This window comes from Oceaniferula marina (genome assembly GCF_013391475.1).
Lineage (GTDB): Bacteria > Verrucomicrobiota > Verrucomicrobiia > Verrucomicrobiales > Akkermansiaceae > Oceaniferula > Oceaniferula marina.
Map to the genome: position 1 here is coordinate 634387 of NZ_JACBAZ010000002.1, position 230686 is coordinate 865072.

Here is a 230686-nt window from a genome sequence, read left to right on the forward strand (position 1 = left end):
AACCTGATTCTGAATTCGGCGGCGATGGTTTACGAAACGAGCGGACGAAAGAAGACATTTCAGCTTGATGCTTCCAAGTTGAATGCCAGTTCATCCTTGGTGAAGGAGCGCCTGAGCTATTTGCGTCAGGCTGAGTGATACTTCAAGTGAGGTCTTGGCTTACCCGGTTGATCCGGTTGATCCGGTTGATTCGGCTTGGTGAAAAGGCAAAAAAAATCGCGGAACCATGGATACGGTTCCGCGATGGTTTGGTTGGAAAAATGGCGTTTGTCCCTAGTTGATGCTCAAGGTGACGGTGGCGGTGCTGGCTCCCTTTGGTAGGTTTGGATAGACGTAGTAGGTTCCTGCGGGGAGCACGGTTCCGACAGCGCTTGGGTCATTTTTTTTGTAGAAGCGGGCAACGACCTGGCCGTCTTTCATGATCCAAAAGCCGGCATTGTTGCCGCTGATGGCACTGATGCGCTTGTTGCCGCTGATTTTCAGTGGTGAGCATTCGAGTTTGGCCTGGCTTTGGGCACTGGTGCCTTTTGTTTGTTTACCACTTAGTGACGCCGCGTGGGCGGTGTGGAGTGAGAACAGGCAGACCAGAGTGAGGATGGCGAATTGGGCGAGTTTGGTTTTCATACTTGGGTGGGTTGGTTTGGTTTTTATTTTTTGTATTTGTTTGCCTTGGGATAGGATCCGAAAGGATTACTTCAGGCAATGCCTGTTTATGATACCCTTTGTCAAGATTCATCACTGCGGGAGTCAGCGCGCGCCATGAAATGAGCAAAATATGCACAGTTGTGGTTGTGCAATCAGAGGAGATAAAGAGGAGTGAAAATCACCTCCTGTACATGCAAAAATAGATCTTTTCCTGTCTGGTAAATCTCTGTATGAATGGACCACTGAAAACTACACATCTATGGAACTAGGAAAACAATATCAATCAGAAGTCCAATCGGCTACCGAGACCCTGCTGAACACACTCAAAAATAATCCTGAAATATGGAGCATTCGCAAGGAGGCGACCCGCTTGCTGTTTGATAACGGGAGTTACCGAAAGGCGGCGGATTTGATCTGGACCGCACCTGAAATTCCGGCGATTGACCTGGATATTGCTTTTGCCGCGAGAGTGCTGTCCCGGGCCCAACCAAGGCGCGCCATTCGTCTGCTCCAGCATGTGATGGAAAAAGCCGTCGGGAATCCTGCCAAGCTACTGGCGATCGCGAATGCCTTGATGCACTATGGGATGGTGATGCAAGCGGCTCGATTCTATGGAGCGGCAACCGCTTGTGACAAAGAACTAGCCAATGGTGACCTCGAGCATTTTTTGCTTTGGCTGGACGATTCTCACCGACTCTGGGGGGATTGGGAAAAAGATGATCAGCAAATGAACGAGTTGCCCTGGGTTCGTCGTGATCAGGCGAAGGACGAGAACTACGAGAAATCGATGAAGGGTCTAACCACTCCGATCAAGGTGCCAGGGCTGGAGCGCTCCAGCGGAGAGCATTTACAGAATGAATATTACCGGCAGGTGCCAATCCGGGATGCTGACCCGAGCGCCCCTCCGGCGGTGACGGTTCCGTTGGATCAGATCGACCCCGATGATGCCATCATTGATGAAGAGCGCGGAGCTGCCGGAACATCCTGGGGTGAAGTGCCACAAAAAGATAACAAACAACCCCGGCCTATGGTGCGGCCCGAAAAGTCAGAGGTTGATATGACCTTGCCTCCTGCTCCAGGCGATTCGCCGGCATCTTCTCAGTCTGAGGCGCCAAAGAGGCCAGTGGCTCCGGGAAAGCCGGTGCCTTTGGCCCAGTCTGCAGATGAAGACCAACCAGCCAAGCTGGCCACACCGGTCCAGGCAGTCACGCCGGTCGCGGATGATGGTGAGGCTCCCAAAGTGCCAAAGATCGTGGCGGAACAGGCCGATGAAGAACCGAAAAAGCCGAAGTTTTTATTCTAACGAATGATATTCTCCTGTTTTGCGGAGTGGTATTAGGCAGTGAATCGGGGGCCTAAAATCTGAAGATGTTGCCGCTGCGTTTTCCGAGAATGACAAAGGCTCCCATGATGGAGATGCCGAGGAAGACCATGGCCCAGACACCCAGGGCCGAGGCCAGTTCGTGACCGTTGCCCAAGGTGTTGAGCAGTGAGTAGATGGCTTTGGTGATCGGAAAATGTTCTGATTGCTGTGCCAGGATCAGACTGTCGGAAACTTCGAGCATGGCGAAGGCAAAGGCGAGGATGCCGCCGGCGATGAGGTTGGCCCCGATCAGTGGCAGGGCAATACGTCTGACAGTGCGAGAGGGACTGGCACCCATACTGCGTGCGGCTTCCTCCAGTGTCGGGTTGCTTTGTTGGAGCCCGGCGACAGCGGCGCGGACGACGTAGGGTAGTCGGCGCACGGCATAAGCGGCGATCAGCAGGAACATCGGGTTGTTTGCCTCGCCAACCAGCCAGTGCAGAGCTTCTCCTTTTTGGCTGACCGCGATGTAGCCGAAGGCGAGAACCAGACCGGGAACGGCCAGCGGCAGCATCATCAGGGCGTCGAGCAAGACCCGTCCGCGAATGGTGCTACGGACAATCACCCAGGCGATTGCGGTGCCCAGCAGGATGTCGAGCAGGGTGGATCCCGTGGCGTAGAGCAGGCTGTTTTTAATGGAAGGAACGACCAGCGGGTGCCCGAGAGCTTCGCTGTAGTGGGCGAGGGTCATGGACTCAGGTAGGATGCTACCATACCAGTCGCCGGAGAGGGAGAGCAGCACGACGCCAATGTGCGGGACGCAGGCGATGCCGATGACACTGAGGAAAGCCAGGGAGACGGCGATGCCTTGCCCGATTGGTAAACGGCGTTCCCCGGTGTGGGTTTTGGGTCGGGGAGCTGAGCCCAGTCCAGAGCGTCCCAGGATCATTTTGGAAAAAGTAAACACCGCTGCGGAAACCAGTAGCATGATTCCGACCAAGGCGTAGGGCATCGGGTTGGTGTGCAGGTCCTTGATGCCGTCATAGATTTGAACCGAGGCCACACGGGTGTAGTCGAAAACCAGAGGAACCCCGAGTTCGGTGAACGACCAAATGAAAACGATGGCCGAGCCGGCAAAGACGCCGGGCATGCAAAGTGGCAGGGTGATTTTTCGGAGTCGCCGCCAGGGTGAGCAGCCGAGGTTCTGCGCGGCTTGTTCCATCGCCGGATCGAGATGTGACAGAGCCGCGGCAATGTTCATGTAGAGAATCGGGTAGAGGTGCAGGGCGTTCATGATGATCACCCCCCAGAGCCGCCCTTCACCGAGCCAATCCATCGGGGCGTAGGGGTTCATCAATCCGAGTTCGATCAGGCAGGCGTTGAGTGAACCACTCACACCGAGGATCTGTTTGATTCCGACGGCTCCGACAAAGGGAGGGAGGACCAGAGGGGCGAGGATCAGAATCGAGAGTAATTTTTTTCCTGGAAACACCCAGCGGTGGGTGGCCAGAGCGAGGGGAAAGGCAATCAGTAGGGCCGCCAAGGTGCTGCCGATGCCCATCAAAAATGAGTTCCACAATCCTTCCAGATAAACCGGATTGCGAAATACGCCGATCAGGTAGTCGAGGGTGAAACCTCCATCTTGGTTTCGGAACGCCACCGCGAGGGTCATCCCTACCGGATAGAGGAAAAACACTCCGAACAGGGCGACGATGATCACGGTGATCAGACTGGCCACGGAGCGGTTCACGGTTTTTTCTCTCCCTTCCGTGCAAATTTGCCCGCTCGTTCATAGTTCTGGCGGAAGAAACGGCCGAGGCGAACGGCCATCGCCGCGGTTTCGAGTTTGTTTTCGCTGGCGACCTGACTACGGATCCCTCCCATGGCATTCTGATAGGATACCACGGTGAGATCGGAGAACATCTTGTGCGCCCGGTCCGGGATGCCGGCATCCGCGAGTTCCTTCCAGGCATGCTTGAGTTCATCATGGCAGTCGAGGCACATCACGCGGATGATAAAGCGCAGGGCTCCAAAGCCTCGTTGGGTGAGTTCCGGTCGATAGACAAAGCCACCGGTTGCAAGGTAGGGGTTTTCCGGGTCGGCAAAATGCTGCATGTTTTCCGGGGTGTACACATCCTTGCGGACGGGCATCCTGCGTAGTGAGCGGAACTTCGGGCCTCCAGGTGTGCCGGGCTTGGCATTCCAGAGGAGTTGCCCTTGTTTGCTGAGTAGGAAGGTAACAAAGGCCTGGGCCAGTTCGGGGTCGGGGGCTCCGCGCATCACCCCAACGGGGTCGACGCAGAGTGAAGTGCCGCCCTCGGGCGAAATCCACCGCAAGCGTGAGCTACCATCGTCTTGTTTCAGCATTTCCTCATAACTGAGGCCGTAAAAATCAATGCACAAGCCGGCGGCGGCATCCCCCTGGGCGACATCGCGTGGAATCTTGGTTGCGCTGTCGGTGAAATAGCGAGCGTTGCCGGCAATTTTCTGGATCAGGTTGAGGCCTTTTTCCCAGCCTTCACTACGGACGCGCATTTGGAATTGCTTCTGGGTTTTTCCCGGTCGCCGGCGTCCCTTGGCAATGGTGTCGTGCATCTGTTGCTGAACGAGCATTTCGAAGGCCCGGGCGACGGAGCCACTTTTGGTTGGATCGGCCATGGCGATGGTTCCAAAGTACTTGGGGTCGGCCAAATCACTCCAGCGGGTTGGGGGCTCGATTCCCAGGCGCTTCAGAGTATCCGTGTTGTAGCAAATGCCGAACCGGGTCAGGCAGACACCGACCCATTGATGTTCGGCGTCGTAGTATTGTTCACCGGTGAAGGATTGGGGGATGACTTTTTGATCGAACCACTCCGGGTGCTGTTCGAAGACCTCGAGCTTGGCCAAGCGTCCTTTTTCCGCCTGCTTACTGAAGACATAGTCGCCACCGCCAAAAAAGACATCGATACCCACCCCCTCGTCTCCATTTTTTTCAGCTGCGGCAAACTGGCTGTCGAGCACCATTCGGATTTCAGACGTCCCGCCCGGGGTGAGCCAGTTGACATAGACGCTTTCGCCGGTTTTCTCCTGCCACCAGGACTGGAAGGCCTCCCCGAACTCGCGCCGAATGGTTTCGTTGTGCGGGGTGATGATGTTGATTCTGCGCTGGGCATCCTCGGGTGCAACCTGCGGGTTCTCCTTCATCCGGCTCAGAACCAGTGGCGTGAGCACGCAGGCGAGCATGGCGACCGCTACTGCGGTCTTGCGGTTCAGCCATGAGCTCAAGCTTTTCCATCTCGGCCAATTGAGCCATGTCGGTTTACGCATCATCGGGCGGAGAGCTGGTAAGATTAGGACTGGAGGATGACCACGTCGCTGGGATCCACGCTGAGGATGACCGGTTCACCGATCTCCCGCATCTGGTGGGGGTTCATGTCGGTGACATGCCAGAGGTGGCCGCCGTCTCCGCGGATGCTGTATTGAACAAAGCCACCTAGGTAGGTGCGGTCTTCGACATGGCCGGTCAATCGGTTGACAGGAACTCCTCCGTGGTACGGGTGAAACGCTTCGGGGCGGATCGAGAGGAAGACCTTTTCGCCGTCGGCAGGACGCCAGTTGCGGCGGGTGATGCGGCCTTCAAAGCGGCCGGCTGGACAGGCGACCCGGACACTCAGATGGTCGTCGTCATCATCCCAGACCAATCGGGTGACCTCCGCTTCCAGTAAATTGGTTTTTCCGACAAAGCTCGCGACATGGGCGCTGAGCGGATTGCGGTAAATATCCTCCGGCGTACCGACTTGTTCGATGTGACCTTGGTCGATGATGGCAATGCGGTCGGCCATGGAGAGTGCTTCTTCCTGATCGTGGGTGACGTAGGCGGCGGTCAGGCCGTTGTCTTTGACGATGCGTCGGATTTCTTCGCGCATTTCGGTGCGGAGTTTGGCATCGAGGTTAGACAGGGGTTCGTCCAGCAGCAGGCAGGCGGGGCGCACGACCAGTGCCCGGGCCAGGGCGACCCGTTGCTGTTGTCCTCCGGAGAGTTGGTCGATTTGGCGGTCGGCATAGCCGTCGAGGTGCACGGTGGAGAGTGCTTCATTGACTCGCTCGTCAATTTCGTCTGGGTCGATTTTTCGTTCTTCCAGGCCGAAAGCGATGTTTTCGCCCACGGACATGTGGGGCCAGAGTGCGTAGCTTTGGAAGACCATGGCGGCTTCCCGTTTGTGGGTTGGAACCGAGGTGACATCCCGATCGCCAAACAAAATCCGCCCGCTGTCCGGGGTTTCCAGTCCGGCGATGCAGCGCAGCAGCGTGGTTTTGCCACATCCACTTGAGCCGAGCAGGAAAAACAATTCCCCCTGCTCAATCGAGATGCTCGCTTGGTTGAGTGCCTGCACCTTGCCAAAGCTCTTAGCAATTGATTCTACCCGTATCGCCTCCATGGTTTCGGGCTCATCCTTGCGAAGCGATGCGGGCATTGCAAGCCCTTAGCTGGTCGGATGTGTCAGGATTTGGAGGAAATGCAGAGACCGTCACCAGCATCGGTGGAAGGACTGCAAAAATGTCTGCAGTGGCTGACGCAATGTGTTGTTTTTTTGAAATGAATAGCCGCCTGAGGACGAGGGAAATAAAAAGCCCCCGGAAGGGTTCTTCCGGGGGCTTGGGTGATGAGAATGTTCAAACGTGCTCGTCTTAGAACGCGTAGTCCAGATAGAAACTGAACTGGCCACCGTTGTCGGCTTCGTCATCCGGTGACTCGAGCGGGAAGGCGTAGTCAACGGCGAGAGGGCCGAAGGGCAGGTTCAGTCGCAGGCCGAGACCGGCATCGTGATAGAGGTCACTGGAGAAGTCCCAGGAGTCGGCGTTACAGAGACCGACATCGTAGAAGACTGCTCCACGAACGCGCTCGATCAGCGGGAAGGTGTATTCCAGAACAAAGAAGGCAGCAGTGTTACCGCCGACAACTTCACCGGAGACGGGGTCGCGGGGGCCGACGTCGCGGTTCTCGAAGCCACGCAGTGAGTGAGCACCACCGAGGGCCTTTTTATCGAAGATTTCGACGTCCTCATCACCATCGGCGATGTAGAAGTTTCCTTCGATGGAAAGGATGCTGTCACCCCAGAGGTTCCAATACTGGGAGCCAGTCAGGGTGTAGATCGGGGTGTCGACGTCGCCGCCGAGGCCTGCGTATTCAATGCCGACACTGACTTTGTGTCCCTTGCGGGGCAGTTGGTTGCTGTCACGGGTGTCGTGCACGTAGTTCACGCTGAGGGCGCTGCGGATATAGTCGCCGTCGTATTGCTCAAACAGGGAAGGTCCACCTTGAGCAGGAGGCACGCCGATGTTGTCGCTGTCGACATCAATTTCGATGTCTTCGATGCGGTATTCAGCGCGGATATAACCCCGTTTGCCAAGTGGCTTACGCAGGGAGATGGCGCCACCGTATTGGCCTTGGTCGTATTCCGAGCTGTAGTAAAGGGCACTGCGGTAGAAGAGCTCGGTTCCGAGGGCAAGGCGGCGTCCGAGGAACCATGGCTCGGTCCAGTTGAGGCTGATGTCCTGACGCTCGTTACCGTATTGCACCTTGGCGTTGAAGCGTTGGCCGGCACCGGTGAAGCTTGGCCAGTCGGTGATGTCGAAGTTGGTTTGCTCGAGGGTGACGTAACCGACGATGCTGTCCACGGAGCTAAACCCGAGACCGAAACTAACGGATCCGGTTTGTTTCTCGTTGACCAGGATATTGATATCGCGGTAGCCCTTTTGGTTTCCGGGTGAGCCGCTGACCTGAACGTCGTTGAAGTAGTTCATGTTGCGCAGGCGGCGCTTGGTGGTTTCCATTTCCACTGAGTTGAGGTAGTCGCCTGGCTTGAGTGGAAGTTCGCGGCGGATGACGCGATCCTGGGTTTTGTCGTTTCCTTCGATGGTGACGCGACCGACGCGGTAGCGGCCACCTTCGACAATGCGGTATGTGATGCTTACGCTGGTGGCGGAGGCGTTGCGGATGTCGGGGCTGACGGCAGCATCGGCATATCCACGGGACCCGTAGTAGCTACGGATGGTGCGGATGTCGTTGTGCATTTTCTTCGCTGAGTAGGCTTGACCAGCGGTCAGGGTGAGGGCGGAGGCCAGATCGGAGGCCTTGAAGACGGTCATTTTACCGAAACCGACGGCGGCTACGGTGTATTTGTTGCCTTCGGTGATGGCAATCACGAGGTCGACCCGCTCGTCGTCGACTGGAGCGCGGCGGATGTCGGCTTTGACCCGGAGGTAGCCGCGGTCGCGGTAGTAGTCGAGCACGCGGTCGATGTCTTCATCCAGCTTGGCGGAATCGATACGGCCGGATTTGGTGAAAAATGAGAACCATCCTTTTTGTTTGGTTTTCATTTCGTTGCGCAGCTTGTGGGAGGCGATCGAGTGATTGCCTTCGAAGCGGATCTTGCGGACTTCGGCGCGGGCGCCTTCGTCGATCAGGAAGACGAGGTCGGATGTCCCCTGGGCGCCGGCGGACGGTTGGATCATGTGGTCGACACCGACGTCGGCGTATCCGTAGCCACGGTAGTGGTCGAGGATGTTGCGGCGGGCATCGAGGATGGCTTGGTCGCTCATGACACCACCGGCTTTGAGCTTGGTGACGGAGGCGAGTTTTTTGTCGGAGAACTTGATGTTGCCGTCAAAGGCAACGGCGACGATTTTCCCACGGGTGGAAACTTCGGCAATGACTTTGACCCCACCGCCTACTTCTTCGGCAAAAAAGCGGATGTCGTCGACCAGTCCGCTTTCGTAGAGGGTGCGGACGTCGTCGTCGAGGCGTGACGCGCTGTATTTTTGTCCGGCTTTGACGGACATGTGTCCGCGGAGTCGGGCTTCATCGACGGTGCGTGCACCCTTGTAGCGGATGCTGACCGAGCTGATGTTTTTTCCTTCAAAATCCTGGGCGAGGCTGGTGACCGTGCCGCTCAGGAACAAAATAAATCCCGCAAGCGCAGTAGCGTATTGCGGGATGCTTTTCATAATACCTTTGAACATTCGTTGGGTTAGTGTGGGTTGACAGGAACCGAACCCAGCACCTAACGTGTGAGACGTCAAGTTTAAACCCAAGAATGACAAGGGCTGTTGGACATTACATGCCCACGGATACGCAAAGGTTGATCGCCGAGAGTAGACCAACGACCCACATCACTGGAGAGATCTGTTTGGCGTCTCCGCTGAACAGGGCAATCACGATGTAGGAAAGGAAGCCAACTGTGAGCCCGGTGGCGATGCTGAAGGTCAGGGGCATCAGTAGCATCGTGAGGAAGGCCGGAACTGCCGATTTGAGATCGGTGAAGTCGATTTCCCGGATATTGCGGAACATGAAGACGCCGACGATGATCAGCGCCGGTGCCGTGGCAAAGGAAGGTACGGCTTTGATGAGCGGAGAGAAAAACAGGGCGAGTAGGAAGAGCCCGGCGGTGACCATCGAGGCCAGTCCGGTTCGCGCTCCGTCCGCGATGCCAGATGCGGATTCGATATAGGTGGTGGTGGTGCTGGTTCCCAGCAGGGAGCCGGCGACGGTGGCGATGGCATCGGCTTCGAGGATTTTGTCGATTTTACGGATGGAGCCATCTTCTTCGACGTGTCCGGCTTCGTAGGAACAGGCGACAATGGTTCCGATGGAGTCGAAGAGGTCGACAAACATGAAGGAGAACACGGCTCCGATCAGCCCCCATTGCAAGGCTCCGAGAATATCCAGCTGGAGGGCCACCGGGGCAATCGACGGGGGCATGGATGTCAGGCTTTCGGGCAGGGCTGTCTCTCCGAGTGCCATGCCGGCGGCTGTGGCTGCCGCGATTCCGATCAGGATCGAGCCTTTGATGCGGCGGATTTCCAGGATGGCGATCAGGGCGAGGGCGGCAAGGCCGATCAAGACGGGGGTGGTCAGTGGTCCGATGGTGACCAGAGTGGCAGGATTGGAGACAATCAGGCCGAGTTTTTGCATGCCGATGAAGGAGATGAAGAGGCCGATGCCGGCGGCTGTGGCAATACGCAGGCTAAGCGGGATGGCATTCACAATTTTCTCCCGGATGCCGAGGATGGTGAGAATCAGGAAAGCGACACCGGAAACAAAGACGACGCCGAGGGCGGTTTGCCAGGAGATTTGTTGCCCGAGGACCAGTGTGTAGGCAAAAAAGGCATTGAGTCCCATGCCCGGGGCCATGGCAAAGGGGGCATTCGCCCAGAGGCCAACCAAAATAGTTCCGAGAAAGGCTGCCAGACAGGTGGCCGTGATCACGGCTCCGGTGTCCATACCCGTTTTGCTGAGGATGTCCGGGTTGACAAAAATGATGTAAGCCATGGTGAGGAAGGTGGTTATTCCTCCGATCACCTCTGATTTTGGATTGCTGCCGTTTGCGTTGAGTTTAAAAAATGATTGGATCATGGTGGCTGCCTGCGGTTCGATGCCTGAACAGACTGAAGATCCGAATGAATACTGTCAATGGCAGATGGGCCCGTGGGGGGGGCAAGGCGGGGCCCGGACGGTTAGCGATCAATGAACGCGGGAACGGGCGAGACTTTTGCCTTGGGCGTTCGAGCGGCCAGATTGGCTAGATCGGCTCGAGCGCGCACCGCTGGTGGGCTTCGAGTTTCCGCGGGAGCGGGTGAAGCTTTGCCTCGAGCCTTGGCTGGAGCGGGTTGCTTGGCTTGGTGGTCGGCTGGACGGGCGTTTTCTGCTGACCGTTGACGGCAGTGATTTCGGGCGAGAGGACGGACGACGGTATTGGTTGTTCTCTTTCTTTCCTCCGGTTGAAACGTAGCGGGGGTCGGGGCGAGAGGATCTGGGAGGTGTCGCCTTGGATCCTGGCTTGGATGGACGGTGTTGGTAATTGCCGTGGTTTTTGTGGCGGGTTTTCCCGTGGTGTTTCGAGTAATGCTTCGAATGGTGCTTATGGTGGGCGTAGTGTGCCGGCTTGTGGTGGCGGTAGTGGCTACCGGTGTAATAGGTGGGACTGTAGTAGGAAACGCTGGCGTACCCACCACCGTAGTATGGGTAGCCGCTATCGTAACAGGCCGGGGCATAGCTCGTGGAGTAGGAAGAGCCGTAGTAGGACGAGCTGTCGTAGAGGTAAGGGTCGCAGGAGTTGAGCAAGCAGAGCATGCCAATGGCGGCGAGGGAATAGAGCAATGGTTTTTTAATGGCAATCATAGCGTGGGAGACGGCAGTTCGTCCATGGGACGGCAAGTCGTGCGCATCTATTCAATCGGGCCACGCTTTTTTTTGTGAAAAAATCAGCGGAGTAGTGGATGTCCCGGTTTGGCTTTGGAAGTGAATGGAGGTCTGAGATATGCCGGAGCCAGAGGTGTGGTGTGCAATGCTTGTTGGCGGTCTGCGGGTAAGTGCAGCCAGAGGTCGAGCAGCCAGCGGGCTTCCGGCCGACTGCGAATGACCCGGGCGCGGAGGTTTTCATCGAGGCCGAGCTTGTCCGGGTCGTCCAAGGTGAACAAGCGGTGGTCGGCGGCTTCAGTGAGTCGTTGTTGGAAAGCTGCCGCGTCCATCAGCTCGGGTTCGCTGGCTTCTCCGCTGTTCTGGATGGTGGAAAGGTAATACAAACCGCGACGGGCGTCACCTATGGCTATACTGGGGCCTTCGGCTCTCGCTTCCGGGGTGGCTCCGAGTGATCCGATGCCAACGGCCGGGCACTTGTGGGCGATGGCGAGCCCTTGGCCGGCGGCGATGCCGACCCGGGTGCCGCTGTAACTGCCCGGGCCGGTTCCGGCGACAACGAGGTCGAGTCGCTTTTTGCCCAGGATGCCGAGAGCTTCTTCCAAGGGGTCGAAAATCATCGAATTGTGGCTGCGATCGGTGGTGAATGTTTGTTCAAAATGAATCCCTCCGTCGAGCCAGAGGACCACACTGGCTTGGGCGACCGATGTTTCGAGGGCGAGGATGGCGTGCATGCCTGAATCCTAGTGGGATCAATACCTGTGCCAATGCTGGAATGGAAAAAAATTGATTTTTAGAACAAGCTCCAGTAAGCATGACACAGAATTTAAAATGGATGGACTGATTCCTCCTTGCATGGCTGGAATTCTTGGTTTTACCTTGCGGCCCGCTATTTGGAAGAAATTTAACTTGATTGATTGATTAAAAAACCTACCAAAATTTTATTATGAGTGACTACGCAAAAGGACTCGAAGGAGTCATCGCCAATGAATCCGCCCTCAGTGATGTGAAGGGCCTCGAGGGGAAGCTTTCCTACCTCGGATATGACATCGACGACCTGGTTGACCAGTGTTGTTTCGGTGAAGTTTGTTATCTTCTACTGAACGGACGTCTTCCGAATGCCCGTGAACTGAAGAATTTCCAACAGAAGCTCCGCCACAGCCGCGACCTGCCACCACAGGTAATCGAGTTCCTTAAAAATGCACCGCACGATGCCAGCCCGATGGATGTGTTGCGCACCGGTGTTTCCATGCTGGGTCTTTACGACAAGCGTTCCAAGATCGGCGAGCCTGATCATGACGCGCTCTACGAAGCTGCGATTTCCATCATGGCCCGTGTGCCCGTGATTGTGGCATACTACCACCGTGCCCGTATGGGGCTCGACCTGCCACCGATCCGCACTGACCTGTCCGGCGCAGCTCACTTCCTTTATCTGATCAACGGCGAAGAGCCAACGGAAGCTGCAGTGAAGACCCTCGACATTGCTTACATTATCCACGCTGACCACGGCATGAACGCCTCCACGTTCTCTGCCCGTGTGACTTGCGGAACCCTTTCCGACATCTACTCCGCCATGACGGCAGCTATCGGAACCTTGAAAGGACCTCTTCACGGTGGTGCCAACGAAGGTGTGATCCACATGCTGGAAAAAATCGGCAGAGAGGACAAGGTGGATGCTTTTGTCGAGGATTGCCTTGAGAGGAAGAAAAAGATCATGGGAATTGGACACCGCGTTTACAAGGTGCTCGACCCCCGTGCTCCGCACCTTCAGAAAATGGCAATCGAGCTTACTGAAGAGCTTGGTGAGCCAAAGTGGATCAACATGTCGAACCGGATTGCTGAGATTATGCTCGAGCGTAAGGGCCTGAACGCCAACGTCGATTTCTACTCTGCCACGGTGTATTACTCGCTTGGTATCCCGACCGATTTGTTTACGCCGATCTTTGCCATCGCACGGACCGCCGGATGGGCTGCTCAGATTTTGGAACAGCTGCGTGACAACCGTCTCTACCGTCCGCTGACCAAATACGTCGGACCTCAGGAAACCATGCCGGTTCCTCCGATGAGCGAGCGATAGGCGATTGATCGTTTTTTGATTTTATTACCCAACGGGGCAGGTCGTTTGACTTGCCCCGTTTTGTTTGGCTGCGCCCGGCTTGGTTTGAGACGGAGCCCCTTGTTTTTTTTGGGGGGGGCTCATGGGATGCCGACAGGATGCAATCCTGTCATCCTTTGCGGCTGCCCACATTCGGTTTCTACCAAGTGGTGAAATGCGCGTTACCTGCTTTGTTACGACGGTGGGGGAGGATAGCTTTTTAAGCTGACGGCAGGCTTCCCTGTCTCGATCGCGTGCTGGGATGTCGACCGAATACCTAACTTGGTGAATTCCCGACTTGCTTCGTTAGCGAAATTAGCTGAAATACCCCCACTCTGGTTTTCGTATTGAGCCAAGTATTCCACCCTTCTATCCATTGTTATGAGTCAATCTGCCACGTTAAACCAATCGTCGAGTCCTGTAACCAGGCTGTCTATCATGATGTTTCTCCAGTTTTTCATCTGGGGTGCTTGGTATGTTGCGATGTGGGGATTCATGGATAAAAATGGGATGACCGCCAACAGTGGTTCGGGTGCTTTTGTGGATGCCGCCTATACGGTAGCTCCGATCGCTGCGATTCTTGCGCCACTCACTTTGGGGCTGATTGCCGACCGCTTTTTGAATACCGAGAAGGTGCTCTCGATTCTTTTTCTCGTTGGGGCTGTGCTTCTTTATGTGGCGCCCGGATTGGCCAAAGGGGGGGCTCCTGAGTCCGTTATGGACCAGTTTAGTCACCCGATGATTCTTTGCCTTTTGGCTTACATGATCTGTTTCATGCCAACTCTTGGACTCACGGCTAGTTTGTCCTTCAGTCACCTTGCCAACGGTGAAAAGCAGTTTCCCGTTGTTCGCGTGATGGGAACCATTGGCTGGATTGTCGGTAACTGGGCGATGTGGTTTTGTCGTTCGATCGGGCTCGACGCCGAACAGTTTGCTGATAATTCACCGCATATTTTCACCGCTGCGGCGATTGCGTCTGCGTTACTTGGCATTTACTGCCTGAGTTTGCCCAAAACTGCACCACCGTCGAAGGGTAAGAAAATTTCCATCGGTGAAATCGTGGGCATTGATGCATGGGGGCTGTTGAAAAATAGAAGTTTCCTTGTGTTCGCTCTTGCCAGTTTCCTTATCTGTATTCCCTTGGCTGGTTATTATTCCAAAGGGGCCGGCTATGTCGGTGAAATGGGTGTGAGTCTGTTTGGTTCCACCACGGGTGCGATGAGCACCGGTCAGATGTCGGAGATCTTCTTCATGCTGATTATGCCATTCTGTTTTGCCCGTCTTGGTGTGAAGTGGATGCTTACCATTGGCATGAGTGCCTGGGTGGTTCGTTATGGCTTGTGGGGATTTGCCTTTGGTCAGGAGGGGCCACTGCTGACGCTGCCTATCTTTATCGGTATTTTATTACACGGTATTTGTTATGATTTCTTCTTTGTTACAGGGATGATCTACACAGACAAAAAGGCTCCTGCTGCGATCCGCAGTCAGGCCCAGTCCTTGGTCGTGATGCTCACCCAAGGTTTGGGCTTGGGTATTGGCGCCCAGTTGTTTGGGCGGTGGACGGCGGCGTGCACGGTTGATGGTAAAGTTGATTTCACCAAGTTTTGGTATGCTCCGGCAGTCTTTGCGTTTGGAGTGATGGTGCTGTTTTTCCTCTTGTTCTGGGATAAATTGAAGCCGGATACCAGTGCGGAAGAAGTAGCGAAGGCCGCCACTCCCGATGAAGAAAGTGCGATGTAGGTATTTTTTCGAAATATTGGGAGTTTGGATCACGTAGTTTGCTGCATGATTCAGCCAAGTCCGACCAATCAGCAGAATTTACATAGTCGTCGATCCGTGCTCAAGGGCCTTGCCGCCCTTGCCACGGTTCAAATTGTTCCCAGCCACATTGCCCTGGGTGGGCCGAAAGCTCCGAGTAATCAACTGACCAAGGGGATTATCGGTTGTGGTGGCATCTCCCGCTCCCATTTGCGGATGCCGGGCACCTTGCTCGCGCTTTGTGACGTGGATAGCCACCGTCTCCGGGACCGGATGGCGGAGGCCAAAAAGATGGGAACCAAGGACGTCAAAGGCTATGCGGATTTTCGTGACCTGATCGCACGTAAGGATATCGATATTGTGCATGTGGCGACTCCGCCTCATTGGCACGCCTTGCAAGCGATTGCCGCAGCCAAGGCCGGTAAGGATGTATGGTGTGAAAAACCGATGTCTCGCACGATTGGTGAAGGTCAGGCGATGATCGCCGCCGTAGAGGAGCAGGAGCGGATTTTCCGTCTGAATACTTGGTTCCGCTTCAAGTCACGCTACTACGGACTCAGCCGCCCGGCATCGGAAGCCTGGAAGGTGGTTCATCACAAGCTGCTTGGTGACGGTCCATATACCTTTAACCTCGGAACCTCCTTTGTGGGGAACTGGAAACTTGGTCAATGGTCAGGCCGTACGGATCTTACAGAGCAGCCGATCCCGGAAAACCTTGACTACAATTTCTGGCTTGGGCCTGCACCGATGAAGCCATACCACCCTCACCGGGTTCATGGTTCTTTCCGTGGATACTGGGACTACGATGGTGGCGGCCTCGGCGACATGGGTCAGCACTACCTCGACCCTTGTCAGTTTGTTCTGGGTAAGGATAATGAAAGTCCGGTTCATATCGAAGTGGACACCCAGAAGCAGGATATCGACGCCGTGCTTCCGTGGCGCCGGATTGAGATGACTTATGCGGATGGCACCAAGATCATTCTCGATGCAGAGAATAAACCGAAGGATCCGATTATTTCCGGACCCAAAGGAAACATCTACCGTCACTTCCGTTCCGATGTGGATGGTCTGAATGAGAAACTCAAGGAACTGCCTGGACCTCCGCCAATGATTACGGATTTCCATCAGTCGGTTCGCGAACGCAAGCCGTTTGCCCTCAACGAGCACAATGGATTCCGCTCTTGCACCTTGATCAATCTGGGCAAAATTGCCTTGCGTCTTGGTCGTCCTTTGCACTTTGATTCGAAGAAGCTGAAGTTCGTCAACGATCCGGAAGCCGACAAGTACATCAATCAGCCGATGCGTGGTCCTTGGAAAATCTAGGCGAGCATTCAAATAATCGAATCAGAATCAGACCAATTATTATTATATGACAACAAAAATTCTCTGTGCCGGTGCCGGCCACATGGGCCGATCCCACGCACTTGCTTATCACAATATCCCCGAATTCGAAATTGTAGGTATCTGTACCCGTAACGATGGTTCGGGAGATAAACTTAATGCGGAACTCGGTGTGGATTATCCATTGTTCGAGGACTTTTACGAGGCATTGAAAGAAACCAAACCCGATGCGGTTTCTATCTCAACCTACCCGGATACGCACGCTGCCTTTGCGATTGCAGCTCTTGAGGCTGGATGCCACGTGTTTGTCGAAAAACCACTCGCAGAAACCGTGGAAGAGGCTGAGAGCATTGCCGCTGCCGCTAAGGCCAACAACCGTAAACTGGTGATTGGTTACATCCTCAGGCATCATCCAAGTTGGCAGAAGTTTATCGAGATGTCCCATGAGCTTGGGAAGCCGCTGGTGATGCGCATGAACCTGAACCAGCAATCGTTCGGGGGCAACTGGGAGACGCATAAGAACCTGATGTCTTCCATCTCACCTATCGTCGATTGCGGAGTGCACTACGTCGATGTGATGTGTCAAATGACCCGCTCCAAACCCGTGCGTGTGTCTGGACTCGGAGCGCGTTTGAGTGATGAACTACCCGAAGGAAAAATCAACTACGGCCATTTGCAGGTCACCTTTGAAGACGGATCGGTCGGTTGGTATGAAGCCGGTTGGGGCCCGATGATGAGTGAGACTGCCTTTTTCGTGAAGGATGTGGTCGGACCCAAAGGCTGTGTGACCATTGAGGCCAAAGAGGCCGCTGGTGAAGGTGCCTCCGCGGATGTGGATGCCCATACCAAGACCAATACCCTGCGTCGTCACTTCTCGGACCTTGATGAGAATAATCAGTTTGTTCGCAAGGACGAGTGGACGGAAACCGGGGATGAACCCGATCACGATGCGCTGTGCCAGCGCGAGCAGGAGTTTTTCCTGAATGCGATCCAGAATGACGTTGATCTCAGTGATCATGTCGGGGACGCCGTCAACTCGATGAAGATCGTGGTGGCTGCAGACAAGTCATTCCGCACCGGTGAGACGATCACTTTGTAGTTTTTTGCCTGCTTATTTTTTCAAACCCACTGGTGTTCTGCCAGTGGGTTTTTTATGGGACGAGCCGATCGATTGGCATGGCGTGTAAGGATTGCGGGAGACTCAGGGTATTGATGGTGATGAAAATGAGTAAACGGATACTGATCCGGCTGAGTGTGTGTTGGCTGGGCCTTGCGCCCATTGCCGGCGCTGGTGAAGAGCTGCCTACTTGGAAACCCTTGTTCAATGGTAAGGATCTCAGCGGTTGGGTGGACGTCAATACCTCGCCTGATACTTGGAACGTAAAAGATGGGCTGTTAGTTTGCGAAGGAAAGCCTATCGGGGTGATGCGTAGTGAAAAACAGTATGAGAATTTTATTCTGCATATTGAGTGGCGGCACATGGAACCCGGTGGAAACTCGGGGGTCTTCGTCTGGAGTGATGGATCTCCGGCGAAGGGACAGCGCTTGCCCAAGGGGGTGGAAGTGCAGATGCTGGAGCTCGATTGGCCGAAGCTCCATCCGGATAAACAAGGGAATCCACGTCCGATGGCATACGTGCACGGTGAAGTGTGGGGGACCAACGGATTAGTGACCAAACCCGATAATCCAAGGGGGATTCGGAGCCAGTCGATTGAGAACCGGTGCAAGCCGAGGGGACAGTGGAATGTATATCAGGTGGTTTGCGTGGATGGGGTGATCAAGCTATCTGTGAATGGTAAATTCGTAAATGGGGTAAGTCAGGCAAGCCAGAAAAAGGGCTACCTGTGCCTTGAGTCCGAAGGTGCGGAAATTCATTTCAGGAATATCAGAATTCTCGAACTTCCTCCCGGGGTGACCCGTTCTGACCAGATCGCTCCGGATGTGACTGTGGAACCAACATCCAAATAGAGGCTCAAAGAATAAGAGATTCGAATGGCATTCAGCCCGGCATAAGGCTCAATTTTATTGACGAATGCCTAATTTCCTTCATTTTCTAGCAAACGTCACCCCCTGAAAACCACCGGACTTGATCCGGGCAGATCCAGAACACCTACGATGGACGATCGATATCAAATCATACAGCGCACGGCCGAGTTACCTTACGGGGTTCGGTATGAAGCAACCGACACCTTGATTAACCGCAAAGCGGAAATTCATCGATTTAAAAAACCGGGTGAGGATGCACCCAAGGACTGGGAAAAAACGTTTAATAAATACTCGGGTGCCCTGACGACCCTGAGTCACATGGGCTTGCAGATCATTTATGACCGCGGCGTGGATGAAGAGGGCCCCTATTTGATTCGACAGCTTGTGGATGAGCCTAACCTTACCTCCCGGCTGAAAGAGGGGCCACTGAGTGAGTATGAATTTTGGGAACTGGCCCAGCAATTACTGGATATCCACACGGCGGGTTTACCCAAGGACTTTTTCCACGGGGCTCTGGATCTGGATCAGATTTGTTATGCCACTCGCCCAGGGGGGGAAAAACGTTACTACATTTCCAACTTCGGCTTGCCCGAGTTACACAACCAAATCAATGGAAGTCAGGAGTATTTTGGCTCACCCTGTTTAGTTTCTTTGGAGCAGGCGGATGGTGAGGGGCCAAGCGAATCCGCTGAAATTTTCTCGATTGGACAACTGCTGTACATGAGTTTGTCCGACAACCATCCTTTCGCGGCCAACCGGGTGGATGAAATGGCTGAACTCCATAAAAATTATCCGCTCGCACCCATCCATTTGAGTCGTCAGGACATTCCCAAGGCGATGTCCGACTGGCTTTACCGGATGACGACCATTGATGCGAAGGATCGTTTTGCCACCTACGCGGATGCTTTGCATCACCTTCCGGCGCCGCAACAGACGGCTCCGGTTCCGGTGATCCCTACCACGACTACCCAGCAGCAAGTGAACACCCCGCTTGGGCAGACGACCACGGTACAGCAAACGGTGAACCCATTGACCGCAGCCCAGGCGGTGAATCCACAGACCGGAACCCAGGCTGTTGGGTTTACGACCACAACCCAAGCCGTGACAGCATCAGCCGGTGCAAGTTCGGCCAAACAAGGAAATGCTCTCAAGCAACTTCTTCAGGAGCCTCTGATTATAGGGGGTGCGGTGCTGGTGATTATTCTCATCGTCGTTGGTGCCATGGTGTTCTCCGGGGATGACGATCCGGCGACGGCTGACGCCAAAGAAAAAGTAGAAGAGAACAATGTCAGTGGCGATTCCCTTGATGATGGAAAAGTCGACGACAAGGATGACCAGCGCTCGACCTTGGCGAAGGGCTTGATTGCGGCATTGAACTTTGATGACAGTTTGCTGGCAAAGAATGACCGGAAAATCAAAGTGGAGGCATTGAAGTCAGCACCAAAATTTGAAAAAGGACTCTATCAAAAAGGTTTGGTGCTCGATAAGGAACATTACTATCGCTTGCCGATGGCCGATGTTTTATCCGATGATACCTCGTCCGGTTTTAGTATTTCCTTTTGGGTGAAAAACCTCAACCAGCAGGAACCGGCATTCATTAGTGACAAGCCATGGAGCGATGGTGAGTCGACCAAGGTCGCAGGAAAGGATGATAAGGAAATGTGGCAGTGGACCCCGGAAAATGCCGCAGCCAGAGAGAAAGCTCGTCGTAACTGGAGCATGGTGACGATGGTGTTTTCCCAGAAGAACAAAAAGGTGACGGTCTATACCAATGGTGAAATGGTGGGAGCTTCCAGCACGGATGCCATCAAGTCTCTGGATGAGGAAAAGTATCTCTACATCGGTTGTGACAGCCGGCAGCAGTTTAATTTTGCGGCTCCGACGGTGATTGACCAGCTTTACATTTGGAACCGCAAGCTGAGCTCCAGAGAAATCCGGACGATGTTCAAGGAAGATTTCACCTACTGATTGAGGGCGACACTTCCACTGCTTTTGCGAGAGCTTAAATGAGCTTGGGAGTGGATAGATGGATCGCAAGGGGGTGCCATGAACTCAGGGATACTCGTTGACCACGAAGTGCTTTTCCTCACAGCATAACGAGGTTCCAATCGTCTCGTGTGTTTTGCGGAGTGGTATAGTGCCCCTGCCGCGAGTTATGATTGGGCAAGCTCTGTAGTTCTCGTGCTCCATCATCAGCCCTTCAGCTGACCCTTAAAAAAACCACCCCTCGGGTCCGAAGACCCAAGAGGTGGAAAACACGTTATTGAAAATGAAATAACACTTATATATGTCAGCAAATGGCAAAAGGTTACATAAAAAGTGCAACTTTTTTTTCGTTGCGACTCGAGTTGAGTTCGGTAAATCAGCGGGAATGAGTCATACCAAGTAGTAAAACATCCGGAACTCTCATGGATCACGCAGTGCTTTTCCAAGTATCTCAATAACGATCAATCGTCTCGTCTGTTTTGCGGAGTGGCATCACTTCTGACTGAATGTTAACGACTTGTGTCGTTTTCTTTCGAGTGGCATTATACCATTCTCCCAGTTAAATTGGCAGAATGGTTTAAATTTAAGATGATGAGTCAGTCAGCAAGCTGAACGGCAAGGGGGCACTGAATCTTTTAGATTTTATCGTTGTTGCGCGTCGGTTGCATAGCCCGCTATGCGCCTTCCTTGCGCCTAGTTAAAATCGAAAACCTTCAGTGCCATTCAGCCAATTTAACTGATCAAATGGTATTAGATGCGGAGGAAAATCCGCTTCCGATAGAGAAATACAAGCAGGATGAATTCGACAACCAATATGCCCAGTGCCAGAACCACCGGCTCCCACGTTGATGAGAGCCTCCCGACTCCGCCGAAAAAGAACCCGGACACTGATGCCATCGGAACGATGCGACAGATCAGGTAAATCGTCAGCGGGTTCATTCCGACAATCTGCAGAGGAAGACTCCAATCAGGGCGTGGTTTGAAATCGATGCCGAGGTGGAAGATCCCCAGTAGAATCATGGCAATGCCTCCGGCTAGTAAATTGAAGGAGCTGGTCCAAGCTGCCTTGATCGGTGGATAACCCAGGTGCCAACAAAGAGCTCCTAGTGAAATCAGCAGTCCTCCTCCCAGCAGTAGTTGAATGACACTTTTGAATTGAGGCACGGCCCTATTGCGGAGCTGTTCGCCGCACAGACAGCCAAGCAAGGCGAGAAAACCGGCGGAGAAGGCACAAAGCCACCCTTCCGGATCGAAACTTCCTCCATACAGGTGGCCAGGAAGCCATTGTTGGTCGATCCAGGCGTTGATGATGCCGTCCGGTGTGAACTGACCGGCTCCATGACCTGGCACGGGCACAAGCAGCTGAAGAGCTGCAACGGCTAGCAGAATTCCCCCTGTCCATAGACAACGTGCACGAAATGAACGGGTGAACAAAAAGACGAGGGCGGCTGTTCCATAGGCAATGCCGATGGTTCCGAGTACGCTGGCAAAGCGGGTTTGATCCCCTTTGAAATCGAGTAGGCCGTTGTAAAGTAACCCTAACAGAATGAGGATGGCTACGCGTTTGAAGGTTTGAATTGTTAGTTTTTTTCTACTGATTCCACGATCTTGTTTATTTTTGAGGGCGTAGGGAATGGCCACCCCTGAGACGAAGACAAAGATAGGGAAAATCAGATCGTAGGCACGCAAGCCGTCCCAGGATACATGATGCATCTGCTTCCCCCACCAGACGAGGGCCGGATGATTCGTGGTGTGGGCCAAGGCTCGAAACAAGGTATCCAGACCGATGATCCATAACATGTCAAATCCCCGGAGGGCATCAAGCGAGCGCAGTCTGACCGGAGGCGATGATCTGTTGGTTTCCATAACGTGCCATCATTTTTGGCAATGCCGTGGTTTAGGCAAGAAAAACCATTGGCGGAGCTAATACCACTCCGCAAAACAGACGAGACGATTGATCGTTGTTGAGGTATTTGGAAAAGCACTGCGTGATCCATGAGAGTTCCGGATGAATGACTCCTTTGGCTTTGTTTCTCCTTAGTCATGGTGCCCGCACCATTCCTTCGTCGTGCCTTACCAAAGAACGCATTCATCTCGGCCATCGCCCCGTCTGTTTACTACTTGGTGTTAGGCTGAGAAGCCAAGGACAAAAAATTCTCCGGCCATGTTTCCATAGCCGGAGAATGAAAGGCGTGGAGATTGGTCGGTTATTTCCGACGGCGGAGGATCAGTGCGAGACCACCCAGCCCGAGGAGAGTCACAGCGCTTGGCTCGGGAACCGACATGGCGTCTGCGATGGAAAGACCGGTTCCTCCGTTGTAGATCTCGCCGATTTCGGCATTGCTGAGAGCTCTGCGGAAGATGGCGGCGTCATCATGCGCTGCGTTGGATACGGCATCATCGGTGCCGAAGTTGGCTTCTCTCCACCAGACACCATCCTGAACGGCGATGTTGAATGAAGGGCTGAGAGTGTCGTTGACGGCGACGGCCCCATTGACCCAGAGCGAAAGATCGGTGCCTGTTCGAACCAGTGCAATGTGGTTCCAAGAGCTTCCATCCCATGTCCCGGCAGCCCCGGTGCTGGAACTGAGTGAGGTGGTTCCGTCGGGTTGTTGGGCTCGGACTTCAATGCCGCCGCTGCCAAGCAGATAAATTTGAAGCCCGCCCGAGTTTCCTCCTGCATTCCGTCCACCGGCATTCCATAAACGGTTACCGGTGGTTGCGTCTTGTTTGGTCCAGAAGGTGAGTGAATAGTCTCCGGTTCCGGGGAGAAAGGTGCTGTTGATGATGGACGGATCACTGGCTGAGCGAGGTGTTCCGGCACTGGTCGAGGTATCGAGAGCGCTGCCAAATTTGCCACTTACTGTCGAGAGGGGATTCCTGCTGACATTGTCCTCGTTGCCGTCGCCAGTCCATTGGTCGGTGACGGTGGTGGAGGTGACGGTATCGGACTCAAAGGTGTAGTAGAGTTCTAATCCGGTGGATGAGACGGCCCCGATGGCTGCTTGCGTCAAGGATGCAAGCGCGGCTAGCGTTGTGGTTTTTTTCATATATACGTGGATTGTTCGTTTTTCGATATCATCACCAGGCATAAAACCCATGGTGATCAACCCATATACATGCCGATTGAAAAAAGGTAACGGGGGGGAGATGAGATTTTTTCGAACAAATCATGGTGCCAGAGGAAGCACGGACTCCCAGGTCAACCCAACCCGGATTTCATCGAATTTGACCGGGAAGTTGGCTGAGGAACTTCCGGAACGCACCATGAGTCGATCAAAATCTGGAACATTTTGATAGCGGATTTGAGGGCGTTGTTTGGTGTCGGGCTGATTCAGGTCGGGGTCAAAAAAGACATCGGTGAGCTTTTTTGTTTGATTGAGCCGGATGACAAAGAGGTGGGTTTGGTCGTCGGTAGGGATGGAGAAAATGTCTTGGTCTTTGCTGGTTGCGTATCGGGAACCGTAAGAGTTGACGGGGCTGAGTTCTCCGCAGAATAATTGCTCACGGAACTCATTTTGGTAGAGCAAAAAACCAGAAAATGAGTTGGATAGGTCATTGGCCGGCTGTTGCATCAGAAAACTGATGTAGATGGTGCCATCTTTTGGTAATTCATCATGATCGGGGATGATGACAGCTCCTGCACCAGTGACGCCGGTCGATTGGATACACCCGCCAACGCTGGCTAGTGTGTGCCCACTTTTTTTGTAGCTCAGACCTTGGTTGAGAAAGTGTCCTCTCCCTTGCCATTGGGAAACCTTCCCCTTTCCACGATAGGGGGTATTGTGAATGGGCCCTTCTTTATAGTGTTCAAAGCTTTCGGCAATACGGAGTAGGGCCGGGGTAGATGCGGGGTCACGAGGATCGGTTCCATAATGCTTTTCGATGACGTCAGGAACTCCGTCCTTATCCGAGTCTATCAGATTGGGGTCCAGAGGGATCTTGAGGCGGTGGGCGAGATATTCCGTGCCTTTCATTTGGCCGTTTTTGAGGATGGCAGCTTGTTGGCCAGCGATGAAGGATGTTTTTTGATCGTTGGATGCCTTGGCCTTGACCAGGCCTTCGATGACGTGGATCTCAGTCCCCAAATGGGTTCCCGTGGATGTGACAAATCGGGTGCCGAGGTCGACAACCTTGCCTTCATTGGTATTGATGACGAAGCCGTGGGCATATTCAGGGGCATAGGTTTTAACTCGCCCCTTGTGGAGGAATACCTGATCCGGGCCGTCGATGCGTAAGTTGGCCGGGCCATTGATATCGAGCCGTGCACCGCCTCGCATGGCAAGTCCGATTTCAGCACCTTTTGGGATCGTTAGTTCACCTTGATTGACAAGAGCCCCGATGCGCAGCCCTGCTTCATCAGCCAGGATGTTGGTGTCGGTGATGGTGGCGACACTACTCGACTCCGTGATGGTGCTTGGATCCGTGTGATTGCCCCGTGTGAGAAAATAGGCCAGCGTGAGGGCCGTGGCCAAACAAGCCGCAGCAGGGAGCATCCACGTTGTTTTCTTGGAGGCATGTGGTGTGATATTGTCCGTTGATGGTGACCCAGAGCTGCTTTGGCGGGGGGTGAGTGGTGCTGGCAGCGGGTCTTCCAGCTCAAGGCTGGTTTCCGTCATCAGAGCCTGCATGTATTCCTTCATATGTTCCGGCGACTCGTTGAGCGCTTCTTGAAAGGCACGCAACTCGTCCTCGGAGACGTCATCACGCCCGATGCGGTCGATCCATTCTGGCCAATTATGATTCATGATGGGTGATGTGGTTAATGTTTATACTTGTGATCGGGCGCAGGGTAACGGGGTTTATGGAGAATTCGTTGAATTCTTTTGTTCCTCGAGACGTGTGAGAATACATTTTCTCAGGCGGTTCCGGACGCGGTAGAGTTTTTGTTTGAGTGCCGGGATGCTGAGGTTTTCAGTGACGGCGGTATGTTCCATCGGGATTTGTTGGCGATAGCGCTTGTCGATGAGTTGTTGTGCGTTTTCGGGTAGAATCTGGACACATTGTTTGAGGGCTGCCAGCCAAGGTTGGATGTCATGGGTTTCCTCTTCCGCCATATCAGCCAGCGATTCAAGCAAGCCGGTATCGAGAGTGGTCCATTGTGTTTTTTTATGCCGGCTGAGGTAATTGAGACATTCAAACCGGGCGACGGTAAAGGCCCAGGCTTTGAAATTGGTCCCAGGTATAAAGGCCTCCTGCTTGCGATAGAGGATGATGTTGACATCCTGCAGGGTGTCGCGGGCATCCTGCGGGTTGAAGATCATCGAGCGGATGAAGGCGTAGAGTGCAGCTTGGTGATCGATGACCAGCTGGTCAAAGGGTTCAGGTTCATCCTTACTTTGGTTGGTGAATTCTGCGGGCATGAGCAAGGAAGAAGAAAAGCACCGAATTGTGCGACAGCGCACGACCTTATGCGATATGCATCAGTAGCACAAAGCAAATTGTGGCATACGTGTGGTCACAAAGAGAGAAATACATAAAACGCGATAGACCGTGATCTGACGCGTTCGAAAATGCCCAGTCGTAGGGGGGCGACTTACCTGCGTCGGCGTATGATCAGAGACATGCCGCAGAGAGCCAGTAGGCTAGAGGATGATGGTTCTGGGATTGCAACTTCAGAAAGGCTGGTCGCGACAATCAGGTTGTCCCAAGTGGCGGATCCTCCACTGCCCAAGCGAACCGCGGTGCTCCAGTTGGTGCGGGTGAATGCCATGGTGACATCCGCAGTTCCTCCGGTGCCGTCCCAAGAATCGGCCCCATCCGGATCCACCCATAATCCGAGCAAGTCATTATCGAAATCAACGACCGCCGCAATGCGGTAGCTGACACCGTCAGTGAGGCTGATCGAACCGGTGACGTTGGTTCCACTGATCGAGTCTTGAATACCGATGGTATCAGTGGCCGCTCCGCCACCGTGGACGCCAAAGAATATACGTTCGGCTCCGAAGTCATAAGAGCTCATGCCGCTCCATGAAGCACTGGCTGACCGGGTCATGTCACTGGCAAAATAGACAGCCCCACTCCCTCGGAAGCCTCCTGAGCGTTCGGTTGTATCACCATCCCCCGTCCCTGATCCTTCATCGGGTCCGTTGAATTCACGTTTAGCGCTGCTGTTATTGGTTGTTAGTATTCCGCCACTGACTGCAGGGCTTCCCGATGTGCTATCCCAGTCAGATGTCGTGGCGGTATGCATTTGGGTCAGGTTGTTCCAGTCCCAATGGGTTCCTCCGTTTTGATTATTGATAGCTCCGTCTGTATCAAAGGTTTCGATGCCGATGGTAGCAGCTCCAGAGATGGCGGAACTTAAAGCGAGAATACTGGTAATCGTTCTGAGTGTCATGGAAGGGTGTGTTTGGGGTGAACCCCATGGAATGAATCCAGTCGGGGACAAGTTGTATCCTCGGGAGAAAGGATACTGAGTAATCCTGACTATGATAATTTTTCCTGCTGAGACAAGAAAAAAGTTACTAGCACAATGCTTGCGTTGTTGAAGGCTGGTTTATTCCACCGTCACACTCTTGGCGAGGTTGCGTGGTTGGTCGATGGCACAGCCACGGATCCGGGCGACGTGATAGGCGAAGAGTTGAAGGGCAACTGCCGCTGGAATGACGGCGGTGTAATGTGGGCATTCCGGGATTTCGATGACATGGTCACATGCCTTGCGCGCTTCTTCATTGCCCTTGGTAATCACGCCCAACACTGGAGCGCTTCGGGCTTTGCATTCGGCAACATTGCCCAAGGACTTGTCCTGCCCCGGGCCATTATTGAGTAGCGCAATAACAGGCATGGATTCTTCTAACAGAGCTATTGGCCCATGTTTGAGTTCCGCAGAGTGATACCCTTCGGCGTGAATGTAGGAGATCTCTTTGAGCTTGAGGGCGCCCTCAAGTGCGACCGGGTACATGTATCCACGACCGATGTAGAAGGCATTATCGTAGTGGGCGTATTCGGCTGCAACCTTGGCAATTTCATCGTTGTTTGCCAAGACGGCTTCAACGAGTGAGGGGATGGCTTCGATCGCTCGGGCGATTTGGATGCCGTTCTCACGGGAAAGCCGGTGGGCGCGGGCAAGTTTGAGTGCCACCATGAGTAAGACGGAGACTTGGCTGGTAAAGGCCTTGGTTGACGCCACACTGATTTCCGGTCCGGCATGCAGGTAAATTCCACGTCCCGTTTCACGGGCGATGGTGGATCCGACCACGTTGACGAGAGCAGCGACCAGGGAGCCTTTGTCGACGGCTTCGCGCACTGCGGCCAGGGTGTCAGCCGTTTCGCCTGACTGGCTGATGGCGAGCACCATGTCCCGGCTGCCGACGATTGGGTTGCGGTAGCGGAATTCGGCGGCTTGTTCGACCTCAGCCGGGATGCCGGCAAAGTCCTCGACGGCATATTCTCCGATGAGACCGGCATTCATCGAGGTGCCACAGCCAACCACCAGAAGGCGTCGGATGTCGACCAACTCTCTGGGGCTGAGGTTGAGGCCGGAAAGGATGGCGGTTCCACGGGTGGTATCGATCCGCCCACGGATGGTGTTGCGGATGGCTTCGGGTTGTTCGAAGACTTCCTTGAGCATGTAGTGCTCGTAGCCACCTTTTTCGGCGGCATCAGGTGACCAGTCGATTTCTGCCGGCGTGCGGGTTACAGTGCCGGCACCGAGGCTGCGGATATCTACCTGACTTCCTTCAATTCGGGCGATATCATCGTCGTCAAGATAGATGGCCTGGCGGGTATGGGTGATGATGGCGGAAGCATCCGATGCGATGATGGTTTCATCTTTTCCCAGACCGATGACGATGGGTGAGCCCCTTCGGGCGACAATCAGAACCCCGGGGCGATCGACGGCCATGCAGGTGATGCCGAAGGTTCCCTCTACTTCTTTTAAGGCCGCGGTAACCGCTCCGAGTAGATCCTCACCATTGTAATGGTGTTCGATCAGGTGGGCGAGCACTTCGGAGTCGGTTTGGGAGCTGAAGCTGTTGCCTTCCGCTTTCAAGCGATCGCGCAGGGCGTTATGGTTTTCGATGATGCCATTATGAACGAGAGCAATTTTTCGCTTTGGCCCTTGGTGAGGGTGGGCATTGTCGGTTGTTGGCGGTCCATGCGTTGCCCAGCGGGTGTGGGCGATGCCGGACTTGGCTTGGTTGAGTCTGCTGAGTTGTTCGTCTTGTTCGATCAGTTCGCTGAGCCCGGAGACCTTTCCGCTTTGTTTACGGATAAAGATCTCTTCATTGCTTGCCAGAGCGACTCCTGCGGAGTCATAGCCGCGATATTCGAGTTTTTTCAGGCCGCTGATCAGGACGGGCATGGCGGCGCGTTTGCCGGTGTATCCTACGATTCCACACATGGTAAATTGGGTTGTTCGTTAATAAGTGATGAGGGTTTGTATTTACGACTCAAGGTCGCGCTGCACGGTTTCGTTAGGACGGGTGCTGGAGTTCGGGCCGAGTTTTCGGCCGGGGTAGATCGCAGTGTGGATCCCGGTATGAGTTCCGTCACCGACGATGGCTCCAAACTTGCGTCTGCCGGTATCGATCAGAGACCCCTTCACGGTGCTTCGGTGGTTGAGTCCGTCGTGACGAAGGTTTGAGGTGATGGTTCCAGCTCCGAAGTTTACGTGATTGCCAATGACTGAGTCACCAACGTAGCTGAGATGTCCGATCGAGCTTCCGTGTCCGACGATCGAGTTTTTGATTTCGACCGCTTGACCGATGTGGCATTGGTCGCCGATGGTGGTGGAACCACGCAGGTAGCAATTCGGGCCGATTTTGCAGTTTTCTCCGATTACACAATTGCCTTCAATGACAACGCCCGGGAGAATCCTTGAGCCTTTACCGAGATGCACGATGCCATCGATATGAGCTGCCGGGCTGATATCGCCGGAGTGATTATTCTGATCTAACTTTGAAACAATCTGCTCGTTGACCTGAATGAACTGCCAGGGGAAGAGGATGAGGAATGAATCGTCAGATGCAGTGACCGCCGGCCCACTGGGGTCTCCGGCCCACGCGAGGATGTCTCCATCCGCCGATTTGAGAACGAAGCAGGCTGTGGAGGTGCTGAGTTGCCGGGCAAAGGCCTCCCAGTCGGCTCGACTGATCCATGCGTTTTCGATTTGGCTGGCATGCTCGATATGGGAAACCGATGACGCTTGTTGCGTTTGTTGGTTGCGCAAGGTGGTGCCGGCAATGAGCTGTTGGCTGCATGGGGTGTTCTGGTGTAGTGGCCAGAGTTGCTCTCCCTTGGCAGGTATGAATGTGAGTTCCATAGCTTGTATGTGTTAGGCTCCGATGGTGTTTTGAATGGCATTGGCGATGAGTTCAGCCTGAGTCTTGGCAAGTTCGGCGTCTGAGCACTCGGTGAGCACGCGAATTTTGCGTTCGGTTCCCGAGTAGCGGACCAGCACGCGGCCTTTGTCGGCGAAGCGTGTCTCAGCTTCTTGAATGGCTTTGTGAACCTCCGGAATACTTTCGATCGGTGGCTTTTCCTGAACGTCGAGCCCCAACAGAACCTGAGGATAGATGTCCATACAATCGGCTAACTCGGATAAGGCGCTTCCGCTTTCGCGCATCATCGCCAGCAACATCAGTGCACTCATGATGCCATCGCCGGTGGTGGCGTGATCGGAGTAGATGATATGGCCGGAATTTTCCCCACCGAGATTGTATCCTTTTTCGCGCATGCGTTCTAACACAAGTCGGTCGCCGACCCCGGTTGTTTCCAGAGTGATGCCATCTTGGCTGAGTGCATCACGCAGGCCGAGGTTGCTCATGACCGTCGCCACCAGCGTGTTCCCTCTGAGTTTGCCCTGGGCATGGAGGGCCTTGGCACAGAGGCAAAGCACGCGGTCGCCATCGACCACGGATCCGGTTTCATCACAGAAGATCACGCGGTCGGCATCTCCATCGAAACAGATGCCAACATGGGCACCGTGCTGTTTGACGGCCGCTGCCGCATTTTCAGGATGTAGGGCACCGCAGTTTTCGTTGATGTTCTGACCGTCCGGACGGGTCGATAGTTTGATGACTTCCGCTCCGAGTTCTTCAAAAATCAGAGGGCCGACGTAGTAGCCGGCACCATTGGCGCAATCGATGACGATTTTCAACCCGCGCAGGGAGTTGGCACCGACCGCATTTTTGGTGAATTCAATGTAGCGGCCCATGGCGTCATCGATCCGGATCGCTTTGCCGAGATCGTTTTCCGGATGGGGGAGTTCTTCGCCGAGGATGAGTTTTTCGATTTCCAGTTCCAAGGCGTCGCTGAGTTTGTATCCGTCCGGGCCGAAAATCTTGATGCCATTGTCTTGGTAGGGGTTGTGGGAGGCGGTGAGCATGATGCCGGCATCACAGCTCATCGAGCGGGTTAGGTGGGCCACCGCGGGGGTGGGAGCGGGGCCAGTAAGCAGGACGGTCGAGCCCTCGGAAACCAGTCCGCTGGTGATCGCTGTTTCAAGCATGTATCCCGAGAGTCGGGTGTCTTTTCCAATCACCACCTTGTGGCGGCGGTGGCCATTGGTGTCGAGGACGCGTGCGACGGCGCGTCCGATTCTGAGGGCTACTTCCGGTGTGATCGGCCATTGGTTGGCGATCCCCCGGATTCCGTCGGTTCCAAAGAGTTGGGTGTTCATTTGTTCGTGTTGTGTTTTTTTGAAGTGATATTGCGCTTAAAAACGTAAAATGACGCTTCGTGCTGACCATGCCAGAACATCTGCTGTAAGTAAAGATATTTAGTTCAAAAAAAAATGAACCTAATGGGGGTGCTGGACACAAAAGAGCGGACAAGGTTTCCCTTGCCCGCTGTGATTTGTATTTGGCTGGTTGTTTGCTGCCAGCAATGGGGTTCTGAGCTTACCTGCGTCGGCGAAGAAGCAGGCTGAGTCCTCCGAGCCCAAGTAGGCTGATGGATGAGGGTTCTGGCACGGATTCGATGATGATGCCGGCAACGGAACCGCGGAGCGTGCCATTTCTGGTGAAGGTCAGGGCGATACCATCCTGGTCGCCAGTGAATACGTCACTTTCGTAGGTGTGGGCACCTTGGCTTCCTAGTGCGACTCCCGCAAATGAGGTGTCACTGGTATTTCCTCCACTCGGCGTGCTTGAGGAGAGCCAACCGCTTTCTCCGGTGACGTCCCCCGTAGTGACGGTGAGTGGGTTGAAGCCAGTGGCATTATCTGTCGATCGGAGAATAACCATGCGGTAGCTTGTCGCTCCCACAGTCGTCAACCAGTTGCTGATGCCCGTCAGGTGAATATCGTTTTGAGAGTCGTTTCCATTATCGTCGAGGTATCCGCGGAAGACACTCTGGTCAGATGCTGTGCTACTATTGATGTAAGTTCCTCCGGCATCGTGGCGGATGTTGATCGTTGCTCCGTCGGCTGCAAAACTTGTGCCATCGCCAGACCAGTCGTTGACACTTTGATAATCCCATGAGGTGACGGTGCCGATCGCACTGACGTAGCCGTCTGTGTTGGCGGGTTGCCCTTGCCGTTGGGTTCCGAAGTTAATCGCGATTTGGGCGGCCTGTGAAGCGGCACAGCTCAATGCCATGAACACGGCGATACTTGTGGTTTTCATCATGATCTTGTGTTTGGGGTGGGTAGGGGCTGCGGATAACAGCCATGATCCGAATAGCTGGGATTTTAGACAGGGTGTGGGGGATGACAAGTTTAAAAGTGATTGCAGGATGGCAGGGCGAATGCACTAGGGGCTAACAGCCTGCGGCGCTGACAGGATTCACATGATTGAAGAGGATTTACAGGAATTTTTAAGAAGTAATCGATAGATTTTGGGCAAATCTTGATCTTTGTCAATGAAAGGGCACCTCTAAGAATCCTGTAAAAACTTGAAAAAATCCTGACAATCCTGTCAGCGCCGCAGGCATCACCATGATAATCTCCCTAATGTAGGAGCCCTGTGCAGGAGGGGCGCATCCCAAAAGAGAACCAAAATCATGTTTTGTTCCTCCAGCTTGTCGATAGCTTGAAAAGCTGTCCCACGTTGCGTTATCATGGCAACAAGGCATGAAACGGGTTGATACCTCGTATTGAGGATTCCTTAGCCTTGGCACGAAAGGATGTGGATTTGTTTGTCCCGCACTTTCCATTGGATGTTATATCCATCAATCAGGCATCCATAGGTTCTTGATGCATCATCTTGGTAGGCGGGGCGGGGGTCGATGGCGATGGTGGCTTCGATAACCGCACGGCTTGTATCACTCAGCCCCTGATCGGCATTATTGATCCAATGGACGCTGAGCTTCTCCGGGGCATGTGGAGCAAACCCAGCTGCGGCCTCGGGCAGGGCATCAGCGTAGGGAATGTAGGGTTTGATGTCGATGATGGGGGTTCCATCCACGAGGTCGACGCCGCGTAGTTTGATCATCGGGCCCTCGGGGTGGGTGGTATCGATACTTTCGAGTCGAACGACCGATAGCCCGATCGGGTTGGGGCGGAAGGGGGAGCGGGAGGCAAAAACACCAACCCGCTTGTTGCCACCGAGCCGAGGCGGGCGCACAGTCGGTTTCCAGTCTGTGCGTATCGCTTGATGGAAGAGGAACACCAGCCAGAGGTGGGAAAAATCTTCGAGGCCGCGAAGGGCGTCCGGATCGCGAAATTCCGGGGTGAAGATCAGTTCGCCCCATGCCTCGTCCACGATGCCCGATTGTCTCGGGACACCGAATTTTTCACCGTAACAGGTGCGGACGTGGGCGATGGCCTCAAGCTTCATTTTTTATCGGTGGGTTCGATGGCTCTTAGTGCACATGATTATCACCAGGTCCCCACTCAAAGCCGAACTGGAGCCAGATGCTGTGGTCGCTATGACGCTCTTCACTGTAGTCATAGTTATACTGGAGCCGTGCAAGGACGTCAATGGGGCCAGCTTCGAAGTGTCGGGTGAGGGATGGAGAAATCCGGTGGCGTTCGACCAGTTCGGGGTCTTCAACCCCTTCCAGATAATCGTAGCGAAGGCCAATGTCCCAGTCGCTGTTAGGGCTGTAGATGGCACTTGAGTTAAAGCCAAACTCATCGAAGTCTCCTTCATCGGTTTCGACATCGCGCCACATCAATTCATTGCGCCAGACAAGGCGTTCCCCGTCGACTTCGTCTTTGATCCATGAATAAGTGATGTCCGCTCCATAGACGCGGGTCCATCGGTCAAAATCATTTTTCCCTTGAGCGTAGCTGGTGCCGTAGAGAAAATGACGGCTGTCAGCGGGCCAGAAGGAAGCTTCGTAGCGGGCGGTGAAAACGGCATCGTTCCAGAGCGCCATCTCGGCTTCTTCACTGTGCCCCCCGTGATCGTCATCATGATCATCATCATGATCATCATCGTGGTCATCATCATGCTCGTTATCGTGGGCGTGATCATGTTCGAGCGCTTTACCGTAGGAAAAGATCAGTCGGTTGTTCCATGATGTGGGTAGCACCCATTCGAGCTCAGCTCCTTCGGAGATCAGTCCATCATCACCGAGGAATCGAATGTTGGAAAGGTTGGCATCGGCAAAATCCCAGGCGTGGCTATGCAGGCCGTTCTGGGTGCCGTAGGCAGCGAGAAAGCGTCCGGCTTTGATGTCGATGTCACCGGGCAGGTTGAGTGCCTGGGCGTAGATCTCCTCGAGTTCGGCGTCCCATCCGTCTTCATTGTTCCAGGTGATAATACCTTCGGCGTATCCGGCGATATGTTCGTTGTATCGTAGGTCGAGTCCGATGGAGAGTCCGGGGATGCTGAACCCTGAATGAATCGGGTCGTGGGCTCCTTGCTCCAGCCCACCTCCTTCGATACCTGAGTATCCCATGGTTGTGTTGAGAAAGAGGAAGGGGTCCAGACTCAGTCCGGATGGCTTGTGATCATGGGCACAGCCACTTTGGTGGCAATCCAGAGTGTTGTGAGCGTCGTCGGTTTCGGCGGATAGTGTGGTGGCGCTGAGCGTTGTGCAGATGAAGTAAGGAATGTGTTTCATGGTATGAAATAAAGGTGGGTTATTACGATTGATGGTGTCGAGTGGGGCGGAGGGAAATAGCTTTCCTGCGTCGGAGTCCGTAGCGAGGGCTGAAGATGCAGGCGAGAATGAAGATGCAACCTAACACGATGACGATGCTAGGGCCGGTTGGGGTTTCCGCTGCTGCGGATAGAAGGATGGCGATGACGGATCCGAGACTGCCGATGATGCCGCCTCCCCAGAAGAGCCAGGAGGTTTTGTTCGTGAACAGGGAGACGATGGCAGCCGGGGCTACCAGGAGTCCGATGGACAAGACACTGCCCAGAGCTTGGAAGCTGGCGACCAAGGCTAAAATCAGCAGGCCGAAGAGTAGGTATTGCATGGATCTAACCTTCACCCCTTGGGCTGCGGCGACGTGGGGCTCAAACAAGGTGATCAAGAGCGGGCGCATAAAGAGAGTGGAGAGTGTCAGGGTCACGGTGGCAATGATCAGAAAAGTCCAGAGGTCGCTATTGCTGACCGCCAGAATGTTGCCAAATAGCCAGTTTTCCAGTTCTGCCGCGGTTCCTGTGTGGCGTTGGATAATGATGCCGGCAGCAAAGGCGGTGGTAAAAAAAATGGCGAGGGCTGTGCCTTGGGGGATACGGCTACCTCGGGCAACCGCAACAGACCCCAGACCAACAATGAGGGCAGCGAACAAAGCTCCAACAAAAGCCCCTAACTGGCTCAATACCCCGGTGATCAGCACAACCGTCGCAATCCCCGGAAGCATGGTGTGTGAGAGCGCTCCGATGGATAGGGCGCTGCGTTGGAGTAGAACAAAGCCGCTGAAAAATCCATTGGTAAAACCGATCACCGCAGCTGCCAGCAAAGCGCGCTGGAAGAAGAGGGTGTCGAGAGTTTGGAAAAAATCGGTCACAGATATCGGGTTGAGTCGTTGATTAGTTGGTGAAGGCAAGGTTCAGATTGGCTTCACTCAGCGTGGTGGCTGTCGGGCCGTAAGCGATGACCTCTTGGTTGATCAGTAGCGTGTGATCAAAAATGTCAGCTGCGGTGTTGAGGTCATGATGCGAGGCAATAACCAGGCGACCTTCATGGGTGATGTTGCGCAGTAAGTCTGAGAGTTGGGCCGAGTGGTCCCGATCAAGTCCGGTGAATGGCTCGTCGAGAAGCAGCACATGAGCTTCCTGGGCGATGGAGCGTGCGAGGAAGGCTCGTTGTTGTTGGCCGCCGGAAAGCTCTCTGATTTGGCGATCCTGCAAGGGTTCCAGTCGCATCAGAGCGAGGGCTCGTTCGACGACCTCGTCATCGTGAGCGCTGTAACGTTTCCATGGTCCAAGGTGAGGATAGCGGCCCATTTCCACCATGCCGCGCACAGTGATGGGGAAATCCCAGTTGACCTCTTCGCTTTGGGGGAGGTAGGCAAACTCGCGGCTCCAGCGTTGGATGGGTTCATTACGCCAGAGGATCGAGCCCTTGTCTTTGCGTTGCAGTCCGGCAATGGCTTTGAGCAAGGTGCTTTTTCCTGCTCCGTTTGGCCCGACCAAGGCCACGCTGTTGCCGCAGGATGTGGCGAGTTCGATTTCTCGCAGTGCCGGGGTTTTGTGATAGCTGACACAGAGCCCCTCAATCACCAGTTCGTGGTGGTGATGGTGCTGGTGAGGACAGTCGCCCTTGGTGCTGTGTTGGCAATCGCTCATGGTGTCGGAATCAGTGAGGCTTCGTGGATGTTATCGGGTGTCGATTTCGAAGGTGTCGGCAAAGTCGGCAAACTGGTCAGTGAAGTGAATCTTCTGTTCCTCCTTGCCGGCTTGAGTGAGGGTAATCTGGGTAAAATACTTGTTGTTTTCACTCGCCTCGAGCCATTGGATGTCGATGAGGAATTCCGTGCTTTGTTTGGCTGGGAGTGTGAGGCTCAGATCGATTTCATTGCTGGCTGGCTGGCAATCGAGTAATGGCTTGTCTTGATCGGCACGCTGGATGCGGATGTGTGTCGGTCTGTGGGAAAAGAGGATTTTGGCCTCAACCGATGTGTGATGGCTTGGGTTTGGTGATGCGTGTTTACTGGTGGGAATGCTTGTTTCTTCTTTGTGGGTAAGCAGGGTGATTCCCAGTCCCATCAAACCGAGCAGGATGAGGACGCAGATGAAATCGATGAGAGGAGCCCGGCGCATAAGAGATGGTGGGTGGGGGCCGTGTTTATTCCACGAGGGCCTTGGTGATGGTGTTGACGTTGTGCCGCATCATTTTGGTATAGGACTCGCTTCCATCGGCGATCAGGGTTCCTCCGATGCGGATGCCGGTTTCCTTGCTGAGAGTCTTCAAGGCCTTGGGATTTGATCGCTGTTCGGGAAAAACCGCAGGGATGTTTTTTGTCCGGATGGTGTTGATGATTTCCGCGAGTTCCTTGGCCGTGGGAGCGCTGCTTTTATTGATGCCTTGCACAGCAAGTGACTGCATACCGTATTCATCACAGAAATAGCCAAAAGAATCGTGGGCGGTTGCCAGCTTCCGTTTCTCTTTGGGGATCCGGATCAGCTCGCGCCGGATCCATGAGTGGAGCTGGGCCAGCTCTTTACGGTAAGCTTTGGCGTTGGCTTGAAAATCCTGCGCGTGCGCCGGGTCCAATTTGCTCAATGTCCGTGCCAGATGATCGGCAGCCCGTTGCATGTTGGATACCCGGTGCCACCAGTGTGGATCGGTCGGGCCATGGTTGCAATGCTCGCCATGCTCATGGTCGTGCTGGTGGGCGTCACCGCTGTTGGTTCTTGCCGGGAGCGTATTGCCAACTTCGAGAATCGTTGCCGAGTTGCCGAGGGTGTCCCGTAGCTTGTCGAGATAGGTTTCCAGTCCCATACCACTTGCCAGATACAGGGAAGCTCCCCGGGCCTGATTCAGCATCGTCGGGCTGGGAGTGAAGTGATGCGGGTCGTCACCGGCACGCATCAGTGAGACCACTTCCACGTGCTCTCCCCCGACCTGTTTCGCCAAATCCGCCATCAGCGGGTGTAAGGCTACCACCTTGGTCTGCGCAGATGCTGTAGCCAGACAGAGAAAACTGAAGAGCGTGACGAGTCGATGATGTCGTTGCTGCATGAACAGCTTCTTAACGCAAGAAAGTAGCTAATGCAAGTAATTTGCGTTTAATGATTCTTTAATTGGTTTTGCTTGGTTTTGGCCCTTTGGCTTGGTTGATCTGTAGTCGTTGCAGGCCGACAACGGCCGCGATGACAACCGAGCCTCCGATATAGATACCGATGCCCGGGGATTCTCCGGCGACCAGAAGCGAGGACAAGCTGACGGCACAGACCGGGATGAGAAAGCGGTAGCCGGCGAGCAGGTTGACTGGGAATAGCTGGGTCAGGTGGTTCCAAAGCCCGAAGCCTGTGGCGGAGACGAGGGCCAGATAGACGGTGAGCCAGATGACTTTGGGTGGAAAGAGAGAGGCGAGTTCCGGCCAGGCGGCGAAACCGCAACAAGCGAGCATGGCCCCTCCGATGGAGAGGCCGAAGCCGGTAGCGGCTCTGGCCCCCATACTGGGGAGGATACGTTGCAGGATGATCACGCCGATGGATCCACTGAGGGTGGAGCAGCAGAAGAGCAGGGCTCCGAGGGCCGGGTTGCCGCTGCCGGCTCCAGGACGGTAAACGGCGAAGAGAACACCGCAGGCACCCAGAGCGATCAAGAGCCACTGTGATTTGCTGGGCCAAGGGGTTTTGAGGATGATCGGAGCGAGCAGCAGCCACCAGAAGCTGCCGGTGGCGACCAGAAGTCCGCCCATCACTGCACTGGAGATGGCGAGCGCGGAGTAGAAAAGTAAGTACTGGATTCCCGTTTGGGTGGCGGCGAACCAGAACAAGCTGGCTTTATCGGTCTGTTTCCATTCCTTCCATGGTTGCTTGGCGAGAAGCAGGAGAATCATCCCCCCTGCCATAAAGCGAATACCTGCAAGGAGCATACGGTTGGCCAGCGTGGGTTCCACACCAACCCGCTCCCATTCGGCATAAATGGCTTTGATCCCGGGGAAGGCACTTCCCCAGAGCAGGGCACAGGTCAACACCGCGAAGGGGAGCGTGCGTGCGGTGATGGTCATGCCCGACTTGTCGCACAGTCGCCGGATTTGGCAAGGCCGGATGGCCCGGGGGCGTGACTTCTGCCGTTAGGAAATGGAGATGTCTTTTCCCTGCTTGCGCCACAGGGAAAACTCGGCGACAGCCGTAAACAGAGCATCGGTTGAGGAGTTCAGGGCTGTTTCCACAGAGTCTTGCACGACGCCAATCACAAAACCGACAGCGACAACCTGCATCGCCACCTCGTTGGGGATGCCAAACTGGCTGGCGGCCATGGGGATGAGTAGCAGGGATCCTCCGGCGACTCCCGAGGCTCCACAGGCACTGACGGCGGCGAGCAGGCTGAGGATCAGGGCGGAACCGAAGGTGATCTCGATACCGAGGGTGTTAACGGCTGCGAGCGTGAGGACCGAGATGGTGATCGCAGCCCCAGCCATATTGATGGTGGCACCGAGTGGGATCGAGACCGAATACATATCTTTGTCGAGTTTCAGCTCTTCGCAGAGTTCCATGTTGATTGGGATATTGGCGGCCGAGCTGCGGGTGAAAAAGGCAGTGATCCCACTTTGGCGCAGGCATTTGAATACCAGTGGGTAGGGGTTTTTGCGAATCATCAGCCAGGCGATCAGGGGGTTGACGACCAGAGCCATGAATGCCATGCAGCCGAGCAGGAGTCCGAGCAGTTGGCCGTATTCCCTCAGTGATTCGAGGCCTTGTTCGGCGACCACGGCAAAGACCAAGCCCATGATGCCAAACGGGGCGAGGTTGATGACCCAATGTACAATTTTGGAAAGGGCATTCGCAAAATCATTGACCACGGTTTTGGTCGTGGCTGGAGCCTTGCGAAGAGCAATCCCTATCAACACGGCCCACATCAATATTCCGATGTAGTTAGCATTGGCCAGAGCATTGACGGGGTTGTCGACCAGATTCATCAGTAGGTTTCTGAGGATCTCGACAATGCTTTCGGGCGGAGTGATGTCCTGGCTTCCTGTGGACAAGGTGATGGTGACGGGAAACAAAAAACTACCTGCGACTGCCACCAGTCCGGCGAGGAACGTGCCACCGAGGTAGAGCATCACGACACCTTTCATGTTGGATTGATGATGTTCCTCATGTTGGGAAATGGCAGACATTACCAGAAAAAACACCAGGATCGGAGCCACCGCCTTGAGCGCTCCGACAAAGAGGGTTCCCAGCACCGCGACGGGTGCCAGGGTATCGGGAAGGGTCACCCCGAGTAGAATCCCGGCCAGCAGGCCGATGATGATCCGCTTGACTAAGCTGAGGTCGGACCAGAAAAAGTGAAAGGGTCTTTTCATATCAACATCCTAGGGTATGGCAGGTGTCAGGTCGATGATAATGTGGTTGGGCAATACGGTGATCTTATAACCACTCCGCAAAACAGACGAGACGATTGATCGTTGTTGAGGTATGTTGAAAAGCACTGAGTGATCGATGAGAGTTCCGGATGAATGACTCCTTTGGCTTTGTTTCTCCTTAGTCATGGTGCCCGCACCATTCCTTCGTCGCGCCTTACCAAAGAACTCATTCATCTCGGCTATCGTCCCGTCTGTTTTACTACTTGGTATTACAGCTCGGGTTCCTACGTTGTTGCGCTTGTCCTTCTGTGTTATACTCTCGGTCGTGAGTGACGAGGTAGCAGGTTTTTTGGAATTTATGCGGGTCGAGAGAAATGCGTCTGAGCGGACATTACGCAACTACAGTCACGCCTTGAATACATACCAGGATTGGCGGGGTGATGCCTTTGTTTCGTGGCGCGAAGCCACGGCGGATGAGTTCCGTTTGTATTTGTTTGAGTTGATGAAGCAGGAGCTTTCCCGTGCCACGATCCGTCTTCGTTTTGCCGCGTTGCGCTCGTTTTATAAGTACATGGTGCATCGTCGGGGGCTGGGTGTTAGTCCGTTGGCCGAGGTTCAGTTGCCGAAGCAGGAACGGAAGCTGCCGGTGGTGTTGAACCTGTCGCAGATGGAGCAGCTGCTGGAGATGCCCATGAAGTTAGATCCCGGGCCGAGAGCAAAACCCTGGCAAGCTCAGCGTGACACGGCGGTGATGGAATTGTTTTATTCCAGTGGTTTGCGGGTGTCCGAGCTCGTGGCTCTTGATGTATCCGATGTTGATTTTATTTCGGAAACCCTCCGGGTTGTGGGTAAAGGCAATAAGGAGAGGTTGGTCCCGGTCGGGACACATGCGATGAAGGCGATCCAGCAATACCGGCATGCTGCGGGGGTGAACGATGCGGCTTTATTTCGAAACAAAAGTATGAAACGGATCTCAGCGCGGTCGGTGCAGATGTTGCTGAAAAAATACTTGGCAGCATCCGATATTGGCTTTGAGGTAACGCCCCATAAATTGCGCCATACCTTTGCTACCCATCTCTTGGACCATGGTGCGGATTTGCGCAGCGTGCAGACCTTGCTCGGGCATGCGTCACTTTCAACCACCCAGATTTACACCCATGTGAGCAAGGAGCGTATGCGTGAAGCTTACGATGCCGCCCACCCTCGTGCAGGAGAGGATTGAGGAGCTCGCTTCAAACCATGGGGACAAAACGAACCGGGATGTGGTTGCTGTGGCTTAGGGATCCGTCGGGTTTTCGTTGGTAGTCTGTTAGTGTTTGATAGGGGTGGGTGCCTGAGATCGGGATGATGAGATGGCCATTCGGCTTGAGTTGTCGAAGCAGAGCCTCCGGAGCTTGATGGCTGGCGCAGGAAACGAGAATGGCATCGAAGCTTTTGTCCTCCGGCCATCCGAGTTTGGCATCACCCGTGCGAGCATCAATGTGTGATATTCCGAGCGTTTGAAAATGTTGCATGGCGGCTTGGGTGAGTTCCGGAATGGTTTCGATGGTGCAAACGTGCGGGCTGATCCCGGCAACCACGGCCGCCATGTAGCCGCAACCGGTGCCCACATCCAGAACCCTGGACTCCGGGGTGATTTGGGCTAACTGAAGCATCAGCGCAACGATGTATGGCTGGGAGATTGTTTGGCCGTGGCCGATGGGAAGTGGGCGGTCTTCGTAGGCTTGACCGGTGAGCTCCTTGGGGAGGAAGGATTCCCGGGGAGTGGTGCGCATGGCTTCGAGGACCAAGGGATCATGGATTCCTCGATCCTGAAGCTGGCGCTTGATCATGATGTCGACCGGTGAGATCACAGCTGGAGAAGATACTTCCCAATTGCTGAAATTTCCAGTGGAGATGAGGGCCCTGCACTTGGTGCTGGGTTATCGTGACTCGATTATTTGATTCCAAGCTGCGGATTTACGTGATTGCAGCTGTTGATGGTCGTCCTCGCTGATGACGAGAAGGGCGACGTCGGCGAGCTTGAGATCCGGTTGGACGCAAAGGGCGGTGGCCAGGGCGTCTGCGGTTGAGGAGTCCGGATGGATGACGGTGGCGGAGACGCGCCGAGTCAGGCCGAGTCCGGTTTGAGGGTCACAGATGTGGGAGTAGCGCTGGCCGTCGATGTTGATCGACTGATGTAGGTCGCCTGAGGTGGAGATCGCGCAATCGGCGAGCGTCAGGGTTCGGGGACTGAGTTGGTGTTGCGCATCAAGAGTTTTCAGGCTGACTTGCCAGCCAGATGTCCCAGGTGGAGGATCGCCGAGACGGACCTCGCCACCTGCTGTGATGGATGCCCGGGTGATCCCGTGTTTTTTTAAAACTTCTAACATCTTGGTGGCGGCGTAGCCCTTGGCGATGCCTCCGAGGTCGATGCGCATTCTCTCTTTTGTTTTGGTGACACTGTGGGTGTCCGTGTCGAGCTGAAGGTATTGCCATCCGCTGGCTTCTTTGGCGGTGGTGATGGCCTCTTTGGTGGGGAGCGTTCCTTTTTTGCGGGCCATACGCCAGTTGTAGGAGTGGTGGCCGAGTGTGGGGTCGTAGGCTCCGTTGGTGGATCGGGCGATTTCAATCGATGATTGCAGCACTTCGAAGAGTATGGGGCTGAGGCGGGCGGCTTTGTGAGCGGGGGCCGCGTTGAGTTTCATGAGCTCACTGGTGGCATCGTAGTCGGAGCAGGCTTTGTTGACGTCGGATGCCATTTGAAAGGCCTCGGTGGCGGCTTTTTTTCCGTCGTTGTCGGCGTCGGTGTAGAGTGTGATGACCAACTTGGTGCCCATCATCGCCTGTTGGTAGTTGTGGCGTTGGAGCTCGGGGGCTTTGACTGTTGGTGGTGTGGGTTTGCACTGGCAGAACAGCAGTGCGAGAGGAACCAGAGCGAAACAAAAACGAATGGGAGACATGGTGGAGTGGGATTGTGTGCGTTCGCTTAGACGGTGCCGAAAATCCGGTCGCCGGCATCGCCGAGTCCGGGGAGGATGTAGCCGCTTTCATTCAGACCTTCGTCCAGTGCCGGATAAAAAATCGGGACATCCGGGTGGCTGTGGTTGAGGTGTTGAATCCCTTCCGGGGCGGCAACCAGGCAGGCGAGGCGCAGGCGTTTGGCACCGTGGCGTTTCAACTCACTGATGGCCGCAGCAGCGGTGCCTCCCGTGGCAAGCATGGGGTCGATGATCAGGACATCGGCATCGGGTAGCTGCTCGGGAGCGTTGAAGTAGTAGCTTTCCGGTTGAAGCGTTTCCTCATTACGGCTCATGCCGATATGGGCGACCGATGCTTCGGGCAGCAGTTGGAGAAACCCCTCGAGCATGCCGAGTCCGGCGCGCAGGATGGGAACCAAAATCACCGGGTGGGAGAGGTGCTCACCCTGGGTGGTGGTCATCGGAGTGGTGACCTCGATGGTTTGGGTTTCGAGCGTGGCGGTGACGGCTGGCACCATCAGTTGGGCAATTTCCCGAACGTAACGGCGGAATTCGGAGCTTGGGCAGTCCCGTTGCCGGAGGCGTGCGAGGCGGTCGTTGATGACCGGGTGCTCGATGAGATGGTTCATGGCCTAGTCTGGTGCTTCAGACTGGAGAGCGTCAACCTTTTTGCTGATCCACTTACCGGGGTCCTGGCCTTCGGGGACCTGGCGTAGCAGATGCTGGAGTGCTTCTTTGGTTTTACGAGTTTCCGTTTCTTTGTCGATGAAGGTTTTGGTGAACGGAATGTCGTCGGGCAGTAGCATGTCGTTGCTGGCGAGGGCGCAGGCTCGGGCGATGGTATTTTCGAGTTCGCGCACGTTGCCCGGCCAGCGGTGGTTTTGCAGATGATTGAGAGCTTCACGGCTCAGGGTGAGTGGCGGGATGCCATTGCGGCGGATGGTTAAGCGCAGGAAGTGTTCGGCGAGCAGTGGGATGTCTTCCGCGCGGGCTCGTAGGGGGGGGAGGTGGATTTCCACCACATTGAGGCGATAGAACAGATCCTCACGGAAACGTTCATGGGCAACTTCCTCGGCCAGGTTTTTATTGGTGGCGGCGACGATACGGACGTCGGACTTCTGGGGTTCATGCCCACCAACCCGGCTGAATGTTCCGTCTTGGAGGACGCGTAGTAACTTGACCTGCACGGGGGACGGCATGTCACCGATTTCATCGAGGAAGAGGGTGCCACCGTCACATTGTTCAAACAGGCCGGCCCGGCGGTTGATGGCGCCGGTGAAGGCCCCTTTTTCGTGCCCGAAAAGTTCGCTTTCCAGCAGGTTTTCAGGGATGGCGCCACAGTTGATGGCAATGAAGATGTTTTTTGAGCGGGGTGAGTATTCGTGGATGGCGTTGGCGACCAGCTCCTTGCCGGTGCCGCTTTCTCCGGAGACCAGAACCGGGGCATCGGTGCGGGCGACCCGGCCGACGATTTTAAAGACATTTTGCAGGGCGCGGGAGTTGCCGATGATTTTTACTCGGCTGTCCGGGCTGGGTCCTGCGGATTTACTGCTTTCCCCTGCGCTGCGTCGTTGTTCGATCACTTGCAGGGCGGTTTCGACGACGGGTCGGAGTTCGAAGGTCAGGGATTCTTTTTTCAGGATGTCCTGGGCTCCAAGCTGGGTGGATTCGATGATTTGTGCGGTGCTGGGAAATCCTGCGGTGAGGATGACCAGCGTGCCCGGGTGCGCAGCCCGGATACGGGTGAGCAGGGTGAGCCCGTCGAATGGTTGCAGATCGATATCGGCAATGATGAGGTCCACAGTGGTGGTGTCACAGACCTTGATGGCTTTTTCGGCATGGTCGGTCCGGAGGATCCGTAAGCCATCAGCCGAGAGACGCTTCGTTGCCCATTCCAGATGATCGAGGTCGGGGTCGACGAGTAGGATGGTTTGTGATTCGGTGGACATGGATGTGGGGTGCCGGATCAGACGGTTCCGAAGCGGCGATGGCGTCGGGCGTATTCTTCGACGGCAGCCCTGAGCTCCGCATTGCGGAAGTCGGGCCAATTTTTCTTACTGATGACAATTTCCGAGTAGGAAATCTGCCAGAGGAGGAAGTTGGAAATGCGGGATTCTCCAGAAGTCCGAATCAGTAAATCGGGGTCCGGGATACCGGCGGTGCAAAGGTGGGAAGCAAAAAGTTCGTTGTCGATTTCCTCGGGAGAAATCTCACCATTGGCGGCCTTGCTTGCGATTGCGCGTGCGGCGTCGGTGATTTCTTCGCGGGAGCCGTAGGAGAGGGCAAGCACGAGGTTCAGGCCGGTGTTGTTCCGGGTGCGTTCGATGGCGTTGTCAATTTCCCGTCGGCACTTTTCGGGCAGGAGATGAAGGCGCCCGATGGCATGCAGGCGAACGTTTTGCTTGAGCATTTCCGGCAATTTCTCGCGCAGGAAGCGTTCGAGCAGTTTCATCAGGGAGTCGATCTCTTTTTTCGGCCGATTCCAGTTTTCGGATGAAAAGGCAAAGAGGGTGAGATACTCGACACCGATCTGGCGGCAGGTTTCCACGGCTTCGCGAACGGACTCGGCACCAGCGCGGTGGCCGTCGGCACGGGGGAGCCCCCGGGCGTTGGCCCAGCGGCCGTTGCCATCCATGATGATGGCAATGTGGCGCGGCGTGTCGTTGCGAGTTTCCATGGTTTGCGGGTGAAAGATTTATGAAGCAGGCGGGAAGAGTCAAGGTTCAAGAGATGACAATGTGGCATGGATCCTGAAATTTGCCGTTTTCAGTTTCAAGTATTCAGGGAATGGCGATGCTGGGGCGAGCCTCAAGTGCATAGGCTGAAATGATTTTGGGTTTGCCAAGCGGGGGGAGGTCTGGGATGGAAGACCCATGCTGAACGTTGTCTTGATGAACCCGGAGATTCCCCACAATACCGGAGCGGCTGGAAGGTTATGTCTGGCGACCGGGGCCCGCTTGCACTTGATCAAACCGCTCGGGTTTTCGCTGGATGACCGTCAGGTGAAACGGGTCGGGCTGGATTACTGGAAGGACGTGGACCTACAGGTCTGGGAAGACTGGCCATCGTTTCAGGCATCGATGCTAGCGCAGGGGAGTCGGATGTTTTTTTTGACGACTAAAACGGATGCAGCGCACTGGGGTATGTCTTTCCAAGACGGCGACTGTCTGGTGTTTGGTTGCGAGACCCGGGGACTGCCCGAGAGCTTGCTCGCCGAGCATCCGGACTCCTGTCTGACGATTCCGATGCTGAAGGGATCGACCCGAAGCCTGAATCTGGCGACCTCCGTTGGGATTGTGCTGTATGAAGCGGTCAGGCAGGTCGGTCTGGAATAAGCTGACGGTGGGTCGAGGCTGGTTCACGGCCAAGTGTTTACCCCCATGGTCGGGAGGATTGGCCTCAATCCTCCGGTGGTTAGTAGGATTGATTAGCCTCAATCCTCCAGTGGACGGAATGGTAAAAATCAGAGTTCGTCGGATTGGGGGCCATCCGACCAGCCGGCATTATTTGCTCGGAGCAAATTTGATTTCCTTTTTCTCCGGGTCGCCGCCAAAGAAGGATCCGACATCCTTGGAGGTGATGTAGATGAACAGGCTGAAGATCATCAGCACGAAGGCCATCTGTATGAATTCCAGTACCCGGGCTTTGATCGGGCGCCGGGCAATCATTTCGAGGAAGGAAAGGGTGATGTGGCCGCCGTCGAGAACCGGGAAAGGCAGCATGTTGAGGATGGCCAAATTGATATTGAAGAGAACGGTGAATGCGAGGGCCAGTTTCCAGCCGTCTTCAGAGGTCAGCATTTGGTAGTATCCTTTACCAATTCCAATCGGGCCGGCGAGTTGGTCGACGCCGATGCTGGAGGTACTTGAGGTGACCAGCTGGAGGGTCTTTTTCATCACGCTGGCGCTATCGACGATTTGTTGCCATGGGCCGGGGTACTTGGTGGTGCTTTCGAGTAATGATTCGTCGAAAGGGAGGGCCATGCCGAAGCTGGCGTGTTCGTCGTGAGGAGCCAGAGGTTTGCGACCGGTGAGCGTGAGGGATTTGGTTTCGTCACCGCGTTTGATTTCGATCGTGGTCGGCTGTCCGGATTGTCCGGCATTGAGGATCTGGGCTCGTGCAGTTGCTGGCGTACCGTTGATGCTGAGGATGATATCACCTTCTTTGACTCCGGCTTCGTCAGCCGGGCTGTTGTCCAGGATCTTGCCGGCTTTGACCTGCTCTTTGTAGGCGATTCCGACCTTGCGCATGCCGGATCGCTGCCACCAGGATGTTTTTTCGATTTCAAAGCCAGAGGAAATGGTGCGTGCCTGATCTTCTCCTGGACGTTGGATGAGGAACTTGATCTGGTCCCCTTCGCTGGTGACGACGTTACCGAGGATGCTGGTGTCCATATTGCCGGCGAAGTGGTCGATAGCGACGCCGTTGATTTCCAGGATTTTGTCTCCGGGTAGAAGGCCGGCTTTCATCGCTGGTGAGTCCTTGGCGACATAGCCGATCGTTGTGGAGGTGATACGGGTGTCCGGTTTGCCTACTTGCCAGACGACCACGGCGGTGGCGAAAGCGAGTAAAAAGGAGAACAGAGGACCGGCAAAGGCGACAATGATCTTATCGATGGGTTTGACCGGGGGGAGCGGTTTTTCATTCTTATTGCCACCTTCGATCGCCTCCATTGGCGCCATCTGGGGCAGGGCGACAAAACCGCCGAAGGGAAGCCAGCCGAGACCATACTGCACCCCATTGTGTTCTTTTTTCCAGATCGGCTTACCGAACCAGATTTGGAAGCGTTCCACCTCAAGGCCTCGCCAACGGGCTGCCCAAAAATGGCCCAGTTCATGCACAAAAATGATGACGTTAAAGATCAGGATGACCAGGAAGATGACGAGAATGGGTGTGAAAACAGCAGACATAATCAGTAGCTTGGGTTGGCAATGTAGTGGCTTTCCCTTGGCTGGCAAGCTCGGGATTGGAAAATGGGCGACAGTGCCCGCAGGGGAGCTCGGGGCGAGAGATCTCCGGGGCTCATTGAGCCCGCGATTGCAGGGGAGGCTTGAGCTCAATCATCCGATTCCTGATCTTCGCGAGGTGTGGCGATCAGGGTGAGGATCTGGCCGTTGGCATCGAAATCCGCATCGGCGTCGAAGTCGCTGATGATTTTTTCCACGGAAAAACCGGCATGGTGGAGGAGCATCGTCAGCTCCCGGGGCCAGAGCCAGGTGAGGTTCTGCTGGCTGTCACTGGATTCCATCACCTCGCCACGTTCGTTGGCAATCTCGTAGCGGTGTTCACGGATGAGGACTTGGTTGAGTCGCTCGATGGAAAATTGGGTATGGCATCGGGCGATGCGTCCGTCAGGCATCGGGCTCTCTTGGTCGAGATACCACTCACCTTCATCGACCTCACCGGTGATTTCAGCCCAGGGAATGAAGGTGCTGAGGTAGAGTCCGCCGTCGGGCTGCAGGTGGCGCAGGATGTTTTCGAAGACTGCGGGGATCTGTTCGAAGGGCACAAGCTGCAGACTGAATGCCGGGATGATGATGGCGCCATACTTGCTGCCGGTATCAAAATCCTCCATGCCGGCCTGGTGGAGGATGAGGTCTTCTCCCTCCGGAAGTTGGCGGCAGAGTTCGAGCATTTCCGGTGCGTTGTCGAGCCCTTCCACCAGATAGCCGTCATCGCGCAGTGGTCGCATCAACCGTCCGGATCCACAGCCGAGTTCGAGCACGGTTCCGGGGTAGTGGTTGAGAAACGCTTTAATTATCGGGAGCTCGGCATCGGCTCCATGGGCAGACCAGAACAGGTCGTGCAGGGTGGCTTCAAGATTTTGATACATAGGAATGAGAGGTGATGGTGCAGGTGGATGGTATTTGCCACATTAGGAACCGATAACCGATAACCGATAACTAATAACTAATAACTAATAACTAATAACTACTATCGATCCTCCCCCTCAGGCATCCTCGGGGCGGACCATGGCGTAGAGGGTGGTTCCGGGGCCGGGTTCTTTCATCTCGTCGTTGGCGATACGCAAGCCTTTTTCTTCGGTAACGTAGAACAGGAGGATGTGTCCGTCGCCGTAGAGTTGGTTGAAGTCGTCGAAGCTGAATTTGTCGGTTAGGGTGGTTTCTTTGACCACGCCTCCTTGGTAGGCCAGGGTTTCGAGCTCCTTGAACTTGGGGCGGCCGGGGAAACAAATGCGGCCACGTTTGTGTTTGGCGGTGGCATTGCGGTGGTGGGCGCCGTCGTCGCTTGGGGCGACCTGCCAGACGTTGCGGCTGTCGAAGATGTGGATGAAATCCTGCGATGCGAGCGAGTTGACTTCGTCGTTGGGCGTGGTTGAGATCAGTTGGCCCAGACCGTTGAGCTCGAGTTCGTCCTCGACGTATTCGGAGAGGATGTTGGCGCGCATCGCCGGGATGCCCTCAAGTTTAGCGCGGGCGATGTTGTCGTAGTTCGTATCGAGCAGGAGCACATCGTGGCCGTCATCATGCAGGGCCTTGGCTGTGAGCTGCACCCAGCGGCCGGCGCCGGCAAAGAGGATGCCACGTGGGTTTTTGGAGGCGAGCTTGAGTCGCCGGGCCAGTGGAGCTCCGAGTAGGCCGTAGATAGCCACGGTGCCAACGATGACGATAAAGACAATCGGCACCATCAACTGAGTGACTTCACCGATGGCGGGGTTGAGTTTACCCGCAGCAATCGCATGTTCGAACTCGAGGGCAAAAATGGCGGTCACGGCTGCGGCCACGATGCCTCGTGGGGCCATGGCCGAGAGAAAGAATTGCTCTTTCAGCGTGAGCCGCTTGGAAAAGGCATTGGCAACAAAGACGGAAAAAGGGCGGACGACAATGATCAGCGCGGCCAGAAGAATCAGGCCGGGGACCAAGGCTTGACCGAGGGCATCGAGATGTACCCGACCGGAGAGCACAATAAACAGGATTGAAATAATCAGAACCCGCAGGTTCTCCTTGAACTCCAGGATGTGTTTGACCGAGACGGATTTTTGGTTGGCGAGCGCAATGCCGAGAACGGTGCAGGTTAGCAGCCCGGATTCCGACTGGATGGCATTGGAAGCAGCAAAGGCAGTGGCGGTGACCGCGAGTAGAAAGACAGAGTGTAGGTAGTCCGGGATCAGGTGATGTTTCAGTAGAAGTTCGATGATTTTGGCGAGGAGAAAGGCCAGGATGACGCCCACCAGCAGGGTCATGCCCAGAGCGTGAAGAATTTGATCCATGGCAGCGTCGACATCACCAGCCAGTGCGGCCTGATAGACCAACACGGCAAGGATGGCACCAATCGGGTCGACGACGATGCCTTCCCATTTGACGACATTGCCCACCTTGCGCGAGGGTTTGATATGACGCAGTAGCGGTGCGATCACGGTGGGGCCGGTGACCACCAGAATGGCCCCCAACAAAGCAGCCACCTGCCAATCATACCCCAGCAGGTAGTAAACGGCACCGTAGGTCAGGATGAAACTGAACACCACGCCGAGCGTGCAAAGCCTGAGCACCGGGGTGCCGCTCTCTTTGAGGTCGGAAAATTTCAAGGTGAGCCCTCCCTCGAAGAGGATGACGGCGACACAGAGGCCGACCGCCGAGAGCAGGACATCACTGCTTGCCAAGTAGCTGTCAATGGTTTGGCCAGTGAAGTGTCCAAGGCCGAATCCAAAGGCGAGCAGGAGGAGAATCGACGGCAGTTTGAATCGCCAGGCCAGCCATTGGGCGGCAATGCCCAGGGCCAGAACCAGCGTAAAATAGGTCAGAGGTGTCATGGTTGATACTGCGGATTCAACAATAGATCTGGCAGGCTGGCCATGGTAAAGCACATGGATTTTTGTCATCGCATGGGTGGTTTGATCGAACGGATGAAAAAGGTATCAAGTTTGTTTGGTTTTAGCTGTTTGAGAAAAGGAAAATTGATGGGGAAAAGTAAAAAAGTCGCTGGCTTTGCCCGCGTATGTCTATTTGCTCACTAGCAACACACACAAAACAGATGAACACACACACCATTGCAGCTTCGATGTTAGCCTGCGCTTTTGTAGGATCGGTTCAGGCAGAAAGTCTTTCGCTAACCGAATTATCACGACTCGAAGGCACAACCGGATGGAAGAAAATCGAGACAAACCGTTCCGTGCTCGGGAAGCCGTTGTCACTGGAGGGGAAAATTTACAAAAAGGGTCTCGGTGTGCATGCGGTGAGTGAGGTGCTCTATGCCATCCCCAGCGGGGCGACGCGATTTACGGTGACCGGCGGAATTCACGACGGCATCCGGAGCAAAGGAGGATCGGTGGTCCTGCGGGTGGAAGCCGGACCAGACAGTAGCTATTTGAAAAACCTGGCGAAGTCCGGCAAGCTAACGGCATCGGCTGGTAAAAAGGGCAAGGCAAGTTATGCCTTTGATGTGGAGCTTCCGGAGGATGCGGAGGTGATTCAGTTGGCGGTCGATGATGGGGGGGATGGAACCACGCACGATCAGGTCGATTGGGTAAACCCGACGTTTCATGGCAAGGGGAAATTGGTGGTGAGGAAAAAGCAGGCAGCTCCTACTGGAGAGGCAAGCATGCAGGGAGACCTACCGTATTGGCAGGATGTCTCCGTGGTTGAAGTCAATCGTTTGGCTCCGCGGGCGCATTACATCGCCTATCCCGATGTAGCGTCGGCGATGAAGGCCGAGGGTAAACCGATGCGCAAAAGTTTGAATGGGAAATGGAAGTTCAAGTACAGCACGACGCCTGAATTTCGGCCACAGCGCTTTTATGCTCAGGATTTTGATGTGGAGAACTGGGATGAAATCGCGGTTCCCTTGAACTGGCAGATGGCAGGTTTTGGGATTCCGATTTATAACAACAGCACGTTTCCATTCAACAGCAAACCTCCGCACATTGACCAGAGCTTTAACCCGGTTGGGAGCTATAAACGCAAGTTCACCATTCCCAAGGCTTGGAAAGGGCGCCGCACCACGATCCATTTTGCTGGTGTGGATTCAGCCTTCACCTTGTGGGTGAATGGTAAGGAAGTGGGATACAGCGAAGGGGGACGGACACCGGCTGAGTTTGATTTGACGCCTTACCTTCAGGCGGGTGAAAACGATTTGGCGGTGGAGGTGATTCGCTTTTCATCTGGTGCCTGGTTAGAAGATCAGGATTACTGGCGCTTGAGTGGGATTTTCCGGGATGTGGAGCTTATTTCTCAACCTGCCGGGCAACGCTTGCGTGATTTCACCCTGCGCACACCGCTCGATGCTCAATACCGGGATGCGACGCTCGACCTTGCTTTTGACTTTGAAGAAGCGGAAGGTGGGAAGGTTCAGGTGAAATTGTTGGATGCAGCGGGTGGACAAGTCCTCGTGGTGGATGCTCCGATCCAGAATGGTGCGGCAAGGATTAAGAAGTCGCTTCAAACCCCTCGATTGTGGAGTGCGGAGGACCCGTATCTTTACAAGCTGATCATGACCCATGTGGATACTTCGGGTAAAGTGATCGAGGTTGTGCCGTGGCGTTTTGGTTTCCGGTGGTCGGAGATCAAAAACAACAGGCTGCTCGTCAACGGCAAGCCCGTGGTGATTGCCGGGGTGAATCGGCATGAGCACTCGCCGGACTTCGGCCACTACTGCCCGCCGGAAGAAGTGCTCGAGGATATCATTAGCATGAAACGGCTCAATTTTAATGCGGTGCGGACCTGTCACTATCCGGCCAGCCCGGAGTTGTATGCGCTTTGTGATGAATATGGTTTGTATGTCAATGATGAGGCGAATGTGGAGTCGCACGGTGATCAGGGGATTCCGAAAATGCCTTTGTTTGCCAAGTCGCATCACCACCGGATGCAGCGCATGATTGAGCGTGACAAGAATTTTACCTCCGTCATTTCCTGGTCCCTGGGGAATGAGTCCGGCAGTGGTGGTGCCCACAATGACAACTACACTTGGACGAAGGAGAATGACGATCGGCCGGTGGGTTACCAACGTCACGGCACCAATGACTTCACCGATTTCAACTCGGCATTTTACCGCCCTCCGGCAGGGGTGGCTGGCTATGCGCGTAACGCCAAGGCGAAGCCGATGATTCAAAGTGAGTATGCACATGCCATGGGGAACAGCTCGGGTAACTTGAAGGAATACTGGGATGTGCACTGGCAGGATAACACGGTGCAGGGCGGATTTGTCTGGGACTGGAAAGATCAGGGGCTGAAGTTGCCTACGCCAGAACGGGCCTGGGTGCAAATTCCAGGTGTGGATGCAAAAGACCTATTGATTGAAGGGTCGCAACCGGACAGCAAGGGCCTGCGCGGGATCCTCTACTTCTGTCACGGCAGTGAGCCGGCATTTTCGGCGCCGTGGACCGTTCAGCTGAAACTACGCACTGCACCGAAGAGTGACGACGACCTGGCGTTCTATCCACTCTTCGGTAAGGACAGCTCGACGGGCTCTTTGTTTATGGAGAACAATGCCTTGGTGTTTCAGACCTTTGGCAAGGATCGCAACAAACTGATCGCCCCGCTTCCTGACAGCTTTTTCGATGGCGGCGAGCATACGGTGACGGTGTCCCAGGATGGGAAACAGGTGGCATTTTATTGTGATGGAAAGTTGCTTACCAAGCTGCCGTTGGTGAACAAACTGCAGGCCAAGTGGCGTGGCTACGTCGCCTTTGGTGCAGGTGTCGGAACCGCACTGGTTCCTCAGAGGATCGAAGCCAATGCTCCGACCCTACTTGCTGCCAATCTGCTGAGCGGAGCACATCAGCCCGATGCTGTAGCCAAGCAGAAGTCGATCGTGATGTTCGATCTGCGTAAACCAGTTGAAGTTCTGGCGAAACGCCCGGCCGAGGGGCACTTTTACGCTTACGGCGGCTACTGGGAGAACCGTCGTGGCCATCTGAACCCGGGGAATTTTTGTATGAATGGCGTAGTGGCCTCCGATGGTGCGCCTCACCCTGGAGCTTACGCCTTCCAGTATGTTCAGCAGCCGTTTGATACCCAGGTAGTGGACCCAGCCCATGCCGAAGTGAAGGTTCGGAACCGGAACTTTTTCAAAGCACTCGATGATGAGATTCTCGGGAAGTGGTCGCTGACTGCGGATGGCGAGGTGATTCAGCGTGGTGACATGAAGGGGCTCACGATCGAAGCCCAGCAGGAAAAGCAATTCAAGCTTCCGTTGAAGCCGTTCACTCGTAAGCCTGGAGTGGAGTACCGCGTGCAAGTGACTTACGAACTCGCCGATGATACGGCATGGGCGAAAGCCGGACATGTCGTTGCGTGGGATCAGTTCCAATTAGCCTATCAGAAGGCTGAAACCGCAGCGGGTAAAGGGGCCTTGCAAGTCAGTGATTCCGGGGACTCACTGCGTTTCTCTGGTCAGGGGTTTGCCTTGAACTTTGATAAAAAAGTAGGGTCGTTGACAAGTTACCAGATCGGTGGTGATGAGTTGCTTCGCAGCCCTTTCGTCCCAGACTTCTGGCGTGGAACAACGGATAACGATCGGGGTGCCAGATTGCACAATGACGTTCAGTGGAAGCAGGTGAATCAACTGGATCAGCCGAAAATGACTCACCGTAAGGTATCGGCGTCACAGCACCGGGTGGAGGTGACGGCGACAGTCGGTGAGAAAAAAGTTCCGGTGCAATTGTTGTTTGATGTGTTTGCCGATGGGCGGGTGACAACGGAATTTGTCTTTGATCCATCACAAGCGCCTGAGCAACAAGGAAAGAGTGGCAAAAAGAAACGTGCTGAGTATTTGCTTCGCTTTGGTGTGCGGGCTGAGCTCGCCAAGGAGTTGACGCATTTAAAATGGTATGGCCACGGACCTCGAGAGACCTACTCGGATCGGAATTACGAATTGATTGGTCTCTATGAGAACACGGTGGACGGTATGTTCACCGACTACTCACGGCCTCAGGAAAATGGCAATATCTCGGGGGTGCGTAAAGCCTTTGTGAGTAATGGTAAAGGGCGCGGCTTACTGGTCACAGCCAGTGCGGATGCTCCGCTCAATCTTTCGGCACGGCGCCACCTGCATCAGACACTTGAAGCCTATAAATATAGCTACCAGCTACCACCATCAGATGCCGTTTATCTGAACATCGATCACCAGCAAATGGGCGTCGCCGGTGTGAACACCTGGGGCGCTAAAGCACTACCACCGTATCTCTTGACGGTGAAACCAATGCGCTATCGCTTTACGATCCAGGGGAAGTGATGGGTTGAAAATGACGAGCCTTACAAAAAACTCGCAATCTCACGGAGTGGTTTTTTATCGATGATCGGAACCTGACAGTTTTCTGTCGGGTACCCGCACACCAATAGGAGGAATGGTTTATCGGTGTTTGGGCGGCCTAGAATTTCGTTGAGGAAGTTCATCGGGCTCGGTGTGTGGGTCAGGGTGGCAAGACCAGCCTGATGCAGGGCTGTGATCAGGATGCCGGTGGCAATACCTGTGGACTCCTTCGGGTAGTAAGTTTTCGAGGGCTCACCGTGGTGGTTGGTGGTTTTGGATTGTTGGAAGATGGCAATCAGAGCGGGGGCGGTTTCGAGGAAGGGTTTGTTGGCGTCGGTTCCCAGATGCGACAGCGCATCGAGCCATTCCTCGGGTGCCCGGCCGTTATAGAACTCACGTTCTTCGGCTTCGGCGGCTTCACGGATTTGGCGTTTGATCTCTGGATCTTGCACAACCACAAAATGCCAAGGCTGAAGATTGGCACCATTGGGAGCGGTGCCGGCAGCAAGCAGGCATGTTTCGATGACTTCGGCGGGGATCGGCTGATCGGAAAAATCCCGGACGGTGCGTCGGGTCCGAACCGATTGATAGAAGGCGTTGGCCGCCTTATGCATCTCAGGTTTCGTTAGGCGGGAGAATGGAAGGGCTTCGGTTTCTGACATATGGAAAGATTGGTTTTTGTTTGCGATTCAGGTGTTTTTTATGAGCCTCACTTTTGCAGGAACACCCACGCGGGTAGAACCCAGATCGATGCACGCCGTGATGAGATGAGTGAGGTGCTTGGTCATGTTTGATAACATGCGGAGTGGAGGGTGGTATGGCAAGGGAGGAATGGTTCAAGTGAGCATCCAGATTGTTGATCAAAGTAGCGGGACGGGCGCCCGAGGAATCGGTTGTCGAATGCGTGGGTCCTGAATGTAGGACAGGATTGTATCCTGTCGGCAACCTGAGGTGTTATTCTGTCATGGCTAATGTGAGCTTCAAGCCTGCAGACAGCTTGAAAAGCTGCCCAACTTTGGAGGGGATACAAGGACGACGGGTCGGAGCTTAACGAACGACCTTGATATTGAACTTGGCGCTGTGCGAGGTTCCATCAGGAGCGGTGATCAGCACCTGAAAGGTGTTGTTTCCGAGGTTGCGGTCAGTGGCTCCGTAATTGGTGAAGAGCAAGCCATCCGGATAGATGCGCAACCAGCCGGGTCCTGCTACTTTGGTGAAAGTGAGCTTGCGGGCGGTTTCATGGTCGAGTCCGGTGATGAACCCGAGCAGTCGTTGGTTGTATCCCGAGACGCCCACCTTGGCGTCGCGCAGTTTGATTTCCCGGGTGGCAAAATCGATGGGTTTCACGTTGCTGTCGGTGGTGAAGCTCCGCACCATGGTAGCTGGCGTGATCGGAGTGGCGTGGGTGTGGCGAACCCTCCAGAAATAGCGGGTATGGTCCTTGAGTGACCCTACCTTGGTGCCATGTCTTGCTGCCCGCTTGAAGACAACATTGCGGAAAGCTGGATCGGTTGCCACTTCGACTTCGCGGGTGCGGGTGCTGTGGTTGCTCCAGGTCAAGGTGATTTGCTTGGGATGTACTTTTGCATTTTCCAATGGCAGGGTAGGAGTGGCAAATTCTTGTTTGGCAATCAGGCTGCGCTCGGATCCGCTTGTGGCGAAATTGAAGACATGCAGATCATCGATGGCAAAGCGGTTGTTGCGCGGGGTGACCATGATGCGGTTGGAGGTGAAGTTGGCGAGATCATCAATATCCAGTTGATGGGTTTCACTTTTTCGATCTACTTGGATGTTCAGGGTTTTACTGGCGTGGCTGTAGGTGACGGCGATAAACTGCCACTGACCGAATTTGACCTTGGGGCCGTTGTAGATTTTGGCTCCGGGGTTGCCGAGGTAGTTCCACCCCCCGGGGTGCTTCCAGACTTTCAAGGTGTCTCCGTCTAGCAGGATGGAGATGTTGCCGGTTTGGATCACATCGTGGCGACCTGCTTTCAGGATATTCTGGTGATAGCAAATGGTGTAGTCTTTGCGGTTGGCAAAGCGCTTGCTGTTGATGCGAATGCCATATTGTTCAAATTTGGCGGCAGATCCAAATTTGCCTTTGGTGATTTTTTCTTCGGTGGCTGGTTGTGTTTCGACTCCTTCCCATTTGATGGGGGAATTAAAATTTTGATAGAATACAAGTTCACGTGGGGCGACTTTGACACGTATGGTTCGTTTGGTTTCGAGCTTGTTCGATTTGATGGTTAGGGTGAAAAGGTTGTCTCCGGTCAGGAGCTTTTCGGGTGACTGGATGCGAGCTGTAAATGCCTTGTATTGTTTGGGTTCAAGTGTGATCTGTTGGGAGGATAGCTGAAGTCCGCTGTCGGCATGGAGATTGTATTTTTGAGTTTGCGGCGTGTTGTTTTGAATTTCGTATCGAATCTCGAGAAGTTTTTTTGCTCCTTGAACCAGAGACAGGTTGTATTGGAAGGCGGGTGATACCGAAAGTTCGGGCCCCCGGAGTTGGGGCATGATCACCACGGAAGGATCCCCCAGTAAGTTGATCATGAAGTTGGTGCCTCCGATGTGGTTGTCTTTGGCTTGGTCACTTCGCATCGTCCACAGGGTTTCGCCGGTGCTCATACCGAAGTGAAGTCGGCTGTAGTAGTCGTTGTGCTTATTCCAGCGATTACCATTGCAGCCTGTGACTGAGCGGGTGCCCCCGAAGACGGCGACTCCATTTTTACGGAGTAAGGCATAACAAAGGTTATACGGGTGTTCGGGGCTGGCGACATCACAGCCGCCGAGGCAAAAGACCGCTGGGTACTTCTCGACGAGTTGTTCCGTGCCGTTGGATGACATGGCTCCGATCCCGTAGGGCGATGCGTGTTCCTGGTAGTAGATGAATCCAAATTTCCCCTGATTCTGGGTTTCGATCGATGCGTGTTGGCGGTAGTGGTCGACATCGGCTTCGAAGATCGAATCTTCGTGGTGGGCGTGGCGGAGCATGGTGGCGCCGGAATGCTGGAGGAAGTTCTGCATCATATTCTGGGTGCGGTCGAAGGTGCCTTCTCCGGCGTAGAACATGTCGCGGCGCCAGAACAGGTCGCCGGCATCGTTTTCGTAGCGAATCACGCGGCGCAGGATGTCATCGACATCCCGTGCGTTGCCGTGTTTGGCATCGATACCGTAGAAGGGAATCCTACCGACATAGACTTCCGCTTGGCCGTCGATACCGCCTTCGCCATAATCTCCGTCATCGGCCAGGACGCCGTTGTTGTTTTTATCCCAGTTGCTGGTGAGATCAGCGTAGAAAAAATCGGTGGGAGCATATCCGTCCCACTCGTCTTTTTCCGGGTGGCGTTTGCGGAATTCTTCAACTCCAATTTCACTGATCTCCTTCCACAAGGCTCCCCACATGGCGACCTTTTTGTAGGGGGTGTCCCCTTCAATCGGGTGAGGGTTTCCTAACATTAGAACATAAAGTGTGTTGTATTGCTTGTGGTTTTCAACCAACCAGTTGCGGATGTTGTAAGCTGCTTTGCGCCCGGTTCCTCCACCGAAATCTTTTTCGGTGATGACATGCATGTCAAAGCCGCGGGAGCGTTTGTGCCGAATAAAGGCATCGAGCTGGCTGAGGGATTGCTTTTTCTTTTCACTGGTAATGATCAGGTAGCCGTTGCGTCCGGATTTGATGGCATCCGGGATGCGGGTCCGGATGTCGTAATGGCCATCGGCGAGAGTGAGCATCTTTTTTAGGATGTCGGGGTGGAGTTCGTCGTAGTCCGGGGTGTAGATGGTGACAGGGTCCTGGGCGGGGTCGGGGCTGTAGTGATCGGCGTGGCTGCTGGGAACCAGGTCAACGGCGAGGATGTTGTCGAGGGTTTCTTTTTTGGCAATGATGCTGAGCTGATGGACTCCGGGTGTGAGTGTGAGCTGTGTTGAGATCACACCGTCGTGGATGGTTTCTAGATATTGAGGTGCTTGGAATTGGCCGTTGATCTGCCTGCTGCCGTCTTTGCTTCTGAGCATAATGGCGTAGCGTTGCTCGCTGTGGTTGTAGACGGGGAAGATCAATCGGCCACGTTGACTAACAGATTGGTAGTGTGGGATGCTGATCAAACCGGCGGCGTCGGCATGGGCCGGGGTATGGTTGCGGATCGACGAAGGTTGGAAATGATGCTTGCTTGTATTGTAACGTTTCCATTTGTCCGGGGCGGGTTGCGACGCACCAGAGAGTTGAAGTTCGAGCTCTTTGACAAAGTAGTCGCGGTTTCGCCCTCCGCGGTGGAGGAAGACGAGGTAGCGTGGCGTAATGCTTTGCTGGCAGTCGATACCGAAGGCGTAGGGGAAGGTTTGCTCCAGGGATGAGTGCCAGTTGGTGTTGTTGTTGCGGTCGATGATGTGAGCCGGGCCTTCGCCTCCGTAATGTGTATTGAGCTTATCGGAGTTGATGAGTTGGAAACGATCACTGGCGATGAGGTGTCCTTGTTCATCCGCTAAATAGATTTCGTGGATGTGGCAATGGCCCGTCTTTTTGGGGTCGGTAGAGAAGTTGTTGAGTAAGTTGAGATGCAGGTAGCGCCCCTGGCTGGGGTCGATTGGCAAAATGGTGGCGTCGGTGAAGGAGGTCGCCTTGTGGATGTTATAGTGAGGTGAGGAAACGAGGGCTCTTTCAGAGATGTTTTCAAGCTCTTGAGGTCTTAGACGGGGGCCCTTGTAGAGGGAGTGAGGTGCTTCGCCCTTGTGGGTGTCGCTGGCAAACACCGGGTAGTAATGATAAGTGTTGGTTTGGGCTTGAAGGAGACTCGGCGATTTTTTTGATTGGTTAGGCTTGATGTTGGATTGTTTTGGATGGTCGGTTTCGGGGGGTGTTATGGGATTGTCTGATGTGATGGTGTTAGGTGTGGTATTCCGGCTCTCCATCTTGTTTTCAGAGGCGGATGTTTCTGTATCGGCGGAAGGATGGGTTTGGGCTGGCTTGGCCGTGTTGTTTTGTCCTCCCTGTTGCAAGGCCAAGTAGCCTGTTCCCGCGATTGTGGCAGCGATGAGGATGAACCCTGCAACCAGCGTGCTGTTGAACCTAGGTCGTGAGGAAGAAGGTTGGGTGGGAGCTGGAGCTGGAGATGGCGCGGGGGCTGACGGAGGCAGCTGGGTAGCATCCCTATGTTGAGGCGCATCCATGATGAACTTGGTATCGCATTGGTCACATTGGCCTTTGCGGCCAAGATATTCGTTCGGAATGGAGAAGGTGTTGCCGCAATGGGGGCAGTGGATATCAATGGCCATGGTGGGATTTTCGCGTTGGGTGCGGAAAATAATTACTCTAAATTTGGGGTATCGGTGGCAGGAATTCGCATGTTTCTTATGGGAACAGGTTTTTTGTGATAGGATTGACCACCTCGATGCGTTCCAATGGAGCGTCGAATGAATTCGAGGGATTGATATGATGAAACAGAATAGGAGTAAAAAGTGTTGGAGCGGCATGGTGCTGTATTGCATGTTGGTGGTGACCATCTTTGCGGCACCGGTGAAAGTTGCCTGTGTTGGTGATTCGATCACCTTTGGGGCAGGTGTGGCCGCACGAGAAAAGCTCAATTACCCGCGCCAGCTCGGTTATCTGTTGGGAGCTGGGTATGAGGTGCGAAATTTTGGTCGTAGCGGAGCGACGATGCTTTCCAAGGGGAATTTACCGTATATGAAACAAGTGCAGTACCGGAAGTCTTTGGAATTTCAGCCGGATATTGTGATTCTGAAGTTGGGAACCAACGACAGCAAACCGCAGAATTGGAAGCACAAGGGGGAGTTTGCCGCGGATGCCATGGCCTTGGTGAAAACCTATCAGGCTCTTCCCTCAAAGCCCCGGGTGATTTTGTGCAAGCCGGTGGTGGTTGCCAAAGATCGCTGGGGAATCACGGAGAAGGTGGTGAAGCGGGAAGTGTCCTCGGCCATTGCCAAGGTGGCACAGGATTTGGGCGTTGAGATGATCGACCTGCGTCCGATTTTGTTGAATCACAAGGATTGGGTTCCGGATGGGGTGCACCCCAATGCCTTTGGCGCGGAGGCCATCGCTCGGCACTTGTATCGATATTTGACAACGGCTCGCGAAACCACGCCTAAAATTTCTTATCCGAAGGCCACAAAATCGTCCTGGTTTCATGGCTTTGAGATGCTCGATTTCAAGCTCGACGGGGTGGCTTGTAAAATCGTCAAACCTCGCCGGGTGGCGAAGGGGGCTCCTTGGGTGTGGCGCGCTCGTTTCTGGGGGCACCAGCCACAGTTTGATGTCGCGATGCTCGAACTCGGATGGCATGTGGTTTATTGCGATGTCGCCAACCTGTTTGGTGCGCCTGACGCGGTGAAGCGATGGGATCGGTTCTATCAGGAGACGCAACGGATCGGCTTGCATGCGAAGGTTGTGCTTGAAGGTATGAGCCGCGGGGGATTGATCATTCACAACTGGGCGGTGGCGAACCCGGCCAAGGTGGCTGGATTGATTGCTGACAATGCGGTGATGGATATCACCAGCTGGCCGGGAGGGCTCGGCACAGGCAAGGGGTCTGAGAAGGACTGGAATCGTTGCAAGCAGGTATATGGTTTGGCTGATGACGCAGCGGCTAGGGCCTACGACAAAAACCCGGTAGACACCGTGAAACAATTGGCAGAGGCCAAGGTGCCCCTGCTCTACTTGGTGGGCACCGCGGACAAGGTAGTCCCTGCTGATGAGAATAGTTTTTTTGCAAGGGATCAACTGGCAGGTTACCCGGGTTTACAGGTCATTGAAAAACCGGGTAAGGGGCATCATCCTCACGCTTTGGAGAACCCGGCGCCGATCGTTGATTTTGCTCTCAAGGCCCATGGACTTTACCGGAACCCCGCCGCAATGGCTTCTCCATCGGCCGAATTCCGTGGTAGTTCGGCAGGGTGGGGTGGAGGCATCTGGTGGGACCAGCACGAAAATATCAACCGTATTGCCAAAGCAAACCCGGATCTGGAGCTGATCTTTCTCGGTGATTCCATTTCTCAAAGTTGGACGGGGCCGCGCAAACGGGTGTCGGATCCAAGCGGGGGAAGAACTTTTGACAAGCAATTTGGAAAGCATTGGAAATCTGCTTCATTTGGTATTTCCGGTGACCGGACCGAACATCTGATTTTTCGGGTTCAGCATGGCAATGTTGACGGGATCAAGCCCAAGGTGGTGGTGGTGATGATCGGGGTGAACAACATCAATCATGGCCACAGCGCGACACAGATCAGTGGTGGAATCAAGCAATTGGTGGCTAGCTTGAAACAGAAACTGCCCCAGAGCCGGATTCTGTTGTTGGGGCCATTGCCAACGGCTTGGAAGTCTGACAGCCCTCAACGTCTCACCTGTGACCAGATTCACAAGCAGATTGCTTCCTTGGGAAAAGAACCACAGGTGCGTTACCTCAATCTCAGTGAAAAGTTCCTTGAGCCTGATGGGGCACTGAAAAAATCAGCCTACCGTGGAGACGGGATCCACCTCAGTGGTGGCGGCTATGAGCTCTGGGCCTCGTTGCTTGTTCCAGAGTTGAAAGCGATGACTTCCGCGCGCGACTGATACCATTTGAGTGGTTAGTTTGTCGGAATGGCGGTGTTCGTCGGGGGGGGCGGACGCCCCCACTTGCCTCGGATCGTGCCCCTGGTTTTTACTTGATTTCGATTTCCCGGATGACGAGCCAGCTGCCTTGGGGACGAATGACCTTGATGCGTACGGCGGTGACCGGGAGCTCCAGACTGGTGGCGGTGGCTACGCCTCCGGTGAAGTCAGCCACTTTGGTGAATTTGTTTTTTCCCTCGTAGAGAACTTCGAGGTCGGCGGCTTCCAGTTTGTCTCCGCCGTTGGGCTTGCCTGTGGTGACGGTGATGCTGCTTGCTTTTTGGGGCTGACTGAGGAAGACCGAGAACTGATGTTGGGGGCTGACGCCATGGCGCGACCAGAAAAAGGTTTCTTGTTTGCCGTCTATGGCGAGCTCCGGGCTGTGATTGCCGGATGTTTGCATGTTGGTATCGATTAGGCTGAATGGGTTGCGTTTGATCGACGGGTCAGCAACGAAGTTGGTGAGCACTTTGGGCGTTGAGTCGTTGATGGAATAGCGAATGCCGGTGTCCTGTAGGTTTCCTTTGACCAGCATGGTGAACGGGTGATGGCCGGGAGCCAGAGCGATGCCCTCCGCGTTCCGATCATTGCCTGAGAAGTTTTGGCCGCTTACGATCAGCTTCTGGTCATGGTTTTGAGTAAAAAAGGAATAGTCCCCGGCTTCTTCGACTTTGAGATGGCCGTTGTATTCGATGTGAGTGCTTTGCGCCGGAACCTTGCGCCAGTCGCTTGTGGTCGTGACCGTGTTTGGCTCGGCCCTGAGCAGAGAGACAAAGCTGGTTTGTGGATCGGCCAGTTGGTAGCTGCGGATATGCACTCCGGCTTGTGGATTGTTTAGCTTCACCCCGGCTTTTGCTTGCTTGCGTTCACACTCGACTGAGGTGACATAGCTTTTCCGGCCGTTATCGAGAACGACGATGGATTGGACGGTGCAGGAATCTGAAACCTCGATGCCCTTGGTGTATCGGGGTGAGTCGGCTGTGGGCTCACTGCCGTCGGTGGTGTAGTGGATGTTTCCGGAGAGGTTCGGGTTGCTGAATTTGATCCGGGTCTTGCCGACGATTTTGATCTTTCTTGCTTCGGGCACAGGGGCTCCGACCCGGTACTGGATCTTGTGTTTGTCCATGAATACCCGGTGCAGTTCGAGTTTGTTTTGGAAGCTTTCCCAGTTTTTGTTGGCCTTGGGCGTCCAGAGGGCTTCGGAGAGGGCGACTGCTCTGGGGAAGGTGATGTACTCGACGTGTTTGGGCAGCGGGATGAACTCAGTCCAGACACAGCCCTGTCCACCGAGGACCAGTTTCTTTTCTTGTTCGCTCAGGGAGTCGTCTGTGGGGTCAAAGTGATAGACTTTGCTCATGATGGTGCGGTATCCGCCGTGTCCCGGAGCGTTGGATGCCACGTCCTCCTGGTAGTTGAAGTAGGCTTGCATTGAGGGAGTGACCACGATTTCGTGTCCGAGTTTGGGCGCCTTGATCCAGCCACCGTTATCGCGCCAGCACATCACGGCGGTCTTGGCGTCGACCTTGGCATCGAGTACTTCGCACCATGCGATGGCTTTTTTGTCTTTCGCTGCAAGGAACTGTTGGAGGTGCTCGACGAGCCACTTGTGCAGCACGTGGGGGTCGTCGGTTCCGAGCTCTTGCATTTTCCGTTGGCAGTCCGGATGTCTTTTCCAGGCGTCCAACCCCACCTCGTCGCAGCCGATGTGGAGGTGTCCGAAGGGGAAGAGGTCTGCCGTTTCTGCAAAGATGCCTTCCAGGAAGGTGATGGTTTCAGGTTTGCCAACGTTGAGCACATCGCCTGAGGCTCCGAGCTCGGGGTAGCTGTCGATGATGGCTTTCGAGTGTCCGGGGACATCGACCTCCGGTAGGATTTCGATGTGCAGGGATTTGGCGTAGGCAATGATTTCTTTGATGTCCGCATGGGTGTAGTAGCCACCGTAGCGTTTGCCTTTGTCATGGTTCAGCCCTTTGGCTTGGTTCCCGGGTCTACCGACGCGAGGGCGCCAGGCACCGACTTCGTGAAGTTTCGGGTAGGTTTTGCTTTCAATGCGCCAGCCGTCGCTGTCTGAGAGGTGCCAGTGAAAGACATTATATTTATACAAGGCCATGAGGTCGAGGTGGCGTTTGATGTATGCCTTGTCGAAAAAGTGGCGCGAAACATCGAGGTGTAAACCACGCCAGGCGTAGCGTGGTTTGTCTGCGATGTTTTGGCAGGGGATGTGATCTCTAACGATTAATTGGCGTAATGTTTGCAGGGCGTAGAAAAAACCATTGTCGGCCATCGCCGTGATGGTGATGATCCGTGGGGTGATTTCCAGAGTGTAGCCGCCTCCCTGAAGGTTGGAGTGGGTTTTGACCGGCTGCCCTTGAGGTGTTTGGATGTGTTGAAATCCAAGTTGTTTGGCGAGGGCGGTGATGTGACGGCCGATGCCGACTTGTTTTTTGCCGTTGGGGAATTGAAAGCGGAGGGTTCCTTTGTTGATTAGAAATTGGCCTTCGGCCATTTCCTGTTTCATGGGGGTGGGCAGCACGAATGGGCTGTGATCAGCGGTGGCTTCTGCCGACTGAACCGTTTGAGCGAGGCATGCTGTGGCAATTGCGAAGCAGGTTGCGATGGGCGTGAGGTGTTGGCTGATGAACATCATGGTGCCATCAGCAAAGCAAATCGGAACCACTTTTCAAGTGGAGAGCCGTCCGTGGCTGGGTGTCTTTTCAGGGGACAGCTTGGGAATCCGGTGTCCCAGCAGAGCTTAGATTCCCAGTGAGCGGATGAATTCGGTGAAGAAGTGCTCGCCGTCAACGAGGTCGCTGACATGAATGAATTCGTCTTTGGTGTGAGCCTGGTCAATCGACCCTGGTCCGATACAGATGGATGGCAGCCCGGCTTTGTTCAGGTGGGCTGCATCCGAGAACCATGGGGCACCAACGGTGCGTGGGTGGGCGCTATGGTCGGCATTTTTTGACACCTTGGTTAACCGCTGAATCCATGGGTGATCGGCGGGGACATCCATGGGTGGATTTTCCACATGGTGGCTGATCTCCAACGGCAGTTCATGCTCTTTGATGAATTCACGAACAGCTTGGTAGCCACCTCCCCGTGCATAAAGGCAGGGGGTGGTGCGGATGTCGATTTGGGCCGTGGCGCAATCCGGAACCACATTGGCTCGCGTGCCACCGGAAATCACGCCGATGTTCAGGGTCGAGTGGCCGAGCACGGGGTGGCTGGATTTAGCGAGTGTCGGTACGAGGTAGCGGTTCAGCGTTTGAAGTGAACGGGTGAGATGCAGGATGGCATTTTCACCTTGATCCGGCTGGGATGAGTGGGCGGCTTTCCCCTCGGCTGTGAGTGTCGCCCAGAGTGACCCCTTGGTGACGTGTACAATATCCAGAGAGGTGGGTTCACCGATCAGGGCAAACTCGTAGTCGGCGGCATGATGTTTGGCAAATTGTTTGGACCCCCACTGGCTGGATTCTTCACCCATGAAGCCGACAAAATCGATGGCGTAGGGCATGGTGGAGAGCATATCGCGGCAGTTGGTGAGCGCCTGGAGCATGGCGGCCATCGGACCTTTGGTGTCGGATGCTCCACGGCCATGGATTTTTCCATCGTAGAGGTCGCCAGAAAACGGGTTGATGGTCATGCCTTCCACCCCGACGGTATCAAGGTGGGGGCCAAAAAGGATGCGTGGGCGCTTGCCGAGGCCATCTGCCGACGGGGCCCTGGCGATCAAATTAGGTCGTCCGGGTTGGATGCGTTCCAGCTTGACGGTAAATCCCAGATTTTCGAGGTAGTTGCGAACGAAGTCGGCAAGTTCAGCTTCTCCGGTCCGGGCAGTGCCCGGGGTATCGTCCGGATTGACGCTTGGGATGCGGATCAGGTCTTGGAGTAAGGAGCAAACGTCGGATGATGGCATAACCCCACGTATAGGGGCAAAAGCGCTGCGGCGTAAAGGAAAAGCGGCCTACAAGTAAGATGGGCGATGGATCGAGCAAGATACGGCGATCTCATCATGCCTGCTGTGAGTTGAACGAACAAGCCATCTTGTTTGTCATCGAGCTTCTCTGGAAAATTCAGGTCCGACTATTTACGTTTGCGGATGCCGAGAGCGAAGACTCCGATTGCTAACATCATCGAGGAGGATGGTTCGGGAACGGCGGAGAACTGAATGTTGTCGAAGGCGCTGATATTCAAGTGGGAGTTGTCATGATGGCGGCCAACAAATTGAAATGAGACAATGGTGTCGTCCGCCGCCCACCCCAGGCTTGCGTAGCTTCGAGTTTGGATGAAGCTGTTGTTAATATACTCGTCAATTCCGAGGTCGGTGAATTCAAGTTTGACGGTTCCCGTTTGAGCGAAGCTGAAGATCTGGTGGTTGGCATGGCCCTCAACTTTGACATACAAGTCGGTGTAGTCGTGTCGCTCGACGAGGTCATAATGCAGGATGGTTCCTTGCAGTTGGGGGCGAGAGGCCTCGGTGAAAACCAGATCAGCCTCTGCTGCCCTGGGGTGTCCGTGACCTTGGCTGTGCCATGCGATTTCCGCACCGTTGTTGCCGATGGGGATGCTGGTTGACGCATTGACATGGTTGATGACTTGCCACGTGTAGATTGATGGGTTGGCTGATTCCCCATTGTCCAATGTGGGGCCGTAGTGGCTGGTATCAAAATGGTCAGTGAAGGAAATGGCAGCTGATACGACATGAACGGGAGACCAGATCAGGAGAAGGGCAAGGCTGTGTTTGGCGAACATTCTATGAGGAGGTTTGGTTTTTTGACTGATGGTATCGATAAAATCAGAGTATTGGTCAATCTAGCTTATTGAGCCGGGCCGTCAATCATGCAATTTTCAAATTAGAACCGCCAGGATGATCCAAGCCGGGGGGGGGGCGTGTGTGTAGTGGGGCGAGTCCGGTGCGTGTTTCATCGAGAGGTGAAGTGCTCTTTTCCATCATTTGTTGAGTGGAATTTGGCCTGTGGGGTGTTTGTGGCTTGCAATTTGATCTGAAAAACTTCATGGGAGCCGCGTCATGAAACCTGAGAACATCAAAAAATACCGTGCTTTTCCCACGGTAGACCTGCCCGACCGTCAATGGCCGAGCCGAGCCATCGTTGAAGCTCCGATCTGGTGTTCTGTGGACCTACGCGACGGAAACCAGGCTTTGCCACAACCGATGTCGATCGAGGAGAAACTTGAATTTTTCCAATTGCTTTGCCGGGTTGGGTTCAAGCAGATTGAGATTGGTTTTCCTTCAGCGGCGGATACCGAGTTTAATTTTTGTCGTCGCTTGATCGAAGATGATCTGATCCCTGAGGATGTTACAATCCAGTTGCTCGTGCAGACTCGCGAGCATCTGATCTGTCGGTCGTTTGATGCCATCCGTGGTGCCAAGCGGGCGATTGTGCATATTTACAACTCCACTTCGCCGCTACAGCGACGTATTACCTTTGGCGATGCTTCGCGTGAGGAAATCAAGCAACTGGCGGTGGATGGTGCCCAGCTGGTTAAGGACCTGGCTCCGACGCTGCCCGAGACCGAGATCGTGTTGCAATACTCTCCAGAGTCGTTTTCGGACACCGAGCTTGATTTCGCCCTCGAGTGTTGCAATTCGGTGATCGATATCTGGGAGCCGACGCCGGAGAAGAAAATGATCATCAACCTGCCGGACACCGTGCAGTGGACCACCCCCAATGTGCATGCGGATATGATCGAATGGATGGGACGGAATTTGAACCGCCGGGATGCCGTTGATATTTCGTTGCACACCCACAATGACCGCGGAACTGGAACCGCAGCGACGGAAATGGGTCTGATGGCCGGAGCCGACCGGGTGGAAGGCACCTTGTTTGGCAATGGTGAGCGCACCGGCAATCTGGATATTGTCAATGTCGCCCTGAACATGAACAGTCACGGGATTGAAACCGGGCTCGATTTTTCAGATCTGCCATCTTTGATTGCTGTGTATGAACGGGTCACCCGGATGACGGTCAGCGAGCGTCACCCGTACGCGGGACAGCTTGTCTTTACTGCTTTTTCCGGTAGCCATCAGGATGCGATTAAAAAAGGATTTGATCTTCGCCGCAAGGAACTCAAGGAGAACCCGGAGGTTCCGTGGGGCGTTCCGTATCTGACGATCGACCCCTCCGATACCGGACGTAGCTATGAGGCGATTATCCGGATCAACAGCCAGAGTGGTAAAGGTGGTGTGGCATACATTCTCGACCGGGAGCATGGTTTCGATTTACCGAAGTCCATGCATCCAGTGGTGGGTAGCCGGATTTATGCGCTGGCCGACGAACTCGGTAAGGAGCTTTCGATTCAGGAAATCCGGGACGCTTTTTTCCAGTTTTTTGTTAACCTGCAAGAGCCACTTTGTTTGTTGGACTACGAGTTGGATCATCACGCTGGCCAAGCCGGTGAGGTCGCTTGTCATGCCAATATCTCGGTGGAGGGACAGGAGCGGAAAATTGAAGGCTTGGGGAACGGCCCGATCAATGCCTTTGTGCATGCGCTTGAACAGGCTGGTTTGAAGGACTTTACCTTGACCGATTACCGATCACACGCCGTAAGCAAGGGATCGGATGCTGACTCTGCTGCCTACATTCAGTTGCGTTCCGAGGAACATGACTCCTTGGTTTGGGGTTGCGGTGTGGATCCATCGATTGAGATGGCCGGTTTGAAAGCCCTCGTGAGTGCGGCCAACCTCCTGCGTGCCAAATAGTCGTTGCAGTTACGGATTTTTGACTTACTTACTGTTCGATGTTTCGATTTACACTTTTTGGCATACCGATCACGGTAGAGCCGTGGTTCTGGATTACGATGGCTCTTTTGGGCGGCGCATTCACGGTTGATTCTGCCCAGGGGATGTTGATGGTGGTGCTCTTTATGATGGCTGGATTTATCTCCATTCTGGTACATGAGATGGGGCACGCCTTGATGATCCGGAAATATGGATTGCAGACCCAGGTCACCCTGGCTGCATTCGGCGGATACGCGTCCTATCAGGCGGGTATTTTATCCCGCAAGCAATCGTTTCTTGTGACTGCAGCCGGGCCGGGCTTGCAGATTATATTTGGGCTGTTGGTTCTGGTGCTTGCGGGCATCGTGGCTCCTCCCAGCATTCCGATTGCGTATTTTATCAAGGTCCTTTGTTGGATCAGCCTTGCTTGGGCTTTTTTGAATTGTCTTCCGATCTACCCATTGGACGGCGGTCAAATGCTGGCGGCTGTGCTAGGTCCTCGGCGGGGGCGAGCTGTGCACCTGACGGGTGTGGTGGTTGCCGGTATTTTGGCGGTGTTGGGCTTTGCCTCAAACCAATGGTTCATTGCAGTTTTCATGGCATTGTTTGCCTGGCAGAATTATCAAATGATGCAGAGGTCTCCCTGATCGCTCCTCTGGATCGAGCCGGTTTTTACGATTGACGTATTGCGTTGATTGTTAGTATGTTGGTTCGCAATCTAAAAAGGGGGTTTAATGATGAAACGATGCATTCTACTGATGATGTTGATGGCCAGTATGTGGCCATGTGGTGCTCAGGCTTTGGAGAAAGTTTATACACCTAAACAGGGGGCTCCGGAACGTAAGGCAATTTGTGACGTCATGCGGAAGTATGTCCGAAGCATGCACGGGATGGACCGCAAAAAAGCGTTTTTATGGAAAATTGAGACCCTGAAGGTGCAAGGAAACTACGCCTGTTTCGAGGCTCATGCTGTGAACCCTGACGGGAGTGCTTTTTCCGACGCCAATAGCATGATTGGCGATTTTCAACAGTTGACTTTTTTACGAAAAAATCGCGACGGTTGGTGGGTGGTCGCGGATCTAACGCGCACGGACGTCCCTTCTCCCGAGGAACTCAAACACATACGAGGAACCTTTCCTGGGGATGTTCCGACGGTGCTGATCCCGGACTACTGGAGAAAAAAACTGCGTTAGCAGAGCTTGTAGAACTTGGACTATTGAACGGTCAGGCTGTAGTGCCGGTGGAAGGTGTCACCCCGTCGCTGGGTAGAGTAACATTGATCGGTGATGGTGAAGTGGTATGTGCCACGGGATGCCGGCGTCCCGTCGAGGGTGGATTGCTGGCCTTCCTTGTAGTAGGTCAGCTTCAGTCCGGAAGGAAGATGGCCTGAGCTGATAAACATATTGGCCGTTGGCGTGGATCCAGGAAGCGCTTTGATGGTGTCACGATAGGGGAGGCCGGCAACCCCTTCGTTGAGGGAAATTGGGACGACCGGCTCTGGTTCGACCTGAGTGGAGCAAGCGCTCAGTCCTAGTGCTGCGAGACCTCCTGCGAGGCATAGTAATGGCAGGGGGCGGGGTAGTAAATGGCGAGTAGTCATACCTTACTATGCCCACGGAGGTTCTGTTTGGCTATCAAAAAGTTGACCGGTTCTAACTTATTAGCGTGTGGTTTGACGATTAGACGATTTCAATAAGAATCAGAATGGGGATGGAGATGGCGAGTAGCACTCCGATGCCTGACCAGAAAACGATGATGCTTTTCCTGGCCCAGGGAGCATTGGAATTACGCATGGTGTCGGCGATGATCACCATGAGGTGGAGGATAAAGCCCAGAACGACATACATGGCTAGCAGTGTGTCGAAGTGGACAAGGGGTGTCACAAAGGGGAGCCAATGGCTGCAGAGTAAAATCAGAATCAGGGTGCAAATACAGGAGATGAAAAATGCGAGTATACCGATGACGCGCCCGGTGGAGTCATGTGAGTCGCTGATGTATTTCCCCCGGATCCGAATGGTTTCGGGGGTTTCGTGCCTGAGTTCTGATCTGCGGGCACCCGGCAGGCTGTGGAGTCCACGCTCGGGATTGGTTTTTGTGAATCCACGTTTGATCGTATTGAGGTTCATTCGGTTCCTTTCGTTGTTGGAGAAGCTAGCGCTTGCAGTGAGGCTTGGCGATTACAATGGGATACAGGAATTGCACCGCCGGGAAAAGTGGGCTTGGCATTTTGTCGTTGTGGGTTAAGCTCCCGTTCATGGATCAGGTCATCTTTGTATTGTCGCAGCCGTTTACATGGGGGTTGGTGTTGGGCTTGTTTTTTATGGTGATGACTTGGCGTTTGATGCACAAGGATGTGGTGATGCTGCGTTCGGATAACAAGCGCTTGGTAGAGGAAAACCGTGAATTGCAGAGTCACCTCAGCACTCAGCTCAAGATCAATGCAAAGGGAAATGAGCAACTTGAAAAGGAACTGAATGGCCTGAAAGAGCAGAATGAAAACCTCCGGGTGAATTTGAATGCCGCCCAACAAAAACCGGGCAGAGCCGAGCGTCGGCAATTGGAAATTTTGGAAACGGCGGCAAGTGCAATGCGCGAGCAGGCTCCAGGTTTTGCCCCTGCCTGGGAGAAGGCCGTTCGTGATGCTGAACTCAGCCAGAAAGAGGCCGAAGGAGGCTTGAAGAAGCTGATGCGGCGTGTCATCCCGAACCGTAAAACAGCCCCTGTGCTTTCGATTGAGGATAGCGATGTCAGGGATGTGGAAAGCTCCGCCACCGTCGAGGAAAAGCAGGACTGAGTCAGCGCTTGCCAGTAGGATCTCGCCCGGGGTGGCCGTGTTTGTGTGCCTGCGCTGTTGCGCGGAGCTCGATCCAGAAGGTCGCCCGGTGGCTGGGGTGAATGTTGATGTGGATGCATCCGCGTGATCGGGCCCGCAGGTCGAGCGATGGTGACAGTTTCAGGGAGCTTGGCTCTTGCTTCTTTGGCTGCTCCGTGCTTCTTTCTGGGGGTGCACACCGCCGGGAGTGGCTGTGCCCATCTCATTTCAACCCAATCTCAATCATCATGAAAATTGTTGTCGCATACTCAGGAGGTCTCGATACCTCGGTTCTTCTTCTCTGGCTGAAAGAGAAATACAACGCGGAAATCATTGCTTACTGTGCCGATGTCGGGCAGGGCGAAGAGCTTGACGGACTTGAAGAAAAAGCCTTGAGCACCGGTGCCAGCAAGTGCTACATCGGTGACCTCAAGGAGGATTTTGCGGCCAATTACATTTACCCGATGTTCCAGGCCAACGCGCTTTATGAAGGTCGCTATTTACTTGGAACTTCGATCGCACGTCCTTGTATTTCCAAGGGAATGGTGGATGTGGCGATTAAAGAGGGAGCTGATGCCATCGCCCACGGGGCGACAGGCAAGGGTAATGACCAGGTGCGCTTCGAGCTTTCTGTGGCAGCGCTTGCTCCGGAGATCAAGATGATTGCTCCATGGCGGGATGCCGAGTTCCGTGCTCAGTTCCCAGGCCGTGCCGAGATGATCGCGTATGCCGAAAAACACAATATCCCGGTGCAGGCATCCATGAAGAAGCCTTACAGCATGGACCGCAACTTGCTTCACATCTCTTTTGAAGCCGGAGCTCTTGAAGATACCTGGTATGACGCCAGTGGTGAGCGCGACCGCGATATGTATGTGCTTTCGGTTTCTCCGGAAGATGCTCCTGATGCTCCTGAGTATGTCCAGTTTCTGTTCGAAAAAGGCAATATCATTGGCCTGAAATATGACGGTCTGGATGCGGTGATCTCCGATCTCGGTGATTTTTCGGTGGAAGGTGAAAAAGACGGATACACTCTGCTGAGCCCATACGGGGTGATGCGGGTGCTGAACTTCCTTGGAGGTAAACACGGAATTGGCCGGATCGATATCGTTGAAAACCGCTTTGTTGGCATGAAGTCGCGTGGCATTTACGAGACTCCCGGCGGAACCATCATCCTTGCGGCTCACCGTGACCTCGAGACGCTGACGGTTGATCGCGAAGCCCAGTATGTGCGCGATGACCTGATTACGAAGTATTCCCAGCTGGTTTACAACGGTTTCTGGTTTGCTCCCGAGCGTGAAGCCATTCAGGCACTTGTGACATCCACCCAACAGACGGTTACCGGTGAGGTTCGCCTCAAGCTGTATAAGGGAAATTGCATCCAGGCAGGCCGCCGTTCACCGTTCTCTCTCTACAGCGAGGATGTGGCGACGATGGAAGGTGGTGCTGAAGAGGCCTACAACCAGGATGACGCTACCGGTTTCATTGCTTTGAATGCCCTGCGCCTCAAGGCCAGCGCCCGTCAGCAAGACGCTTAATTTTTAAACGACCGGGTCCAGGTGTTTGTCCGCCTGTGACCCATTACCCCCTCCTATGGACGAAGCAGTTATTTATACCATCCTGGGTGAAGCCGGATTCACCCGGATGGTTTCCGCTTTTTATGATCGGATCAAAACCGATGATTTAATCGGGCCGATGTATCCACCGGATGAAATGGAGGCCGCTGAAGAGCGCTTGCTCCATTTCCTTCTCTTTCGCTTTGGCAACGACCCTCGCTACCAGGCGAAACGAGGCCACCCACGATTGCGCATGCGGCATGCCCCCTTTCCCATCGGTGAAGCCGAGGCCGAACGCTGGCTGCAACTCATGGATGAAGCGATGGATGAGGCAAAGGTTCCGGAATCGATTCAATTGGAGCTGCGTTCGTTTTTTACCATGGTGGCACACAATATGAAGAATCAGTGATGGAGCATAGAGGAGCTGTGCTATTTCCTAAAATGGAGCCACCTGTGTGCAATGCAGATCGTGAGTGGGGGGCCAATTGTAGCAACCCAAGGCGGGAAGGGGTAATACCATTTGAGTGGTTCGTTTGTCGGAATGGCGGTGTTCGTTTGGCCTTGAGTTCAAGGCGTGACAAAGGAATGTAGCGAGCTACATGACTGAGGAAAAACGCCGAAATCAAGCCAAAAAAACACCGCTTTTCATTCCCATCAGCTACGCTGACTTGCTTCCATCTCAAGCTCTTCACTATTTGACCATTCCGATAAAATAACCGGGAGAATGGTATAAGGCTGTGTTTGCCAAGCCAGCCGACAGATTGAAAATCTGTCCTACGTTCTGAGATGGCGCCACCAGCGTGTATTGTGGATCGTGAGTGGTTCAGAAGCAATCTGACTCAACATCCTAGCTTCCCCCCTACATGAGGGCTTGCCAGTTGTCCTCTGGCTGAGGATGAGAAGCCGTGCATGTTCGAATACGCATTTTATTCAATGTATCCTATAAGGAGTAGCGCTTCTTCATGGAGAGATAAACCATATTTGATACCTCGCGGATGACATTGCCCCGGCTCCTGATCCAGGGGCCGTAGGACAGATTACGATTCCCGTTTTCGATGATGCCGATGAGAATGTAGGGATAGGATTGACCATTGGAACCTCGGGCTACGAGAATGCCCATATCGCCACAGCACATGGCTGTGCTGCCGGTCTTGTTGTAAACTTTTGTGCCTGTGGGAACCCGTTTGGCGCTTGAGTAGAGTCGGTCTCTCCCTGGTAGCCCCATGAGCCGTAAGATTTCCTTTGAATGTGGGAGCTTGTCATTCCACAAGGCATGGAGGAAGCGGGCATAGTCTCCTGCCGACCCCCGGTTGCGATAGGTTCGTCCACCTGCCGGGATGTATTCAACGAGATACAATTGGTGGCAAAGTGAGGGGTAGTGACGTTTGAGTAGGGATTGGGTAGCCGAGGGGCCTCCGGTTTGACGCATGACCCAGTTCGTTGATGTATTGTTGCTTTTTTGGATCATTAACTCCATGTGGCGCCGACTGGCCGGCCCGTAATGGAGCTTGCCGGCTTTTACCTGGTGAAAAAAGGCTAAGGCCAAATAAACCTTTACCATGCTTGCGGCTTGGAGAGATTCATTGACATTAATGCCGGCCAGTTTTTTTTCCGAAGTTAAATCGTATGCCAACCATGCGGTGCGCTCTTGACCGAGGATTTGGCCCTTCCCGCGAAGCGACTTGATATAGGATTCGATTTCCCCTTCCAGACTGCTGCCCGTTGCAGCACTCGTCGAATGGACGGAAAGGGCACCAAGCGTCAAAACCAGAAGCAGATGGACCAGATATGGGTGGAGATGACTCATGAAACGAATTATGGCGGTCATTATACGCCAACGAAAGAAAAAATATAGTGGTTCTTCGCAAGAATGTAATTTGACGGAGGGTTATTGACCCGGGGTCATGACGGTATCTTCTTGTGGATCATCTGAGACGTTTATCCTTGTCGATGACGTATGGCAAGGTGTATGAGACAACTATGAAAAGACATTTCGGGATACTGGTCGGTTTTTTGTTAGCTTGGGGGTCATTGGCATGGTCTGAACCGACGGAAGTGAGAACCTGGACTGCTCTGAGTGGACATAGCTTGGAAGCCGAATGCCTCAAAGTCGAGGGCGGTAAGGCAGTCTTTAAGAAAGGGAATGGCAAGACGGTTGCGGTGCCATTAAGCAAACTTATTCAGGACGATCAGGATTTCCTAGCTGAGCACTTTCAGTCTAATGAATCGGGAGAAACCCAGGTGGTGGATGCTCCTGATGCGGGGACGCCGGCAGACGACCTGCCCTATCCGTTGGGAAAAACAACGGCTGAGATCCCATGTGACGGCGATTTCAGTTACTTTCTGTATCTGCCGAAGAGCTTGGTGAAAGGAAAGAAATATCCGGTTCTGTATATTATGAGTCCCGGCGGGGGTGGTGGGGGCACGGCCAAGCGTTACGTTGCCGGCGCCGAACGCAATGGATGGATTTTGGCAGTATCCAAGCAGTCGAAAAATGGATTTAACAAGAGCAGTGACGCGATTACCAACATGATGGATCATGTGCAGGCATCCTTGCCTATTGATAAAGAGAGGGTGTATGTGACGGGTTTTTCCGGAGGCTCGCGTATGGCGTATTTGATTTCACAAAGGCGCAAAGAAGTCACCGGGGTGATTGCCTGTGGGGCGGGAGGAAAAATCGGCAGCCGCAAGCAGGTTGTATATGGGCTCTGTGGATCCAATTGTTTTAATCGAACGGATATGGCCAACGCCTTTAAGGGTGTTTCCCACAAGGGCGCGGTGCTGAGGTACTTTCCCGGACGCCATGCCTGGGCCAATGGCGAGCTCTGTGAAGATGCCATCACCCACCTCAACGGTGTGTTTCTCAGTGACAACAAGTCGGACTATGCAGAGGATTATGAGCGATACCGTCATGCCCTCGGCGAATTGATCGAAGGGAGTCGGGAAAATAATCCCCTGCGAGCCTACATGTGGGCAGACTTCGCTCATGAATATGACTTTGACGATCCGAGGGCGAAAAAGGCATACGATGACCTCGGCAGTGACGAGATGAACAAGCTCTACGTAGAGGGGCTTGCAGGTATCCGTAAGTTTGCGGAAAAGACGTTTGGACAAATCTCAGCCAGTCAGTGGAAAGCCGATCCCAAGGTTTCATCAGCCTGCGAGCGGGAGTCTCGGAAGTATGAAGGCACGCCATGGGCGGAGGTCCTGATGAAGATGAGTGAGGATGCACAGAAGTTTTAGGCGGAGCGAAGTGTTCAAGCCTATCTGAAAGTGGGCTGTCGAAAAAGTGCTCATTGATCGTTGGCAACTTTTTCATAATGCGCTACGTTGTGCCATGGATAAATCAATTTGGTTCTTTATCGGTGCCATTGCTTTCTATTTTGCTCTGCAATTGTGGATTCTCCCGGCCTTCGGTGTTGATACATGAATGTCGCGCAGCAAACGCTCCCAGTCTGGGAAGCAAGATGGCAATACCTCACCGGATTCGAGTAAACGTAGCACGGCTCCGACCTGAGGCGTCAAGGGATGTCCTCCGGGTGAGGACAATTAATCAGCGGCGAATTTTGAAGATTATTGCGGGGGAGTCTGCATGAAGCGCTCTACCGGATTGGTGGTGTAATGTAGGATGGGATTGTATCCTGTCGGTTTTCTTGGTGGAGGTGGTTGTGGAGTGCTTTGGTTTTGGTTACCCAAGCCTGCCGACAGCTTGAAAAGCTGTCCTACTTTTGGCACTGGACCCTTGAATACATCGCTGGATTTGACGGGGGGAATGTAGGACAGGATTGCATCCTGTCGGTCTTTCTTGATGGAGGTGGTTGTGGAGTGCTTTGGTTTTGGTTACCCAAGCCTGCCGACAGCTTGAAAAGCTGTCCTACTTTTGGCACTGGACCCTTGAATGCATCGCTGGATTTGACGGGGGGGATGTAGGACAGGATTGTATCCTGTCGGTCTTTNTGGTGGAGGTGGTTGTGGAGTGCTTTGGTTTTGGTTACCCAAGCCTGCCGACAGCTTGAAAAGCTGTCCTACTTTTGGCACTGGACCCTTGAATGCATCGCTGGATTTGACGGGGGGGATGTAGGACAGGATTGTATCCTGTCGGTCTTTCTTGATGGAGGTGGTTGTGGAGTGCTTTGGTTTTGGTTACCCAAGCCTGCCGACAGCTTGAAAAGCTGTCCTACTTTTGCACTGGACCCTTGAATACATCGCTGGATTTGACGAGGGGAATGTAGGACAGGATTGTACCCTGTCGGTCTTTCTTGGTGGAGGTGGTTGTGGAGTGCTTTGGTTTTGGTTACCCAAGCCTGCCGACAGCTTGAAAAGCTGTCCTACTTTTGGCACTGGACCCTTGAATACATCGCTGGATTTGACGGGGGGGATGTAGGACAGGATTGTACCCTGTCGCTCTTTCTTGGTGAGCCCAATGATGGGAGCCGGATTAGGTACATAAAAAAACACCGCGCAGTTAGGCATGTAGGATACATGATCTAACCTTGCGGTGTGTGATGGATTGACTGCCGGTTCTATAGTCTAACCGTTAAAGTGGTATTTACGGTTCAATGACGGCGTAGTCGCCATCTTTGCGCCGATAGAGAATTTGTAGAACGTCACGCCGTTCGTTGTTGAAAACAACAAAGGGTTTTTCCGAGAGTTCAAGTTCCATGATGGCATCCTCTTTGAGCATCGTTTTCAGACGGTAGCTTTCACGGTGGATGATCATGGGTTCCGGATCCTGCTCGAGTTCTTCCTCGTGGTCGAGTTTGTCAAGGAACTCGGATGAGAACACCTTTTCATCAAGGTGCTTGATGGTGTCCTTGCGTCGATTCGGTCGCTGTTTGCGCAGGAGGCGCGTTTTATGTTTACGCATGCGCCGTGCGATTTTGGAAATGGTGTCGTCGATGGCAGCATACATGTCTTTGCCTTCGGTAGATGCATCAATGGTGATGTGGTTGGCACAAAAGAGAATGATCTCGACGATGTGTCGGTTCTTTTGTACGTCGAGGATGGCTTTTGCCTCGATGATTTTGGGGTAATCCAGGTGAAGCCCCTGAATGCGTTTGGTTGCGTAGTCCCGAAGTGAATCGGTGACTTTTTCGTGACGGACGGTCACGGTGATAGGTGTGTTAGCGTTAGCTGTTTGCATCTATGTTTCCTTTCTTGTTTGGGTTTCGTTCTTTGTTTATTTCCGATCAGATAGGGAGAGTGACTATGGTGAAATATGGCACATGATTTCCGTATTTCTACAATTAAAAATCTAAAGTGTGTTGGGTAGAAATTAAAGAACAAAATCCTCTCCGAGGTAATGTTTTCTGGCGAGGGGGTCGTTGGCGATATCGGCGGCTTCACCCTCGAGGATGAGTTTGCCTTCGTAGAGGAGGTAGGCGTGGTCGACGATGTGCAGTGTTTCCCGCACATTGTGGTCTGTGATCAGAATGGAAAGCCCGTCGTTGTCGCGTAAATCACGGACAATGCTTTGAATATCACCAACGGCGATGGGGTCGACCCCGCTGAAAGGTTCGTCGAGCATCAGTAGGCTGGGGTTGGTGCAGAGGGATCGGGCCAGAGTGAGTCGGCGTTTTTCTCCGCCAGAGAGGGCGAGGGCTTCGGATTTGCGGATGTGGGTGATGCTGAAGCGTTCGAGCAGTTCGTCGATGCGCATGTTCCTCTGCTTCCGGCTGAGGTCCTTACGGGTTTCGAGCACGGCCTTGAGGTTGTTTTCAACACTGAGATGGCGAAAAATGGACTCTTCCTGGGGTAAGTAGCCCATGCCGAGCCGGGCCCGTTTATGCATGGGTAGGGTGGAGATATCTTTACCGCTGAAGGTGACAACTCCGGCATCGGGTGGGATCAGCCCCGCGATCATATAGAAACTGGTGGTTTTGCCGGCTCCGTTGGGCCCCAAAAGGCCGACGATTTCGCCTTCGCGCACACTGAGGTGGACGTTGTTGACGACGGTTCGGCCGCCGTAGGTTTTCATCAGTCCCTGGGCTTCCAATAGCGATGGGGCTACACGACGGGAGTTGGTTCCAACGTGGATAGGGCCGTGGTTTTCTGGGGCGCTCACTTCAGACATGGTCAAGGAGGTGGAAATTAAGAATGAGGAATGGGAAATGAGGCCTTAGGGTTGGGCCGTTTTTTTAGGGGCTGCCTTTTTATCTTTGTCTGATGAAAGCTTGGCTTGGCTGGTGTCGATGACCGTGGTGGCTCTCCCTTCAAGCAGGAATTTACCATTTTTCTCGATTTTGATGTACTTGTTGTCTTCCTCGGATTGGACATATTGGTGTTTTCCGATCTGGATGCGTGGTTTCTTTCCGCGCAGGATCATCTCACCGGTTTTGGCATCGTAGCTGGCTGTCTCGCTGGTGGCAATGTAGGTCTGTCCTTTTTCGTCTTTTCGAATAATGCGGACGCTGCCGGTAGCGACGATTTTTTTCAGATCGCCAAAGGAGGCTGCAAGTGAGTTTTCGTCACCTTTTTTTGCCTCTTCCTTGGTTTTGTCGGTCTTGGTTTGCTTGTTGGGAGACTTCGGCTGCTTTGTTTCCGGGGTGTTTGTTGGGGGGGCGGTTTTCGGTGTTTCGTTCCTAGGTGTTTCGATCTTCGATTTTTTGTTGGACTTGCCTGGTTTTGCCGTTTTGGCCTCCACTTGTTTTTTTTCGAGGAACACTTTCAGTTCGTCGCTGCAGGTGAGTTCAAAACGAGGCTCTTTGAGGCGAATATTTTTGAGGTAGGCGAGAACGCCGGTGTCGGTGTCAAAATAGAGACCTCCATCACATTTGACTTCGAGAAGTTGGGGGGGGGCTTCTTTTTTTGTGCTGTTTTTGTTACCTGTGTTTGGCGTGGTGTCTTTTACGTTCACCTGCGGGGTGGAAGTTGCTTTGGTTGGAGCGGCAGTACTGACCAGCAGTGCTCCCTGACCGATGCTTTCTAGAAACGGGGCCATGGTGTCGTCCGCCGTCTGCATGAGTTTCCGTTCTTCTTCGAGTGAGCGCGCGGCTTCTTGCTGCTTGTGCTCGATCACTGAGCTTGTTGGTTTTGCAAGTTGATCCAGCTCTCCTAGTTGTGCTTCTGTTAGTGGGGTGGGAGGTGTGGCAACCGAAACTTGTGTTAGGTTGGTGATTGCGGCGGTAATCGCGAGCGAGGATGTCAGTAGGCGGGGATGTGGTTTCAGCTGCATGGCGGAAGATGTGTCGACGGGTTTGCTGAGGAATTCGGTGCTTGCGGGTCCTAACAGGAATCCGCGTTTTTGGTTCCAGTGAAAAATCAGGCCGGTTCCATTTGCCCGGTAATGTTGTTTTTCTAAATCACCTCTGAGGGTAATGGTTTCACTGGCGTGAAGGGTGGAGTTTTGTTGGTTGTAGATCGCCTGGGCCATTTCGGTATGGGCCCGGACGGTGCCATCTTTGTCGTAGAGTTCGATGGTGACGTGGTGGCCTTCGATACGGTGTTGGTCGAGCACGGTGAGGCGGTCGGCCTTAAGCAAGGATTCAGGGTTGTAGTCTTTGTCGTAACGAGGGAGGCGGACCCGCTGGAGGATACTTCCTTCGGGAAGAATATCCAGGGTGGGAAAGGCGGTGCGTGCCGGGCTTTGGGCCTCTTCCTTTTCTTCCGCCGTGAAAGCGGGCTGGCCATGCAACAGCGAGATCCCCGCAAGAATCCAGGCTATCCTGTGGGATGGGAGTTTGAATGTGTTCAGAGGTAAAGGCACGGCGCTCGGTGCGTCGGGGGTTAGATCTTGCCGTGGGCAGCCTGGTGAATCGCCAAAAGACGAGTCACCGTGGATTCGATCTCGTTGAGCGGAATTTGGTTTGGGCCGTCGGAGAAAGCTTTGTCCGGGTTGACATGGGTTTCCATAAACAGTCCGTCAACACCGGTGGCAACTGCGGCTCGGGCGAGTACGGGGGCAAGTTCTCCATCGCCTCCTGTGGTGCCACCGAGGCCGCCAGGTCGTTGAACGGCGTGGGTGGCGTCAAAAATCACTTTCATACCCATGTCTCGCATCCAATGAAGTGAGCGCATATCGGCGACCAGATTATTATAGCCGAATGAGGACCCGCGTTCGGTGATGTAATAGTGCTCACAGCCGAAATGTTCGAGTTTGGTGGCGATGTTACTGACATCCCAGGGAGCGAGGAATTGTCCTTTTTTGACGTTCAGCGGCCGGCCTGTTTTAGCACAGGCTTCGAGCAGATCGGTTTGGCGGCAGAGAAATGCCGGGATTTGGAGAAAATCGATTGTTTCGGATGCAATTTCTGCTTCCTCCGCGGTGTGGACGTCGGTAGTGACGGGAATTTCGAGCTCTTTGCCAATTTCTCCAAGGATGCGGCATCCTTCCTTGACCCCGGGGCCTCGGAAAGAATCTACGGATGTCCGGTTGGCCTTGTCGTAGGAGGCCTTGAAGATGAACTGGATGCCAGTGGTTTCGGCGATTTCCTTGAGGGAACGTGCCATTTGCCAGGCAAAATCTTCAAGTTCGAGGGCGCAGGGACCAAGAATAAAGAAGGGAGAAGATGGATCGATGTGTAGCTTGCCGATTTGACTCATGAGATAGCGATGATTGCTACCCAAACTAGGCATGCTCCCGGAATATGGCACGTAAAAATTACGGATAATTGGAAATTTTATCCTGAGGATGGCTTGTCCATGCGGGCTGCGATAGGAAACGCCCCCCCATCAGGGGATGGGGGTAGCCAGCCTCCCTGATTTGAGTCATCTCCTTTTGATTGGTATTTAAACTGCATCAAATTCGCTAACGCGGTGAAGAGTTAGGCTCTGATAGGGGGAGGGGCTCGGGCTTGATTGACATGGGCTTAAATCGAAGAATTGATTCCTTGTTTGATTTATATTTGTTCGTATGAACATTCTCTGTGTCGTCAAGCGGACAGTTCCTAAGTAGACATTTGTTCCTTTGTCAGCTCATGGCAGCTCCTCCGAATACCTCGCTTCAAAGGCAAGTTGCCAGCAGCCCATCTTTCCTACAACGGAACCAATCATGGCAGCTATTCAGGAGACTTCTCGGCATTGGCTACTAATAACTTTGCGGTTGAGTTCTGGGTAAGAACAAGCAACCTGACTCAAAGTGCGATTAGTGTTTTTCAAACAGGGAATAATAATAATGGTAGCCTTAAAATAGGCATTGCTGGTGGAGTTTGGACTGCGAGTTATCACAACGTAGGTTGGATTGGAGCTACTGATGGAGTCGGTCAAGCCGTCACTTCCGGGACGTGGACCCATTTGGCGGTCATTCGTGATAATGGCACATCCACTTTTTACATTGATGGCGTGGCTCAATCTGGAACTTCAAATGGAACTCCAGTTCACAATGACTCGGCTCACCTCGCAGTAAATCCCGGCGGATTCGCAGGCAACTGGTTTGAGGGCGACTTGGATGAAATCAATACCTTTACGTTCGTCTCAGGTGTCGATGACCCTGTCGCAGCTCTCAGTATCAATGCAGTCCCAGAACCCGCATCGACAGCCTTTTTAGGACTCAGCGGTCTCGTCTTCCTTCTGAGGCGCCGCAAATAAATCTCGCTCGGGATACACAGGGTGGGGGTAATCCATTCCATTAGGACCATGTTCTGCCCCATGTTCTGCCTAGAGTGTCCCTATTGATGAGGCAACGGTAGCTATTCTCGGCAGGCAGTCATTTTTTCGGTGTTCGCTTTAATGAGGCAACACGCCGACTGAGCGCCTTTGATTTCTGTCTTTACTGATTCCTAAAAAAAGCTATACGGGTAGAACTATGACTCGATTATGCCTCCTATTAATCTCCACATTTCTCGCGTCAGCAAGCTATGTCTCAGCAGGCTTGGTCGCTCACTATGACTTCACTGACGGTGACCTTACCGACAATGAAGTGGGTGCGAATTACACCCTGACCCATGTGCAAAATGGCACAGGAGCAGTCAGCATCAATGCCGATGGTTCGGCAGCATTTCCAGGCAACGACAGCTCAAGCGGCAACCACGCCTTCTTGGAGACCGCGGCTTATGGAACGACGGGGGTTGCCAACTTCACGGTCTCATTTTGGTGGAAAACAAACAACCTTGCCCAGGGAAATTACCAAGGGCTCTTTTCCAGCGACGATGCCAACGCAAGCTTCTCTTGGCAACTTGATAACAGTGGCAGCAATATGCGGTTTGTCTCCAACGGAAGCCCCACCCTGACCTACGCCGAAAGCAACCTCAGCACTGACACCTGGTATCACACGGTCATCCGCAAAGAAACCGGAGCGGGAGATAACTATACTCAAGTTTATATCACCAGCGAAGGGGGCGTGACGCCTGTCTTGGTAATGAACCAAAACTCCAACCCCGGAGGGCTGAATGAATTCAGACTTGGCGTCAATCGGAACTCCGACTCATTGTTTGCCATGGATATGGCTAACGTCAAAATCTACAATGACGCCTCCGTGGACCTTTCCTCCTTACTGGCAGAAGGTCCCGGTTTGGTTCCCGAGCCCTCATCCACCGCATTGCTCGGTCTTGGTGGATTGGCACTGATCCTACGCCGCAGAAAATAATTCAAACATATCTGTTTGCCCTAGCGATTACCACCACTCTCCCGATAAAGAGAGTGGTTTTTTTTTGTCTGGTTATCTAGCAGTTCCTGAGAACACCGAAGGGCCGAAGCCATTTTCGAGTTCGTACGGAGGGGAGGCGTTGTTGAAGTTTTGATTTTATTGGTTTCTCCTTGAACGGTGGCAGCATGCAAAGCCGATGCTCATGGCAAGCAGGGTTGAGCTGCTTGGTTCAGGGACTGTGGTGACATAGGTTTCAAAAATCAGATTCGAAGGTAATACGAAAGGGGTCCATGGTGGTGTTCCTGCGGGTTCGCGGCCGTATTCGCTTTCTCCATTTGTAAGCGCGCCAGGCTGAGTGCTGGCTCCGATGGCTACCGTGTTATTTGTCGGGTCGTTAACTCTAAAGGCTAAGACGTCACCAGCTGTGACCGAAATGTTGTATGGAGTTAAGTCAACTGCAACAAGGGGGATTCCATGTACTGTGGCTCTCGATGTTATATTCAGAGCTGGGATCGACAAGTTTGCAAGAATGTTAGGGCCTGTGTCCGCTTCCGTTGGTACACCGCCAACAGTAGTTCTGACATCAAACTCCAAATCCACAGTAGGAGTAACGCCTTGTGTGCTCAGATAGAGGTGGATTGATGAGAGTGTCCCAGTGTTACTTACCGTAAAGGTTTGGGCTCGTTCGCCGAAAAACCCAATTTCAAGTTGAGGGTAGTGAGAAGTGTCGAGGACAACTGCTGCCTGGCTAGTTGCAGGAATCAGCAGAGCGGTTGTAATAAGGGAGAGAATCGATTTTTTCATGGGAGACGGGTATCTATTCAGATGCCTGATCTCGAGTCAAATAGGATGTGTGTATGTATTCTCTATGCCCGATGAAAGCATCCCCGAATTCCTCATCTAAAAAGCCAATTCCTAGAAACTCAAGTGACATTCATGCCGGGCCCTATTTCCCCTCCGCGTTGAAACTGTCGAATGATCGGTGCGACAAAAAAATACATCTGGAATCCCGGTGTATGGAAATCACAGCCCGGATAACCCGTTTCGATTCGGATTTGGAATGGGTATGACCAGTGTAACCAGTGACCCTTTTCAGGGCTGTGAAATGCGCAACAATGAGCAAGATAGGCTATTCTCAAATTCGAAGTGAAGCACTAGGGTGCTAATAGGTAGCTCTTTATGAAAGCAACCTTTACCTCCGTAACCCAAAATAAGTTTCTTACATTGCCCCAGCTTCCGCTGCGGCCTGGAAAAACTGAAACTATTTGGCCGAGCATTGCGCCAGTTCGTCCGGAAACGGGGTGTCGTGTGCTTTAGCCAATCCAGACAAACCAAACATTATAGTACCAATACCATCATGAGTAACTCATCAGTCCAGTTCGCCAGCGGAGAATTTGTCCCCCTTGAAATGCATAAAGTGCGGGTAGTCCAAAAACTCAACCTGCTTCCTGTGGAGGAGCGGGTCAAATCGATCGAAGGCGCAGGTTGCAACACCTTCCTGCTACAAAACAAGGATGTGTTTCTCGATATGCTCACGGACAGTGGAACGAATGCCATGAGTGACCAGCAGGTTGCGGCCATGTCGGTGGCAGACGACGCCTATGCGGGTTCGGCATCCTACGAAAAACTCTACAACACGATTGTCGATATCCTCGGAACCGAGTATTTCCTGCCAGTACACCAGGGAAGGGCCGCCGAACACATTATCAGTCAGGCGTTTGTAACGAAGGATGGCGTGGTCCCGATGAACTTCCACTTCACGACCACCAAGGCTCACATTGAATACGCTGGCGGATCCATTGACGAGCTGTTTACCGATGAGGCTCTTAAGATCAAGAGCAACCATCCCTTCAAGGGCAACATGGACATCGACAAGCTGAAGGCGAAGATAGCAACCGTCGGTAAAGAAAATGTGCCCTACGTGCGTATGGAGGCGGGAACCAACCTGATTGGCGGTCAGCCGTTCTCAATTGCTAACATGCGGGAGGTGCGCGAGGTCTGTGATACCAACGACCTGCTTATCGTCCTCGATATCAGTCTGATTGCGGAAAATATCTATTTTATCAAAACTCGTGAAGAGGAATTCAAGGATGCCGACATCAAGACCATCATTCGTGCGATGTGCGACTTGGCGGATGTCATTTATTTCTCTGGCCGCAAGGTGAGCTGCACCCGTGGTGGTGGTATTGCAACCAAGAGCAAGGAGCACTATCTCCGCATGCGTGACATGGTGCCATTGTTCGAGGGATTCCTCACATACGGTGGCATGTCAGTGCGTGAGATTGAGGCCATGGCAGTAGGTCTTCAGGAAATATTGGATATGAACATGATTAGCCAGTCGCCCCAGTTTATCAAATATCTGGTCGACGACCTAGATGCGGCCGGTATTCCGGTGGTTACTCCGGCCGGTGGGTTGGGGGCGCACCTCGATGCGAAGCAGTTCCTGCCACACGTGCCGCAGTTGGAATATTCGGCTGGTGCCCTAGCCGTTGCGCTCTACATCATCTCTGGAATCCGCGGGATGGAACGTGGAACCATTTCGATGGACCGTGACGCCGATGGCAATGACGTGGCCTCCGAAGTGGAACTCCTGCGACTTGCCATGCCTCGCCGGGTGTTCACTCTCTCCCAGGTCAAGTATGTGGCAGACCGAGTCAAGTGGCTCTACAAGAACCGTGATCTGGTTGGAGGGCTCGAGTTCTACGACGAGCCCAAAGTGCTGCGTTTCTTCGTAGGACGTCTTAAGCCGAACAGCGACTGGACCGAGAAGTTGGTCGCCAAGTTCCGTGAGGATTTTCCTGAGGGACTCTAAACCGATCTTCGGTAATCAAACCATTCTCCCAGTTAAATTGGCAGAATGGTTTGATTTTAAGATGATGAGTCAGTCAGCTAATTTAACAGATCAAATGGTATCAGACAAAATAATTTCAGTCCACTTTCACTCGTTGGGAGTGGACTGTTTGTTAAGTGGGGCCCGTTAGGAGTCCGCATGGGATGAGTCCGTATGGGGATAGACACCCTTTAGGCGTTGAAACGCCCCCTTCTACCATGCATGCATCAGCGCAAACGGTTTAATCCCATTACGGTATTGAACGCTGTCAGTCGATTGAACTCCAGCCCCTGCATCGGCAAGGAAAGTCTCGGTCGACAATCAGGTGATGCCTGCTGGTGAGGGATGGTCATCAACTCAGTTTGTCGACCGATTGGAAATCGGTCCTACTTTTCTGCCTGTGCGTTTTCCAGCCCGAGCGTGGCCGCGCCAATGATGCCGGCGTCGTTGCTGAAGTGGGCGGGGAAGATTTTCAGGTGGCTGTAGAAAGCCGTGGAGAGCTGGGTGCGGATGAAGGTTTCGAGTGGATCGAAGATCAAGGCTCCGGCCTTGGCGACGCCGCCACCGATAATGATGGCTTCGGGGTTGAGCAGCCAGCAGGCGTTGACAATGGCGCAAGCCAGTTTTTCCGCGATATTGCGCCAGACATCGATGGCGACGGTGTCGCCCGCCTCGGCAGCGAGTTGCAACTGGTAGGGGCCGCACTCTTCTTTGGTTTTGGTGATTCCTTGGTCGGCGTAGGCCACGATGGCATCCGCAGTGATTTCGTTATGGCCGATGTAGTCTTCGAGTGCTCCCAGGTTTCCGTAAGCTCCTTTACGACCCCGGTAGTGAATGGACGTTTGGCCGAGTTCTCCTGCGGTTGAGTGGCTGCCGTGCAGCAGCATGTTGTTGGAAATGATACCGCTGCCGACGCCGGTTCCGAGGGTGAGGCAGAGCAGGTGTTCCATGCCTTGCCCGGCTCCGTGTTTCCACTCGGCGTAGGCCATGCAATTGGCATCATTTTCGATGGTGCATGGAAGACCGGTGAGTGACTGGAGTTGGTCGCGCAGTGGGACATGGACCCATCCGGGGACGTTGGTGAGTTGGTAGACCAACCCCTTTTCCAAGTTGACAAAACCGGGAACTCCAACGCCGATACCGACGATGCCCGGGTAGTCTTTCTGTAGCTCTTTGACGCTTTCACTGATCGCTTTGATCAGTTGTGATGGCGTTTCATATTCCGGAGTGAGGATGGGTTTGCAGAAAGTTAGGATTTCGCTGCCGCGGACAACACCAATTTTGATAGAGGTGCCGCCAAAGTCGATGCCGAGGGAAAGTGGTGTGTTGGACATGATTCAATAAAAGGGAAAACGTGGCTCAAGGTAAAACCAAAAATGGAATAGGCAAAGGGATTGTCAATTATTGAGGTCCGCCAGGATGCTCAGCCCCTCGAGAGTCAGCTGGGGGGCGAGGTGTTGAATGTCAGGGAGTCCGCGGGTGATAAGGGGGGCATCGCCGCCAGTGGCGATGATGATGGGCTCTCCGGGGATTTCTTTGCGAAGTTCCGTGATGATTTCGCGGACCAAGCCCCGATAACCATAGACGGCTCCGGCAAGCATGGCTTCCTCGGTGGATTTTCCCACGGCCCGCTCAGGTTCTTCGAGTTCGATTTGTGGAAGCAGGGCAGTGCGTCGGGCCAGGCCTTCGGTCATTGCGGCCAGGCCGGGGGCAATAACGCCGCCACAATACATCGCGGGCGCTGGTTTGGGTGACTGGTGATTGGGGGCGCCTGTTGCAGTGATGACATCGAAGGTGACGGCGGTGCCGAAATCGAGTACGATGGACGGGCTGCCGTAGAGCACGTGGGCGGCGGCGGCGTTGACCAAGCGGTCGGCTCCGATTTGCTCGGGGTAGGGGTAGTCGATGCCAATCGGGAGTTGGCTTTTGTAGCTGACGAGGTGGCAGGGTTTGGCCTTGAGGTATTCCTCGAGGGTCGAGGCTTTGGCGGGAACAACCGAACTAATGATGGATCGGTCCCACTGAGTGTTGGCGAGTGTATGGGCCAAGGACTCGGCGGAAATGTCAGCTGTTGGGATGATGGCACGCCAGTCGAGCAGTTGCTTGTCGTCGGAGAGAGCGAACTTGGTCCGGGTATTGGAGTTGTCGACGAGCAGGGTGCGCATAAGGGGAGTTTCGAGTTTTAGCTTTGGGCTGTCAAGGATGACGATGGGAACAATAAAAAACCGGGTGAGCTCTGAGGCTCACCCGGTTGAGGGGGTTGGTGGGGGGGGAGGGGGTGTTGAGGTTTTTTAGGGGGGGGTTTTGAGTTATGAAAAAACCGTTTGGCTGATTACTCGTTGTATGCCGGGGCTCCATGCTCGGCAACGTCGAGTCCCTCGTGTTCTTCTTTTTCGTCGACACGCACACCCATGATGAGTTTCAGCAGGAAGAAGAGGGCGAAGGAGAAGATAAAGGCAAAGGCGCAAACGGTGATGATACCAATCAACTGAGAGCTGAAGGATGCACCTCCGAAGAAGGCAACAGCAAGGGTTCCCCAGATACCGCAGACACCGTGCACCGAGATGGCACCGACAGGGTCGTCGATCTTGATTTTGTCGAAGAACAGGATGGAGAAGACCACGATCACGCCGGCCACACCACCTGCCACGATGGACATGGTTGGGGAGATGGCGTCGGCTCCGGCGGTGATCCCGACCAGACCGGCGAGGAATCCGTTGAGGGTCATGGAAAGGTCAGGCTTTTTCAGCACGATCCATGAAGTGGCCATACAGGCAAGGGCTCCGGCGCAGGCGGCGAGGGTGGTGGTCACAAAGACGGTGGAGACACCCTGGGCGTCAGCGGAGAGGACCGATCCACCGTTGAATCCGAACCAGCCGAGGAAGAGCAGGAAAGCTCCGATGGTGGCCAGGGGAAGGTTGGATGGCAGGATGGGCTTCAGGCCGTCTTTGGTGTATTTGCCACGGCGGGGTCCGAGCACGATCACACAGGCGAGGGCTGCGAAGCCGCCGAAGGCGTGAACCACGGTGGATCCAGCAAAGTCGTAGAACCCTTTGTCGGCAAGGAAACCAGTTCCCCAGTGCCAGGAACCGGCGATTGGGTAGGCAAAGGCAACCAGCAGGGTGGCGAAGATCAGGAAGGAGGTCAGTTTAACGCGCTCGGCAACCGCACCGGAAACGATGGTGGCGGCGGTGGCTGCAAACATGGCCTGGAAGATAAAGTCGGACCAGTAGGTGTAGCCTGCGTTGTATTCGGAGGTGAAATTGGCGGCGGTGCCAGGTTCAGCAGCAGCCATGCCACCGATGCTCAGGAAGCCGTTCCATGCGCTGGGGTCCACTCCACGATCACCGGGATAGTGGGTATTAAAGCCAACGAAGTAGTAGGTCAGCACGCCCATGGCGATGATGAAGCAGTTCTTGAACAGGATGTTGACGGTGTTTTTGCGTTGGCAGAGGCCGGATTCAAGACTGGCGAAGCCGAGGTGCATGAGGAAGACAAGAGCTGCGGAGATCAGGATCCAGAGGTTGTTCAATGCGAACTTCACATATTCTGCGCTCGCCTCGAACTTAGCATATTCGCTGGGTTCGTCTGCTGCAAGTAGCGTGCCCGCTCCGAGCAGGAGAAGGGAGGCCGGTAGGATGGATTTGATGGTCATGGGCTGTGTTGTTTTGGTTGTTGGGACCCTCGCGGGTCTGATTTAGACTCTTGCGGATCTAGCACTCCGCGTGCCAATTCCGATGTCCCCGGGGTAATAATTTTTTTTCGAAGGTTGGCATGGCCATTGCTTAAAAATCACGCGCGCGTCATTTCATATTGTTTTTTTGATTCCAGAATCGGGCAAAAAAAATTGGGACGGCGAGCAATCAGACAAACCCAAGTGATTATGAGAACATTGAACACATTCCTACTTTCCGCGGCTGTGATGCTGGCGGGTTCCGTTTCCGTGATGGCCGCAGAGGCCGAAGCGAGTATTGATTCCGGTGATACCGCTTGGATGCTGACTTCCACCTTGCTGGTGTTGATGATGTGCCTTCCCGGTTTGGCTTTGTTTTACGGCGGGTTGGTCCGTGCGAAAAACGTGTTGAGTATCTTTGTGCAGTGTTTTGCCATGGCCGGTGTGATGTCTCTGCTCTGGGTGGCCTTTGGTTACGCCGTGGCCGCAGGTGAGGGGGGCAATGCCTTTTTCGGTTGGGATTCCAAGATGTTGTTCCTCAACCATCTCACGGATGAGTCCGTTTCAGGAAGTATCCCTGAGAGTGTCTGGATTACCTTCCAGATGACCTTCATCATTATCAGTCCCGCAATCATTGTCGGGGCCTTTGCCGAGCGAATGAAGTTTGCGGCAGTTTTGATTTTTACGATTCTCTGGACGGTGCTTTCCTATCTGCCGATGTGGCACATGGCCTGGGGGGGTGGCTTGTTCCATCACTGGGGCGCGATCGACTTTGCCGGAGGTAACGTGGTGCACATCAATGCCGGTATCGCCGGTTTGGTTGCCTGTTTGTTTGTGGGGAAACGCAAAGGGTTCCCCGGGCCGGCATTGGTGCCTCACAATGTGCCTTATGTCCTGATTGGTGCCGCCTTGCTGTGGGTCGGTTGGTTTGGATTCAATGCCGGGTCGGCGGGTGCAGCCAGCGCAAGCGCCGGAATGGCAATGTTGACCACTCAGATTGCGACGGCAGCTGCGGTGGTTGTCTGGATGGCGCTTGAATGGATTATTTCCAAAAAGCCGACCGCTGTGGGTGCCGCCACAGGTGCCGTTGCTGGTTTGGTTGCGATCACTCCGGCTGCCGGATCCGCGGGCGTCATGGGAGCCATGGCGATGGGTGCGATTTCAAGTTTGGTGTGTTATTTTGCCGTCACCACGCTGAAGCACAAACTCAACTACGACGACAGCCTGGACGTTTTTGGCGTGCACGGCATGGGGGGGATTGTTGGGGCTTTGCTGACGGGGGTGTTCATCCGGGGCGAAGACGGTGGCAGTGTGCTGCAGTTTTGGATTCAGGCGAAGAGCGTGATGGTTACGATCGTCTGGAGTGGCCTTGCTGCAGCCTTTGCGCTGACGGTCGCCAAGGTGCTTTGTGGAGGACTTCGTGTGGCTGAAGAGGTCGAAGACGGGGGGCTTGACCGGACGGATCACGGTGAGGAAGCCTACAACTGGGAGTCCTGATAGGAGTGAGTGAAACTTATGTTAAGGCCGCTTCGGGTGAATTTCCCCGGGCGGCCTTATTTTTTTTGTTTCCCCTTGTTTTCCGGAACCCCCGATTTTTTTAGACGCGGGGGAGTTTTCCCCGATACCGGAGCATTGGTTTTGCCTTTGAGTTGGCCTTTCTTTTTAGCGATCTGGTGCCAGAGTTGAGCCATGGTCTTGACTTTTTCCGGCATGCTGCTGGCGAGATTGTGCATTTCCGTGCCGTCGTTGGTGATGTGGTAGAGCTCCCATTGGGAGGCTCGGTGGGTGACGAGTTTGTAGTCGCCTTGGATAATGGCGCGGTTGGAGCTGTATCGAAAAAAGAGTTCCTTGTGTCCGGCCCGTTGTTTTCCTTTGAAAATCGGATCCAATGACTTTCCTTCCAGAGCTTGCAGCTCGATGTCGGGCCAGTTGGTAGGATACTGGGTGTCGGCGAGGTCGATGCAGGTGGCCATGAAGTCGATGAGGTGACCTGGTTGGTGGGTGACGCTTCCGGGTTTGGCTGTGATTCCTTTTGGCCAGTGGGCGATGAGGGGGGAGGAGATACCTCCGGCGTGTTGGTTTTGTTTGTGTAAGCGGAACGGGGTGTTGCCAACGTGGGACCAACCGGTGTCGTAACACCAGTAGGACTCCGGGTCCCATGGGTCTTTGTCTTTGCCTTTTGTCCGATCGAAGGGGCAGGCACCATTGTCGGAGCAGATGAGAATCAGAGTGTTGTCGAACAGTTGGTTTTGTTTGAGATAGTTGACCAGGCTCCCGGTGGTTTGATCGATGCGGTCGACCATGCCGGCGAAGGCCATCATGCGTCGGGTGTCCCATTGCTTGTCTTCGTCGCTGAGCTTTGACCAGGCGGGAACGAGCTCCGGGCGAGGTGCAAGTTTCCAGCCATCCGGGATGAGTTTCATGTCCCGTTGCTTTTGGAAACGCTTGGCTCGGATCTTATCCCAGCCCGTATCGTAGATGCCTCGGTATTTATCGTAATCTTCTTTTTTGACCTGAAGCGGGTAGTGTGGAGCGTTGTGGGCGATGTACAGGAAAAACGGTTTGTCGGGTGACTCTCGGCGGGTTTCATCGAGAAAACGGGTGGCAAAGGTGATGTTGGCATCGGTGGTGTAGAAGTCGGGGCCGAAATCGTCCCATTTTTGCCCATTCAAGCGGAAGGATTTGTCTCCTTTGAAGAAATTGGTCGCGCCGGAGAGGTGACCAAAATATTTTTCAAACCCGCGGTCAGTGGGCTCTTTGGTCAGGTGCCATTTGCCGACCATGGCGGTGCGGTACCCCGCTTTGCCAAGGACTTCGGCAATGGTTACACCCCGGCTTAGCTTGGAATCACCTGCCTGATCGCTGTAGAGACCGGTGAGCAGGGAGACTCGCGATGAGTGGCACTTGGCGGTGTTGTAGAATGAGCTGAACCTCAGCCCATTGGATGCGAGGCTGTCGATGTTCGGGGTTTGGATTTCGCTTCCGTAGCAGCCGAAGTCCGAGTAGCCGAGGTCGTCCACCATCATGATGATGATATTGGGGCGTGTGTCTTGGCGGGCCGTTTTAGCGTGTGTGAGTGACAGGCAAGACAAGGTGGTGAGAAAGATCAGAAGAGTGTGGTGTAAGGTCATGAGTGGTTGGGCCATGATTTTCTATCCATACGCGGATGTGATCATGAATTGTGCAGGCAAACTTCGGGATGAAAAATTGACGATCTGGCGTCGGGATTGTGCGTTCGAATAATAAAAGGCCAGAAGCATGATGTGGAAATGATACAATTGGCACGGTGTTTGCTGGAAGGTGATTTGATTATGAACAAATCAATCCAATCCATTATTCTTGGCAGCAGTCTGCTTGTAGCGGCCCCTGCCTTCGCCGGCGTCGCCACTGAAATGCCTCCCGCTCCTGCAGCCGAGTCTCCGTTTGAATTTGAAATCCACACTGGATACCACTCGATTTATGAGTTCCGTGGTGTTGATTTTGGTGACGACCTCTGGGAAGCGGGTATCGACGGTAGCTATGCCATCTCCGACACACTCTCTTTGAGTGGTGGTCTCTGGTATGCCGACAACGTCGACTTCGACGAGCTTGACCTTTACCTTGGCTTGACCAAGAGCTTTGAGCACTTCGACCTCAGCGTTGGTTACACCTACTACCTTTTCCCCGGTGACAGCGATGCCGACACCCAGGAGTTCTACGTCGGTGCTTCCACAGAAGTGGCATGGGGAATCGGCCTTGGACTGACCTATTTTTACGACTTTGATTTGATCGAAGGTGGTTACCTTGAGTTGGAAGCTACCAAGAGCTTCTCTCTGACTGATTGCCTTGGTCTCGACTTTGCTGTCGGTGCGGCTTGGAGCTTTGACTACAACGGTGACGTTGACGGTGGTGACCTCGACGGGTTCAACCACTGGTATGCCAGTGTCGCCCTTCCTTGGGAAATCCGTGAAGGTGTAACCCTCGCTCCTTACGCCAAGTTTGTGGGTGCAGGATCTGACCTCAACAATGAATACGACGCCGACGCCAGCGAAGACCTCTTCCTCGGTGGTGCCGTCCTTACCGTGACCTTCTAATGTGGACACGATGATTTTTAGCTGAATTATTATTCAGTTTGTCTGGAAATTGGGGATTCGCTTTGGCGGGTCCCCAATTTTTTTGTTGGTCGTTGAAACGACCAGATATCCGTCGAATCATCAGGCTCTGGCTGAACGCGGGAATAGTCTTTTGCGTAGAGCTTCGCGCTGTAGCCTGTCCAATAGGCGGCGGAAGCAAACATCGGTGGGCGTTCCAGGCTGACTTCCCATTGAAGCCGCTTTTTGAGCAGTTGTTTGACGATTTCGGGGTGCTTGTGAATGACGTTGTTGGTTTCTCCAATATCTTGGGCAAGGTTGTAGAGCTGCGGCATGCTGCTGTTGGGAATGAGCAGTTTCCAGTCGCCTGAGCGGATGGCTGAGCCGCGCAGGACGGTTCGCCAGTGAAGAGTTTGGTGGGGGACTTCTGTGATCTCACCTTTGAAGTGGGGGATTAAGTTGACGCTGTCGTAGATGCGGCGTTTTTTCTTTTTTGTTAGTGAGCTGGTCTCGGGAAGTGTGCCTTGAGCTGCGCTGACAAAGGTAGCCATGAAGTCCAGTGATATCACCGGTTGGGGGTACACCTTCGGTTGAAGCTGTGCGGGCCAGTGATAAATCGTGGGTACCCGGATACCTCCTTCGAGGAAGGTTCCTTTGCTGCCATTCAGCGGGGCATTGACCGCGTGACTCACTTCTACAGACCCTCCGTTGTCGGAGATAAAAACAATCAGAGTGTTTTCGAGCTGTTTGTTTTTTTGAAGATGGTCGATGATCTTTCCGATATTTTGATCCATGCAATGCTGCATGGCACAGTAGATGCGGCGGGTTTTTGGCTCGATGTGTTTGTATCGTGCGATGTCTTCCGGCTTCGCCTGCATTGGTGAGTGCGGGCTGTTGTAAGAGAGATACAAAAACCATGGTTGCTCTTGGTTTGTTGTTTTGGCTTTGCCCTGGCCCTGGATGAAATCGAGGGCCTCAAGCGTGAACCAATCCGTGAGGTAAGGGACGCGGATGCTTGATACTTTTTCCCTGTTATACAGGAGTTTGTTCTGATCGCTTGTTGGAAAGTATGAGTGTCCGCCACCGAGCATGCCAAAAAAGAAATCAAACCCGCGGGCGTTCGGGTGGTGTTCTGGTAGCGCTTCTCCCACATGCCATTTTCCCACGATGCCGGTGCGATACCCCAGCTTTTTTAAGCGGTCACTGATCAGTGGTTCATCCAGTGGGATTCCGGCAAATTCCGGACGCAGGTAATCAGGTTGGTGGAGGTTGTGTTCAAAACCAAATCGTGACCCATACCTTCCAGTTAGTAATCCAGCTCTGGACGGGGCACACACAGAGCCTGAGACGTATCCATCGGTACAGCGGACGCCATGCGCGGCCAGCCGATCCAAATGTGGTGTGGAAATCTGTTTGGACCCATAACAGGAGAGATCACCGTAGCCCATGTCATCGGCAACGATCAGCAGAATGTTGGGGCGGTCATCTGCCTGAACAATGGCGGTGCCACAGGAGATTAATGCGAGAAGGAGTATACGAAAAGTCATAATACCTCATACGGTTTGTCTGAATGTAAGCTGTCATCACTTACCCGATGTTTTGCTAGGTGTGTCCGGGAGGAGGTGAAGCTGGGGGCAGTAGCAGCATGCCTCATGCCGCCATTGATCGATGAGGTGGGCGTGGCTCGGGCTTGCCAAGGCGAGCTCATGTCTAAAGCAGCGGGGCGATGACGAGGCTGACAATCGACATCACATTGATCAGGATATTCATCGATGGCCCCGAGGTGTCTTTAAACGGATCTCCGACGGTGTCGCCAACCACGCAGCCTTTGTGGGTTTCCGAGTTTTTACCTCCGCAGTGACCATCTTCGACGTATTTTTTGGCGTTGTCCCAAGCTCCTCCGGCATTGGACATAAAGAGGGCGAGTAAAATACAAGTTAACAGGGCTCCACAGAGGGTTCCTGTCAGAGCAATGGCTCCGACACCCCAAAATTTGAACCCGAAACCGACCAGCACCGGGGTTCCGACGGCGAGCAAGGCCGGCAGGATCATACGTTGCATGGCTGCGCGGGTGGCAATTTCCACGCATTTTTCGGAGTCCGGTTCCGCTTCGCCATCCATCAGGCCGGGGATCTCGCGGAACTGCCTGCGGATTTCTCGAATCATGTCGTAGGCTGCATCTCCGACAGCATCCATGGTGATGGCTCCATTCACAAAGGGAACGACGCCTCCGATGAAGAGGCCGACAAAAAAGGTGCGTAACACGGAGTCATCGGAAAAATCGAAGTCGTGGCCGACGCCGGATTTCTGGATGAAGGCGGTGATCATGGCGAGAGCTGCGAGACCGGCCGCTCCAATGGCAAAACCTTTGCCGATGGCGGCGGTGGTGTTGCCCACGGCATCCAAACCGTCCGTGATTTTGCGGGTATTGGGGCCGAGTTTGGCCATTTCTGCGATCCCGCCCGCGTTATCGGCAACCGGCCCGTAAGCATCGATGGCCATGGTGATGCCCACGGTTCCAAGCATGCCGACTGCGGCCAGACCGACCCCATACAATCCAGCGAATTCAAAGGAGATAAAGATGATTCCAGCGAGGGTGATTACGGGTATGGCCACGGACTTCATACCTACGGAAAGGCCGGTGATCATCACCGTGGCGACACCGGTTTCTCCCGATCGGGCGATGTCCCGAACAGGTTTGCCTCCGGTGAAATACTCGGTGATCAATCCGATGATGATGCCTCCGACGGCTCCAGAGAGCACGGCCATCCCCATGCGAGGGCTTAAGCCCCATTGATGGACCAAGGCAAAGGTTGCCAGAATAAAGAGAATGGCCGAGCCAATGGTGCCAAAGCGCAGGGCGCTGGCAGGATTTTTGGAAGCGGTGGCTTTAACCAAAACAATGCCGAGAATCGAACAAAACAGACCAATGGTTGTTAGTGCCAGTGGCAGATACATCAGTTCGTTGGCCTTGACCGCGAGTTCCGCCTGGTTGCTTGCGCTGAGACCGATTTTTTCAAGGAGCTCCGTTTGTTCTGAAGCGCGGGCAGCAATGGCCCCGGCGATGGCGATGGTGGCAATCTGGGCACCACAGTAGGATTCAAAAATGTCGGAGCCCATACCGGCGACATCGCCGACGTTGTCGCCGACATTATCCGCGATGACCCCCGGGTTGCGTGGGTCATCTTCCGGGATGCCGGCTTCCACCTTGCCGACCAGGTCGGCCCCGACGTCGGCTGCTTTGGTAAAGATACCTCCACCCACCCGGTAGAAGAGGGCCACGAGCGAGGCTCCCATGGCAAAGCCTTCCATGATCTCAGCGACGTGTGGGCTCGACTGAAAAACATAAAACAGTCCTCCGAGACCAATCAGTCCCATCGAGGCAACGGTGAGGCCCATCACCGAGCCACCACCAAAGGCCACAGTCAGCGCCTTTGACTGCCCATGATGACGGGCGGCAATAGTGGTTCGGACGTTGGCCTTGGTGGCCGTAAACATGCCGACAAATCCGGCAAAGGAAGAGGCCAGGCAGCCGAGAAAGAAGGCGAGAGCTTGCTGTTTTCCATACGCTTCTTTCTGGAAGAAAAACAACAGACAGCCAATGACGATGGCAAACAGGGAGATTAAGGTAAACTCCCGGCGCATGAAAATCATGGCACCACGGTGGATTTGTTGGGCTATGTGCCGGATTTTCCCCTCGCCACTCGGTTGTTTGAGAATCTGGCGGAGGATGATCAGGGCGACAGCAAGTCCGATGAGTCCGGCAATGGGGGTGATGGATGGGTTCATGACGTGGGGGTGGTAGATTCTGAAGCCCGATAGCCGAAGATATCGGAATAAGAGATTCTAGCATTATAGAAGATCCCGTGGCTGAAACAAGAAAAATTCATATCGCTTAAATATGTCTGACCTTTGGCCGAATATCGTTTGTGTTTCCTAACTTATCGAACGGAATTGTTTTGTTTCCTCTTTGACAGTTGCGGTGACCGTGGATAGATTGACCGCTCGACTGTTGTTTTAATAAAGGAAAGGGATGATTTGCGATGAAAGCTGTTGGATACACTCAATCACTGGCTGTCGATCAAGCGGATGCTTTGATCGATATGGACCTTCCGAAACCGGAAGCGAAGGGTAGGGATTTGTTGGTCAAGGTGGAGGCTGTTTCCGTCAACCCGGTGGATACCAAGGTCCGGATGCGCTCTGTGCCGGAGGAAGGCGCATACAAAGTTCTGGGTTGGGATGCCAGTGGGGTGGTTGAAGCGGTAGGTGATGGGGTGGCGGATTTTCAGGTTGGTGATAAGGTGTGGTATGCTGGAGCATTGGACCGACAGGGGACCAATGCTGAGTATCATTTGGTGGATGAGCGGATTGTCGGGCAGATGCCGGAGTCGTTGGGGTTTGTGGAGTCCGCAGCGATGCCATTGACGAGTATCACGGCCTGGGAAATGTTGTTTGATCGATTTGGTTTGACCGAGGACAGCGGAGGCACGCTCCTGATTATCGGAGCTGCCGGTGGAGTGGGCTCAATGATGACCCAGCTTGCCAAACGCCTGACCGGGCTGACCGTGATCGGGACGGCATCCAGGGAAAATACGGTTGGGTGGGTGAAATCCTTGGGCGCAGACCATGTGATCAACCATCACCAACCGTTCACCCGGCAGCTGGAAAAAATAGGCATTTCCTCCGTCGATTATGTGGCGAGCCTAACGCACACCGGTAGTCATGTGGCGGAGATTGTCGAATGTATTTCACCCCAGGGTCAATTTGGACTGATTGACGATCCGGATGAGCTGGATGTGATGCCGTTCAAATTGAAAAGCGTGAGCATCCACTGGGAGTTGATGTTTACCCGCTCCTTGTTTCAAACCGAAGATATGCACCGTCAGGGAGAGCTTCTTAACGCGGTTGCCGAAATGGTTGATGCCGGGGATTTGCAGACGACTCTGGCGGAAAGCTTCGGATCCATAAGTGCCTCGAATTTACTCAAAGCCCACGCTTTGTTGGAGTCTGGCAAATCCGTGGGCAAAATTGTCCTTTCCGGCTTTGCCGGATGAATGGATGTAGCAGCTTATATCTATCAGCACTTCACAAACGAGATGAAGAAAGATGAAGGCTACAGATCGATGACAAATCCACCCCGACTGGTGACAGCCTTGGCGATGTCAATATGGATCCAGCGCAGCTCATAGCGTTTCCCCCAGGAGTCGCTGACGGCTAGCTCTTCGGTTTCGGGGTTGTATCCGACAATCATACAGATGTGGTGGTTGGATTCGTTGTTTTCCATGCTTGGAGCTACGCTTTCGGCTTCGGCGGAGATGTCTTGTTTCCAAGCTGCAAAATCATTCACCGCAGCTCGTTCCTTGGTGCGTTTGTTGGCAATTTGGTTGTAGCTGTCCAGACTGCGCATGCACCAGAGGATCGGCACGCCCTTGTCGATGTAGGTTTTGATCCGGCGGATTTTGAGGTCTTTTTCCAGGTCCAGGTCTTTGATTCGGCGGGCTTTACTGCGTACGATCCGTTTGCAGCTGTCAGCGAGCAGCATGGTATTGGTTCCTCCGCCCGGTTGGGTGGCGGCGGTGGCGAGCAAGTACATATCGGCGGGCACCAGCATGTAGCGCATGGCGCGCTCGAAGGTGGCCGGGGCGCAGTATCCTTTGGGGCCTTGGTCTACCATGGGGATGTTTTTGATCAGGATGTCGCCGTTGCTTTGGGTGACTACATTTTTTTTGACGATTTGTTTGAGGTCGGAGTCTTTGACGAAGGCGACTTTGCCTTCCAGATCGGCATTGGCTTTGGGGACGATCAGCAGGCTGGTGTATTCCTCGTCCACCTCGGAGAGTAGGAAGGCGTGTTCCCCCATATTCCATCTCAGAACGCGCCGGCGGTCCTCTTTTTCTCCGTAGTATTGTTTTTCCGGATCACCGAGGCATTGGGTGAGTGCCGTTGAAATCAGTCGGGCATCGGTTTCGATGGCTTCCTTTAGCGAGGTGGGTGGTTTGGTTTCCGGGTGGATTTTTTTGAAGTGGTCTTCGCCAAATCCAGCGGTGCTGCCGAAGTCACCCTTGTTGGCGAAAACGAGTGAAAGGTGGGTGGTGTTGCCATCCTCACCACCATAGAGAGTTGCCGAATACGGGTGGGCACCTAGAAACTGATAATCAGGGCTGCGGTGCGTGTAAAAACGGAAACTTCTCGATTGATCGGTTTCGGATTCTTTGGGCCACTTCAGTCGTTGGGCGACATCACCCGCGGGTTGATTCCAAAGTGAGCTTGCTCCTTCGAACAGGGGGTGGGAGACGGCCTTGTTGATTTGTCCATAGGCATCGGCGCTTTTCGCTGCTTGGGCCTCTAGGTGGGATTGGATGTTTTGCAGGGAGTCCTTGGTGATGGTTTTTGTATCGATGGTATAGCGTTTGCCGTTTTTCGTCTTAAATGTGAGTTGATTGCCCGCGAGATTGATGACCTCCACCTGAAGGGTTTTCCCTGATTTTTTCTGGGTGACTCCGATGAGGTCTGCAGCCATTGTCAGAGGTGAGAGACTGAGAGTGAGGGCGACGGAAGGCAGGCATACGATTGTAAAGAAGGACGGATGATTCACAGGATGGTGGATGCTAGGTGTTCAGCTGGTAAGGTTAGAAAAAAAGGGACGAGTTATTTCCGGTCCCTTCAGAGGGAGTAGCGAGTAGGAGGTGTGGCTTTGTGTTGATTTTTACGGGATGAAATAAACTTGAGTCAAACGTACCCTCTGCTAACTTCGTGTTTGCCGAGGCTTCAGGAAGCGAGTCCGGTTATCTCAATCAATTTACATCTTTATTGTTATGTTGGACTACGTTGCTCTAGGAATACTCATCGCAGTGGCGATCATCATTTTTTATGGGGTCATTGCTATTCACGATATACCGTATGAAATTGCGCAGCACCGGGGACACCCGCACCAGGATGCCATTCACGTAGCCGGATGGGTGAGTTTGTTCACCTTGCATGTGCTCTGGCCGTTTCTCTGGATTTGGGCAACGCTTTATCGGAAGGATAGAGGTTGGGGGTTTTTGAGTGCGGATGGGAAGCCCGAGACTGAGGCAGAGGCTGTCTTGGAGCTTCAGAAACAGATGAAACAAATGCGCAAGGAGATGGATGAGCTGAAAGCCACGGCCTTGCCCAAGAAAGAAGGCGGAGGAGAGGAAACAGTTGAAGCCTGAGTGAACCGTTTTTATTGTTAAACATTTACACCGACTATTATGGACCTGCTATTGATTCTTACTTACACGGCACTGTGTGTTGCGATCTTTAAAATATTTAAAATCCCCTTAAACAAGTGGACGGTGCCAACTGCGGTGCTGGGTGGCATTGTTTTGGTAGGCGGATTGGTATTTTTGATGAACTACAATCATCCACATTCGCGCACTGCGGTGAGGGCGTTTGTATCGACTCCGATCGTTCCCAACGTGAAAGGGATTGTGGTTGAAATACCGGTCAAACCCAATGTGCTTGTTAAAAAAGGCGATGTGCTACTGCGGATTGACCCCGTTCCGTTTCAGGCGATTGTCGATCAGAAACGAGCGATACTTAATTTGGCCAAAGCCCAGATCAAGCAAATGAACGAGATGGTTGAGCAGGCTCAGTCCGCAGTGGATAAAGCCCAGTCTGAGCGTGACCGGACGTTCCAATCTTATGAGCGCTTCACTCAGGCATCGGCTGGCGGTGCTGTTTCTGAAACCAGCCTTGAGAACCGACGTCAGTTCTATATCTCTGCCGAAGCCGTGCTGGCTGAGCGGAAAGCCAATTTAGCCAGACAGAAGTTGGAATTGGAATCACAGAAAACAGATGTGCTGGTCCAGCTTCAGGCGGAATTGGATCGAGCACAATTTGATTTGGACAGCACTGTGGTGAAAGCTCCGTCGGATGGTTATGTGACGCACTTGCGTGTCCGTCCGGGGATGATGGCGGCGAGTTTGCCGTTGAGACCGACAATGAACTTCATTTCCACCGACAAGGACGATCATTTTATTATCGCCAGTTTTCGGCAGAATGCCACGTTGAGGCTGAAATCCGACTATGATGCTGAGGTGCTGTTCCCTAGTATCCCGGGAAAGGTGTTTAAAGCCAAGGTCGTACAAACGATGCCAGCTCTCGGGGAAGGTGAGATGCAGGCCGGTGGAACGATGTTGCGCTCGATGGATATGGTGGCAACCCACCGAGGGTTGATGCCAGTGAAAATAAGGCTTGAGGATGATATCAGTGAGTATCACTTGCCCGACGGTGTGTTTGCTGAAGTGGCCGTGTATTCCGATAAAATGCACCATGTGGCGATCATGCGGAAAATTTTGCTGCGGATGAAAAGCTGGCAAAATTATATCTACCTGGATCACTAATCCAGTACCTCAAGCCCTGGTTATCTCGCCTGCATGGCGTGATTTTCCTTCGATTGGGCTTGCCCTGAAGGCGATCATGGACGATGTAGCCAGCGAACCAACCAAGAATTTCCTATGCCTATTAAAATCGAAATGCCCAAGCTTTCCGACACGATGACGGAAGGAACCCTGCTGAAGTGGAATAAGAAAGTCGGCGACGAAGTCGAAATCGGCGATATCATTGCCGAGGTTGAAACCGACAAAGCCACCATGGAAATGGAGGCCTTTGATGAAGGAACCTTGTCTGAGATTTTGGTGGAAGAAGGAGCTAAAGCGCCTGTTGGTTCGGTTCTCGGCATTCTGCTTGAAGAAGGTGAGTCCGCAGGTGCTCCTGCGGCAGCCCCTGCAGCAGCTCCGGCTCCTGCCGTCTCTGCCACACCGGCAGCTACAGCTGCCCCCGCTACTCCCGCCCCCGTGGCTCCTGCACCTTCTTCACCACCTGTTACCGCTTCCGGTGATCGGGTTAGTGTTTCGCCATTGGCCCGCAAGATCGCCGAGGCCAAAGGGATTGACCTGAGCACCATCGTTGGTTCCGGCCCTGGTGGACGTATCGTCAAAGCCGATGTGGGAGGCAAAGAGGGTGTCGATATCCCAGCTCCGGCTGCCACACCAAGCCCAGCTGCCGCCAAGCCTGCCCCTGCGGCCTCGACGCCAGCTCCTGCAGCCTCGGCTCCTGCCCCTGCTGCTATCAGCCCGACCGTTTCCAGTGGTGACAAAACAGTGCCTCTGAGTTCGATGCGTAAGATTATTGCCGACCGCCTTCTGACCTCGAAGACCACCATCCCTCATTTCTATTTGCATGTGGAAGCGGATGTTGCGCCATTGATGACCTTGCGCAAGCAAGTGAACGCTCAGGCAGAGCAGACGCACGGCAATAAATACAGTATTAATGATTTTGTGATCAAGGCCGTGATCAATGCCGCTCAGGCAGTTCCAGCCGTGAATGCTTCTTTCAACGGTGACAGCATCGTGGAATTTGAAAAAGTCGGTGTCTCCGTGGCTGTGGCCGTGGATGACGGCTTGGTGACTCCTGTGATCAAGGATGCAACGAGTAAGTCGATGCTGCAGATTTCCAAAGAAGTCAAAGAGATGGCAGGACGGGCCCGTGAAGGCAAATTGCTGCCAAATGAGTTCGACGGAGGAACCATCACTATTTCCAATCTCGGAGCTTGGGGAATCGAAAGCTTTGATGCGATCGTCAACCCGCCACAGGCTGTGATCCTCAGCATTGGTGCGATTGTCGAAAAAGCCGTGGTTGTCGATGGTCAGGTTGTGCCTGGCTTGCGGATGAACATCGGCGTCAGTTGTGACCACCGTGTGGTGGACGGCGCCGTGGGTGCTCAGTTCATCAATGAGGTCAAGAAGTTGATTGAAAACCCGGCATTGATGCTGGTCTAAGCTATTTGGCTGACACGACCTTACGGCATTTTTTCCAATGCCGGTAGAGACGTACATTATTTGAAGGCAGGGCGGATTGAGTGCAATTCGCCCTGCTCTTGTACACAACATGGTGTGTTGATGGAGACCGCAGCGTTTGTTTCTCTCGCTGTGGAGGAATGGATAATTGATTTTATCAATGGGTGGAGTCTTCGCTGAGCTTGACCTTGTCTGCTGATGCCCCTATCAGAGGGCCTAACCTGAATAAGTAAGAGTGAAATTAATGATTGATAAGAGCCTCGGGCTCATCGTGGGCTTTGGAGTTTTGAATGTGCTGGATGCGGAACCGATGCGTGGCCAGTTGGATCCCTTGATCATGACGGGGCGTGGGGACTGGGGGGCATGGGGTGAGCGGGATGTGCGTTTGGACGCTCAGAGGCTTCGGGCCACCGATGGAGCCTCTTTACTGGAGCGTAGCCCGGGGGTAGCGGTGGTGCGGAATGGTGCGCAGACCGGGATTATTCAGATGCGCGGCTTATCTGGAGACCGGGTGAAGGTGCTTCTGGATGGAATGACGATTTCACCGGCTTGTCCGAACCATATGGATCCTCCGATGCATTATGCTTCGGCGGGTTCGGAGACGGAATTGTTTCTGACTCCCGGTGTGACACCGGTTCGTTATGGTGGTGACAGTCTTGCTGGGACGGTGCGTTTGTCCCGCTCTGTTCCTGAGTTTGCGGCAGCAGGTGAGTGCTTGATTTCGGGTGAAGTCACAGCGAATTACCTTGGCAGCCATGATGGCTATGGTGCCGGGCTCGAGATGGGGGTGGCGAGTGAGCAGGCTATTTTTTCCTACCGGGGAGGATGGAGTTCCGCGAATGATTTGCGCTTCCCCGGCGGCCGGGTAAGAGCGAGTGGATATGACAGCCAGCACAATGAGGTGGATGCCACCTTGCGAACAGGAAATGGTTATTTGGTCTTGGACGCCGGGCAGTCCCGGACCCGGGATGCGGGGACTCCGGTCTTACCGATGGATATGGTGGAAGCCGACTCCTGGCATGCCGGCTTGCGTCAGGTTGCTGAGTTGGAGTATCTCAAATGGGAGAACCGGGTCTATGTGCATTCGATTGACCATTTGATGGATAATTATTCGATCCGTCATGAGCCAAGAATGCGGATGGAGGCTCCATCCAATAGTCGGGATGTGGGGCTGGCGAGCTCGATTGAAATGCCGGTGGGCGAACATGTTTTTCGTGCGGGGCTGGATTGGCATCGGAATGAGTTTGATGCCACCCAGGTTCAGGTCATGAGTGGGAAGACCCGCGACATGTTTGCCCGTAACCGTCGTCAGCGGACCGGAGTGTTTGCCGAGTGGGAGCAAGCCTGGTCGGACGAATGGTCGGGGTTGTTTGGGCTGCGGACCGATTATGTGGAGACCCGAGCAGGCCGGGTGGAGTCCGGATTTGGCCCGCCTCCAGTGGCGGCCGATGCGGCGGCATTCAATGCCGGTGACCGCGAGCACGATGATGTGCTGCTGGATCTTGCCGCGACCTTGGGCTGGGACCAGGACGAGCGGACCCGCTATGAGCTGTCGGCCGGGGTGAAGAACCGGGCGCCTTCATTGTTGGAGCGGTATCTCTGGACGCCTCTGAGTGCCAGTGCCGGACGAGCTGATGGGCGGACCTACCTCGGCAATCCGGATTTGGATCCTGAGACTTCCTTTCAAGTGACAGCCAGTGTGAGTCACCGGGAGGAGCGTTGGGAGGTGGCATTTGCACCCTTCTATCATCAGGTACACGATTATATTGAGGGGTCTCCCATCGCGAGGCTGGATATGGCGGGTCAACCGGTTCTTCAGTTTGAAAATTTGGATGAAGCTGAGTTGTATGGAGCGGAACTTGCCGGGCGTTATCTGATCTCGGAGCAGTGGGAGTTGGCGGCACAGCTTAGTTATGTCCGCGGCAAAAACAAAGACACGGGAGATGATCTTTATCGGATTGCGCCATTGCACGGTTTGGTTGATTTGGCATGGCACAAGGGAGACTGGGAGACCCATCTGGAAATGGACTGGGCGGCCTCCCAGAATGATGTTTCAGAGTTGAATGACGAAGAGCGTTCTTCGGGGTATGTGCTACTCCACTGGCGCGGTATGTACCACATGAAGCCAGGTACCCGGATCGAGATCGGGGTGGAAAATCTGTTCGACGAAGCGTATTCCCCTCACTTGGCCGGAGTGAACCGCGTGGCGGGGAGTGACGTGGCGGTGGGAGAAAGTATCCCCGGCGCCGGTCGCTTCTTTTATGCGAATTTGAGTTGGGCATTTTAGTTTGCGGCGTTCACAATACGCTTGTGAATCGTCAATCGGCATGGGTAAGCGGTGGAAAGAATGGCTTGGGTAAAGCCATAGCGGCTGCCTTACGCTCCGCTGGCATGGAGGTGGCTTCCCCGGGGAGTTCCGATTTGGACGTCCGGGATGCCGATGCCGTGCAGACCTATGCGGAAGGGATGAACGACCTGGATTTGTTGGTTTGTAATGCCGGCGTGACGGCGGACAAGCCGCTGGCCCGAATGACGGAGGCGGATTGGGAACAGGTGATGGACGTGAATCTGAACGGCGCATTTCGTTGTGCCCGCGCGGCGGCTCGATCCATGATGAAACGCCGAGGTGGACACATTATTTTAATTTCAAGTTATTCTGCGGTGCATCCGCCGGCTGGGCAGGCGAACTATGCCGCATCCAAGGCCGCATTGATTGGGATGATGCGATCGATGGCCAAAGAGTTAGGCCCAAGAAATGTCCGAGTGAATGTGGTGCTCCCCGGTTTTTTGGAAACCCGTATGACCGAAGGTTTGGCCGACTCGGTCAAAGAATCAAGTCGTTCAAGGCATGTGTTAGGCCGTTATAACACGGTGGAGGCAGTCGGGGATTTTATTTGTTTTTTGCACCGTTCGATGCCTCACACATCCGGCCAGGTGTTCAACCTGGATAGCCGGGTATGATGGTGGGTGAATGGCGCTTTTTTAGAGTGGCTAGCGACGGCTGATTGAGGCCAATCAGCCCTGCCAATCATTGGTTGATACAAGGGGTGGTCACCTCCAAAGGATCTCGAAGAGATGGAGCTTGCCTTCTTTGGGGGGTGTGATGGTCACTTGGTTTCCGTTTCTCTTGATGGCGGTTTCTGGAGCATCGGTGAGGATGTAAGCTTGTTTTGCCTTGGCCGGTCCTGTGAAGGTTTCAGCTTTGTTGATGGTGTAGTAGCTTGTGGGGTCGCCATCGGTAGCGGCGGAGATGGAATTGCTTTTGGCGTCGGCCGGAACATCGAACTTGAATTTCTCGATGCGGAATTCAAGTGTTGTGCTGGATGGGTTGAGCATGCGGAAGTAGCGGATCTGCTCGTTGGGGTTCACCGGGTTCTGGAGCTCGCCGTTGCTTTTTCGAGCATTGAAGGTGGTCCATTTTTTTCCATCCTTTGACACCTCAATGATGCAGGTTTCCGCGGCTTTGGCATCGTTGAGCACAATGTGGATGTAGTTGGCGTGAACTCCTTCGGGAAGAGCCAGACCGATGTGCTTTTTTGGGGCAAGTTTGACAACTTCCAGAATGCGCTGCAGCGAGACATACTTGCCATCCCGTTCGGCTTGGATCTTGTTTAAGCTGTCGACATTGGAAAAGGCGCGGTAGATGGAGCTTCCACTGCTGGCTTTTCCTCCGAGCAGTTTGTATGCCTTGGCCCACTCGCTGGTGAAGAGCTCATCGACCAGCGGGCTGAGCACGAGGGTGGCGACTTTGCATCCTTTGGACCACTTTTTATCGCTTGGGAAGGTTTCTTCAAAGTGGCGTTGCTTCTGAGCATCGGAAAAAGCCTGCTGCCGGGCTTTTGCTGTGGCGATGGTTGAGAAAAGCGCCATGTGAGAGGGTCCGTTGCCACCGTTGCCGGAGGCGAGTGTGACGGCGGCGGTTCCCGCCTTACCCAGCTCTTCGAAGGATTTGACCCAGAATTCGATTTCATGCCAGAGCGCGGGGTCGCTGGTGGGCATGTTGCGGATGATGGTTTGTGCGGCTTCGGTGATGCTGGCAAATTCCTTGGAAAGTGTCTGGGCTTCGGTTTTACCTAGTTGTTTGGATGAACGGTATTGCTCGAGAGCTTTATCCACGGTGGGCTTGATCGTTACGGATTCCTCGCGGCGGTATCCGTGCACACTGGGTCCTTGGTCGGAGTTGTGTTGGGAAAAAACAAACATCGGCTTTGCCAGATCACCGTAGAGGCGGGGGAAGGAAGCCTTCCAAGAAGCCTGGGAGTCGAAGGCGTCAATGTTCCATGCCCAGTTGGCAATACTGAAGAGGGCAATTTTTGAGGCTTCCGGTTTGTCCATGGGGTTGGACGCAAAGCCGGAAAGTTGGCCTTTGTTTCCTTTGTCCAGGCCGTAGGTTCGGCCGAGCAGAAGGTTGTAGCGGCAGTAGTCGTTGACGGGCCAGTTCCACCAGATGAAGGGTTTGCGTTGCCAGTGCTCTGAAACGGATTCGACGGAGTCCGCTGGGATATCTGCGCAGATTCGAGGGCCGGTCCACATGATGTCGATGTCCTTATCGAGTGCTGCCCCAAGGCTCTTTTTATAATCGCTGCCATGGGCTCCCGCGTAATCGGTCGGGCACATCAGCAGCGGGGTGACATCCTTTTTCTTCTTGATGAAATCGCGGTTGATTTGGTTGAGCATTTTCGCCTGCATTTCGGCCTTGGCGCCTTCGCCTCCGATATCGTCAAAGAACACGGCAAATGAACGAACCCCGAGCTGATACATTGCCTCGAGCTTTTTCTGGGCAGTGATGATGTCGTCGGGAGTTCCATCACCATTTTTATCGTCCCACCGGATCGATGACCCGGGATGCAGGGCCCAGATGAAATTGACATGGTTTTCACGGGATGTTTTGACCAGCTCCGAGATTTGTTTTGCTTGCTCCGCCGGATAGGGTTCGCGCCAGAGGTTGGAGTTGAATCCGGAATAGGGGTCGTCTTTCGGCCCGTAGATGTAGGCGTTCATTTTGTATTTCCCGTAGAAGCGGATTTGGCTGAGTCGGCGTTCGTGTTCCCACGGTTTTCCGTAAAACCCTTCAATTGAGCCTCGGAATGGCATATCCGGCCAGTCGGCGATGCGGCAGCTTGGCAGTTTGCCGTCGGCTGTGATCATTTGGGCCAGTGTTTGGGTGGCGTAAAATATGCCGGCCTGGTCTGCTGCGGTGATGGTGATTTTCTTTGGCGAGATGGTCAGTAGGTAGGCTCCGGCAATGGGCTTGATGTGAGCGGCCTTGAGTTGCGTTTTTGCGGCTTCGCCACCGATGGTGGTGATGGGGGTCGTGCCGCTTGGTTTGAGTTTACGCGTATTGAATGCTTCGACCAATGCCGGGAATGGTTTGACCGCTTGTGGGGCGAGTTGCTCGGCTGCCATGCCGACCGGTGCTTGCACTTCGGACTTTTGAGGTTTTGGCCAGACGTCGGTCTCGGGGTTCCCGGCGTGTGCGGGGAGGCAGAGCGTTGAGGTGGCCAATGAAAGAAGTAGGGATGTGTGTGTGATCGCTTTCATTGTGTGTGGTGTATGGTGTATGTGAAAATGTTTTTGAGAGGGCTTAGGGCTCGAGGGCGAGTCGGACCAAATCCAGTGCCTTTTGGCTGACTAGCTGTTTGAAGTTCTCCCGGCCACGCGGGTAATAGGCGTGAACTGCTTTGTTTTGCTTACTCGTGGAAACGGCCAGCCAAACGGTGCCGACGGGTTTGTCTGCGCTTCCCCCATCCGGGCCGGCGATACCGGTGACGGCGACGGCGATATCAGCACTGGATTTCTCTCTTGCGCCTTGAGCCATGGCCAGAGCGACAGGTTCACTGACGGCTCCGAATTGATCAAGCAAGCCCTGCTCGACACCGAGCAATGCTTGTTTGGCTTCGTTGGAGTAGCTGACAAAACCGTGGGTGAAGACGGATGAGGCACCGGGGACATCGGTGATCCGGTTGGCAATGCGGCCACCGGTGCAACTTTCTGCGGTGCTGAGCTGTTTTCCCTGTTTGCCGAGGAGTTCGACGACACGCTCTTCAAGCGACTGGCCGGACTTACTGAAGCATTGTTTTGGAAAAGCTGACCGGGCGAGGTCGGCCGCTTCTTCGATGCTGTTGCGATTGCCGATCAGGCGTAAATCAAGTTCGCCCGGGCGGGCGCAGTAGCCGATTTCCAAATGGGGGATCTGGGAAAAGGCCCGGTTGAGACGGGCGTGGAAATCACTTTCTCCGATGCCAGTAAAACGCAGGGTCTGGATGGACGGTTGGGACCAGGACTCCGATAGGCTATCGGCTTGTTCGAGCAGGCGGGGGATCAGCTCGTTTTCAAACATCGGGTGCATCTCCCCCGGAGGACCGGGCAGCAGGAAGACGGAGCAGTTTTGTTTGGGGCTCAGCTCCGGAGGGCTGTAGACCCCGGGGGCCGTGCCGTTGTGGTTGGGTAAGCATGTGCAGCCTTCCGGTTTGAAGGCTTGTTTGTTATTGTCCTCGGCCATGTCTCGGTCGAGACGGGTGAAATAGGCCTGAATCGCTCTCAGCGCCTCAGGGTCTTCGACCAGTGGGAGGTCCAGAACTTTCGCCAGTGCTTCGCGGCTGAGGTCATCGCTGGTGGGGCCGATACCTCCTGTCACGATGACGGCATCGCTCCGGCTCATGGCCTCCTGCAAGGCGCAGGTAATGGCCTCTCCATCGGGCACGGTGTTTTGGCGTTGAACGCGCAGGCCGAGCCTGAACAACGCATCTCCGATCCAGGCGCCGTGGGTATTCAGCGTGGCTCCAAGCAGGAGTTCACTGCCGGTGTTGATGATTTCAATCTTCATGATTTACCACGGAATACACAATTGGAGCGTAGAGGAGATAGCCAGCCGCAGGCTGCCCGAAGGGCGAGCGCAGTGAGGCAAAATTCACGGAAACAGAGGGTGGGGATTCGATGAGCTTAGAACTGGCACTTCATTCAGTGTGTTCCGTGGTTTAAAAACTTAATCCAACAGGGTGCTGCGGGAGTAGAGTGAGATGACGGGGATGCCGCGGGCTTCGATGGCTTCTTTGCCGCCTTCTTCGCGGTCGACGAGAACCAGGGCAAAGGCGATTTTGGCTCCGGACGCTTCAAGCACATCGGCGGCCTTGAGCGTGGATCCTCCGGTGGTGATGACGTCATCGACGATGACGATGGTGTCGCCGTCGTTGAAATTACCTTCGATTTGTTTTCCTTTGCCGTGGCCTTTGGGCTCTTTGCGGACAGTGAACACCTGCAGTGGCTTCTCATCCTGGGCAGAGGTCATGCCGACAGCGAGCGAGATGGGGTCGGCTCCGAGGGTCATGCCACCGATGGCCTGGACATCGAGCCCTTGTTTTTGGATTTCGGCTTTGACGGTTTCCCATCCGAGTTTTCCGATCAGAGTGGCTCCGACGGGGTCCATTGCCGTGACCCGGCAGTCGATGTAGAGGTCGGAGGTTTTGCCGGAAGCGAGGGTGAATTCGCCGGTCCGGACGGATTTTTCGAGCAGGAGGGATTTCAGCTGAGAACGTGTATCATCGTTGGACATGGCCGGATTCTACGCATCCGGCGCTGAAAACTTCAAACTGAAAACTGGAAACTCCCGGAAGGGTACAAAAAGACTGCCAGGAACTGCGGCAATGACGGACAAACTGTGGCTGCTACCTTTCGGTCCTGACCAAATTCATCTGCCGGCACTCCACAGCCCTGACAGCGCGGGTTTCTTAATGCTTGCGGGGGAGATTGCAAGCGAGTAATTCGATTTTCCTGATTCCGTTACCCCTCAGGCGGCATTTTCATTTTGTCTGATTTGGTAGAGCAGAGTGAGGGCCCGGGTCAGTTTCCAGAGGATCAGGCAGCAGCCGGCGGTTAGCAGGATGCCTCCGGTCAGAAAACCAAATCCGCTGGAGCTGCCTGAGTCGATAAACAACCCGACCAGAGCGCTGATGGTCATCAGGCCGATGCCGGCCAGTCCGAGCCCGAGAATCAGGCTGTAGCTGATCAGGGAGACAAACGGGCCGCTCCAGCGGGAGATGAAGTTGCTGGTTTTTTGAACGAGTTTGACGTGTTGTTCATTGACCTTGGTATCGTTGTTTTGATGTGGAGTGTGATTCATGACGCTGTGGACGATGTCAGAGCTTCGTGAACCTTTGATGAAGCGAAGATGAAAATTGGATGAAATGATTTTAGAATAGGCGCTGTCGGTTGACGGATGGCTTCCGGGTCGCTAAAAGCGGGCATGAAACGTTGTTATCTGTGGATGGTGTTGATGATGCTTGGCTTGGTGGCCTGCCAAAAAAAAGAGCCGGCAACGGCTGAGGTCGGGGAGACCGTGGTTGAAAGTTTGCAGGCTCAAGAGAACCCAGAGGAAGTGGTGAAGGTGCCGGTTTTGGGTGAAGATGCACTGGGCTTCGCCACGCGCCTACCGAAAGAGGTCGAATTGTATGTCGCTTTGCATCATCCCGGCGACCTGTTCAACGCCTTGATGTCTTTTGATCCGGCCGGGCTATGGATTCAGTACGAGGACGAATCCATGACGAAGGAGGAAAAACAAAAGGAGGTGGATAAGATCATGCAGGAGATGAATGAGATGCTGGTAGATAATGCATTTTTTTGTGTGGAAAGCGGTTTGGCCAGTAATGTGGAGCTAGCCGGAGATGTTTATCAGGATATGAATGCCACCCAGATGAAATTGGGGGTGAAGGTTTTGGCGCATTTGTTAAAAATGGAGAACCCGGCTTTGTTTGCTGAGGAGTTGCAGATGCAAGAGTGGTTGGGGGAGTGGATGAATGGAATGGACACCGTGGCAAGGGTTGTGGAGAGTGGGGGGGAGGCGGTTCAAATTCCCAGCATTTATATGGGGTTTGAGCCACCTGACGAGCGTATGCAGGAGTGGTATGAGCATTTTGTCGAGGGACTGGAGGCCGCTGAAGTCGACGGTAATGGTGTAAAGCCTCTGAGTTTTGAGAAATACGGGACGGAGTTTCACGGTGTGGAATTGAACCTGAGTCAATGGTTGAATGCGGCGGCGGAGGACGTTGACCAAGAGAATCTGGGCGAAGACTTGGATGAGGCCTTGGGGGAAGAACTCGGTGAGGATGTCGGTAAAGCGGTGGAGGATCTGGTAGGGACACCGTTTGAAGGGATGGATTTTAGTAAGGTCATCGAGGAGTGGACAAAAAAATGGGAGTCGATGAGCCTGATTTTCGTGGTTGGCAAAGTGGATGACCATCTGGTGTTTTTTATGGGAGAGAATGCGGAGGCGTTGCATTTGGTCGATCAGGTGGATGGTTCTCTGGCATCCAATGAGGAATTTTCGGTGCTTGGTGGCGGTCGTCTGCTCGGGGCCCTCTATGCGAGTGATGAATTAATCCGTTCGGTTCAGACGTGGCGAGGTTCGGAGAAAATCTTCAAGGCATTGGGGAAGGCATTTCAGGAGGAAACCTTGCCGAATAGTGAGGTGTTGGTTGAGCAATGCTCGGCATTGGCCGCAATGGAGAAGCGGAGGGTCCGGCTTCCGGTGGATGATTATCTCCTGATGTGTTTCCGGGATCAGGGGTTGCGTTTTGAATCGGTGGGGGGCACTCGCAATGACGAGCTGGATTATTCGAAGCCATTGCGTATGGTTCCCGTTGCCGATGGGCTTGAGGGTAGCTTGTTTTTCCGATGCCATTGGATGGGGAACCAGAAGCGTCAGGCCTTGGAGATGGACTATGCCGAAGCCTTGGTGGGTTTGCTTGCTGGTATGATCGACGGTGGTTGTCTGGCATTTTTGGAGCGCAGTGAGGAGAGCTCCGGGTGGTATGAGTCATCTAAAAAAATCTATGATGAAGTGGTGGCTCCCGAGGTGGTTCGGTTCTGGGGTGCGTATCGTAAGCTTTCCTTGCAGGCATTGGATGGTGAAGTGGCGATGTTGATGGACTTCAATGGGGGGATGCCAAGAGTGCCGGGGCTTCCCGCTCAGGTTATTGCTCAGGGTAAGGTTCCGAGAGTGATGCTTGCCCGCCCGGTGAAGGATCGCGCTGCCTTGAATTCGGCTTATGATGATGTGGAGACCACCGTGGAAAACGTGCTCGATTATGTATCCATTCTGTCGGAGACAGAGTTGCCGATGCCTGATTTTCTGAGCGCGAGCAAAGGTGATTTAACCACATGGTTTTACCCATTCCCGACCTTGAGTGATGATTTTGTTCCTGGTGTTTCTGTCAGTGATGAACTGATGATGATCGGGACGTCCAAGCATTGGGCTGAAGAGGTCTACGATTTATGGGGCGATGGATTGGACTCGCCAACGGTTCATGGTTCCTTGGTTGAACTACGCTTTGATTTGCTCTGGGATGCGGCAGAAGCATGGCTTGTGATTGCCGAACAAGAACAGCAACGGGTTCGAGAAGAACAGGAGAAGTTAGAGGAGGAGGCTCGGGCGAACGAGCGTGCTCTTGCGGCTGATTCATCCGAGGATGACGGAGAACCTGATGGAGAACTCGAATCCTCTGATGAGGGCGATGATCCTCTGGATGTTGAGCAAGTAAGAAAGGTTCTGAATTATTTGAGAACGTTTGAATCCATTCGTTGGCAGCGCCGGATGGAGCAAGGGCGAGAGCGTGGGACTCTGGAGATCAAGTTGGCTTCTTGACAAGCATGGGCCATGGGTCATGGTATCAGCTATGATTCATCAGAACCTACAAGACGCGATTAATCAGCAGATTAACCAGGAGTTCACTGCTGCTTACAATTACCTGGCGATGTCGGCGTATTTTGATACGCAGAACTTGGAGGGCTTTGCGGTTTGGATGCAGCACCAGCATGATGAGGAGCAGGCGCATGGAATGCGATTATTGAGGTATTTGCAGGACCGTGGTGGAGAGGTGGTGTTGGAGGGGATCTCTAGCCCACGCCGGGAGTTTTCTTCTCCGCTTGAGGTGTTTCAGGTGTCACTGGATATGGAGTGTGAGAACACGGCGTCCATTAACCAACTTTATGAGTTGGCGACCCAGCTGAATGATCATGCCACCAAGAGTCACTTGCAGTGGTTCCTCGACGAGCAGGTCGAGGAGGAAAAAAGTGTCGAGGATGTGATTGCTTTGCTCGAACGTGTTGGTGACGACACCGCAGGCTTGCTCTATCTGAATGATAAAATGGGCGAACGCACGGCGGAAGAAGATGGATCTTCTGCGTAGAAGCGGGAGCAAATCGCATTGACTGATCAGACGATCAGCATGCAATCACCGTAGGAGAAGAATCGGTATTTTTCTTCTACGGCCTTGGCGTAGGCTTCGAGGATGAGCTCCCGGTTCGCAAAAGCGGAGACCAGCATGATCAGCGTGCTTTGCGGGAGGTGAAAGTTGGTGAGTAGGGAGTCGACGATTTGAAACTCGAAAGGCGGGTGGATAAAAATGTTGGTTTCACCGGAGATTTCCGTAAGGGTGGCTGATTCTCGGGCCAGACTTTCGAGGACACGGGTGCAGGTAGTGCCGGTGGAAATAACCTTGCCTGTCGGGGATTGTTTGACGGCGTTGATTCGGTCGGCTGTTTCCTGATTCAGGGAGTAGCGCTCGGAGTGCATATCGTGGTCTTTGATGTAGTCCGCCTTGACCGGGCGGAACGTGCCGACCCCAACATGCAGGGTGAGGAAGCGATGATGGATGCCGGCCAGGATCTCGGGGGTGAAATGCAGTCCGGCTGTGGGCGCTGCAATGGCCCCCTCTTCACGGGCGAAGGTCGTTTGGTAGCGATCGCGGTCAGCCCGGTCACTTTCCCTGTTCATGTAGTGGGGGAGCGCGAGTTGGCCGTAGGTTTCTTCATCGACCTCGCGGTCCCATCGGATGATGCGGTTGCCGCTATCGAGGATGGCTTCGACGGTGCCGGTGGCTTCGCCGATTTCCACGGTGCGTCCCGGTTTCATTTTTTTTCCGGGGCGGACGAGGCATTCCCATTCGAGAGGGCTGAGTTTTTGGGTGCAAACGAGTTCGATTTTATCGTCGTTGGAAAAAAAGCGGGCAGGTGTGACTTTGGTGTCGTTGAGAATCAGGAGGTCGTCCGGGGTGAGGTAGCTGGAGAAATCAGAGAACATGCGGTGTTCGATGATGCCGCTGTCGCGGTGGATCACCATCATACGGGAGGCCGCCCGGTCATCGAGCGGGCGGCTCGCGATGAGTTCTTCTGGCAGGTGGTAATCGAAGTCGATGGTGCGGAGCATGCAGGTAGTCTCAAGTTTTCAGTTTTCAGTTTCAAGTATGAACGCAGAGTGTGTATAAGTTTTTTGTGCCGCAGCAACAGGAAACATCGGGGGGATTGGAACGATTGGAGGTGGATGGGAAATTTTTCCGTGCTGCAGGTAAGCGGGTATTTCTCAAGGCGGTGACCTATGGGCCGTTTCCCGACCCCCAGCCGGATCATGGGCAGGAGATGAAGAGGATCGCCGCTGCGGGATTCAATGCAGTTCGTATTTATGGCTCGCCGGACCCCGCGATGTTGGATGCGGCTCATGCACATGGTTTGTGGGTGCTTGTCGGGTTGACCTGGCAGTGGGGGTCTGATTTTTTACGTAAATCCAGCCTGTTTGCTGAGGCTCTGGTTGACTTGAGGCAGGGTTTGGCCGAGTGGGGGGCACATCCGGCGGTGGCGATCGTGATGGTGGCCAACGAAGTCCCTGCCGACATGGTGAGGTGGATGGGGGTGCTTCGGGTCAGGCAGGCAATCGAGCGCTTGATTGACTTGGGGCGGCGTCAGCGACCCCGGCTTTTGTTTGCTTATGCGAATTACCCGACAACCGAGTATCTTGAGCCGGACAATGCCGATTTTACGGCGATGAATGTTTATTTGGAGCGGAGGGAGGATTTTGCCGACTATTTGCCTCGGCTGCACAATGTTGCCGGTGACCGGCCTGTGTTGATTTCTGAGTTTGGTTTGGATTCGTTGCGCGGCAGTGAGCAGAAGCAGCGTGAGGTTTTACTCTGGCAGTTGGACGAGTGTTTGGCTTCCGGGATGGCGGGAACTACGGTCTATGCGTGGTCTGACCGCTGGTTGAATGGGAAGAGGATCATGGATGACTGGGCCTTTGGCCTGACCGATGTAAGCGGTCGGGAAAAACCGGCCTATGAAGTCCTGTCAAAACGATTGCCGGCAGTCCTGACACCTGAGGATGGTGTTGCTCTGGAATCGGTTCCGAGTTTTTCTGTGGTAGTGTGTACGCACAATGGGGGGCACCGGATGCATGCCTGTTTGTCGGCCATTTGTGCGATTGACTATCCTGACTATGAGGTGATCGTCGTGAATGACGGCTCAAGCGATGATACGGAGGAAGTGGTTGGCCGTTTTGAAGGCGTGCGCCTGATCAATGTGGAACATATCGGCTTGAGTGCGGCGCGAAACCGTGGTGCCGAAGAGGCAAGTGGTGAGATCATTGCGTATACTGATGATGATTGTGAGCCTGATGCTGCCTGGCTGACTTGGTTGGCACGTGCTTTTGTCCGTAGTCAATGGGATGCCTGCGGCGGACCGAATCTGCCTCCGGTTCCCCCACATGCGGATTATTGGGAGCATGTGGATGAGGCGGTGGTGGCAGCTGCTCCCGGTGCGCCTACCCATGTGTTGTTTGACGATGGGGAGGCAGAGCATTTACCCGGTTGTAATTTGGTGGTGCGCAAGCGGGCCTTGCAAGCCATCGGAGGATTTCATGCCGACTATCGGGTGGCGGGGGATGATGTGGATTTTTGTTGGCGTCTACGTGCGGCGGGATTTCGGATGGGTTTCAGTGGAGCCGCCTTTGTGTGGCACCGTCGGCGCACGACCCTGTGGAGGTATTTCAAGCAACAATATGGTTATGGTAAGGCTGAGGCATTGCTGATGCGTGACCACCCTGAAAAATTTCGGCGATCGGGCGGAGCTCGTTGGATGGGCAGGGTGTATGCCGGGGGGGCGATGTGTGCCGATCCGGGAAGCGTGATTTATCACGGCGCGATGGGCTTGGCTGCCTATCAGCAGGTGTCATTGACGGTGCAGCCACAGCGGGCATTGCCAAGTGGTTTTGATGGTCCCATGGCAAGATTCAAGTTGGCGGTGGCTCGGGTCTTGCAACCTCGCATCCGTGGATTTGCGAGGTGGCGTCACAGTCTGCGATGGCGTTGGAATGTCGAGCGAGTATCGGAGCGCAAGCCGTGGGTGACGCTAAAAGATGCCCATTATGGTGAAGAGGAAGAATCGATCTGGTGGGGAGAAACCGGTATTTACCGGGAGGATGTTTTGGTCGCTTTGCAGCAGGCGGGATGGGATGTTTGGCATCGGAGTGGAACCAGCGCGGCCCATGAGGATTGGGACCTTGTCAGGGGTGAGTGTCGTGTGCTGGTTGCGCGTGAGCACCACGAAGGTATGAGTCTGTTGCTCGTGAGGCAGGAGTTTCCAGCTGGCCGCGGGCAGCGGATTCCTAGGCGCATGCTTGAGGTGATGCATTCTCTGGGGTTGCAGCAGGTGTAGCCTTGGTTTGCTGGCTGCTGAGCCGTGTCACCACGGGTGAGGGCTTGCATTATAATCCATCTGGATGATTGTAACTGATCCACGAACGATGTCGTGCTTTTCTATCGTTCAAGCAATGAGCGTTTCTCCCTTGAGGAACACTCACAACCCCATAAAATGATGACAACAGAACCAGAACCAAATCGTCAGGAGACTTGCTGCGAGAGCTCTCCTGAACCATCAGCTGCAGAGCAGCATGAAACAAAGGAGAAGCGGCACTTTGAATCCTGCGGAAATGCATTTCATGCTGGGCGGGAAGATGCCACGGCAAAAGCGAAGCAAGCAGCGCCCCAAGTCAAAGGGGTGATTGCGGATGCTGTCTATGATGTGACTTACGGCTTGGCCTATGGCGCATTTTTTGCCGGAGCTTTTGCTAAGGAATTTATTCCGAAGTCCGTTGTGGAGGTGGTGTCTGACGGCGTATCGAAGGGCGCAGCAGCCGGAAAGGCTGCGGCAAACCAATGGTGTCAGTCGGACAAATCGACACCGGTAACTCCCGAGGACGACGCCGAGAGAAGCGCTTCAAGGCCTGCAGCTCTGCCGTCACCTGCGTAACAGCAGACCATTTCCCCGTCGGGGCCTGATATCGGAGGGTGTTGGATTCCTCAGGGTCTGTGTTGGACTTGCGGTATCGGGCTTCGGCGGGAATTATACCAAGTAACAAAACAGACGGGACGATTGCCGAGATAAATTTCTGTTTAGGCAAGGCGCGACGATGGAATGGTGCGGGCACCATGACTGAGGAGAAACGCAGCCAGAACAGAAATTTATCCGGAACTCTGGTAGACCACGAAGTGCATTTCCTCACAGCTTTAAAACTTTCAATCGTCTCGTCTGTTTTGCGGAGTGGTATTACGGCTCAATGCCGCCTCCGTCGATGCCGAGGTATTTCAAGTTGGCTTCTGACCCTGAACGATAATTAATCTTTGCGGGTGAGTTCGACAAAGACGTCTTCCAGGGTCGCCTGGTGGCGATGCAGGGTGCGGATGGGCCATCCATACTGGCTTGCCAGATTGGCAATCCGCTCGCGGCTATCCGTTCCCGAGTCCACATAGACTGAGAACCGGGTCCACTCATCAGGGGAATCTTCCTGGATGACTTTTTTGACGTGATCGAGTCGGGCGATAGCGGCTGAAGTGGTTTCGGCGTCGGCGTGGAGTTCCACGGTGATCTTACCTGCCGCCCGCATTTTTTGGATCAGGTCGTTCGGGGCGCCTGTAGCCTTGATTTTACCTTCATCGACGATGATGACGTGGTTGCAGGTCATTTCCACCTCATGCAGGATGTGGGTGGAGAGCATGATGGTGTGGTTTTCTCCGAGTTGTTTGATCAGGTTACGGATGGAGCGGATTTGGTTGGGGTCCAGGCCGTTGGTTGGTTCGTCGAGGATCAGGAGTTCGGGTTTATGAACCAGAGCGTCTGCCAGGCCGACCCGTTGGCGGTAGCCTTTTGACAGGGTTTTGATCATTTTTCGGCGGACGTGGGAGAGTCCGCAGAGTTCGAGAGCTTCACCGATATAACTGCGGGCCTGATTGCCGCGCAGGCCTTTCAGGTGGGCGCGGTAGCGTAGGTATTCACGGACACGCATTTCATCGTAAAGTGGCACATTTTCCGGCATGTAACCGATTTTTTGCCGTGCCTGCAGCGACTCCCGAAAGATGTCGTGGCCTGCGACACGGGCGCTGCCGGAGGTGGCGGGTAGATAGCCGGTGAGCATGCGCAGGGTGGTGGTTTTTCCGGCACCATTGGGGCCGAGGAACCCGACGATGTTGCCAGCGCTGACGTCGAAGGAGATGTCTTTGACCGCCTGGTGGCGACCGAATCGTTTACTGAGCTGTTGGACTTCGATCATGGATGAAATAATGAGTCAAATTGGATTTGTCGATTGCTGGGGGTGTCCGGACTGGAAAAAATGTCGCAAAAAGGCACCTTGCGCGTTGACTCGACGTGGGCGTGCCAGTAATTACACTCAAGTTTCGGCGCACACCAAGCACGAAAATGCCGCAATCAGAATAATTCCCCAATCACACACATTATGAAATCTTCGGTATCTGCTCGTTTTAATGCGGAACTCCTTGAACAACAATACGACCGGTGGTGTGAAGAACCGCAGTCGGTTGATGCTGACTGGGCCGCTTTTTTCGAAGGTTTTGAACTGGGCGTGGCCCAGCTCAAAAAGCGTGGAGAGGCTCAGGCCAATGGTGCCAACGGTGTGGCGACAACGGCAAACGAAGCTGCATCGGTGCCCGTATCCACGACCCCGGCTCCTGCGGCACATACGGCCAATCAGTCTCCTATTTCAGTGGATGAACTGGACGAGGAGTTTTTAAATTTCCGAGGCAAGGTGGTAGGGCTGGTGTATGCCTACCGTGCACTGGGGCACACCCAGGCACATTTGAACCCACTGGATCAGGCTGGACAGGAGAACCCGGATCTTCTGCTCGCAGAGCACGGGCTTTACGAGGAGGATCTGGAGCGCCTGATTTCGACCCGTTTTTTCCGTAATAACGAGAGAATGACCTTGCGGGAACTTTATGTTGAGCTCAATGAGATCTACTGTGGATTTGTTGGTTTTGAGTTCATGCATATTCATAACTCGGAGGTGCGCAACTGGTTGCGGTTGCGGATTGAAAATCGTCCCGAAGAGCAGGAGCAGCTGAGCCTTGATAAGGCGGCGGTTCTGAAGTGGTTGCTTGAGGCTCAGATGTTCGAAGCCTTCTTGGCCAAAAAGTTCCTTGGGGAGAAACGTTTTTCGCTGGAAGGTGGTGAGTCGGCCATCGTGGTGCTCAATACCATTCTTCAACATTGCCCCGCGCATGAGGTTCAGGAAATCGAGATGGGAATGGCTCACCGTGGCCGCCTGAACGTGCTGCGCAATTTCCTGCACAAGTCACTGACGACCCTTTTGTATGAGTTTACCCCGAACTACGAACCGGATTTGGTTGCGGGTGATGGGGATGTAAAATACCACCTGGGATACGAGGGGGTGCGTAAGCTCGACGACGGTGAGGTGCGTGTCAGCCTCGCGGCGAACCCGAGCCATTTGGAGGCTGTGAATGCCGTGGTGGAAGGCAAGGCCCGTGCGCGTCAGCGAATCATCGGTGATGATGGAACCCATACTGATCGCAAGAAGGTGCTGCCGGTCTTGCTCCACGGTGATGCCGCCTTTGCGGGCCAGGGGTCGGTGGCGGAGGTGTTGAACCTTTCCCAATTGCCCGGTTACCGAACCGGTGGAACCATTCACTTGATTGTCAACAACCAGATCGGGTTTACCACCATGCCCGAGGATGCCCGTTCTTCTCACTATGCGACGGACGTCGCCAAAATGATTGAAGCTCCGGTGATTCATGTCAATGGTGAGGAACTCACCGAATTGGTGTGGGCGGCCGTGACAGCGATTGAGTTCCGTCAGAAGTTTGGTCGGGACATCGTGATCGACATGTATTGTTACCGTCGCCAAGGTCACAACGAAGCGGATCAGGCGGCCTTTACCCAGCCACATACCTATAAGAAGATTAATGCGCGCAAGCCGGTGGGAGACCTTTACAAAGATCGCTTGGTTGCGGATGGGGACCTGAGCCAGGAGCAGGCGGATGCCGTGCAGCAAGCCATCGCTGACAAGCTGGATGAGGGGTATGAGCGCATGGTCAAACACATGGACGCCGGTGACCGGACGATTTTCACAGGGTCTACCGCGGAGCCGCAGCCCAAATTCAGTCATGACCCGGTGCCTACCGGTATCAGTGAAGAGCGCTTGCAGCACATCGGGAAGTCGTTGACCACGATCCCTGATGGGTTCAATCTGCACCCGACGCTGGCGAAGCGTTTTATTCCCCGCCGAAAAGAGGCTTTGTCCTCTGGAAGCAACTTCGACTGGGCTTTTGCCGAGTCCCTCGCATGGGGATCTTTGTTGATGGAGGGAACGCCGGTTCGTTTGTCCGGTCAGGACGTGCGCCGGGGCACCTTCAGTCATCGCCACTGTGTGTTTTACGATTCCGAAACGCGTGAACGGTACTTCCCGCTGAAGCACCTTTCGGAGGATCAGGAGCGTTTCTGTGTGTATAACAGTTTGTTGTCCGAGGCCGCCGTGCTTGGATTCGACTATGGTTACTCGCTGGGATGTCCCGAGATGTTGATTATGTGGGAAGGTCAGTTTGGCGATTTTGCCAATGGTGCCCAGGTGATCATTGACCAGTTTATTTCATCCGCGGAGTCGAAGTGGCAGACTCCGAGTAGTTTTGTCATGTTGCTTCCGCACGGATATGAAGGCATGGGACCCGAGCACTCGAGTGCCCGACTTGAGCGATTCCTCCAGCTTTGTGCTGAAAAGAACATCCAGGTGGCCAACCTGACGACACCGGCGCAGTATTTCCACGCCCTGCGCCGTCAGAAAGTGCGTGAGGTGCGGAAGCCATTGATTTTGATGACGCCGAAAAGTCTGCTCTCACGTCCTGAAGCGGTTTCTTCGGTGGATGATTTTACCGAGGGCTCATGCTTCCAGGAGATTCTTCCGGATGTGGTGGAATTTGAGAAGCCAAACAAGGTGGACCGGATCGTCTTCTGTTCCGGCAAGGTGTTCTACGACTTGGTGCAGTACCGGAAAGATCATGACATTACGAACACGGCGATCATCCGGGTTGAGCAGCTGTATCCGCTGAACACGGAGATGTTGCAGTTGCTGGCCAGCCAATACCCGAAGGTCAAGCATTGGGTCTGGGCTCAGGAAGAGCCGTGGAACATGGGAGCTCGCTCCTTTATGACGCCACGTCTTCAGGGCTTGTTTGATATCACGCTGAAGTATGCGGGACGGAAGTCTTCCTCCAGCCCGGCGGCAGGTTCCAAGGCGATGCATATTCGCGAGCAGAAAAAGCTGCTGGAGCAAGCGTTCAATATTTAATCCATAGATTTCCTCTTCTTATTTTACCACTAACTATCATACCCCATGGCTACCGAAGTCAAAATTCCTAACGTTGGAGAATCCATTACCACCGCCAATGTCGCACGCTGGCATAAGCAAGATGGCGAGCACGTTGCCAAAGGTGAAATTGTTCTCACTATTGAAACCGATAAAGTGTCGAACGACCTCGAAGCGGATGTTTCAGGCACGCTGAAAATCCTCGTCCCTGAGGGGGAAGAGGTATCGATCGGCAGTGTGGTCGCATCCATCGAAGAAGGTGCGGAAACTCCTGATGCAGCAGCTGACACGGCAGCACCGGTCGCTCCTGCCGAACCATCCGAACCAGCTCCTTCCAGTGATGCTAAGGTGATCGATATCAAAGTTCCCGCTGCCGGGGAGTCGATTACCTCCGCCAATGTTGGCCATTGGCATGTCGAGAATGGTGCCCAGGTGACGAAAGGTGACGTCTTGGTGACGCTTGAAACCGACAAGGTGTCCAACGATTTGCTGGCTGATGAGGATGGCGTGTTGAATATCATCGTCCCAGTAGGAGAAGAAGTCGGCATCGGAACCATTATTGCGTCGTTGACCGTGGGAGCCACTTCCTCTGCAGCATCGAAGCCCGCAACGCCTGCAGCGGCTCCAGCAGTGAGTGCTGCACCAACTGCGGCGAGTAAGCCAGCCGCTTCACCGGCCAAAACCGTCACGGCAACGCCACGGCCTGCCGCGAGCCCGTCCCCCACACCGGCAGCGTCCATCCGGCCTGATGCCTCCGTTACGCCATCGACGTCTGAGCGCAGTGGCCAAGCCCAAGTCGAAGACGATGGGCGGACCACACGACGTAAGATGAGTATGTTGCGCCGGAAGATTTCAACCCACCTGGTGAGTGCCCAGCAGACAGCTGCGATTCTTACCACATTCAACGAGGTGGACATGACCGCAATTATGGAGCTGCGCAAGGAGGTCCAGAATGACTTTGTGGCCAAACACGGATGCAAGCTCGGCTTTATGTCGTTTTTTGTGAAGGCTGTGGTTCAGGCTTTGAAGGATGTTCCCGCGGTTAATGGTCGGATTGAAGGCAACGATATCATTGAAAACCATTTCTACGATATCGGGGTAGCGATCGGAACCGAAAAAGGCCTGGTTGTTCCTGTCCTGCGCGACTGTGAAAAGAAAGGCTTTGCTGAGGTTGAACAAGATATTCTCGATTATGCCGGCAAGGCGAACGATGGCTCGATGGAGCTCTCGGACCTTCAAGGTGGCGTCTTTACGATTTCCAACGGAGGCGTTTACGGATCTTTGCTCAGCACTCCGATCCTGAATCCGCCACAGAGTGGTATTCTTGGGATGCATACCATCCAGCAGCGTCCGGTTGCGGTGAATGGTGAGGTGGTGATTCGTCCGATGATGTATCTTGCTCTGAGCTACGACCACCGCTTGGTCGATGGTAAGGAGGCCGTTACATTCCTGATCCGTATCAAGGATTGCTTGGAGAATCCAAGCCGCCTGATGCTGGAGATGTAATGTTTCGAAAGTAGGACAGGTTTCCAACCTGTCGGCAAACTGAGCAATGATCAGCCTAAGCTTGCCAAGGTACTAAGCCTTGCCGACAAGTTAAAAAACTTGTCTTACATTGAAATTCAACGAACTCTCATGGAATACCTCTTTATCTTCCTCAAAGGTTTTGCCATGGGGGCGGCCAATGTCATTCCCGGTGTTTCGGGGGGCACGGTGGCATTTATCACCGGGATATATGAACGGTTGATCGATGCCCTAAAGGCTTTTGATTTGAAGGCCGTTCGGATGTTGTTTCAACTCGATATCAAAGGTTTTGCTTCCCACGTGGATTTGGGGTTTTTGATGGCGCTGGGGTGTGGCGTTTTGTTCAGCGTGTTCACTTTGGCCAAAGTGTTGAAGTGGGCCTTTGCCGACTACCCGGTCTTGGTCGGAGCTTTTTTCTTTGGCATTATTTTTGCATCGATTTTTTCAGTCGGAAAAATGGTGAACCGCTGGCGGGTCAGTGAAGCGGTGGCCTTGCTTGTCGGTTTGGCCATTGCGGTTGCTCTTGCGTTTATGAGCCCGGCCGGTGAAAATACGAATCTGGTGTATTTGTTAGTCTGCGGGGTGGCGAGTATGTGCAGCATGATTATCCCCGGCATTTCCGGATCGTTTATCCTTTTGTTGATGGGGAACTATCAGTTGATTATGATCAAGGCGGTAAACGATCTTCGCCAGTTGAATTTTGCTGAGTCGCTACCCATTTTGATTCCTGTTGGTTTGGGTGCTTTGTTAGGTCTGGTTGTTTTATCTCACATTCTGAGTTGGTTGTTCAAACGTTACCACGATACAGCCGTCTCTTTGATTACTGGATTTGTTGCCGGGTCTTTGGTGATCATCTGGCCTTGGAAGTCGGTAGCGGAGTCCGTCACGGTGAATGGCAAAGTGAAGATTATTGCCTGGCATCGTGAGTTGCCGGATTTTGCCCAAGGTAGCACCTGGGGAGCTCTTGGCATACTGATGGTGGGTGTCGGTGCGATTGTATTGATGGAAAAACTCAGCGGGAGTAGGCCCGAGCGTAGCGCTTGATCGGGTGAGTGCATTTAGCGCTTTACCTTGACCTGGTTGAACATAAACCGGTTGTCACTGACTCTGACGGGTTTGCCGCTTGCCGTTGTGACGTTCTTGAGGGTGACTTCCTTGGTTTTGATATAAGGGAATTTCTCGATGTAGTCGGCACTTGTGTAGCGGGGGTTGATATTCGAAAATAGTGCTGGCCCTGGGTAGCTTTTGTGGTGTTTGGCATCTTCAATACGCAAGCCATCGATGCTGATTTTTCGTGGCATATGGCAGGTGTAGCCGAAGTCGTGTTGTCCGGAATAATGCCCGGTGATGAGTGAGATGCTACGTACACTTCCAGCTGGGATCAGTTTACAATTGCGGATAATGAATTCACCGTCCCAAGTGCTGCCGTAATCGCTCCGGAGATTGACTAAATTTTGCCTCCCAACGACGGTTGTGTTTTCAAGGATCAGTTTGCCGTGGCCAATCGCGTTGATTCCGGCATGGCCAATGATGGAGTTGAGGATCATGGCATTATGCACTCCCTTGTGGGCATCAAAACGTGAGAGTTCGCAGTGGTCGTAGATCAGGTTTTTGCAATAATTGGACGCCATGATGCCCCATCGGCTGCGATCATGGATGTCATTGATTTGGCGACAATGAATAAAGGAAATATTCACCGCCTTGCTGATGCTGAGATCGTAGCTGCCCATGCTGACCGGGCGCCCTGCCGAGCCGATGGTCCGGTAGGTTTTGTGACCTGAGAATTGAGAGTTTTTCACTTTTACATCGGCGCAGTTAGAGAGGTTGATGAACCCATGATAGGGAGCTCCATGCTCACCTTCGCCTTGGATGATGTGCTTGATGCTGCTGACAATGACATTGGATCGTCTGATGCTGATGCCTCGGTTGTGGTAGCTGTATTTCGATTCAGCGCGGTTGGCGAGGGTGGTGAATGTGCCCCCGGTGATCTGCAATGGTTTCAGGTCGATTGGGAGGGCCTTGGCCTGTGTGATTGTTTTGAAGTCCCACAAGATGGGGGTGCGTGCATCAACCTTGCCGTGCCGGTCCACAAGAAAAATATCGGTTTGAGAGGCCCCCTTGTTCTGGTTTGCACCGTATCGGATGTAGTGTTTTTTGTGTGAGTTGGTGACTTCAACGAGGCAGTTGCTTGGCAGGGATACGTCGATCTTGGTTTGGCCTTTGTTGAGCGAAGCCATACCCTTCAAGGGAATCGGTCGGTGCTTTGAGCTCACCGTGAAGATACTGGCCCTGTGATTCTTTAATGCGGTGTCGTCGATGATGAAGCTGGCTGTGTTGAAATCGGTATCTGTCTGAATCACCGCGGTGTTGTTTGTTCCTCCGATGTAATAGCTGCGCCCTGGGTCCGCGATGACTTTCAAGCCGTGTTGATTGGCGTATGCGTGAGCCTTGGCGATCGCCTCCATATCATCGGTCTTGCCGTCGCCTTTGGCTCCAAAATCGCTGTAACGGACTGGTTTGCCGGTTTGCGGCTTCGCAGACTTCCTTGTTTCTTCCGCCTGGAGAGTGCCAGACAATAAGAAAGTGAAAGCCGCCGGGATGAATATTCTGAAGTGAGGCTGCATACCCCTAGTATACCTCACGCTCCGTCCTTTTTTGTCACATGCGTGAGAGTCTGTATTCAATCGTTTTCAGTTTGTCCGAGTATGAACTCTTGAAGTCGTTGTTTCTCGCCACGGGCTTTCCAGCGAATCATCAGGCTGGTGGTTCCTTGATAGTTTCCCCATTTGTTGTTTTTGGAATCGGCGGGGATGTGGAAGCTATGTTCACCCGATAGCGATTTGGGACTGTTGGCTATTGAGATCGTCTCCTTTGCCGCTTGGACTTGTCTGGTTTGCTTTTTCTTTTTGAACCAAGCGTATGCATGGTGGACGTCACCCCGGGTGACCGTGAGTTCCAGTTCCCGGTAGCGGCTCACTTTGTTGGAGCGTCCGAGGAAGAGCCACTGAATGTTGATGGTCATTGGGCCTGCTTGTGGTTGGGCCGGCTTGGCGATGATCAAATAATCCGGTGCTCTTGGCCCGGTGAGAAGGCGTAGGGTGTTGATGAGGATGCCAATGCCGATCCACTCAAATGGAAGGAGAAAGAAAAATAGGAAAATCGCCATGCCTTCACCTGAGAGAAACATCAGGATCATGACCAAGACGAAGGTTCCGACAATGCCGTTGACAAAACAACAGAGTGCCAGCGAACCAGCTCCAGCGAGACGGTCATCTCCATCGAGGAAGAGGATGGATTCATTATCGTCGTCGCTCGGATCTCGAAGGCGGTTTGCCAAGTGATGGCAGCCTGCTTTGTCCGCTCGACGGGCTGCGTGTTCTCTGAGCTGCAGACTTCTTTTGCCAAGATACCCACCAAGAACGGCCCAGCCGATGCCGCAGATTCCGGCGGTAAGGAAGGGGAGGGGAAAGAAAAAGCTCATCCAGGCAATGGGCTGGACGCTGCGGTCGATGATAGCTTCTTGGTGATCGTCCGGGTTGACCCAAACGGTGACTGCGGTGCCGACCGGGTGGGCCTCTTTTGCTTGTTCAAGAGATTCGGTGGCAAAGTTCCGGCTTGTTTCGGTGGGGTTGTATTGGTCACTTTCGTAGGTCTTGCCATTGACCTGATAGCGGTAGCGGATCGTGAGATTTTTTCCTCCCTCATCATCCGAGTCAACGCCGGAGTCGATGATGGTTCCTTCGGCTGCTATCCATGACTGGGCGGCTTGGACTTTGAGGATGGGCCCCAGTCCGGTGGACCAGAGGATGGCGAGCCCAGCACCACCAAAAAGCAAGCCAATGGCAAGTGCCAGCAGGCGTCCCGACCATGCGATCGATCGACCTGGAGAGCTGGCTCTGAGAAGTCGATCAATCAGGGTCATCGTTACCTGGTTTGATCGAGAAGCTCACGGGATTTTTGGGCTCTCTGGTCGTTTTGAGTTCCTACACGTCGAGCGGCTTTGTCCGCGGGGATGCCGGTTTCGGGGCGGGCTTCGGGTTGCTTGCTTGAGGAGCGTTTGGCTTTTTCCTGGATGGAGCGCTGAGTTTCCTCTTTCTTTTGTTCGCAAGAGATGGCGCCCAGCGTGACCAGAAGGGCGAGAGTGATGTGCGTGAATTTCATGGGTAGACAATGCTTATTGGTTGGCTTCTATCCTGATGGAGCGTCGATCCACTTGTCATGTTCCCGGATCAGATCGACCAGGCGTTCGACGGCTTCAGCTTCCGGAATATTGAATTTCACTGCTTGTTTGCCGACGTAGAGGTTGATCTTCCCTGGAGCACCTCCGACATAACCAAAATCGGCGTCCGCCATTTCGCCGGGGCCATTGACGATGCAACCCATGATGGCGATCCGCACACCTTTGAGGTGACCGGTGGCAGCTCGGACTTTCTGGGTGGTCTCTTGAAGGTTGAACAGAGTGCGTCCGCAGGATGGGCAGGCGACGTAGTCGGTTTTAAAAATCCGGGACCCCGCAGCTTGCAGGATGTTGTAGCCGAGGCGCAGGCTTTGTTCGGCGTCTTGTTCACCTTGGATCAGAATGGCATCGCCGATGCCGTCACAGAGTAGTGAGCCAATGTTACGGGACGCGGTGAGTAGGGCGGGGAGTTTGTCCTCAGACGCCTCCGTTGCTGGAGTGAGAATGTCCTTCAGTAAGATGGGGTGATGCGCTGCCAATTTGTTCGCGAGTAAGCGGAAGGCGTGGATGTCCGCTGCGTCGTGAGCTCCGTCAGCGACGGTGACCAGCTGCGGCGTTTCGACGGCATTGATCGCCATGACGGCATCGGTGTCATAAGGATCAACAGAGATGATGGCTGAGTCCTCCACGACAGCTTCAGGATTGAAGTCGCCAAGTTGGTCAACCTTGTCTCCGAGGCTGTCCCACTTTTCGCGAGAGGTAAACACGCGGATCGTATGGTCGCCGCCTAACTTGTGACCGTTGATTTCAATTTCATGGCTTTTTCGGCGGGCGTAGCTGAAGGGGTCGTAGCTGAGCGTTCCTCGCTGGGAGCCAGTCGGATCGTGTGGTAGATGAGAATTTTGGATGCTTGCCACGATGGCTCGTGCGACTGGGATTTCGTGGACGGCATCTTCGGTGAGAGAGACGCGGATCGTGTCGCCGACTCCGTCTGCCAGCAGGGATCCGATCCCGATGGCGGATTTGATCCTGCCGTCTTCGCCGTCACCAGCTTCAGTCACCCCGAGGTGGATCGGGTAATTCCAGTCGGGGCCTTCTTGATCGAGGCGGGCGACAAGCAGTCGGTAGGCTTCGATCATGACCTTCGGGTTGGAGGCCTTCATCGAAAAACAGAAATTGTGGTAGCCGAGTTCGCGGGCAATCCGGGCAAATTCGAGCGCGCTTTCCACCATGCCCAGCGGAGTGTCGCCGTAGCGGTTCATGATACGGTCGGAGAGCGAGCCGTGGTTGGTGCCAATCCGCATGGCGCGTCCCAGCTCTTTGCAAAGTTCGACCAGTGGGGCGAAATCCTCACGGATGCGTTTGAGCTCTTCGGCGTATTGTTCGTCACTATACTCCCTGATTTCGAATTTCTTTTTATCGGCGTAATTTCCTGGGTTGACGCGGATTTTTTCGACCCATTTGGCCGCCTCGAAGGCAGCATCGGGTTTGAAATGGATATCGGCGACGAGGGGGATGTCACATCCGGCGGCGCGCACGCCGTCTCGGATATTTTCCAGATTTTCCGCGTATTTTTTCGTCTGAGCGGTGACGCGGGCGATTTCGCAGCCGGCATTCGCGAGCTCGAGAATTTGTTGGACACAGGCTTCAGTGTCGCGGGTGTCGGCCGTGATCATCGACTGCACCCGGATCGGGTTGTCTCCACCAATGCCGACGTTTCCTACGATGATCTCGCGGGTCTTGCGGCGGGAGTAGGCAAAATAATCCTGACAGTAGTGAAGCTGGGAGTGGTTGCTGGCGCTCATTAGGAGAATCTATAGCTTAGATCGGGGCTGGCGTCGATAGCCAGATGGCCTGAGGGGGGGCAAATTTTTCGGCATGGTAATAACAACGCAACATTGGCGTCAAAATAAGGACTTAGCTCTTTCTGCTAAAGGTTTTCGATGGCGATTTTCGTGCAACAGATTTTTGATGGTATAGTAAAACAATGGGCCTATGATAAAGAAAAAGCGGAACCGTTACCGGCTCCGCTTTTTTTGAGAAGGATGTGTGTGGGGTGTAGCCCTTAGCCCTTTGGGTCGCCGTAGCCTTCAGGGTGGCTTTGGTGCCATTTCCAGGCGGTGGCGATCAGGGACTCGACGTCCATGTGCTCCGGTTCCCAGCCGAGTTCTTTCCGCGCCTTGGTGTTGTCGGCGTAGAGGGACGGTGGGTCGCCTTCGCGGCGTGGGGCCTCTTCGGCAGGAACTGGCAGGCCGGTAACTTTTTCTACGGCGTCCAGGATTTCCCTGACGGACGTGGGTTTACCGGTGCCGAGGTTGTAGTGGACAAAGGTGTTGGGCTCTTCGAGTTGGTCGAAGACTGCGATATGGGCACGGGAGAGGTCGTCGACGTGGATGTAGTCGCGCAGGCAGGTGCCGTCGGGTGTCGGGTAATCGGTGCCAAAGATCTTGAGGGCCGGGCGCTGGCCGGTGGCCGCAAAGATGGCGAGAGGGATCAGGTGGGTTTCCGGGAAGTGGTCTTCACCGATGGAGCCGTCGGCTGCAGCACCCGAGGCGTTGAAGTAGCGGAACACGGCCGATGAAATCTCACCGGATCGGGCGAGGTCCTGGAGGATGTGTTCGACGTGTAGTTTGGTGGCTCCGTATGGGTTGATGGGTGCCTGGGGAAGGTCTTCGACCAGTGGCAACGTATCGGGCTCGCCGTAGGTGGCGCAGGTCGAGGAAAAGACAAATTTTTTCACTCCGGCGTCGGACATGGCAAGCAGGAGTTGAATGGTGTTGCCGACATTGTTTTCGTAGTATTTCAACGGAGCGTGGACCGACTCGCCGACGTTGATGAAAGCGGCGAAGTGCATCACGACGTCGATGTTGTTGTCTTCGAGTATCTTGGCGACCGCTTGACGGTTGCCAAGGTCTTCGTCGAAAAAGGGGATGTCATCTGCGACCGCCGCACGGTGACCGTAGACGAGGTTGTCGAGAACAAAGGGGGTGTGACCGGCAGCTTGGAGTTGTCTGACGCAGTGGCTGCCAATGTAGCCTGCGCCTCCGACGACGAGAACGTTCATGGCTGCAAAATGGGAATGGAACTCTATTTCGTCAAGTGGCAAGGTTGGCATAGCAAGCTGTGCATGTTGATTGAGAGATGATGAGGATGCTGGGATGGCAAAAAAAACGCGTGTGGATCTTGGTTGGGCGTGTTTAGCTGGGCGGGTCACATGATGAGACTATTGAAATCCAATGCGATTCGCCGCTGTCGCCGCTTGCTCTTGCTGGTGTTGTTGGTCTGGGTTCTGGTTTGGTGTATTGCCAGCTTGGCCGCGCGTGCTGTGGTGGCTGGCATGGTGCCGAGAATTCAGGAAAAGGCAAAGCGTTCGGGTGTAGTCATGGGTGAGGTTCATTACCGGACGGTCAGGGTTTCTCCCTGGTTGAACGGTATCAGCATTCGTGAGTTATCTCTCGATTTCGATTTAAAACCCACTGACAGGCATGTGTTGCCTTCATCATTCGAGTGTGAAACCCTCCAGCTTACATTGACGGATTTGTTTGCGATGAAGGGGCGGATCGCGATGGAGGATTTTGAGGTGAATTTCCACAGCTCCGACCGGCCCGAGCGGATGCCCTTTGATCGATTTGACGACGGACAGCTTGTTTTGGGTGATGTCCCATTCTTGGCTCCCCGGCAGGCGTTTCACGATTTGTTAGCCAATGTGAAGGATTTGTTTGATGATAACATTGCGACCGGAGCGTTTGAATTTGGCGGAGTGGTGCAGATCAAATTGGGAGGCTCCACTTACCCGGCCCGGATGTTTACTGAGCGGGACGGTGAGGCATTTCGTTTGCGATTCAGTAAGGAAGATATCAGAGCATTGTCGCAACGGATGGGCCTTGGCTTGGCTGAAGAGCAAGTCAAAGTGGTTTCTTTGTATCCGTTGAGGGTTCCGCTGATTGCCTCATTGACGGTTAAGGCCAAACAAATATCCGTCTCGTTTCATCATGGAGATGAATGGAAGCAGGACGCGTTGCGGCACCTCTCGTGGAGCTATATGCTTACCCAGACCTTTGGTGCTGAGTTTGCCAAGCTGGTGACGGATGCCCAGGAAAGTAAACCAGGCAATACCCATGATGAGCGATTGATGGATTATAACAACAATGCTGTGGGGCGGGCGTGGGTGGCCGAAAAGGTTAAGATCCAACAGATCCCCCGCATGATGTTGGAAGATCGGCGGGTAGTGCTTAGTCCGGAAGATGCCCGATCACGGGGGGAGGCAAACTTATTGCGCTAAGTGTGCGGATCGGGAGATGTTGTGCTGGTTGGGGTTGCGCGTGGATTAGCGCATCCGTGCGGGGCGAACACTGGGTCGGGGCATGGGCCTGGGAGCCGGGCGGTAGCTCGGCGTGCTGGGACGGGTGCTAGGGCGAGTGCTGGGGAAGGTATCACGCGGTTGTTTAACCGGTTGGGTGCTTGGCCTGTCCGGTTTGCCGGGTTTTTCGATTGGATGTTCCGGTTTGGGTGGGCGGTCAGGCCGGTCCGGGTGTTCGGGTGGGTCACAGGGGCGGTAGCCATACCAGTGACGGTGGTACCAGTAGCCGTGGTGGTAGTAGTAGTGAACCCCGCCATAGGTCCGTTTTTCATAATCATTGCTTGAGCAAGAGCTCGGAAGGAGCCCCGCCAGCATCGCGATGACCAAGCTAGCCAGTAATTTTTTCATAGAGAAACAATCAAGCCGAGGCTTGCTGAAAATCAAGAGTTTTTTATAGCCGCGGTGTCGAAGCTGAGCTGGATGGGCGAGGCTGGTTAATGGTGTTAGACTTTCAGCGTTTCGGGGTAGGCGAGTTTCCAGACTTCCAGAGCTTCTTTGATTTGTTCACTTTTGCGGGTCGGGCTGAGTTCCCAGACGAAGGGTTTTTCCGGACTGATGTGTTTGAGTAGTGATTTAAAATCGATTTCACCGGTGAGAGGCACCCGGTGGTCACGCTCGGGCCAATAGACATCGTGGACGTGGCAACCAATGAGATAGGGGGCCATTTTTTCGAGCCATTGTTCGTGATTGAGCAGGCCGAGGTTGTGCTTGAGTTGGACGTGTCCGAAGTCGTGCCAGTAGCCAACCCACGGGTTGTCTTTGAAGTGTTCCTGGAGGAGAACCATTTCGGACTCGCTGGGGACGTCTTCGAAGCGGGAGCGTGACTCAACGGCGAGGGGGACTTTGAGTTCGGCTGCCTTTTCAGCAAGTTGCTCCAAGGCATCAATTGCGCGGCGATAGTAGAGAGGTGCTATTTTCTCTCTCTTTTGGACAAACTTGAGTTTGGCCTTGGCGTAGGCAGGGTCGAGTTGGCGTCCTTCTTTGACCATGCGGGTCAGCGGTTTGGTCCATTTTTTACTCGGCATGGGCACGGAGCCCATGTGCATCACGACATAGTGAGCATTGAATTCGGCGGCGAGTTCGAGCGTGCGCAGGCTCATTTCCATTGCGCGTTGGCGGTCGTACTCGCGGTGGGAGGTGAACTCGTAGGCGTCCGGGGCGTCGATCATGACTTCGACGGGTGAAGGGAAGTAGTTGTGAACGCCGGAGCAGCGGAACTTGCCCTCCTGATAGGCTTTGCGAATCCCCGGAAGTTTGGTGATCGTCATACCATGGCTCAGCTCCATGGTGTCGAATCCAAGGTCGAGGATTTCATCGATCATGGTTTCGCCCTCGGTGTGACGGGCGTTGTTCCAGCATGTGGAGAAACTGAGCATGTTGTTAGCTGAAAGGTAGGGCTAATAGGTTGGATAGGTCAGATGGGACCTATGGCAGTTTCCACTGTTTTTTGAGCTGCTGGTACTCGGCTTTGGGCAGCAGGACGTAGACCGGGTTTTTGGCGGGATCGATGTTGGCGATGAGTTGTTTGAGTTTGTTTTCCTGCATGGTGGTGCAGCCTGCGGTTGGGCGGGTGCCGTTGCTCCGCCAGATATGGAAGAAGATGGCGCTGCCCAGTCCGGGGATGGCTTTGCCGCCGAGCATGGCATCGTTGTGGGCGATGTAGAGCTTGAGTGAGTGGGCGTGGTCGTTTTGCCGCATCTGGGCTTTTTTCTCCCAGGCGGTGGATGCAGGATGGTTGAGGATGATGTGCCGGTTGTAGTGGGGGGAGTTCCGGTCTTCCACCCAGAGGTCGCTGGTGGTGATTTGGCGGTACGGGAGTTTGGGGTGGTGTTGAACCTTGGCTGCATAGCCATATGCTCCACCGATTTTGAAGACTCCTGCGGGAGCCTTCCAGTCACCTTCACGTTTGGCTGGGGCCTTCGACTCCGGCGTGCGGTGCAGTCCGCGCCCCCATGCCAGTCCTTTTTTTCCGAGTCGTGTCTGCCAGCTTTGCCCTTGGTTTTTCCATGAGCGTCCGTGTTTCTGATAGAGTGTGAGCGTGGCGTTTGTACTGTTCCAATTTTCGGCGATGCCGACTACAACCTGACTACAGTTTTTGGGTATCTGGGCCAGAAGTGGCAGGCAGGAAAGCAATAACAGAGCGAGGGGGCGCATGGAAATGTGTCGGTTGGTGTTAGGGGGGAGGTTGGGGAGCTTAGGCAATGAAGTTTTCGGCGAGTTCTTTGCAGGCCTTGAGGTCCAGTTTTCCTGAGGCAAGGATGGGGATTTCATCGACGGGGATGAAGAGCTTGGGGCACCAGAGGCTGGGGATTCCCTGATCCATGAGTTGGTAGCGCAGGGCAATGCATTCCTGATCCCGGGTTTCTCCGCAGACGGTGGTGAGCAGGGCGATGGCTTCTCCTTTTTGCTCGTCCGGGATGCCGACAACGGCGATTTTGCGTTCGGTTTCTTTATCGAGTCCGAGTGTTTGGGTGATGGTGGCTTCCACGGTTTCGTGGGGAACCATTTCGCCGGCAATTTTGGAGAATCGGGACAAGCGCCCTTCGATGATCAGAAAGCCGTCGTCATCGACCCGGCCGACGTCGCCGGTATTGAACCATTGGTCCTCGAAGATTTCTGCGGTTTTTTCTTGGTTATTGAGGTAGCCGGAAAAGACATTCGCCCCGCGCAGCCAGATGCTGCCTTGCTCAGAGATTGGGCTTGCTTGGTCGGTGGCAGGATTGGTCATTCGCACGGCAATTCCAGGCAGGAGTTTGCCTACCGAGCCGCGGCGGTGGGATGAAATCACCGGGGCGTCACCATGGGCAGGAAGTTCGGGTAAGTTGATGTTGGTGGCCGGTGAGGTTTCGGTTAGGCCAAACCCTTCGAGCACGTCGATCCCGAATTTTTCCTTGAAAGCCTCGGCGAGTGACTGGGGGAGCTTTTCCGCTCCGGTGACGCAGTACTGCAGGCTGGAAAGTTGCTCGGGGGCGACGCGGCGCATGTAGCCGCGCAAGAAAGTGGGGGTGGCGATGAGGGCCGTCACCTGGTGGATCTTGATGAGTTCGGCGAGGCGTTTGGTTTCCAGCGGGTTCGGGTAAGTCACCAGATTCAGGCCTTCGAGGCAGGGGTAGAGCATGGTGGCCGTGATGCCAAACGAGTGGAATAGGGGCAGGCAGCCGAGTAGGCGGGACTCATGACTGAGATTGATGCGGCTGCCAAACTGACAGACGTTGGCCAGTAGGTTGCGGTGAGAGAGGGGCACGCCCTTGGGTTCTCCGGATGATCCGGAGGTGAACAGCAGGACCGCTTCGTCGTCGCCTCTCGATTTTCCGAGCCCCAGGATTTTGGCAATCATCGGGGTAGGGAGGATTTTACAGAGGATGAACCAGCGTTTAATGCGTTTTTGCAAATGCGGGAGTGTGCGTTCGATGAAAATCAGGTCACGGTTCGGGGGCCATGGGAAGGAGGCCACTTTACGGACAAAGGGATCGGCAGTGATAAAGCGGTCGACGTCGGCTTGGCGGATCGAGGATTGCACGGCCTTATGGCTGGCGGTGAAGTTGATATTGACCGGGATCTTGCCAGCCAAGAGCACGGCGAGGTTGGCGAGGGTGCCTCCCTTGCCAGGTGGCAGGATGACGCCGACGCGTTTTTTACTGGTGAGCTCTTTGATCTCCTGGGCAAAGACAATCGCAACCGCTAGCAGTTTGTCGAAGCTCAGTTCGGAGTCATCGGTTCCGTCGTAGAGTGAATTGGATGAGCCGTGTTTTTTGAGTCCTGCTATCAGGGAGACTGGCAGGGATTCCTGGAGGAAGGATCGGGAGGCAAAGGCTTCTTCTTCCGCTTCGAGCAGGGCCTGACGCCAGGACGCCACCGAGATTTTGTCTTCAGGGATCAGAGGGGCGAAGGTGAAAACGGATTCGGGAAGGCGGTTGGCATTATCTGAGGAGAGGGCGATCTCCCTGGGTTTACTGGCAGAGAGGGGTAGGACGGGGAGTCCAAGGGCACAGAGTTGGCGGATGGTTGGTCCGGGGATGTGGCAGCATTCCGCAGTGTGGGCTGATACGTAGCCAGGAAAGAAGATGATGATGCCGCCGCCACTCAGGTGTTGGCGTAAGGTGGCTCCAATACTTGCGGGGTCGGCATCGGTGGCATCGAAGGCGATGGCATTGGTGCCCTCGCGGTCGAGGAAGCTTTCGACGGCGGGTTCCAATTTGACCTTTTCTTCGCAGAGCCAGGTGATCGGGCGCTTGGCAAAGAGTTGCTCAAGGTGAAGCATTTCATTGAAATCCAGTCGTCCGGGGATGACGAGGGCTCCTTGCTCCGGGATGTTGTTTTTGCCTAGGATTTCAATTTTATTGCTCATAATGCCGATGACTAGCAGGTCTTGGGTGATCCAATCACTTACCATTACGGCCTGCAAGCCCTAAGCTTGCAGAGCAAACATATCTTCACGCCATCTTTCCCAAGTGGTGATGGGGAAGTGGCGCGTCTTACAGTGCGTCAAGGATGCCGTTGATGAATCGCGATGATTCGGTGGTGCCGAAGCGTTTGGCAATTTCGATGGCTTCGTTGATACTGACGGCGCGCGGGATATCGTCGCAGAGCAGGATTTCGTAGGCTCCGATACGAAGGATGGCACGGTCGACGGGGTCGACCCGGTCCGGGGAGTAGTTTTCGACAATCTTGGAAAGCTGTTCGTCCAGGTTCTCTTTGTTTGTCAGAACCCCTTGGACCAAGGATTCGGTTTGCTGACGGAACTGCGTGATTTCCTGACTGCTCGAGTGAAGGTGTTCCGTTCCCGGTTCCGGTGTTTCCGTGGTCTCCAGGCGTTCGATGGCGTCGAAGCGCTTCGAGATGCGCTCGAGGTGGCTGACCGCAGCTGTGATGGCTTCGAGTTTAGATCTCCAAGCGGGATAATCCTCCAAGCTGAGCTGCCAGGTTCTGCGTGAGTCCTGAACGACGTGGTTGGCGGTGAATACTTCGCTGAGGCGTTGGGGGATCAGCTCTTCACCGGTCTTGCTCTGCATGGCTGATCTGAGCAGATCGAGTGCGGCATTCAGTTTGCTTTCCTCTCGGAGCAGACTGCGCAGGCTGGTGCTGAGTGGGCTCAGGTTGCCTGTGGCTTTGATCTCGGCTTGGGCCAGTGGTACGCGCTCACTGAGCTTGGCCATTCGGCTTTCCCGCCCTTGGGCGATATGCAGAATGGCTTTGGCCTTGGCCTGGTTGAGTTTACGCAGGGAGTTCTCCTGAATGATCTCCCAGAAGGTATCCTGCATGGCGGAGGGGTCGGCCGCTCCTTCCAGATCAGAAAAATAGAGAAATTGAACCGCGGATTCGCGGATGTCGCGCCGTTTATGCATTGCTTGGGAAAACGCGACCAGTGGAGCGTTTGAATTGATTAAAGGTGTCGAGAATCGAGGTGGCGGCGCGGGCGGCTTCGCGACCTCGGTTAAGTTTGCTGCCGATGCAGCGGGCGTAAGCTTGTTTGTCGTCGTCGACGAGAACCACCTCGTGGATGACGGGCACGGTGTTGCGGACCGCGATCTCTTGGAGCGCATTGGTGACACTTTCGGCGACGAGGTCACCATGTGCGGTTTGGCCGCGGATGATCAGTCCGAGGGTGATGACGCATTCCGGTTTGTTTTGCTGGATCAGGGCTTCCACGGTGACCGGGACTTCGTAGGCACCGGGGACCCGGATGATGTTGGTCAGGCTGTTTGGCATGAGTTCTTCAAGCTCTTGCTTGCAGTTTTCGACCAATGCATCCGTGAATTCCTCATTGTAGGTAGAGGCGACAATCACGATTTGGCTGCGTTGGTTCAGACTCCTGGGCCTGGTGGGAAGTGCCGTGGACATGCAAATCACTTAAGGGGGTGACCGATTTCTTGCAAGGTTGAAGTTTATTGAATCTCAGTGGATGGCGGCTGAGTCAGGGTGGATGGGGCTTGCTTTGTTCATTTGCTGAAGACGGTGAGGGCCGATTTGGTACTGATCTTTTGGTTTTTTGCGTACGCTTTGGCTGCCCGTTGACGCAGTTGTTGTCGGGATTCCCCTTTGAACCAGCCTTCGAGGGTGTCATGTAGGATAAAGGCCCCAGGATACATATTGGACGCGGTTGTCAGGACGGCATGGTGTTTTCCCTCGCCGAGATGTTTTTGAAAGAAGCGATCGCTCTGGCAGCAGAGAATGGCGACATCTCCTTGTTGTTTGCGTTTCGGGTTGGCGGGCAGTGCGGGAACGCTGAATTCCATCAGCCCGTTGTGGCCGATGAAGCAGAGGAAATCCGCACCTCCTCCGATATTGATGGTGTGGCTTCCTTTGGCGTCATTTACGGTGAGGCTTTCGTAGTGCTGTCCGGCGATGCTTTGGATGAATTGCTCGATGCAGGGTTCGATGGTGGATCCGCGCCAGGCGTCGATCACCAGGATAGCCCGTGTTTCTTGGTGCTGGAAGACCAGACGCTGCATGATGGCTTGTTGGCCATCCACCTTTCCAGCGGACAGGCGTTTCCATCGTTTACTTTTTTCGAAGTAGGAGCGGGATCCATCCGAGCACCCCCAGTAGAGGTTGTTGGCCGGGTCATCGCCGTTGCCAATTTTTTCAGGGACTGGAGCGATGCCCTGGGATTTATTATCGCAGAGGGCGACATAGGTGTGGATGATTTTGGCGTCCCGGGCATGCTCCGCCGGAGGTTCCGGGTTGCTGGCGAGGGCCTCGGATTTTCCTTTTTGGCATGAGGGACCGAAAAAAAGAATCAGACAGCTGAAGATCGGCAGAAAACAGGGATGGCTCATGGTGTGGATGATGATGTTCGGGTGGAGTGGCATATTATTGCACGGGGGCGGTTAGGTAAGATGCTCGGGAGAGCACTTTGAACCAAGCGGGTTTGTTGGTGACGTCGGCCTGATTCATGAGTCGTGAGTTGGCAAAGTCATCGCGCAGCATGGTTTCGACTTCTGAGACGAAGGTATCATCTGCGATGAGTGCGGTGACCTCGAAGTTGAGGCGAAACGAGCGGTTGTCGAAGTTCGCTGTTCCAACACCGGCCATCCGGTCATCGACGAGGAATACCTTTTGGTGAAGAAATCCAGGCTGGTAGCGGTGGATCTCGACACCTGATTCGATGAGCTCCCCAATGAAGGCGTAGACCGAGTAGTAAACGAGTTGGTTATCCGGTTCCTCCGGGATGATGATTTTGACATCCACGCCCCGCAGGGCCGCGAGATGCAGTGCAGACATCACACCTTCGTCCGGGACGAAATACGGGCTGGCAATCCAAATGCGCTTGCGAGCCGAATGAATCGCTTGTTGATACATCAGGCTGCAGGTTTCGAGTCGGTCTGCCGGCCCGGTGGATAAAATCAGGATGCTGGCATTGCCAGTTTCTGCGGGAACCGGGTTCCACGACAGGGATAGGTGCTCATCGGTGGCCCAGTTCCAGTCTTCGACGAATGTCATTTGGAGCTGCAAGCTTGATGGTCCGGTGATTTTCATGTGGGTGTCGCGCCAGTTGGGGTACTTGGGATCCTTGCCGAGATATTCATCACCGACGTTGTGGCCTCCGACCCACCCGGTCTTCCCATCGACGACCACAATTTTCCGGTGGTTGCGGAAATTGAGTTGGAAGCGGTTCCCTCCGCCGCGTGTCGAATGAAAGGCGCTGACTTCGACTCCGGCTTGTTTCAGTTTACTGGTGTAGTCATCGATATTGCCGGATCCGATTTCGTCGTACAACACATAGACTCGCACGCCGGCTTTTGCTTTATCGATGAGTTTTTGTTGGAGTTTGCGACCGAGGTCATCGTCGCGGATGATGTAGAATTGAATGAGGATGTAGTCTTCCGCTTGGTCGATGCCATCGAGGATGCTTTCGAAGGTGGCGTTTCCGTTGATCAGGAGTTCGGCGTTATTGCTGTTGAAGAAGGGAGCGTGGACGACCGTACTGGCAGCATGAAAGACCCCGTTCCGGTCTTCGAATTGTTGAACGTAAGGAGTCATTTTATCCCTGAGATCAGTCGCTTCATCTTGGAATTCCAGAGAGAGCTGCTGCCGCAGGCTGATGTAACCTTGGAACTTATCCCGGCCAAATACCCAGTAGGCGGGGACCGCCACCACCGGGATGGCATTGAGAGAGACAATCCAGGCAATGGCTCCTTGGGAGGTTCGCGTGCTCATCAGGGCGTGAAAGGAGGAAGTCACTCCGAGGATGTGTGCCAACAGCATGAACAGGGCGAATTTTCTGCCACGGAAACGACCTCGTTTTTTCGCTTTGCGTTTCGATCGCTTCGATACCTTTTTGCCATCGGCCGCAGATGGATTCGGGAGATCTTCAGCTGAATCGTCCGATGGGGAGTTGGCGTTTTTTGCTTTCATGCGTTGATAGTCATCACTGATCCACCTGCATTAGTCAATCATGCAAAACGGAGTGGGGAGTGGCACACGGTCAATGATTCACTTGAAATGCAGATGATATGGCTGAGAGTTCTATCGGATGGCTATGCCAAGGTCTTAGCATTAGAAAAATCATAGCAGCAAAATAATACAAAAATATTTGAACAAATACTTGCTATGATTCCGTCTTATGAGATAGAAAGAAGCAAAAGGAGTCGCGCATATTGCGGACTGGACACCACATTTTTAAAACAAAAACAAACAGAACGATGGGACTAGATAAATTAACCAACAAATTTCAGGAAGCGTTGCAGGCTGCGCAGCAGTTGGCATCGCGTTCGTCACATGCGGAGTTGAAGAGCCTGCATGTTTTATTGGCGCTGTTGCAGCAGGACGGGGGCATTGTGGTGCCTTTGTTGGAGAAGGCAGGTGCGGATGTGACACGATTAAAAGCTTCGGCGGTAACGGAGTTGGAGCGTGAACCGAGGGTTCAGGGGGCAGCCTCGCAGCCGCAGATTAGTTACGGATTGCGTCAGAGTCTTGATGCTGCCGACCAGATACGCGAAAAACTCGGGGATGATTTTCTGAGTGTGGAGCATTTTATTCTGGGTGTTTTGGATTCGGATTCACCGGCAGGGAAACTGCTGGTGCAAGCCGGCCTGGACCGGAAGAAGGCGGATGAGGCGTTGAAGGAAATTCGCGGTAGTCAGAAAGTGACGGATCAGGATCCAGAGGGCAAATACCAGACCTTGGAGAAATACGGGACCGATCTAACGGCTAGGGCGCGTGAAGGAAAAATCGACCCGGTGATTGGTCGCGATGAGGAGATTCGCAGGATCATGCAGGTGTTGTCCCGGCGGACGAAAAACAACCCGGTGCTTATTGGTGAACCGGGGACGGGGAAAACGGCCATTGTCGAGGGGTTGGCCCGCCGAATCATCAGCGGGGATGTGCCGGATTCGATGAAAAACAAGCGTCTGATTGCGATGGACTTGGGGGGGATGATTGCCGGAGCGAAGTACCGCGGTGAGTTTGAGGATCGTTTGAAAGCCTTCCTTAAAGAGGTGACTGAATCGGAGGGGGAAATCATTCTCTTTATCGATGAGTTACATACGATTGTGGGTGCCGGAGCCAGTGAGGGCGCGGTGGATGCTTCGAATCTACTCAAACCCCAACTTGCCCGGGGCGAGCTGCACACTATCGGGGCAACAACGCTGGATGAATACCGGAAGTACATCGAAAAAGATGCTGCTTTGGAGCGGCGTTTCCAACCGGTTCGTTGTGATGAGCCGAGTGTGGAAAGTACGATTGCGATTCTGCGTGGACTCAAAGATCGCTATGAAGTGCATCATGGAGTACGCATTACCGATGGCGCGATTGTTGCCGCTGCGAATTTGAGTGATCGTTATATCACCGATCGGTTTTTGCCGGATAAGGCTGTGGACTTGATGGATGAGGCCGCCTCCCGTTTGAAAATTGAGTTGGATTCGATGCCGACTGAGATCGACCAGATTGAGCGTCAGGTGATGCAGTTAGAGATGGAGCGTCAGGCGTTAGAGAAGGAAAGTGATGACGCTAGTGCTGCTCGCTTAGAAAAAGTGCGAGAAGAAATGGCAAACCTCAAAGAGGAGTCCGCTACCCTGATGGCGCGTTGGCGTAACGAAAAAGATGTTATCGATGTGGTGCGTGAAGCTCAGGAAAAAATTGAAGATCTGAAAACCGAGGCCGAGCAGGCCAAACGGATTGGCGACTTGAATCGGGCCTCCGAGATTACCTATGGCAGCCTCCCGGATGCAGCAAAGGAACTCGAGCAAGCTCAGGAAAAATTGGCTCAGCTTCAGGGAGCGGATCGTATTCTCAAAGAGGAAGTGACCGAGGAGGATATTGCCCATGTGATCTCCACCTGGACCCATATTCCCGTGAGCCGTTTGCAAGAAGGAGAACGTGAAAAACTGGTCAAGATGGAAAGTCGGATCGGAGAACGCGTCATTGGTCAAACGGAAGCGATCGAGGCGGTATCCAATGCGGTGCGTCGTGCGCGCGCCGGACTTCAGGATGAAAACCGGCCGATTGGTTCGTTTTTATTCCTCGGGCCGACTGGTGTCGGTAAAACCGAACTGTCGAAGGCGCTTGCCGAGTTCCTCTTTGATGATGAGCATTCGATGGTGCGCATCGATATGTCCGAGTATATGGAAAAGCACAGCGTTGCCCGGCTGATCGGAGCCCCCCCTGGATACGTTGGTTATGAGGAAGGTGGTCAACTCAGTGAACACGTCCGGAGGCATCCGTATTCCGTGGTGCTGTTTGACGAGATTGAAAAAGCGCACTCGGATGTCTTTAACGTGCTGCTGCAGGTACTTGACGATGGTCGTATTACCGATGGGCAGGGGCGCACGGTGGATTTCCGTAACACGGTTCTCATTATGACTTCGAACATCGGTAGTCAGTTCATCATGGATGAAGAGAATGCCGAACAGCGCGAAGCCAAAGTGATGGGAGCCCTGCGCGGTCACTTCCGACCTGAGTTTTTGAATCGGATCGACGAAACCGTGATCTTTGACCGGCTGAAGCGTGAAGAATTGACGGAGATTGTCGGTCTTCAGTTAGAGCGGGTTCGGCGACGCCTTGCCAAGCAGGGGATTGGTTTGGCTCTTTCCTCAGAAGTGAAGGACTTTATTGCCGAACAAGGGTATGACCCGGTCTACGGTGCCCGCCCGCTCAAGCGTGCGATCCAAAAATACTTGCTCGACCCCCTCAGTCTGGAAGTGCTGGAGGGTAAGTTCCAGGATGGAGATGTCATTCAGGCTGAATTGGCTGACGGGCGGCTTGTATTTAACAAGTGACCGTCACCCTTCCTGACTGGGCCCCATACTTATGTTGGCGCCGATGACGATGAAGCGTAAGTCCCATGCATCCCATGGGACTTATTGCTTTCTTGGGGCTTGGTTAAGCCTGCTGCTCCGCAGCCCGGGCAACTCTGAGGATGTTTTGTTCACCCATGTGGGGGCCGAGAATCTGAAGGCCGACGGGGAGCTGGGTTCCATTGTCTGATGCAACCTTGCCGCAGGGCACGCTGATGCCGCAGATTCCTGCAAGGTTGGCGGAGAGGGTGTAGATATCGGCCAGGTACTGCTGCAGGGGATCATCCTTGTCGGCTCCGAGAAGTGGGGCCGCTGAAGGGGTGACCGGAGAGAGAATGGCATCGACGTTCTGGTAGGCGTCCTGGAAGTCCTTGCGGATCAGGGTGCGGACTTTTTGGGCACGGTTGTAGTAGGCGTCGTAATAACCCGACGAAAGAACGTAGGTGCCGAGGATGATCCGTCGTTTGACTTCGGGTCCGAATCCACCCTCGCGGCTGCGTCGGTAAAGGTCGAGGATGTCCTCGGGTTTCTCCACCCGGTTGCCGTAGCGTACTCCGTCGAATCGGGAAAGATTGGAGGATGCTTCCGCCGGGGCGATGATGTAGTAGGTGGCCACGTTGTAGGCGGTGTGAGGCAGGGAGATTTCAACGAGTTCGGCTCCTTGGGCTTCCAGTCCACTGATCGCTTGGTCGATCTTTTGGCGCACGGCGGGGTCGATGCCTTCCCCGAAATATTCTTTGGGTAGGCCAAGTTTCATGCCCTTGACCCCGTCGTTGAGCCCCTGGGTGAAATCGGGGACCTCTTCGTTCAGGCAGGTGGAATCGGCGGTGTCGTAACCGGAAATGGCATTGAGGACGAGGGCGGCATCTTCGACCGATTTGCTGAGTGGTCCAATTTGGTCGAGCGAGGAGGCGAAGGCAACCAGCCCGTACCGGGAAACACGTCCGTAGGATGGTTTCAGTCCGACGACTCCGCAGTGGCTTGCCGGTTGGCGGATGGATCCGCCGGTATCGGAGCCAAGTGCGGCGATGGCGGTATCCGAGGCCACGGCGGCGGCGGACCCTCCGGAGGATCCTCCAGGAGTGCGGGCCGGGTCGTGCGGGTTGGTGGTCGTTCCCAATGCGGAGTTCTCCGTGGTGGAGCCCATGGCAAATTCATCCATGTTGGCACGGCCGAAGGGGATGGCTCCGGCGTCGCGCAGCTTGCGGATGACGGTGGCATCGTAGGGGGAAGTGTAGGCCCCATCGAGAAACTTGGATGCGCAGGTTGTTGGCAGACCTTTGACATTGATATTGTCTTTGATGGCGATGGGGATGCCGCCGAGCGGTTTACTCAAATCTGCGGTGTTGGCTTCCTGTTTGGCCGACTCCAGATCGTAGGACAGGTAGGCTCCAACGCTGTCGTTTTTCTGGTCGATGGAGCTGGCCAGTGCGTCGAGAATGTCGCCGGGTTGGATCTCTCTGCTGGTCAGTTTGGCCCGCAGGCTGGTGATGCTTTCGGTGGCTAGGGACATGGTGGAAAAGATGGAAGACTTGAAGATGGAAGATAGAAGAATGGGAAGTGGAAGACCTTGGATCAGGAGGGGTCGACGACTTTGGGGACCCGGATCTGGCCGAGTGCGGAGTCCGGGGCATTGCGGAGTAGGTCGGCTTGATTGAGTCCCGGACGCGAAGCATCCTGGCGCAGACGGTCGAAAACCGGGGATGCGTGAGCCGTGGGCTCGATGCCTTCAACATCGACATCCTTGAGCGTTTCAACGTAGCCGAGAATAGCTTCAAGCTGCCCCTGGAAGGTGCTGCATTCCTCGTCGCTCAGTTCGATCCGTGCCAGGTCCGCGATGTAGCGGACATCAATGTGCTCAGTGCTCATGCGGGGAACCTGTCTGCTCGAACGGGAAGTTTCAAGTCTGGATTCTTCCTGTGTTTGTCGGTGGCTTAAAACGAAACCGGGTAAAAATAAATGAAACACCTCGGCTGAGGATTGCGTTCTAGGTTACATGGGTGAATGGAGCTTCGTTCACCTGACCCCCGTGAATATTCAAAATATGAGATGAAGTTATTGCATACTTGTTTGAAATGGGGAGGGCTTATCGCTGTGATCGCCCAGTCACTGAATGGGGCGGTGGATGATCAGGAGATCAAGAACCAGTATGCGGTGCTGTCTGCAGATATTGCCAAGCGGGAGAAAATGGAGCGCTATCGTGATGAAGTGTATCATCCGTCGGCGATGATCGAGACCAGTGACCGCGACCCTCTGGATGTGATTCTGAGGCGCACCCAAGTGTTACTGGATGATATCCGCGAAATGGAAGGCTCTCCTGATTTGGAGGGGATGGCCCGCTCGCTGGGTGCTTTGAAGTCCCGCGGTAAGGAGGTGAGTGTGAAGGACAAGGATGAGCGCTTGGCTGTTTTTGCTCAGGTGCATCGCTTGAGGCGCAAGATTGCCTTTTCCAACCCCCAGTTGGATTTTGATCAAGTTCTGTTTATCAAGCGCCATCGGTCGAAGTTTGATCATATGTGCGACCAGTTTTATGGGGCTGAGGCTGTGCCGGGTGGCGGGCTCTTTGTGTTGTCGGATCCCTTCGGGGAGCAGGCAAAGGTGAGGGATCTTCTGAATGGGGTGGAGCTGGATTCCGGCCGGATGAAAGGGGGGGAGTTAGATGGCGGTAGTTTTCTTTCACCGGAGCTTTCTTACGACGGCAAGCGGGTTTATTTTTCCTATGTGGAATGCACGGGTAAACCGGGCTTGATCACGCACCTGGATCATGCCAAGCGTGGGCACTGGGACCGGGGTCGAAGCTACCATTTGTTTGCTGCGGATTTGGGAGAGGATGGGAGTTTGTCTTCGTTGAATCAATTGACGGATGGGACCTTCAATGATTTTGACCCTTGCCCGCTACCGAATGGTCGGGTGGCTTTTATTTCCGAGCGCAGAGGTGGCTACCTGCGTTGTGGGAGAGCATGCCCCAGCTACACGGTGTTTGACATGAAGCAGGACGGTTCGGATATCCGGGTGTTGAGTCCTCATGAAAACAATGAATGGCAGCCATCGGTAAACCATGACGGCATGATTATTTACACGCGTTGGGATTATGTCGACCGGCATGGGTGCACGGCACACCATCCGTGGATTATGACACCGGACGGCCGGAACTCCCGGGCGATGCACGGGAATTTCTCTATCAAATCAAAACGTGCGGATATGGAGATGGATTTGCGCGCGGTTCCGGGTTCGCCGAAAATTGTGGGCACGGCAGCGCCACATCATGGTCAGGCCTATGGCTCCTTGGTTCTCTATGACCCCCGGATTCCTGACGATGATGCCATGGCTCCGGTGAAGCGCTTGACTCCGGATGTCGGGTTTCCCGAAAGCCAGGGTGGCACTCAGGTGTATGGAACGCCTTGGCCTATCAGTGAAAAATACCATTTGGTTGTGTATGATGCCTCGATGCGTAAGGGAGGGGGAAGGCAAGGAGGGGAATACAAGCGTGGGGATTATGGTATCTATTTGTTGGATGCCTTTGGAAACAAGATCTTACTTTACCAGGATCCGGAGATTGCTTGTTTGAGCCCGATGCCTCTGAGGGCAAGATCCATGCCGCCCGTGTTACCTGAGATGACTGAGCGACTGGCTCAGAACCCGACGATGCACGGCACCATGGCCGTGATGAATGTCTACGATAGCAAGTTGCCGTGGCCTGAGGAAACGAAGATCAAAGCCTTGCGGATCTATCAAATTATGCCGAGTTCGGTGCCGAGTGGGAAGGCGCCGCATCAAACCGGTCGGAGGATTGCCGAGGCCTCGGATTCCGTAAATTTGGCGAGGAAGGTGCTCGGCACCGTGCCGGTGGAGAAAGACGGCAGTGCCTACTTCAAGGTGCCGGCATTGAAAGAATTATACTTTCAGGCTTTGGATGAAAATGGCTTGGCTGTGCAGTCAATGCGTTCTTCCACCTGGGTTCAGCCGGGTGAGCAGATGGTCTGCCACGGCTGTCATGAGAACAAGGATTCGGCTATCTCCCGGCGACAACAAGTGATGGCCTTGCGTCGGGCTCCCTCGGAGATCGTGCCGGATGTCTCCGGAACCAATCCCTTCAGTTATCCATTGTTAGTCCAGCCGGTCTTGGATCAACATTGTGTGAAGTGCCACGCTGAGGAAAAGGAGAAAGGAGCTCCTCCGCTGGATGCCAGAGTGGTTTTATCCCAGCTGGGAGGTAAGAAAACCAAGGTCTATCAATCCTACGATAGTCTGATTCACAAATATGCCTTTTGGTCGTATGGTGATCGATACCGGACGATCCCCGGGGCCTTTGGCGCACGGGCGTCGAAGCTTTACCGGATTTTGAAGGACGGGCATTACGATGTGAAGCTCAGTCGCGAGGAGATGCACCGGATTACGGTGTGGCTGGATTCCGTATCGAATTTTTATGGGGTTTATGAAAAAGAAGGAGGTGAGGCCCAGCTCAGAGGTGAGGTGGTGCAACCGACTTTGGAGTGAACGATTGATACGCTTTATTTTTCCATCCATTCGAGCGGAATACGCAGGAAGTAGATCGACCATTCTTCTTTGACGCTTTCGAATGGTTCATAGATCATTCCCAGCGTCGTTTCATCGCATGGGACCAACTGGCTGTAGCCAAAGAGGCCGGGGATGACTTGTTTGTTGATTGGCCAGGATGTGCCGTCGTCCTTACTCATGGCGATGTGGCCGTTGGCCCGTTTACTCAGTGAGTTGTTGTAAGAAAAAAACAAGGATGCGCTGTCGCCGACAGGGAACCGGACGAGGCCGCAGTTGCACGGGCGGTTTTTTAACTCCTGGGAATAGGCAAAGGGTGACCAGCTGGCCCCGCCGTCCTTGCTGATGGAGGTCAGGCGGTGCTTGGATTTTTGAGAACGGGCGTTCATCAGGATGTGACCGTCACCGATTTCAGCGATCAGGCATTCATTTCCTGTTTCTGTTGTTTCTACCGGGACATAAGCGGAGCGTTTCCAGCTGCGGGCCATGTCGTCAGAGTAAAGCACGGCATTTTTCCATGTGCGGCTTTTATCGTTGATTTTTTCGGTGAGAAACATCGGCAGGACGATGCGGCCTTTGTGTTTTCCCTTTTGGAGTTGGATGGCATTGGCGGGACTGCCCGAGGAAATGATGTTTTTATCTTTTCTGGAGGTCTTTTGTAGCTCTACGGCTTTGGACCACGATTTGCCGTCGTCGTCGCTGGCGCGAACGAGTAGTTTCTGGGTATGGAGTCCAAAGCCGTCATCCATCATTTTGTGGTGTCTGCCGACCCGGGCGTGATATCCATGAGGAAAGGTTTCGTAGAACAGGAGAATCCGCCCGCTGTCCAGAGTGACCGGGCTGGGGTTGACCATTACGAGGGATTGGTCGGCGTGAATGACTTGCAGCTCCCCCCAGGTTTTACCGCCGTCGGCACTGCGTTTTAAAACGATGTCATTGCGTCCATGGTCGTCGCGGATAAACCGCCCTTCGGCGAAAGCAAGCAATGTGCCGTCCTGGCTTCGGGTGATGGTGGGGATACGAAAATACGGGTACCCCGCTTCCCCTTCCTTGAAGACCAGAACCGGAGTATCGAGGCCTTCCACCGCTGAGGCTTCGGCTCGGGATACGGTCGGGTAAAGCCAGCAGACCAGCAGGGTGGCCAGGATCAGGGGCACACACGAATGTGCAATAGCGTGGTTTGGCGTGGAGGACGTTGTCATCATCGGAGATGAATATACTGGATCATTCCGATGATGAAATCAAAAGCAACTGGACGGGTTTTCCTGCCAATGTCATGCGACCAATTTGGGAAACTTCTTAATGGGTGCCCGGAAGGTAGCGGTAGTAAACTTCGAGCATCAGGGTGCAGAGGCAGGTTCGGTAGTGGATCCCTTCCTTGCTGTCGTTGGCGTAGTTTGCAGCCACAGCTCTCGGTTTGCTGCCACCTCCTGGTTTTTTCCACGATCCGTCGTCGGCTTGGTTGAGCAGGATTTGGTCGCTGAAGCGTTGGTTGTATTGTTTCCATTGGTCGCCACCGCGCTGGATCATGGCTTGGGAATGGTAGTAGTGGGCGTAGAGGTCGCATTCCGGCCCGTTGTAATCCAGTTCGGCCTTATCCAGGATGTAACGTGCACCTTTGCGAACTTCGGAGCGAGATCCTTTGCCCCACATCTGGTAGGCGAGTAAGCCGGCACCGGTCAGGCTGTGGTGGCCGGCTCCTCCGACCGGGGAAGTTCCGGTGTAGCCGAATCCCCCATTGGCTGCTTGACGGGCGCTGACGTAGTTGAGAGCGGCTTTGATGGTGGATTTTATGCCATCGAATCCGAGCCCGGTGGCGTCGCAGGCTTTCAGTGCCTGGATGTGCCAGGCGGCAATCGAGAGGTCTCCGCCTCGCTTGCCGGAGATATCGTATTGGTAGTCCCATCCTCCGGACCCATGTTGGTGGGTGATGATCCATTCGCCGGCGAGTTTGAGCACTTCCGGGTGTTGGGGGATGGTGTAGTTGCTGCGTTTGGAGAACGAGTAGGCTTCTGCCAGGGCGTAGGTGGCGATGGCGTGTTCATACGGCCAATGTTTGTCGCGGGTATTGGTGGCGAGGCGGCCGTTGTTTTGACTACCGATGTTCAGCAGGTAGACGATAGCTTGCAGGCACGAGTCGCCAAACTCTTCGGAGTCAGGGGTTTCGCAGTGGCCCAAGTAGGCGAGGAGGGCCAGTCCGGTCATGCCGGCTTTGTGTTGGTCGCCCCATGATCCATCTGAGTTCTGGGTTTGTTTGAGCCACCTCAGTGAGCGGACCACGACGTCTTCGGTTTCAGGTTTGCCTCCGTATTGTTTAAGTAGGTTCATGCGTTCGTCTTTCGAGCAACGTTGAATGTTTGGGATGTCCGGATCGCCGGGAATAAAAACGCCGTCACCATCGCCGGGGCCGAGGCCGTCACCATCGCCACCGGTGCCTGCTGCCAGACCAACGATGTCAGCCGGCGTTTCGAGGACCGGAAGGTTGATGGTGTTTTGAGCCATGGCAACGATGCTTGGAACCACTTGATTGGCTGAAGATGGAGGACGCTGGGAAAACAAGCGTTGCATCGTGGGCGGCGGGTCTTTCGGGTTTGGGTCGTTGGGTGAGTGGTGGACAACAACGTCAGAGGGGATGTTCTTGATCGCTGGTAGAAAATAGAGCGTGAGGCCAATTCCCAGTAAGAGCACGCTGAGGATGGCGATGATCACACTGGTGATGGTGGAGTTGCGTTTTTGCTCATGCAGGAGCTGCAGGGTTTCCGGGCTGAGGGTGGCATGTAGGCTCATGGTCTGATTGTGTTGGGGTCGGTGGTTTGGGGTCGGGTTACTTGGGCGAGGTGCGTTCCGCACCTCGCAACCTGACAGATGGCCATTGGTCCTGCCGCGTTAAACGCGAGGGCCAAGTTGGGGACATCTTCCACCGGAACCAGGTCCGGGGGATGAGCTCAAGGTGCGAAACAAGTGAAGTGTTCGGCCGGTTCCGCTCGGCGTCTCACTTCATGGGGAAGAACGGACCAAGGAATCGTTCCCTTAGGAATAAATAATGAGATGCCCGTCCGGAGCCTCTCGGGCACTTAGGCTGAGCGACTCATGAATGTCGTTTTTTTATAACCCTTGCTGTTGACGAAAGCGTCGGTCTGGCTATGAGTTTCGCCATGCAGGAACCGATGCAGGACAAGCAAGAAACAGAAATCGAGGAAAACGCCGCTGAGGAGCAGGTCGTTGATGATGCGGTAGAAGCTGGCGAAGAGGCTCAAGATACCGAAACTGTCGAAGAGGAGGAACTGGACCCGTGGGAGCAGTTGGAGCTCGAGGTTGCCAAGTGGAAAGACCAGGCTGTTCGCACCGCCGCGGAATTGGACAACTACCGTAAGCGCATGACCCGCGAGAAGCTCGACTCGGTCCGTTATGGAAACCAGGGCTTGTTGGAGGAGTTGCTTCCCGTGTTGGATAACTTTGAAATGGGGATGCAGGCTGCAGCCCAGGAACAGGGGTCGATGTTGTTCATGGGGATGGATATGGTGCAGAAGCAATTGGTTGAGTTCCTCACTTCCCAAAATGTCACGGAGATCCCGGCTGAGGTCGGAGGGGAGTTTGACCCACAGCAGCATGAAGCATTAAGCCAGGAGGCCAGTGAAGAGATTGAACCTGAAAAAATCGTGCGGGTGATTCGCAAGGGATATCGGATGGGAGAGCGGCTACTGAGGCCTTCGAATGTCATTGTTTCCTTGGGTCAGGCGGCTGAAACTGAAACGGAAAGCGAGTAAAGCATGTCTACGAAACGCGACTATTATGAGGTTCTTGGTGCATCCAAGGATGCTTCCGCAGCGGAACTGAAAAAGGCCTACCGCAAGTTGGCGATTAAGTTTCATCCGGATAAAAACCCGGACGACAAGGAGGCGGAAGAAAAGTTCAAGGAACTCGGTGAGGCCTACGAGGTGCTCAGCGATGAGGATAAACGTGCTGCTTACGATCGTTACGGTCACGCGGCCTTTGAAAATGGGGGTGGCGGAGCTGGCGGCTTTGGCGGTGGCTTCCACGATGCCTCTGATATTTTCTCGCAGGTCTTTGGCGGCGCCTTTGGTGGCGGTGGTTTCGAAGATATTTTTGGTGGTGGGCGCCGTCGGCGTGATCCATCCGGCCGCCAGCCGGGGAGTGACCTTCGCTACGATCTGGAAATCACGCTGGAAGAGGCTGCCGAGGGAGTGCAGAAGGAGCTTGAAATCGAAAAACTCGAAGGATGTTCGAGCTGTGGAAGCTCAGGATCCAAGAGTGGGGGTGGACGTAAAACCTGTGCCACCTGCGGTGGTCATGGGGTGGTGACTCGCCAGGCTGGTATCTTTGTTCAGCAGAGTGAGTGCCCGAGCTGCCACGGCGCGGGGCAAACGATTTCGGACCCCTGCACCAGCTGCCACGGTGAAGGTCGCCGGAATGAAAAGACCCGGATTAAGATCAACATCCCAGCCGGGGTGGACAACGGAACCCGCTTGCGTTCATCCGGTAATGGTGATGCAGGATTGCGCGGCGGCCAGCCGGGCGATCTGTATGTATTTTTACACATCAAGGCTCACGATATCTTTGAGCGTGAGGACGACGATTTATTCTGCGAAGTCCCCATGCCATTTGCCACAGCGGCTTTGGGTGGCGAGTTGGAAGTGCCAACCTTGGAAGGTAAGTCATCGATTAAAATTCCTCCAGGCACCCAGGGTGGAACGACTTTCCGACTGCGCAACCGCGGCATCAAGGATTTGAGAAGTGGGGGCAAGGGCGATTTACACGTGGAGGTGCATGTGGAGGTGCCGACGCGTCTGGATTCCGGGCAGAAAGAAAAGCTTAAAGCCTTTTCGGAATCCATCGGGGAGAAAAACAACCCGGTCCAAGAGTCATTCTTTGAAAAAGCGAAACGCTTTTTTGATATGTGACCCCTGTCCAATCTCTAACGCATTCTCCCCATGAACCGGTATTATCTTCCAGCGGATTCCTGGCAGGAGAGCGGCCTTGTTCTGCAGGGAGAAGAGGCGAAGCATTGCAGTCGGGTAATGCGCGCTCGGGCAGGTGACCGGATCGAAGTCTTTGACGGTAACGGCTGCTCCGCCGTGTGTGAGATTCTCTCTGTGAATAAGGGAGCGGTGGCCTGTAAGCTGCTTGAACGCGTTCAGCATCGGATGCCGGACCATCCGATGACCTTGTGTCAGGCCATCCCGAAGGGGGGGAATATGGAGCTGATCGTACAGAAATCGGTTGAGCTCGGAGTCAATGTGATCCAACCCCTGATCACGGCCCATACTGTCGCCCGGCCGGAATCACTGGCAAAAAAACAAGCAAAGTGGCAGCGCATCGCCCTCGAAGCTTGTAAGCAGTGTGGTCAGAATTTCTTACCTGAGGTAAAGTCGCCCTTATCCTTTGCCTCATGGGTGGACCAGGGGCCGTCATTTGGTTTGGCGCTTGTCGCCTCATTGGAAGACCGGGCTCGTCATGTGAAATCGTTGTTTGAGGAGGATCCGGTTTCAGGGAGCATTGCCTTATTGGTTGGCCCTGAGGGGGATTTTTCCGAAGATGAGTACCGTGCGGTCTATGAATTGGGCTTTCAACCGGTTAGCTTTGGTGAAATCGTGATGCGGGTTGAAACCGCAACGATGTACGGATTGAGTGTGATTCAACACGAACTTTCTGCCGCTGAGTGATCAGCAGCTGGTTAGTGTAGGATTGGCTTCTACCCTTGTAAATCCCTTAGAATCAGTCGATTGGGGTTTGATTTTTATAAAGTCGCGTAAAAAATATAATACTTTTCGAGGCTGAGATTTTTGTCAAAAAAATGTATTTTTTAGCATCTCGGCCAAGCCCTGCAAATAGGAGCTTGGGGGCTGCTGAAGTCCCGTAAATCAAGGTTAGATAGGGGTTTCGACATTGACATTTCATTAAGATTGGGGCATTACTCACGTCCCTTTCCCCCCCTGATGAGAATGTTTTAATGATCTGATGGGCTTTACCCTTACATCGACTATGTTGGCTGCGATGCTGTCAGCAGGAGTCACCGGACACATTTACGGCTGGACGCCGGGTGTTGGCAATGAATCCACGACGTCTGACTTCACCGTTGACCGGCAGTCGCGTAACGACGTGGTTTCTTTTTGGCATGGTGTTTATATGGAGTCGGAGGGTTATGCGGACCGGATCCAGTGGACGGGATCGGTTGCCGGTGCGGCACCAGGTTCTACATCGTCGGCTTTCAAGGGGGATGTGCAACGGAGGATCAACTACTATCGTGCGATGGCGGGTTTAAGCGCCGATATGGATATGACACCGTCATCCACGGTCCTGATTATCGGGGAAACTCCAGCGGGAGCTATTCCCCAAGCGTCTACGACCAAACAAGTGGCAGCTCAGGCAGCCGCCCTGATGGTTTCTCGCAATACCAGTGAATATCTACCAGGTGGTGGCGTGAGTCAGGGTGATGATCCTCACAACCCGTCTGCATCCTGGACACAGGGGTGGAGTTCCGAACTGGCGAAGCAGGCGCGTAATGGAGCCTTCTACTCAAACCTCGCATCTGGCTTATACGGTCCAGGGGCGATTGACGCCTACATGGATGAAAATGATCAAGGGGCCGCCGGGGCTGTAAATGCTGATGTGGCCCACCGTCGGTATTTGCTATACTCACGAAGGGCTGAATTTGCGACAGGTGACGTGACCTCTTCATCGGGTGGCAGCTATTATTCTGCAAATGCCTTATACTGCGCAGGAAATCTACGTTCGAGTGTGGTCCCGCAGTTTGTCGCTTGGCCGTCAGACGGCTATTTTCCCGAGCCCTTGGCGACGGATTACTGGTCGTTGAGTTTTCCCGGGGCCGATTTTTCATCCGCAACGGTGACGATGACCACGGGTGGAGGTTCAGTTGTGAATACAAGCGTGGTTTCCAGGACGGCTACTTATGGAGACAATACCTTGGTCTGGACGCCGGATGCATCATCGATGACTTCAGCCGATACCAACGACCAGGTGTATCATGTGACCGTATCCAACATGGTGCTCAACTCGGTGGTGGTCAGCCACAGCTACACGGTGACCATGATCAACCCGAACCGCTTGCTGGACTCTCCCGACCTCGCCGGTAGCGCCAGCCCCCCTGATTCGGGTGCCCGTTATTATTTTGATCCCATCCCCAATGTGGAAGAGTATGAGCTCGATGTCTCGCGCCAGACCGTGGCGACATGGCTCGAAGGGGCTGAAGCGGGAACCACGGGGTTGATCGTTGATGGTACCGAGGGAGGATATGACCTGATATCCGGGATTCGTTGGAATGCTTCGAATTTTTATTCGACTGGGAGTAAGGCGTTCCGATTGGCCTTTGAGACCGTGCCTCGAACGGACCAGATGATGACGATTCAACGTTCGGTGATTCCGAGGGCTGGAGCTGGTCTTAGTTTTCAGATGCGGAGAGGATACATGACCTCTAATGCCCAATTGCAGGTTCAGACTTCCACCGATGGTGGTGATACCTGGATCACGCAGCAGACGTATTCAGGAAATGGCAATGGTGGTGTGGATGGGAGGTTTAATCTGAAACAGGTCTCCCTTCCTTCCGAAGGACTGCAGACATTGATTCGGTTTTTGTTTACGACCTTGACCCCTAACAGTGGTTATTCCATTGCGGACCATGGCACGGCTTACCCCTTGGGGGTGTTCATTGATGATGTGCAGGTGACGAATTGCGATGTGCTTGAGAGCGCGGTGCCGGTGAGTTATACTGGTGATTGCTCATCGGTGTTGTTGGATGCCACTTCTGCGGGCGGCAGCCTGCTGGTTGGAAACGATTACGTTTTACGATTGCGCGCCAGGATGGGGGATCATTGGTTTGGGTATGGTGAGCCGTTGACTGTGACGCCTGTGACCGAAGCTTCATTGAGTGAGTATGATGCGTGGGTTCGCTCGGAATATTATTTTATTGGTAGGTTTGATGAGGATTACGACCAGGATGGTATCCCGAATGGTGTTGAACGGGTTTTTGGTATGGATCCTACGGATAAATCCGATGGAGCTGCAGCGCTACGACCATCGATTGTTGATGGGCACATTCAGTTGTCCCATGCCATCATTCCGGGGGGAACCGTCGCGGCGCAGTTATCCTATACTCTGCAGTCAGATAGTTGGCAGGACGTCACGGTTCTCATTGAAAACGGACGGGCATCGGTTTCAGTGCCGATTGGCCAGCAAGCGTGTTACTTGCGCTGGAAGGTGAGTCAGTAGCGGTGGAGCAGGCTGCTGTCCTGACAGTATCCGGGGTGGGGAAGAGCATGGAGTGAGCATTCCCAAGTTTACCGCACACAATGGATTGCTTGAATTGTATTTCTACCCCCAGAGTGCTTGGCCGTGCTCATCGTAAGGAAGCCAGAGCAGGGCGGTGCTGTTGACGTGGATATTTTTTTTGTAGGGTTTGACGCTGACAGTTTCGAGCTCCACTTCGGTGGGGTTGAAGCGTGATTCGAGTTCTTCGATTTCATCGGCCAGTTCGGCTTGGAGTTCGTCGATATCTTCCTGGATGGCGGCAATTTTCTTTTCGGCGAGTTTGACATCGCTGCGTTGTTTGTAGGCTCGCGTGGCGCTGTTGATGGTGGTGGAGGTTGAGCTGCGGCGGCCGCCAAAGAGCCCTCCGAGCAGCCCGCCGAGGATTTTCGCACCGGTTTGCCAGTTGGCTGAGCTGGATTCGGCTTCTTCGCGGGCGAGCGTGTGCTCTGCGCGTTCCCGTTGATTCACCTTGGTTCTGATTTTCCCAGCGTATTTATCGCGCAGCTTATCCACGGCTTGATCACGTAGCTCTCGGGCGTGTTGGGCGAGCCTACCACGGAACGTGCCTTCTGACTCCCCGAGTTGGGAGTAGGATTTGAGCAGGGGGCTGTGGAAGAGTTCGATTCGTTCGTGGTGGTAGATGTGGGTGATGAAGTCTTTTTTGACCTGCTTGTAGTTTGCCGCATTCATTGCATAGCCTGGCAGGGCGGCAAATCCGGCACCTTCTTCCGGCGAGTTCGACATCGCAGCGACGGGGTGGGGGATGTTGATCGGGTTGTCCCAATCGATACTGCTTTCGAGCATCGGGTTGCAGGTGCGCAGGATGCGTGAGCCGTCGAGTTTGTATTTGCTGGAGGTGAAATGCACCCGGGCTTCGCGTAGGAGTGCCGGTTGGTATTCCACTCGTTCAGCCTCGTTGATCACCGGCAGAAAGTATTCGACCACGCTGTTACCTACGACCGGGCGGGCTGAGCGGCTGCTCGTTTCACGCTTCTGCGGTATGGCCATCGGGTTGGATGGCGTTGTCGGCGTGACCACGCTGGAGGCCTCAAAGGCGTGGCGTTTGGGGTCCATCAGTTGTTTGATTTTGCGACGGGTCAGCGGGCCGCAGAGGTAGCTCATCACCCAACGCACATGAAAAATTTCAGGGGCACTTTCATGCACGTTGTTCATGAGAAAGATTCTGGCTCCCAGCCCGGCGAGGAGCTGTTCCATTTCGGCGCGATCGAATCCTCCGTCCTGGGATGCGGCAGCTCCTTCCAGGCCATCGAGCACTCTGGCTTTGTCGCGTTCGGTTTGCAGACGGCCCAGCCACCAGGTCCCAATATTCGAGAGGGCCTTGTAATCGAGGTCGACCGGGTTTTGGGTGGCGAGCAAGACACCCAGACCGAAGGCCCGTCCTTGTTTAAGCATGGTCATCAGAGGCTTTTTACTCGGTGGGTTTTGGCTGGGTGGCAGGTAGCCGTAAATTTCATCCATATAGAGTAGGGCGCGTAGGCTGGTGGTGCCGTTTTGCGCCCGCATCCATGCCAGCATTTGGTTGAAAAGCAGGCTGACAAAAAACATGCGCTCGGCATCACTGAGATGGGCGATGGAAAAAATCGAGATGCGTGGTTTGCCATCGGGCGCGTGTAGCATGGTGTCGATATCGAGCGGTGGCCCATCGAGCCAACTGGAAAAACTCGGGGAGGCCAGGAGGGCGTTGAATTTCAGTGCCAGCTTCTGACGCTCCTTGGCGGGCATAAACGACTCGATATCGATCACGCCTACGGTGTCGAAGGGCGGTTTTTGCAAATAGCGGATGATCGATTCCAGACTCAGGTTTTCTTCCCGCTTCCAGCAGTGGCCGAACAAGGAACCGAGCAAAATGGCTTCGGGGCTTTGGATGGGGTCGGCATCCTCACCCAGCAGCGATAGCAGCGAGCTGACTGTGCTCTCGATCCGGTCCCCGAGGAGTTCGCCGTCATCGAGCACCTCGAACGGCGGTGCCTCGAGAGAGCTGAGAATAGAGACGGGAATACCAGCCTTGCTGCCGGGAGTGAAAATATTGATGTCCACTTTGTTTTGCAAGGTTCGGACACGATCGGGGGATTGCCCCCACTCTCCAATGCCTTGTTTCCATTTTTGGGCGGTTTGTTCGGCGTATTCATCAGCGGAGAGATTTTTCTTACGGGCATCGTCTTCATTGATCCACGGTCGGAAATCGGATCCTCGAAAATCGGGGAAGGTGAGCATCAGATTGGCAATGTCTCCCTTGGGGTCGATAATGATCGCCGGCACGTTGTCCATGGCTGCCTCTTCGAGGATGGACAGGCACAAGCCGGTTTTTCCGGATCCCGTCATGCCTAGGACCACACCGTGGGTGACCAGGTCTTTGGAGTCATAGAGGGTCAGTCGGTCCTGTAGCTTTCCTTGTTTCAGGTCATAGCCACGTCCCAAGTAGAACGATCCCAGAGTTTCAAAATCATGGGTTTGAATATCCATTACTTACCTATCATGGATATCCTTGCCGGGAAGGAAAGTCAGAAATAGAGCATGGCTTGAATAAAAATTTTAGAGAATGAAGTCGCCAGATCCCTCAAAATCAAGGGGTTTGACTTAAAAGTTTTTATAAATATTAAGAAATATTAAATTTTAACTTGTCAGTGCCAAAGTTTTTAGAATAATAGGGCTCGTTATGAAAACCATCTCCCTTATTTCAACCATGTTGGTTCTGCCTGCGGCTTCCCTTTTGGCCCAAGGTCAGAGTGAGCTTGATTTATTGAAGGCGCGGATTGACGTCCAAGAGCGTCGGATCAGCCAGCTTGAGAGTGCCTTGAGTCGCTTGAATACTGGTGCTGTGACTTCAACCACGGCCCCGAAGAAGGCGGCAGCGCCTGCAAAGAAGGCTCCTGTAGCCCATGCGGGGGAATACACCGTGAAGCAGGGGGACACCCTGACCCGGATTGCTGCGCGTCATCAAACGAGCGTGGAGGCGATCAAGCAGGTGAATGGATTAAAAAGCGATGGCCTGATGGTTGGGCAAAAACTTCGCTTGCCAGCAGCGCAGTCGGCAGCAGCAAAGACTACGCAACCGGTACCTGCAAAGAAAGCGGAAGTTGCCAGTAAGGCTCCCGCCAAGGCCCCGGCTCCGCAGCTGACGGGGAAATACAAGGTGAAAGCCGGAGATACCTTTTACGGGATTGCTCGCCGATACAACATGAGTGAAGCCACCTTACAGGCTGCGAACCCAACAGCGGTTCCCACACGTTTGCAAATTGGCCAGGAGTTGCTCATTGATGCCAAGGCAAAGCCTGCGAGCAAGCCTGCAGCTCCTGTGGCCAAGTCGAATGCGAACAAGCCAATCGATAAGCCGGTGGTAAAAAAGACAGCCATGGCTAAGTCTTCGACTCCGGCGCCCGCTCCGAAAAAGAGAAGCTCGATCCGGACGATTACGGTGAATGAGCAGATGACCTATGGTGCATTTGCTAATCGGCATGGTGCGAGCACTTCGCAGCTGAACTCGCTGAATGGCTTGAACCTGAGTAAGAGCACGATGTTAGCCAAGGGCTCCGAGTTGTATGTGCCGGAGTTTTAGACAATGAATTTTAGCTGTCACCCCGGGGGGGGAGGGCAGCGCATTTTCCCTAAGGGGGGAATCATAACGACGAAAAAGGGTTGGGCGCACGGTGATTGGTTTCACCGTGCGCCCTGTTTTTTTGCTCGAATACTTGCTGCCTGCCGTTTGTCTGCTGGCCCCTGTGGGGCTCGTGAGGAAATCGGGTTGCTCTCGGAATCAGCCCACGCTAGAAAAGCCGGTATGAATCAGCTGGGTAAGGAGTATGAGCTTGGGCAGGGTAACTCGAGTGGGGTGGAGGATGCCGTGGATGCGGTTGCGGTTGAGGAGCCGTTGCAGATCACGGTTGACGGCACTCCGGTGGCGGTGGTGATGCGCACGCCGGGTGCCGACCGGGATTTGGTGTCCGGTTTTTTGCTTTCCGAGGGCTTGGTGGATTCGCTGAACCAGGTGGTCAATATTGATTTGGAACGTCAGCTCAACCACGCTTACGTTTTTTTGGCAGATGATGTGGTTTTGGACCATCATCGGCTGAGTCGGAATTTGTTTAGTGCGTCGTCGTGCGGCATTTGTGGCAAAGCGAGTATCGAGGCGATTCATTGTCAGGCGCCGGCGATGGATTCCGATCTGGTGGTGCCAATCGAGGTGTTGCTGGCTTTGCCGGAGCGCATGCGCGAGGCTCAGGCCGGGTTTGAGCATACCGGTGGGCTGCATGCTGCGGCGTTGTTCAGTGTCGAGGGTGATCTTTTGGTTCTGCGTGAGGATGTGGGTCGCCACAATGCGATCGACAAGGTGATTGGAGCTGCGGTGGCTGGGGGGATCGACTTGTCCCGGACGCTGGTGCAGGTATCCGGTCGGGTTTCCTTTGAGGTGATGCAAAAAGCCTTGGTCGCCCGGGTTCCGGTGGTGAGTGCCATTTCCGCGCCATCATCGCTGGCGGTTGATTTTGCCAGGGAGAGCGGGCAGGTGCTGGTCGGGTTTTTACGTCCACCTCATTTCAACGTCTATGCCGGGCGGGAGCGGGTGAAGTGTGGTACATAAAAAAACCGGAATAGCGTGGGCTACTCCGGGTGATGGAAAGTGCGTTGTGAAGCGTTGCTGGCTGGTGCTATTCGCGCGACATAAATATCTGCAGCACATACCAGAACAGTAGGGCCACACTGGCGAACAGCCCGAGAGAGGCTGCAACGTATTGTTCTGTGCCGTAGTGGTGGATGATGTTGCTGGTGTTGTAAAGAATACAGGCGGCGGCAAAGGCCACCATGATCACGGAGAACCAGAGGCCCAGTCCGACAGCCTGGGGGAAAACAACCGCGATGACAATCACGCCAAGGGCGATGAGTCCGCCAACCTTGAGGATGCCTCCGAGGAAGGAGAAATCTTTTTTGGTGGTGAAGGCAATCAGAGTGAGACCGGCAAAGAGTAGGGCGGTGACGCCACCCGCTTTGAGAATCAGTGAGTTGTCCTTGGTCATGTACTGGGCCATCAGCAAAAGCGGCAGGAAGATCAAGGCTTCTGCCACAATGTAGAGGCCGAGTCCCATATATTGGGTTTTCAAGCTGGTTGAACTGAGTGCCCACTTGTTGGCGATGTGAGAGACAAACATGAAGACTCCGAGTACGATCAGCCAGCTGAAGCTGCTGGTTCCGAGCATACGAAAGACGGTGTCGCCGATCCCCGGAATCGAAAGCAGGGCGGTTTCGACCAAGGCAAAGGCAAGGATCGCTCCGGCGAGATGGCCGTAGGTCTTACGGATGAAGGCTGCCCGGATATCTACGGGTTGGGCTGCGACGGTGTACGGATTGGCGTATGACGTTTGCATGGGGGGAGTATAAAAGTGATTGGCTCTTGTGCTAGTTGTTTTTTACGGAATTCCTGTCACCGGTTTTGATGGCTCCGCGGACGGTGGTTCCGGTGAAGATCATGGCCCAGCCGTCGAAGATCAGGTTGATACCAAAGAGGATACCGAGGGCGAGGGCGCCAGAGACTGGCCAGTTGCGCCAGAGCACTAGCCCCAGCAGCAGAGTGATGACACCGCTGACAAGAATCCAGCCCCAGCCGGCTCTCGGCCTGATTTTGAACGCCTGGATGATTTTGATCATGCCGTCGGCCATGAAGTAGGCGATGAGAAAGAGGGTGATGACGCCAAGCCCGAGGATGGGTTTGGCCAGCATCAGGCCACCGCAGGCGATGGCCAACACACCACTGATGATGGCGAATACGGAATGGGCTACCCCAGCTTTGAAAGCGTGGATGATTTGGAAGATCCCACCAACCGCGAGCGCGGCTCCGACAAAGTACTGGATGGCGATGCCGACGTAGAAGGGGGAGCTGAGGGCAAACAAACCAAGAAGAATCGTGGCAATGCCAAGGGTGATGACCCATCCCGCTCCTTTTTTGACCGATTGCGCAAGGGGATCGTTCTGTTCTATGGCCCCATGGGCGGGGGCACCTGGAGTGTCTGGAGTGTCTGGAGCAGTGTCTGGGCTGTGATCAGAGGGCTGTGTCATTGCTGCACTCTATCAGATGTTCGGGTGATGTCGAGAATGAAGCGTTATGGGCGCGGGCGCTGGGGGCATTGGATCCTGTGGGCGATCCCGAGCATCGATTTGTGTCATGGAATCGAAGAAAATCTATACACTTAGCATATTTTGCTCTAAATTGAACCTCTGAGCAAAATATGCTTGCTAAATAGCAAGACTCGGCTTGAATCCCGGCTCATCTGTGCGGGGGTTCTCGAGCAGGGGGCTTTAGCACTGGGAAGTCAGATGGTTTCAAGGCTGTGTCAGCGATGATGTAGCCTCGGATCCGCAAGTGTTTCTCAAGCTGATGTTTTCTCGCAATCCATCCATACAGATACCCACACCCATCCGTTCAAACCCTTCTGATTTCTTTGGAAATCCTTTCTGCAATCATCCGACCTTTTTTAAGTTTCCCACTTTTCTGATTTATCCGTCATGAGCGACCACGACGACCACCACCACGACCCCGGTTTTATCCGGAAGTATGTTTTTTCGACCGATCACAAGGTGATTGGCCTTCAGTATGGTTTTACCGCGCTGTGTTTTTTGTTGTTTGGTTTCTATCTGATGATGGTGATGCGTTGGAGTATCGCTTACCCGAACGAGCCCCTGCCGGTGTGGATGAGCTGGTTATTTACCGAGGACTGGAAGGCACAGTGGCTGAGTGACGGCAAGCTTCCGGGGGAAACCTATAATATGTTTGGTGCGATGCACGGAACCATCATGGTGTTCCTCGGAGTGGTGCCGCTTGGGTTTGGAGCCTTTGGTAACTATGTGACGCCCTTGCAGATTGGTGCGCCTGATATGGCCTTTCCCCGACTGAACATGGCAAGTTACTGGATCTACCTGATCGGTGGTATCATGATGTGCGGAAGCTTTTTCATGGAGTCCGGTGCTGCCAAGTCCGGTTGGACCAACTATCCGCCACTCTCCTTTTTTGCAGACTCCCAATATCCACACCAGTTCTGGACCGGGCAGACCCAGTGGTTGCTTGGTCTGGTGATGCTGATTACCTCATCGCTCTTGGGGTCGGTGAACTTTATTACCACGATTATCAACCTGCGGGCCAAAGGTCTGACCTGGATGCGGATGCCCTTCTTTGTCTGGGCGATGTTGGTGACCGGATTCCTTTTGCTGCTCTCCTTCCCGCCATTGGAAGTGGCCGGGATCATGCAGGTTGTCGACCGGATGTTTGGCTCGAGTTTTTTCCAGCCGAGTGGCTTGTATCATCAGCAGATTGGATTGTCGGATGCCTCCGGCGGTGGTAGCCCTTTGTTGTTCCAGCACTTGTTCTGGTTCCTTGGTCATCCGGAAGTGTATGTCTTGCTGCTACCGGCGATTGCCTGTGTGGCGGAAATCATCCCGGCGAATACGCGTCGCCCGATCTGGGGATACAAATCCATGGTTTACGGTGTGTTGGTGCTCGGCTTCCTGTCGTTTATTGTGTGGGCACACCACATGTATATGACGGGGATGGGACCTGCGGTTTCCACCTTCTTCCAGACGACAACGACGCTTATTTCGATTCCTTCGGTGATATTGCTGACCTGCTTATTGATTTCGCTTTGGGGAGGATCGATTCGATTCACACCGGCGATGATGTGGGCCTGTGCTTTCCTGCCGATGTTTGGCATTGGTGGTCTGACCGGTCTGCCGCTTGCCTTCAACCTGGTGGACTTGTATCTCCACGATACCTATTATGTGATTGGGCACTTCCACTACGTGGTGGCTCCCGGGATTTTGTTTGGTCTGTTTGCTGGTATTCACCACTGGTATCCGAAGATTTCGGGTCGATTCATGAGCAAGAAGCTCAACCATCTGCACTTCTGGCCATCCTTGATTTTGATGAACACCTTGTTCTTCCCCATGCTGATCCAGGGTATGGCCGGATTCCACCGCCGTTGGTATAACGGTGGGGATGCTTACCTGACCGCTGACCCCGACAGTGCGAACGTGTTTGGCAAGACCGTGGCGGAATACATCGATCTGAACATCATGATGTCATGGTCGGCCTGGTTGCTTTGTGCGGCTCAAATCCCCTTCATCATCAATGTTCTGGGTGCTTGGAAATTTGGTAAGAAGGTCGAGAGCGACAACCCATGGAATGCCTGCTCACTCGAATGGGCGACCCCGACGCCTCCAGGTCACGGAAACTTTATCGAAGAACCGATCGCTTACCGTGGATCCTACGAATACGGACGCCCCGATATGGAAGAGGACTTCCTTCCCCAGTGGCAGAAACCAGCCGAAGAGCCAACAAAAGGGTAATTCTTTAGATCGCAGCAATTTTTCATATCACCTTTACTCATGGAAATTCCCTACATTGTCGAACCCCGCAAGGACACAGGCCTGACCAACTCAAAGATCGGTATTTGGCTCTTTCTCGCATCCGAGGTCATGCTCTTCGGCGGATTGTTTTCAGGTTACATCTTCCTTCGTGTTTATGCGGATTACCCTTGGCCGGAGCGCACGCTTCCGATTTTGCCTGGCTTGATCAATACCTTCATTCTGATTGCCTCATCGGTCACGGTGGTGTTTGCCTGGGTGGCGCTGAAGCTTCGCAATTGGCGTAAATTCCAAATCAACATGAGCATTACGATTGTTTGTGCGCTCTTGTTCATGGTGTTGAAGGGGTTTGAGTACAATGCCAAGTTCCAACACCAGGCGGTCCGCTTGGATGATTACACCGTGGTGGAGGGGCACGCCCACGCCCAAGACGGTAGTCACGACAAGAAAAAGCCGACCAAGAACCTAAACATCGAGGCGGACTCGGTGACGGTCAATTTGCGCAGGGTGGACGATATTTATTTCGAGGCCCTTTCATCCCAATACGATGCCGCCAAGCTGGTTTTGGCTGAGGACATCAGCATAGGTCAAGATTTCACACTCTCCAAGGAAACCCCAATTAGCCTGGATATACTGCATCAAGCGAAGGAATACTTCCTTGAGGCGGTAGCCAATAACAGTGAAGTAAACACCGAGATCGCTCGCGAGGTTTGGAAGTCGGTCAAAACCGACTTACCGGGGAAGCGATATTACGAGCCCGAGGTGAAAGAATACGTCACTGCCAAAACCAAAGAGCTGAGCGAAAAACGGAAGGGCGACCTTCTGGATGTCGTGCCCAGCTTGACGTTTGTCCCCAGTGCAGGATCCGCCCCTATTTCTGTCAACCCCTACTGGGGCAAACTCAGCCAAGCCAAAGCCGGTGAAAGCGGCCAACTGAAGCTCAAGGATGAAACGGTTATTTCCGGAACGATTGCTGCCAGCCCGATCATTATGGGCGTGGATGGTATCGATTTCCGCCACACGGTCCGCAAGGCCGATGAAAAAGGGATTTCGGCCAAAGCTGCTGTCGAAAACTCCTGGCTTCTCAAAGATGAGGGCATGAAGGAGCTTTGGGCCAAGCATGAACTGCTGGTGGCCAAACTCGCCGAGGAAATCAAGCACAAGGGGCACGAGCCCACTGAAACCGAGACCTACCGAATGAACTGGGACGAGATTGCCGCTGTTCAGGAGAAATCGATGGAGGAGCTTGAAGCGATGACTTACAGCGAGATCAAAGCTGGATTTCCTGGTATGATTGTCGGGTTCACCGGACCTAATCATACAAAGTTCAAGTTTCCTGAAATCACCGTTCCCCGCGAGCAGGTGCGTTTTGAGTCTCTCTTTACCCCGCGCTGGAATACCTATTACGCCACTTATTTCACCATCACCGGCCTGCATGGCTTGCACGTGATTGCAGGGGCCTTTGTTTTGGGCTATTATCTCTTCTTCGGGCGGAAAATGTTCAATGAAAACCCAACATGGCTCGCCAACCGGGTGGAGGTCGCCGGCCTGTTCTGGCACTTCGTTGACCTGGTTTGGATTTTCCTCTTCCCGATCCTCTACCTCATGTAATTGCCGACCGAGCCAGCATTTATGGAGCTGGCGGATCATAAAACCTCGACAGACTACAGACACTCTCACTTCTCATTCCCCATCACGACCATGGCTGATTCCCCAGAAGAAATCCAAAAAGCGAGTAAACTCTATCTCCTGATCGGAGCGACACTCTTCGTATGCACGGTACTTACCGTGGCGGTTGCCAAATTTGAGTTCCTCGACTTCGGTCAGCGCGGATTTGATGGCGTTGATGCAACCATCGGCTTGTTGATTGCTTTGTTTAAATCGTCACTGGTGGCGGCTATTTTCATGCACCTCAACCATGAGAAAAAGTTGGTTTACTGGACCTTCGGCAGTGCTATCTTCTTCGGTGCGTGTCTGATGTTGCTCACCGGACTTGCTTTTTCCGATCCGATCCAATTTCAAGGTTTCTTCGGGCGTTAGGCTCGAAATGCTGCACCCCCTACTCACTACAATCTACTTATCCTCAACCCTTTCACTACCCGAGCACCATGTCTTTAAAAGGTTTTCATATCCTCTTCATCACGATTGCCACCTTACTCTGTGTGTTTGTCGCGCTGTGGGCTTTTGTGCTTGAGCGCTTGCCTGACCCCGGGCTGCAGATGTTTGGTGCCAGCTGTGCCTTGGCCTCGGTTGCTTTGCCCATTTACGGTTGGCGCTTTTACCGCAAGGCCAAAGCCATTCACGTCTAGTCCGATTTCTTCCGCGAACCTGAACCCTCAAAGCATATGACTTCATTGATCAACACTCTGGCCTGCTCCGTTTGTATGGGGGTGGGTGAAGAACACCGGGATTCGATTGCCGCGGGTTACGCCATGCTGGTGATGCTGTTGATCATTGTTCCCATGCTCTGTGCGATCATCTTTTTTATCGTGCGTATGGCCAGACGTGAGCAGGAACAACTCGACCCAGCTTTGGCAGATTCCCGAACCGCGACCGATCACCAACCTTTTCTTTAGCCTCTACCCTTTCTTTTTCCCATGTCTATTCTCGAACTCTTCGGACTACCTGAAAACTACTCCCAGCACGGTGAGCAAGTTGACCAGATGAACTCAGTGATTCACTGGTTGATGCTTGTGCTCTTTGTCGGCTGGACCATCTTCTTCTTTGTGACCTTGTTCAAGTTCTGGCACAAGCGGAACCCGAAGCCGAGTTATAGCGGTGTGAAAAACCACGTGTCGACTCACCTTGAGATAGGTGTGGTGATTGTCGAGGCTGTGTTTTTGTTGGGATTTGCCTTTCCGCTATGGGCTGAGCGCACGGATACCTTCGAGCGTGTCGTCGCCAATGACCCGGAAGCTCCCCGGGTGCGTGTCATCGGACAGCAATACAGCTGGATTTACCACTATCCGGGTAACGACGGCGTGTTTGGACGCACGGATAATGCACTGATTTCAGCGGACAATGCAGTCGGAATCGACCCGGATGACGTTAATGGGCACGATGATTTTATTTCCACCACCGCGCTGAAGCTTCCGGCTGGACGTAACTGCATCCTCCAGTTGACCTCGAAGGATGTCATTCACAACTTTGCCATCGTTCCTTTGCGGATCCAGCAGGATTGCATTCCGGGGAAAGAGATCCCGATGTGGTTCAATCCGGTCAAGGAAATGGAAACTTCGGTGATCTGTGCGCAACTTTGCGGGGAAGCCCATGCGAATATGAAGGGAAGCCTTGAGGTGATCAATGCAGCCGAGTATGCCAAGTGGGCCACCTCAAGAAGTGAGGAAGAGTTGGCCAAAAAGAAGGCTATGGCACTCAATTAGAACAATCTATCAAAAGTTAGTTTTTGTCGAGGTGATGGGGTTTTTCCATCACCTCGTTTTTTGTGACAGATGTGGCACGGGAATTGTTTAGGAAATTCCATATCTTACTTGCTACTTGAGGGCGGAGGCTCTATGAATGATACCAAAGCACAGGACGGACTTTTTGTTCGTTTTTTTGAGCAAATTTACCAATTTGAAGAGGGACAAAGACTATGACTAACAAAAACGAGGACGAAGCCGACAAAATGAATCGAGAAAATAAGCCTACCATTTTGGTAGTGACTCCTGAGATTACTTACTTGCCCGAGGGGATGGGGAACATGGCCCAGAGGATGAGTGCGAAGGCGGGGGGGATGGCGGATGTGTCGGCGTCCTTGGTTAGTGCACTATACGATCAGGGAGCGGATGTGCATGTGGCACTGCCCAACTACCGCAGGATGTTCAATATGGACATCAAGTCCGTGCACGATCGTGAATACCAGACCGTTCGGGACACCTTGGGCAAGGAGCGGATTCATCTGGCGGAGGATCGTATTTTCTACCATCGGGACCAAGTGTATGCTTCGGAGAACCGCCGGATGGCCTTGGCATTCCAGCGGGAAATCATCAACCATATCATTCCTCAGGTCAAACCGGATCTCATTCACTGCAACGACTGGATGACGGGCTTGATTCCGGCTGTGGCACGCCGGTTTGGAATCCCATGCCTTTACACGGTGCACAATATCCATACGGAAAAAATGACCATGGATCAGATTGAGGATCGTGGTATTGATGCGGCAGAGTTCTGGAACCATCTGTATTTTGAGCATCCACCGTATTCCTACGAGGAGTCCCGTGAGACCAATCCAACGGATTTCCTAGCGAGTGGGATTTTTGCAGCGGATCATGTCAACACCGTGAGCCAGACGTTTCTCTATGAGGTGGTCGAGGGTAAACATAGCTTTGTCCCGGATGCGATCCGTTCTGAAATGGCGAGTAAACTACACGCCGGTTGTGCTACAGGTATTTTGAATGCTCCGGACGTTTCCTATGATCCCGAGACCGATCCGGCGTTGGAGATGAATTACACCCATGAGAATGTGATGGAGGGGAAGGCGGTTAACAAACGGGCCTTGCAAGAGCGGATAGGTCTCGAGGTTCGTCCGGATGCCCCATTGTTTTTCTGGCCGTCCCGATTGGACCCTATGCAAAAGGGGTGCCAGTTGCTTGCGGACATCCTATACCAAATGGTCGATGACCACTCGGATATCGGGTTGCAAGTTGCGATTATTGCCAACGGTTCATTCCAGAAGCATTTCCATAATATTGTCGAGTTGCACGGATTGCAAAATCGGGTCGCTGTGGTGGACTTTACGGAAGATGATTCGCGTCTTGGTTATGCGGCTGCGGATTTCATGATGATGCCCTCACGCTTTGAGCCATGCGGACTGCCGCAGATGGTGAGTCCGAAATACGGCACCTTGTCGGTTGCCCATGACACCGGTGGTATTCACGATACGGTGGAGCATATGCACCACGATGGCAATCTGGGCAATGGATTCCGCTTCCAGTATTACAGTCCGGAAGGTTTGCGTTGGGGGATTGATGAAGCGGTTGGGTTTTATAAGCGTTCCTGGGAGGACAAAGATCGGATTTTGTCCCGCGTGATGCGTGAGTCCTCTGAGCGCTTCAATCATGACACCACGGCCGCGGCCTACATCCAGCGTTATGAAACGATGTTGGGTAAAAAGGTCGGGAATTGATATTTTCGAAACAAGCGCGGTTGAGTTTCGATGTCGGTGTTATCCTAGGGTTCGCTCTACAGCTAGCCCTAGCGAGTTGATGGAAGGATGAAATCATTTTTCAAATGGAGTGGCAAAGCGGATCGCTTCGAATGGTGGGCGGTCACTCTGATCACAGGCGTTGCCGGGCAATTAGCCATTCTATATTTGGCATTTTCTCATTTTGATGGAAGTGGAGGAATCGGGCTCTCGATCTCCTTGGTGATTGCGGCATTGGTGACTCTATGGCTGACATTTGCCGCGACCGTCAGGCGTTTGCGTGATTGCGGCTATTCACCGTGGTTTGTTTTATTGGGGTGCGTTCCGGTGCTGTGCTGTTTTGTAGTGGCGGTTTGCGGATTTGTCCCTGGTAAGGCCATGAGGAATCGAAAGCTGGTGAAGCGGGTGGTGAAGTAGCCGGGCTAAAGGGCTCATAAAAAAGCCCTTGCTGCTACAAGGGCTGGAAAAGAATGGTGTGTGCTGCTGTTAGTTTTTATTTGGCAAATTTGAGGTTGGGCAAAAATGAACTTTGCGTATAGTTCAGCTACATGGATTATTTGCCGGGTAAAAACGATCGACGTTATAAGGTCGGGCTGTTGGCCCGCAGGGCGTTTCATTTTTATTCCCAGGACGTGGTTGCGGGCATGAGCGCGGCAAAGCTTGAGCCAGGCCAGGTGATCCTTCCCGTGGATTTACTCTATCAGAGTGATGAGGACATCCGTCGGCTATTAACTGATTGTGATCTTGATGGATTGATTCTTGGTTTGGATCGGGGCCGTTACGAGCTGTACCGGGAATGTTTGCCTGATGTCCCGATGGTGAATGTGCACCCCGATATCCTCGCCAATGATATTCCGACGATTGCGATTGATCCACATGCCTTGGCGGTGGCTTCCGTGCGATATTTCAAAAGTCTCGGGGTGAGCCATGTGGCTAACTTGAGCACTTTTAATACAGAAGCTCAGGATCGGGTAAATCAGACGATGAAGGAATTAGTCGAAGCCGCCGGGGGCTCATTTACTTCCTATTCCATTCATGTTCCAGGCTTGGTTGCAAGCTACGAAAACACTCGAACGATGCCGGAGGTAGCAGAATTTGAATCCTGGCTGGAAAACTTGAAGCGTCCGACGGGTGTGCTTTCAAGTGGTGGCTATACAGCCGTCATGCTTGCCCAGTCTGCGCAGCGTATGGGGATAAACATTCCTGACGAATTGTCGATCCTGAGTCGCTCAGACGATAGCGTTTGTTTGTTTGCTGACCCTCCGGTCAGTAGTTTTCGAAGTATTGGGTCGGTGGTTGGCAAGATGGCCTTGGAGTTTTTGGGATCGTATTTCACCCATGGGCAGTGGCCTGAGACCTGCAGGGCTTTGCCGGTTCCTTCGGTGATCGAGCGCTATTCCACGGGGGTTCCTGCCGGGATGAGTCGGAGTATGCACACGGCGGTTCATTATATCAGGCGGAATGCCTTGAAAGGGGTTACGGTGGACGATGTTCTGGCTGCGTGTCCCGGGCTCTCCCGAAGTCGCTTGTATCGTGAATTCGAGGCCAATTTTGGCCATAGCCCGGCACAGGAAATCACCCGCTTGAGGGTTGACGAGGCAAAGTACCAGCTACGCTTTACGGATAAATCCTTGGGTGAAATTGCCGAGTGGTGTTCGTTCAAGGGGGCTCCTCAATTTTCAACAGTTTTTGCCCGGGAAGTAGGCCAGCCCCCTGGCAGCTGGCGCAAATCCTGATTCGATTACGAGGCCTTCCCTTGTCTCATCAGCCCTTCTTCTTTTCTCCCTTCAAGGAGATAGAGTGATGGGGCTTTGCGCCTGCGAGGCGACTGGGACATATTGACAATATTTATAAATACACACCAAGCACCCTGAGGCGTATGGTCCGTTCATATAGCCAGTGATTGATATCAATATTTCAAATGATATCGGAACTGGCATTCACTAAACGAATAAATAATTGAAATATGAAAATACCACACATGTTACTCGTTACAGCCTTGGCCATAGGCTCAGGGCACGCTGCCGTTACCATTGCTGACTTTGGAGGCACAGCCCCGGTTTTAGATTCCGGAGATGTAGGAAACACCATATCTGGAGGTGGTGAGTTCGGTTGGAATGGAAGCGAAACGTTTGGACAAAGCTTCACTCTCGCTTCAGCTGGAACACTGGATTCCATCTATTTTGCATACAGAGGGAAGGGGAACAACGACACCCAAGTGATCACCGTCGCTGTGGATGGTACGGCCTACTCCGGAATAGCGCTTGATGGGAGCTCAATGAAGTCGGACGGATCCAAGACGGATTACAATTGGGCAAGAATTGATTTTACAGGTGAGAACGTCTCATTGGATGCGGGTTCCCATCATTTTTTGTTAAGTATCACTCAATCTCCTGATAATGATTGGGTTATTGCTCCACAATATTCTGGGGCTAATCCATATGGTGGGGGGAGAAGTCTGGGAAATATATTAAATGCTCCAGCTGAAGATTTGCTATTTGCGGTGTCCACATCTGCTGTTCCAGAGCCGAGTTCTGCAGCTCTGCTTGGATTGGGCGGGATAGCTCTTGTTCTTCGCCGGCGTAAGTAAGGAAAAAATCAAGAGGAGAGTCGGGCTCAGCTGTCTGAAGGCTCTGAAAATACCGCCTCTTGTGTTTGGTGAATCAAAGAGGTGGCCGTTGTTCTATAGTGGAACGACGGCCATTTTTAGCCAATGACAAATGATATTGAATAAGCGTAAATTTAATCAGATGATAATCAGGAGAATGCGTTCGATCGTGATGGGTCTGTGGCTGGCTGGGTGGGTGGCTTGTAGCGGGGCAGAAGATTCGCAACAGGATCATTATATCCTGGATATGGTGCATCATAATCCGGGTGAGAAACTATATGAGACAGCTTATGAGAAGCCGGAGGTGATCAAAAAGATGGGCTTCAACGGCAAGGTGTATTACCTGTTTGATTCCCCGACGCTGGCGATCAACTGGGAGTCGGTTGACCCTGAAATTTTCCCGGTGGGTTCCGCGGAGCGTGCATGGGTGGATGCCAAGGCCAAGCGGATCAAGCAGCAGCATGCGAGTTGTCGTGCCGCGGGTATTCAGACGATGGCGATGGCTGACTTGGTGCTTTTCCCAAAAAAACTAATCAACAAGTATGGTTTGGAAAAAATTTACGGGGATCCGAGCCACCCGCAGACCCAGAAATATTTACGTGCCCAGATTGGCGAAATGTTTGATCAGTTCCCGGATCTGGATGGGATTGTCGTGCGGATCGGAGAGACGTATTTGCATGATGCCCCGTATCACCGGGGGCACATCCGGAATAAGACGAGCCCTGAAAAAACCATCATCCCTCTGATGCAGTTGCTCCGTGAGGAGGTGTGCGTGAAACGCAGCAAGGACCTGGTGTTTAGGACCTGGATGAGCTTTGACAAGAACCTGGCGGCTTATAAGCGCGTGAGTCAGGGGGTGGAGCCTCATGCCAAGCTGGTCATCGCGATCAAACATTGCGAGGGCGATTTCCACCGGGCCAATCCATTTAGCAAGGTGATTGGCGAGGGGCGTCACAAGCAGCTGATTGAAGTCCAGTGTGCACGTGAATACGAGGGCAAGGGCGCTTACCCGAATTACATTGCACATGGCGTGATCGAGGGCTTTGAGGAATACCAGGACATGCCGGCGGGTAAGATGCGCAGTATTCGTGAACTGGTCGAAACCAAGCCGGATCTGTTTGCCGGGATCTGGACTTGGACGCGCGGAGGGGGCTGGAACGGTCCCTATATCACGAACGAAATGTGGTGTGATGTCAACGCCTGGGTGATGGCTCAGTGGGCTGCCGATCCATCGAAATCTGAGGAATTTTTGCTCGCCCGGTATGCCAAAGAAAGACTTCAACTCAAAGGGGTGGACATTACAAAATTTCGCAAACTGTGCCTCTTGTCGGCCGATGCCGTGCTCAGAGGACGCAATTCGATCCAGGGCGATATGAATCCGTGGTGGACACGGGACCAGGGGATCGGATACCCTCCCGCACATAAAGATGCGGAAAAGCAGCAACGCAACTTGAAACAGAAAGATGAGGCGATCCGTAAATGGAAAGAGGTGGTTTCATTGGCCGAGGGAATTCAGTGGGCCGATGAGGAAACGCGCGAATTTGCGGTGTCCTCATCCTACTACGGACTTTACCTCTACGAAATCTACCGGGCGTTGGTCTACCTTTCTGACGCTGAAGCGCGAAAAGACATAGCTGGAGTGAAGCAGTGGATTGGCCAGTACGACGCGGCTTGGGCACGATATCAGGCACTACCCGAAAAATACAACAAGCTGTCCACTCTCTACACCAAGGAATTCAAACGACACATCAGAAACCATGCGGATACTAAAGTGAATAGCCTACGCTAGCGGTACATGGTATGAAGTTTACGTGATGATTTTTTTCAGATGACCAGATGATGGACAGGACATGATTCGATACGCCTCGACGAAGTTGAGAAATGCTTAGATTGCCAAATATAGTTTGGATTTTCATAAGCTGCTGTATAGCAGTTGATGCGGCTCCGGTGCGCTTTGATATCAACTCCGGAGGGAGCCCCACCCAGCCAGGGTGGGCGGCGGCTCCCGGCGGCCAGGGTAGTGATGGCACGGTGTCGATACGCATGGATCCTGTTGGTGCTGTGGTCTTGGATAGTCGTGACCGCGGGGATCTGAATGGAGGGGGAGCAGAAGCATCCATGTGGAACGATTTTGTGTTTGCCAGCGGCAGTGATTCCCCTGGGGAGGGGATCCGCATCACCCTCTCCGGTTTGCAGGCGAACTCCGAATATCCCATCACTGTATGGGCTTTTGATGATCTGACGGGGGGCAATGCCACCGGTTTTTGGAATGGAGAGCAATTGACCTTCCCGGATAACCCGGACCCTGCTTCCTTGGGGGATTACGCGGTTTCGTTTCATGTGACAAGCGATGCGCAAGGGGAAGTGGCTATTCAGGGCTTGGTCGGGTCGCCCCGGTCCTCGGGACACAATGTGTTTATCAATGGCTTGGAAGTGGGCGACAGGATCGCTGAAGATGCGCCTTATCATATCGAGCTTTCTTCAAGGCTCGTGAACAGAGCTGCCGCCATAGGCTCGCTTGTCGGGGTCTTGAGCAGCCAGGATCCGGATCAGGAGGATGGCTTCATCTACACATTTGCCCCGGGGGCGGGAGGAGATCATAATGGGCTCTTCAGCTTGCAGGGCAATACCTTGCTCACCGATCGCTCACTGCAGAGCGTCGGATCAACGTTGTCGTTGAAGATTCAAACCACCGACCGGGAGGGGAATAGCTATGAGAAGGTGTTTGCTTTGGTGGTGATTGATGATGTGGATGATGATGGCTTGGACGATGTTTGGGAATTGGAGTATTTCCCCTCCCTGTCCGCAGCGCGTGGTAGTGACCATTCCGACGAGGATCTGTTGAACAATCTGGAGGAACAGGCGCTGGGGACCAATCCAACACTGAGTGACACGGATGCGGACGGCCTGGCCGACCATATGGAGAATGGGTCGGGGAAGTTTGTCGATGCGGACAATGCAGGTTCTGATCCTAATCTTGCGGACTCAGATGGAGACGGTCTTATGGATGGTGATGAGGTGAGTCCGGCCAATGGTTCGGTGACCGACCCCAACTTGAAGGATACGGATGGCGACATGTATGGGGACGCCTTGGAAATTATCCAGGGGACATCGCCTACCGATGCTGATCAGTTTCCAGATGTGGCGCTTGCACTGACGATCAATGAATTTGTTGCAAACAATCAAACCGGTGTGAAGGACGGATACGGGAACCGTGAGGATTGGATTGAGATATACAACCCGAATATCGTAGCTGTTAACCTTGTCGGCTACACCCTGACCGATGATGCAAGTGTGCTGAACAAGTGGACGTTTCCCGAGGTGCATATTCCTGCGGGTGGGTATTTGCTGGTGATGGCTTCCGGTAAAAATGAATGGGATCCTGGTGGATACCTTCATACAAACTTCAAGCTGTCTGCCGCTGGTGAGTACCTCGCTTTGGTCCGGCCGCAAGGCCAGGTGATTGATGATCAGATGACCCCGGCTTTCCCCGAGCAGTTCGGAGATGTTTCTTATGCCCGCCATCCGAGTAGCGGAACCTGGGGTTATGCATCGACGCCGACCCCCAACCAGCTCAACAGCGCTCTTCATTTTGCGGGGGTGGTGAAAGATACCCGATTCTCTGTGGATCGTGGATTTTATGATCAGCCCTTTCATGTGACGATTGAGAGCGACACTCCGGGAGCGATGATCCGCTACACGACGGATGGCAGTAAACCGAGTGCTAGTCATGGTTCGGTTTACACTGGAGCGATTTCGATTGAAACCACTACGACTCTGCGGGCTATTGCCGTGCGCAGTGGTTGGCTTTCGACTAATGTTGATTCCCATAGTTATTTTTTTGTGGCTGATGTGGTCAACCAACCGGCCGCCCCGCCGGGCTGGCCAGCTACATGGACGACAGCTCCCGCTGATTATGCGATGGACCCGAGAGTTCGGGATGGGGCGTTGCTGGGGTACGGCGTGGACGACGCTCTGCTAGATATTCCCACGGTTTCGATTACCATGGACCCTGATGATTTTTTGGGCAGCACCAACGGTATTTATTCGCACCCCTTAAATCGCTGGGAGAGGGAATGCTCAGTCGAATATGTTTTACCCGATGGTGGCGAAGGCTTTCAGGAAAATTGCAAGGTGGAGATCCACGGTAATTCCAGCCGGAACCCGGCTCGCATGCAAAAGCATTCGATGCGACTAACCTTCAGTTCGGAGGTCGGCGTTCCGAAACTGGACTTCCCTTTGTTTGCCGACTCTCCGGTAAATGCATTCAACAAATTGGTCCTGCGAGCCTGTTTCACAGATTCATGGGGGCTTACGGGTTGGTCACCGAGTCGGTATCGCCCAAATGATTCCCAGTATCTCAGGGATGTGTGGATGAAAGAGAGTTTTCGGGACATGGGGCAGCCATCCAGTTATGGAAATTTCGTTCACGTCTATGTGAATGGCTTATACTTCGGATTGCATAATATGACGGAACGCTTGGAGGATGATTTCTTTGCTAGCCATTTGGGCGGGAAAGAAGAGGATTGGGAGGTCTATGCTGACTTCTCGAGTCCGGGTGACCATTGGCAGCAATTGATGAGTATAGCCAATGGGGCCATTGAAACACCTGAGACGTATCAACAGATTCAGCCGTTCCTTGATATAGAGAATTATATCGATTACATGCTCCTGCATTTTTATGCGGATGCCGAAGACTGGCCGCATCACAATGGTTACGCCGCCGTGAACCCCGTATCCGGGGACGGCCGCTACCGCTTCTTTGTCTGGGATCAGGAAATTGCATTGGATAAGTTTTCCTGGAACCGCTATGATAATGGCACAGGAGGGGCGGCACCATTCCAAAGGTTGCGGCGCAATGAAGAGTTTTTGATGACTTTTGCTGACCGGGTTCAAAAGCATTTGTTCAATGGTGGAGCCCTGAGCGAAGAATCGAGTCGAGCTCGTTATAATGAAGTCGCCTCATGGATTGATAAGGCGATTGTAGCAGAATCGGCGAGATGGGGAGATACCCAGGATACCACAGCTGGATCTGCATCTGTTAGCCAGCCGTCGCCATTGGACGACCTTGATCATGACGCTTATCCTCCGGCACCCCATGCTCCTAACATTTACTTTACACGTGAGGATTCTTGGTTGCTTGAGTTAGAGAATGTGTTGAACCATTATATTCCGATTTTACACGACCCCAATGACCCAAGGTCGATTGTTCGGGAGTTGCGTGCGAACCAGTTGTTTCCCAGCTTGGATGCCCCTGTATTGAGCCAGCATGGCGGAGATATTGATCCGGGGTTTTTGTTGGACGTTACGGCTAAGCTTGGCGACATTTACTATACCTTGGATGGTTCTGATCCCAGACTGCCTGGGGGGGCGGTTGCCCCTGCTGCACAATTTCTGGCGGGTGACTATGACCAGGTTGTCCTCGTTGCATTGGCATCTTCCGACTGGAAATACTTTGATAAGGGAGAAAGTCTGGGGGCGAGCGATATCATCTACGGGCATGCTGATTATGATCAGACCGACTGGAAAAACCCTGATTTCGATGATGCCGCATGGAGTGAAGGGCCGGCTCCTTTGGGTTATGGGGTGATGACCGGAGGGGTTATCAACACTGTGATTAGTTATGGTGGTGACGCGACAAATAAACATCTGACCAGTTACTTTCGTAAAACCTTTGATGTGGAAGAGGTTTCAGAAATTGAATCCTTGCGGATTCGCTTGCGTCGAGACGACGGGGCTATTGTGTATTTGAACGGACGTGAAATTGTCCGGAGTAACATGCCTGCCGGCGTGGTGACCTTTTCCAGTGTTGCCACCCAAGGGGTCGGTGGGAGTGATGAAAGTGCTCTGTTCGATTTTTCTTATGAGCTCAAGCCGGGAGAACTCCTTCGTGAGGGAAATGTGTTGGCCATTGAGGTGCATCAGTCCGGTGGGGGGAGCTCTGATCTGGGTGTCGATGTGGAAGTTGTCGGGGTCAAGCGGATGGCAGGGAGCCAATCACTTGAGCTGTTGGATTCGGCTCGTTTGCAAGCCCGGGCGTTTAGCGGGGGTGAGTGGTCGGCTCTTGTCCAGGCTGACTTTACGATGGGGCAGGCCGCGTCTGCCTCCAATTTGGTTGTGTCCGAAATCATGTATCATCCATTGGATGGAACGAGCTACGAGTATCTTGAATTGATGAATATTTCCTCGACCGCAGAAATTGACCTTTCGGGAGTGCGCTTTGCACTTGGTATTACTTATACCTTCCCTGAGGGGACGCGCCTTGCTCCGAGGGAGCGTTGTTTAGTGGTTGAGGACCGGGTTGCCTTTGAGCAATATTATGGTGCTGGCCACCCCGTGGTGGGTCAATATGAGGGCAAACTGGCCAACGGAGGAGAACAAATCATACTACTGGGTTCCGGGGGTGACACCATTCGTAACTTTAGCTATGGCGACCAGTTTCCATGGCCGGAATCAGCAGATGGAGGAGGGTATTCGTTAGTTTTGATTCATCCTGAAAGCGCTCCTGACCATGGGTCTCCCATGAATTGGCGCGCGAGTGTCGCCCTTCACGGGACACCTTCAGGCAGTGATTCCTCATCGTTTGTGGGGGACCCGGCCGAGGATCGTGACGGGGACGGATTGGGGGCGTTTCTGGAGTATGCGCTGGGGGGGAGTGATTTGATTTTTTCGCCGGACTCTTTGCCCCGTGCGGGTTATGGCGTATGGGATGATGGCTCCGAGACAGGCACCACGGCTGAGTACCTGACCTTTTCATTCACCTGCAATCTGGCTGCCGATGACGTGTTGTATGCCCCTCAAATTTCTGAAGACTTGCGTGATTGGAGAGAGGGCGAGCCAGACCTGGTCTTGGTGGCGAGATTGAATCTAGGTGACGGAAGAGAGACGAGAACATATCGGACTGCCGATCCCGAGGCATGGGCTGAAGGCTCGAAAAAATTTATCAGGCTACTGCTCCGTCAAAGATAAATGGATTGATTGCAGCCTGCATCGGTATGTCGGGTCAAGGTAGGTACTTGGTTTGTATGTGGGCACGAATCCTTGCTTATCTCCGGACATAGATAATCAAATTTGGGACAAATCGACAATTCTTTGAGATGGCCGTAATGCCAAATGCTGTCTAATTGGTATATCGTTCTCAACCTAATGAAATGAATGATGAAACGTATGAAAAATAGTAGCAAAGGTTCCCTTGTGACGGGATTGATTTCGGTCAGCATCCTGGGTTTGCCGCTTATTCAGGCTGCGACCCTCAAAGTTGATTTCAATGTGAACGGCGGATCATCTGGGACTGCGTCTGGCTACACTTCGATCAGTGGCTCCAACGGATCTGATCTTTCCGCTACCAGTTTGAATTTGGGTTCGGATTCTTTTCAGGTGTCGATCGATGCCAGGAATAGTGATGGCAGTGATGACGGCAATACACGCTGGATTGACCGAGAGAATCCGGGCACCGGTGTGTGGTCTGGAGCCGCAGCCAACCCCCTTTCGCAAGACTGGGTTTCAACCGACGACTTCCGGGATTATCTGGTCCTTACCTTCAGTGGTCTGGAGGCAGGCACCTACGACCTCACCACGATTCATGGAGATTGGAACGGGAATACTGTGACACGGATAGATGTGCAAGGTAGCGTCAACGGTGGAACCTCCTACATTAACCTTCAGGATGGGCCGGTTTACGACGCTCGTCAGGGGCCAGGCGGGAGTACCGTTGGGCCGGCAACGGTGACAATTGATAATACGTTTACGGCGAATGGGGCGGATGATGTGATTTTCCTTTTCCATGCGGGCGCCAATAAATTCGGTGACGCCGGGAATACCGGCTCCAGCAATGTGAACCGCTTTGTGGCACTCAACGGATTTGAATTAAGCAGTGTGCCTGAACCTTCGTCGACGGTATTGCTTGGCCTCGGTGGTTTGGCTTTTGTTATGTATCGACGCAAGTAAATCATCTGCCGTTTAAAATTTCATTGTGTGTTTAGCGTCCGGATCCTGAGTGATCCGGGCGCTTTTTTGTCTTCGCTGCATGGGTGTGAGATGAACTGTGAGTCAAACATTGAGTCTCTATGAGACAAATTGACAATTTATCAAGATGGACTCTCAAGGGGAAATGTCATTTATCGTATGTAGAGCATCATAATGCTTATGAATCAAAATTAGAACATCATATTATGAAATCGTTGATGACCTGTATCGCAATGACAGCGTTGGCTGGCTTATGCCAAGCTGCGTCGTATTTTTCTGTAGTCGATGGGCAGAGCCCGTTGGCCTATTACCGGCTGGACAATTTGAGTGACAATGAAGGAGGTAGTAGCTTAACTTTGAATGGTTGCAGTGTAGGTGTATCCACTGGGCATGCTCTAACGGGTTCAGGTGGTTACTCCGGATTTCTAGATTCTAATACTTGGGCGACGGCGCCTGGCAACACTAGCGGCACATTGACTGGGGTCGCCACCGGCTGGAGCAGCGATCAAGGCTCGTTTTCATATTGGATGTTCAATGACGGCACTGGAGATGGCACACAGACCAATCTCATTTCCCGCAGGACTGGCGGAGCCTCAAGCTTCAGCGGGTCCGGGGATGGCATGATCGGCGCATACACCCGAACAAACGGAACCGCCGGAATTAAATTCGACAATATTGGATTAGATTCTGGCTCCGCAGTTCTGACAGCAGACGCCTGGAACCATCTGGCTTTCACTTGGGACCGGAATACCGGGACGGGCGACGGAACCATCACTGTTTATGTCAACGGATCGGTCGTAGCTTCCACGACCACGGCGACCTTTGATTCCTTCACGATCAACGAGTCACGTTTCGGCAAGGAAATGGTTGCAAGCAGCACGCGTAAGTTTAAGGGAGGGGTGGACGAGCTTGCGATTTGGAACCGAACTCTGAGCCCAACGGAGGTCTCGGCCCAGTACACCGCGGCTGTTCCCGAACCCAGCTCGATCAGCTTGATCGCCCTTGGCGGCTTGGCTTTGGTGTATCGTCGACGTAGGTAGAAACGTCATTTTCTCATGTCATCTTTTATTTCATAGGCTGAGTATAGCACGTCGATTGTTTGGTTTGATATGTGTGTTTCCGCAATCGGTTTGCCTATGCGCGTTTTGCTATGCTCAGCCTATTTTTGTTTTCTCTTGGCCAGCGCATGGGGGGGGCAGCGGTCTCCCAACATTCTCTTTGTCTACCTTGACGACTTGGGGTATGGGGATGTGAGCTGTTATAACCCGGAATCCAAAATACAAACTCCGCATATGGATCGTCTTGCCAAAGAGGGAATTCGGTTCACGGATGCACATACCCCCGCTGCGATTTGCGGGCCAAGTCGATATGGTGTGATGACTGGGCGGTATCCATGGCGTCGTGGTAAGGATGGTCTCGGGAACGGTGCCAAATTCAGGGATACCTTTATCGAACATGGTCGCCTTACTCTTGCCTCACTTCTCAAGAAGAAGGGGTATAATACTGCGCAAATCGGCAAGTGGGGCATGCGGCATCATTATTCGAAGGCTCTCAAACCAGGGGCAAAGCCAGGCACTCGGGATGCGTATGATTTCCCACGTAAACGATTGCTGGGATCTCAACGATTCGGCTTTGATTACTCGTGGTGTATGACTCACTTGTTTCCATTGGATGGGGAGAAACAGATCAGTGTGTTCTGCAAACACCAGATGGAAAACGGTTTGCCCGTCGACGCCAAACTCAAGCACTCTAATGCCCGCAACTGGCTTCCTGATAGCGCCAAAAAAGTGGTGGAGTATATCGAGGCCTATGCCCAAAAAGAGAAGGTAAATCAATTTGGTATCCAGCCTAAACATCCTTTTTTTATTTACTGGGATCCGCCAAGCCCTCACGAACCCATTGTGCCTCACAGTAGGTTTCTCGGTAAGTCCGGAGCCGGAGCATACGGTGATTTTATTGTTGAAATCGACCATTACCTTGGTGAGGTCCTCAAGGCCCTTGATCGTCATGAACTCTCGGAGAATACGCTGGTAATTCTGTCATCAGACAATGGTCCGGAAAAAAGTGCTTACAGTAGGATTAAACAATATCAACATGACAGTATGGGGGGGCTGCGTGGTGTGAAGCGCGACCTATGGGAAGGTGGTCACCGCGTTCCATTCATCCTCCGTTGGCCCGGGAGAATCAAAGCAGGTGGTACCGAGGGTGGATTGGTCTGTCTGACAGACATCCTGGCCACGTTTGCTGATATCACAGAACAGGCGTTGCCTCAGGACGCTGGCGAAGACAGCATAAGCTTGCTTCCTCAGCTCTACGGTCAGACCGGGTCCAAGCAAGTAAGGAGCCATGTCATTCATCACAGCCATCGAGGTCACTATGCCCTACGGTATGGGGACTGGCTTTTTATCGATGCCAAAACTGGGGATGTTAGCGGTGAACCTAAGTGGTTTTCCAAAGATCGAGGTGTTCAGCATCATCAACATCAAGCAGCGTTGTATCACCTTAAGGACGATAAAAAACAATCGACCAACCTCTACGGATCACATCCGGAGAAGGCCCGGCAAATGAAGCAAAAACTCAACCAATTGAAGGCAAAGCCTCTCAGCCGGAACTGACCCTGATTTACACGGCTCGGCATGGCTTCTCCCGCATCTTCCTCTTGTGGCAATGAGAATACGTGTCGTTTTTATCAGAAAATTTGGAACGTGAAACAAATTGACAATACGCTGATATGTTTCTTTAGCGTTTCGTGTGTATTATTGGGGTGATTGTCAGCGCAATATAGCGCCACTGTCATTAGCCATGATGGCAATCTCAACAATTAATCACGAAAGAAATGAACATAAAAACGACATTAAACATTCTATTGACGGCGTTTGCCGTAGGCAATGCCAGTGCGGCACTGACCGCAGCAGATGTGACAGACAACGGAGGGACCGCGCCGATGATCGGGGCGTCCGATACTGGATATACCGGGGCCACCACTAGTCGATTCGGCTGGGATGTTGAGAGGTTTACGCAGACCTTCACCCTAGCGGAGGAGCGTGTGCTGGATTCCATATACATCGCCTACAATGCATTTGAAAATGGCGATACGCTGACTATGACCCTGGAGGTGAACGGCACCAACTACACGGGAGCCGGCATCACCTTGGATGGAAACAATTTCAGCGGTGTTGGCTCCGACGGCAACGGCTCGCCAGTATACTGGATGCAGTTTGATCTGTCCGGAGAAAACATCACGCTCAATGCGGGTTCAAACAACTTTGCGATGGATGGGATCTCCAATACGGGAAATAGCTGGGCACTCGCGCCGATGTATGGCCTGAATAACAACCCATATGCCGGAGGCTCACTAACAGGTACAGGTATTTCAGGTGGGAATGATGATCTGGCATTCGCTGTGACTACTACGGCCGTCCCCGAGCCAAGCTCTGCTGCCTTGATCGGCCTTGGGAGCTTTACGCTGCTTCTCCGCCGCCGCCAATAGCAAGAGCATTCAAGGTTCACCGCCAACCTCTCCGTCAATTTCAGTGAGATGATGGAGAGGTTTTCTTTATCCTCAAGGTTTCGATGAACGAGTGCAAATGGCCCACTGATCCTGAACTTCAGGCACAGGCTTAACCACAGGCTGAAACAAAATCTCAATGTCTACCCGGCTACTCCGAATCAGGACATGACCAAGGTGGAGTCGTATGCGCCAGCCACGGAGTATTTGTTGGAGGTCAGGGGCAAGCAGGGCGCTTTCAATCTGGCCGAGTTAAACGCCTACGGTTACCCGGTGGCAAAGTAAGTTCCCCAGCCGATTTCTGATCAATTGATTTTTTCTACGTAACATGATGACTCAGTATACTGGTAAGACAGCTCCTATGGATGTGCGATTGGATTACGTTCACCATAACCCAGGTGAGACACGTTTCGAAAGTGCCTATCTGGATCCCACCTATTTGAATGGCTTAGGCTATACTGGTCAGGTCCTCGACCGCCATGTTCAGGCTGCTGTTAGTTTAAGGTCGATGTTTCCCGATCTGTGGGACTCGCACCCGGAGGGACTCTTCTGGACAAGGGACTACGCCAAACGGTTGCAAGAAGATCTCAAGCGAACCAAAGAGCAAGGGCTGAGTTGTCTGGCGTGGACGGATTTTGTGGTGTTGCCCAAGGTGTTAGTTGATCGTTATCAGGAGGAGTTGACCACAGACGTCGAAGTGGACGACCCGTTTGACGTCAAAGGAAAGGTTCGACCCAACATTCAGAGTTCCTTTACGCAGGATGTTCTGCGGACACAGATTCGCGAAATTTTTGAAACGTTCCCCGACCTTGACGGTCTGGTGGTTCGAGTGGGAGAAACCTACCTTCACAATCTTCCTCACCATACGGGTGGTGATCCCATTGTTGATGGTGTGGAAAGTCATGTGACCTTGTTGCAGCTCCTGCGTGAGGAGATTTGTGTTAAACATGGAAAGCAACTGATTTACCGGACATGGATGAGTGGGATTGACGAGCGCGCCCAGCCATACGTCGAGGCAACCAACAGGATCGAGCCTCATCCCGGACTGTATTTTGTGATCAAACATTGTATCGGGGACTATCACCGAACCCATCCGTTCAGTCCTCCGCTTGGCAAAGGAAATCATAAGCAATTGGTTGAGATCCAGTGCCAGCGCGAATATGAGGGTAAAGGAGCGTTCCCCAATTTTATTGCAGCAGGGGTGATTGACGGTTTTGAAGAGTATGCACATCTGATGGCACCGGGTGAACTTCGCAGTGTTCGCCAGTTAATAGGCCTGCCCCAGACGGCTGGTCTTTTGACTTGGTCCCGCGGAGGAGGATGGAAAGGCCCCTACATCAAGGATGAGTTGTGGTGTGATATCAACGCCCGCGTCTTGCTAAAGTGGGCCCAGAACCCCGGCTTGCCGACCGAACAGGTGACCGAGTCGGTATTAGAGGATCTGGGATTTGACTCTCCCTCGCGTGAGCTCTTGGTTGAAATACTGAACCTATCTGCCATGGCTGTGGTTCGGGGAGTAACCGGGATGCGCGGAGATATCAATACGCTCTGGTCCCGCGACGAGTATTTCGGTGGTTTCGAGCAAGATTCCCCATTTATGAAGCAATCGGTGGAGTCGCTGATCGAGGCGGGGAATGTCGAGCCGGCTTTGGCCGAGGCGGCTGAGGCCGTTTGCCTATGGAAGCGCATTGAGTCTTTGTCAGAGCAGGTGAATCATGCGGACCCGTCGCGGCAGGCCTTTATCCGGACCTCATGTACCTACGGTCGTATTTACCAGCAGGTGATCCATGCGGGTTGGACCGTCATCTTGCTGGGGGAGCAGGCTACGCGCTCGCATACGAGGGATGACAAGCGTATCAGAAAAGCCCTTGAGGATTATCACCGCGCGTGGAGTGAGTGGCGGGAGTTGTCCCAGCGTCCGGAATGCGCGACGATTTATAATGAAAGCTATTGCCATTATGTGGCTGATCACGGGATGGTGCCTGTTGATGGGATGGGAGCTTCGGTAAAACGGTACAGCCGTATGTTGGAATTGATGGTGGAGCATGTGTAATCACTCGCCTTGTTCTCAATCTGGACGCCGGGATGTTGTTGATATAAAACTTCTCAATTGCCCGTATGTGGTTTGTGTGTGTTATTATCATTGGAGTTCATTATGATGAACAAGATCGTGCAGGCGATGACGCCAAGGGGCACAGCATCCCTCACGGCGGCTGAGCAGGTCGAATACACCAAAGCAACGAGAATGACAGACTTTCAAGAAAGGGATTTACAGTCATTGACTGACCGAAGAGCAAGGTGAGTTAGGTCGTTGTAGCTCGGAGCTTGAGTATGCTCACTCAACATTGAATAAAATATCATGAAATATTATTTTCTAACATTATTGTCGCTGTTGCTGGTTGGGTATGCATGTGCCGGGGATGTAAATCTCTACGTTTCACCGGATGGTGATGATGCAAACTCTGGTAACTCTCTGGAAAAGCCCTTCCTAACAATTGAAAGGGCCCGTGATGTAATTCGGGCGAAAAAGCTTAACGTGAAGATGTCAGGTGATGTCACGGTGTATTTACGGGGCGGGCGTTACGAACTGGATGATACCCTGTACTTTGATGATCGGGATTCCGGGAGCAATGGGCATAGTGTGAATTACAAGGCTTACAAAAAAGAAGAACCGATCATCTGTGGCGGGCGTAGAGTGACAGGGTGGAAGCCGGTTAAAGGCAAACCCTATTTTGTGGCGTCGGTGCCTGAGCAGGCAGCGGTCAAAACCAAGAGTCCGGTCAGGGGGAATCGTATTCTGCCCTTGCACCCCCGCTTTTATTCCCAACAAAGCTTATCGTCCGATGGTTTCGCCCCCTACTTTGCCCAACTCTACGTCAATGGTGTCCGAGCAGAGCGGGCCCGCACGAGCGATATACGAAGCAGCAGTCGCAAGGAATGGTGGAATAATCCGGAAACCAAGGCATTTCGTGATGGTATCTACATCGATAAGTCGACCATTGAAGATTACACCAATCCTGAGGATATTCGGCTGTTGTGGTTGGAGTTGTTCAAGACTATGGATACCCCCCTGGAGGACGTGATCCCGTGTGATGACGATGAAGTGATCTTGAAGATGAAGCAACCTGCGTTTTTGAAAGGGACAGCCTGGCATCGGATACAGCCGAATACGCAGTTTTTTATCATCAATGCCTTGGAGGAACTGGATGAGCCTGGTGAGTGGTATCTGGATCAGAAGAAGGACTTGGTCTACTACTACCCTCGCACCGTGGATGGCGATATCAATGAAGCCGAGGTGTATGCACCGCGGGTTGAGTGCCTAGTCAAGGTTGATGGGACACCCATGCGGCGGGCCCGGCATATTAAGTTTGATGGTATAACTTTCCAGTGTGGAAACTGGTCCGACCCCAAGGAGCATTATCTCGGCTTGAGTCAGGCTGAAATTTACCGGACTTATACCAGCGAGTTTCCCGGTCAGGTGGTAGTGAACTATGCGGACCATGTCACCATCGCGAATTGTACGATACGTAATATGGGATCCTGTGGTATCCAGCTATATGAAGGTTGTAACAATACGCTTATCGAAGGGAATCTGACTTACGACACCACCGGTGCAGGTATCACCATTGGTCGGTGGTGGTTTCACCTGTTTGAATGCCCGCCCGAATCTATTTGCACCAACACGATGGTTCGGAACAACGTGGTACGCAATACCGGGCGCGACTACTGGCAAGGAACGGGAATCAATATCTTCACGGCCTATGAGTGCAAGGTGCACCACAACGATATTTCCGACACTGCATACACTGGTTTGCACGCCAGAGCGGGAGGCTCAGATGGTTTTATTCACCCTCGAATTGGAAAAATCGAATACAAATACAATAAAGTATCCAGAGCCTTTGCCGGTCACAAGTGGGGGATCGGTGATGGTGGACACATCTACATGCATGGACGCTACCCCGGCAGCTTGGTCATGGAGAACCTTTCGTTATATGCCAATCAAAACGTGAATATGGAGTATTATCCCGATAACGATTCCTATCAAGTAAGCTGGACAAAGAACGTCAGCAGATACTCGAAGTCGAAGTATTCCTTTTATAAAAAGGCTCAATCCACGGTTCATCACAATTATTCAGACAACCGGGTGACTCGAGGAGTCTCCCACCATACGCTGGTGAAGAATGATGAATGGCCCGAAGAGGCACAAAAAATCATGGCTAGTGCAGGCTTGCAGCCGGAATACAAACATCTTGAGCGCAGGGTTTACGGGCATAAAAATCTGGCCGAGGGGAGACCATGTAAAAGCTCATCGGATCTGGATGGCGCTCATGCAGCTAAAGCAGCGATTGATGGTAACTGGAAGTCCTTCTGGCGTGCCAGCGACAAGAACGATGGTCCAAGTTGGTTCTCCGTCGATTTGGGTAGTAAGCATGTTATCCAGCGCCTGAGCATGCTTCCTCGTCAGGATCAATATGAAGTTGATGGACGAAGAATGCTGGAGATTCAAGCCTCCAACGATCCTGAGTTCAGTGCATATGTGGTGCTGGCTGAGCGAAAAAACCTTCCCTGGTATCACAAAACCACCAGTCATCCGACCAACATGTGGGAGCAGTTTGTGAATGTAGACAAGGGATACCGTTATCTGCGGGTGATTGCCACAGATCCGGCTGGCAAACTTAGCATTGGGGAGTTTTCCGCTTTTGGATATCAAAAAGAATAATCGACTTTTCCAATGAAGACAAAAAAATGGCCCTTGCTGAAGCAAGGGCCGGAAAAAGATGGTGCGCGATGCTGGATTTGAACCAGCGACATCATGCGTGTGAAGCATGCGCTCTACCCCTGAGCTAATCGCGCGTTGGATGGTTTCGCGGCTGTCGGCAGGCTTTTGAGCCCTCGGCTGCGGGCCGACTGATTAGCCCGCACTACCCGTGAAAGCAAGTCTTTTTTTTACGGCTTTGCCTGGATTAGCATGTCACTTCCTCGCCGAGGATACCGAGGTCGACCTGACCGTCGTGCACCTCTCGCAGGGCGGTTTGCAGGGCCTCGGATCGGCTGCTTTCGCCGTGGATCAACCAGACTTGCTTTTTGCTGCCGGTGATATTTTGGAAGTATTCGATGAGCTCGGAGTGGCCGGCGTGGCCGGAGAAGGAATCCATGATCTCAACATGAGCCTTGAGCGGGTAGGGGTCGCCAAAGATTTTGACGGTCGGTTCGCGGTGTCGGATTTTCCATCCCAGGGTGTTTTCGGCGCAGTAGCCCACAAAGAGAATGGTGTTCTTCGGGTTGCCGATGCCATTTTTCAGGTGGTGGAGGATGCGTCCGGCCTCACACATACCGGAAGCCGAGATGATGATTGCCTGCTGGTCGCTGCTGTTGAGTTCTTTGGATTTTTTGACCGAGCGGATCAGTTCCAGTTCCTCGAAGCCGAATGGGTTACTTTTGGAATAGAGGAATTCGTTGACCTCATCGTTGAAGCACTCCGGGTGGAGGCGGAAGATTTCGGTGGCGTTGACGGCGAGCGGGCTATCGACGTAGACGGGGATGTCCGGGATGCGGTCCTCTTCGAAGAGCTGGTTGAGGACGTAGAGAATTTGCTGGGTTCGCTCGACGGCGAAGCAGGGAATGATGATTTTACCACCACGTTTAATGGCGGCATTGATGGCATCACAAATACGGTCATCCGCACTGGCACCATGCTCGTGCTCGCGGCCACCATAGGTGCTTTCCATTAGAAGGTAATCGATGTTCTGAACGACTTCCGGGTCGTTGAGGATATCGTTGTCCCCCCGGCCGACATCGCCGGAGAAGAGGAAACGTTTGGTTTGGCCGTCGTCTTCATCTTCGATTTCAAGTAGCACCTGGGCACTTCCGAGGATGTGTCCGGCATCGAAAAAGCGGAGAGTGACACCGGGGGCAATGAGCATGGGGCGGTCATAGCCGACGTTGACAAATTGTTTCAAACATTGCTCGGCATCGCGTTCGGAGTAGAGAGGCTCTAGTAAAGGGAGGTTTTTGCGTTTGCGGTGTTTGTTGAGCCAGTCGATGTCGGATTTTTGAATGCGGGCGCTGTCGGCGAGCATGACCTGGCAGAGGTCCCGCGTGGCAAAGGTGGCGAAAATATTACCATTGAAGCCCTTGGCGCAAAGGTTGGGCAGGTTGCCGGAGTGGTCGATGTGGGCGTGGGAAAGAACCACGCTGTCGATGGTTTTCGGGTCGAAGTGGGGGAAACAGCAGTTGATTTCGTGGGCGTCGTGGCGTCGACCTTGATAGAGTCCGCAATCGAGAAGGATGCGTTTTCCGTTGACCTCCAGCAGATGCTGGGATCCCGTCGTTGTGCCGGCGGCACCACAAAACTTGAGCTTCATACTATGAACTAACCGCAGATAAGCAATGCTGGCAAGCGGGAAGTTGGAAGTTGGAAGTTGGAAGTTGGAAGTTGGAAGTTGGAAGTTGGAAGTTGGAAGTTGGAAGTTGGAAGTTGGAAGTTGGAAGTTGGAAGTTGGGGGGGAGTTTGCTAGGATCTGTACTTATCCATGGATGAATTGATCTTTTTTGCCGCGTTATTGGTATTTTTGTTTGGCTTGGTGTCGGCTGTGGCGAGTCGGTCTCCGGTGACGGCTCCAATGTTTTTTGTTGCTGTTGGTGTTTTGGCGGGGCCTTTGGGGTTTGCCTGGTATGAGGCGGAAACCGATTCGGAATCGGTGCAGGTGATCGCGGAGCTGACCTTGATGCTGATTTTATTTACGGATGCCTCGTTGATTGATTTGAGGGCCTTGAAGCGGGAATACAAGATTCCGCTGAGGTTGTTGGGGATTGGTTTGCCGTTGACGATGCTGGCTGGTTTTTTGATCGGGCAGTGTTTGTTTCCCGGGATGGCGTTGCCTTTGATCGCGGTGATGGCCTTTATGTTGTCTCCAACGGATGCTGCCCTTGGGCAAGCCGTGGTTGCGAGTGAGGTGGTTCCGGCGTCGGTGCGTGATTCGATAGGAGTGGAGAGTGGCTTGAATGATGGGATTGCCTTGCCGCCGATTCTTGCCTGTATGGCCGCCATTGGGGCAGGGGTGGATAGCACGCTTGATTTCGGGTATTGGGGTGGTTTTGCGTTGAAGCAACTCTTCTATGGACCCTTGGTTGGAGCGGCGGTTGGGTTGATTGGAGGACGGTTGGTGGATGGGGCGGTGAAGCGTGGGTGGATGACCTCGGTGTTTCAGCGTTTGACTTCGATTTCCTTGGCTTTGGTTTCGTATGCTTTGGCTGAAAAGGTTGGAGGAAATGGTTTTATTGCGGCATTTTTCGGAGGGTTGATGTTGGGGACCAGTACGCGTGTGGTGAGGGAGCGCTTGCAGGAGTTTGGAGAGGCTGAGGGGCAGCTGTTGTCATTGTTTGTGTTTTTGATTTTCGGGGCTGTGTTGGTTCCCATTGCTTGGGAGCACTGGTCGTGGATGTCCTTGTTGTATGCGGTTTTGAGTTTGACGGTGATTCGGATGGTGCCTGTGTTGGTGAGCTTGTTGGGGGCAAATCTGGAGCCGGGGCGTAGGATTGATTGGGCGAGTATTGGTTTTATTGCATGGTTTGGCCCGCGTGGAATTGCCTCGGTTTTGTATATGTTGATGTTTGTTGGGGTTTTGGGGCGGGATGGTTATGAACCGATGCTTTCGGTGGTGATTTTGACGGTCTTTCTCAGTGTGTTTGCGCATGGTCTGTCCGCTGTTCCTCTGAGTTCCTTGTATGGGCGCTGGATGGAATCCCGGAGTGAGAGGGGTTAGTGTTTAGTCGCGGGAAGCATGGATATTCAAAAGAGATGGCTGTTTTGCCCGGGCTGCTGATCGGGGATCATGATTGGCATAGTAATTACCGTGACAAGTGTTGAACGAATCCGCTTGTCATTACATTGAATTTCACCAGCCGATGAATGTGAAATTTCGGACAAGTCTGCTTGACGGAGGGTGGTGGTTTGACCAGTGTGTCATTGATGGCTTCCGGGTATTGCGTTCGGAAGTTGTTGTTTGAACGATTTAAAAACCCACCACCTAAGCGAAGATTTTATTGTGTATTCTAACGAAGATTACCTTCTCGAACTCCTGACCGAAGCCCAGTTGGTGACGGCCGAGGAGATTGATGCCATCCGTGGTCAGTTAAGAGGCAGAGAGAGCGTTGTGGAACGCCTCATTGGAGACAACCGTGTTTCGGAAGATCAGGTTGCCCAAGTATGTGCCCAGAGCTCGAGCATGGAGTATATTGACCTGGCGCACTGGCCGATTCCACCTGATGTCTTTGAGAAAGTTCCGGAGGATGTCGCCAAGCGTTTTCGCGCCGTTCCGGTTCAGGACGACGGTGTTTATTTGACGATTGCTGTTGCTGATCCGCTTGATTTTGAAGTGCTGGATACCTTGCCTCATGTGCTCGGGCGTGAAATCAACCCGGTAGTGGCCACGTTATCTGCGATTTCGCAGGTGATTCACCAGAATTACGGGGGCGAGGTTTCCGACGATGCTGCCAATGAAAGCTTTACGGTGGTTGGTTCCGAGGGGGAGGAGGAAGTGACGGCGGATGATGCGCCGATCATTAAAATGGTTTCATCGATGTTGCTGGAGTCGTTTAAAATGCGCGCCAGTGATATCCATATTGAACCGATGGAGACTACTTTGCGGGTTCGTTATCGAGTCGACGGGAAGTTGGTGGAAATCGATAATCATCCCAAAAAGCTGCACCCTGCGATCATTGCTCGGATCAAGGTGATGAGCGGAACCATGAGCATTGCGGAGAAGCGTCTTCCCCAGGACGGTCGGATTCAGATCCGGGTGGCTGGCAAAGAGGTTGATCTTCGTGTTTCATCGGTTCCAAGTAACCACGGTGAAAGCATCGTGATGCGGATTTTGGATAAAACATCACTGATGCTTGGATTGCCTGAGCTCGGGTTCTTTTCTGATGATCAGGCGACATTTGAGAAACTGATTCGTTTGCCTGATGGTATTATTCTGGTGACCGGGCCGACGGGTTCGGGGAAAACCACGACTCTATACGGATGTTTGAATACGATCAATACATCGGACCGTAAGATCATCACGGTGGAGGATCCGGTGGAGTATGAGCTTCCCGGTATTAACCAAGTGATGGTGAAGACGGACATTGGAATGACTTTTGCTGCCGCCTTGCGAGCCATGATGCGTCAGGCACCAAACGTGATCATGCTTGGTGAGATTCGAGATGCGGAGACCGCCGGTATTGCCATTCAGGCGGCGTTGACCGGTCACCTTGTGTTTTCCACCTTGCATACGAATGATGCCCCGGGCGCCGTTGCCCGATTGGCGGACATCGGAGTGAAGCGTTTCCTCGTCGCCTCCGCGGTGCGTGCGATTATTGCCCAGCGACTGGTGCGCAAACTGTGTCCGAAGTGTAAGACATCGGCTATTTTGTCGGACCGCGAAATGCGGACTTTGAAACTGGATGCCCGACAGGTGGCGGAAAGTGACATCAGGGGACCCCAAGGCTGTGAAGCCTGTCGCGAGATGGGTTACAAAGGACGTATGGGCATCTTTGAGATGTTCAAAATTGATGATGAAGTCCGGCACTTGATCAACCAGGAGCTCACTTCGCCGCAATTGCGTCGTAGGGCCAGGGAACTCGGTATGCGGACCTTGCGCGAAGACGGTATTCGCAAGGTGTTGGCGGGGAGTACTTCTGCATCGGAGGTGATGCGGGTCACGATGTCAGACAGTGATTGATCTGAGACCAGCGCCGACGTTTCAATAATTATAAGCTTACACACCTTTCATGGATAATTCACAACTTATCGATATTTTTATCAATCGTAGTTTGATTGATCAATATCTTGCAGCTGACATCATTCAGGAGATCGAGAACAGCGGCAAGGAGATTGCCGAGATTCTGGCCGACTACGAAGTCATTCAGGAAAAAGATGATATCTGGCCGATCATTGCCAACGAGCTTGGCGTCAATATGGTTGATTTGGCGAGCTACGATCCTCCCGAGGAATTGCTGGCTCTGGTCCCTTCTGGGATGGCCCGGTTACATGGGGCCTTGCCTGTTAATGTGGACAACGAGGGATTGACTGTTTGTTTGGTTGATCCCTTGAACCCGCAAGTGATTGAGGATCTGCGCTTTGCCTTGGGGCGGGAGGTGTTTTTAGCGATTGCCCCCGATCACATTGTTGAGAAAAAGCTGGATGAAGCCTATGGCGGCCAGGGGCAGGCGATGGATGATGTGCTCGGACAGCTTGAGCTGGGAGTAAACCCACACGCGGACCAAAGTGCTCAGGATGTCGAAGCTGAGGCCAATTCGGCACCGATTATCCGCTATGTGGATCTGGTTTTGTATCAGGCGATCAACGAAGGGGCATCCGACATTCACTTTGAGCCATTCGAAAATGATTTTAAAATTCGCTATCGGGTGGATGGAGCGCTGTATGAAATGGCTCCACCTCCAGCGCATTTGGCGTTGCCGATCCTTTCACGCGTGAAGGTGATGTCGAATATGAACATCGCTGAGAAGCGTGTTCCTCAGGATGGGCGAATTGTGAAGCATGTTGGTGAAAAGCAGGTGGACATGCGTGTTTCCACGCTGCCGACCCAGCACGGCGAGAGTATTGTGTTGCGGGTTCTGGACCGTAGTAACGTGAATCTGAACCTGGACATGTTGGGGATGCCTCCCAATGTGTTTGATTATATCAATGAGACGGTTCGCAAACCCAACGGAATTTTCATCTGCACTGGTCCGACCGGTGCCGGTAAGACGACCACGCTGTATGCGGCGCTCAAGGAGATCAACACGATTGATTCGAAGCTGTTGACTGCTGAGGATCCGGTGGAATATGACGTTGACGGGATTATCCAGGTTCCGGTGAACGATGCGATCGGGATGACTTTTTCACGTATCCTGCGGGCATTTCTGCGACAGGACCCCGACCGGATTCTGGTCGGTGAGATTCGCGATTTGGATACGGCTCAGATTGCGATCCAGGCGTCGTTGACGGGACACCTTGTGCTGTCGACCTTACACACCAACGATGCTCCGGGTGCGGTGACGCGACTCATCGACATGGGGACCGAACCGTTTTTGGTGGCGGCATCTCTTGAAGGGATACTGGCCCAGCGCTTGTTGCGGACGATCTGTAAAGAATGTCGTGCCGCGTATGAGCCGAATGAGGCCTTGCTCACTCAGCTGGGTGTGACTTCACACGAGCTTGGCGATAAGGAGTTTTATACCGGACGGGGCTGTGATGTCTGTGACCAAAGCGGGTATAAGGGACGGCGAGGCCTGTTCGAATTGCTCGATGTGACAGATTCATTGCGCGACTTGATCACGGACCGGGCACCTACTGTGGTGCTGAAACAGAAAGCGATCGAGTTGGGTATGCAAACCTTGCGTGAAGATGGCTTGAGAAATATTTACGAAGGGAACACCACCATTGAGGAAGTTCTCAAATACACCTAAGTCAAAAACTTGAATTCTAAGCTCGATATTCTGAGCAGTCTTTTTAATCTTATTTCTAAACATCACAAACAATATGGCTAATTTCCAATACATCGCGCTCGACGCCAAGGGTGAGCAGACGACCGGCAGTGTATCTGCTGGAAGTGAGGCTGACGCAATCCAGCAGCTGCGGTCCCAGGGGCTGTATCCCACCCAGGTAGTTGAAGAGGGTAAGGGCTCGTTGACCACGGGTAAGGCAAAAAGTAAGACCCGCGGAAAAAAGCGAGTGAAGTCTGCTAAATCGGGCGGAAAGATTAAACCGAAGGCGTTGATGATTTTCACTCGACAATTGGCGACATTGATTGACTCCGGTCTTCCCTTGTTACGTGGGTTGACGGTGCTTGGTAAGCAGGAGCCCAACCCAGTGTTGCGTAGCACGGTGAATTCCTTGGCGGACTCGGTGCAAACCGGTGCAACGTTCTCGGAGAGTTTGGCCCAGCACCCGAGAATCTTTAACAAGCTCTTTGTCAACATGGTCAAGGCTGGTGAGCTTGGTGGTGTTCTGGAAGTTGTTCTTACTCGTTTGGCCGAGTACATGGAAAAGGCGGACAAGCTGAAGAATAAGATTGTTTCAGCCATGGTTTATCCGGTGATTGTTTTGTTCATTGCCGTCGCCATTTTGATCTTCCTGATGTTGTTCATCGTGCCGAAGTTTAAGGAGATGTTTGCCGACCAAGGTGGTGAACTGCCGACGCTTTCCCGAGTGGTGTTTAACTCATCGGAAAAAATGATGAGTTCAACGGCTGGTTTGCCGAATGTGGTGTGGATTTTCCTCGTTCTTGCCGGTCTTTGGGTGATGTTCAAAGCGTGGTCGAACACCAAGGGTGGACGCGCTGCCGTGGATGCCTTTAAACTGAAAATTCCGGTTTTGGGCGACCTGACCCGGAAGAGTTCCATTTCTCGGTTTGCCCGGACATTGGGAACGTTGGTCACTTCCGGTGTCCCGATTCTGCAAGCTTTGACGATTACCCGTGACACGGCTGGTAACGTGATGGTGGCCAATGCCATCGATAAGGTGCATGAAGCGGTCAAAGAGGGTGAGTCCATCGTGGCCCCCTTGCAATCGAGTAAGATCTTCCCTGCCATGGTGATCAGTATGGTCGATGTGGGTGAAGAAACCGGTCAGTTGCCTGAAATGTTGCTCAAGATTGCCGATGTCTATGATGACGAGGTTGATACCGCTGTGACCGCTTTTACTTCCGTGCTTGAGCCGATCATGATCGTGTTCCTGGCATTGGTCGTGGGAACGATTGTATTTGCATTGTTCTTACCTCTGATTAAGATGATCCAAGGCGTGGACAGTCAGGCAGGCTAGTCTGGCTGACGCCCCATGGGCCGCGTTTCGCGCGTGAGCCCAAGCTCGTATCAGAAGCCTGTAAAATCAATGTTATGAAAAGGACTCAATCTCAAACCGTTTGTTGTTCGTCAGGATTTACCTTGATTGAGGTGATCACTGTGATTGCCATTATCATGGTCTTGGCGGCCATGACGGTCGGGGGATTGAATTATGCCCAGAAAAAAGCCGAAATTTCACGGACCGAGGTATTTATGCAAAGCCTTGGAGCCGGGTTGGAGCAGTACCGCGCTGACAACGGCTTTTTCCCACAGGGTGATGGGTTGTCAGACAGCTCTGAGCAGGTGTATATCGCTTTGTATGGTGATGGAGAGCTTGAGTTTGACTCGGGTAGCCAGCAGGTCAGGGTGCGCAGTGGCTACGAACCGGACGGAGAACCCGATGAGGGATCCACCGTGTATGTGGATACGTTGACCTCTCCGCTTCCTTATACTGCCAAGAAGGCAAGAACCAAGGAATACAATGTGCGTAAAAATGGTAGCACCTACGTGATTGTCGATGCCTGGATGGATCCGGATGATAATAGTCAGCGACAGGAGATTTTTTATCGCCATGATCCTTCCGGAGCTGATGTGGATATGATGAATCCGCCAAGTGACTTCGATTTATGGTCCCTGGGTCCTGATGGTAAAGGCGGGCCTGGAAACGACACCAAAAAAGAGCGCGCAGACGACATTGTGAACTGGAAGTAGGAGAGCAAGTTTCCCTTCTGTGACGCATTCCTCTTTACATCGCCCTTGCTGCTAGGTAGTTGGGTGCACACCCAATCTATTTTATGCCCGAAGAATCTACTACGCCCGAACCTGCAGCTGATGAGTCTGCAGCCCCTGAAAAATCTCCCAGTAAAAAATCCGCCCCCAAGACGTCTGGTGAGAAAGGTAAGGGCGTGAAAAAAACTAAAAAGAAGGAGCAGGCTGCCGATGAGGTATCCTCTGCTCCCTCTGCCACTGAAAACAAAGTGGTCGAGCAGGAATCTCTCCCACTCGAGGGTGGCGACGGCGGGCCTGCGAAAAAGCAAAGCCGCCCGATGAAAAAAAATGTCCGGGTCGCTAAAAAAGCCACCCAAAAAGGCTCCAAGTCCGACAAGGACGTTGAGGCGCGCGACACATCGCCTTCAAATGATGGCGGGTCAGATACAGCATCGGATCAAAACCAGGGGCAGCAACGGAGAGGGCGCGGCAGAAACCGCGGCCGTCAACAAGAGCCACAGGATGAACAAAAAACCGAAATTGATTCGGATTTGGTCGCAAAACGCGCTTGGAAAATTTTTGTAGGTGAGGTGAACGAAGAGGGACTGGTTTTGATTGGAGACAAGGATGCTCGCGAGTTGGCTCGCCGTAGCCTTCGGGTCGCTGAAATCTATACCCGTGAAGAGTCCATTCAGCTGCGGCGCGGTCAGGACAAGCCGAGACAGGCGAAGCAGGTCCGCAGTCCGGAGAAAAAGAAGGTGGCAAAAGTAGCCAAGGAGAAGGAAGAACAAACACCTAAGCAACAAGTGCCAGCCAAGCCGGACAAGGATGAGCCGACGAAAGCCAAAGCGGATAAAAAATCCGCGGTGAAGACCCCGGCAAGAGTCAAAGACGTAGCTCAGCAGGTCGAGGATAAGCCTGCCAATTCTAAGTCTGCCAAGTCTAAACCGGCTGATACAAAACCGGCAGAGCCCAAGCCTGAAGTGCTTCAAGCGGATGCTTCCAAGAGCGAAGACGCAAGTGATGCGTGATTCCTCTTCCAGGCCCAATTCGATGAATTGACCGGCTTGCCATTCGGCATGAATGTTTTATGGTTCCTCTCGTGATGAGGGGGATTGCCAGTGTGTGTGTGATGGTGACGGGGTGGCTTTTGTGCCTGTCCCCGGCTCTGTGGGCCTTGTCGAATCAGGACAAAACGGTGTTGTTGACGGCTACGGTTCAGGAATCGCCTGCGCAAATTCGTTTGGAATGGAGTGCCCCGACCAGTCAGGCTTATGTCCTTTCCCATCAAAAACTCTATCGGCGAGTGGCCGGGAAAGCCTGGGGAGCTGAATAGGCTACTTTATACCACTCCGCAAAACAGACGAGACGATTGATCGTTGTTGAGGTATTTGGAAAAGCACTGCGTGATCCATGAGAGTTCCGGATGAATGACTCCTTTGGCTTTGTTTCTCCTTAGTCATGGTGCCCGCACCATTCCTTCGTCGCGCCTTGCCAAAGAACTCATTCATCTCGGCTATCGTCCCGTCTGTTTACTACTTGGTATTAGGAACCTCGGATTTGAGCTTTGAAGATACTGAGGTGCAGCTTGGGGGCTGCTATGAGTATCGCTTGGTTCGCTTGTTTACCAATGGTCCTTTGAGTGCGACCGGCTACATTCACGCCGGGGTTCGGCTGCCGTTGGAGGACCGGCGTGGTGCGGTCTTGTTGCTGGTGAAGGTGTCGGCAGGGCTGGCGAGGCTGATCCGCCGCGCCCCGTTTTTACCGATTGAATATTGTGCGCCAGTGAGCAGCCTCAGCTCTTGCTAAACGGATTTTTTGCGGCGTTGCTTGATCGCTTTCAGACGCCTCCCGCGGTTCGGTAAAAAAGCAGAGATGCCATAGACGATTGGGTAGACCAGCAGACTGAGCGTTACCGCCATGGCGAGACATCCAACAAAGAAGTCGGCCGGATTTCCCGTGATATTGAGGTTGAGGAATTTGATCTGCATTGCTTTGTCAAACGGCATTGGAATATCGACAAATTGCCGAATCCAGTGACCAAACGTGATTTGCACTACAATCAAGGGTGGGTGGGTGAACGGGTTGGATACCCAGCAGGTTCCCATGGCGATCGGGATGTTTATTTTAGCTTTCATCCCCCAGATGGCGGCCAGCAACATTTGGAAGGGGATGGGGAGCATCGCGCAAAAAAGGCCAATCGATAGTCCCCCGGCTACGGTGTAGCGGCACGGGTGCCAGAGCTCCCGGTTGTAGAGCGGTTTGGTCAGGGCCAACAGCCACGGTCGGTTGCGAATGTGGGGGTGTCTGAGATAGCGGTAAGCGCGCCGAACCAGTCTGAGGTATTTGCGTTTCATAGCTGGTCGGTAAAAAATACTGGCAGGGGGCAATATCAGGCACTCTGGGATGGTGGGCATGCCTCGACGGCGGGTTCATTCCCAGTGGCCACCTCTATGTGGCGTTGATCCGGTGAATAATCAACCCAACAAATAAAAAAACCCGCCACTGAGTGATCAGGGCGGGTTGAAATGATTAATGAATCGTTCTATCGACGAGCTAGAAGATTAAAACTTCTGCACACGTGAATAGATAAATGCCTCAGCTCCCAGAGATGGTGGGAACTCAGAGAGTCCGTCACTTGGGTTCATCTCGATACGGTGATCTTCACCACAACGCTCGTATGGTGGTTTGAAGGTTCCGTGGTAGGTTGGGCAGTGGAAAGTGAACAGTTCGTAGAAACCATAGCCAAGACGCTTGAAGGCGCGGCGTGTGCCATCGGCTACACCATAGGTGGATGCAGCTTTGCGGCCGTGTTCTTCGTTTTTACGGACGACTTGTTCAGGGATCTCAACGACTCCATAGATAATGTTGCTCAGGGCGCGACCCAGCTTACGGGTAGAGGTGTAGGTGGATCCAGGGGATGCCTGAATATCAGCCATCACGCCGGATGCTGTACAGAGAATTGCTGCTGCGATCGTAAGTGCTTTTTTCATCGTGTTTGGATAGTGAACACTCGCTGGCGGAGTGGCAATCGAAAAATTCAATTTTTCGAAAAAAACAAATGGCTCCCAAATATCGAAAACCCTAGGTTTTTACAGGGGTCGACACCCTCGGGCTCGTTTAAACTCCGAGGGTGGCTGTGGTCACTCTACATGCGTTTAAGCTTATGCTTTTTCTTTTTTACCCGAGATTTTATCGCTGATTGATTGAATCATGGCATAGATCATCGGCACGGCAACCAGGCTGACGATGGTGGCAACCAGAAGTCCAAAACACACCGTGGTTCCGAGAACTTTGCGGCTTTCGGCCCCGGCTCCGGATGCAATCAAGAGGGGGAGAACGCCAAGGATAAAGGAAAAGGCGGTCATCAAAACGGCACGAAATCGGATTTTAACCGCACTGATCGCAGCTTCCATTGTACTCATGCCGGATTGCCTTTGCTGCATGGCAAATTCAACAATCAGAATGGCACTTTTTGTGGCCAAGCCGATGAGCAAGACGATACCAACCTGGGTGTAGATGTTATTGGTCATGTCTCGGGCATTCAGACCAATCACGGCACCGAGCAAGGCGGTGGGGACCGAGAGACAGACCGCGATCGGGATACTCCAGCTTTCGTATTGGGCTGCCAGTACGAGGTAAACCATCAGGATGGAGAAGCCGAAGATGCCGGCCATGGCGAGTGGGTTGATATTGCGCTCCTGGAATGAGAGGTCGGTCCAGGAGTAGCCCATGGTGGTGGGAAGGCTCTTATCGGAGAGGTCTTCCATGATTTTCAGTGCTTCACCGGAGCTGAAACCAGGGGCGGCTTCACCATTAATCTTGATCGCGGGATACAGGTTGAATCGGGTGATCGTCTGTGGCCCCAGAACTTCTTCAACCGAGGCAAAGGTTCCGATGGGGATCATGGCATTATTGGCCCCTCGGACTTTGAGGTTTTTGATGTCCTCAGGTTCCATGCGGAAGTTCGTGTCTGCTTGGGCTGTGACCCGGAAGACCCGGCCGAACTTGGTGTAATCGTTGATATATGAAGAGCCGAGGGCGATGGTCAGGGTGTCATAGACATCGCTGAGTTTGACTCCCCGTTTGTTGACCTGTTCACGGTCGATGTCGATGTTGAGCTGCGGAGCGGTGGCTCGGTAGGTGGTGTTGACTTTCTGCAGGCCGGTTTGGGAGTTGCCATCGGTGATGACCTGAATGGCGGACTGTTGCAGGGACGCTACTCCGGCTCCCTGCCGGTCTTGGAGCATGTAAGTGAAGCCCGCGGAGGTTCCCAATCCTGGTAGCGAAGGCATGGGGAAGGCAAAGGCGATGGCTTCGCCAATGCCGGACAGCCGCTGGTTCATTTGGCCGATGATTGAATTCTGGTGTTGCTCTGGCACAGGACGTTCCTCCCAATCTTTGAAGACGACAAACATCATGCCCGAGTTGGGTGCTGAGGCCCCGTCAATCATGGAGTAACCGCCGACACCCAGAACGTTTTCAACCCCCTCAATTTCGAGGATTTGCTTGGTGGCTTCGGCGAGGACTTCATCGGTGCGCTGCAATGAGGCGCCATCTGGAAGCTGAATATTGACCACGCAGTATCCCTCGTCTTCCTGGGGCACGAAACTGGTGGGCATATTGCCGAACCCCATCACCGCAAGAGCCACGATGCCCGAGAACACGGCAGCTCCGATCAACGATCGCCGGATGGCTGTTTGTACGGCCTGGGCGGTGATATTGGTGGAGGTTTCGACACCTCGGTTGAAGAAAGCAAAGAGTTTGCCCGGCTGTTTGGTGTTTTTCTTCAGTAGGATCGAGCAGAGCGCCGGGCTGAGGGTCAGGGCGTTAATCGAGCTGAAGACGGTGGCGATGGAAATGGTGATGGCAAATTGTTTGAACAAGGTGCCAGTGATACCGGGAATGAAAACGGTGGGCACAAAAACCGCCAACAGAACCAGGGTGGTGGCAATGACCGGACCGGAAACCTCACGCATCGAAACGATTGCCGCTTCCTGCGGAGATTTACCTTCGTGGATATGGCGGATCACGTTTTCCACCACCACAATGGCGTCATCGACCACGATACCAATGACGAGCACCAAGCCGAAGAGGGTGAATTGGTTGATCGAGAAGCCCATCGCCAGAAGCACGGCAAAGGTGCCGACCAGAGAGACCGGGATGGTGACCGATGGAATAATGGTCGCCCGCATGTTTTGGAGGAAAATGTAGACGGTCAGCACCACTAGTAGCAGGGTTACAAACAGAGTGACAACCACCTCTTTGATCGAGGCCGAAACCACATCCGTGGAATCGTAAATGACCCGATACTCAACCCCGGAGGGGAAGTTTGCCGAGAGTTGCTCGAAGCGTTGCTTCACCCCATTGGCCACATCCATGACATTGGTCCCAGGGATCTGGTAAATGGCAAGAGCGGCCGAGGCCTCATTGTTGACCGTCGAACTGAAGTTGTAACTCTCCGAGCCCTCTTCGATACGAGCGACGTCCTTAATCCGGATGAGGCGTTTGTCCGAGGTGGATTTGAGCACAATATTGCCAAACTCTTCTTCAGTGAGTAGTCGTCCCGGAGTGGTGACAATGTACTCGAGGTCGGTCCCGGTTGTTGCCGGCGGAGCTCCGATTCTTCCGGCCGCGACCTGCATATTCTGCCCACGTGCAGCAGCGACGATATCCGAGGGCGTCAGTCCCCGGATGGTGAGTTTATCGACATCGAGCCAGAGTCGCATCGAGGTTTGACCGACGCCGAACACGCGGACGTCACCCACACCGTCGACCCGGGCGATTTCGTCCCGCAGTTGTTGATAGGCGTAGTTGGAGAGGAAAGCGGCATCATACTTGCTTTTGCCGGTTTCAGGATCCTTTGGTGAGGTGATGGCGGCGAAAATGGCAATGTCCGAGGACTTTTTCCGCACGGTGACGCCACGGCGCTTGACCTCTTCGGGCAGGCGGGCTTCCGCCAGGGTCACCCGGTTTTGGACGAGCACATTGGCTGTGTCGAGGTCGGTTCCCGGCTGGAAGGTGACGGTGAGGACCATCATACCGTCGTTGCCGCAGACCGACGACATATAAAGCATGTTTTCCACGCCGTTGACTTCGGTTTCGATGGGGGCTGCCACGGTGTCGGATACGGTGGCGGCGTCCGCACCCGGGTAGGTGGCGGTGATGGAGATGGTTGGTGGGGCGATGTCTGGATAGCGCGCAATCGGCAGGGCAAGCATGCTTACCAGACCGACCACGATGATGACGATGGAGATGACCGTTGCAAAGACCGGCCGGCGAATGAAAAACTCACTGAACATGATGGTGGCAGGGGGTTAGTTGTTCGGAGCTTTTTCGGTTCCTGCAGCTTTGGCATTAGCATCCTCAGCTTTGGGCTTGTCAGAAGCGGCCTTGGTATTCTGTTCCTTTTCAGGTTCTGCCGGGGGCATCGGACTAGGGTCGACGACGATGCCTTCACGAACGCGCTGAAGCCCCTGGACAATGACTTTTTCCTTACCGGTCAGTCCTTCTTTGATGATGCGGAGTCGATTCACGCTATCGCCGAGAGTCAGGTTTTTGCGAACCACTTTATTGTCTTTGTCCACGATGAGGGCGAAGTGTCCACCGAGGTCTTGCTGGATGGCGATTGCGGGGATGAGGACGGAATCTTTACTGGAGGCCGGGCTGGGGACTTTGACTTTAACAAAAAGCCCGTCGGCAAGTTTTTCCTCGGGATTGGGAACAATGGCCCGGATCCGGATGGTTCCGGTGTCGGCGTCCAGTTTGTTGTCAGCATAATCAATGGTGGCCGGATGTTCATACGGGGTTCCGTTTGCGAGTGTCAGGGTTACCTGGGTCGATCCCGGTTGATTGGCCTGCATGGCTTTACGGTCTTTCAGGTAGAGCAGGGCCATTCGTTCGTTGATATCAAAGTAGACCCGCAGGGTGTCATCTTGGACAATGGTGCTGAGCAGGGTGGCTTCATTGTTGCCTACCAGGTTGAATTGATCGACCTCGAGTTCGGAAATACGTCCTGAGATTGGAGCGGTGATTTTGCACCAACTGAGGGTTTCCTTGGCATCAATCACGGAGGCTTCGGCAGATTTAACCAAGGCATTGGCGGCGTCGACGTCAGCTTTGGCGGCGTCAATTTGGATCTTTGAAATGGCTTCGGCGGCCGTTTGGCGTCGCTGCAGGGTGATTTCTGCAATATCGAGATCGGCTTTGGCTTTGGCGAGGTTGCCTTCGGCTGCTTTCAAGGCGGCCTGGTAGGGGATATCATCGATGCCAAAGACGACGGTGCCTTCCTTGATGCGATGACCGGGTTTGAAATCCGGGCTGACGGTGTTGAGGATGCCTTTGACTCTGGCTCTGAGTTCGACCGTTTGCAGTGCTTCGAGATGTCCGGGGAACTCGAAGTAGGTCATCTGGTCACGCACGATAGGCGTTTGCACACCGACCGGGGTAGGCGGGGGAGGGGCGAAGGTGTTTTTTTCTCCGCAGGATAAGAATAGGGGGCTCGTGGCGCTGAGGGAGAGACTCAGAAGGAGTGCGTGACGAAGGTGGCATGTGGCTTTCATGGCATGTGCAGAGTGATGGGTGATACGGGGGTAAAGGAAAGGCTGGAAAGGCTGGAAAGGCTGGGAAGGAAAACATGGATGCATGCGAGCTCTTCAAGCCTTGGTTGGGTGGTGGGAGGTTCGAGTCGCAGCTTTGAGCTCTGAAGTTTGGCTATGATGTCTAGTGCATGAGTGTTGCACAAAAAAAGGCCAACGCCTCGGATTATACTCCGAGGGATGGCCTGTAGGTCAAATGAAAAATGTTAGCCGGATGAATTACTTCGTTTTGTCGATATTGCGTTCGACGCGTTCTTTGGCTTGTTCTGCCTTGTCGATGACTTCGTCGTTGCTGTCTTTAATGTATTTATCGAGGATGACGAGTGCCCAGTTCTGGTTTTGATTTGCGAGCCCCTGAATAATGCGGACTTTTTCCTTGGATGAGGTGGCGGTGTCGGCGAGAGAACGCCAGAGGTCGCCCAGGTCATCAGGGTCGCGGTCGCGATCCATGGTCAGGAAGCGGTAGGCACTGGTGAAGGCTTTTTTGCGTAAGTCCGTGCTGTCGGTTTCATCAATGAAGGTGGTGAGTATTTCGAACTGGGAGTCATCTGCCCATTTGCCGAGTGCGGCGATCGCTGCGTTTTGCATCGCGAGATCGTCAGAATTGAGCGCTTTTTCAACGGTTGATCCAGCTTTCTCTCCTCCGGCAAAGGCGAGCAGTCTCAGCAAGGCATACTTTGCCGGGGTGTCGTCCAATGTAGAGATGTAGGAGTTATTGATGATGTTGCCGAATTTTTCTTTGCTTGAGGACTCTTCGATGATTTTGGCAACTGCACTTTCAGTGGCGCTGCGAATACCATCGTTGTCGGTGTTTTTCAACAAAGAGAGGAAATCGCCAAGGTAGTCTTCAGCACTGGGGCCCTCGCAGGAGGATTTGGCGGCGAGAATGGCCTGGGTGGCCTCGTTCGGGTGTTTGGTTTCGAGCGCAAAGTCGAGCAACGGCTTGATGTTGGATGGCTTTTTGCGTCGGGTCATGACGTATTTGAACAGATCGGAGCGCAGGCCGGGATCGGTTCTGACGGTCGTGATGTGTTCGACGATGATGGCATCGGCGTCAAAGCTGTCTCCGACAGCGTAGGCGAGAGCCGCACGCTGGGTGGTGCGCTCTTTTTCAGCGAACGTAATGTCTGTTGCCCGGTCGAGGATGATTTGCAGGGTTTTCTGGTCAAGCTTGAAGCCATCCTGGAGTTTGCCGTTGTCATAGAGCTCCTTGGCGTCGGCCATGGCATTGGTGTAGAGCTTGGCGGCCTTGCGTTTGTCGAGCTGATCTTTGATGACCACGCCGGTGACGATGATGACCAGTGCGAGTAGACCGATGATTGTCCATTTGGCGACGGGGGGAAGCCCTTTTTTAGGTGCTTCCACGACGATGCCTTCCGCGGCTTGTGCTTCCTGTGCCTGTGGTGGCATACCCGCCTGTGCGGCGGTTCCCGCTTGCGGAGGTTGTGGTCCGGTGCCGAGTTGGGCGACCTGGGGAGCCGTTCCTGGTTGGGCGGTTTGTCCACCGGTGATGGGTTGGGCTGCTTGAAGTTGTGGTCCGGTTGCCGGCTGAGCGGCGGGTTGCACCTGTTGGGCTGCGGTGTGGACGTTCTGGGTTGCGTTGGGTGGAGCAATCGGTTGCTGTGATGTCAGTGGATTGACCGCTTGGGTTGAGGTTTGAGGGGTGACGGGTGAGGTGGCAGCGGTTGGTTGGGCTGCTGTGCCGGCTTCGGGGAAAAGGAGCTTGGGAGCTCCAGCGGCTGGGGCTCCAGCGGGTGCTGCATCCGGGTTGTCGGCGGAAACAGTGATCGGTTGGGTCGACTGTTGGTCGAGGAGTAGGAAGCGTCCGAGGGCTTCGCGGGCATCCTGCGGACGGGCGCTCATTTCACGCTCGATGTGCCACATAATCCAGTCGGCTCCCCATTTGGGGATGTCGGGGCGGAGTTCGTGAAGGGGGGTGACGTGATGCTGGAGGTGGCTGGCCATGACGGCTGCGGCCGTGTCTCCATTGAATGGGTATTCGCCGGTGAGGGCAAAGTAGTAGAGGCAACCCATCGAATACATGTCGGTGCACTTGTCCAGCGGGATCCGCTCGAACTGCTCGGGAGCCATGAAGAAAATCGAACCAAACACCGCGTCGCCATGAGCAATCGTCTGAAGAGAGGGGGCCGCGGAGAACTTTGCCAGACCAAAGTCCACGATTTTGATTTGGAATTTACCGGAGGGTAACCAGCAGACCATAATGTTACTGGGTTTCAAGTCCCGGTGGACCAGGTCGAGATCCTGGGCTGCGATCAAGGCTTCCTGGCTTTGCAGGGCCACTTCGCGTAGGTCGTCCCAGGTCATGGTGGCGCGTTCGACCATTTCGTCGAGGGTGCGGCCGTGGATCAGCTCCATGACAACGTAGGGGCCGTCAGAGTCGATGCCGGCGTCGTAAACGGTGACGATGTGTGGGTGCTGGACTGATGAAAGGGCCGTGGCCTCTTTCAGCAGACTTTTGGTGGCGTCTTCCTGATCTTCATAGCCACCGTCGGCCAAGACCCGTTTGATGGCCACATCACGGTTGAGATGAGTATCATAGGCGTGGTAAACCGCTCCAACTCCGCCTTCTCCGATTTTACCCTTAATTTCGTACCGCTCAGTGCTCATGTTCTTTCAGAAATAATAAATCTGGACTGCTTTTTTAGTCTGATTTTCTGACTGTGCAATGCTGAATTTAAGATATTCACGCGGATTGCCGGAGGATTTTGAGAATAGAATGAAAAATTGGCCATGGATTGGTAGAAGTTTCTGTTGCGTGGCTATGGGAGCTGGTGGATACTCCGCGCGCATGAGTGATAAAAAGGACAAGGATCTTCCGGATGCTGACGAACTGCAAAAAATGCTGCAAAATATGTTCGGCAAGTTAGGTGGCGGTGTGAGCATGCCCTTTCCAGCCTTTGATGGTGGGGAGGAAGAAAGCAAGGAGCCGGCCGACGAGGATTCCGGGTTTCAGGTTCGGGATGCGGATGCTCTTTTTGACTTTAATTACCGGCCCCGCGATATCAAAGCGCATTTGGATCGCTTTGTGATTCGTCAGGATGAGGCAAAGAAGGCTCTGTCGATTGCGGTCTGCGATCACTATAACCATGCGAAGTTCATGCGGGGGCAAGAGCAGGAACATGGGAAAATTCCCGACAGCATCGAGTATCAAAAACAAAATGTGATTGTGGTCGGTCCTACCGGGGTGGGTAAAACCTATCTGGTAAAACATATTGCCGAGATGATCGGCGTGCCTTTTGTCAAGGCGGACGCGACCAAATTCTCGGAAACCGGGTATGTGGGTGGTGATGTCGATGACCTGGTTAGGGAACTGGTGCAGAAAGCCGACGGGGACATAGAGTTGGCGGAGTATGGGATCATTTACATCGATGAAATTGACAAGCTTGCCAGTGGCGGTGGCCGTTCGATGGGGCGTGATGTCAGTGGGCGCGGAGTTCAGACCACCTTGCTTAAACTGATGGAGGAAACCGAGGTGGCTGCTCGCAACCCGAATGATATGAAGGGGCAGATGATGGCGATGATGGATTTTCAGAATGGCAAGGATCAGGGGAAGGATACGATCAATACGCGCCATATTTTGTTTATTGTTAGTGGCGCTTTTTCCGGTTTGGAAAAGGTGGTCAAAAAGCGTCTTCGCACCGGGCAGATTGGTTTTGGCGCCGATGTCGTGGACCACCCTCTGGATGAGGGATTGTTTGGTCAGGTGAATACCCAGGATTTTATTGATTTTGGTTTTGAGGCTGAATTTATCGGCCGACTGCCGGTGCGGGTGGTGTGTGAAAAGCTGGAAGCCAAAGACTTTGTGAACATCATGAAGCATTCCGAGGGGAGCTTGCTGCGCCAGTATGAGCGTGAATTCGCGGCTTATGGGATCCAGGCCACATTTGAGGACTCCGCGATTGAGCGGATTGCTGAGCGCGCTGAGAAGGAAAACACCGGAGCCCGGGCCTTGATGACGGTCTGTGAGAGTTTGTTGCGCGATTTTAAATTTGAGCTTCCCGGGACCGCGGTTAGTGAATTGAAAATTAATGGGGATCTGATCGATACCCCTGATGTGGTGTTGGAAGCCTGCCGTGAAAAGGGCATGCGGATCGACGTCGCCAAGGTTAAAGAGGAAGTGGATTTGTATGCTCGTGATTTTTACGAAAAGCACGGCATTCGCCTGAGCTTTGAAGAGGGAGCGGTCACATTGTTGGGGACCGAGGCTGCAGACAAGGGACGGAGCGTTTTACAGCTTTGTCAGCAGCGGTTCAAAGACTATCAGTTTGGATTAAAGCTGATTCAAGGAAACACAGGAGTGGATGAATTTACCCTTGGCGTGGATGCTGTGCAGGATGCAGACTCGTTTTTAAGCAACCGTGTGGTGCAATCGTATGCCGATGCAAACGAGGCCAAGCAGTCGAGAAAAAAGGCGGCGCCTGAGAAAAAGCAAGAGGAAGCTGAGGACAAAGAATAGCTGAAATTATGGTGCATCATCATTCATCACATTCACAGGTGAGCCGGGTTGATGGCCCGTGCTTGCTCTATGGTAGTGTCGGTGTGTGGTTGGCGGTCGCGATGGAGCTGGTAGGCTTGTTCAAGGCTGGCGACCGGAAGTTGTTGGACGCCTTGATGTCTCCGGTTTTTCATGGTCAAGCTCCCTCGCAGTGGCCGCTCTGGATGCAGATACTGATTACAGCTGCGTGTTGTTATGCATTGGCCTTTTTCGTTTTGGATAGTCACGGAACCTGGAGGAGGGTTTTGTTAGGGGTGACGATGTTGATTCTGGTTCTATCCATGGTGCCTACCATGGCGGTGTGGGAGGTGTATTTTTCTCCCTTTTTACCAGCCGTGGGTGTTTTTTGGACCTGGTTTTGCAGTATGATGTATGTGCGGCACCATGTGATGCCTTGTGATGCGGCGCATGCAGCGGTCGTTCCCCAATCGATTCTGGAAGTGAGTTCCGCTTACAAGACTCCGACACAAGCTCCTGCGGATGCCAGTGAGAAAGTAGTCACGACACCTGAGCTTGCCCAGAGTGAATGCTCGGATATTCCCTCCGTGCAAGCTGCCATGGCGGTGGAGAAAGTTGATGAGTCTGAGGTTTTTCAAGAGCACCTTGAGGTGAAAAAGAATAAAAAACCGGGGGATGGAAAGCATCCCGATAGGGTAAACGAGAAGGATGCCTTGGCTAAATACCGTCCCCGGGATTTGGATCGTCAGGCTGTGAAAGGAGGAGCGAATGGGTAGGGCTGGATTTCCCCAACCGGTGGTTGAGCTGATTTCCGAACTGAAGCGCTTGCCTGGGATTGGCCCCCGGTCAGCCGAGCGGGTGGCGGTGTGGCTCTTGCAGCATGATCGATCGAATTCGCTGGAGTTGGCCGAGGTGCTTTGCCAAGCCAAGCAACGAGTGACATCCTGTCCCGAATGTGGATTTTTTGCCACCGACGAAGGTTGCCCTGTGTGTAGTGATTCGGGGCGAGATGCCTCCTTGCTGTGTGTTGTCGAGCAGGCAACGGATGTGTTGCCGATGGAGCGAGCGTCGGTCTTTGGCGGTTATTACCATTGTTTGGGAGGTAAGCTCTCACCTTTGGACCATGTGACCCCGGATGACTTACGGATTGCTCCTTTACTGCGTAGAATTGATGCCCAACCTGGCGTGGAGGTGATTCTCGCCTTGGGTGCCGATGTCGAAGGAGAAGCGACTGCGAACTACCTTGCGGAGTTACTCGCATCCAAGCCATGCCAGGTTTCCAGGATTGCCCAGGGTTTACCTGCGGGGGGAGGACTTGATCATGCGGATGAACTCACCCTGATGCGCGCGATGCAGGGCCGTAGGGAGATGTGATGTTTGAGTTGTCGGTTATCGGTTATCGGAGTTGTCGGTTATCGGTTATCAGTTATCGGTTATCAGTTATCAGTTATCAGTTATCAGGTTCGAGGTTGTTAAAAATGCGTCAGAGGTCCGTGGGTGTCGGGTAGGTGTAACCTTTTACAGACTGGTATACGGTTGTGGGTAGGGCTGATTGGTCTCAATCAGCCGTGGATAGAACAACATTTTGCCCTTCAGTCGCTTTGATGAAGGTGCCAGTTAATTTGTTGCTGAATGGGTCTCTACGCACCACTCCTTCGTCATTCCTTGATGAAAAACAAAATCAGCTCGAAAATATGATCAGTTACTTTTCCTCATTGATATTACCATTAATCTTTTGCCGCTTTGGGGTCGAGCGCATCACGCAGGCCATCACCGAGGAAGTTGAGGGCAAAGAGGGTGAGTGAGAAAAGAATACTGGGGATGATCAGTAAGCGGGGGTGGGTTTCGAGGTAGTTGGCACCGTCTTTGAGTAGAATGCCCCATGAACTGTTGGGGGCCTCGACGCCTAAGCCAAGGTAAGAGAGCGAGGCCTCGTAGAGGATGAACCCCGGAACCGTCAAGGTGGTGTAGACGATGATCGGGCCAATCATGTTGGGCAGAATATGGCGGAGCAGGATGCGGGAGTGGGAGAGTCCTAAGGAACGAGCCGCTTCGATGTATTCCAGGTTTTTGATCGAGATGACCTGGGCTCGGGCCATGCGAGCCATGGTGAGCCAGCCGAGCGCTCCGATGGCGATGAAGAGTGGAACCAGGTTGGTGGTCTTTTTGGCCGTTTCGGGATCGACCCCCCAGTCGGCAACCATGATGGTAGCCAGGCCCTTGCTGTGTTCGGAGATGAGCAAGGAGAAGAGGATGACCAGCATGAGAAACGGGAGACCGTAAAGGACATCGACAGTACGCATCATCAGGGTGTCGGTGCGGCCGCCGGCGTATCCTGAGATGCCGCCCCATGCGACACCGATGACCAGGGAGACTGCGGTGGCGATGAAGCCGACGAGCAGGGAGATTTGTCCGCCGAAGATCAATCTGGCGAGTAGGTCGCGGCCGGATTGGTCGGTGCCGAGCAGGTGGTTCTTGCCGGGAGGTGCGAAGGTGTTGGAGAGTTCCTGAGCGTTTGGGTCCTGGAAGGTGAAGAGGATGGGGGCAATGAAACAGAGCAGAAAGATGAGCAGGAGGAAGGAGGCACTGACCACAGCCATGTGGTTTTTTTTGAGACGAAGCCATGCGTCTTGCCAGAGTGATTGGCCGGCGTAAGTGTCTGTCTTTTCCATCGGTCGTGGGTGTCCTGGGGGATTATGAGTTTCTCAGTCTCGGGTTCAGCGCGACCAGTGCCAGGTCGGCGGCGAGATTGGCGAGGACGATTAAGATTCCAAAGAGCAGAACCACTCCCTGAAGCAGGTTGTAGTCGCGGGCGGTGGTGGCATTGATGAAGTGCTGGCCGAGTCCGGGGACCTGGAAGATGGTTTCGACGATGAAGGATCCGCTGATGAGCATAGCGAAGGCGGGGCCGACGTAGGCGACGGCAGGGATGATTCCTCCGCGCAGGGCGTGTTTGATGACGATTCGGGTTGGGGAAAGACCTTTGGCTCGGGCGGTTCGAATGTAGTCTTGATTGATGACTTCGAGCATTCCACCTCGGGTAATCCGGGCGATGTAGGCTGCGGTGGCGAGCCCCAGGGTGATGGCGGGCAGGAGCCAGTCGAAGGGGTCGCCCCAGCCGGCGACTTTCAAGGTGTTGGAGTGGCTGGCGATACCGATGGCGAGTAGCGGGCCGATGACAAAGGAGGGGATGCTGATACCGAACATGGCGGCAGCCATGGTGCCGTAATCCAAGAGCGAGTTTTTCTTGAGAGCGGACAGAATACCGGCCGGGATCCCGATGCCGAGGGCGATGGCCATGGCCGAGACCCCGAGGGTGAGTGAAACGGGAAAGGAGTGGCGGATGATGTCGATGACCGGTCGGCCGACTTTGGACATGGATTCTCCGAAATCGCCACGGCTCAGGTTTTTCAAGTAGTGGAGATACTGAATGGGGACCGGCTGATCGAGTCGGTAGTAGGCGCGGTTTTTTTCGATGGTATGCTGAGGTAGCGACTTTTCATCGGTGAGTGGATCACCGGGCATCATGCGGACCAGAAAAAAGGTCAGCGTGATCAGACAGAGAAGAATGATCAGACCTTGGCCGAGGCGATGGAAAATGGTTTTGATGGGAATGGGTGGGTTGTGATTGGTGATTTGTGATTGGTGATTAGTGATTAGTGATTTGTGATTTGTGATTAGTGATTAGTGATTAGTGATTAGTGAGTTTGAGGAACTTGTATGGGTGGTTGTTGAGGATGAGGGGGTGCCAGCCTTGCACAGAGGGGTGGAGCAGATAGTTGGTCGTGAGGTGATAGACAGGGAGGATGGGGGCTTGTTCGAGTAGAATAGTTTCGGCTTGGGCCAGCGTGCGGTTTCGGTTCTCGGTGTTGGTGTCGCGTGCTGCGCGCGCGAGCAGGGACTCAAACTCGGGATGGTGCCAGCCGGTATGGTTGTCGCTGCTGGCTTGGGTCCAGATGTTGAGAAAGGTGCTGGGATCCGGGTAGTCGCCGACCCAGGAGCTCACGCAGAGGTCGTAGTTGCGTTTGCGACGCGAGACAAGGTAGGTTTTCCACTCTTGTTGTTGGATGCCGACTTGGATACCGAGATGTTTTTTCCACATATCCTGATAGGCTTCACTGAGGCGCTTGGCGAGGTCGCGATCAGCGGTCAGTAAGTTGAGTTTGGGAAAGCCTTTTCCGTTGGGGAAGCCCGCATCGGCGAGAAGTTGCCGTGCTTTTTGCGGGTCGAAGCGGATCACTTTGGGGCTTTGGTAGCTTCCAAAATCAGGGGTGAATCCATGGGCTGGTTGTTGTTTGCCCTTGGCGATGTTGTCGATGATGGCTTGTTGATCGATAGCGCAGGCCAGTGCCCGGCGGACACGCAGGTCGGCTAGGGCCGGGGTGTCCATGTTACAGCGGATGAAGGCGGTTCCGAGATAGGGTTCCTGGTGCAGGGCTTTGGGATGGTGCTGTGCTGAGTAGTCGATCATTTCCGGTGCCAGCCCGTAGGTTGCATGCAGTTGTTGGTCGTAGAACATCCGGGCTTCGGTGTAGGTGTTGGTGATCGGGAGGAAGCGGATGCCTTTGAGGGAAACCTGTTGCCGGTCCCAGTAGTGTGGGTTTTTTCGGACTTCGATGTAGTAATTGAATTTCCACTCGCTGAGCTGGAAGGGGCCGTTGGAGACGAGGTTTCCGGGGTCGGTCCAGCGGCTGTAGGGGGTGGTCATGTCGCCGTGGGCGAGGATGACGTGTTTGGGAACCGGAAACCAAGCGAAGTGTTTGGTGAGCTCTGGCAGGAAGGGGGTGGGGCTGTGAGTGGTGATTTCCAGGGTGTGGGAATCCAGCGCTTTGACGCCGACCTGGGAGAATCTTTTTTCTTCGCCTTTATTGAAGGCCTCGGCCCCTTGGATGAAGTAGAGCATGGATGCGGATTTGCCGGCGAATTCCGGGTGGAGTGACCGGTGGTAGGCAAAGAGAAAGTCATCGGTGGTCAGAGGGACGCCATCTGACCAGTGGCCGTCGGGTTGGAGTTGGAAGGTCCAGACGGTGGCATCGGCATTGGATGACCAGCTGGCTGCCGCTCCGGGGAGTGATTGGCCGTCGTGTTCCGGGTGTTCGAGGCAGAGGCCTTCGAAGAGGGCTCGCATAATGTTGTTTTCTGGGACTCCGGAGACAGTTTGGGGGTCGAGTCCTGCGGGCTCGGCACTGTTGGAGACGATCAGGATTTGGCGGCTGTTGGATTTTTCGATGCGGTTGCGTTGGTCGCAGGAGCTGCAGATCAGGGCGGTGGCACTGATCAGGCAGAGGGTGGCGAGTGATGACATGAGGTGCCGAAGCATCCCCGTGAGCGTGTCTGATTTGGCTGGAATGTGGAGTCTTTTTTTTCGTATTGGGACATGATGGGAAATTGAACCTTGTTTGCCGGCATGATTCATGTGGAATGGGTCGAGCATGAAACAACTTGTTGATCTGATCCGTCACACACGCCGATTTCGATACACCTTGACTCTGTTGTTGATTTTTGGGGCATTGTTTGCCGTAAGTCAGACTCGGAGTCAGGAATCCGGGGCCCCTGATCCGGCCGCTGAGGAGGTTGAGGTTCCCGAAAAGGGAATGGAAAAGGGAGTGGAAAAGGAGATTCCTGTCGAGCCTGAGCTTGCAGCCGAACCTGATAGCGCTGAAAAAAAACAGACCGAGGGGCGGGAGATTGAGCTTGAGAAGGTGGCGGAGACATTCCTTGGAGGGTTAAGTTCGCATCTTTCCAGCAAGCCGGTGCCAGAAGATACCGTTTTGCCGGATAGCATCATCGGGATGACCTGTAACGCCGAGCTGGATAAAGAGGGCGATGATGATCAGAAAGGGCTACGCCATCAGTTGGGTGATAAGGAAAAGGCCGGCCAGTATATTCACGATTTGCGCATGCGAGGGGTGGTTCCCGTCCAATCGATTCGCTGGATTCGTCCTCAGGCTGACAAGCCCATGAAGTCAGACAAGGATGCAAAGAAAAAGCCCGAGCCGAGTGCCGTGCTCTGGGGGATTATCACCGTGGATGACAAGCGTAACCCGAATGTGAAGAACTGGGAACCTCGTAGCCGAGCGGTGAAAATTTCGTTTCAAGAACGTGATGGTAAACGCCTGATCAGTGACATCGAGCGGCCCAAGGTGCGTGAACTTGGAGGTGTGAGCTTTGTTGAGCATTTTATACAACAATTAAAATCCGGCAAACAACAGGAAGCTTGGAATTCCGGAAGCAAGCTCATGCAAGCAGAGCGGGATGCGGAGGCGTTTCATGCGGATATGGTAAAGGGAGGTTTTCTCAAGGATGGGAAGATTGAATGGGGGGAGGAAACCGCAATCGAAGGTGGTTATAAATTAAACGGGGTGCTCAATGTTGAAGGAGGAGCTTCCTTGCCATTCTATGTGGCACTTCTGGAAACGGCGGACGGTCTCAAGGTGTTGGATTTTCAGTCAACGGATTCATTTTTCAGCCGAGTGATCGGTGGACGGGGCGACACCTTGGATATGGTATTAGCCGTTTTTGTTTTGGCCCTGCTGCTTGGCTTTCTGTATATCATCGTTTCCTATGTCAAAGGGCTCTGGGGATCACCTCGCGAGTTGTATATTTTGTTTTTCACCAAGCTTACCGAGTACAGCGCTTATGGTGCCGCGCAGTTGACCTTTATGTTCTACCTGCGTGAGGACCTGGGGCTTGGTGACCTTGGTGCCGGAACCTATTACAGTACTTGGTCGACCGTTGTGACGGCCGTTACCATGGTGGTGGGTGCCATTTGCGATACCATCGGGGTGAAAAAAACCCTGCTGATTGGTAGTGTCCTGCTTTTGATCAGCCGGGTGGTGATGCCATTCTCCGATAACCTTTGGGTGGTGACTCTGCTTGGTTTTATTCCCTTGGGGATTGGAGTCGCGATCACCGGGCCCGTGCTGTCGGTGGGTATCAAACGCTTCACCACGATCGAGGGGGCCGCTTTGGGCTTTGGTTTGTTTTACACGCTGATGAATGTCGGCTGGGCGGTCGGGGCGAAAATTTTCGATGTGGTGCGCATTCGTATGGGGGAAATGGGGAGTGTTGATTTCCTCGGCGACACCTTGTCGACCTGGCAGGTGTTGTTTGGCATTGGATTTTTCATCAACCTTCCCGACTTGCTGGCAATCCTGTGGATGCGCGACGGTGTGGAGATGACTGAGCACGGTGTGAAGTTTCCCGACAAGAAGGAGCGAGGATATGAGGCGGACGGTGCTGAGGGTTCGATGTGGCAACGGAGCGTATCTTCCTTGCGGAGCGGAGTGGTTGGTTCGGTTAAATTATTTGGCGACAATTTTGTCCAGCGGGCCTTCTGGGTGTTTATCTTGTTGATCGGGATCACGGTCTTTGCGCGCCTGACCTTCTTTCATTTCCACATTACCTGGCCGAGTTATGGTATCCGCTATTTCGGGCAGGGGTCTTTGGTGGGGAATGTGTTCGGGGTGTTGAACCCCTTGCTGATTGTGTTTCTTGTGCCGGTGGTTGCGTATTTGACCCGAAAGGTTCGTTCTTACTGGCTGCTTTTGGTCGGCACGATTGTTTCGGTGGCTTCGGTGGTTTTTGTGGTGCTTCCTCCCGAGGTGTTTGCCGGCTTGGCCGACACCTGGTTTGGGATAGTGGTGTATGAACGTTGGCTGGAGGTTCCGGTGGGTAACCGGGATCCCTATTATTTGTCGATGGTGCTTTTTGTCATTGTGTTTACGATTGGTGAGGCAATCTGGTCGCCGCGCCTGATGCAGTTCACCGCGGAGATTGCCCCTCCCGGGCGTGAGGGGTCGTATATTTCTCTCTCCTACCTTCCTTACTTCGGGGCGAAGTTTATTGTCGGGCCGATGGCAGGTATGCTGCTGACTGAGTATTCACCGGAATTCGGTGTCGATGGCATCTACGGCTACTACCCGGATCATCAGATGATTTGGTGGTGGGTCGGTGGAACGGCGGCGCTGACTCCGATTGGTCTCTTGGCATTTAAGAAGCTCTACCGCTTGGCTGAAGCCCGTGCTGAAGAGGCTGCTCAAAATGAGTAAACGGCAAAAGGAATTATTATTCTCATGAGGGGATCATTTTTCGTGGATTGGGTGCTTGCTATGTGAATTTTTGTGCCCTAGAACCCTCGTCATATTCCCACAGATGGTGGGGAAACCACCATGAAAGCGTACTTTATCAGGAGATTCCTATTGATTCCGATCACCTTGTTTGGAGTGACCTTGATTGTGTTTACCCTGACCCGTTTTATGCCGGGAAGCCCGATGGAGCGGGCGATGCAGCAGGCCAGTCAGGTGGATGAAAACTCGAAGGGCTCAAGCGGAGACAAGGAGCAAGGGGGGCTGAGCGATGAGCAACTCGAAGAATTGGAGGAGGAATACGGGTATGACAAACCAGTGGTGGTGGCGTATTTTCAGTGGTTAGGCCTGGCTCCGCGTGAGCGTCAGATCAGTAAGGCCGATTTTAAGGAAGGCGGAGAGGATACCATTGGCGCCGCCGTCATTGAAGACCCCGAGAATGAAACGCTGGTGGTGCTCAAGGGGTCGGGTCGTCAGGTTAAGGTGGACCGCAACGCCTTGGAGGATGCTTATTTTCTCGATAACGGCAAAAAGGTTTCCGAATCCGGCTGGAGTGTGCGGGTGGACAGCCCGAAGGATCGGGCAGAGCGCTGGGCGCGAAGAAACTTCAAGGATGTGGGATCGGCCCCGGAAAAAACCGCACGTGCGGTGGTGTTCAAAACCCGCTTTGCCGGGCTGGTGCAAGGGGATCTCGGGCGCTCTTCGACGTATCAGGACAAGGTGTCGGACATGATTTTAGCCCGCATTCCGATTGCGGTGTATTTCGGTCTTTTATCGACGATTATCATTTACGGTATTTGTATCCCGTTGGGGATCGTCAAGGCGATCAAGCACCGGACCTTCCTGGATAACGCGAGTTCGGTGATGATTTTTGTTGGCTACTCGATCCCTGGTTTTGCATTGGGGGCGCTACTTTTGGTGTATCTGGGTGCTCGGCTCGGATGGTTTCCCTTGTTTGGTCTGATGAGCCCCGGTGTTGAGGATTTGAGTTTTTTCGAGAAGGTCAAGGATCTGGCGCATCACACGGTTCTCCCCTTGAGTTGTTATATTATCGGGGGCTTTGCCTACACGACGATGATGATGAAAAACAACCTGATGGACAATCTGGCTGCGGACTACGTGCGCACGGCGGTGGCCAAGGGGGTGAGTTTCCGCTCGGCGGTATTCAAACATGCCTTCCGTAACTCGTTTATTCCGATTGCGACCAGCCTGGGTGGCCTGATTACGATGTTTGTCGGCGGGAGCATGCTCGTGGAACAGGTTTTTGATATTCAGGGGTTTGGCTTGTTGCAGTATCAGGCGATTACGAATCGGGATAATTACGTGATCATGGGAACCCTGACCATTTCAGCATTCCTGATGGTTCTGGGTAATATTTTGTCGGATTTCATTGTCGCGATGGTCGACCCTCGCATCAAATTTCACTAATCAGCATGTTTCGAAAAATCGGATGGATTTTTATAGTGGGCGCCTTGGCGTCGGCTGTCGGGGAGTTGTGTGGGCTTAAGTTGCCGACACTGCGCTGGGGGTTTGAAACCAGTAGGGAGATTGCCTGGTTGCATTGGAATCTGGGAACCATGGCGGATGCGCGAATCATTCCCTGGTTTGGCTGGGTGTGTGTGTTGCTGAGTGTGGTGATGGGACTAACTCTGCTGATTCGTTTTCCCCGTGATTTTCAATTCACACCGATCACACAGCGCCGGATTGATCGCTTTCGTTCGATCAAGCGAGGGTACCGGGCATTTCTCACCATCATTGTCCTTGGGGTGATTGCGTCCCTTGACCACTTGCTGGTTGGAAATGATGCCTTGTTGGTGAAGTATGATGGGAAGTGGCATAGTCCGGCCTTGGTCCAGAGCCAGTTCAAGGGCAAGGATTTTGGCTTGGAGGGGGAGGCCGGTGAGTCGCCGGCAAACTTCCGTCGATTGAAGCAGCATTTTGAGGCAAAGGGAGGGGACGACTGGGTGTTGATGCCTCTGGTGCCTTACGCTCCGACCCAAGACACGGTGACGGTCCCAACCATGGCATTGGAAGTGCGAGATGATGGCCTGCTGTATCATCCGAGCTCCAGTAAACCATACAATGGTCTCGCAGCCCGGATTTATGATTTGAATGAACCCGGCCGGATGCATCTACGGTTCCGCTACCGCAAGGGGCTCAAGGAGGGGGCTGCCGATGGTTGGGACCGGGAGAATAACCGAATTTACGGTGCCAATTACCGTCAGGGTGAGTTGCAGTCTGAGAGTTGGAGTGGTGAGGGCAGCAAGGAGGAGTTTTTGGATGCTGAGAGTTCGGAGTTGAGTATTATTTATTATGCTCCGTCGCCGCCAAGTTTCAAGATGGGTCATGTCTTGGGGACCACGCCCCAGGGGTATGATGTCTTGGCGTATCTTTACGGGGGGCTACAGGTGAACTTCAAAGCGGCCTTGTTTTATATCCCCTGTATCTATCTGATCGGGATTACCGTTGGGCTCTTGATGGGCTTTTTCGGTGGGGTCTTTGATTTGTTTGTTCAGCGGTTGATTGAGATTTTTTCCAACATTCAGTTTTTGTTTGTGATCATCATTGTGAGCTCCTCGGTTCCGGTGCAGATCAAAGAGAAATCGGGGCTGGGGGTGATCTTGCTGATTTTGATCTTATTCAGTTGGATGGGGATGACCTATCTGATGCGGACGGCGGCCTTGAAAGAGAAGCAGCGTGATTATGTGGCGGCGAGCCGAGTGATCGGGTGCTCGACTCCGCGCATTATTTTCAAACATATTTTACCCAATGCGGTGGCGATCCTGGTGACCTTGGTTCCCTTTTCGGTTTCGGGATTGATTATGGCGCTGACGTCGTTGGATTACCTGGGTTTTGGACTGCCGCCAAAGTATGCTACCTGGGGGATTTTGCTGAAGGATGGTTTGAGTACGCTTTCCGCTCCCTGGTTGGTGAGCTCGGCATTCCTTTGTTTGGTTTCCCTGTTGATCTTGATCACCTTTGTTGGTGAGGCGGTAAGGGAAGCCTTTGACCCCAAAAAATTCACCTATTACAAATAATGAGCAAGCGATGGAAATACCTTTGGCAAGCGGGTGCGGCCCTGATCAGCCTGTGTTTGTTGAGCTCCTGTGGCGAAGAGCAGGAAGAGGTGGAACGGACCTTTGGGTTTGATGAGTTTGTTCCGAAATACAACGCCTATATCAAGAATTGGCTGGCTGGCGAGCGGCACCGGGTGAAGAAGGAAATTGATTCCCTGAGTGAGGAGCAGGCTGGCGCCGATGAGCGGAAGCTGGCAGAACTGAAGGATTCACTTGCTGATGCCCGCCGTGAATTGGCCCGCATTGAGTATCGCCAATCGGTTGGTGATTATTTTGCCTTTAAAAAAGAAACGGACCTACCGGAGGGCTTGCAGTGGGAAGATGGCTCGGGACAACCTGAAATTGGAGACTCGCGTGCGCGCAAGGGGGGAAGTTTTCATTTTTACATTTCCGAATTCCCGGCAACGGTTCGTCAGTTTGGCAAGGAAGCGAACAACTCGTTTCGCTCGGAGATTTACGATAACCTGGAAGTGGCGTTGATCGGACTCCATCCGATTACCTCCAGGATCATTCCCGGCACGGCCAAGCGCTGGGCGGTGAGTGAGGACGGTCATACGGTTTATTATGAGCTGGACCCGGATGCCCGCTACAACGATGGCCACAAGATTCCGGTCAAAGATTACATGGTCTCGATTTACATTCGGGTGTCTGATTACGTTTCCGCCCCGTTTCAGAAACAATACTATCGTGAGCAGTTTGCCCAGGTCGCCAGTTATGGGGAAAAATATTTATCAGTGACCTTGCCCGAGCAAAAACCGTTGATGCCATACTATGGCGCGATGGCACCGGCCCCCTCACATTTTTTCAAAGATTATGGCCCCGACTTTGTGGATCGTTATCAGTGGAAGGTGGCTCCTCACACCGGAGCTTACTATGTTAAGGACAAGGATGTGGTGAAAGGGGTTTCGATCACCTTGACCCGTGACAAGGATTGGTGGGCAAAGGATAAACAATACTACCGTAATCGCTTTAACCCTGACAAAATGGTTTTCACTGTGATCCGGGATGAATCCAAAGCCTTTGAATTGTTTCGGGCCGGCCAGCTTGATGTGTTTGGTTTGACCCGCCCCAATTTCTGGTATGAAAAGTCGGAGATCGACCCCGTGTTTGATGGCTACATCGAACGGTATCAATTTTATAACCAATTTCCGCGTAGCCCGCGTGGAGCATACATGAATGTCGCCCGCCCGATTTTCCAAAACCTGGATTTACGCAAAGGGGTGGATTTTTCCCTGAACTGGCAGAAGTGTATTGATGTGATTTTCAGGGGAGATTATGCGCGCTTGCAGCAGTTCAGTGTGGGCTTTGGCGAAATCACCAACCCGAACGTGCGAGCCCGGCAGTTTTCAGTGATCCGCGCGCGTGAACATTTTGCCAAGGCCGGATATACTCAGGAGGGAAGCGATGGTATCTTGCGTAAACCCAGCGGCGAACGCCTGGCTGTAAATCTGAGTTATCCGAATGTCGCTTATTACCCGCGGCTCGTTGCCGTGCTCAAGGAAGAGGCAAAAAAGGCAGGGCTCGATATTCGTGCCGATGGTTTGGAATCGACGGTGTATTACAAGAAGGTGATGAAAAAAGAGCACGATATGTGCATCTGGGCCTGGGGGACCAACCCACCATTTCCTCGTTATTATCAGTCGTTTTTCTCAAAAAATGCCTTCGATTCGAATGGTGAACCAAAGCCGCAGACCAATAACATTAACTGCTACTCCAACCCTGTCATGGACAAATACTGTAAGGGTGTGCGTTACGCAAGAACGGTTGAGGAAGTGAAGGAGAACTCGTGGAAAGCCCAGCAATTGATCCATGACGAAGCCCTGTTTTCACCTGCGTGGGTGACGAACTTTGTCCGGGTTGGCTCCTGGCGTTGGTTGCGTTGGCCGGACACCGAGGACACCCCTTTCTGTGTTCCCATTGTTTACAGTCCTCTGGAAAGCTACTGTTATTGGATTGATGAGGAAATCAAACAGGAAACGCTCAAAGCAAAGCGGCTTGGGAAAACGTTCCCGGAAGTGCAAGTGGTGATCGATGATTTTAAGGATGGAATTCCTGTGACGCAGGAAAAATCAGAAGAAGCCCGTGAGGAAGGAGGAATGAGCAATGAGTGAGAATGTGTTGGAAGTAAAAGATCTGATCACGGCTTTCCGGATGGAGGACGGTGATTGGGTGCGAGCGGTGGATGGTGTTTCCTTCCGGGTTCCCAAAGGAAAGACCGTCGGGATTGTTGGTGAATCCGGCTGTGGTAAGAGTGTTACCTCAATGTCTATTGTCGGTTTGTTACCCAAGCCGATGGGGCATGTGTTAGGAGGTGAGGTGTTATTTAAAGGTGAAGATCTGACTCGGACGAGTGACAAGCGTATGCACCAGGTTCGAGGCGGCGAAATCGGTGTGATTTTCCAAGAGCCCATGACGGCTCTCAATCCGGTACACCGGATTGGTAAGCAGATTAGTGAGTCGTTGATCTTGCACCGTGGAATGAATAAGCGCGAAGCCTTGAAGGAATCGGTAGCTCTGTTGGAGAAGGTGGGGATTCCCGCTCCGGAAGAACGGGTGATGGAATACCCGCACCAACTATCGGGTGGAATGCGGCAGCGGGTTGTGATTGCCATCGCGCTGGCGTGTAAGCCGGATTTATTGATTGCGGATGAACCAACGACGGCTCTGGATGTTACGGTGCAGTCGCAGATTCTTGAGTTGATGGCTGACCTTCAGGCCGAGATGGGGATGTCTACGATTTTGATCACTCACGACTTGGGAGTGATTGCCGGTCACTGCGATGAAGTGGTTGTGATGTATGCCGGTCGGGTGGTGGAGCGAGCTCCCGTTCAGACTTTGTTTTCTTCTCCCCAACATGCCTACACACGAGGCTTGCTGCAGGCGATTCCCACCTTGGAGACGCCACGCAAGTCGAGGCTCAATACCATCGAAGGTCAGGTGGCAGCGATCAGTGATTTTGTCCCCGGGTGTCGGTTTTGCCAGCGCATGGAGCGCAGCGGTGACACGCTCAAAACCCGGGCTCCTTTTGTTGAAATATTTGAAGACCATTGGGTGGAAGCGTGCCCTGAATGTGTCGATGTCTCCAGCCTATCAGCGTCATGAGTGATCCGATATTAGAAATACAAGATTTGAAGATGCACTTTCCTGTCAAGGGGGGGGTGTTTTCGCGTCAGGTGGCTGCGGTGAAGGCTGTGGATGGCGTTTCGTTTCATGTCGGTCGCGGGGAAACCCTGGGACTGGTTGGAGAGTCGGGGTGTGGTAAATCGACTTTGGGAAAAAGTATTGTGCGTCTAACGATGCCGACCGCCGGGTCGATTCGTTTCCAAGGTCTGGACATCACACGGATGTCCCAGTCCCAGTTGCGTCCGATACGAAGGAACATGCAGATGGTGTTTCAGGACCCTGCGGAGTCGTTGAATTCGCGGATGTCGGTGGGGCAAATTATTGCCGAGCCCTTGGAGGTTCAGGGGATTGGAACCAAGGCAACGCGCAAGGATATGGTGGAAGGTTTGCTGGATCGCGTGGGGATGCCTAAGAGTGCAGCCCAGCGGTTTTCCTTTGAATTTTCCGGTGGTCAGCGTCAGCGGATCGGGATTGCCAGAGCCTTGGCCTTAAACCCTGAATTGATGGTTCTTGATGAACCTGTTTCAGCTCTGGACGTGTCGGTTCAGAGTCAGGTGCTCAATTTGCTGTTGGAGCTGCAGGAGGAAATGAACCTCGCTTACCTGTTTATCGCCCATGATCTGGCGGTGGTAAAACATATCTCGGATCGGGTGGCCGTCATGTACCTTGGAAAAATTGTTGAATTGGCAGATGCCGATGTGATTTATAAAGACCCGAAACATGCCTACACCAAGGCTTTGATTTCGGCGATTCCTGAACCTGATCCCGAGAAGGCAAATCAACGTGTGCACCTGGAGGGCGAGATCCCGTCACCGATTGACCCTCCTGCCGGTTCGGCCTTTGGACACCGAATCCAACACCCGCGCTATGAAGAAACCGTTGGTATGGATTTGTCATTGGTGGAAATCGATAAAGACCACTGGGTGGCTGCCGATCCATGCTGCTTGAGCGAAGAAGACTACGCCAAGGTCCAGAAGATGCGTGCAATGTCCTGATTCTCCCTGTGCTGGTCGTTTTTGAAAATCGATCCTTGTAAAATCAACGGTCTCCGTGATTTCGTTCTGGTAATATCTTCGTGTGATATTTAGGAATCAGGTCACTAGAGATGAAGCGCATTGCCATTCTTTCCGAAACTTCACTGGCGTCCGGGCGGCAGATCGTGATCGGGGTGTCCCGGTTTTTGGATGAACGCGGCAATTGGTCTGCGTTTCAGCACTCCGGCCCCCTTGGAGCCTTGACGCCGTCGGCAATCATGCAGTGGGAGGGTGATGGCATGATTGCACGGATTGCGAATAAGGAGTTGTTGGATATGATTCTTTCGAAGGGGGTTCCTACGGTGGACGTACTTGGAAATGTCGCAGAATCGCCCTTGCCATTGGTCAAGTGTGACGACCGGGCAATTGGTCGCACCGTGGCGCGACACTTTTTGGAAAGTGGTTACCGGAACTTTGGTTTTATCGGACTTGAGGACGAACGCTGGTCGATGGAGCGGCAGCAAGGGTTTAGTGAAGTGGTTGAAGCACAGGGGTACCCGGTGCGAATGTGTTTGATTAATCAGTCGGACCCCAAACCGGTGAATGACAATTTAGGTTGGGTGAAGGATTGGTTGGCGAGTCTTCGCACTCCCAGTGCTTTGATGGTTGCCAGTGATCAGTTTGCTCCGATTGTGTTTGAGGCCTGTCATCAACTGCAATTATCCATTCCCGAGCATATGAGTGTGGTTGGCGTGGATAATGATCAACCCTTTTGCAACCTATGTCGCCCGAGGTTGAGTAGCGTTGAACCTAACCACTCACGCGTCGGTTACCGGGCGGTAGAACTTCTCGAACGATTGATGCGGGGGGAATCGATGGAGAAACGTACCATTGAAGTTCGCCAGCATACATTGCACCAACGCTTGTCCAGTGGTTTTATGGTCGTTGATGATGAGGCGCTGGTGAAGGGGTTGAATTATATTCGTGAGCACGCAGCGATGGGGGTGGCTTTGGATGAAGTGGCCTCGGCTGCAGGTCTTTCCCGCAGTGTGTTACAGAGGCGTTTTCGTCAGCGGTTTAACCGGACCGTGGGCGAGGTGATCTTATCGGAGAAGCTACGCATTTCACGTGATTTGTTAGCTCATACCCAGCTCTCACTTGCTGAAGTAGCCGAGCGGTCCGGCTTTAATTGCCAGGAGTACATGACCTCTATTTTTCGTAAACATCTACAGACAACGCCGCGCAAGTTTCGTGGGAAGTAGTCTCGTATTCAGCCTTTGATAGAGGGGGCGATGATTTCGATAAGTTGGAAGATGCCAGTACCTCCGAGCGGGAGGAGGATGGCTTTGAACAAGGGATTGTTGATAATGCCGAGGGAGGTTCGCTCTTTGGATGTTTCGAGTATTTTTGAGGCTTTTTGCAGTGGCGCTTCCTTGCATTGATCGTTGAGCAGGGCGAGGGTGACCCTGTATCGTGCAATGCTTAGTATCGATGAGGATTTGTGTTGTAACATGATAGAAATCATCACCAGAATGACGATGGCAAAAGCGAGAACCAAGGTGAGTGATAGTGGCCAATCAAAATGATCAAAGATGGCGTTGCGGGATGTGATGAGAAGAAAAATGGCGATGAAGGGGTAGTAGACGGTCGGGCATGTTGCTCTGACCTGTGCCGTCGCTATCTGCGCAAGTTGGGATTCCCATACTCCTGGATCGTTATTGGCTTCGGCTGCGTAAGGGTGATGGTTGGATGTGAGCTTGGGTTGTGTCGATTTTTCAGATGTAATGTATGGGGAGTTGTATCCACGCAGCCACTGTTTGATATGTTGTAGAATACGGAGACTGAGGAGATGGGCATCCAGAACATAACACAAAAGAAACAACTGGCAGAGCCAGGACGAAATGCGCACCCATTCAAAACAGATGCGGCTGCCACTTCCCCTTGCGGGGTTGATTGGGCTATTCCAGTAGGTGGTCATAGCCATGTAGAACGCTGCCAGGATGAGGGTAAAGGCAAAGGACCGGAGAAGTCGTTGCGACTGGCTTCCCGTGATAAGGAATCTGTGCCAGAGGGTGGGAAGGTTATCTTCCTTTGCTGATTTACCGGAGCTGATCATAAAGGGAAACCAGACAAGGGCGCTCCTGAAAAGTATCTGCAGCTGGTGGAATCTCGGCCTTGCTTCAACTTTGTGATCAACGGGAGTCGGGTTTTCGAATAATGAGAGAAACTGCGATTCGCATCTGAGCTGCGCTGATTGGATGTCAAACCAGCTTTTCCATACACAGTATACGCAGAGGGTGCTGGTCATCGCCATAATCACGGCGCTGGGCCAGATGCTGATTCCGGCCCACAGGGCAAAGGGCTCTTCGCTCGCGTTGCCACTGAGTGAGTGAATGAAATAAAAGAGTGTGGTTAGGAGGACGAACGAGCCAAAGAGAGAAGCTAGCGCTGCTCGGGTCCAAATGTAGGACGTTTTTCCGGATAGTCTCGAAATCTCTATCTGAGGGTGGTTTTTGATCCCTCGTTTGCCTAGCGAAATAATGAGAATGCAGAAAAAAGCATACATGAAAATGAAAAAGGGAATGGCATGCTGGGCCTTCAGTTCTTTTTCTGCGCTGTTTTCTTCCCAACCTGGGAAGGCAACGAGCCCCGTATCATTGGGATCAGATGCGATGGGAGCACCTTCACCACTGACGTCATCGACTTGATACCACGAGAGTAACCGGGGGGCCTGCCTACCCAGTTCATAGACGCGAACAACATTTCTTTCAGCCGGTAGTGGCACTCTTCTTCGTTCTTCGCCATCAGGTGGCAGCTTGATGCGTTCGCCATGCCTGACCATGCTGAAATAATGAATGGCTTCCAAGGTCGCCAGATACGTTGCTGTTTGATAGGTATCTCGAAATGGGGGAATCGTATGCTGAAGGGCGTTTCGTAAACTCAGACCGTAGGGGCTGGCGACGATTAGGTTGTTCGTGTACTTGCGCTCCTTGGGTGAGAGCAGAGTTGCGTCCATGTCTGTAGTGAAGAACTGAGCATGGGTGAAAGGTTTACGAAGGGCTCTGAGCAAGAGAAGCTTATCGTAGACGTCGCTTCCTAACACTCCAATGGCCGCAAAGCGTTTCCCTTGGGCTGTTTCCAAGTCCCTGATGCGTGAAACCAGGCGCCGGACGTAGTCGTATTGGGAGTTTCCCCAAGGGATTTCTGACAGGTCGGTGTTTTTATCTGTTGTTCCACTATGCGAGTTGTGATTGGTCTGACCGTCCAGACCGTTGAGGTAAGTGATGGTTCGGATTTGTTGTTCGTGCTTGATGTCTACCTGGTTACGTTTGTCCTGGCCGAGTGTTTCTGACCATGCGGCCTGACGAAACGATTGGGGAAGGGATTTTCCATACAGGGTGTCGTATTCCGTGATGAGTAGCACCGGAGATTCCGGCGAGCTGGGATCGATTCCGCGGTTTTTGAGTTCAGCGACCAAGGCTGAGCAGATTGAAAAATCATCTCCGGATAGACGTTTGATCAGAAATGAGTCGGCAAAATTCAAATCGTAGCGATGTTTGCTAAGAGACGACCAATAGTTACGGATGCCGTTCCAGAGATTGGTTTTTTCAGTGGCCAGCCCTTGTCGCTGGATGGCTGCCATAAATGATTGCCGGATCTGTGGCGTGTTGTGGAATTCGTCATAAATCCTGCGTTGCACATAGCTTCTGGTTTGATTGGTCGACCGCGTTGGCATGGACGCATACATCGTTACGGCGGTTTTGAATGGCGGTTCATCTGGTTCTATTTGACGTTTGATATCGTGAAATGTGGCGTCACTCACGATGTTGTCGTATTGACCGGATGATGTGGGGCCGATAATGGCGAACTTTGGAGGTGGCGATGGTTTACTGCTTTCGTGCTTCGTGCACGATTCCGCTGCCAGTGTCATCTTATCAACAAAGGTCCTCAGTTGATGATAAGCCGATTCCTCTAAGTAGCCTTCGTTGACATAGAGGATCATCACGCTGTTAAATTTGCGAGACCTCCACTCCCAGACGGTATGGGTGGCATTAATGATTTCATAGGGGATGGCCCATCTTGTCTCGCTGGTGTCGTAATAGCTACAATGCAGTTGACTGCCTTGCTCCGGAATATAGCTCGCAGATTCCGAGATCGCTGCCAGTGCTGAGTAGCGTAACCTGCGTCTGCGCTCGGTGTTTTTGGCAGAAAATCCATCAGGCACCGTGATGATCAAGCCAAGGGTGGGGGTCATGGTCTGATTCCATTCAGCGATTGTTTGTTGA

Annotated in this window: 171 protein-coding genes, 1 tRNA gene and 1 other RNA gene (2 of these 173 running past the window's edge); 82 read left to right on the forward strand and 91 right to left on the reverse strand. The window is 53.6% G+C overall.

Annotation, left to right across the window (positions count from 1 at the left end; translation table 11 throughout):
* Positions 1-138, forward strand: the 3' end of a protein-coding gene (locus tag HW115_RS07015) for a sulfatase family protein (RefSeq protein WP_178931875.1). Its footprint begins 1722 nt before the window's first position; the window shows 138 of its 1860 coding nt (coding positions 1723-1860); its start codon lies beyond the left edge, outside the window; it ends in the stop codon at positions 136-138.
* Positions 139-273: 135 nt separating this feature from the next.
* Here the strand turns inward: HW115_RS07015 and HW115_RS07020 are convergent, their stop codons facing one another.
* Positions 274-624 carry a hypothetical protein gene (locus HW115_RS07020; RefSeq protein WP_178931876.1) on the reverse strand — a complete coding sequence of 117 codons (351 nt, stop codon included), beginning with the start codon at positions 622-624 and terminating at the stop codon, positions 274-276.
* Between the two features lie 280 nt (positions 625-904).
* Between HW115_RS07020 and HW115_RS07025 the strand changes: the two genes are divergently transcribed.
* Complete coding sequence (locus HW115_RS07025; RefSeq protein ID WP_178931877.1) at positions 905-1948, forward strand: hypothetical protein; 1044 nt, start codon at positions 905-907, stop codon at positions 1946-1948.
* A gap of 52 nt (positions 1949-2000) precedes the next feature.
* On the opposite strand, the gene HW115_RS07030 is transcribed toward HW115_RS07025, so the two are convergent.
* The 7 genes from HW115_RS07030 to tsaB form a co-directional block, all read right to left on the reverse strand.
* Positions 2001-3698, reverse strand: a complete 1698-nt coding sequence (locus HW115_RS07030) for an ABC transporter permease (protein WP_319609281.1) — start codon at positions 3696-3698, stop codon at positions 2001-2003.
* Positions 3695-5257 (reverse strand): ABC transporter substrate-binding protein, encoded by a 1563-nt coding sequence (locus HW115_RS07035; RefSeq protein WP_178931878.1) that lies wholly within the window; start codon positions 5255-5257, stop codon positions 3695-3697. Before HW115_RS07035 ends, HW115_RS07030 begins: the two co-directional genes overlap by 4 nt.
* Before the next feature lie 20 nt (positions 5258-5277).
* Positions 5278-6402, reverse strand: coding sequence for an ABC transporter ATP-binding protein (locus HW115_RS07040; protein WP_227021332.1), 1125 nt, complete (start codon positions 6400-6402; stop codon positions 5278-5280).
* A gap of 214 nt (positions 6403-6616) precedes the next feature.
* Positions 6617-8935 (reverse strand): outer membrane protein assembly factor BamA, encoded by a 2319-nt coding sequence (bamA, locus tag HW115_RS07045; protein WP_178931879.1) that lies wholly within the window; start codon positions 8933-8935, stop codon positions 6617-6619.
* A 109-nt stretch (positions 8936-9044) separates the two neighbouring features.
* Positions 9045-10343 (reverse strand): NCS2 family permease, encoded by a 1299-nt coding sequence (locus HW115_RS07050; protein ID WP_178931880.1) that lies wholly within the window; start codon positions 10341-10343, stop codon positions 9045-9047.
* Between the two features lie 108 nt (positions 10344-10451).
* Positions 10452-11108, reverse strand: coding sequence for a hypothetical protein (locus HW115_RS07055; protein ID WP_178931881.1), 657 nt, complete (start codon positions 11106-11108; stop codon positions 10452-10454).
* Positions 11109-11191: 83 nt separating this feature from the next.
* Positions 11192-11860, reverse strand: a complete 669-nt coding sequence (tsaB, locus tag HW115_RS07060; protein WP_178931882.1) for a tRNA (adenosine(37)-N6)-threonylcarbamoyltransferase complex dimerization subunit type 1 TsaB — start codon at positions 11858-11860, stop codon at positions 11192-11194.
* 212 nt (positions 11861-12072) lie between these two features.
* On the opposite strand from tsaB, the gene HW115_RS07065 reads away from it, so the two are divergent.
* The 6 genes from HW115_RS07065 to HW115_RS07090 all read left to right on the forward strand — a co-directional run bounded on the left by HW115_RS07065 (position 12073) and on the right by HW115_RS07090 (position 20274).
* Positions 12073-13203 (forward strand): citrate/2-methylcitrate synthase, encoded by a 1131-nt coding sequence (locus tag HW115_RS07065; protein WP_178931883.1) that lies wholly within the window; start codon positions 12073-12075, stop codon positions 13201-13203.
* Between the two features lie 399 nt (positions 13204-13602).
* The gene (locus HW115_RS07070; RefSeq protein WP_178931884.1) at positions 13603-14961 is read left to right on the forward strand and encodes an MFS transporter; all 1359 of its coding nucleotides are present in this window, start codon (positions 13603-13605) and stop codon (positions 14959-14961) included.
* Positions 14962-15006: 45 nt separating this feature from the next.
* Positions 15007-16302: a Gfo/Idh/MocA family oxidoreductase gene (locus HW115_RS07075; protein ID WP_178931885.1), complete on the forward strand. Its 1296-nt coding sequence runs from the start codon at positions 15007-15009 to the stop codon at positions 16300-16302.
* A gap of 46 nt (positions 16303-16348) precedes the next feature.
* Positions 16349-17419 carry a Gfo/Idh/MocA family protein gene (locus tag HW115_RS07080; RefSeq protein WP_178931886.1) on the forward strand — a complete coding sequence of 357 codons (1071 nt, stop codon included), beginning with the start codon at positions 16349-16351 and terminating at the stop codon, positions 17417-17419.
* Positions 17420-17544: 125 nt separating this feature from the next.
* A complete protein-coding gene (locus tag HW115_RS07085; RefSeq protein ID WP_227021334.1) occupies positions 17545-18288 on the forward strand; it encodes a 3-keto-disaccharide hydrolase in 744 nt (247 codons plus the stop codon).
* A 147-nt stretch (positions 18289-18435) separates the two neighbouring features.
* Positions 18436-20274 carry a LamG-like jellyroll fold domain-containing protein gene (locus HW115_RS07090; protein ID WP_178931887.1) on the forward strand — a complete coding sequence of 613 codons (1839 nt, stop codon included), beginning with the start codon at positions 18436-18438 and terminating at the stop codon, positions 20272-20274.
* A 768-nt stretch (positions 20275-21042) separates the two neighbouring features.
* On the opposite strand, the gene HW115_RS07095 is transcribed toward HW115_RS07090, so the two are convergent.
* From HW115_RS07095 to sstT, 17 genes are all read right to left on the reverse strand, one after another.
* The gene (locus HW115_RS07095) at positions 21043-22158 is read right to left on the reverse strand and encodes an acyltransferase family protein (RefSeq protein ID WP_178931888.1); all 1116 of its coding nucleotides are present in this window, start codon (positions 22156-22158) and stop codon (positions 21043-21045) included.
* 341 nt (positions 22159-22499) lie between these two features.
* Entirely contained in the window at positions 22500-23342 is an 843-nt protein-coding gene (locus tag HW115_RS07100; RefSeq protein ID WP_178931889.1) for a LamG-like jellyroll fold domain-containing protein, read from the reverse strand.
* A gap of 120 nt (positions 23343-23462) precedes the next feature.
* A complete protein-coding gene (locus tag HW115_RS07105; protein ID WP_178931890.1) occupies positions 23463-25040 on the reverse strand; it encodes a FecR family protein in 1578 nt (525 codons plus the stop codon).
* A 54-nt stretch (positions 25041-25094) separates the two neighbouring features.
* Positions 25095-25655 (reverse strand): sigma-70 family RNA polymerase sigma factor, encoded by a 561-nt coding sequence (locus HW115_RS07110; protein ID WP_178931891.1) that lies wholly within the window; start codon positions 25653-25655, stop codon positions 25095-25097.
* A 173-nt stretch (positions 25656-25828) separates the two neighbouring features.
* Positions 25829-26632, reverse strand: coding sequence for a hypothetical protein (locus tag HW115_RS07115; RefSeq protein WP_178931892.1), 804 nt, complete (start codon positions 26630-26632; stop codon positions 25829-25831).
* 159 nt (positions 26633-26791) lie between these two features.
* Positions 26792-28636: a glutamine--fructose-6-phosphate transaminase (isomerizing) gene (gene glmS, locus HW115_RS07120; protein ID WP_178931893.1), complete on the reverse strand. Its 1845-nt coding sequence runs from the start codon at positions 28634-28636 to the stop codon at positions 26792-26794.
* A 42-nt stretch (positions 28637-28678) separates the two neighbouring features.
* Entirely contained in the window at positions 28679-29557 is an 879-nt protein-coding gene (locus tag HW115_RS07125) for a hypothetical protein (protein WP_178931894.1), read from the reverse strand.
* 12 nt (positions 29558-29569) lie between these two features.
* Complete coding sequence (gene glmM, locus HW115_RS07130) at positions 29570-30916, reverse strand: phosphoglucosamine mutase (RefSeq protein WP_178931895.1); 1347 nt, start codon at positions 30914-30916, stop codon at positions 29570-29572.
* 220 nt (positions 30917-31136) lie between these two features.
* Positions 31137-31865 carry a PEP-CTERM sorting domain-containing protein gene (locus tag HW115_RS07135; RefSeq protein WP_178931896.1) on the reverse strand — a complete coding sequence of 243 codons (729 nt, stop codon included), beginning with the start codon at positions 31863-31865 and terminating at the stop codon, positions 31137-31139.
* A gap of 477 nt (positions 31866-32342) precedes the next feature.
* Positions 32343-33014 (reverse strand): tRNA (N6-threonylcarbamoyladenosine(37)-N6)-methyltransferase TrmO, encoded by a 672-nt coding sequence (tsaA, locus tag HW115_RS07140; protein WP_178931897.1) that lies wholly within the window; start codon positions 33012-33014, stop codon positions 32343-32345.
* A gap of 25 nt (positions 33015-33039) precedes the next feature.
* Positions 33040-34248, reverse strand: coding sequence for a hypothetical protein (locus tag HW115_RS07145; protein WP_178931898.1), 1209 nt, complete (start codon positions 34246-34248; stop codon positions 33040-33042).
* Between the two features lie 22 nt (positions 34249-34270).
* A complete protein-coding gene (locus HW115_RS07150; protein ID WP_227021335.1) occupies positions 34271-35185 on the reverse strand; it encodes a metal ABC transporter permease in 915 nt (304 codons plus the stop codon).
* The gene (locus HW115_RS07155; protein ID WP_178931899.1) at positions 35169-35927 is read right to left on the reverse strand and encodes a metal ABC transporter ATP-binding protein; all 759 of its coding nucleotides are present in this window, start codon (positions 35925-35927) and stop codon (positions 35169-35171) included. The genes HW115_RS07150 and HW115_RS07155 overlap by 17 nt, the downstream gene beginning before the upstream one ends.
* A 30-nt stretch (positions 35928-35957) precedes the next feature.
* Positions 35958-36401 carry a hypothetical protein gene (locus HW115_RS07160; protein WP_178931900.1) on the reverse strand — a complete coding sequence of 148 codons (444 nt, stop codon included), beginning with the start codon at positions 36399-36401 and terminating at the stop codon, positions 35958-35960.
* A gap of 25 nt (positions 36402-36426) precedes the next feature.
* Positions 36427-37323 carry a metal ABC transporter substrate-binding protein gene (locus tag HW115_RS07165; RefSeq protein ID WP_178931901.1) on the reverse strand — a complete coding sequence of 299 codons (897 nt, stop codon included), beginning with the start codon at positions 37321-37323 and terminating at the stop codon, positions 36427-36429.
* A 58-nt stretch (positions 37324-37381) separates the two neighbouring features.
* Complete coding sequence (locus HW115_RS07170; protein ID WP_178931902.1) at positions 37382-38320, reverse strand: DMT family transporter; 939 nt, start codon at positions 38318-38320, stop codon at positions 37382-37384.
* A 66-nt stretch (positions 38321-38386) separates the two neighbouring features.
* Positions 38387-39619 carry a serine/threonine transporter SstT gene (gene sstT, locus HW115_RS07175; RefSeq protein ID WP_178931903.1) on the reverse strand — a complete coding sequence of 411 codons (1233 nt, stop codon included), beginning with the start codon at positions 39617-39619 and terminating at the stop codon, positions 38387-38389.
* 325 nt (positions 39620-39944) lie between these two features.
* On the opposite strand from sstT, the gene xerA reads away from it, so the two are divergent.
* Positions 39945-40841, forward strand: coding sequence for a site-specific tyrosine recombinase/integron integrase (gene xerA, locus HW115_RS07180; protein WP_319609282.1), 897 nt, complete (start codon positions 39945-39947; stop codon positions 40839-40841).
* Positions 40842-40851: 10 nt separating this feature from the next.
* Here the strand turns inward: xerA and HW115_RS07185 are convergent, their stop codons facing one another.
* From HW115_RS07185 to uppS, 5 genes are all read right to left on the reverse strand, one after another.
* Positions 40852-41451 (reverse strand): protein-L-isoaspartate(D-aspartate) O-methyltransferase, encoded by a 600-nt coding sequence (locus tag HW115_RS07185; RefSeq protein WP_178931905.1) that lies wholly within the window; start codon positions 41449-41451, stop codon positions 40852-40854.
* A gap of 90 nt (positions 41452-41541) precedes the next feature.
* The gene (locus tag HW115_RS07190) at positions 41542-42561 is read right to left on the reverse strand and encodes an FAD:protein FMN transferase (protein WP_178931906.1); all 1020 of its coding nucleotides are present in this window, start codon (positions 42559-42561) and stop codon (positions 41542-41544) included.
* A gap of 26 nt (positions 42562-42587) precedes the next feature.
* Positions 42588-43208: a uracil phosphoribosyltransferase gene (gene upp / locus HW115_RS07195; protein WP_178931907.1), complete on the reverse strand. Its 621-nt coding sequence runs from the start codon at positions 43206-43208 to the stop codon at positions 42588-42590.
* Positions 43209-43211: 3 nt separating this feature from the next.
* Complete coding sequence (locus tag HW115_RS20045; RefSeq protein WP_178931908.1) at positions 43212-44528, reverse strand: sigma-54-dependent transcriptional regulator; 1317 nt, start codon at positions 44526-44528, stop codon at positions 43212-43214.
* A 17-nt stretch (positions 44529-44545) separates the two neighbouring features.
* Positions 44546-45256, reverse strand: coding sequence for an undecaprenyl pyrophosphate synthase (uppS, locus tag HW115_RS07205; protein ID WP_178931909.1), 711 nt, complete (start codon positions 45254-45256; stop codon positions 44546-44548).
* A gap of 196 nt (positions 45257-45452) precedes the next feature.
* Here uppS and HW115_RS07210 point away from each other — a divergent pair, with 196 nt between their 5' ends.
* Entirely contained in the window at positions 45453-45914 is a 462-nt protein-coding gene (locus HW115_RS07210; RefSeq protein ID WP_178931910.1) for a tRNA (cytidine(34)-2'-O)-methyltransferase, read from the forward strand.
* Between the two features lie 168 nt (positions 45915-46082).
* Here HW115_RS07210 and rseP read toward each other — a convergent pair whose 3' ends face one another.
* From rseP to HW115_RS07225, 3 genes are all read right to left on the reverse strand, one after another.
* Positions 46083-47489, reverse strand: coding sequence for an RIP metalloprotease RseP (rseP, locus tag HW115_RS07215; protein ID WP_178931911.1), 1407 nt, complete (start codon positions 47487-47489; stop codon positions 46083-46085).
* 146 nt (positions 47490-47635) lie between these two features.
* Positions 47636-48412, reverse strand: a complete 777-nt coding sequence (locus HW115_RS07220) for a class I SAM-dependent methyltransferase (protein WP_178931912.1) — start codon at positions 48410-48412, stop codon at positions 47636-47638.
* Between the two features lie 117 nt (positions 48413-48529).
* The gene (locus HW115_RS07225) at positions 48530-50350 is read right to left on the reverse strand and encodes a cation:proton antiporter (RefSeq protein WP_178931913.1); all 1821 of its coding nucleotides are present in this window, start codon (positions 50348-50350) and stop codon (positions 48530-48532) included.
* Between the two features lie 221 nt (positions 50351-50571).
* Here HW115_RS07225 and HW115_RS07230 point away from each other — a divergent pair, with 221 nt between their 5' ends.
* Positions 50572-54768: a glycoside hydrolase family 2 TIM barrel-domain containing protein gene (locus tag HW115_RS07230; RefSeq protein ID WP_178931914.1), complete on the forward strand. Its 4197-nt coding sequence runs from the start codon at positions 50572-50574 to the stop codon at positions 54766-54768.
* Between the two features lie 20 nt (positions 54769-54788).
* Here the strand turns inward: HW115_RS07230 and HW115_RS07235 are convergent, their stop codons facing one another.
* Positions 54789-55448, reverse strand: coding sequence for a nitroreductase family protein (locus HW115_RS07235; protein ID WP_178931915.1), 660 nt, complete (start codon positions 55446-55448; stop codon positions 54789-54791).
* Positions 55449-55833: 385 nt separating this feature from the next.
* Positions 55834-60057 carry a C25 family cysteine peptidase gene (locus tag HW115_RS07240; RefSeq protein WP_178931916.1) on the reverse strand — a complete coding sequence of 1408 codons (4224 nt, stop codon included), beginning with the start codon at positions 60055-60057 and terminating at the stop codon, positions 55834-55836.
* A 157-nt stretch (positions 60058-60214) separates the two neighbouring features.
* Between HW115_RS07240 and HW115_RS07245 the strand changes: the two genes are divergently transcribed.
* Positions 60215-62350: a GDSL-type esterase/lipase family protein gene (locus tag HW115_RS07245; protein ID WP_178931917.1), complete on the forward strand. Its 2136-nt coding sequence runs from the start codon at positions 60215-60217 to the stop codon at positions 62348-62350.
* 88 nt (positions 62351-62438) lie between these two features.
* On the opposite strand, the gene HW115_RS07250 is transcribed toward HW115_RS07245, so the two are convergent.
* The 3 genes from HW115_RS07250 to HW115_RS07260 all read right to left on the reverse strand — a co-directional run bounded on the left by HW115_RS07250 (position 62439) and on the right by HW115_RS07260 (position 67141).
* Positions 62439-65036: a beta-N-acetylhexosaminidase gene (locus HW115_RS07250; RefSeq protein WP_178931918.1), complete on the reverse strand. Its 2598-nt coding sequence runs from the start codon at positions 65034-65036 to the stop codon at positions 62439-62441.
* Positions 65037-65141: 105 nt separating this feature from the next.
* Entirely contained in the window at positions 65142-66305 is a 1164-nt protein-coding gene (locus HW115_RS07255; protein WP_178931919.1) for a M20 family metallopeptidase, read from the reverse strand.
* Positions 66306-66472: 167 nt separating this feature from the next.
* Positions 66473-67141, reverse strand: coding sequence for a PEP-CTERM sorting domain-containing protein (locus HW115_RS07260; RefSeq protein WP_178931920.1), 669 nt, complete (start codon positions 67139-67141; stop codon positions 66473-66475).
* A gap of 277 nt (positions 67142-67418) precedes the next feature.
* Between HW115_RS07260 and leuA the strand changes: the two genes are divergently transcribed.
* The 3 genes from leuA to HW115_RS07275 all read left to right on the forward strand — a co-directional run bounded on the left by leuA (position 67419) and on the right by HW115_RS07275 (position 70321).
* Positions 67419-69110 (forward strand): 2-isopropylmalate synthase, encoded by a 1692-nt coding sequence (leuA, locus tag HW115_RS07265; RefSeq protein WP_178931921.1) that lies wholly within the window; start codon positions 67419-67421, stop codon positions 69108-69110.
* A 38-nt stretch (positions 69111-69148) separates the two neighbouring features.
* Positions 69149-69775 carry a metalloprotease gene (locus HW115_RS07270; protein WP_178931922.1) on the forward strand — a complete coding sequence of 209 codons (627 nt, stop codon included), beginning with the start codon at positions 69149-69151 and terminating at the stop codon, positions 69773-69775.
* 87 nt (positions 69776-69862) lie between these two features.
* Positions 69863-70321 carry a hypothetical protein gene (locus HW115_RS07275; protein WP_178931923.1) on the forward strand — a complete coding sequence of 153 codons (459 nt, stop codon included), beginning with the start codon at positions 69863-69865 and terminating at the stop codon, positions 70319-70321.
* A gap of 20 nt (positions 70322-70341) precedes the next feature.
* Here HW115_RS07275 and HW115_RS07280 read toward each other — a convergent pair whose 3' ends face one another.
* Both HW115_RS07280 and HW115_RS07285 read right to left on the reverse strand, forming a co-directional pair.
* Positions 70342-70728 (reverse strand): hypothetical protein, encoded by a 387-nt coding sequence (locus HW115_RS07280; protein WP_178931924.1) that lies wholly within the window; start codon positions 70726-70728, stop codon positions 70342-70344.
* Between the two features lie 79 nt (positions 70729-70807).
* Complete coding sequence (locus HW115_RS07285; protein ID WP_178931925.1) at positions 70808-71254, reverse strand: hypothetical protein; 447 nt, start codon at positions 71252-71254, stop codon at positions 70808-70810.
* Between the two features lie 128 nt (positions 71255-71382).
* On the opposite strand from HW115_RS07285, the gene HW115_RS07290 reads away from it, so the two are divergent.
* The 3 genes from HW115_RS07290 to HW115_RS07300 all read left to right on the forward strand — a co-directional run bounded on the left by HW115_RS07290 (position 71383) and on the right by HW115_RS07300 (position 73902).
* Complete coding sequence (locus HW115_RS07290) at positions 71383-71922, forward strand: hypothetical protein (protein WP_178931926.1); 540 nt, start codon at positions 71383-71385, stop codon at positions 71920-71922.
* 266 nt (positions 71923-72188) lie between these two features.
* Positions 72189-73475 carry an argininosuccinate synthase gene (locus tag HW115_RS07295; RefSeq protein ID WP_178931927.1) on the forward strand — a complete coding sequence of 429 codons (1287 nt, stop codon included), beginning with the start codon at positions 72189-72191 and terminating at the stop codon, positions 73473-73475.
* 55 nt (positions 73476-73530) lie between these two features.
* Positions 73531-73902, forward strand: coding sequence for a globin domain-containing protein (locus HW115_RS07300; protein ID WP_178931928.1), 372 nt, complete (start codon positions 73531-73533; stop codon positions 73900-73902).
* Positions 73903-74433: 531 nt separating this feature from the next.
* On the opposite strand, the gene HW115_RS07305 is transcribed toward HW115_RS07300, so the two are convergent.
* Positions 74434-75300: a serine hydrolase gene (locus HW115_RS07305; protein ID WP_178931929.1), complete on the reverse strand. Its 867-nt coding sequence runs from the start codon at positions 75298-75300 to the stop codon at positions 74434-74436.
* Between the two features lie 173 nt (positions 75301-75473).
* On the opposite strand from HW115_RS07305, the gene HW115_RS07310 reads away from it, so the two are divergent.
* The gene (locus HW115_RS07310; RefSeq protein ID WP_178931930.1) at positions 75474-76736 is read left to right on the forward strand and encodes an SHD1 domain-containing protein; all 1263 of its coding nucleotides are present in this window, start codon (positions 75474-75476) and stop codon (positions 76734-76736) included.
* Positions 76737-78042: 1306 nt separating this feature from the next.
* On the opposite strand, the gene hpf is transcribed toward HW115_RS07310, so the two are convergent.
* The 4 genes from hpf to kdsA form a co-directional block, all read right to left on the reverse strand.
* Positions 78043-78636 (reverse strand): ribosome hibernation-promoting factor, HPF/YfiA family, encoded by a 594-nt coding sequence (gene hpf, locus HW115_RS07315; protein ID WP_178931931.1) that lies wholly within the window; start codon positions 78634-78636, stop codon positions 78043-78045.
* 132 nt (positions 78637-78768) lie between these two features.
* Positions 78769-79566: an LPS export ABC transporter ATP-binding protein gene (lptB, locus tag HW115_RS07320; RefSeq protein ID WP_178931932.1), complete on the reverse strand. Its 798-nt coding sequence runs from the start codon at positions 79564-79566 to the stop codon at positions 78769-78771.
* A gap of 45 nt (positions 79567-79611) precedes the next feature.
* Positions 79612-81198: a hypothetical protein gene (locus HW115_RS07325; protein WP_178931933.1), complete on the reverse strand. Its 1587-nt coding sequence runs from the start codon at positions 81196-81198 to the stop codon at positions 79612-79614.
* Positions 81199-81218: 20 nt separating this feature from the next.
* Positions 81219-82034, reverse strand: a complete 816-nt coding sequence (gene kdsA, locus HW115_RS07330) for a 3-deoxy-8-phosphooctulonate synthase (protein ID WP_178931934.1) — start codon at positions 82032-82034, stop codon at positions 81219-81221.
* A 411-nt stretch (positions 82035-82445) separates the two neighbouring features.
* Here kdsA and HW115_RS07335 point away from each other — a divergent pair, with 411 nt between their 5' ends.
* Both HW115_RS07335 and HW115_RS07340 read left to right on the forward strand, forming a co-directional pair.
* Positions 82446-83018, forward strand: coding sequence for a LamG-like jellyroll fold domain-containing protein (locus tag HW115_RS07335; protein WP_178931935.1), 573 nt, complete (start codon positions 82446-82448; stop codon positions 83016-83018).
* Positions 83019-83235: 217 nt separating this feature from the next.
* Positions 83236-84015, forward strand: a complete 780-nt coding sequence (locus HW115_RS07340) for a LamG-like jellyroll fold domain-containing protein (RefSeq protein WP_178932146.1) — start codon at positions 83236-83238, stop codon at positions 84013-84015.
* 156 nt (positions 84016-84171) lie between these two features.
* On the opposite strand, the gene HW115_RS07345 is transcribed toward HW115_RS07340, so the two are convergent.
* Positions 84172-84819 carry a hypothetical protein gene (locus HW115_RS07345; RefSeq protein ID WP_178931936.1) on the reverse strand — a complete coding sequence of 216 codons (648 nt, stop codon included), beginning with the start codon at positions 84817-84819 and terminating at the stop codon, positions 84172-84174.
* Between the two features lie 553 nt (positions 84820-85372).
* Between HW115_RS07345 and HW115_RS07350 the strand changes: the two genes are divergently transcribed.
* Positions 85373-86827 carry a tryptophanase gene (locus HW115_RS07350; RefSeq protein ID WP_178931937.1) on the forward strand — a complete coding sequence of 485 codons (1455 nt, stop codon included), beginning with the start codon at positions 85373-85375 and terminating at the stop codon, positions 86825-86827.
* A 404-nt stretch (positions 86828-87231) separates the two neighbouring features.
* On the opposite strand, the gene HW115_RS07355 is transcribed toward HW115_RS07350, so the two are convergent.
* The 3 genes from HW115_RS07355 to HW115_RS07365 form a co-directional block, all read right to left on the reverse strand.
* Positions 87232-88179 carry an ROK family protein gene (locus HW115_RS07355; protein WP_178931938.1) on the reverse strand — a complete coding sequence of 316 codons (948 nt, stop codon included), beginning with the start codon at positions 88177-88179 and terminating at the stop codon, positions 87232-87234.
* A gap of 63 nt (positions 88180-88242) precedes the next feature.
* Entirely contained in the window at positions 88243-89010 is a 768-nt protein-coding gene (locus HW115_RS07360; protein WP_178931939.1) for a type III pantothenate kinase, read from the reverse strand.
* Between the two features lie 167 nt (positions 89011-89177).
* Positions 89178-90500, reverse strand: coding sequence for an ammonium transporter (locus HW115_RS07365; RefSeq protein ID WP_178931940.1), 1323 nt, complete (start codon positions 90498-90500; stop codon positions 89178-89180).
* A gap of 228 nt (positions 90501-90728) precedes the next feature.
* Between HW115_RS07365 and HW115_RS07370 the strand changes: the two genes are divergently transcribed.
* Positions 90729-92015 (forward strand): ammonium transporter, encoded by a 1287-nt coding sequence (locus HW115_RS07370; protein ID WP_178931941.1) that lies wholly within the window; start codon positions 90729-90731, stop codon positions 92013-92015.
* Positions 92016-92071: 56 nt separating this feature from the next.
* Here HW115_RS07370 and HW115_RS07375 read toward each other — a convergent pair whose 3' ends face one another.
* Positions 92072-93664 (reverse strand): arylsulfatase, encoded by a 1593-nt coding sequence (locus tag HW115_RS07375; RefSeq protein WP_178931942.1) that lies wholly within the window; start codon positions 93662-93664, stop codon positions 92072-92074.
* 165 nt (positions 93665-93829) lie between these two features.
* Between HW115_RS07375 and HW115_RS07380 the strand changes: the two genes are divergently transcribed.
* A complete protein-coding gene (locus HW115_RS07380) occupies positions 93830-94591 on the forward strand; it encodes a TorF family putative porin (protein ID WP_178931943.1) in 762 nt (253 codons plus the stop codon).
* A gap of 29 nt (positions 94592-94620) precedes the next feature.
* On the opposite strand, the gene HW115_RS07385 is transcribed toward HW115_RS07380, so the two are convergent.
* Both HW115_RS07385 and HW115_RS07390 read right to left on the reverse strand, forming a co-directional pair.
* Positions 94621-96135, reverse strand: coding sequence for a sulfatase-like hydrolase/transferase (locus HW115_RS07385; RefSeq protein ID WP_178931944.1), 1515 nt, complete (start codon positions 96133-96135; stop codon positions 94621-94623).
* Between the two features lie 163 nt (positions 96136-96298).
* Entirely contained in the window at positions 96299-98377 is a 2079-nt protein-coding gene (locus HW115_RS07390; protein ID WP_178931945.1) for a sodium-translocating pyrophosphatase, read from the reverse strand.
* Positions 98378-98631: 254 nt separating this feature from the next.
* On the opposite strand from HW115_RS07390, the gene HW115_RS07395 reads away from it, so the two are divergent.
* A complete protein-coding gene (locus HW115_RS07395; RefSeq protein ID WP_178931946.1) occupies positions 98632-99642 on the forward strand; it encodes a zinc-binding alcohol dehydrogenase family protein in 1011 nt (336 codons plus the stop codon).
* 59 nt (positions 99643-99701) lie between these two features.
* Here the strand turns inward: HW115_RS07395 and HW115_RS07400 are convergent, their stop codons facing one another.
* Positions 99702-101108 carry a C39 family peptidase gene (locus tag HW115_RS07400; RefSeq protein ID WP_178931947.1) on the reverse strand — a complete coding sequence of 469 codons (1407 nt, stop codon included), beginning with the start codon at positions 101106-101108 and terminating at the stop codon, positions 99702-99704.
* A gap of 295 nt (positions 101109-101403) precedes the next feature.
* On the opposite strand from HW115_RS07400, the gene HW115_RS07405 reads away from it, so the two are divergent.
* The 5 genes from HW115_RS07405 to HW115_RS07425 all read left to right on the forward strand — a co-directional run bounded on the left by HW115_RS07405 (position 101404) and on the right by HW115_RS07425 (position 107370).
* The gene (locus HW115_RS07405) at positions 101404-101781 is read left to right on the forward strand and encodes a DUF3302 domain-containing protein (RefSeq protein ID WP_178931948.1); all 378 of its coding nucleotides are present in this window, start codon (positions 101404-101406) and stop codon (positions 101779-101781) included.
* A 39-nt stretch (positions 101782-101820) separates the two neighbouring features.
* Positions 101821-102954: an HlyD family secretion protein gene (locus tag HW115_RS07410; RefSeq protein WP_178931949.1), complete on the forward strand. Its 1134-nt coding sequence runs from the start codon at positions 101821-101823 to the stop codon at positions 102952-102954.
* A gap of 114 nt (positions 102955-103068) precedes the next feature.
* The gene (locus HW115_RS07415; protein ID WP_178931950.1) at positions 103069-104391 is read left to right on the forward strand and encodes a pyruvate dehydrogenase complex dihydrolipoamide acetyltransferase; all 1323 of its coding nucleotides are present in this window, start codon (positions 103069-103071) and stop codon (positions 104389-104391) included.
* 262 nt (positions 104392-104653) lie between these two features.
* On the forward strand, positions 104654-106696 hold the full coding sequence (locus HW115_RS07420; RefSeq protein WP_178931951.1) for a TonB-dependent receptor domain-containing protein: 2043 nt from the start codon (positions 104654-104656) through the stop codon (positions 106694-106696).
* Positions 106697-106719: 23 nt separating this feature from the next.
* Positions 106720-107370: an SDR family NAD(P)-dependent oxidoreductase gene (locus HW115_RS07425; RefSeq protein ID WP_178931952.1), complete on the forward strand. Its 651-nt coding sequence runs from the start codon at positions 106720-106722 to the stop codon at positions 107368-107370.
* A 90-nt stretch (positions 107371-107460) separates the two neighbouring features.
* On the opposite strand, the gene HW115_RS07430 is transcribed toward HW115_RS07425, so the two are convergent.
* From HW115_RS07430 to HW115_RS07450, 5 genes are all read right to left on the reverse strand, one after another.
* On the reverse strand, positions 107461-109950 hold the full coding sequence (locus tag HW115_RS07430; protein WP_178931953.1) for a glycoside hydrolase family 84 protein: 2490 nt from the start codon (positions 109948-109950) through the stop codon (positions 107461-107463).
* Positions 109951-109993: 43 nt separating this feature from the next.
* A complete protein-coding gene (locus HW115_RS07435; RefSeq protein ID WP_178931954.1) occupies positions 109994-111235 on the reverse strand; it encodes a competence/damage-inducible protein A in 1242 nt (413 codons plus the stop codon).
* A gap of 159 nt (positions 111236-111394) precedes the next feature.
* Positions 111395-111961, reverse strand: coding sequence for an orotate phosphoribosyltransferase (gene pyrE / locus HW115_RS07440; RefSeq protein WP_178931955.1), 567 nt, complete (start codon positions 111959-111961; stop codon positions 111395-111397).
* Positions 111962-112032: 71 nt separating this feature from the next.
* Positions 112033-112125: signal recognition particle sRNA small type (gene ffs / locus HW115_RS07445), an RNA gene on the reverse strand.
* A 70-nt stretch (positions 112126-112195) separates the two neighbouring features.
* Positions 112196-112528, reverse strand: coding sequence for a hypothetical protein (locus HW115_RS07450; RefSeq protein WP_178931956.1), 333 nt, complete (start codon positions 112526-112528; stop codon positions 112196-112198).
* A 123-nt stretch (positions 112529-112651) separates the two neighbouring features.
* Between HW115_RS07450 and HW115_RS07455 the strand changes: the two genes are divergently transcribed.
* Both HW115_RS07455 and HW115_RS07460 read left to right on the forward strand, forming a co-directional pair.
* Positions 112652-115048: a hypothetical protein gene (locus tag HW115_RS07455; RefSeq protein WP_178931957.1), complete on the forward strand. Its 2397-nt coding sequence runs from the start codon at positions 112652-112654 to the stop codon at positions 115046-115048.
* Positions 115049-115079: 31 nt separating this feature from the next.
* The gene (locus HW115_RS07460) at positions 115080-115592 is read left to right on the forward strand and encodes a ferritin (RefSeq protein ID WP_178931958.1); all 513 of its coding nucleotides are present in this window, start codon (positions 115080-115082) and stop codon (positions 115590-115592) included.
* Between the two features lie 26 nt (positions 115593-115618).
* Here the strand turns inward: HW115_RS07460 and queA are convergent, their stop codons facing one another.
* Complete coding sequence (gene queA / locus HW115_RS07465) at positions 115619-116611, reverse strand: tRNA preQ1(34) S-adenosylmethionine ribosyltransferase-isomerase QueA (RefSeq protein WP_178931959.1); 993 nt, start codon at positions 116609-116611, stop codon at positions 115619-115621.
* A 50-nt stretch (positions 116612-116661) separates the two neighbouring features.
* Here queA and HW115_RS20050 point away from each other — a divergent pair, with 50 nt between their 5' ends.
* Both HW115_RS20050 and HW115_RS07475 read left to right on the forward strand, forming a co-directional pair.
* The gene (locus HW115_RS20050; protein ID WP_178931960.1) at positions 116662-118887 is read left to right on the forward strand and encodes a glycosyltransferase; all 2226 of its coding nucleotides are present in this window, start codon (positions 116662-116664) and stop codon (positions 118885-118887) included.
* A gap of 156 nt (positions 118888-119043) precedes the next feature.
* Positions 119044-119481: a hypothetical protein gene (locus HW115_RS07475; RefSeq protein WP_178931961.1), complete on the forward strand. Its 438-nt coding sequence runs from the start codon at positions 119044-119046 to the stop codon at positions 119479-119481.
* 364 nt (positions 119482-119845) lie between these two features.
* Here HW115_RS07475 and HW115_RS07480 read toward each other — a convergent pair whose 3' ends face one another.
* Complete coding sequence (locus HW115_RS07480; protein ID WP_178931962.1) at positions 119846-120778, reverse strand: ABC transporter ATP-binding protein; 933 nt, start codon at positions 120776-120778, stop codon at positions 119846-119848.
* A 183-nt stretch (positions 120779-120961) separates the two neighbouring features.
* Here HW115_RS07480 and HW115_RS07485 point away from each other — a divergent pair, with 183 nt between their 5' ends.
* From HW115_RS07485 to HW115_RS07495, 3 genes are all read left to right on the forward strand, one after another.
* The gene (locus HW115_RS07485) at positions 120962-123823 is read left to right on the forward strand and encodes a 2-oxoglutarate dehydrogenase E1 component (RefSeq protein ID WP_178931963.1); all 2862 of its coding nucleotides are present in this window, start codon (positions 120962-120964) and stop codon (positions 123821-123823) included.
* A gap of 45 nt (positions 123824-123868) precedes the next feature.
* Complete coding sequence (odhB, locus tag HW115_RS07490; protein WP_178931964.1) at positions 123869-125347, forward strand: 2-oxoglutarate dehydrogenase complex dihydrolipoyllysine-residue succinyltransferase; 1479 nt, start codon at positions 123869-123871, stop codon at positions 125345-125347.
* 129 nt (positions 125348-125476) lie between these two features.
* A complete protein-coding gene (locus HW115_RS07495) occupies positions 125477-126409 on the forward strand; it encodes a DUF368 domain-containing protein (RefSeq protein WP_227021337.1) in 933 nt (310 codons plus the stop codon).
* A gap of 14 nt (positions 126410-126423) precedes the next feature.
* On the opposite strand, the gene HW115_RS07500 is transcribed toward HW115_RS07495, so the two are convergent.
* The 5 genes from HW115_RS07500 to galE all read right to left on the reverse strand — a co-directional run bounded on the left by HW115_RS07500 (position 126424) and on the right by galE (position 132606).
* Positions 126424-127989: a hypothetical protein gene (locus tag HW115_RS07500; RefSeq protein ID WP_178931965.1), complete on the reverse strand. Its 1566-nt coding sequence runs from the start codon at positions 127987-127989 to the stop codon at positions 126424-126426.
* A gap of 56 nt (positions 127990-128045) precedes the next feature.
* Positions 128046-129287, reverse strand: coding sequence for a DUF3592 domain-containing protein (locus HW115_RS07505; RefSeq protein ID WP_178931966.1), 1242 nt, complete (start codon positions 129285-129287; stop codon positions 128046-128048).
* Between the two features lie 2 nt (positions 129288-129289).
* Positions 129290-129526 carry a hypothetical protein gene (locus HW115_RS07510; protein WP_178931967.1) on the reverse strand — a complete coding sequence of 79 codons (237 nt, stop codon included), beginning with the start codon at positions 129524-129526 and terminating at the stop codon, positions 129290-129292.
* Positions 129527-129553: 27 nt separating this feature from the next.
* The gene (ispG, locus tag HW115_RS07515; protein WP_178931968.1) at positions 129554-131347 is read right to left on the reverse strand and encodes a (E)-4-hydroxy-3-methylbut-2-enyl-diphosphate synthase; all 1794 of its coding nucleotides are present in this window, start codon (positions 131345-131347) and stop codon (positions 129554-129556) included.
* A gap of 260 nt (positions 131348-131607) precedes the next feature.
* A complete protein-coding gene (gene galE / locus HW115_RS07520; RefSeq protein ID WP_178931969.1) occupies positions 131608-132606 on the reverse strand; it encodes a UDP-glucose 4-epimerase GalE in 999 nt (332 codons plus the stop codon).
* Between the two features lie 150 nt (positions 132607-132756).
* Here galE and HW115_RS07525 point away from each other — a divergent pair, with 150 nt between their 5' ends.
* A complete protein-coding gene (locus HW115_RS07525) occupies positions 132757-133824 on the forward strand; it encodes a DUF6973 domain-containing protein (RefSeq protein WP_178931970.1) in 1068 nt (355 codons plus the stop codon).
* 45 nt (positions 133825-133869) lie between these two features.
* On the opposite strand, the gene HW115_RS07530 is transcribed toward HW115_RS07525, so the two are convergent.
* From HW115_RS07530 to cls, 8 genes are all read right to left on the reverse strand, one after another.
* Positions 133870-134250, reverse strand: coding sequence for a hypothetical protein (locus HW115_RS07530; RefSeq protein ID WP_178931971.1), 381 nt, complete (start codon positions 134248-134250; stop codon positions 133870-133872).
* A gap of 95 nt (positions 134251-134345) precedes the next feature.
* A complete protein-coding gene (locus tag HW115_RS07535; protein WP_178931972.1) occupies positions 134346-135278 on the reverse strand; it encodes a sugar phosphate isomerase/epimerase family protein in 933 nt (310 codons plus the stop codon).
* A gap of 49 nt (positions 135279-135327) precedes the next feature.
* The gene (locus HW115_RS07540) at positions 135328-136173 is read right to left on the reverse strand and encodes a L,D-transpeptidase family protein (protein ID WP_227021338.1); all 846 of its coding nucleotides are present in this window, start codon (positions 136171-136173) and stop codon (positions 135328-135330) included.
* Complete coding sequence (locus HW115_RS07545) at positions 136097-138250, reverse strand: AMP-binding protein (RefSeq protein WP_178931974.1); 2154 nt, start codon at positions 138248-138250, stop codon at positions 136097-136099. The genes HW115_RS07540 and HW115_RS07545 overlap by 77 nt, the downstream gene beginning before the upstream one ends.
* Positions 138251-138377: 127 nt before the next feature.
* On the reverse strand, positions 138378-139247 hold the full coding sequence (gene nusB / locus HW115_RS07550) for a transcription antitermination factor NusB (RefSeq protein ID WP_178931975.1): 870 nt from the start codon (positions 139245-139247) through the stop codon (positions 138378-138380).
* A complete protein-coding gene (ribH, locus tag HW115_RS07555; RefSeq protein ID WP_178931976.1) occupies positions 139240-139743 on the reverse strand; it encodes a 6,7-dimethyl-8-ribityllumazine synthase in 504 nt (167 codons plus the stop codon). Before ribH ends, nusB begins: the two co-directional genes overlap by 8 nt.
* A gap of 98 nt (positions 139744-139841) precedes the next feature.
* Positions 139842-140714, reverse strand: a complete 873-nt coding sequence (locus tag HW115_RS07560; protein WP_178931977.1) for a hypothetical protein — start codon at positions 140712-140714, stop codon at positions 139842-139844.
* Between the two features lies 1 nt (position 140715).
* Positions 140716-142110, reverse strand: a complete 1395-nt coding sequence (cls, locus tag HW115_RS07565; RefSeq protein WP_425498137.1) for a cardiolipin synthase — start codon at positions 142108-142110, stop codon at positions 140716-140718.
* 437 nt (positions 142111-142547) lie between these two features.
* Here cls and clpB point away from each other — a divergent pair, with 437 nt between their 5' ends.
* Positions 142548-145121 carry an ATP-dependent chaperone ClpB gene (gene clpB / locus HW115_RS07570; RefSeq protein WP_178931979.1) on the forward strand — a complete coding sequence of 858 codons (2574 nt, stop codon included), beginning with the start codon at positions 142548-142550 and terminating at the stop codon, positions 145119-145121.
* A gap of 103 nt (positions 145122-145224) precedes the next feature.
* On the opposite strand, the gene gatA is transcribed toward clpB, so the two are convergent.
* On the reverse strand, positions 145225-146652 hold the full coding sequence (gene gatA / locus HW115_RS07575; RefSeq protein ID WP_178931980.1) for an Asp-tRNA(Asn)/Glu-tRNA(Gln) amidotransferase subunit GatA: 1428 nt from the start codon (positions 146650-146652) through the stop codon (positions 145225-145227).
* 62 nt (positions 146653-146714) lie between these two features.
* On the reverse strand, positions 146715-147008 hold the full coding sequence (gene gatC / locus HW115_RS07580) for an Asp-tRNA(Asn)/Glu-tRNA(Gln) amidotransferase subunit GatC (protein ID WP_178931981.1): 294 nt from the start codon (positions 147006-147008) through the stop codon (positions 146715-146717).
* A 180-nt stretch (positions 147009-147188) separates the two neighbouring features.
* On the opposite strand from gatC, the gene HW115_RS07585 reads away from it, so the two are divergent.
* Positions 147189-149636, forward strand: a complete 2448-nt coding sequence (locus tag HW115_RS07585; protein WP_178931982.1) for an HzsA-related protein — start codon at positions 147189-147191, stop codon at positions 149634-149636.
* A 14-nt stretch (positions 149637-149650) separates the two neighbouring features.
* Here the strand turns inward: HW115_RS07585 and HW115_RS07590 are convergent, their stop codons facing one another.
* Positions 149651-150859 (reverse strand): sialidase family protein, encoded by a 1209-nt coding sequence (locus tag HW115_RS07590; RefSeq protein WP_178931983.1) that lies wholly within the window; start codon positions 150857-150859, stop codon positions 149651-149653.
* A gap of 94 nt (positions 150860-150953) precedes the next feature.
* On the reverse strand, positions 150954-152441 hold the full coding sequence (locus HW115_RS07595; protein ID WP_178931984.1) for a prenyltransferase/squalene oxidase repeat-containing protein: 1488 nt from the start codon (positions 152439-152441) through the stop codon (positions 150954-150956).
* 356 nt (positions 152442-152797) lie between these two features.
* Between HW115_RS07595 and grpE the strand changes: the two genes are divergently transcribed.
* From grpE to HW115_RS07615, 4 genes are all read left to right on the forward strand, one after another.
* On the forward strand, positions 152798-153421 hold the full coding sequence (grpE, locus tag HW115_RS07600; protein ID WP_227021339.1) for a nucleotide exchange factor GrpE: 624 nt from the start codon (positions 152798-152800) through the stop codon (positions 153419-153421).
* 3 nt (positions 153422-153424) lie between these two features.
* Positions 153425-154576, forward strand: coding sequence for a molecular chaperone DnaJ (dnaJ, locus tag HW115_RS07605; protein ID WP_178931986.1), 1152 nt, complete (start codon positions 153425-153427; stop codon positions 154574-154576).
* Between the two features lie 30 nt (positions 154577-154606).
* Positions 154607-155338, forward strand: a complete 732-nt coding sequence (locus HW115_RS07610) for an RsmE family RNA methyltransferase (RefSeq protein WP_178931987.1) — start codon at positions 154607-154609, stop codon at positions 155336-155338.
* Between the two features lie 295 nt (positions 155339-155633).
* Positions 155634-157901 (forward strand): hypothetical protein, encoded by a 2268-nt coding sequence (locus HW115_RS07615; RefSeq protein ID WP_178931988.1) that lies wholly within the window; start codon positions 155634-155636, stop codon positions 157899-157901.
* A gap of 102 nt (positions 157902-158003) precedes the next feature.
* Here the strand turns inward: HW115_RS07615 and HW115_RS07620 are convergent, their stop codons facing one another.
* Positions 158004-160424 carry an ATP-binding protein gene (locus HW115_RS07620; protein WP_178931989.1) on the reverse strand — a complete coding sequence of 807 codons (2421 nt, stop codon included), beginning with the start codon at positions 160422-160424 and terminating at the stop codon, positions 158004-158006.
* 193 nt (positions 160425-160617) lie between these two features.
* Here HW115_RS07620 and HW115_RS07625 point away from each other — a divergent pair, with 193 nt between their 5' ends.
* Together HW115_RS07625 and fdhD are read left to right on the forward strand one after the other, a co-directional pair.
* Positions 160618-161517, forward strand: a complete 900-nt coding sequence (locus HW115_RS07625; RefSeq protein WP_178931990.1) for a muramidase family protein — start codon at positions 160618-160620, stop codon at positions 161515-161517.
* A 147-nt stretch (positions 161518-161664) separates the two neighbouring features.
* Entirely contained in the window at positions 161665-162537 is an 873-nt protein-coding gene (gene fdhD / locus HW115_RS07630; RefSeq protein WP_227021340.1) for a formate dehydrogenase accessory sulfurtransferase FdhD, read from the forward strand.
* 67 nt (positions 162538-162604) lie between these two features.
* On the opposite strand, the gene HW115_RS07635 is transcribed toward fdhD, so the two are convergent.
* Both HW115_RS07635 and HW115_RS07640 read right to left on the reverse strand, forming a co-directional pair.
* Positions 162605-163318, reverse strand: coding sequence for a Bax inhibitor-1/YccA family protein (locus HW115_RS07635; protein WP_178931991.1), 714 nt, complete (start codon positions 163316-163318; stop codon positions 162605-162607).
* 31 nt (positions 163319-163349) lie between these two features.
* The gene (locus HW115_RS07640) at positions 163350-164006 is read right to left on the reverse strand and encodes an HdeD family acid-resistance protein (protein WP_178931992.1); all 657 of its coding nucleotides are present in this window, start codon (positions 164004-164006) and stop codon (positions 163350-163352) included.
* A 447-nt stretch (positions 164007-164453) separates the two neighbouring features.
* Here HW115_RS07640 and HW115_RS07645 point away from each other — a divergent pair, with 447 nt between their 5' ends.
* The 18 genes from HW115_RS07645 to HW115_RS07730 all read left to right on the forward strand — a co-directional run bounded on the left by HW115_RS07645 (position 164454) and on the right by HW115_RS07730 (position 190251).
* Positions 164454-166286, forward strand: coding sequence for a cytochrome c oxidase subunit I (locus tag HW115_RS07645; protein ID WP_178931993.1), 1833 nt, complete (start codon positions 164454-164456; stop codon positions 166284-166286).
* 39 nt (positions 166287-166325) lie between these two features.
* Entirely contained in the window at positions 166326-167915 is a 1590-nt protein-coding gene (locus HW115_RS07650) for a cytochrome c oxidase subunit 3 (RefSeq protein WP_178931994.1), read from the forward strand.
* A 90-nt stretch (positions 167916-168005) separates the two neighbouring features.
* Positions 168006-168344 carry a cytochrome C oxidase subunit IV family protein gene (locus HW115_RS07655; protein ID WP_178931995.1) on the forward strand — a complete coding sequence of 113 codons (339 nt, stop codon included), beginning with the start codon at positions 168006-168008 and terminating at the stop codon, positions 168342-168344.
* A gap of 68 nt (positions 168345-168412) precedes the next feature.
* Positions 168413-168613: a hypothetical protein gene (locus tag HW115_RS07660; protein WP_178931996.1), complete on the forward strand. Its 201-nt coding sequence runs from the start codon at positions 168413-168415 to the stop codon at positions 168611-168613.
* A gap of 36 nt (positions 168614-168649) precedes the next feature.
* Positions 168650-168880, forward strand: coding sequence for a hypothetical protein (locus tag HW115_RS07665; RefSeq protein WP_178931997.1), 231 nt, complete (start codon positions 168650-168652; stop codon positions 168878-168880).
* A gap of 21 nt (positions 168881-168901) precedes the next feature.
* The gene (locus HW115_RS07670; RefSeq protein ID WP_178931998.1) at positions 168902-169687 is read left to right on the forward strand and encodes a cytochrome c oxidase subunit II; all 786 of its coding nucleotides are present in this window, start codon (positions 168902-168904) and stop codon (positions 169685-169687) included.
* 212 nt (positions 169688-169899) lie between these two features.
* Complete coding sequence (locus tag HW115_RS07675; RefSeq protein ID WP_227021341.1) at positions 169900-171432, forward strand: glycogen synthase; 1533 nt, start codon at positions 169900-169902, stop codon at positions 171430-171432.
* 87 nt (positions 171433-171519) lie between these two features.
* A complete protein-coding gene (locus tag HW115_RS07680; protein ID WP_178931999.1) occupies positions 171520-171867 on the forward strand; it encodes a DUF805 domain-containing protein in 348 nt (115 codons plus the stop codon).
* Positions 171868-171998: 131 nt separating this feature from the next.
* Positions 171999-173186, forward strand: a complete 1188-nt coding sequence (locus HW115_RS07685; protein ID WP_178932000.1) for a helix-turn-helix domain-containing protein — start codon at positions 171999-172001, stop codon at positions 173184-173186.
* A gap of 230 nt (positions 173187-173416) precedes the next feature.
* Positions 173417-174040 carry a PEP-CTERM sorting domain-containing protein gene (locus tag HW115_RS07690; protein ID WP_178932001.1) on the forward strand — a complete coding sequence of 208 codons (624 nt, stop codon included), beginning with the start codon at positions 173417-173419 and terminating at the stop codon, positions 174038-174040.
* A gap of 175 nt (positions 174041-174215) precedes the next feature.
* Positions 174216-175847: a hypothetical protein gene (locus HW115_RS07695; protein ID WP_227021342.1), complete on the forward strand. Its 1632-nt coding sequence runs from the start codon at positions 174216-174218 to the stop codon at positions 175845-175847.
* 158 nt (positions 175848-176005) lie between these two features.
* Positions 176006-181027: a lamin tail domain-containing protein gene (locus HW115_RS07700; RefSeq protein ID WP_178932003.1), complete on the forward strand. Its 5022-nt coding sequence runs from the start codon at positions 176006-176008 to the stop codon at positions 181025-181027.
* Positions 181028-181225: 198 nt separating this feature from the next.
* Entirely contained in the window at positions 181226-182005 is a 780-nt protein-coding gene (locus HW115_RS07705; RefSeq protein ID WP_178932004.1) for a PEP-CTERM sorting domain-containing protein, read from the forward strand.
* Between the two features lie 224 nt (positions 182006-182229).
* Positions 182230-183063 (forward strand): LamG-like jellyroll fold domain-containing protein, encoded by an 834-nt coding sequence (locus tag HW115_RS07710; protein WP_178932005.1) that lies wholly within the window; start codon positions 182230-182232, stop codon positions 183061-183063.
* Positions 183064-183159: 96 nt separating this feature from the next.
* Entirely contained in the window at positions 183160-184638 is a 1479-nt protein-coding gene (locus tag HW115_RS07715) for a sulfatase family protein (protein WP_178932006.1), read from the forward strand.
* A 221-nt stretch (positions 184639-184859) separates the two neighbouring features.
* Positions 184860-185513 (forward strand): PEP-CTERM sorting domain-containing protein, encoded by a 654-nt coding sequence (locus tag HW115_RS07720; RefSeq protein ID WP_178932007.1) that lies wholly within the window; start codon positions 184860-184862, stop codon positions 185511-185513.
* 346 nt (positions 185514-185859) lie between these two features.
* On the forward strand, positions 185860-187584 hold the full coding sequence (locus tag HW115_RS07725; RefSeq protein WP_178932008.1) for a hypothetical protein: 1725 nt from the start codon (positions 185860-185862) through the stop codon (positions 187582-187584).
* Between the two features lie 306 nt (positions 187585-187890).
* Entirely contained in the window at positions 187891-190251 is a 2361-nt protein-coding gene (locus HW115_RS07730; protein ID WP_178932009.1) for a discoidin domain-containing protein, read from the forward strand.
* A 59-nt stretch (positions 190252-190310) separates the two neighbouring features.
* Here HW115_RS07730 and HW115_RS07735 read toward each other — a convergent pair.
* Together HW115_RS07735 and HW115_RS07740 are read right to left on the reverse strand one after the other, a co-directional pair.
* Positions 190311-190385 (reverse strand) — tRNA-Val (locus tag HW115_RS07735).
* Positions 190386-190495: 110 nt separating this feature from the next.
* Positions 190496-191896, reverse strand: a complete 1401-nt coding sequence (locus HW115_RS07740; protein WP_178932010.1) for an MBL fold metallo-hydrolase RNA specificity domain-containing protein — start codon at positions 191894-191896, stop codon at positions 190496-190498.
* 168 nt (positions 191897-192064) lie between these two features.
* Between HW115_RS07740 and HW115_RS07745 the strand changes: the two genes are divergently transcribed.
* The 8 genes from HW115_RS07745 (at position 192065) to HW115_RS07780 (ending at position 200876) form a co-directional block, all read left to right on the forward strand.
* Positions 192065-193297 (forward strand): cation:proton antiporter, encoded by a 1233-nt coding sequence (locus tag HW115_RS07745; protein ID WP_178932011.1) that lies wholly within the window; start codon positions 192065-192067, stop codon positions 193295-193297.
* 282 nt (positions 193298-193579) lie between these two features.
* Positions 193580-195256, forward strand: a complete 1677-nt coding sequence (locus tag HW115_RS07750; RefSeq protein WP_178932012.1) for a GspE/PulE family protein — start codon at positions 193580-193582, stop codon at positions 195254-195256.
* Positions 195257-195305: 49 nt separating this feature from the next.
* Complete coding sequence (locus HW115_RS07755) at positions 195306-196985, forward strand: GspE/PulE family protein (RefSeq protein ID WP_178932013.1); 1680 nt, start codon at positions 195306-195308, stop codon at positions 196983-196985.
* Positions 196986-197058: 73 nt separating this feature from the next.
* Positions 197059-198339, forward strand: a complete 1281-nt coding sequence (locus HW115_RS07760) for a type II secretion system F family protein (protein ID WP_178932014.1) — start codon at positions 197059-197061, stop codon at positions 198337-198339.
* 74 nt (positions 198340-198413) lie between these two features.
* Positions 198414-199070 carry a prepilin-type N-terminal cleavage/methylation domain-containing protein gene (locus HW115_RS07765; protein ID WP_178932015.1) on the forward strand — a complete coding sequence of 219 codons (657 nt, stop codon included), beginning with the start codon at positions 198414-198416 and terminating at the stop codon, positions 199068-199070.
* A gap of 83 nt (positions 199071-199153) precedes the next feature.
* Entirely contained in the window at positions 199154-200098 is a 945-nt protein-coding gene (locus HW115_RS07770; protein ID WP_178932016.1) for a hypothetical protein, read from the forward strand.
* 59 nt (positions 200099-200157) lie between these two features.
* Positions 200158-200403, forward strand: coding sequence for a hypothetical protein (locus tag HW115_RS07775; protein ID WP_178932017.1), 246 nt, complete (start codon positions 200158-200160; stop codon positions 200401-200403).
* Between the two features lie 125 nt (positions 200404-200528).
* Complete coding sequence (locus HW115_RS07780; RefSeq protein ID WP_178932018.1) at positions 200529-200876, forward strand: hypothetical protein; 348 nt, start codon at positions 200529-200531, stop codon at positions 200874-200876.
* Here the strand turns inward: HW115_RS07780 and HW115_RS07785 are convergent.
* From HW115_RS07785 to HW115_RS07805, 5 genes are all read right to left on the reverse strand, one after another.
* On the reverse strand, positions 200873-201424 hold the full coding sequence (locus HW115_RS07785) for a DUF2062 domain-containing protein (RefSeq protein WP_178932019.1): 552 nt from the start codon (positions 201422-201424) through the stop codon (positions 200873-200875). The genes HW115_RS07780 and HW115_RS07785 overlap by 4 nt on opposite strands.
* A gap of 207 nt (positions 201425-201631) precedes the next feature.
* A complete protein-coding gene (locus HW115_RS07790) occupies positions 201632-202060 on the reverse strand; it encodes an exosortase system-associated protein, TIGR04073 family (RefSeq protein WP_178932020.1) in 429 nt (142 codons plus the stop codon).
* 171 nt (positions 202061-202231) lie between these two features.
* Complete coding sequence (locus HW115_RS07795; protein WP_178932021.1) at positions 202232-205369, reverse strand: efflux RND transporter permease subunit; 3138 nt, start codon at positions 205367-205369, stop codon at positions 202232-202234.
* A 15-nt stretch (positions 205370-205384) separates the two neighbouring features.
* Positions 205385-206629 (reverse strand): efflux RND transporter periplasmic adaptor subunit, encoded by a 1245-nt coding sequence (locus tag HW115_RS07800; RefSeq protein ID WP_178932022.1) that lies wholly within the window; start codon positions 206627-206629, stop codon positions 205385-205387.
* A 255-nt stretch (positions 206630-206884) separates the two neighbouring features.
* On the reverse strand, positions 206885-209293 hold the full coding sequence (locus tag HW115_RS07805) for a serine/threonine protein kinase (protein WP_178932023.1): 2409 nt from the start codon (positions 209291-209293) through the stop codon (positions 206885-206887).
* Between the two features lie 181 nt (positions 209294-209474).
* Here HW115_RS07805 and HW115_RS07810 point away from each other — a divergent pair, with 181 nt between their 5' ends.
* Genes HW115_RS07810 through recR form a run of 3 tightly spaced genes read left to right on the forward strand, consistent with a single transcriptional unit; the run spans position 209475 to position 212513 of the window.
* Entirely contained in the window at positions 209475-211142 is a 1668-nt protein-coding gene (locus HW115_RS07810) for an AAA family ATPase (RefSeq protein WP_178932024.1), read from the forward strand.
* 38 nt (positions 211143-211180) lie between these two features.
* Positions 211181-211915 (forward strand): hypothetical protein, encoded by a 735-nt coding sequence (locus HW115_RS07815; RefSeq protein WP_227021343.1) that lies wholly within the window; start codon positions 211181-211183, stop codon positions 211913-211915.
* Positions 211916-211934: 19 nt separating this feature from the next.
* Entirely contained in the window at positions 211935-212513 is a 579-nt protein-coding gene (recR, locus tag HW115_RS07820) for a recombination mediator RecR (protein WP_319609283.1), read from the forward strand.
* 353 nt (positions 212514-212866) lie between these two features.
* On the opposite strand, the gene HW115_RS07825 is transcribed toward recR, so the two are convergent.
* The 3 genes from HW115_RS07825 to HW115_RS07835 are packed head-to-tail and all read right to left on the reverse strand — an operon-like array spanning position 212867 to position 216573.
* Complete coding sequence (locus tag HW115_RS07825) at positions 212867-213811, reverse strand: ABC transporter permease (protein ID WP_178932027.1); 945 nt, start codon at positions 213809-213811, stop codon at positions 212867-212869.
* A gap of 22 nt (positions 213812-213833) precedes the next feature.
* Positions 213834-214796, reverse strand: a complete 963-nt coding sequence (locus HW115_RS20055) for an ABC transporter permease (protein WP_319609285.1) — start codon at positions 214794-214796, stop codon at positions 213834-213836.
* 34 nt (positions 214797-214830) lie between these two features.
* Complete coding sequence (locus tag HW115_RS07835; RefSeq protein ID WP_227021344.1) at positions 214831-216573, reverse strand: peptide ABC transporter substrate-binding protein; 1743 nt, start codon at positions 216571-216573, stop codon at positions 214831-214833.
* Here HW115_RS07835 and HW115_RS07840 point away from each other — a divergent pair.
* From HW115_RS07840 to HW115_RS07870, 7 genes are all read left to right on the forward strand, one after another.
* Positions 216572-219190, forward strand: coding sequence for an MFS transporter (locus HW115_RS07840; protein ID WP_178932030.1), 2619 nt, complete (start codon positions 216572-216574; stop codon positions 219188-219190). The two genes, HW115_RS07835 and HW115_RS07840, sit on opposite strands and share 2 nt — an antisense overlap.
* Positions 219191-219310: 120 nt before the next feature.
* On the forward strand, positions 219311-220654 hold the full coding sequence (locus HW115_RS07845; protein ID WP_178932031.1) for an ABC transporter permease: 1344 nt from the start codon (positions 219311-219313) through the stop codon (positions 220652-220654).
* 5 nt (positions 220655-220659) lie between these two features.
* Complete coding sequence (locus tag HW115_RS07850; protein WP_178932032.1) at positions 220660-222264, forward strand: ABC transporter permease subunit; 1605 nt, start codon at positions 220660-220662, stop codon at positions 222262-222264.
* Positions 222264-224414 (forward strand): ABC transporter substrate-binding protein, encoded by a 2151-nt coding sequence (locus HW115_RS07855; protein WP_178932033.1) that lies wholly within the window; start codon positions 222264-222266, stop codon positions 224412-224414. The genes HW115_RS07850 and HW115_RS07855 overlap by 1 nt, the downstream gene beginning before the upstream one ends.
* Positions 224407-225405: an ABC transporter ATP-binding protein gene (locus tag HW115_RS07860; RefSeq protein ID WP_178932034.1), complete on the forward strand. Its 999-nt coding sequence runs from the start codon at positions 224407-224409 to the stop codon at positions 225403-225405. The genes HW115_RS07855 and HW115_RS07860 overlap by 8 nt, the downstream gene beginning before the upstream one ends.
* Positions 225402-226421: an ABC transporter ATP-binding protein gene (locus HW115_RS07865; RefSeq protein WP_178932035.1), complete on the forward strand. Its 1020-nt coding sequence runs from the start codon at positions 225402-225404 to the stop codon at positions 226419-226421. The genes HW115_RS07860 and HW115_RS07865 overlap by 4 nt, the downstream gene beginning before the upstream one ends.
* Before the next feature lie 110 nt (positions 226422-226531).
* On the forward strand, positions 226532-227662 hold the full coding sequence (locus tag HW115_RS07870; protein WP_178932036.1) for a XylR family transcriptional regulator: 1131 nt from the start codon (positions 226532-226534) through the stop codon (positions 227660-227662).
* A gap of 8 nt (positions 227663-227670) precedes the next feature.
* Here HW115_RS07870 and HW115_RS07875 read toward each other — a convergent pair whose 3' ends face one another.
* On the reverse strand, positions 227671-230686 hold the 3' portion of the coding sequence (locus HW115_RS07875) for a hypothetical protein (RefSeq protein ID WP_178932037.1). It continues 284 nt past the right edge of the window; 3016 of the gene's 3300 nt are visible here — the last part of the coding sequence; its start codon lies off the right edge, out of view; its stop codon occupies positions 227671-227673.

What these genes read in the sequence shown, in the direction of transcription:
- HW115_RS07760 (WP_178932014.1), top strand. Translation starts at nt 197,059, where the DNA reads ATGGCTAATTTCCAATACATCGCGCTCGACGCCAAGGGTGAGCAGACG.
- queA (WP_178931959.1), bottom strand. Translation starts at nt 116,611, where the DNA reads ATGCTCCGCACCATCGACTTCGATTACCACCTGCCAGAAGAACTCATC.
- HW115_RS07220 (WP_178931912.1), bottom strand. Translation starts at nt 48,412, where the DNA reads ATGTATCAAAATCTTGAAGCCACCCTGCACGACCTGTTCTGGTCTGCC.
- dnaJ (WP_178931986.1), top strand. Translation starts at nt 153,425, where the DNA reads ATGTCTACGAAACGCGACTATTATGAGGTTCTTGGTGCATCCAAGGAT.
- hpf (WP_178931931.1), bottom strand. Translation starts at nt 78,636, where the DNA reads ATGCAAACAGCTAACGCTAACACACCTATCACCGTGACCGTCCGTCAC.
- HW115_RS07390 (WP_178931945.1), bottom strand. Translation starts at nt 98,377, where the DNA reads ATGAACCCATCCATCACCCCCATTGCCGGACTCATCGGACTTGCTGTC.
- HW115_RS07090 (WP_178931887.1), top strand. Translation starts at nt 18,436, where the DNA reads ATGGACGATCGATATCAAATCATACAGCGCACGGCCGAGTTACCTTAC.
- HW115_RS07300 (WP_178931928.1), top strand. Translation starts at nt 73,531, where the DNA reads ATGGACGAAGCAGTTATTTATACCATCCTGGGTGAAGCCGGATTCACC.
- HW115_RS07585 (WP_178931982.1), top strand. Translation starts at nt 147,189, where the DNA reads ATGAAGTTATTGCATACTTGTTTGAAATGGGGAGGGCTTATCGCTGTG.
- HW115_RS07430 (WP_178931953.1), bottom strand. Translation starts at nt 109,950, where the DNA reads ATGAAAGCGATCACACACACATCCCTACTTCTTTCATTGGCCACCTCA.
- HW115_RS07595 (WP_178931984.1), bottom strand. Translation starts at nt 152,441, where the DNA reads ATGAGCCTACATGCCACCCTCAGCCCGGAAACCCTGCAGCTCCTGCAT.
- HW115_RS07380 (WP_178931943.1), top strand. Translation starts at nt 93,830, where the DNA reads ATGAACAAATCAATCCAATCCATTATTCTTGGCAGCAGTCTGCTTGTA.
- HW115_RS07165 (WP_178931901.1), bottom strand. Translation starts at nt 37,323, where the DNA reads ATGCAGCAACGACATCATCGACTCGTCACGCTCTTCAGTTTTCTCTGT.
- HW115_RS07505 (WP_178931966.1), bottom strand. Translation starts at nt 129,287, where the DNA reads ATGACCCTGATTGATCGACTTCTCAGAGCCAGCTCTCCAGGTCGATCG.
- HW115_RS07260 (WP_178931920.1), bottom strand. Translation starts at nt 67,141, where the DNA reads ATGTTCGCCAAACACAGCCTTGCCCTTCTCCTGATCTGGTCTCCCGTT.
- rseP (WP_178931911.1), bottom strand. Translation starts at nt 47,489, where the DNA reads ATGTCTGCTGTTTTCACACCCATTCTCGTCATCTTCCTGGTCATCCTG.
- HW115_RS07460 (WP_178931958.1), top strand. Translation starts at nt 115,080, where the DNA reads ATGATTCATCAGAACCTACAAGACGCGATTAATCAGCAGATTAACCAG.
- leuA (WP_178931921.1), top strand. Translation starts at nt 67,419, where the DNA reads ATGAAACCTGAGAACATCAAAAAATACCGTGCTTTTCCCACGGTAGAC.
- HW115_RS07835 (WP_227021344.1), bottom strand. Translation starts at nt 216,573, where the DNA reads ATGCTCGACCCATTCCACATGAATCATGCCGGCAAACAAGGTTCAATT.
- HW115_RS07650 (WP_178931994.1), top strand. Translation starts at nt 166,326, where the DNA reads ATGGAAATTCCCTACATTGTCGAACCCCGCAAGGACACAGGCCTGACC.
- HW115_RS07495 (WP_227021337.1), top strand. Translation starts at nt 125,477, where the DNA reads ATGGAATACCTCTTTATCTTCCTCAAAGGTTTTGCCATGGGGGCGGCC.
- HW115_RS07610 (WP_178931987.1), top strand. Translation starts at nt 154,607, where the DNA reads ATGAACCGGTATTATCTTCCAGCGGATTCCTGGCAGGAGAGCGGCCTT.
- HW115_RS07845 (WP_178932031.1), top strand. Translation starts at nt 219,311, where the DNA reads ATGAAAGCGTACTTTATCAGGAGATTCCTATTGATTCCGATCACCTTG.
- HW115_RS07480 (WP_178931962.1), bottom strand. Translation starts at nt 120,778, where the DNA reads ATGATCGAAGTCCAACAGCTCAGTAAACGATTCGGTCGCCACCAGGCG.
- HW115_RS07040 (WP_227021332.1), bottom strand. Translation starts at nt 6,402, where the DNA reads ATGCCCGCATCGCTTCGCAAGGATGAGCCCGAAACCATGGAGGCGATA.
- HW115_RS07160 (WP_178931900.1), bottom strand. Translation starts at nt 36,401, where the DNA reads ATGCGCCGGGCTCCTCTCATCGATTTCATCTGCGTCCTCATCCTGCTC.
- HW115_RS07540 (WP_227021338.1), bottom strand. Translation starts at nt 136,173, where the DNA reads ATGAAATCCCCATCCTTGCCTCAGGAAAACTGGACCTCAAGGCCTGCA.
- HW115_RS07085 (WP_227021334.1), top strand. Translation starts at nt 17,545, where the DNA reads ATGAGTAAACGGATACTGATCCGGCTGAGTGTGTGTTGGCTGGGCCTT.
- HW115_RS07070 (WP_178931884.1), top strand. Translation starts at nt 13,603, where the DNA reads ATGAGTCAATCTGCCACGTTAAACCAATCGTCGAGTCCTGTAACCAGG.
- cls (WP_425498137.1), bottom strand. Translation starts at nt 142,110, where the DNA reads ATGCTGTTGGCACACATCCTCGGAGTGACTTCCTCCTTTCACGCCCTG.
- HW115_RS07670 (WP_178931998.1), top strand. Translation starts at nt 168,902, where the DNA reads ATGTCTATTCTCGAACTCTTCGGACTACCTGAAAACTACTCCCAGCAC.
- tsaB (WP_178931882.1), bottom strand. Translation starts at nt 11,860, where the DNA reads ATGCACGCCATCCTCGCCCTCGAAACATCGGTCGCCCAAGCCAGTGTG.
- HW115_RS07400 (WP_178931947.1), bottom strand. Translation starts at nt 101,108, where the DNA reads ATGGCTGCAGACCTCATCGGAGTCACCCAGAAAAAATCAGGGAAAACC.
- HW115_RS07825 (WP_178932027.1), bottom strand. Translation starts at nt 213,811, where the DNA reads ATGGAAAAGACAGACACTTACGCCGGCCAATCACTCTGGCAAGACGCA.
- HW115_RS07135 (WP_178931896.1), bottom strand. Translation starts at nt 31,865, where the DNA reads ATGATGAAAACCACAAGTATCGCCGTGTTCATGGCATTGAGCTGTGCC.
- HW115_RS07680 (WP_178931999.1), top strand. Translation starts at nt 171,520, where the DNA reads ATGAAATCATTTTTCAAATGGAGTGGCAAAGCGGATCGCTTCGAATGG.
- tsaA (WP_178931897.1), bottom strand. Translation starts at nt 33,014, where the DNA reads ATGAAGCTTGAGGCCATCGCCCACGTCCGCACCTGTTACGGTGAAAAA.
- HW115_RS07270 (WP_178931922.1), top strand. Translation starts at nt 69,149, where the DNA reads ATGTTTCGATTTACACTTTTTGGCATACCGATCACGGTAGAGCCGTGG.
- HW115_RS07225 (WP_178931913.1), bottom strand. Translation starts at nt 50,350, where the DNA reads ATGACACCTCTGACCTATTTTACGCTGGTTCTGGCCCTGGGCATTGCC.
- HW115_RS07025 (WP_178931877.1), top strand. Translation starts at nt 905, where the DNA reads ATGGAACTAGGAAAACAATATCAATCAGAAGTCCAATCGGCTACCGAG.
- HW115_RS07370 (WP_178931941.1), top strand. Translation starts at nt 90,729, where the DNA reads ATGAGAACATTGAACACATTCCTACTTTCCGCGGCTGTGATGCTGGCG.
- HW115_RS07255 (WP_178931919.1), bottom strand. Translation starts at nt 66,305, where the DNA reads ATGCCATCATCCGACGTTTGCTCCTTACTCCAAGACCTGATCCGCATC.
- HW115_RS07450 (WP_178931956.1), bottom strand. Translation starts at nt 112,528, where the DNA reads ATGAATCACACTCCACATCAAAACAACGATACCAAGGTCAATGAACAA.
- ribH (WP_178931976.1), bottom strand. Translation starts at nt 139,743, where the DNA reads ATGTCCACGGCACTTCCCACCAGGCCCAGGAGTCTGAACCAACGCAGC.
- HW115_RS07230 (WP_178931914.1), top strand. Translation starts at nt 50,572, where the DNA reads ATGAACACACACACCATTGCAGCTTCGATGTTAGCCTGCGCTTTTGTA.
- nusB (WP_178931975.1), bottom strand. Translation starts at nt 139,247, where the DNA reads ATGCATAAACGGCGCGACATCCGCGAATCCGCGGTTCAATTTCTCTAT.
- HW115_RS07375 (WP_178931942.1), bottom strand. Translation starts at nt 93,664, where the DNA reads ATGGCCCAACCACTCATGACCTTACACCACACTCTTCTGATCTTTCTC.
- HW115_RS07360 (WP_178931939.1), bottom strand. Translation starts at nt 89,010, where the DNA reads ATGCGCACCCTGCTCGTCGACAACTCCAATACCCGGACCAAGTTCGCT.
- HW115_RS07720 (WP_178932007.1), top strand. Translation starts at nt 184,860, where the DNA reads ATGAACATAAAAACGACATTAAACATTCTATTGACGGCGTTTGCCGTA.
- HW115_RS07775 (WP_178932017.1), top strand. Translation starts at nt 200,158, where the DNA reads ATGGTTCCTCTCGTGATGAGGGGGATTGCCAGTGTGTGTGTGATGGTG.
- HW115_RS07485 (WP_178931963.1), top strand. Translation starts at nt 120,962, where the DNA reads ATGAAATCTTCGGTATCTGCTCGTTTTAATGCGGAACTCCTTGAACAA.
- HW115_RS07185 (WP_178931905.1), bottom strand. Translation starts at nt 41,451, where the DNA reads ATGATCAAGCGCCAGCTTCAGGATCGAGGAATCCATGATCCCTTGGTC.
- HW115_RS07190 (WP_178931906.1), bottom strand. Translation starts at nt 42,561, where the DNA reads ATGTCTCCCATTCGTTTTTGTTTCGCTCTGGTTCCTCTCGCACTGCTG.
- HW115_RS07075 (WP_178931885.1), top strand. Translation starts at nt 15,007, where the DNA reads ATGATTCAGCCAAGTCCGACCAATCAGCAGAATTTACATAGTCGTCGA.
- HW115_RS07780 (WP_178932018.1), top strand. Translation starts at nt 200,529, where the DNA reads ATGGTGCCCGCACCATTCCTTCGTCGCGCCTTGCCAAAGAACTCATTC.
- HW115_RS07435 (WP_178931954.1), bottom strand. Translation starts at nt 111,235, where the DNA reads ATGAAGATTGAAATCATCAACACCGGCAGTGAACTCCTGCTTGGAGCC.
- HW115_RS07705 (WP_178932004.1), top strand. Translation starts at nt 181,226, where the DNA reads ATGAAAAATAGTAGCAAAGGTTCCCTTGTGACGGGATTGATTTCGGTC.
- HW115_RS07840 (WP_178932030.1), top strand. Translation starts at nt 216,572, where the DNA reads ATGAAACAACTTGTTGATCTGATCCGTCACACACGCCGATTTCGATAC.
- HW115_RS07640 (WP_178931992.1), bottom strand. Translation starts at nt 164,006, where the DNA reads ATGACACAGCCCTCTGATCACAGCCCAGACACTGCTCCAGACACTCCA.
- HW115_RS07305 (WP_178931929.1), bottom strand. Translation starts at nt 75,300, where the DNA reads ATGAGTCATCTCCACCCATATCTGGTCCATCTGCTTCTGGTTTTGACG.
- glmS (WP_178931893.1), bottom strand. Translation starts at nt 28,636, where the DNA reads ATGTGTGGAATCGTAGGATACACCGGCAAACGCGCCGCCATGCCCGTC.
- HW115_RS07675 (WP_227021341.1), top strand. Translation starts at nt 169,900, where the DNA reads ATGACTAACAAAAACGAGGACGAAGCCGACAAAATGAATCGAGAAAAT.
- HW115_RS07715 (WP_178932006.1), top strand. Translation starts at nt 183,160, where the DNA reads ATGCGCGTTTTGCTATGCTCAGCCTATTTTTGTTTTCTCTTGGCCAGC.
- HW115_RS07155 (WP_178931899.1), bottom strand. Translation starts at nt 35,927, where the DNA reads ATGAGCGATTGCCAACACAGCACCAAGGGCGACTGTCCTCACCAGCAC.
- HW115_RS07525 (WP_178931970.1), top strand. Translation starts at nt 132,757, where the DNA reads ATGATGAGACTATTGAAATCCAATGCGATTCGCCGCTGTCGCCGCTTG.
- HW115_RS07785 (WP_178932019.1), bottom strand. Translation starts at nt 201,424, where the DNA reads ATGAAACGCAAATACCTCAGACTGGTTCGGCGCGCTTACCGCTATCTC.
- HW115_RS07245 (WP_178931917.1), top strand. Translation starts at nt 60,215, where the DNA reads ATGATGAAACAGAATAGGAGTAAAAAGTGTTGGAGCGGCATGGTGCTG.
- HW115_RS07660 (WP_178931996.1), top strand. Translation starts at nt 168,413, where the DNA reads ATGTCTTTAAAAGGTTTTCATATCCTCTTCATCACGATTGCCACCTTA.
- HW115_RS07415 (WP_178931950.1), top strand. Translation starts at nt 103,069, where the DNA reads ATGCCTATTAAAATCGAAATGCCCAAGCTTTCCGACACGATGACGGAA.
- HW115_RS07385 (WP_178931944.1), bottom strand. Translation starts at nt 96,135, where the DNA reads ATGACTTTTCGTATACTCCTTCTCGCATTAATCTCCTGTGGCACCGCC.
- HW115_RS07110 (WP_178931891.1), bottom strand. Translation starts at nt 25,655, where the DNA reads ATGCCCGCAGAATTCACCAACCAAAGTAAGGATGAACCTGAACCCTTT.
- HW115_RS07310 (WP_178931930.1), top strand. Translation starts at nt 75,474, where the DNA reads ATGAAAAGACATTTCGGGATACTGGTCGGTTTTTTGTTAGCTTGGGGG.
- HW115_RS07345 (WP_178931936.1), bottom strand. Translation starts at nt 84,819, where the DNA reads ATGAAAAAATCGATTCTCTCCCTTATTACAACCGCTCTGCTGATTCCT.
- HW115_RS07095 (WP_178931888.1), bottom strand. Translation starts at nt 22,158, where the DNA reads ATGGAAACCAACAGATCATCGCCTCCGGTCAGACTGCGCTCGCTTGAT.
- HW115_RS07280 (WP_178931924.1), bottom strand. Translation starts at nt 70,728, where the DNA reads ATGACTACTCGCCATTTACTACCCCGCCCCCTGCCATTACTATGCCTC.
- HW115_RS07560 (WP_178931977.1), bottom strand. Translation starts at nt 140,714, where the DNA reads ATGCCACTCCACCCGAACATCATCATCCACACCATGAGCCATCCCTGT.
- HW115_RS07065 (WP_178931883.1), top strand. Translation starts at nt 12,073, where the DNA reads ATGAGTGACTACGCAAAAGGACTCGAAGGAGTCATCGCCAATGAATCC.
- HW115_RS07050 (WP_178931880.1), bottom strand. Translation starts at nt 10,343, where the DNA reads ATGATCCAATCATTTTTTAAACTCAACGCAAACGGCAGCAATCCAAAA.
- galE (WP_178931969.1), bottom strand. Translation starts at nt 132,606, where the DNA reads ATGAACGTTCTCGTCGTCGGAGGCGCAGGCTACATTGGCAGCCACTGC.
- HW115_RS07240 (WP_178931916.1), bottom strand. Translation starts at nt 60,057, where the DNA reads ATGGCCATTGATATCCACTGCCCCCATTGCGGCAACACCTTCTCCATT.
- HW115_RS07105 (WP_178931890.1), bottom strand. Translation starts at nt 25,040, where the DNA reads ATGAATCATAATTGGCCAGAATGGATCGACCGCATCGGGCGTGATGAC.
- HW115_RS07055 (WP_178931881.1), bottom strand. Translation starts at nt 11,108, where the DNA reads ATGATTGCCATTAAAAAACCATTGCTCTATTCCCTCGCCGCCATTGGC.
- HW115_RS07865 (WP_178932035.1), top strand. Translation starts at nt 225,402, where the DNA reads ATGAGTGATCCGATATTAGAAATACAAGATTTGAAGATGCACTTTCCT.
- clpB (WP_178931979.1), top strand. Translation starts at nt 142,548, where the DNA reads ATGGGACTAGATAAATTAACCAACAAATTTCAGGAAGCGTTGCAGGCT.
- HW115_RS07615 (WP_178931988.1), top strand. Translation starts at nt 155,634, where the DNA reads ATGGGCTTTACCCTTACATCGACTATGTTGGCTGCGATGCTGTCAGCA.
- HW115_RS07350 (WP_178931937.1), top strand. Translation starts at nt 85,373, where the DNA reads ATGAGTAACTCATCAGTCCAGTTCGCCAGCGGAGAATTTGTCCCCCTT.
- HW115_RS07410 (WP_178931949.1), top strand. Translation starts at nt 101,821, where the DNA reads ATGGACCTGCTATTGATTCTTACTTACACGGCACTGTGTGTTGCGATC.
- HW115_RS07770 (WP_178932016.1), top strand. Translation starts at nt 199,154, where the DNA reads ATGCCCGAAGAATCTACTACGCCCGAACCTGCAGCTGATGAGTCTGCA.
- HW115_RS07745 (WP_178932011.1), top strand. Translation starts at nt 192,065, where the DNA reads ATGGATGAATTGATCTTTTTTGCCGCGTTATTGGTATTTTTGTTTGGC.
- HW115_RS07475 (WP_178931961.1), top strand. Translation starts at nt 119,044, where the DNA reads ATGATGACAACAGAACCAGAACCAAATCGTCAGGAGACTTGCTGCGAG.
- HW115_RS07860 (WP_178932034.1), top strand. Translation starts at nt 224,407, where the DNA reads ATGAGTGAGAATGTGTTGGAAGTAAAAGATCTGATCACGGCTTTCCGG.
- HW115_RS07355 (WP_178931938.1), bottom strand. Translation starts at nt 88,179, where the DNA reads ATGTCCAACACACCACTTTCCCTCGGCATCGACTTTGGCGGCACCTCT.
- HW115_RS07500 (WP_178931965.1), bottom strand. Translation starts at nt 127,989, where the DNA reads ATGCAGCCTCACTTCAGAATATTCATCCCGGCGGCTTTCACTTTCTTA.
- HW115_RS07590 (WP_178931983.1), bottom strand. Translation starts at nt 150,859, where the DNA reads ATGATGACAACGTCCTCCACGCCAAACCACGCTATTGCACATTCGTGT.
- HW115_RS07685 (WP_178932000.1), top strand. Translation starts at nt 171,999, where the DNA reads ATGGATTATTTGCCGGGTAAAAACGATCGACGTTATAAGGTCGGGCTG.
- HW115_RS07665 (WP_178931997.1), top strand. Translation starts at nt 168,650, where the DNA reads ATGACTTCATTGATCAACACTCTGGCCTGCTCCGTTTGTATGGGGGTG.
- odhB (WP_178931964.1), top strand. Translation starts at nt 123,869, where the DNA reads ATGGCTACCGAAGTCAAAATTCCTAACGTTGGAGAATCCATTACCACC.
- HW115_RS07405 (WP_178931948.1), top strand. Translation starts at nt 101,404, where the DNA reads ATGTTGGACTACGTTGCTCTAGGAATACTCATCGCAGTGGCGATCATC.
- bamA (WP_178931879.1), bottom strand. Translation starts at nt 8,935, where the DNA reads ATGAAAAGCATCCCGCAATACGCTACTGCGCTTGCGGGATTTATTTTG.
- HW115_RS07535 (WP_178931972.1), bottom strand. Translation starts at nt 135,278, where the DNA reads ATGCTCAGTTTCTCCACATGCTGGAACAACGCCCGTCACACCGAGGGC.
- HW115_RS07725 (WP_178932008.1), top strand. Translation starts at nt 185,860, where the DNA reads ATGATGACTCAGTATACTGGTAAGACAGCTCCTATGGATGTGCGATTG.
- HW115_RS07210 (WP_178931910.1), top strand. Translation starts at nt 45,453, where the DNA reads ATGCTGAACGTTGTCTTGATGAACCCGGAGATTCCCCACAATACCGGA.
- HW115_RS07285 (WP_178931925.1), bottom strand. Translation starts at nt 71,254, where the DNA reads ATGAACCTCAATACGATCAAACGTGGATTCACAAAAACCAATCCCGAG.
- HW115_RS07800 (WP_178932022.1), bottom strand. Translation starts at nt 206,629, where the DNA reads ATGAAAGCCACATGCCACCTTCGTCACGCACTCCTTCTGAGTCTCTCC.
- HW115_RS07635 (WP_178931991.1), bottom strand. Translation starts at nt 163,318, where the DNA reads ATGCAAACGTCATACGCCAATCCGTACACCGTCGCAGCCCAACCCGTA.
- HW115_RS07340 (WP_178932146.1), top strand. Translation starts at nt 83,236, where the DNA reads ATGACTCGATTATGCCTCCTATTAATCTCCACATTTCTCGCGTCAGCA.
- upp (WP_178931907.1), bottom strand. Translation starts at nt 43,208, where the DNA reads ATGAACCATCTCATCGAGCACCCGGTCATCAACGACCGCCTCGCACGC.
- HW115_RS07710 (WP_178932005.1), top strand. Translation starts at nt 182,230, where the DNA reads ATGAAATCGTTGATGACCTGTATCGCAATGACAGCGTTGGCTGGCTTA.
- HW115_RS07810 (WP_178932024.1), top strand. Translation starts at nt 209,475, where the DNA reads ATGAGTGATAAAAAGGACAAGGATCTTCCGGATGCTGACGAACTGCAA.
- HW115_RS07035 (WP_178931878.1), bottom strand. Translation starts at nt 5,257, where the DNA reads ATGATGCGTAAACCGACATGGCTCAATTGGCCGAGATGGAAAAGCTTG.
- HW115_RS07455 (WP_178931957.1), top strand. Translation starts at nt 112,652, where the DNA reads ATGAAACGTTGTTATCTGTGGATGGTGTTGATGATGCTTGGCTTGGTG.
- glmM (WP_178931895.1), bottom strand. Translation starts at nt 30,916, where the DNA reads ATGAACACCCAACTCTTTGGAACCGACGGAATCCGGGGGATCGCCAAC.
- sstT (WP_178931903.1), bottom strand. Translation starts at nt 39,619, where the DNA reads ATGAAAAGACCCTTTCACTTTTTCTGGTCCGACCTCAGCTTAGTCAAG.
- HW115_RS07730 (WP_178932009.1), top strand. Translation starts at nt 187,891, where the DNA reads ATGAAATATTATTTTCTAACATTATTGTCGCTGTTGCTGGTTGGGTAT.
- HW115_RS07870 (WP_178932036.1), top strand. Translation starts at nt 226,532, where the DNA reads ATGAAGCGCATTGCCATTCTTTCCGAAACTTCACTGGCGTCCGGGCGG.
- HW115_RS07145 (WP_178931898.1), bottom strand. Translation starts at nt 34,248, where the DNA reads ATGAAACACATTCCTTACTTCATCTGCACAACGCTCAGCGCCACCACA.
- gatC (WP_178931981.1), bottom strand. Translation starts at nt 147,008, where the DNA reads ATGAGCACTGAGCACATTGATGTCCGCTACATCGCGGACCTGGCACGG.
- HW115_RS07545 (WP_178931974.1), bottom strand. Translation starts at nt 138,250, where the DNA reads ATGAGCAATAAAATTGAAATCCTAGGCAAAAACAACATCCCGGAGCAA.
- HW115_RS07250 (WP_178931918.1), bottom strand. Translation starts at nt 65,036, where the DNA reads ATGATGTTCATCAGCCAACACCTCACGCCCATCGCAACCTGCTTCGCA.
- uppS (WP_178931909.1), bottom strand. Translation starts at nt 45,256, where the DNA reads ATGGAAACTCGCAACGACACGCCGCGCCACATTGCCATCATCATGGAT.
- HW115_RS07795 (WP_178932021.1), bottom strand. Translation starts at nt 205,369, where the DNA reads ATGTTCAGTGAGTTTTTCATTCGCCGGCCGGTCTTTGCAACGGTCATC.
- HW115_RS07755 (WP_178932013.1), top strand. Translation starts at nt 195,306, where the DNA reads ATGGATAATTCACAACTTATCGATATTTTTATCAATCGTAGTTTGATT.
- ispG (WP_178931968.1), bottom strand. Translation starts at nt 131,347, where the DNA reads ATGAGCGCCAGCAACCACTCCCAGCTTCACTACTGTCAGGATTATTTT.
- HW115_RS07805 (WP_178932023.1), bottom strand. Translation starts at nt 209,293, where the DNA reads ATGAGCACTGAGCGGTACGAAATTAAGGGTAAAATCGGAGAAGGCGGA.
- HW115_RS07080 (WP_178931886.1), top strand. Translation starts at nt 16,349, where the DNA reads ATGACAACAAAAATTCTCTGTGCCGGTGCCGGCCACATGGGCCGATCC.
- HW115_RS07235 (WP_178931915.1), bottom strand. Translation starts at nt 55,448, where the DNA reads ATGTCAGAAACCGAAGCCCTTCCATTCTCCCGCCTAACGAAACCTGAG.
- HW115_RS07625 (WP_178931990.1), top strand. Translation starts at nt 160,618, where the DNA reads ATGAAAACCATCTCCCTTATTTCAACCATGTTGGTTCTGCCTGCGGCT.
- HW115_RS07765 (WP_178932015.1), top strand. Translation starts at nt 198,414, where the DNA reads ATGAAAAGGACTCAATCTCAAACCGTTTGTTGTTCGTCAGGATTTACC.
- grpE (WP_227021339.1), top strand. Translation starts at nt 152,798, where the DNA reads ATGAGTTTCGCCATGCAGGAACCGATGCAGGACAAGCAAGAAACAGAA.
- HW115_RS07100 (WP_178931889.1), bottom strand. Translation starts at nt 23,342, where the DNA reads ATGAAAAAAACCACAACGCTAGCCGCGCTTGCATCCTTGACGCAAGCA.
- pyrE (WP_178931955.1), bottom strand. Translation starts at nt 111,961, where the DNA reads ATGTCCAACGATGATACACGTTCTCAGCTGAAATCCCTCCTGCTCGAA.
- HW115_RS07655 (WP_178931995.1), top strand. Translation starts at nt 168,006, where the DNA reads ATGGCTGATTCCCCAGAAGAAATCCAAAAAGCGAGTAAACTCTATCTC.
- HW115_RS07290 (WP_178931926.1), top strand. Translation starts at nt 71,383, where the DNA reads ATGGATCAGGTCATCTTTGTATTGTCGCAGCCGTTTACATGGGGGTTG.
- lptB (WP_178931932.1), bottom strand. Translation starts at nt 79,566, where the DNA reads ATGTCTGAAGTGAGCGCCCCAGAAAACCACGGCCCTATCCACGTTGGA.
- HW115_RS07740 (WP_178932010.1), bottom strand. Translation starts at nt 191,896, where the DNA reads ATGAAGCTCAAGTTTTGTGGTGCCGCCGGCACAACGACGGGATCCCAG.
- HW115_RS07850 (WP_178932032.1), top strand. Translation starts at nt 220,660, where the DNA reads ATGTTTCGAAAAATCGGATGGATTTTTATAGTGGGCGCCTTGGCGTCG.
- HW115_RS20045 (WP_178931908.1), bottom strand. Translation starts at nt 44,528, where the DNA reads ATGTCCACCGAATCACAAACCATCCTACTCGTCGACCCCGACCTCGAT.
- HW115_RS07645 (WP_178931993.1), top strand. Translation starts at nt 164,454, where the DNA reads ATGAGCGACCACGACGACCACCACCACGACCCCGGTTTTATCCGGAAG.
- HW115_RS07365 (WP_178931940.1), bottom strand. Translation starts at nt 90,500, where the DNA reads ATGACCATCAAATCCATCCTACCGGCCTCCCTTCTCCTGCTCGGAGCG.
- HW115_RS07855 (WP_178932033.1), top strand. Translation starts at nt 222,264, where the DNA reads ATGAGCAAGCGATGGAAATACCTTTGGCAAGCGGGTGCGGCCCTGATC.
- kdsA (WP_178931934.1), bottom strand. Translation starts at nt 82,034, where the DNA reads ATGAGTCAAATCGGCAAGCTACACATCGATCCATCTTCTCCCTTCTTT.
- HW115_RS07790 (WP_178932020.1), bottom strand. Translation starts at nt 202,060, where the DNA reads ATGAAAAAAGCACTTACGATCGCAGCAGCAATTCTCTGTACAGCATCC.
- HW115_RS07125 (WP_178931894.1), bottom strand. Translation starts at nt 29,557, where the DNA reads ATGGAACTCACATTCATACCTGCCAAGGGAGAGCAACTCTGGCCACTA.
- HW115_RS07620 (WP_178931989.1), bottom strand. Translation starts at nt 160,424, where the DNA reads ATGGATATTCAAACCCATGATTTTGAAACTCTGGGATCGTTCTACTTG.
- HW115_RS07510 (WP_178931967.1), bottom strand. Translation starts at nt 129,526, where the DNA reads ATGAAATTCACGCACATCACTCTCGCCCTTCTGGTCACGCTGGGCGCC.
- HW115_RS07170 (WP_178931902.1), bottom strand. Translation starts at nt 38,320, where the DNA reads ATGACCATCACCGCACGCACGCTCCCCTTCGCGGTGTTGACCTGTGCC.
- HW115_RS07115 (WP_178931892.1), bottom strand. Translation starts at nt 26,632, where the DNA reads ATGACACTCAGAACGATTACCAGTATTCTCGCTTTAAGTTCCGCCATC.
- HW115_RS07695 (WP_227021342.1), top strand. Translation starts at nt 174,216, where the DNA reads ATGCGTTCGATCGTGATGGGTCTGTGGCTGGCTGGGTGGGTGGCTTGT.
- HW115_RS07530 (WP_178931971.1), bottom strand. Translation starts at nt 134,250, where the DNA reads ATGAAAAAATTACTGGCTAGCTTGGTCATCGCGATGCTGGCGGGGCTC.
- HW115_RS07275 (WP_178931923.1), top strand. Translation starts at nt 69,863, where the DNA reads ATGATGAAACGATGCATTCTACTGATGATGTTGATGGCCAGTATGTGG.
- HW115_RS07020 (WP_178931876.1), bottom strand. Translation starts at nt 624, where the DNA reads ATGAAAACCAAACTCGCCCAATTCGCCATCCTCACTCTGGTCTGCCTG.
- gatA (WP_178931980.1), bottom strand. Translation starts at nt 146,652, where the DNA reads ATGTCCCTAGCCACCGAAAGCATCACCAGCCTGCGGGCCAAACTGACC.
- HW115_RS07690 (WP_178932001.1), top strand. Translation starts at nt 173,417, where the DNA reads ATGAAAATACCACACATGTTACTCGTTACAGCCTTGGCCATAGGCTCA.
- HW115_RS07420 (WP_178931951.1), top strand. Translation starts at nt 104,654, where the DNA reads ATGATTGATAAGAGCCTCGGGCTCATCGTGGGCTTTGGAGTTTTGAAT.
- HW115_RS07295 (WP_178931927.1), top strand. Translation starts at nt 72,189, where the DNA reads ATGAAAATTGTTGTCGCATACTCAGGAGGTCTCGATACCTCGGTTCTT.
- HW115_RS07395 (WP_178931946.1), top strand. Translation starts at nt 98,632, where the DNA reads ATGAAAGCTGTTGGATACACTCAATCACTGGCTGTCGATCAAGCGGAT.